Raw genomic sequence first — 230686 nt, 5'->3', positions numbered from 1 at the left:
TCGTCCTGATACATGGGTTTAAAGAATATTGCGCGCTTTTATTTTTCAAAGGCGCACTGATGAACGATCCGGATGTTATATTGATCCAGCAGACCGAGAATGTGCAGGGACCGCGCCAGGTAAGGTTCACCAGTTTGCTTGAAATAGTTGAGCAGGAGGATGTACTGAAAGCTTATATTTTTGAGGCCATCAGGATAGAAAAAGCCGGGTTGAAAGTGGAGTTGAAGAAGACATCGGATTTCGCGGTGCCCGATGAATTTAAATATAAATTAGATCATATACCCGCACTGAAAGCTGCTTTTGAAGCGCTGACACCGGGACGACAACGTGGATACCTGTTTTATTTTTCCCAGCCAAAACGATCGGAAACCCGCCAGGCACGCGTTGAAAAATATATACCGCAAATACTCAGCGGAAAAGGGCTCGACGACGAATGATGCTTAGATCCGGCGGTTAACATCACATTAATGATCAATATCCGTCAGAAATGGTAGATTTGAAAAAACCACAGAATATTTATGAAAAATCTCACCCGTTTCTTTTTTATTTCCTGCCTGCTTTTCTGTTCCGTAAAAAGCCGTGCCCAGCAAGGTGGCTGGATTTCGCTGTTTGATGGTAAGTCGCTTGCCGGCTGGAAAGTTGGCGATAATGCCGAAACTTTTTCGGTAAAGGATAGCATGATCGTCGTTCACGGAAAAACTGCGCACTTGTTTTACGACGGCAATGTACAGAACCATAATTTTAAGAATTTCGAATTTAAAGCTGATGTAATGACGCACCAGGGTGCCAATTCGGGTATTTATATTCATACCGGTTACCAGCAGGGCGGATGGCCGGCAAAGGGTTATGAGATACAGGTAAATAATTCGCACACCGACTGGCGCAGGACAGGCAGCGTTTATGGCATCGCAGATATTAAGGAAGTTTATGTAAAAGAAGGCGAATGGTTTACCATGGATATTACCGTACAGGGAAAAACCATCACTGTCAAAATAAATGGTAAGGTGGTAAACGAATACACGGAACCTGCCGACCTGCACCGTACCGGCGGTGATGCCGAACGAATACTTTCCAGCGGTACATTTGCCCTACAGGGGCACGACCCGAACAGCCTGGTATTTTTCCGGAATATCATGGTTAAGCCGCTGCCTTAACAGGTAGTTGTTTAGTTGCAAATGCAATAATAGGGTTGTTACATTTGTAGGTGAAAATTTATTTGCTATGATTGTAAGATCATGTATCCCGGTGATAGCCAGCACCGATCTTGAAAAAAGCATGCGCTTTTGGGTCGATGGCCTTGGCCTTACCGCCGACCAGGAAATGCGACAGGAAGGCACGCTGGTAGGCTGCGTGGTGCATAACCAGCATTTGTATTTTTGGCTTAACCAAAGGGCAGACGGACAAATACCAAAAGAATATAATGGCATACGGCTTTATTGGCAGCCTGTTGACCTGCATGCTGCCCGTGAGCGTTTAAAACAATTTGGTTTCGAAGTGTCGGATATCGACGAAAGGGACTACGGCCAGATAGAATTCTTTGTGACTGATGATGACGGTTATTCGCATTGTTTCGGTGTTGCAACACAAACCTGACCGATGAAACCCAAATTTCAATCAAAACAGCAAGTTGACATCAACGCGCCACTTGAAAAAGTATGGGAGTTTAACCAGGACCTTTTAAAGATCCCGTTATATCATCCGCGGGTTGATAAAGTCGATCTCATCTCCGGAAAGCAATTTCGCGAAGCCGGCGTAGCGTATCAATGCCACATAGCCGGCGGAAAACACACTTGTATTGAAAAGGATATAGAAATTGTACCGATGGAAAAAATAATGACCGTTTTTCCGGCAGATACGATGGGCCTGTCCAAATTATTGCCTGATTATGTTGTGGAATCAAGTTTGGCAAAAATTGATCCGGGTACCACACGGCTTGAGATCGCTCATTATTACTCCAGTTCAAATTGGAAAGTACGATTGCTGAATTTTTATGTAAAAAGAAAAATCGCCGCCGAAATACAGAAAATGCTGAATGCTATGAAAAACGCGATCGAGACAGAATATCATAGCGCCAACCCAAATTGAGAAGTCACTCAAATGTAATATCTTTTTCTCATAATTAATATTATGTTAAGTAGTGCCTGAATTTATAAAGCCTGTATTGTAACAGGCTTTATAACTATCCTCCTTCTGCTGGGGTGATATTAATTTTTTGGCAACGCTTCTATTTTCTTTTGAACAGCGTTGGCGTTGGCTTCGTCGCGCGTGCCCAGGTAATAAGATTTTAAATTGGTAAGCGCATCAAGCGACGAAGAATTCAGTTCGACCGCTTTTAGCAAATATGGTTTAGCCAAATCAAATTGTGCCTTAGCCTTAGCCATTTGTGCATCGTAAACTTTTGTTTGAGTTACCGGTATTTGCTGGGCACCGTTATACAGATCAATGGCCGGCGCCATGGTTACATATCCCAGGTTCAATACCGCTTCAAAGTAATTAGGATCAATGGCTACAGCTTTTTTGTATTGGTCGGCAGCTTTACTTAGATCATCTGTTCTTTCTTGCTTCAATTTGGCCAATTGTGGATCGGGAGCAGCAGTTTTCGACCCTTTAGCTGCTGCTTTTTCAAGCTTTTTTATCTGTCCGGCGTTGGTTTCAGCTATTTGCGAATAGGTTAATCCTTCATAGTAATACAAAGTTTTGTTATTGGGATCGGCCTTTACAGCGGTTTCAATTTTACCGATGAGTTCGCCCTGCTGGCCGGCCAGTAAGCTAACTTCAATCTCGCGCTTGCGCAGATCGTTATTTGCCGGATACTTTTCCACTGCAGCTCCTATTGCTTTGATAGCGGCCGTGGTATCCTTATTTTGCATATATAAGGTAACCAGGTCATTATAAGCCTGAACTTTATTTTTGTAATCAGTTGTAACCAGCTTATTGTAATTGGCAATAGCTGCGGTATAGTTTTTTGCGTTGGATGCTGATATGGCCGAATAAAGGATCATTGTGGTATCCTCGGGCAATATCTGGCGTCCTTCGTCGAAAGCTTTATAGGCCTCGTCATAATTTTTGGCCTGGAACGCTTTCACGCCCTTGTCTAACTGAACCTGGGCCATTTCGCGGCCTGCATTCTGTATCAACGAAGTATTTTCGTTCTTTGTGTCCAGCTCACGGGCCTTCTTCAGGGCCTCGGCAGCAATGGCGTAGTCAGCCGCAGCAGCTGAAGCATCGGCATCTGTGGTGGATAAGGAAGCGTAAATGGCCGCTTTTAGTGCAAAAGTTTGTGGTAAACCGGATGTTTTTGAGTTTTCCGCCGCTTTGTCAATACTGGTTTTTGCCAGCATAAGCGAGGGCTTGCCCAGTGTCATATTTGCTCTGAGGCCCTGGAATTTTGTAAAATTCTCGTTGGCGTTGTCAAGTTCTCTTTTTTGAGCAAAAGCGCCTAATGCTGTGTATGACATAACAAGCGCTGTCATCAAAACTTTGATTTTCATGTGTTATTGATTGGTTAATAATTTGAGTTTACTGTTTATTTTATCTATTTGATCCTGGTCGCCGGTTTTTGCGTACACCAACTGCAATAATTGAAGGCATTTAACGTCATTTGGCGATATTTCATTTGCTTTTTCCAGCCATTGTGCAGCTCTGCCTACGTCTTTGCTTTCTTCTTCGCCGTGTTTTGAAACGGATTCTTTAAAATAAAGCAAACCAAGGTTGTAAACCGGTTCATATAAAGCGCTGTTCAATTCAATGGAACGTAAATATAACGATTCTGCTTTATTAAAATCATTCAAATGATCATAACAATTTGCGGCAACATACGCAACCTCGGCGTTGTTGGGGTTCTGATCCATCAGTTTGGGAAGCAAACCGTGAAGCGCCGCATAATCCCTTTTGTTGCTGTAAATGTTTGCTTCGTCCAGCAGCAGGAACCGGTCGTCAGGCAGGTATTTACGCCCTTTTTGCAATATCTGGAGCGCTTTCGATGTGTCGCCGATGGCTTTATAGGTATTTGCAGCCGCCTCAATAATGTCCGCTTTGGTGCTGTCGGTTTTAAGCAGTTCGGTATAATTTTTTGCCGATTCGATAAGATTGCCAAGGTGACTGTTGGCATAGCCGATGTAAGCATTCAACTCTTTAAACTCCGGTGCGTATTTTTTGGCTTGCCGGAAAGCCGACATGGCATTATAATAATCGGTTAAGCGCATATACCCAAAACCACGGCGTATAAAAACGTTTGCAAGGCACCGTCGCGAGAAATCCATCTCGGGCTGATATTTGTAGATGCGCTTATTAGCCAACAGCTTATCAACGTCGCGGCATACCTGGTCGAAAAATGTCGCGGGTTCTTTCAGTTTGTTTAATGAATCGATATAGACAATACTTGAATAAACTACCGCCTTGTATACATTTTTTCGCAGGTCGACGGAATCTTTATGGGTTTTGATAAGACTGTCAACCGATTTTTTGGCACTTGCGAGGTATTTGAGGTCTTTTTTTTGCTTGTAAAAAGCCAGGTTATTGACCACGCTCTTAAATACTTCCGACTGGCCGAAAACATGCGTTACCAGTAACAAGCATATCAATAGCGGAAATATGAGCTTACGGGCTGTCATATCTGTTTTAACAACTGCGCTTAACCAAAGGCACTTCGCCCCTCTTTTTGGAGGGGCATCGCGCAGTTTCATGTTTGTTTATTAAGGTAGTTAAACTATTTATTCTTTTGTTGTGTCATCGGCTGAAGATTCGGCTCCCGGCTCTTCGGTGTTCCCGGTATTTTCCGTATTCTCACCGTTATTGATGATCTCCTCCTCCGAATCATCGTGTTCTATCTTCGCTACCGACGCGATCTCATCATTTTCTTTTAAGGTGATCAGTCGTACACCTTGTGTAGCTCGTCCCATTGTCCTTAATTCGCTGATGGCCATCCGGATAATAATACCCGAACGGTTAATGATCATCAGATCTTCCTTATCAGTAACACCTTTTATGGCAACAAGTTTGCCTGTTTTATCAGTAATGTTCAAAGTTTTAACACCCTTGCCGCCACGGTTAGTAACGCGGTAATCGTCAATATCGGTGCGTTTGCCGTAACCTTTTTCTGATACTACCAGCACGGTTGTCTCAGGATTATCGATACTGATCATACCTACAACCTCGTCATTATCGTCCTCCAGGCTTATACCGCGCACGCCGGTAGCGGTACGTCCCATTGGCCTTACTGTCGACTCGTTAAAGCGTATTGCACGGCCCGATTTCAATGCCATTACTATCTCGCTGCTTCCGCTGGTCAGGTTAGCTTCCAGCAATGTGTCGCCCTCGTTGATATTGATGGCGTTAATGCCATTGGCACGCGGACGCGAATAAGCTTCGAGCGATGTCTTTTTGATGGTGCCTTTTTTGGTACACATGATGATAAAGTTATTTTCAAGATATTCCTGGTCCTTCAGGTTAACGATCTTGATGTAAGCCTTTATCTTTTCTTCTTTCGGTATGTTAATGATATTCTGGATGGCGCGGCCTTTCGACGTACGTGTGCCTTCCGGAATTTCGAATACACGCAGCCAGAAACAACGCCCGGCTTCGGTGAAGAACAACATGTAGTTGTGGTTGGAAGCGATCAGCAAATGCTCGATAAAGTCCTCATCGCGGCTGTTGCTGCCTAACGATCCCTTGCCGCCCCTGCCCTGCCTGCGATATTCAGTAAGTGCGGTGCGTTTGATATAGCCTTCGTGCGATATGGTGATTACCACATCCTCATCCTCGATAAAGTCCTCGGTCTGCATTTCTGCCGATGAGTACACGATCTCGGTTTTGCGCTCGTCGCCGTATTTATCTTTTATTTCAATCAGCTCATCTTTGATGATCTGCATACGCAAACCTTCGTCGGCCAAAACAGACTTCAAATAATCTATGGTCTTCATCAGTTCGGCGTATTCTTCCTTGATCTTGTCCCGTTCCAGTCCGGTCAACCTTCTCAGGGTCATATCCAGTATAGCGCGCGCCTGTATTTCGGACAGGCCGAAAGTGGACATCAAACCGTCGCGGGCCTCTTCCGGCGTATTCGACGCCCTGATCAATTTTATTACTTCGTCAAGGTGATCGAGCGCTATCAGTAAGCCTTCGAGTATGTGGGCGCGTTTCTCTGCCTCGGCCAGGTCGTATTTGGTACGGCGGATAACTACCTCGTGGCGGTGCTCTACAAAATGGTGGATCAGGTCCTTCAGATTCAGCATCATCGGCCTGCCATGCACCAGCGCAATATTATTTACGCTGAACGAGGTTTGCAGCGCAGTATATTTATAGAGATTATTGAGCACGATCGCCGCATTGGCGTCGCGTTTTATTTCATAAACAACACGGATACCTTCCCGGTTCGATTCATCGCGGATAGCGGATATACCTTCTATCTTTTTCTCTTCAACCAGTTCGGCGGTACGCTCGATCATGGTCGATTTGTTCACCTGGTAAGGTACTTCAGTCACGACGATCCTTTCGCGGTCGTTGCCATGGGTCTCAATTTCGGCCCGGCCACGCATTACGATACGTCCGCGACCTGTTTCTAAAGCCTCGCGTACCCCGTCTACACCGTAAATGATGCCGCCTGTAGGGAAATCCGGACCTTTAACATGCTTCATCAGTTCCGCAACCTCTATTTCGCGGTTGTCTATCAATGCCAGCGTAGCATCAATAACCTCGGTAAGGTTATGCGGGGCCATATTGGTGGCCATACCTACAGCAATACCCGATGCGCCATTGACCAGTAGATTAGGTATTTTAGACGGCAGAACCGTGGGCTCCTGCAGCGAATCATCAAAGTTAAGCTGATAGTCGATGGTGTCTTTGTTGATGTCGGCGAGCATTTCCTCGGCTATCTTTTGCAGCCTTGCCTCGGTATAACGCATTGCTGCAGGTTCGTCGCCGTCTATCGAGCCGTAGTTTCCCTGCCCTTCAACAAATGGGTAGCGAAGGCTCCAGTCCTGCGCCATACGCACCATCGCATCATATACAGAAGTATCGCCGTGCGGGTGGTATTTACCCAAAACCTCACCCACAATACGGGCAGATTTTTTGTAAGGTTTATTGTTATTCAAACCCAGGTCGAGCATGCCGTACAGTACACGCCTGTGAACGGGTTTTAAACCGTCGCGCACATCGGGCAAAGCACGCGAAACGATCACCGACATTGAATAATCAATGTAGGCGGATCGCATTTCTTCATCAATATTTATCGGAATTATTCTGTCTTCAGGGGTTGATTTGCCGTTTTCTGTTTCTTCAGCCATTGTAAAAAATAAGTGTAGATATATTGTCTATAATTGAGGCCCGGGATAGTGTCCCAAAGCGACCTGCGAAGTTAAGAAAATAGTTGATTCCGGGGTAGGTTTTTTATGCACATCGGGGTTAAAATGTGAGTAAGAATATAACAAAATTGCTACGTCAAAAAAGGCCCGGCGTCAATAAATAAATGGGATCAGCATTTTGGTCTTTCGGGCGTAATCGTCAAAGTCCTGCCCGTATTTAGACCGGAGATGTTTGTCGAGTTTTGGCGCATTGTAGAAGGCAAAAAAGCAGAACAGAAAAACCGGGATAACAAAGGCGTGCCAGTTTCGTGTTATGATAGCGTAAGCCGTAACCCACAACAGATCGCCAAAATAGTTAATATGCCTTGAATATTTAAAAAAGCCGCCAGTATACAGTTTGCCGTTGTTCGTCTGCTGCTTTTTCCAGATATCCCTGAGGGTTTCCCCTATTGTATTCAGCCCGCAACCTAGCACAAACAGGCCGACAGCTAAGTAGTCGGTCACATCGATTGCGTGTTGGGCGGGCAGGGTAAATAGTGTGAACCCGATATAGTACAGTGCAAACGCAAAAGGCACGTCAATGCTTTCGCCCCACGGGATTCGCCTTTTGACAAGGAAAAACATCGTGTATGCCATCCGGATGAAAATGACGATACTGAAAATAAAGACAATCTCCCTGCGGGATTTTACGGCCAAATTACTGATATGGAGATGCTGCTGCGCCCAATCGCCGCCGTGTCCGAATAATATCCACCACGCTAAATATAGGAAAACAGCCTCCAGCAGATGGATCACTATTTTTTGAGGTATGCTTTTGCTTTTTTGTCCGTACAGGTCCATATCTGATAAACGAACGGACTTATGGCGTTATTTCACCCTCTTCCAGTATTCTTCTATTATCATACCTGTTGGCAGTCTGCCGCTGAAGATTAGCGAATCTTTTCGAATTTCGTAGTGATAATTTACCGGGTGACCGGTGAGCTTAGAAGGCTGTGCGCTATATGTTTCTGTTTCGATGCAGGTATCGCTTTTTAGGAAATAATAGCCCGATTCAAATTTTTCAGGTTTGCTGCCCTTGTCTATCACGAAGGCTTCGAAAGTTGTATCACTGTATTTACGGCGCAGGCTATAGCCGGTTGGCGCCCCTTCCTTTTTGCCATTATAAATGCCACCAACGTAACTCCAGGTCCCCTTGAGGGTTTTGGGACCCGAAAACGCTGCCAGTGCAACGATAAGAAATATTTCGGCAAATATTTTCATTAAACCCAATCTATACCTTTTTTAAGCAAAGATAAGGTTTTCTCCTCCTCGCTTCCCGGTTGGGGCTGATAATTATATATCCATTTTGCGGTGGGCGGCAGGCTCATCAGGATGGATTCGACGCGGCCGTTTGTCTCAAGCCCGAATTTGGTGCCGGCGTCATAAACCAGGTTAAATTCGGTGTAGCGGCTGCGGCGCTGGTATTGCCATTGCTGCTGCGCTTCGGTAAAAGGTTTATCGCGGTTGCGATTGACCAGTTCGGTGTAAACCGGTGCAAAGGTGCGGCCAACTGCTTTAGAAAACTCGAAAATATTATCCCAGGTCATGCCATCGGCAGCAACTAATTTATCGTAAAATATACCCCCTATCCCGCGGGTCTCATTACGGTGTTTGATAAAAAAGTAATCATCGGCCCATTTTTTAAAACGAGGGTAAAAATCAGCGTTGTATTTATCGCAGGTCGATTTTAAATAGCCGTGGAAGAAACAAGCATCATCTTCAATAACATAATGCGGCGTCAGGTCGATGCCGCCACCAAACCACCGTACTTCGGAACCCGGCATTTCGAAATACCGGATATTCATGTGGATGATGGGTACCATTGGGTGGTTTGGATGAATAACGATGGATACACCAGTCGCGAAAAAGTCCTCCTGCTCTACACCCAGGGCCTTTTTCATCACTGGCGGCAATTTGCCCTCAACGGCTGAAAAATTAACCCCTCCTCTTTCCAAAATATTGCCGTTTTGCAGTATACGGGTACGCCCGCCTCCGCCACCGTCGCGTTGCCAAAGTTCCTCTTCAAATTTGCCTTTGCCGTCGCATTGCTCAAGCGCAAGGCATATTTCGTCCTGTATGGTTTGGTAATCGGCGGCTATTTGTTCCTTGGTTATCATCGGCGCAAATTTGCAGAAATATTGCTAAAAGCAGCCGGATTATATTTTTTCTGACACTTCGCTCAGGTTAATATCCTCAATGTAATCCAGGTCCTTATGAAAACTCTCTTTTAACTGGCTAAGCGAGAGCAGTGCCACAACGGTAAGTATGCCCATTACGATATATCCGCTGGTGATCATGCCATAGTGTTTTACAAAAACATTGAAAAGCGCACTGATAGGTATCAACGAACCGCGTACAAAATTCGGGACGGTAGTAGTTACGGTGGAACGTATATTGGTACCAAATTGCTCTGCAGCAATGGTTACAAACGTGGCCCAATAACCAACAGCGCAACCCATAAAAAAACACAGCCAGATAAATTGGTTATTGGTTAACCCCTTCGCGCTTAAATAAGCTACAACCGTGCCGGCAGATACCAGCAGGAATATCAGCATAGTAAGTTTGCGTGATTTGGTGACCTGGGATAGAATGCCGGCAAAAACCCCTCCTACCGATATACCTACATAGGTATACAGAACGCCTGTGCCGGCGCTCAAGGTTTCTTTTGCGCCCAGCGCCTTGCCAAACTCAGGCGAAAGAAAAACAAGTACACCCACAACATACCATAACGGTGCACCTATCAGGATACAATACAGGTATTTAGAAAAACGCCCCCAGTTTGTAAACAGCATAAAGAAATTCCCTTTCGATACATTTTTTTCCGCAGCATTTTTGAACATGCCCGATTCAAACGTACCCAACCTCAGCAATAGTAAAATAATACCCAGGCCGCCGCCAACGTAATAAGCTATCCGCCAGTCCTGCTTGCCAACCATTGCGGCAGCAACGGCGCCAAAAAGACCTATTACGGCAACTATGGTTGTTCCCCATCCCCTGTTTTGTTTGCTTAAAGTTTCGCTTACCAGTGTTATTCCTGCACCTAATTCGCCGGCAAGGCCAACACCCGCCACAAAACGAATGATGGCATAGGTATTTATACCATGTACCATGCCGTTCGCAAAATTCGCAAGGGAGTATAATAAAATGGAGCCAAATAGTACCCTGATACGCCCAAGTTTATCACCAATAACTCCCCAAAGTATCCCGCCAAGAAGCAAACCAAACATTTGAACGTTCATAATAAATTGGCCGGTGGACACCTGCTGACTGTCGGGTACCCCAATGTCCCGCAGGCTCCGAACCCTTACTATGGAGAAGATCAAAAGATCATAGATATCAACAAAGTAACCTAACGATGCAACCAGTACCAGGAAAATGGCATTACGCGTGAGTTTGGAAGGAAGTTGTTCAGTCATATATTGCAATAATTGGCAGGGCTAATTTGATAAAATTTTTTGCATAAAAAAACCTCCCCGCATGGCGAAGAGGTTCCCTCGTTTGATCAGAATAGTCTTTTATATCTTTTTCACTTTTACAGCCTGTAATCCTTTTCTGCCTTCTTCCACATCATACTCTACGTTATCATTGTCCTTAATGGCATTTACGCCTCCCTGTACATCTTTAAAATGTACAAAAAGATCTTTGCCCTCATCGGTAATGATGAAACCGTAGCCTTTTTGTGTGTTAAACCATTTTACTTTTCCAGTTTTCATAATATTGTTATAGTATTAAAAGAATTAGTTCAAAAGTTAAAAAAACAATAGCGCAACTGAAAATACTAAGGTATTATAACTCAGAAAGCAACATGTATTAACCCTATACTACACCAAATATATAAAATTAATTAAAAAATAAAATAAAATTATTTATTTGGTTGCGGAGTAGTCCGAAGATATGGTTTTATGATCTTATGACCTTTAGGAAATTTCGCCGGGATGTCTTCCGTCTTTATCGCGGGTACCACAACCACATCCTCCCCTTCCTTCCAATCGGCAGGTGTGGCCACACTGTAATTTGCTGTCAACTGAAGCGAATCGATAACACGTAAAATCTCCTGGAAGTTTCTTCCTGTCGATGCCGGGTAGGTTATCATCAGCTTAATGGTTTTATCAGGAGCGATGATGAACAACGAACGTACCGTGGCTGTTAACGACGCATTCGGGTGGATCATGTCATACGCCAGCGCTATTTCGCGGTTCTCGTCCCCTATTATCGGGAAATTCACCTCCACGCCCTGAGTTTCGTTGATATCATTTATCCAGCCCTTGTGTGATTCTACCGAATCTACGCTCAAAGCAATAACTTTTACGTTGCGCCTGGCAAATTCATCTTTTAACGATGCCGTTCTACCCAGTTCGGTTGTGCAAACCGGTGTATAATCCGCCGGATGCGAAAATAATACCCCCCAGCTATTGCCAAGGTATTCGTAAAAATCTATTTCACCTTCTGATGTTTTGGCCCTGAAGTTTGGGGCCACGTCGCCTAGTCTTAAACTCATGATATTAATGATTTTGTGGTTTACAAATTTTGATCTTGAGCATAAAGTTACAGCGAATATGGACAAATACAAGTGCGAAAATAAATAATCTACTATTTTGGTGTATTTTATCGTATTTATTGACGGTGGGATTATAATTTATTTGAAAGATTGATGTGGGCGATGTGAAAATAATTCCCGTTTTTTGTTTGAACCCCTGTAAATGGTGCCCGGAAGAGTTTATGTTTAACCTGCCGGTCGCGCCTTATTCATGAACCTGTATTCACACCTATCCCCTGCGCATACAAGGTGGCAATATTTAAGTACGAACATTCTATGCAATTCATTGTTGAACTTATTTAAACTACAATCCGATACTACCTGATGGCACGTCACACCTATCAAACCGGCATCATCGGCAATTGCGCCTATCTTGCCCACATCAATAAAAATACCAATGTCGACTGGCTCTGCTGGCCCAAATTCGACAGTACCTTCATATTCGGCGGGCTGCTGGATAAAAACAAAGGCGGCGAGTTTTCGATATTACCCGAGGGTGAGTTCACTTCGCATCAATACTATATTGAAAATACCAATGTACTCTGTACAGAGATTACTACCGAAAACGGCAACAAATACCGCGTAACAGATTTTGCGCCGCGGTTTTATCACAACCAGCGTTATTACAAGGCGCTGATGCTGATCAGGAAAGTGGAGGCCCTCGAAGGTGCCCCGCGAATAAAGGTAAAATGTACACCAGTGTCGGAATACGGACAGATAAAGCTGGATGTGAACCGGGGCAGCAATCATATTCAGTACCTGGGCGGCGACGAACGTATCAGACTGACGACCAATATCCCGGTGAGCTACGTGTTTGATGAACAATATTTTGTGTTGAACGAGTGCAAATACCTGGTAATGACATACGGCGAGCCGCTGGAGGCACCACTGATAAGCACGGCCGACCATTTTTTGCGCGAGACCACTCGTTACTGGCAAACCTGGATTAAGCACTCGTCCATAGCAACATTTTACCAGCAATATGTGATACGGTCGGCACTGGCTCTTAAGATACACCAGTTTGAAGATACCGGCGCCATTATAGCGGCCAGCACCACAAGTTTGCCTGAGTCGGACGGCAGTGGCCGCAACTGGGATTACCGCTACTGCTGGTTGCGCGATACCTATTATGTGCTTACATCGCTCAATCACATAGGCCATTTCGAGGAAATGGAGAAATATTTTAACTATGTGACAGATATTTCGGTATCTGAGGATTTCAGGTACCAGCCGCTTTACAGTATTACCGGCAAAAGCAGGCTTACGGAAAATATTTTGGAGGACCTGGACGGTTACCTGGGTAATAAACCCGTGCGTGTCGGCAACCAGGCCTATGAGCATATTCAGAATGATATTTACGGGCAGGTTATGATATCGCTGCTGCCCTTATATACCGACCATCGCTTTATTTTTTCGGAGCGAAAAGATTCGGCCAGGTGGATAAGCTTTGTGCTTGGCAAAATAGAAAAGACCATCGATGAGAAGGATGCCGGGATATGGGAGTTCCGTAACATGGCAAATATTCATTGTTACAGCAACCTGTTCCAGTGGGCGGGCGCATCGGCGGCTGAAAAAATGGCGATAGCCATCAATAATAAACCACTGATACGCAAGGCAATTTCACTAAAAAAACGAGCGGCAAAACACATCGAAAGTTGCTACGACCCGAAAAGAAAGGTTTATACCAATTCAGCCGGAAGCTCGAACCTCGATGCCAGTACGCTGCAACTTATCGTAATGCACTACCTTGATCCCGATTCAAAGCGCGCCAAAGATCACCTGGCCGCGCTCGAAAAAGAACTGAAAGCATCCAAAGGCTTGTTTTACCGTTACCTGTATAAGGACGATTTTGGCAAGCCTAAAACTACCTTCCTGATATGCGCTTTTTGGTATGTCGAGGCGTTAGCCACCGTGGGAAGGTTGGACGATGCCCGCAAGGAGTTCGAAAACCTGCTCCAATTCTCCAATCACCTGCTGCTTTTCAGTGAGGATGTGGACGAAAACGACGGCAGCCAGTGGGGCAATTTTCCACAGGCATACAGCCACGTAGGTTTGATGAACGCCGCCTACCGCATAGCGATGAAACTTGATAAGCCGATATTTTTATAGAGACATCATTAAAGATTGTTTATAGCTATTTATCGGCATGCGCAAGCGAGGGATGTTCAGTAAGGTTTTTTAGCAGCCTGCGCGCCTCAGCCGGCGTACGCAGGTAGAACTTTGCTGCGGATACGTTATTACCGATCTTGATGGTGATGGCACTGTCGGGCAGCGATTTAAATATATCTTCATCCGTGTAATCATCGCCCAGCGCCATAATGAAATCATAGTTTTCGTTATCAACCATGGTTAGCGCCGCTTTACCTTTGTTGATCTCGATGTTTTTTATCTCCACAACTTTATCACCGGGCAGCAGCTGCAATCCTTTGTCCGTGGCAATATATTTCAGGTTGTTCATCAACTCCCCTGCCCTGAGTTCTCCCAGTCCTTTTTGCGCTTTGCGGTAGTGCCACACCAGCGAATAGCTTTTTTCCTCGATAAAGGAGCCCGGAGTACGGTCGACGTAGGTTTCCAGTATCGGCGCTATTTCCTGTTTCCATTGCGCCGAAAGACCAGGCAGTTTGTGCCAGCGTGTACCTTGTTTTTTGAACCATGCGCCATGTTCGGCTACCAGGTCGATATCATAGTCGTCAAACCATTTTTCGAGGTTTTCGTGCTTACGCCCGCTGATGAGCACCACATGATTTGATGAGTCCTCACAAAGGCTTTTCAACAACTCATTCAGGTCGCCGTCGGGGCTGGCATCATCTATATTCGAATTAAAATTAACCAGGGTGCCGTCATAATCGAGGAAGATGATACGATTGCGCGTTTTGATATAACGGTTGACAATTGACTGTTCGGTTCCTTCGCTTACATACCGGGTTTGCATGGAACGCTGTAATTGTTTTACCTCTTCCAGCTTATCCATAAATATCTTTACCCAATGGCTGATATTGAATTTTGAAACAATCTGGCGCATTTGGGTCATCCTTGTGCGCTGTTCCTGCAAAGGCATATAAGCAGCCTTCACAATAGTTTTAGCAACTTCCTCGGTATTATTCGGGTTGACGATCAGGGCATCTATCAGTTCCTTCGATGCCCCTGCCATTTCGCTTAGGATAAGCACGCCATCGTTATACACACGGCTCGCGACATACTCCTTGCTTACCAGGTTCATGCCGTCGCGCATGGGCGATACCAGGCACACAGCTGCAGAGGAATATAATGCTGAAAGCATTTCTATGGGGAACGAACGATAAAAATATTGAATGGGAGTCCACTCGACCGTGCGGTGAAGCGAATTAATGTTGCCAACCAGTTTGTCTATCTCCTGGCGCAGGTGGGCATATTGTGGCACCGTATCGCGCGATGGAACCACGATCATGTAGAAGGTCATCTTGCCCTTGATCTCCGGATAATGGGTTAGCAGATATTCAAATGCATTAAGCCGCTGTATAATACCCTTGCTGTAATCAAGCCGGTCAATTGATAATATCAGCTTGGTGTTGCCAAAATTAGCCTGTATCAGCTTAATATTCTTTTGTACTTCAGGCTCATCCGGCAGCGAGCTGTATTTCTTATCGTCTATTCCGATAGGAAATGCCTCGGCAACAATGGTACGGTCATCGGCCGTTATGATATTGGCCGAAGAATTTACCGGCAATATACGGGTTGCTGCATTTATAAAGTGTCTTACATCGTCGTAGGTGTGAAAACCGATCAGGTCGGAACCCAGCACACCCTCCAGCAGTTGAGCACGCCATGGAATAAGCCTGAACATTTCGTATGACGGGAATGGGATATGCAGGAAAAAGCCGATAGATATTTCCGGCTGTGCTTTGCGGATAAGCGCAGGCAGCAGCAGCAATTGATAATCGTGAACCCAAATGGTATCGCCCGGCTCCGCTACCTTAAGCACCACCTCCATAAATATCCTGTTCACCCGCTGATAGTAGTCCCAGTTCGACTGCTCATAATTGGCATAAGTGGAAGCGTAGTAATGAAAAACCGGCCACAGTACCGAATTGGAAAACCCCTCGTAATATTGGTTTATTTCTTCCTGCGACAGGAATACCGGCACCAGGCTCAACTCTTGCAGCTCCCTGGTCACCTTTTTCCGGTCGTTCTCGTCCGTTATCTCCAGGCCGGGCCAGCCGACCCACAAATTGTTGTTTTGTTTATAGATAGAACCCAAACCGGTCGCCAGCCCGCCTTCACTGGGCGATAGCTCGTATTCGCCATCCTGCTCTGTTATCTTTACGGGCAACCTGTTTGATACAATAATAGTTTTAGGCATATTAAAGGAATTACCATTTAATAAGGCTTTTTGATAGGGTTTTGTTTTAAAAATATTGGGAATAAAGCGGTATCGCCTGCGCACATTTCCGCTGTACAGGTAAATATAATGCGACAAAAAAAGCCACCCCTTACGGAGTGGCTTGTAGCTTTTAGACTTTTGCCCCGGTGTTATTTTACTTCTTTGTAGAAAGCGATGTGCGAATCGGGAGTGATGCGTACCAATACGTCTTTAGCATCTTTCTTCAGATCGGCAAAGTAAACGGTAGCTTCTGCGTCAGGGTTCAGTTCAGTGTTGTTCTGTAACACGATAACGTGATCTACAGTGTAACCTTTGTACTGAGCGTCAATTTCTTTCTGTGCAGCAGCAGGAACAGCTTTTGGAGATACTTCCTCTGTCAAGGCCACAAATTCGCCCTGGTGGTTGTAAAAAGCTGAAGTTTTAACGCCTTCCAAAATGAAGTCGGCACGCTGAAAGTTGCCATTAACGGTCCATGTAACATTTTTTGCGTTTGAGAAGTCAGCAGCGAACTGGTTAACCACAGTGTAAGAAACAGTTACAGTATGAGCCTTTTTAGTGCCATCGGCAAAAACACTTGCGCTGAACAAAGCAGCGATTGCGGTAGTTATAAATAATTTTTTCATTGTCTTAAATTTTAAATCCGCAACAAAAGTAAGCTAAGATTGCATATAATTAAAATTTAAAGCAATTTTTGTAATTATTTGATAAAATATGGGCCGTTTTTTGATTTTCCTAAAAATCCACCCCGATAATAAGTGTATTTTTGACATTATGTCAATGAGTATGCCGGGTACTTATTGTAAAATTAACACTAAGTAAATTTCTTTACAATTTCCTTGCAATTTTATGACAAATGGGGTTTTTGCGTAACAAAAACCTTATGTAAGCACTTATAGAAAACGAACAATGGATTGGAAAGACAGTTAGGCTTTATGATCTTTATTGTGTTTTTCCCCTACTCTTGGCCCAAAGACAGAAGGATATTATGAATTTAGCGATTCTTTTTGAAATTTATCCATTATCAGCAAAGCCGGGGTACAATGTCATGCCGCCGTCTATAAATATGGTAGTGCCGGTTATATAGTCGGCCTCGTCCGATGCAAGCCATGCGGCCAGTTTACCAATATCAGCAGCCACACCGGCGCGGTTATAGGGTATCAGCGTAAGCAGTTTCTTTAATGCTTCGGGATTGCTCCATGCCGCCTGGTTAATATGCGTTTCAATAGCACCCGGACCGATGCTCATCACCCTGATCTTATGTGGAGCCAGTTCCTGCGCTATGCTTTTCATCAGCATCATTACGCCGCCCTTGCTGGTGGCGTAATTTACATGTCCGCCCCACGGTATCACCTCGTGTACGCTGCTCATGCAGATGATTTTGCCTGCAGCCTTGCTTCGCCCAGCCACCACTCCCCTCCGTATAAACTCGCGTGCAGCTTCCCGCGCGCACAGAAATTGCCCCGTAAGGTTGATATTGATGACGGTTTGCCATTGATCCAGCGTCATATCCACAAATTTCGAGTCGCGCTGCAGGCCGGCGTTGTTTACCAGGATATCAATGGTGCCATATTGTTTATACATTTCGGCGAACATGGCCTGCACTTCAGCCTCGTTGCTTACATCAGCATGGATGGCATAGGCCTCGCCTCCGGCTGTAGTGATCTCGTCAACGGTTAATTGCGCCATCTCATGGGCATCAACGTGGTTGATGATCACCCTAGCTCCTGCTTTGGCCAATTCAAGTGCTACCCCCTTGCCTATGCCGCTGTCGGCGCCGGTAACCAGGGCGCTTTGCCCCTTTAGTGAATATGTTATCATGGGATGTGTTTTGGCATAAATATAGTAACCCTATATTTATTTAAGGGACGAGGCATGTTAATTGTTTGAGGCACCGGCGCGCTCATTCGTTTGGAACAAGAATTTCAGACTGAGTGGGATCGGACGGCGCTCTGATTTTCTAACTTATCTATGTTGCTGCCAACAAGTTCACATATCCAAAACCAATTACATCCTAAAACCTTATACCTTTAACAAATACTTATCAATACATGAAAAACAACACCCCTACCCCCATCATCACCGGCCCGTACGAAGGCCCAAGCCTTTCAGTTGTTGGCGATACCTACCGCATTTTGGTTAGCGGTAAGCAAACCGGCAGCGCTTTTGCCACTATTGATATGCTGGTACCACCGGGCGGCGGACCCGGTCCGCATGCGCACCCGGATTTTGAAGAGACATTTTACGTTGTGGATGGCGAAGTTGAGGTGAAGTCGGAAGCGGGTACTTATATCGCTCAAAAAGGTGCGTATGTGGTTATCCCGAAAGGCGGCATGGTGCATTGCTTTAAAAATAAGTCGGATAAAATGGCGCACCTGCTTTGCACGGTTATACCCGCCGGATTGGAAGATCTGTTTATCGAGATAGGCCGGCCGGTAAAGTATGACGAATTTCTACCGGCGCCACACCTGGACCCGGAAGGTATAGGAAAACTGGTAGCTATTGCCGAAAAGCACGGACAAAAAGTTTTTCCACCCGATTATTTAGGTTGATTAATACGTTTTCAAAACTTACGAGGCCACCTTTAGCGAATGCTTGCGGATAACCCGGTAAAATTCTTCCAGTTCAAAGGGCTTGGCTATAAAATCGTCCCAGCCGTAATGACCGAGCGAATTCAGCAGGCGCGGATACGCTGTTGCCATGATGACGGGTATCCGGGATGTGGCTGGGTTCTTTTTTATCTGGCTGCAAAGTTCGCCGCCATTGATGCCCGCTATCAGGAAATCAAGCAGCACGATGTCGGGTTGCAATTCGGTGATGTGTTGGATAATATCGTCAGATCCTGCTAAAAATGACAGGCGATAGCCGTCTGGCTCCAGCAGGTCGCGGTAAAGTGAAATCAGTTCTTCGCTGTCTTCCACTACAAGAACATGTTTGCTCATTGAATATAATTGGTGTTGTAACAACAGCCGGCTTAAACGTTTGTTTAAAACCCCGGAAAAAATATTTCTGCAGTTCTGATATCCTCTGCGTTATGGATTACCGGTCTTTAAGACGATCCTAAAAATTATAACAACTACCGCGATAATAAACAGGCAGGTGTAAATAAGTTTATTGTACCTGGCTAATTGATTAGGCAAAAAGATATCAAAGTTGTCCTGATCTGAATTTGAATACTTACGTGCGATCACTGTTAAAGGGCAGCTCCATTTGAACAACAGCAAAACCAACCCCTCTACTATCACAAGCCCGATGCAAATCCAAACCCATTTGTCATTTTTACCGGTAACAGCGGCATAGCACAGGTAAAATATAACAATATTGAAAAACACCCATATAGCAGTATGGATAATTTTGATCACATTGAGTTTAACTGTAGCCGTCATAGCTGGATTAGCAAGCTTCAACAGTAAATATTCAATTTTATTTGTTTTAAAAGAATGATAAATGTCACATACCTGGAGCCGGACGGGAGAATTTTCTGACATTCATAAAAACGTAAAAATAAGCCGCTTTTTCAGATGCTCAATTTTTATGAGAATTGATAACCAACCACTTAAAGCGTTATTGCGTTTGGCAAAACGGTGGCGTAAACACTTGATATATCAGAGCTTTTTGATGTAGTCGAGGAAAAGATAAAGGGCTTTCTTCTTGTCCTCTGTCAGGCTGAAATCGAGTTTGTGCATCAGGTAATCTTCAAGGTCGAAATCGTCGCGTTTTGGGAGCTCTTTAAGCAATTCGATTCGGTGGTCGAGCCCAAATTTCAGCGAGCTGTTAAACTCGTCGATGAACTCCTGCGGGACAGGTTTATTGGCTATCCAAGCGGCAAATGTAAAAGGCAAACCGGTAAAGCTCAGCCATTCTTCCGAAAGATCGTAAACGAATTTATATCGTGCTTTTTTGCCGAATGTGCGGTCGCCTATTTGGACGTAAGCCGTATATTCATCTGTTGACAGGCTGTAATCCGGGGCATTTGTAATAAGTTCAGGCCGCACTTTCCAGTAATTTTTCAGAAGCACTTTCGCCAGGTTATTTGATGTTCGTGACTGAGGGTCGAGCTGAACGGTTTTAACTTCCCTGATATCACAATTACTGAACAGGAACACTGAATTTACCGCCCCGACAGCCCCTATGCAATAGTCCGAAACGATACGCCACTCGGGCAGGTCAAGGACCGCGGCAACGGGTATCAGGCCAATATCTACCTTGTCGTCAATGAGTTTTTGGGCGCAATCGGCGGGGATGTCCACGCTCAGGTCAACCTTATCTATGATCGGCGTATTTTGTATTCCGTACAGGAAGGGTTTGGTATTGGTATAGCTTACAGCAGATATTCTGATCTTTTTCACAAATCGGGTATTAGCGAAGGTGTTTGGCATTATTAAAATCGACGATCTCGTATTTCGAGCCGTCCCAGGTAACTTTATAAAGGACAAGGTTTTGATGAGGGAAACTTTCCATTTCGGTAAGCGGTTTGCCGAGAAGAACACAAAGCAGCAGGCGCATAGCCCTGCCATGCATGCATACCAGGACGTTCTTTTCCTCTGGTCGACTCATGATGATCTCCAGTGCCTTAAGCTGCCGGGCCTTTACTTCGTTAGGACTTTCGCCGCCTTCAAATTTGCTGTCCAGCTTACCGTCGAGCCATTGGCGTATCAGTTTCAGAAAAGCGGCCTTATTGGCAGGCGTGCTTGGCTGTCCCTCCAAAACCCCCCAGGCTAACTCGTCCAGGCCTTCCAGTTTTTCGTAAGGCAGGCCAAGGTCTATAAATTGTTGGACGCTTTGCTGCGTGCGTTTCAGCAGCGAAATATATATCTTATCTAAGGGCACTTTGCAGTAGGCGTCAAAAAACTCGCCTGCCTGGCGGCGGCCCTCATCGTTCAAATCGGTATCCCGTCCCCTGCCCTGCACAATGCCCAGTTTGTTCAGATCGGTTTGGCCGTGGCGAACAATGTATAAAGTCTTTAAAATTAGGGATTCCTCCGATTGTGATTTGATTTCACCGATCTTTGGTTTTTGTGATTTTACCGGTTTACTTTTCATTAATTGATCACCGGTAATTTGTAAAACTGTGGTTTAACCTCTTCAGGGAACTCAAAATTGGTATAGTCGGTCACTACATTATACAGTGTGTCGCGTTCTATCGGCTGCCTGCCAACCTGTTTGATCAGTTCCACCAATTGCTTTGTGCTCATGCCCGGATGCTGCTCCTCGGCCCCCGCCATCGAATATATTTTGGTCGTGTCGTCCAGCGTGCCATCAATATCGTCCACACCAAAATTCAGCGACAATTGTGCCGTATTCCGGCTGATCATCGCCCAGTAAGCTTTGATATGATCGAAATTATCAAGGTAAATACGGGCTATAGCATAATTCCGCAGGTCTTCTATCACGGTCGACTCTGGCACATCCGACATTTGGTTATCCTGGTTGCGGAATTTCAGCGGAATAAAGGTCTGGAAACCGCCGGTTTTATCCTGTAGCTGACGTAGGCGCTCCATATGGTCCACCCGGTGCCAGTGCTTTTCAATATGGCCGTAAAGCATCGTCGCGTTCGACCGCATACCCAGCTTATGCCACTCCTCGTGTATTTGCAGCCATTGGTCGGCGGTACATTTATCTTTGCAAATGATGTCGCGTATCTCCTCGTGGAATATCTCGGCTCCTCCGCCTGGTATGGATTCAAGTCCGGCTTCTTTCATCAGCTTCATCCCCTCAGCATAACCGATCTTTGCTTTCTTGAAAATATAGTGATATTCAACTGGTGTCAGCGCTTTTACATGCAATTCGGGACGGTGCGCCTTGATACGGCTGAACAGTTCCGAATAAAACGGGACATCATACTGTGGCAGTACACCACCCACAATGTGTACCTCGGTAACAGGTTCACCATCATATTTTTTCACTAAATCCAGCATGTCGTCCATGGTGTATTCCCAACCTTCCGAACGCTGTTTGATCAGCCTTGAATACGAACAAAACTTACAATCATATACACACAGATTGGTTGGTTCGATATGGAAATTACGGTTAAAGTAGGTTCGATCGCCGTGCTTTTTGTTGCGGATATAGTTTGCCAGCACCCCGAGATAACTCAATTCGCCCTTTTCATAAAGCAGCACACCCTCATCAAAAGTGATGCGTTCGTTATCCAGTACTTTTCGGGCAATTTGCTTAAGATCAGCGGAAAGATCGGGATCCTGTAATAATACGTGTAAATTACTTTCAGCTTCCATAAGGTAAACTTTGCTGCAAAAGTAACAAATGTTACTGTAATGGATGTGTAAACATTATTTACTCCTTCAAAACTTTTAAGTTTGTCCTATGAAGATCGAGACCATCGCTATCCACGCCGGCAATCATACCGACGAATCTACCAAGGCCGTCATACAGCCCATCGTTATGTCGACCACGTTCGAACGCGCCGCGGATGGAAGTTACCCCTCAGGCTATATCTACAGCCGTTCGGCAAATCCAAACCGGACGCAACTTGAAAATGTGCTCGCAAAACTCGAAAACGGCGCCGATGCCGCAGCATTTTCCTCGGGCAATGCCTCGGGTATGACGGTTTTTCAATCTCTCAAACCCGGTACGCATATTATCGGTCCGGATGATATGTATCACGGGCTCCGTAACCAACTCAAAAACCTGTTCGCCGGGATCTTAGAATTTGATTTTATAGATGTGAATGATGAAATGGTCCTGCAAGATCACATCAAATCCAACACTGGCTTGATATGGCTCGAAACGCCTTCGAACCCATTGCTTAAAGTTACAGACATTAAAAAAGTGGTTAAGATCGCGAAGAGCCATAATATTAAAGTTGCGGTCGATAACACTTTTGCAACGCCGGTTTGCCAGCAGCCTTTAGCGCTTGGCGCCGACCTGGTGATGCACTCATCCACCAAATATTTCGGCGGGCACAGCGATCTGATGGGTGGTGTCCTGGTAACGGCTGAAAAAAACGATTGGTGGACTAAAATACGGGACGTTCAGGGGTACGGAGGCGCAATTCCATCCCCTATGGACTGCTATTACATTACAAGGAGTATCAAAACGCTGCCTTATCGCATAAAAGGCCATGTTCAGAATGCGCAGTTGATGGCTGCATACCTTGAAAAGCATCCTAAAGTTGAATCGGTGATGTACCCGGGACTATCGTCCCATCCGCAGCACGAAACCGCCAAAAGCCAGATGTCGGCATTCGGCGGTATGCTTTCCTTTTGTGTCAAAGGTGGTTCGGATGAGGCAAAAAGGGTGATCAATAAACTAAAACTATTTACCCAGGCTACCAGTCTCGGCGGTGTGGAAACACTGATCGAACATCGAGCCTCTGTCGAAGGTCCCGATACTAAAACCCCGCATAATTTATTACGTGTCTCGGTTGGTTTGGAGCATATTGATGACCTGATAGCAGATTTGGAGCAAGCGCTTCTTTGAGCTGAAGGACCAAAGCAGAAAACTCAAAGCTTTGGACTTTCTGCTTTAAGCTTTTTGTTAACTCCTGAAATATGACATCGCCTCTTTTCCAAGTGCTCTCCGGATAATACCTATCTGGCCGATATGATAAGCCTGGTGGTCGTTTATAAAGGCCCATAAACCGGCAAGCGTGTTATCGAATGGTTGTATAGGATGTTTCCTGTCGATAACTTTATTCAAGGCTTCTTCGGGCAAATTTTCAAGGCCCTTCCTGGTAATAACAGTATCATGGTTCCATTTATCCCTTATTTCGTCCAGTGTTGGCAGCGGGCTTGGCGGAGCATTAAAATCTTCTGCACTTCCACCCTGTTTAGTGTGGAAATGGCCTCGCCATTTTACCTCCACCTGTACGCCGCTGATATTGGCAAGGTTTGAGTTTGCCCATAAAAGATGACCCGCTATCCATTTTACGCAGTTTAACGGATCAGCTATTACCTGGTTTGATTCCGCATCGCTGATGTCTTTGATCACATTGGTAAACAATACGTCGTGCAGATCGTACTGTGCTAAAAGTTGTTTTTTGGTTGACATGATAATTTGTTTTCATCAAAGCTACTTGCAAAATAACCTACCAGTGGGGTGTAAATGCGCCATTTCCCGGTATCGATGCGCCATTTTAAGCTGATAGGCTAAAGCGGAAAGCTTAAAGCTTTGGTTTTTTTGCTTTAAGCTTTCTATTTAAATAAAATTTAATTTGGAGAATTGCTTTTCTATCCACTATCTTCGCAACAATATTTGGTAGCAATACCTCTATCATTACCTCTCAAAAAGGTTTTGATTTATAAAGAAGCGGCGAGAGATCAGGCTCAACGACCCGCTGGCAACCCTCCAGGGTGGAGAAGGTGCCAAATCCTGGCCCGGAGAATGGATCTCCGGGAGATATAAATTAATAACCATGAAAAGTCTGATTTACACTATCAAGCAAGCAATTTTTAGACCCGCTAAAAGTCTCACTGTTTCACGCGTCCACATTTCTATGTGTATGTGCATTTGCTATTGTTGATCCTTCTGTCACGCTAATTTCCTTTTCCGAAAAATATGCGTGTGCCGCTAAGGACCTGACAACTGTTTTGCGCTTTCGCCGGTAACCATTGAAATCAAAATATTATAAACATTTAAAATCTAACATTATGTCAAACCTGAGATTCGAAACTTTACAATTGCATGCGGGGCAGGAACCCGATCCAACCACCGGCAGTAGGGCTGTGCCTATTTATCAAACATCGTCTTATGTGTTCAAAAATGCGGAACATGGCGCCAATCTATTCGCTCTAAAGGAGTTCGGTAATATCTATACGCGCATTATGAACCCAACCACCGATGTATTTGAAAAGCGTGTGGCGGCTTTAGAAGGTGGTGTAGCGGCATTGGCTACCGGTTCGGGACAAGCAGCGCAATTTTTGGCGCTGAACAACATCCTTGGGGTGGGCGACAATTTTGTTTCATCCCCTTTTATATACGGTGGAACGTACAACCAATTTAAGGTTTCTTTTAAAAGGCTCGGTATAGAGGCCCGGTTTGCTAAGGACGATTCGGCAGAAAGTCTTGAAAAGCTTATTGACGATAAAACCAAAGCCATCTACCTGGAAACTATCGGCAATCCCGAATACAACATCCCGGATTTTGATAAAGTAGCAGCGTTGGCCAAAAAGCACGACCTGCCTTTGATAGTGGATAATACTTTTGCTGCTGCCGGCTACCTTTTCCGCCCTCTTGAGCATGGTGCGCATGTGGTGGTTCAATCTGCTACCAAATGGATCGGTGGCCACGGCACCAGCATCGGCGGGGTTATTGTTGATGGTGGTAATTACAACTGGGGCAATGGCAAGTTTCCTCAATTCAGCGAACCGTCGGAAGGTTATCATGGCCTGGTTTTTTCCGACGTGTTCGGCGTGGGCGGTCCCTTTGGCAATATCCAGTTCATCATCCGGGCAAGAGTTGAGGGCTTGCGCGATTTTGGTGCAGCGCTATCACCGTTCAATTCATTTCTTTTCCTGCAGGGTTTGGAGACGCTTTCACTACGAGTCCAGCGTCACGTCGATAATGCGTTAGCCTTGGCGCAATGGCTCGAGCAGCATCCGCAGGTAGCAAAAGTGAATTATCCCGGCCTGGCGTCATCACCCTACAATGCATTGGCCAAAAAGTACCTGAAGAACGGTTTTGGAGCAGTGCTTTCATTCGAGGTGAAAGGCGATAAGGAAAATGCAGGCCGCTTTATCGATAGCCTGCAGCTGGTAAGTCACCTGGCCAACGTTGGCGATGCCAAAACGCTTATCATACAACCATCGGCAACAACGCACCAGCAACTGTCCGACGAAGAACAGCTGGCTGCAGGTGTTACGCCTAACGCGCTGCGCGTAGCGGTTGGTATCGAACATATCGATGATATCAAAGCAGATTTTGAACAGGCTTTTGCTAAGATCAAACAGCAGGAACCTGAATTGGTATAATATAGTTTTTAAGTGATAATAGAAGTTACAGGGCCGGCGGTTCAGAGACTGCCGGTCCGGGTAACAAATGGCTGAAATGAATACACAAACTTTTAAATACAAACAGGGTATCAAGCTCGAATCGGGAAAGCAATTGGCTGAACTGGAAATTGGTTTTCATACCTATGGTAAACTGAGTAAAAATAAGGATAATGTTGTTTGGGTATGTCATGCGCTTACTGCTAACTCTGATGTTTTCGACTGGTGGAAAGGCTTGTTCGGTCCGGCTGATCATTTTAACCCTGACGAACACTTCATTGTATGCGCCAATATCCTTGGCTCGGCTTATGGAACAACCAGCCCTTTGAGTTTTAACCCGGCTACCGGGCTGCCTTACTACCTGGCTTTTCCTCAAATAACAGTGCGTGACATGGTGAAAGCACATCAGCTGCTGGCCGAACACCTCGGAATTGAAGATATCAAAATAGTTATTGGCGGGTCGCTTGGCGGGCAGCAGGCCCTGGAATGGGCGATAATGGAACCGGAGCGTATTAAAAACTTAATACTGATAGCTACCAACGCCCGTCATTCGCCATGGGGCATCGCCTTTAACGAATCGCAGCGTATGGCCATAGCCGCCGACCGAAGCTTTTATGCGAACAAACCCGATGGCGGCGCAAAAGGCATGAAAGCTGCACGAAGCATAGCGCTCCTGTCCTACCGCGGATATAAAACTTACGGCATTACGCAACAGGAAGAAAATGATAAAAAGGTAGACGACTTTAAAGCATCATCGTACCAGAACTACCAGGGTGATAAACTGGTTAAGCGTTTTAATGCCTATAGTTACTGGTACCTTTCCAAAGTAATGGACTCGCACAACGCGGGCCGCGGCCGTCATGGCGTGGAAAAAGCATTAAGCCTTATCAAATCAAGAACACTGGTCATCGGTATAAAGTCGGATGTGCTGTTCCCCATTGAAGAGCAGCAATATTTGTTCCGGCATATTCCTAAAGCTGCATTTGCGGAAGTCGACTCATTTTATGGGCACGATGGCTTCCTGATCGAAACTGAAATATTAACTAACATCATCATATCATTTTTTAAAACCGACGTAAAGGGTAAGATCATCGACCTGCAACAATCCGCATAATGAGTAAGAAACTAACTATTGGACTATTTGGCTTTGGCGTAGTGGGCCAGGGCCTTCATGATATCATCAAAACTAAAAATCTGAATATCGAGATCGTTAAGATCTGCATCAAAGATGGCAGTAAAAAACGCACGCTTCCGGCCGAACTGTTTACCACTGATAAAGAAGAACTGCTTAACAACCCGGAGATCAATACCATTGTTGAGTTGATAAACGATACTGAAGCCGCTTTTGAAATTGTTTCGCGGGCCTTGAGTACTGGCAGAAACGTTGTTTCGGCCAGTAAGAAAATGATTGCTACACACCTGGATGAACTGATAAACTTACAGCACCAATACGGCACCTCGTTGCTGTATGAGGGTGCTGTGTGTGGCAGTATTCCGATTATCCGTAACCTGGAGGAATATTACGATAACGAGCTGCTGCATTCTATCTGCGGTATTTTTAATGGATCATCGAATTACATTCTCTCCAAAGGGTTTATCGAGGGGCTTGATTATGCTTCAGCATTAAAACAGGCACAAGACCTTGGGTTTGCCGAAACGGATCCGATAAGTGATGTTGGCGGTTTTGATGCAAAATATAAACTGGTTATTGCAGCCGCACATGCATATGGCGTAGTGGTAAAACCTGAAGAAGTATTCAATCTTGGCATACAATCTTTGTCGGCGTATGACCTGCAATATGCCCGCGAGAAAAACTTAAAGATCAAGTTGGTTCCGGTTGCGAAAGAGTTGGATGACCGGCACGTGGCTTTATTCGTGTTGCCTAAATTTGTGAACGAAACTGAGTTCCTGTATAATGTAGAATATGAATACAACGGCGTTATTGTACAGGCAGCTTTCGCCGATCAACAATTCTTCTTTGGAAAAGGCGCTGGGGGCCACCCGACAGGTTCTGCAGTTTTATCGGATATAGCTGCACTTCGTTATGATTATCAATACGAATACAAAAAAGCAAAAGCAAAAAAGGACCTGAAGTTCACGAATGATATCGAAATCAATATCTATTTGCGCTATGAGGATGACGACCTTGTAGACGAATTAGGCTTTGAATATATCCACGAACGTTATTACTCCGGCAATTACAAGTTTGTTATAGGGAAAATCAATCTGCAAAAACTGATTGACAATCAACATCGTATATCAGACAAGGCGTTCATAGCGTTTGCCGATCAGCTGAAAGGGGTCAGTTTGGCTGAATCGAAAAAGCAGGCGCTTGAGGTTCTATAACAGCTTTGCAAAGTTGTTGCTAAAAAGGCTCCCAAACGGGAGCCTTTTGTTTGTCTTTAGAAGAAAGCACTAATCACTAATTAACCAATCACTGATCACTAACTACACCGCTCTGTTTATGTCCCAGCCTTCCAGATAATCGGCTATACGGCGCAGGAACGACCCGCCAAGCGCACCATCCACCACCCTATGGTCGTAGGACAGCGAAAGGAACATCATATGCCTGATAGCGATCATATCCCCCTGCGGCGTTTCTATAACAGCAGGTTTCTTTTTGATGGCGCCTACGGCTAAAATAGCAACCTGTGGTTGGTTGATGATAGGCGTTCCCATCACATTGCCGAACGAGCCGACATTGGTGATGGTAAAAGTTCCGTCTTTTACATCATCGGGCTGCAGTTTATTGTTGCGGGCGCGATTAGCCAGGTCGTTTACTGATTTGGTCAAACCAACCAGATTCAGCTCATCTGCTTTCTTAATAACCGGAACTATCAGGTTACCGCTTGGCAGCGACGTAGCCATACCGATATTGATAGCCGACTTTTTGATGATCTGGGTACCATTTACCGAAATGTTGATCATCGGCATATCTTTGATGGCCCTTACAACAGCCTCAATAAATATTGGGGTGTAGGTTATCTTCTCCCCTTCTTTCTTTTCAAAAGCGCCCTTCACCTTTTCGCGCCATTGCACGATATTGGTCACATCGGCCTCAACAAATGAGGTTACGTGCGGCGAAGTTTGCTTGCTCATCACCATGTGGTCGGCTATGAGCTTGCGCATCCGGTCCATCTCGATGATCTCGTCGCCGCCCGAAACCGATATAGCCGGAGCCGCTTTTGGCTCGGCAACTGGTTGTGGTTGAGCAGGCGCTGCGGCAGGCTTTTGTTCGGCAACAGGTTCTGTAATCGTAGCTGCCGGTTTTGGTTTTTCTTTTGGCTGTTCGGCAACCGGTTCCTCACCAGCTGCGACTTTGTACGCAGCAGGGTTTTGGATATAACTCAACAGGTCGTCTTTTGTTAAACGGCCTTCCGCGCCAGTGCCAGGTATTTTGTCAAGTTCTTCAATACTTAAACCTTCCTGCGCAGCAATGTTCTTTACCAGCGGCGAATAAAATCTTCCTGATCCTTTTGCCTCTTCCTCTCCGGTCGCAACTGCGGTTTCTTTAGCTTCTAATTGCTCCAGGCCGGGTACCGCTTCTGGTGAAACAGGTTCTTCTGACGGCGTTTCAACCGCCTTATCAATATCCTGTATCACTTCAGCAGCCTGTGGCAGTCCGGTTGTTTCTTCAACCTCGTCAGTTTCTATCACGGCAATCACTCCACCAACTTGCACCACATCATTCTCGTTGCAAAGTTGTTCAAGCAGCGTTCCTGTTACCGGCGACGGTACTTCGGAGTCCACTTTATCGGTAGCAATTTCCATTACTGTTTCGTCGGCCTCAATGCGGTCGCCAACGGCTTTATTCCATTTTATAATGGTAGCCTCGGCAACGCTCTCGCCCATTTTCGGCAGTAATAATTGGTATTTAGCCATAGTTCTCAGGTATTATAACGGGGCAAAATTAGTCAATTAGTTTAATTCCTTCAGCAAAATATTCAGCATGTTCAATGCCGCTATCGCCGTTCTTTCTATATTTTGCTGCCGCTTATTTCCAAATGAAAATTTCTTTGTGACCGTTTTTGCATTATTTGCCACGCCTATCCACACCGTTCCGACTGGCTTTTCAGGGGTTCCCCCGTCAGGGCCGGCAATACCGGTAACGGCAACTGCATAATCTGATTTAAAATTCAGCAACGCCCCTTCCACCATCTCTTTAACCGTTTCTTCGCTCACCGCGCCATGTTGCCATAATGTTTCGTTTTTTACGCCCAGTACGCTCTCTTTCAATTCATAAGAATAAGAAACGGCACCGCCAAAAAATACTTTCGACGACCCGGCATGCTGTGTTATCAGGTGCGAGATATACCCGCCTGTGCAGCTTTCCGCCGCTGATAGTGTCAGTTCGCGCTCGGCCATAAAATCTAAAATGGCTTTTTCGAGCGGTATATCTCCCTGCGCTACTACCGCTTTTCCAACACGCTCGGTTATCCTTGCCGCAAAACCCTTAACTTTTTCGTTCAGGAAGGCTTCATTATCACCGTAGGCACTTAAACGCAAACGTACTTGCCCGAGTTTGGGCAAATAAGCTAATTTTATGTACGGCGGCAATGAATCTTCAATATCCTTTATCTTTTCGGCCAAATAGGATTCCCCTTCGCCGGCCGTTAATATGGTATGATGAACGATATGCGGCAGTTTTAGCGTAGCCTTAAGTTTAGGTAATACTGAATCCTCCATCATATACATCATCTCGTGCGGCACGCCAGGCATCGACATATAAATGGTATCATCATAATTGAACCACATACCCGGTGCAGTGCCGTTGCGGTTTAAAATAACTTCACAGTTTTCGGGCACCATAGCCTGCTGACGGTTCACTTCGAGCAGTTCAGTAAAAGTACCGCGCAACCGCCTGAATATAGCCTCAACATTGGCCAGTGCCTGCTTATTCTCTACCATCCCCACACCAAAATATTCAGCTAAGGTTTTTTTTGTAATATCGTCCTTTGTCGGGCCGAGGCCCCGGTTATCAGTATAACATTGGCACGCTCATGCGCTTCTTTTAAAGCCGCCAGGATGTGATACTTATCATCGGATACCGAAGATATTTGCTTTACCCTGATGCCTATTGCATTAAGTTGTTGCGCTATCCATGCCGAATTGGTGTCCACAATCTGGCCGATCAGTATCTCGTCGCCTATGGTTATTATTTCCGCCTGCATTTATTGGTATGGATTGTAATATTGATTGCTGGTATAATCACTTCGTTTCGTTAGTTTCAGATCCTGTAATATAGGTGCTTTTACCCTTAAAGTAACATTGTAGGACTTGTAATAACCGAATGGAAGCCATTGAAACGACAGGTCCCAGCAATGAAGATTGCGGTAAATACCAAATGAAGTTGCACTGCTCAACTGGCCTTTTCGCAGGTCGTAGTTGGTTGTATACTGCACTTTCCAGTTTTTAGTCACGCTTACGTCGCCACTTAACATGATGGTATTCGATACATAAGTATTGGTATAGTTATTACTGTAACTGAACGAGTAGTTGATAGAAGCATTCCATGGGACATTAAAGTCGACATAAGCGCTTGGGTCGCTGTTAAGCAATGCCAGCTTCGCCGCCTGGTCGGGGTTTGCGGTCTGCAAAGTTGATCCTGGTGCCGCCGGTTGCACATTTGGGTGAAACAACGCCGGGTTAAGTGAGGCGCTCGCCGATAAGCTGGCTTGTACCAACGTTGGAAATTTTCCGTTTTGCCAGGTGAATTTATTGATAGGGATCCTGTACTTATATATTTGTCCGTTTGAAATGGAGTCTCTGACTAAAGTTGTATAAGGATTGAATGTCCCGCTGAAATTGATATTCAACTTGTCCTTAAACAGCGAGGTATGGCCGGAAAATGAGATTGGCGAAAGGTTCAGCGAGTCTGCCGCGAAGTTGTAAGACGTTGATACGGTAAAGCCCTCCAATATTTTTATTTTTTTAGCCGTGGTTGATGTATCCGTGCTTTTCGGGCGTACTTTGGCTTCGATACTATTGTTCAGACTGAAAGTCAGCGCAGCCGATTTCCCGGCAGAAGGGCTTCCATATACTGAGTTCTGAAAAATAGAATAACGTTGCGAACTTGACTGGTAAGGTACGGTAGCGTCGCTTACAGCCGTTTGATAATAACCGTAGCGGGGGTCGCCAAAATCGGGATGAAAGCTCACGCCGATGGATGGGGTGGCTACATACCTTATGGCCTGTAAGCTGCCTTTTTTGAATGTCATGGTGCCATATATCTTTGTCGACATATTGGCGCCGATATTATATTCGCCTGCCCTTTTAAATCCGCCTATTGTATCAAATACTAATGAGTCTCTGCCGGGCACACTGCCCCTGGCATATCTTTCGTTAATATGCTGGAAATACCAGCGTTCGGTATAGTTAACGCTTGTACTGAACTGGAAATATTTTAAGATGGTTTGGTTGAAGCCGATCGGTATCTGGTGTTCGAAACCGTTTTGCAACCTTTTAGTCAACGTTGTGCTTTTAAACAATTCAGCCTCAGGTACATTATTTACCTTATTTGTTCCCTGGAGGCTATACCCGACGGTTATCTTTTGATACCATTTTTGTTCTCCTACTCTTTCCTTTGAATCAAACGGGCTAATGGTCGACATGTTGAAGTTAAACGTCGGCAGTTCCAGCGTAACTGTCTTGCGGGTTAGGTCCTGGCTGTGCGATAAGTTCACCGTTAAGTTAAAAGGTGTCCCGGCCCATACCCTGCCATATGAGATGCTCGAACGTAAGGTGTTTTGGGTTAGAGTATTCAGATTGTAACCTTCGGTGGCCGGGTTATGCTGAAAAAAACCTGCCGTACCCGCATTAACCGACGCGCTAAACGTTACACCCGGATGCGCGTTCGGGTTTTGGCTATGCGACCAGTCGATGTGGAAGTCCTTGTTGGAAGGATCGCCCGGTAAACCATAATTGGTCGAACTGTAGCTCAAAGTCACGGTACCGCTATATTTATATCGGTTATAATAGCGCGATGAGGTGCTGATGGCATAAGAGCCTTTAGAGTAAAATGTACCTGTCGTGGTGAGGTCGAGGTAATCATTCAGGGCTATATAATAACCAAAGTTGCGCAGGTAAAACCCCAGTTTCTGGTCTTCGCCGAATGTTGGAATGATAATACCTGATGCCCGTGTGTTCGGCTTGGGGAAAAAACCAAATGGTATGGCAAGTGGCAGCGGCACACCTTCCACCTCCAAAAATGCGGGGCCTGATATGATCTGGTTTTTTTCACCGATTCCCCTGGTGATCACAATGCCAAAGTGAGTATCCGGGTACGGCAGATCACAGGTACTGAATATCACGTGATCGTAAGCAGCATCCTCACCCCCTAATTTCCGTATCTGGCCGCCGGAGATATAGTTCCCGTCCTGGTCTGAAGCCGCATTAAATAGTTTACCCTTCTTTGTTTCATAGTTAAAACGCAATGAATCGGTTATAACCGGTTTATCCTTGCCCTGTTTAAATATCGGCCGCCCTATATACCGGTGTGTAAAGGGATCTATCAGGCCACTGGCGTAAATGATCTTGTTCTTCTCGTCAACCCGTATATAGTCGGCATCCATCTCAAAATCTTCGTAGGTAACCCTTGCTTTGCCATACAGGTATAATATCTGGTGTACATCGTCATACTTGGTCGAGTCCTCTGCGTGCGCGGTAACCATTGATTTCAGTCCATTTTTATTCTTCGTGGTGTCATTATTTGCCTGTAAAGCATTATTTTCCGAAGTTTTTAAGGCAGATTTCCTACCTTTAAGCAACTTCTTGTCTTTTATGGTGTCCAGTTTAATAATGGTATCAATAGCAGGCTTGTGGCCGTAAACGCTGCGGGTGGTAGCAGATGCTGTAACGTTGGCCATTAAGATGAATACAGGCAGAAAAAACAGGCTAACGAATTTCAAAATCGATTATGAATAGTATTTTTGCGGGTATTGTTAACAGCGCTCAAAAATAATGAAACCATCAGATTATTCGTTACAATAGTGATTAATATAATCTGTTGACCCGTTCACCATTATTAAAACAAAACGTATAGATGAAAAATAAGGCATTGAAAAGATTGATTTATAGTTTACTAACATTTGTTGTCTCCTTTACTTTGCTTTCATTTAAACATCCGTCACCTATAATAAAAGACCCTCCGCTTACCGACAGCAGCTTCAGGATCAGAACTATCATCGTCGACGCAGGCCACGGCGAAAGGCCACCGGAAGGCGGACGGTATTCGCCTGGCGCGCAAGGTTCGTATTCATTTGAGAGAAACATAACGTTGTCTATCGCCAAGAAATTGCAGGCCGAATTTGAAAAAGACATGCCCGATGTTAAAATAGTAATGACACGTACCAATAACTACGATGTGCTATGGGGCAAACGGGCAGAAATTGCCAATTCGAATCGGGGCGATCTTTTTATCTCGATCCACTGCAATTCATTACCCAACAGGACGATACGCGAAGTGGTTGGCCATAAACATCATAAACCTATTTACAGGTCGGTAAGCGTGCCCGATCGTTCGGGTAAGGGTGTATTATTGCTGGTTTACAGCACTAACAGGATTGGTCCGCAAAACGAAGCGTTGCGCGAAAACGAAATAATCGGAGACGATAATAAGGTGGAAACTTCGGTAGAAGAAAAAGCTGATGACCCGATGGCGGTTATCATGCTTAACCGCATGAAGAATAAATTCCGCAAGCAAAGTATACGCCTTGCCGACCTGATAAATGATGAATTTACACAAACTGATGGCCGCCCAAGCGACGGGGTAAGGGAACAGGTTGTGTTCGTGCTCGACCACACAGCGATGCCATCTGTGCTGGTTGAAACAGGGTATATTAACAATCACGAAGAAGAAGACTACCTGAATTCTGAAAAAGGTCAAAACGAAATCGTAGCTTCGATAGTCAGAGCTGTAGAAAAGTACAGGGATGAAGCAGAAGCGGTGTCTAAAAACTAAATCAGGCGCGGGATGTTAGATTGGAGATATGGGGCCATACAAAAAGAAAATGATCATCTTTAACCGGTCTCAATTATCCCTCTCAAATTTCAAATCTCATATCCATATATACGACGTATGAAAATCTCGAACGAAACCAAAATTGGCGTGCTTACAACCCTTGCTGTGGCAATATTGATATTATGCTACAGTTATCTGAAAGGCGACGACGTTTTTACTTCGTCGGATAGATTTTACGCCGTATATAATAGCGTTGAAGGACTTTCGGTTTCAAAACCCGTGTTGGTCAATGGCTTTCCTATCGGGCACGTATCAAAAATGAAACTCCGTCCCGACGGACGTACCATAGTCGAGTTCAAGATCGATCCGCAGTATAATGTGCCAGATAATACCCTTGCTAAATTGGTAAGTACGGACCTGCTGGGTTCAAAGGCGATCGTTTTCGAGATGGGTAACAGCAAAACCTTCGCTGCGGATAAGGATACACTTAAAGCGGATATTGAAGGCAGCCTGGCCGAGAGTCTTCAGCCTATCCAGAAGAAGGCTGAACAGTTGATATCGAAAATGGATTCGTCCTTATCCGCCATCAATAAGATCATGAATCCCGATTTTCAGAAAAATATCGACCGTAGTTTTCTCAGTATCGCCAACTCCCTGCAAACCTTAGAAGGAACGACCAAGAAGATAGACGCGCTGGTCGCTGCGCAAAGCGGACACATCAATGGCATCCTGGCTAATTCCGAGGCGGTTTCTGCTAACCTTAAAACAAGCACGTCGCATTTGGACAATATTGCTACCAATGCCGAAAAGTTTACCAGCGACCTTTCAAATTCCAACATCAAGCAAACGCTGGACAATGCAAACAAAGCCATTGCTGACCTCCAGGCGACGATCAGCAAGATCAGCGACAGCAAAGGCTCGCTCAGCATGCTTATCAACGATCAGCGGCTTTACGCCCATCTTGATAGCGCTTCAGCAAATTTGAATAAACTGTTTATTGACTTGAAGGCCCATCCGAAACGCTATGTACATTTCTCGGTCTTTGGCGGGAAGAAAGATTGATTCTTTTTAGTTTACGGTTGCCTGTTTACAATTCGCATCAAAAGTTGCTGTCAACTATTCTATAGCAAAGGTTTTACCTTCAAGTGCCAGTTCTGTTTCAGGGAACACGCTCCGTGCTTCATCAAGCAGTTCGTTCAGTGTTTTGTACCGGGCCGAAAAATGGCCTATCAGCAGCTTTTTTGCATTGGTTATTAGCGCTATCTCGCCGGCCTGTAAAGCCGTGGTATGAAATGTAGATTGCGCCCTTGTTATCATGATATGCATAAAGGTAGATTCATGATAAAGCAGGTCAACATTGCTGATTTGTTTAAAATATCGTTCGTTATAAATCGTGTCCGAACAGTAAGCATAAGTTTTCGGTGCTTCCGGTTCAATAGTAATGTCATCATTTTTATAGACGGTGCCATCGGCAGCGGTATAGTCGGCCCCTTTCTTTATGGCTGAATAGTATTCAATGGGGATACCTATTTTTTCGATTTTTTCCTTGATGAGCTTTTTTAACCTCTTTTTCTGCCTGAACAGGAATCCGGTGCAGGGTATACGGTGATCCAGCGGTATGGTCTCTACAATAATATCCTGGTTCTCCAATATTGTCTCTACAATACCGGCGGTCGTAAAAACGTAGTCGATCGCGAACTGGAGCGTGGTTTCGGAATATTTAAGCTGCAGGTCTATTATTTCCTTCAATTCAGGCGGGCAATACAGGTTCAGCGCCTTGGTCCGCCCATTCAAATGCATGGACGATAACAAACCAACAAGGCCAAGATAATGGTCGCCGTGCAGGTGGCTGATGAAAATATGATCGATACGCCCGGGCTTGATATCAAAGCGCAGCATCTGCTGTTGCGTGCCTTCGCCGCAATCTACCAGGTAAAAATGCTCATTGATGTTTAGCGCCTGCGAGGATGGGTTCCTGTTAAAAATTGGCGTTGCCGAGCTGCTCCCCAATATTGTTACCTCAAACTTCATATCGGGTAAACAAGGTCAGGGCTACTTTGCCTCTTTTTTTAGCTGCTTTTCAACTTCCTCCATGAAGATAAGGTCAATGGCTTCGTCCGTTGTGGGAACAATGGCAAGTACGCTGTCTAGCTGTGAAATAGCTATCAGCCGCGATACGGCATCGTTCAAACCCACGAGGATAAATGTGCCCGATGAGTTTTTGCACAGGCGGTGCCCTACCAGCAAACTACTCAATCCTGATGAATCAGCAAATTTTATCTGCGAAAGGTCCATAATGATATTCCTCTGCCCCTCGGTATTCATCAATATCAGTTCAGACTTCAATTGCGGTGTAACTAATGAATTCAGCTTGGATTCATTTAGTTTCAATAAGACATACTTTTCGTGCTTATCAACAGTAAACTTCATTTTTTGATAATTATGCTACTAAGATATAATTTTTTTATCTACAATAAAAAATTACAAATTCCTTAATGCTGTGTTAATAGCTCTTTCAACCCGGTTCAGTACGCGGGCGTTGTCGCCTTTGATAAATTTTTCGCCTGTGATCTGTTCAAAAAGCTCGATATAACGGTCAGATATTGAGGCAACTATTTCCGGCGTCATTTGCGGAACAACCTGCCCCTCCTTGCCCTGGAAGCCATTTTCTATCAGCCATTTTCTCACAAACTCCTTAGATAACTGCTTTTGCGGCTCCCCATTTTTCTGGCGTTCCTCATAGCCGTCTTTGTAAAAATACCTTGATGAATCGGGGGTGTGTATTTCGTCAATTAAATATATTTTTCCGTCCGCTTTACCAAATTCATATTTGGTATCAACCAATATCAGGCCCCTTTTAGCTGCTATCTCTGTGCCGCGCTGGTATAAGGCTTTGGTATATTTTTCCAATTGCGCGTAATCTTCCGGCGATACAATATCCCTTGCTAATATCTGCTCCCTGGATATATCCTCGTCGTGCCCTACAGATGCTTTGGTTGTTGGTGTGATGATAGGCTCGGGTAGTTTATCATTTTCTTTCAACCCTTCCGGTAGTTTCTCGCCGCATACTTCACGCTTGCCTGCTGTATATTCGCGTGCAGCGTGCCCGGCAAGATAACCGCGTATCACCATTTCCACTTTAAACGGTTCGCATATCCTGCCGATGGTCACACTTGGGTCGGGCACGGTAACAACCCAGTTGGGTACGATGTCAGAAGTGTCCGTTAAAAATTTGGCGGCTATCTGGTTTAATACCTGTCCCTTGTATGGGATCGGCTCTGGCAACACCACGTCGAACGCAGATATGCGGTCGGTAACTACCATAGCCAGATACCTATTATCTATCGTATATACATCCCGTACCTTGCCCTTATAAAAGTTGGTTTGATGCGGAAATTGAAAATGCGTTTCTTTTATTGCGTCCATTGTTGGTTAGATTTGAGATGTGAGATTTGAGATGTGAGACTAAAAAAATCTCTTACTCATATCTCACATCTAATATCTCATATCTATTGGATATCCCCGTATGCCTCCAGTATCCGTTTCACCAGTTTGTGGCGTACAACGTCCTCTCCGGTAAGGTAAATGATCTCAATACCCTTTATATCGGTTAATATTCTTAAAGCAGTATGCAGGCCCGATTGCTGCTTTTTAGGCAGATCTATCTGGGTAACGTCGCCTGTTACGATGAATTTAGCCGTCGGCCCCATGCGCGTCAGGAACATCTTCAGTTGCATATCGGTAGCGTTTTGCGCCTCGTCGAGTATAACAAAACAGTTATCCAGCGTACGGCCGCGCATAAATGCCAGTGGTGCTATTTCGATGGTGCGGTTTTCCAGGTATACTTTCAGCTTTTCAGCCGGAATCATATCGTCCAGCGCGTCGTATAAAGGGCGCAGGTACGGGTCTATCTTTTCCTTCAAATCGCCGGGCAAAAAGCCAAGGTTCTCCCCTGCCTCTACCGCCGGGCGGGTAAGGATAATGCGTTTTATTTCTTTATTCTTTAACGCCCGTACGGCCAGTGCAACGGCAGTATAGGTTTTCCCGGTACCGGCCGGACCTATAGCAAACACGATGTCATTTTTGTCGATGGCCGAAACCATGCGCTTCTGGTTAGCTGTGCGCGCCTTTACCAATATACCGTTGGGGCCGAACACCAAAACCTCGCCGGTGGTCGATTTATCGCCTGCCGCCGGTTCGGCTGCCGCTTTAGGAGTTGTATTTGATCCCAGTATCCTCTCCAGGTCGGTGATGTTCAGGTTCTCAAACTTTTCGACATGGTTTAGCAGGTGGTTGAATTTTTCGTCGAACACAGATAACTCATGATCATCGCCCAAAACCTTCAGTTCGCTGCCACGGGCAACCAGCTTAAGCTTTGGATATTGTTTCTTGATGATCTCGAAGTGGTCATTATTCGGTCCCCACAATACAGCCGGGTTCACATTTTCGATGGATATTTTTAGTTCGGTCAACAGTAAGAGTTTTTTTAGTTCAGGGATTTTTATGAATTAAAAATTGAATATTTGTAGCTTCTAAAGCTTGCACAAGATTAGCAATAAATATTTGAAAAATTAATGGCAATAATAACTTTAACTACTGATTTGGGCGACAAAGATATTTACCAGGCCGCCCTTAAAGGAAGTATCTTAAAATTATTGCCTGCTGCCAGTATCGTCGACATTACACACAATGTTTCCGCCTTTAATGTGCAGCAGGCGGCCTTTATACTAAAAAACAGCTTTCATTATTTTCCTGATGGTACCGTTCACCTCATCGGCATCGATACCGTTTTTACCAAGGACACCAAATACCTGGCGGTTCATTATAAAAATCATTTTTTTGTAGGCGCGGATAACGGTATTTTTTCGCTGATGTTCGATTCGGATCCTGATGAAATTGTGGAGATCAATATTATGCAGGATCTTAAATTTCTTCATTTTCCGCTGGCAGATATTTTCGTGAAAGCGGCCTGCCACCTGGCCGGTAACGGTAAGCTGAAGGACATCGGCCTGCCCATAGATAATATCGAAAGGAAAATGAACTTGCAGCCGGTTATAGAAAAGAATTTGATCCGGGGTGCGGTTATCTATATCGATTCTTTTCAGAACGTGATCACCAATATCACAAAGGAATTTTTCAACCAGGTACAGCAGGGGCGCAATTTTACCCTGTCTTTCAAACGCAATGAAACAATAACTCACCTTAGCTGGTATTATAACGAAGTGCCTGAAGGCGAAAAACTATGCCTGTTTGGCATAAGCGATCATTTGGAGATTGCCATTAATAAAGGCAATGCCAGTGGGTTGCTGGGTTTGGGCCTTGGTGATACGGTTATACTTGATTTTGAATAATTCTGCCTTACCTGCTATGAAAAGACTTACCCTGGTTTGTTTAATATGCCTTTGGCATGCCTCTTTGTTTGCCCAATCTAAAACTAATCCCGATTCGCTTGCCTACCAGTTACAGCGCAATAAAATAAATGCCATGCTGGACCAGCGCCACCAGAAATTCGGTCAATACAGCGAAAGCCTTAAAAAGCATACCGGTATATTTGGCCTGCAAACCAAAAAGGACATCAGGCGGTCGAACGACATCCTGATGGATATTACCAAAACGGACGAAGCCATATTTGAACAGATAAAAATATTGCTCAACTACCGTACCTACCAGCAACAACAGGCACAGGTGCAAACATCCCGCGTACAGGACAACAGCCTGGGTTATATGAATACCATCAACCGCCTGCGCGACCAGGTTGATAAGCTAAAACAGGACGAGCAGGCTGCCAAAAAGGAGCAGGAAAGCACCACCAGGCTGCATTTTATCGTGTTTGTTCTCATGCTTGGGTCAATTTTATTTTTATTATTTCGAAAGCGCCGCGTTACCGCGTAATTTAGCCGGGTTTTATATTCGGATAAATGGCAAGAGGACGAGGAAGTTTAAATAGTGGTGGAAAGCAGGGAGAAGAACTGCCTAAGGCAAAGATAACTAGTCAGAGTTTAAAAAATTCCAGCAAACTTCTTAAGTATATAAAACCATATCGCCTAAAATTTTTCGCTGGTTTATTTTTTCTATTTATATCAAGTTTGGTAGGCCTATCTTTTCCGGCGATATTAGGATCGTTAATTGACGTTGCCCAGGGAACTCATAAATATAAATTTCTCCCGGATAGTCTTACAGCCATAGGTATTGGTGGGTTTATACTTTTATTTTGCCAGGCATTTGTCTCATTTTTCAGAGTGGTTTGGTTTGTTCAGGTTGCTGAACGTTCACTTGCAGACATTAGGCGAGAGACTTATTTTAAGTTAATAACGCTGCCTATGAATTTCTTCGCAAATCGGCGTGTTGGAGAATTAAATAGCCGCATTTCTGCCGACTTATCACAAATACAAGATACGCTTACTACAACATTGGCCGAAATGTTGAGGCAATTGATCATCATGATTGGCAGTATAATATTGCTGGCCATTGTTTCTATAAAACTGACTTTGGCTGTGTTAGCTATTTTGCCTTTCATCGTTGGTTTTGCCGTAATATTTGGTCGCTTCATTCGAAAGCTATCACGACAAGCCCAGGATAAATTAGCTGAGTCAAATACTATCGTTGAAGAAACTTTGCAGGGCATAGCCAATGTGAAGGCATTTGTTAACGAAGCATTTGAGGCGGGAAGATATAACAGCAATTTGCAAGAGGTTATTAAAATCGCCGTCAAAGGTGCAAAATTTAGGGGCGTATTCGCTTCTTTTATTGTTTTCTGTTTATTTGGAGCATTCGTAGGTGTTATTTGGTATGGCTCGGTGCTTGTGAGCCATAAAGAAATGCTCGTTGGCGATTTGACTAGCTTTATCATGTATACTATTTTTGTCGGCGCTGCGATGGGCAGTTTTCCTGACCTGTATTCGAACGTTCAAAAAGCGATTGGAGCCACAGAAAGGGTTCTGGAAATTTTAGAGGAAAAAGGTGAAGATGTTTCGATCCATGAAAGCGACAATGAGATCAAACAGCGCGTTGATGGCAATCTTATCTTTGATAACGTCAACTTCCACTATCCGTCGCGTCCTGAGATCGAAGTATTAAAAGATGTTTCTTTTGAAGCTAAAGCAGGCCAAAGGGTTGCTATTGTTGGGCCAAGCGGTTCAGGCAAGTCAACTACCGCTGCTTTGATACTGCAATTTTATCATCCGCAAAGCGGAACGATATTGTTTGACGGCAAACCGGCTGATAGTTATTCCCTGACCGATATACGAAACCAGGTGGCTATTGTACCGCAGGATGTTTTGCTATTTGGCGGAACTATTCGCGAGAATATCGCCTACGGCAAATTAAAAGCGACGGAAGAAGAGATCGTTGCGGCGGCAAAACGCGCCAATGCGCACCAATTTGTGACATCTTTTCCCGAAGGATACGATACTGTTGTAGGCGAACGCGGGGTTAAACTATCAGGTGGCCAGCGGCAGCGGATAGCTATTGCCCGGGCCTTGCTAAAGAACCCGTCTATATTAATTTTGGATGAAGCAACATCGTCCCTCGATTCCGAATCAGAGCGTTTGGTACAGGAAGCGTTGGAGGAGTTGATGAAGAACAGAACTTCTGTTATAATTGCACATCGTTTGTCCACCATCCGCGAAGCCGATAAGATCATCGTTCTGGAAAAGGGCATAGTGATAGAAAGCGGAAATCACGAGGAACTGCTGGGTAACGAAAAAGGCCTTTACCGCTATTTGAGCCAGCTACAGTTTGAGGTTTAGCTGGCAGTTCATAGTTGATGGTTCATAGTTCATAGCCACTTGGTTTTGATTTGAAGATATTAGCTTTGGATATTAATTTAATAAAAGGGTTCGTTCAGTAAGTGGTCTGTAGTAAATCGTGATTTGCTATGATCCATGAACTATGAACTATGAACCATGAACTAACAAACAATGAAATTAACCATCCACGGCGCGGCGCGCCAGGTTACCGGCAGCATGCATTTGCTCGAGATTGACCAATATAAAATATTAATTGACTGCGGACTGGACTACGAAAAGGATCGCAGCATACAATCCAATGAGAATTTTCCGTTCGATCCGGCTGAGATCGATGTGGTGATATTGACTCACGCCCATATCGATCATTCGGGGAACCTGCCTACTTTGATCCGTATGGGCTTTGAGGGCCAGATATTGTGTACCCCCGCTACTGCTGACCTGACTGAGTTGTTACTGCTCGATTCGGTCAGTATTTTTATGAATAAGGCCAATAAAAGCCAAAAGCATAACCGAAAACGAAGAGGCTATAATCAAAGCCAGCAGCAGCCGCTTTACCTCCAAAAGCACGTAATGGATACGGTCGAGCGTTTTGTTACTATTGGGTTCGATAGGCCCTTTCGCATTAATGGTAATATCGAAATGACTTTTATTCCTATCGGCCACTTACTGGGTGCAGCAGCGGCGGTGTTTAAGATAAATGATCATGGCGAAGAAAAAACTATTGCCTTCACGGGTGATGTGGGCAGGAAAGGTTACCCGGTATTGAATGACCCGGCGGAATTGCCCCATGTAGATTACCTGGTCTGCGAATCGACCTATGGTGGCCGATATCACACCAAAGGAAAAACTGTTGAAGAAGCACTGATAGAAACCATTGAGCAAGCCTGCATCAAAGAATCGGGCAGGCTGATCATACCGGCCTTCAGTATCGGTCGTACGCAATCCCTGGTTTATTCGCTCAATAAGATTTTCAGCCAGGGTTTGCTCCCGCCAGTCAAGGTTTTTGTAGACAGCCCCATGGCGGTTGCTGCCACTGAACTCTTCCGTAAGCATCACAGCCTGGTGAACGATGAAGCACGCGAATTTTACCAAAGCCAGGGCGACGAGTTTGAATTTGACAACCTGGTCTATACCCAAAACATGAAGGACAGCCGGCAGGTATCTAATTACTTCGAGCCCTGCATTATTATCTCATCGGCGGGTATGCTGGAGGGAGGCCGCATACAGGATCATTTGTACAACAATATCCAAAATTATTATTGCACCATCCTTTTCATCGGTTACTGTGCCAAGGGAACGTTAGGGCACCGATTGCTTAGGGGCGATCCTATTGTTCGTATCAAGGACAGGGAATTATCGGTGTACGCCACCATCAAACAAACCGATGTATTAAGCGCACATGGCGATCACGATGACCTGATGAATATTGCCCGTCAGCAGGATAAAAACAAACTCAAAAATATTTTCCTGGTACACGGGGAAAATGCCAGTATGCAGGCTTTTGCCGAAGGGCTGGAAGAAGAAGGTTATGTAGTAACTATCCCGGAGAAGGAAGTAAGCTATATATTATAAAGGCCAAAAAAGTTGTCATGCCGAATCTGGCAGCAGGTTCGGCATGACAACTTTTGACTTGGGTTGTTTTTACGGATTATGCCTGAAATGCTCGATGATCAGTCCCGCCAGTTCAACACCTATTCTTTCCTGCGCCTCGTTAGTTGCAGCGCCAATATGCGGTGTTAAGGATACCTTCGGGTGTTTCAGTATTTCTTCACGCGGCGTTGGTTCGTTGTCGAATACATCCAATGCAGCAAAAGAAACCTGGCCGCTGTTTAAAGCATCTATCAAAGCCAGTTCGTCGATCAAACCTCCGCGGGAAATATTTACCAGCCCAACCCCTTTTTTGGTGTGTGCCAGTTCCGTAGCGCCGAAAAGGGCCTTATCAATAAATGGGGTGTGCAGGGTAATAAAATCCGATTGTTTGATTACGTCGTCAAGCGTAGCGACCTTTACTTTGGCATGTACAACAATGCCGCCGCCCAGGATAACTTCTACATTGGGGATAAATTCATACAGATCATAAGCGATGACATCCATGCCTACCCCCAACGCTATTTTAGCCACTTCGCGACCGATACGGCCAAAACCCACTATACCCAAAGTTTTGCCGCGCAATTCAACGCCTTTGGCATAAGCCTTTTTCAGGTCGTTAAATTTGGTTGCGCCGTCAACAGGCATTTTACGGTTGCTGTCGGGCAGAAAACGAACGCAGCCCCACAAACTCGCGAATACCAGTTCGGCAACCGATAAAGACGAAGATGCGGGGGTGTTATAAACACTAATGCCTTTTAACTTGGCATAGTCAACATCGATGTTGTCCACCCCTACGCCACCACGGCCTATCAGTTTCAGGTTAGGGCAAGCGTCTATAAGCGCTGCGCGCACTTTGGTGGCGCTGCGCACGGTAATGGCATCATATTCCTGTAATTTCACAGGCAACTCGTCCTGTGGTATGTTCCTGGTTTCAACAAAAAAACCGGCATCTTCCAGCATTTGCTTGCCTATCGGGTCTATTCCGTCGTTAGCTAATATTTTGATCATCTTTTTAGTGAATTGTGAATAGTCAATGGTGAATAATAACAGGTGATGGGGTATTCACCATTGACTATTCACCATTCACTAAATTATTTATTATTTTCTTGGAATTCCTGCATTGCGTCAATCAGCACATGCACACTGGTTATAGGCAATGCGTTATAAATCGACGCCCTGAAACCACCCACGCTCCTGTGGCCTTTGATGCCCACAATACCCTTTTCATCACAATATTTCAGGAACGGCTTTTCGTGCTCGGGGTTTTCCACTACAAAGCAAACATTCATGTGCGAGCGATCCTCAACGGCGCAAACACCCTTAAATAATGGGTTGCGATCAATTTCCGTGTACAAGGCTTTTGCTTTTGCATCATTTTCCTGTTCAATACCTGCAACACCTCCTTTTGCTTTCAGCCAGCGCAGGGTAAGCATCGATACATAAATGGCAAAACATGGCGGCGTGTTGTACATCGACCCGCCTTCAATTTGCACCTGGTAATTGAACATGGAAGGAATTTTGCGATCCACTTTTCCCAGGATATCATTTTTTATAATAACAAGGGTAACGCCTGCGGGCCCCATGTTCTTTTGGGCACCGGCATAGATGAGACCGAAATCGGACACATCGACTTTCCGGCTAAAAATATCGGATGACATATCGCAAACCACCGGTATAGGCGATTTGAAAAACTCCTTCATCTGCGTACCATAAATGGTATTGTTTGAAGTGATGTGAATATAAGCGGCATCCTTTGGAATGGTAAAATCCTTTGGTATATAAGTATAGTTGCTTTCTTTGGCGGTGGCAACAATTTCAACCTGACCAAAAAGTTTAGCTTCCTTTAGTGCTTTGTTGGCCCAAACACCTGTTTCAACATAGGCAGCTTTACCACCATCGGGCAACAGGTTATAAGGGGCCAAGGCGAACTGCGAACTGGCGCCACCCTGCATAAACAGAACCGAATAACCTTCGGGAACATTAAAAAGCTCTTTTACCAGCGAAACTGCTTCGTTAAGTACGGACTCGAATTCAGCCGAACGGTGCGATATTTCCAATATGGATAATCCTGTTCCGTTGAAATTCAAGACGCCTTCAGCAGCTTGCTTTAATACTTCGTGCGGTAAAATGCCGGGACCGGCACCGAAATTGTGTTTCATAACTTTTTGTTTGATGATTTATTGGTTCATTGACAACTTTATCAGTTAGCCGGGGCTAAGTTAGTCAAATTGTTAATGTTTGTGGGGATTATTTGCAATATTTTTATCACAATTTGCTATGTTATCAACAATAGTTTAGAAACTGCAGCGACCTTAGGGTAAAGCGGCAGCCGGGAGGGTTAATGCGGGTGTTTAAGTGTCCTTATTGCGGCAGCCGGATCTTTTGCAGAAAATACCGAATTGCCTGCTACCAATACATTGGCGCCGGCGTTTATCAGTTTAAGGGAATTGCTGTCGTCCACCCCGCCGTCTACTTCGATAAATAATTTGGCGTTGCGTCCCGAACTCATTTTTTTTAGCTCGCGTAGCTTTTTATAAGTGTTGCCTATAAATTTCTGACCCCCAAACCCTGGGTTGACCGACATAATAAGTACCAGGTCGAGATATTCGATAATATCCTCCAAAAATCCAACCGGGGTATGCGGGTTTAACGCCACTCCTGCTTTGCACCCCAGGTCTTTAATAGCGTTTACTGTCCGGTTCAAATGCGGGCAAGCCTCGAAGTGAACCGTGATGCCGCTTGCGCCGGCCTCCTTAAAGCGTTCGAGATACCGGTCAGGATCCTGTATCATCAGGTGCACATCCAGTGGCTTGGCAGCATGTTTTTTTGCAACCTCCACGATTGGGAACCCGAACGAAATATTTGGAACAAACATTCCGTCCATAATATCAACATGTATCCAGTCAGCCTCGCTGTGGTTAAGCATTTCAATATCACGCTGAAGGTTTCCGAAATCTGACGCTAAAATGGACGGAGAGATGAGGTGGTTCATGGGTCAAATATAAAAATTGTGTCTGTAAAAATTGCTTTGTTAAGAATTTCAACTAGTTATCAACGTTCCCGAATGTTTATACAGAATTTTCAGATATTTAGCCATCATGGTTGTTTCTGAAAATGTATTGAAGTGGGCGATGAGGTTCTACCCTCCCATGTTCTTTCAACGCATTTGGGTCATCGGGTTTGAAAAAGATTTCCGCGGGGTTAAAGTAAAAATTAACAAAAGCCTGATCAATAGCAATTATAATAACTCCATTTTTGGCGGTACAATTTTCGCGGCCGCCGATCCTTTTTACCCGCTCCTTTTTCACCAGGTACTTACGCATAAGGGCTATAAGGTTCGGGTATGGATGAAATCGGCCGAAATTCGGTACCTGAAGCCGGGACGGAAGGATCTGTTCTTTACCATCAGCATTGCGGAAACGGAAATTGAGGAAGTGGAACAGGTGCTGCACAGCGGGGAAAAGTATATTAAGGAACATCCGGTGACAATGTACGACCGGGACGGCGAACTATGTGTGGAGATGACCTGCGAAATATATATTCGAAACTTAAGTCATCCTGAAACCAAAGACAGCGTGTCTATATGATGAAAGTGATAATGAACGACAAATACTTTTTTGAAAAGGGCTATTCTATATCTACTGACAAGAGCCTTATTGATTTTGATGCGGTTTATAATTACCTTGAGAACGAATCTTATTGGGCAAAGGGCGTTACAGCTGAAAGGCTCAGAAAAGCGATTGATAATTCCATGTGCTTCGGTATTCATAAAGACGGTAAGCAGGCTGGTTTTGCCCGTGTGGTAACCGATAAAGCCACTTTTGCATATCTTTGTGATGTGTTTGTACTCGATGCTTACCGCGGCATCGGCCTGTCCAAATGGCTGATGCAAACTATCATGGAGCACCCTGAATTGAAAGGATTAAGAAGGTGGTCACTGGCCACATCGGACGCGCATGGATTATATCAGCAATTCGGTTTTGTCCCGCTAAGTAAACCCGACAATTGGATGGAGATTTATACGCCTTACACACAAACGCAGGGAGACGGAAAATGAATATAAAAAAAACAATATTTGAGGGTGAAGGTGTAACGCTTGATTTCAAAAAAACCATAACCAGTTGCGAGAAGATAGCACGTACCATGGTCTCATTCGCCAATAACAAAGGCGGCAGGCTGTTGATAGGCGTGGCGGATGATGGCAGCATAAAAGGTGTGAAGTCCGAAGACGAAGAACGCTATATGATAACCCGGGCAGCGCAAATGTTTTCAAAACCGGCCCTTGAGCCAAAGTTTGAAGAGATTTATGTGGATGATAAGCTGGTGCTGGTGGTCGAGATACCCGAAAGCGATACCAAGCCACACTACGCCCTTGCCGAAGACGGCAAATGGTGGGTTTATGTGCGCGTGAAAGACAAAAGCGTGCTTGCCAGCAAGATAGTGGTCGATGTATTGAGACACTCGGCCGATAACAAAGGCGTGCTGATAGAATATTCAACCAAAGAGAAGGCCCTGCTGCAATATCTTGACGAAAAGCGGCGCATCAACGTGCAGGAATATTGCAAACTGTTGAAGCTTAGCCGCCGCAGTGCCCAGCGGATTTTAGTGAATATGGTATTATCGGGCGTGCTGCGGATTCATACTACCGAAAAAGAAGAATATTATACCGCCGCCTGATATCCTGTCAAAGCCGAAATTATTACTTTTGCTCCCCGACCTGCTAATCAAGCAATGAAAAGTCTATACCAAAAATACAAGCCATATTATGGCCAAAGCCTGATATTGGCTGTGCCTGTGGTATTTTCGCAGGTTGGGCACACATTAGTACAGACGGCCGATAGCATTATCATTGGGCATTTTGCGGGTACCATTTCATTGGCGGCGGTATCTTTGGTCAATAGTATTTTCGTGATCGGACTTGTGATAGGTTTGGGTGTGTCCTATGGCATAACCCCGCTTATTGCGCAAAGCAACGGGCGAAATGATCATAATGAATGCGGGCGGTTGCTGTCAAATAGCCTGCTCATTAACAGTATTACCGGCGTAGTTTTATTCCTGTTTATTAGTTTCGGTACGATGCAAATTATAGGTCACCTCGATCAGTCACCGGAAGTGATGCGCCAGGCGCGGCCCTATCTGTTCCTGATGGGCATTTCGCTTATCCCCCTGCTTGTATTCAACACCTTCAAGCAATTTGCCGAAGGGTTGGGCTTTACAAAGCAAGCTATGGTTATATCTATAGCCGGCAACGTAATCAATGTTTTACTCGGGATTACTTTTGTCAAGGGCCTTTTTGGTATTAAACCCATGGGTGTAAGCGGAGTTGGTTATAGTACCCTTATCGACCGTTGCAGCATGGCTGTTGTAATGGGGGTGTATGTTTTTCGCTCTAAAAATTTCAGAAGTTATCTGAAGCATTTCGCCATGAAGAATATCGACCGGCTAAGGTGCGCTTCCATATTGAAAATAGGGACGCCGGTTGCCCTGCAGTATGTATTTGAAATAAGCGCCTTCAGCGGCGCGGCTATCCTGATAGGCACAATAAGCCCTGTTGCGCAGGCAGCACACCAGGTTGCCATAAATTTAGCTGGTTTAACCTACATGGCGGCAAGCGGAATTGCTGCGGCCGCGGCCATCAAATCAGGTAATTTTTTTGGCGCGAAACAGCACCGCGATCTGCGCCTTTCAGCCATATCAAATTATCATATTGTCATCATTTTTATGTCGATGACGGCACTCTTATTTACATTTGGTAATCATCTTTTACCCTGGATGTATACAACAGATAATGCCGTGATAACTATTGCAGCACAGTTGCTTATCATTGCGGCTTTCTTCCAGTTGTTCGACGGTACGCAGGTAGTGGGTCTCGGCATATTGCGTGGTATGGGCGATGTGAACGTACCGACTATTATAACGCTGATCGCATATTGGGTCGTCGGTCTGCCTGTTGGTTACCTGCTTGGCATACAAATAAAAATGGGCGTAACAGGTGTTTGGTATGGATTGGTTTTGGGCTTGCTTACCTCTTCCCTGCTCTTATTTATCCGCTTTCAATCCATCAGCCGTAAACAACAGGTAAAGCAAGATATCATTATTGCGCAGGATTAAAAATGGAGATGGTGCGCCAGGCGGTATGTATTGCAATGTGCCTCGACGATTGCCTTGATATCGGCCGAATAACCGCCGCCCATGCTTACTTGTACCGGGATATGGCGTAGTTTGCATTCTTCTAAAACCAACCTGTCCCGTTCGCGGCAAGCTTCCATGCTTAAGGCCAGTTTACCCAGTTTATCCGTTTTCAGCACATCAACACCTGATAGATAGAATACAAAATCAGGCTTTTGCTGTTCGATAAGGCTGGGTAATGTTCGTTTTAAAATAGCCAGGTATTCATCATCGCTTGTACCATCTGCCAATGGAATGTCCAGGTCTGACCGTTCTTTCCGGTAAGGGAAGTTATTGGCCCCATGCATAGAAAAAGTAAACACGCGCGGTTCATTTTCAAATATCTGCGCAGTGCCATTACCCTGGTGCACATCTAAATCAATAATTAAGATAGATGATGCTAATTCATTATTTAATAGATAATTAGCTGCAATAGCCTGATCATTCAATAAACAGAATCCCTCACCCCAATTCGTTCCGGCATGGTGCGTGCCGCCTGCAACGTTAAAGGCAATGCCGTATTCAAAAGCGTAATGACAGCCATCTATGGTTCCCTTTGCGATCCTTATCTCACGCTCAACCAACCCTGCTGACAAAGGAAAACCGATGCGGCGCGCTTCTTTGGCGGGCAGCGTCAGGTCGCGCAATTGATGCCAGTAGGTTTTATCGTGTGTCCAGAGGATTATTTCCTCATTTAGAGTTTTTGGCGAAAATAGGTTTTCACTTGTTATAATACCTTCGTGAAGCAATTGTTCCGGTATCAATTCATATTTCAGCATCGGGAACCGATGCCCTTCGGGTAAAGGATGGGCGTAAATAGGGTCGTAGGCTATCTTCAGCATAATAATTACACCAAGGCGGTCAAAGACTCGTCCAATAATTTTGAAGCGTTGTAGACGTCTTTAAAAGTGTTGTAGAATGGCACCGGGCTCAGCCTTATGACGTCCGGCTCGCGCCAATCGCCTATTACACCGTTTTGGGTAAGATAATCGAAAGTTTTCTTACCATCCCTTTTGCAGATGATAGAAAGCTGGCACCCGCGCCACTCAGCGTCTTTCGGTGTGATGATCTTGAACAACTCCTCGCCATATTTCTGGTTGATCTGCTCGAACATATATTCCAGGTACCCTGTTAACATGAGGCTCTTTTTACGCAGTTTTTCAAGGCCGCCAACCTTTTCAAACAGATCGATGGCCGCTTTATGCACCGCCATCAGCAATATCGGGCTGGTACTCACCTGCCAGCCCTCGGCCCCGCTTGCCGGTACAAAGCCTTGGGTCATTAAAAACCGTTTGCCTGCGCCATAGCCCCACCAACCGGCAAAGCGTTTCAGTTCTTTGTTTTCAAAATGCTTTTCATGAACAAATATCCCGCTGATGCCACCGGGACCCGAATTCATATATTTGTACGAACACCAGCAGGCAAAATCGACACCCCAATCGTGCAAGGCCAATGGGACGTTGCCGGCGGCGTGTGCCAGGTCGAACCCGCAATAAGCTCCTGCTTTGTGGGCGGTCTCTGCGATGGCCTTCATATCAAACACTTGCCCGGTGTAATAATTGATCCCGCTGAAAAGCACCAGGGCCAGTTCATCGGCATTTTTTTCGATAGCCGAAAGTATGTCTCCGGTGTTTAAAGTGTACTCGCCTTCGCGGGGAAATACTTCAATTACAGCATTCTTCGCATCAAAACCATGAAAATTCACCTGGCTCTCAATAGCATATTGGTCGGACGGAAAAGCACCTCCTTCCACTAATATTTTATATCGTTTACTATTTGGCTGATAGAAACTTACAAGTAACAAGTGAAGATTTACTGTAAGTGAATTCATGATAGTAACCTCTTCCGGCTTCGCCCCGACTATGGCCGCTAACGGTTTTTTCATCTGTTCATGGTAAAGCAGCCACGGGTCATCGCCGTTAAACCAGCCCTCCACGCCATGCTGCTGCCAGTTCCCCAATTGCTTCCCCACATACTGCGATACGCTTTTAGGCTGAAGGCCCAATGAGTTTCCGCATAAATAAATAACATCATTGCCCTCATGTTGCGGTATAAGGAACTCTTTACGGAAAGCTTTTAATTCATCCTGCGCGTCCAGGGCTTCGGCAAATTCAAGGGTATTCTGGTGAATCATGACCAATATTACGAAGAATTATTTATTGGGCTTGCTGACGTAGATATTCCCTTTCACATAAAATCTGTAAGGCAACAAAGCATCCTGGCCCGCGTAGGCCACTCCTATTCGTGGCACTGCTGCAATTTGACCCTCCATAAAATTCAGTCCCCTGTCTTCTATCCAAAGTGCGTCACTCTGCAAGCTTATACCGTTGAGTTTACGATCGATTCCGAGTGCTTTAGCTACGGAACCCGGACCGGCGGTGATGTTCGGTTTTACTTTGTCCATTCCGCGGCGCAACAAAATGGTGTCTATTCCTTCGGTTGGCTCAACGGCGCGGATCAATATTGCCTGGGCGTGTCCCTCGGTGGATGTTACGATGTTAAACATTTCATGTATGCCGTAGCAGAGGTAAACGTAAGCAATGCCGCCTTGCTGAAACATTGTCTCGGTACGTTTGGTGCGGCGATTACCATAGGCGTGTGATGCTTTGTCTATTGCGCCATTGTATGCCTCTGTTTCAACAATATAACCTCCGGTAATTAAACCATCAATACACGTAAATAAATACTTTCCCAAAAGGTTTTTACCGATAGCTACGACGTCTGTCCCGAGGTAATAAGATTGCGGAAGTTTCAAAGCGGTAGTATATTTTTGAGCCATTTATTGATCTCTTCCGATTTGTTAAAGATCATTACATGGGTGCCACCTTTAACAATGGTTGCCCCTTTTATATTTTTGTATGGGAATACCTTGTCTTTATCGCCTGTTATATGATAAACATTTTGAGGTATGATCTGATTATCCCAATGTAAAATAGCTTCAATGGCCCATTTCATAAAAACAGGGGAAGTGTTTTTTAGCATATCAGCAAAAATATGCTGATCGTCGTTGGACATTCCCCCGAAAGTATACTCGGCTATAAATTCTACCAGAGTCAGCCGCTTTACGGGTATGGCCCGGTAAACATGCACTTTCCGGAAAAAATCGAAATACCAGGGCGCTTCATCTATTGATTTAATGCTTGAGATCAGAATTACCTTATTCAGTATTATTTTCTTTGCGACCTCGACAGCCAGCATTCCTCCCAAGGAGTTGCCAATAACGATGTCCCCGGGTTGGATACGATAATGATCGATCAATTTTTGAGCATACGTGGCTAATGTGTCCTCTCTATATGGTTCTATCCACCCGATGTTTACGACATCATACCCTGCAAGGTCAATGTTTTTATAGATTCGGTAGTCGGCGCCCAGGCCCGGTATAAGAAATACCTTGCTCATCAAAAGTTGATCAATTTTAAGATATGACCGAGGTATTTCGCGTCCGTTTCGTCAAATTGGCCGAGGTGCTCACTATCAACATCCAGTACGCCAATTACTTCGCTGCCCCGGTAAAGAGGCAGCACGATTTCTGATCGGGAAATTGAACTACAGGCGATATGCCCCGGGAATGCCTCCACATCGGGTACAATTAAAGTTTTTTCCTGCTCCCACGAAGCGCCGCAGACACCTTTTCCTTTACCGATACGTGTACAGGCCACCGGTCCCTGGAAAGGACCAAGCACCAGTTCGCCATCCTTTATCAGGTAAAATCCTACCCAAAACCATTTAAACTGTTCCTTCAGAGCGGCGCAAGTATTCGCCATATTAGCAACCAGGTCAGGTTCGCCATAAAGCAAAGCCTCAATTTGCGGTATCAGTGATTCGTATTGTTCCTTCTTTTCCGTTGAACGGGCAATGATTAGATCTTCGGCCATGCAACAAAAGTAAACAAGCATGGCGTAAATTTGATAACTGCAATCTCATAAATTAGTAAATTCGGCGCATCATGAGAATCATTGCTGAATTACCCCACCCTGAATTTAAGATATCAATCCTGAACATGAATCAAAAATTCATTGTGAAGATAGAGCAGGGGCCCCTGGAGCAAAGTTATAAGATACCAGAAATGGACCTGACCGACGGCGTTAACAGCGTGTTCGAAGTGCTTGATGAGCAATTTCTGAAGACAGTAGCCGCCCGGTTTGCTGAAATGCGAAAAGACTACAAGGATGCCTACTTTAGGTATAACTATTAGTCAATATAAAAATCATAAGTAATTGTAATATAATATTTTATAAAAATTTAATTTTTATTACCAAATTTTATTTGGCAGTAAAAAGTTGCTTTTTATACTTGCCAGGCAATTTCTTGCCTAATCGACAAATCAACTGAACTTAAATTATTGGTTTATTTAAAACTATTTAACTATTTGGTATTTAACTTTTTATATTGTTAAAACGCCATCGAACAGAATATTATTTCGCGAAGATTTTCGGCTAAAAGGTGCCCTTAAAATCAAATCTAAGAGCTTTCAAAACAAGCAGGAATATTCGTTGTTTATGTCTATACCAGTTATAAGGTTAAAAACTTATATTTTTTGAGCTCCCGACTTCGCGTTAAGGTTGGGAGCTTTTTTTATGCCGGCAGCAGATCGCAATACCAGAAACCGGCAGGCTTTTCAGGCGGTGAGGAGAAACAGGTGTCATCAGTGTTTTTTGGCGCAGCGTATTCCCGGAACACCTTCTCTCCTGTTTTGTACGGAATTTCCTGTTTGAATATCGGCCCTTTAAAAGCGAAAGTGTGGAACTCGCCATTCTCGCCGCATACATCTACATCTTCAGGCAATGACATAACAAGCTCCGGGGTTATCTCCTTCCCCACTATTCTTTCCAGCCGCTCCTGCGTACAGGCTATTACCGTTTCAAAGCCAAGCTCAAAAAATTCATTTATTAATTCAGTAGTATCGCGTTTCCATAAAGGGTAAATGCCCGTCATCCCCGCCTCCGCTAATCTGGCATCGCGGTAATTTTTCAGATCTTCCAAAAATATATCGCCGAATATGGCGTGCGTAATCCCTTCGACCCTGAAGTGTTCCATGGTGCTTCGCATTATGGCGTCATATTCTTTCATACCGGGCATCTCGGGCAAACGCACCTGGTAAAGCGATATCCCGATACTTTCTGCCTGCTTCTCGAGCAATTCTACCCGTACGCCGTGCATCGAAATGCGGTCGACAACATCATTGATGGTCGTTACAAGATAACGGATGTCCAGTTCGGGATTTTGCAGGCAGTGATAAAGTGCCAGGGCGCTATCCTTGCCGCCGCTCCAGTTGAAAATGCATTTCTTCATAATTATTGATTTAATGAATTACTGAATTATTGAATGGTGTTTAACAAAGCGGATTATACCGGTAAGAATCGATAACTCAGTCAATCAATAATTCACCAACTAATTGCGGTACCCCCACCGTAGCCTTCTCCTCTATCTTTATGAAATTATCCGCGGTCATATAAGGTATTTTGGGGTCGATGATGTATTTTGGTACATGCCGCGGTACATAGTTTATGAGGCCGGCAGCAGGATATACAGCAAGTGACGATCCCACAAGAATGAATATATCGGCCTTCATACACACCTTTGCTGCTTCCTCTATCATCGGTACCGCCTCGCCAAACCATACAACGTGTGCGCGCAGCTGCGAACCCAATTCACACAATTCTCCCATTTTCAGTTCCCAGCCATCAATGGGATAGGTCAGGTTAGGGTTTTTGCCCGATTGTGAACGGGTTATTACACCGTGGAGGTGCAACACCTTACCCGAGCCGCCGCGTTCGTGCAGGTCGTCTATGTTTTGCGTAATGACAGTCACGTCATATTTCTTTTCCAGTTCGGCCAAGGCATTGTGAGCACCGTTAGGGACCGCCTCTAAAACCGATTTGCGTCGCTGGTTATAAAACTCTTGCACCAGCTCCGGATTACGTTCCCAGGCTTCTGGTGTGGCTACGTCTTCGATATTATAGCCCTCCCACAAGCCATCACTGTCGCGAAAGGTTTTGAGCCCGCTTTCGGCACTTATACCGGCGCCGGTTAATACGACGATCTTTTTCATGGAATTCATTACTACTGTAGACGCACAATTATGCGTCTACGCCTGTTTAACAAAAAAAGCGACCCGGAGATCGCTTTTCAAATATCGTTAATTCAAAATTACAAAGCTATTTCACGGTTGGCACGCAGTGCGGTGTATTTGCTCTTGGCTAACTCAAATCCACCAAAAAGGATGGCGCAAAATACCAGGTCACCAAAAAGCATGTTCTTTTCAAAAGGTATAGCCGCTACTAACGATTGCCCGTAACCTACAAAGGTATGCGGGTAAAGATTGCCCAACGGCAAGTCGGTCAGCAGCCAGTGCAATACAACCGCTAATAACGATGCTGCCGTCACATTCAATATGCTGGCCTTTTTAATAAAAGTACCCATAAATACAGCTGCGATAAAAAACACATACACCATAATGGAGCTGCTGTCTACTATTTGCCATGAGCCGCTGTAAAAATGGTTCAGGAATATATCGCTCACAAACAGGGCTATCAGCGGAACTACATAAGCTTTCCATTTATCAGTAAAGTAGGCGCCGCCAAACAGCGCCATGGCCCCTATCGGACTAAAATTGCTTAATACATAAGGATATCTTGCGCTCACAAGGCGAAACGCCCCGGCAGCGACGATCATCAGGATGATTATTGTATTTCTGGTGTTTATCTTTTGTAGTGTCATGATCTTATTTGAACCGTAAAATTAAGTAATAATCCGTTTAAACAAAACTCTTAATTGATTTGGTACTTTAAACCGGCCATAAAATTTGTGCCACGGGTATTATAGCCAAGCCAATCCGTGTATTTTTCATCAAATACGTTCTTCAGGTCGCCAAAAAGAACCATTTTTTTGCACGCTTGCCACTGCACATGTACATCCACCAGGTTGTAATGTTTCAGTGTAGCATTGGTTGATGGGAATGTAGAAAAATCCTGGTCAACCCGGTCGCCTGTGTATTTATAATTCAGGCCGAAGGATAAGGTTTTAATCACTTTATAATTTACACTGGCGCCAAAAGTGTTTTTCGGCCTGCGGTAAAGGATGTCGGAACGCGTCCCGTTTGCGCTGGTTAATGCGCCGGTTACGTGGGCCACATAAGCCGATGCGGTTATATTGGAGAGGTTTAACGTCAACTCACTTTCGTATCCTTTATCATTTTCTTTTGAACCGTTCTCGTATTTGCCATAAGGCGGATCGGGTAACGAATTAAAATAGATTACATCTTTGGTGTCGCGTTTGTAAAATACGGTGTTAAATGTCAACGTATTATTGATTATCGTCCAGTCAAAGCCGGCCTCATAAGATGTCGTTGTTTCCGGTTTCAGGCTGATGTTGCCGTATTGTGACGATAGCTGGTATAACGAAGGCGCTTTGAAAGCTGACGCAACGGTACCGAATAGTTTAAACTGACCGGCCAGGAAGATGGATGGATTAATGGTATAGGTGAAATTATCACCGTACTTGCTATGATGGTTATATCGTCCTCCTAATTCCATGTGGAAGATGTCCGATTTGAAAAATAGCGATGTGTAAGCACTGATAATGTTGTTATTAACCGATTGTATCGTATCGTAATTGCTCAATTGGTGGGTACCGTTATACCTGAAGTCGGCGCCGCTGGTAATATCCCAATATTTGCCCAGGTTGTCGTTAAATACAATTTCCGTGTTTGTTATACGGCCAATGTTACCCGCATGATAGTACGACTGGAAATTAGCATCGTTGGGCAGGTCGTTATAGTGGTTCCATACCGTATTCTGACTGACATTAAAGTTTAGGGCGCCTTTGTCGACAAGCAATTTTGCACCTAATCCACCGAAAAGGAAAGTGTTTGCATAAGTATAATTCTTATCGTCGGTAAATGCCCCGTAAGGCAGATGGCCCTTATTATAGCTGGTTTGCAGATTGCCATTGATAGAGAATTTATCCGAAACCTTTTGGCTCAGATTCAGGCTTACAGCACGCTGATGAAAGTCATCTTTCCTGAAGTTACCACTACCCGTTGTATCCGTGGCGCCTGCAAAACCCTTTGAATCGGCATCGGACAAATTGAGCGCGATTCCGGTATTGTTGATATTTCCGTTTACGCCAACGGATTCGTTAAATGTGTTATAACTTCCGCCAACCAGTTGAACGGACGTCTTTATTCCATTTCCTTTCGCATGTTTTGTGATGATATTAATAACCCCTGCCGCAGCATCCGAACCATATAGGGTTGACCCACTGCCTTTTAGTATTTCTATATGATCTATTTGGTCTATTGGAAAGGCGTTAAGATCGTAAGTGCCGTCGATACCGGAAGCATTGCTTACCGGGAAGCCGTCCACCAGGATTAGCGTGTTGCCGCTGGAAGCCCCGCGCAAATAAACGGACGATGATATACCCGGCGCATTTTCCGAACCTGAAAAGGTAAGTCCCGGCACCGTATTCAAAAGCTGAGGCAGTGTTTTCCCCTGCGAGCGGTTGATCTGGTCGGAAGTAATAACAGTGACAACCCTGCCGATATCTGATAATTTTTTTGGTGAACGTGTGGCCGTGACCACAACATTGTTGAGTACCCGGGTGGTGTCCTGGGCCCGGACTGCCGTACTAAGCAGCCCCAATTGTACAAGCCCCAGGCCTGCGACAATTCTGAAGTAATTTTTTTTCATGTTGTTGTGAGTTTAATCCCACAGCATACAGAAATGGAAAGTTTGGAATGGAAACGCTGGAAGCGGGTTTCACATTCAAGCTTCAATCCCCGAAAGCTATGAATAGTTTTGTGCTATGGCAGGTCTTCTGACTTACTCCCCTTGGCCCGGCCTTCCCGTCGCGATAAATCGAAACAGTGGCAAATGAATGGGCCTTGGTTTTGGAGCTTACAGCTGCGGGACAGTCCCGGATTTACACCGGGTTCCCTTTTAATCGCGGTTATTCACCACGAACCAAAAGCGTTGCAAATGTAAGGCTTGGGTGTTGTAAATGCAATAGGGATAGTTTATTAAGTCAAGCGGTTAATTGGGTTGGGTAAGTTGTTTTTAATTTTGAGCCGAAAAGTCCTAACTTACAACTCGATCTAAGTGAATCAATCATTTAACTACTAATGAAATTCCTGTTAACAACCCTATTCTCCATATTTTGCCTTGCTACCATGGCCCAGCAACCCGATACCGTTTTCCTTAAAAACCTGCTTGAGGCACATCCCGAATTATTCAGCCACATCTTAAATCACCCAACACATAACGAGGTACAGATACTATATACGCAGATAGACCGTGATGAGAACAATGTACCGCATTTCAGATCGTACAGTTACAGGCTAAATGCTAATCACTACTTCTACCCCGCCAGTACAGTTAAGCTTCCTACTGCGATATTCGCGCTTGAGAAATTGAATGAATTGAATATTAAGGGCCTCGATTGGAAATCTGTGATGATAACCGACAGCGCTTTCGCCGGGCAAACCAGGGTGACTAAAGATTCGAGTTCAAAAAGCGGCCTGCCCAGTATTCAGAATTATATTAAAAAAATATTACTGGTAAGCGATAATGACGCATACAACAGGCTTTATGAATTTGTCGGCCGCGAGGAGATCAACCAAAAGCTGAAAAAATATGGGTTAACAGGCACACGCATTGTCTGCAGGCTGGCTATCGGCGATCGCGACGAAAGCACCAAACACACCAACCCGGTTAATTTTTATAATAAGGGCAAGCCGGTTTATCAAAAACCGGCTATGTACGATCCGAATGAATATCCGCAAACACCCGAACACATGATCATGGGTAAAGGCTACCTGGATAAGAACGATAAACTGGTAATGGAACCGTTTGATTTTTCAAAGAATAATACTTACCCTCTCGCGGATCAGCAAATGGTTTTAAAGAGACTGTTGTTTCCCGACACTTTCCCTAAAGAGCAGCAATATAACCTGACAGACGATCAGTATAAATTAATTTACAGGTACATGAGCATGTGGCCGACGGAAAGCAAATACCCAACTTACAGTCGGCCGGATTATTATCCTGCCTATTGCAAATGGCTGTTTTATGGCGGCGATAGCCTGGCGGTTATTAACCCACATATCAGGATATTCGATAAGATCGGCGACTCGTACGGTTATGATATCGATAATGCCTACATCGTCGATTACAAAAACAAAGTGGAATTCATGCTGTCGGCCGTGGTGCAGTCCAACGATAACCAGATTTACAACGACAATAAGTACGAATACAAGACGGTCTGCCTGCCCTTTATGCGCGACCTTGCACAAACTATTTACCAGGTGGAACTAAAGCGGGAAAAGAAGTTTTTGCCCGATCTGAACAAGTTTAAGTTCAGGTATTAGTGTTCCGGAACAATTTCGCTTTAACAAGTTTTTGGTCGAAGTATTGGATAAGCATAAAAATAAGGGGGAGCAATAAAAAGATCCATTTGTATTTGAGGACATCACTCCAGGTTATCGAACCGTAAAATGTCAAAATTGCACATGCAAGCACCATTAGGCCGATAAATACCCCTAAGGCTACTATATTATATTTCAACTCGTTACTTTGTTTTTGCTGCGCGGTTATCTTACGGATTACCTTTGCCGCAAAATCATAAGGCAAGCCCTTCTCCGGTTCTTTGTTTAAAGCGGCAAACAGCAATTTGTAAGCTTCGCCATTCTTGTTTAGCAGTTCGTCCGAGGAGTAATTTCCATCCTCTAACAAACGCTGCAACTTTTCATCATTTGATTCGTTCATGGCTATTCGTGTTTTAAATATAATTCTAATTTTTCTTTCAGCAATTTCCGCGCTCTGAAAAGATAATTCTTGACCGTCCCCTCGGGCATGCCAATAATTTCTTCTATTTCAGGCCCCGAAAACTCGTTCAAATGATACAGGGTCAGCACTGTTCGGTACCGTTCGGGCAACTGCATGATCAATTGCTCAATGTAATTCGCCATGTCTTTTTTTTCAAGTAAGTTCTGAGGTGTATCGGTTGTAAAGTGGTAATTTTCAATATCCTCCAAATAATCCCATGCCCTTTCACGGTTATATTTCTTTACGTAGTTTATCGCCGTTAGGTAGGCAATACGCGCTATCCAGGTTGATAGTTTGGATTGAAAACTGAAACGTACCAGGCTTTTGTGCACTTTAATAAAAACTTCCTGGCAAATATCCTCAGCCGCATGCTTATCTTTTACAAGGCGGTGGATGACATAGAAAACAAGTTTTTCATACTGTTTCACAAGCAGTTCGAAGGCACGCACGTCGCCACCGAGCACCCTGGTAATTACCTCCCTTTCGTTAAACATATATAAATTAGTCAACGCTTGCCGAATAAAGGTTGCAAAAAATAAATAAAATAAATCTGCAACCTTTATTCGACGTCCGCTGACTACTACATGATTTTTAATTAATTTTACAACAATGGAGCGTACGGTATTCATCGCAGCGGTAGTTGTTATATTTATCATCATCGCCGTAGTAATTGTAGCATGGTATAATTTCCGCTTAAAAAAACGCATTATCGACTCAGGTCCTATCGACAACGATGCGATCAATTTCCTCAGGAAACTAACCGACACAGGCGCAGAACCTCTCAAATGGGGTTGTGTGTTATTTATGAGCGGCTTGGGACTGGTAATTATCAGTTACCTTCCCAACGACGATTATTCGGTATTGCCCTATGGCATTGAGCTCATGTTTATCGCCTCGGGCTTTCTTATCTATTATTTCATTATCACTTTAAGGCATAAGTGATAACCAGGTTTTAATCACCAACCTGTTTCTGGTAACATCCGCAAAAAGCACAAAAAGACTTTAGGGAATTCTATTGACCTTTCGATCAAAATAAGATGAAGAATATACTATACATACTATTTTTAACAATAATCACAAACGCGTCGGTCGCGCAAAGCGTGTATAAAATAAACGGCACCGTGACCGATTCGCTTAGTAAAAACCCTCTGGACAAGATAACGCTGACATTGAGCGGGGAACGTAGTGGCCCGCAAAGCCTTACGACCCAGGCCGATGGTAAATTTCAGTTCGCCGGGCTTCAGAGCGCCGCTTATAAACTTAGTATTCATTCGATTGGGTATAAAACCCGGGATTTTATTATCAATTTAAAAGCTGATACCAGTCTCGGTACGATCAGCCTTAAAGAGGATATCAAAAGCCTTCAGGAAGTAACTGTTATTTCACAAAGACCGTTGTTACAGCAAAGGCCAGGCAAGGTGATCTATGATTTACAGGCCGACCCGGAAAGTAAGGCAAAAAGCCTGCTGGATATGATGCGTAAGCTGCCTTTTGTAACCGTGGATGCTCAGGATAATGTCTCGCTCAAGGGAAGCGCAAATTTTAAAGTTTTTATCAACGGAAAGCCTTCGGCGATGATGGACAACAACCTGGCGGCTGTATTGCGTACAATGCCGGCGTCTTCTATCCAACGTATCGAAGTAATAACTAACCCTCCGGCTAAATACGATGCGGAGGGTATTGGCGGTATCATCAATATTATTACGGCAAAGAAAATAGACAATGGCTATCGTGGCAACCTGAATGTTAGCGAACAAGTACCATATGGCGGACCAAACGCAGGTGGCAGTTTAACCGTCAGGCAAGGTAAGTTCGGCGTTAACGTTTATGCAGGTGCCGGAGTTTACAATACCCCCCAAACCAACTTAGCCAACACGCAACAAAGCTTCGGTAGCGACGCCACCTTGCTTGACCAGAATGGCTATAAAAAAAGTAACAGCCGTAACGGCTATGCAGGTGCGGAGTTAAGTTACGAGATCGACTCGCTCCATTTACTATCCGGGCATTTCAGTTTCAATGCTTATCATAACGATGGCAGCAGTTACCAGTCATCTGCGCTAAAAGACGCAGTGGGTATTTTGCAGGCCTATGATTTGATCAACGATAATAATGGCCGTGGCAAGGGCGGAGACATATCAGCCAATTACCAGGTAGGGTTTAAGACAGACAAAAATCGGCTGTTGACGCTCTCCTATCGTTACGCAGGATATCGTAACAATGGTTTTAGCAACCTGCAATTATTGAATCAGGTAAACTACCCCGTACTTGATTATCAGCAACCTAACAGTTCAACAACATCTGAACATACTTTACAGACCGATTTGGTGTACCCCATAAAAAACGTGACAATAGAAGTTGGCGTAAAAGCCATACTCCGGTCCAATAACAGCGATTACCAGTATCTGCAGCTCAACCCGGCTACAAACCTATACGGCCAGATCGACTCGTTAAGCGATAAATTTTATTATACCCAGGATGTATTGAGCGTCTATAATTCCTATCAATTCAAATTAGGTAATTGGAATGTCAGTGCAGGTGCAAGGGCGGAGGAAACTATAGTGAACGCGCATTTTCTCTCGGGCAGTACCAACATCAGTCCGAATTATTTCAATATCGTTCCCTCGTTGGCTGTCAACCACTCCTTAGGTGCGGGCGGTATCGGGCTGGCTTTTAACCAGCGCATACAGCGACCCGGGATTGTTAGTTTGAATCCTTATCCAAACAAAACAAACCCAAACTTCATCGTTATAGGCAATCCGAGGATACAGCCCAGTATCTCGAACCAGGCCCAGCTAAGCTATAGTACGGGCAACGCCGGTAAAGTATCGTTGTTTTTAGCTACAGACTACATTTTCGTTCGTAATTTTCAGCTTATGGTAACCACTTTTGATCCGGCCACACAAATAACAACGGCAACCTATCAAAATACGGGCAAAGGTGATGGTATTGATTTGATCGGAAACCTGAATTACAATGTAACTCACCAATACAGCATCAGCTTCAACAGCAATTCCACCAGGTTTTCGCTGAGTGGCATGAGCGGCAACAGTATTGTTTACCTGCACCGATGGATGACAATAGAGGAGTTAAACAATACATTGAAGCTGGCTAAGGGCTGGAGCCTTAGTGCGTCGGTTCGGTACAATAGCAGCCAGCCAACCTCTGTGCAAAGTTATACAAACGGCTTTTTCAACACCAGTTTAGGGATGAATAAGGAAATTGTAAAAGGTAAGCTCTACTTTGCTATGGCGGTAAACAACCCATTTAAGAAATTCAGGAACATTGTGAACACCACAAACGGACCGGATTTCCAGGAATTGAATATCAATCAGATCTACTACCGCTCAGCGAGGTTCAGCCTTAATTACAACTTCGGTAAGCTGAGTGGCGAACTGAAGAAGAACAAGAACGGTATCAATAATAACGATATAACTAATGGCGGATTATGAAACAACGGAAGAGCGTGTGCCAATCAGTTGCCAACCCGAAAAGAAAATTGTTCGTCCAGGTTGATCGTATTCATGTTTAAATATATCGAAAAACAAAAAGACCCGCCACTTGGCGGGTCTTTTTTATATCTGTATTGTTCGTAAAGGCACGAACAATAAGCTTACTTTACTGCATCAACAACTGCTTTGAAAGCATCCGGATGGTTCATCGCTAAGTCAGCTAAAACCTTCCGGTTCAAACCGATCTCCTTTGCGGCTAATTTACCCATTAATTGTGAGTAAGAAATTCCGTGCTGACGAGCACCTGCGTTGATACGCTGTATCCATAAGGCCCTGAATTCTCTTTTCTTGGTCTTACGGTCGCGGTAAGCGTACTGTAAACCTTTTTCTACTGTGTTTTTTGCAACGGTATAAACCTTGCTGCGTGAACCCCAATAACCTTTGGCGAGGTCCATCACTTTTTTCCGGCGTCTTCTCGACGCGACTGCGTTAACTGAACGTGGCATTTTTTTTGATTTTTGGTAGTAGGTGCCAGTTGCTTAACTGATCTTGCATACCCGAATACCTGGTTTTAAAATTTGTTAATTTACTTACCGATTGCAAGCATACGCTTTACGTTGCCCATATCCGCATCAGACACAAGGCTGGTGTGGGTAAGGTTGCGCTTACGTTTAGTCGACATCTTAGTTAAGATGTGGCTTTTGTATGCGTTCTTTCTTGCAATTTTACCGGTTCCAGTAAGCTTGAAACGCTTTTTGGCACTGGAATTGGTTTTCATTTTTGGCATAACCGTATTTTATATATTTATTTAATTAATTCTACTTTACAGATATGCGATTTGAGACGTGAGATTTGAGTTTTTTGTCTCATATCTCAAATCTATTGTCTCACATCTATTTTTTCGCTCCTTTCGAGGCTACGGTCAAAAACATCCGCTTCCCTTCCAGTTTGGGTAATTGCTCCACTTTTCCAACTTCCTCAAGGGCTTGTGCAAAGCGCAGTAACAATATTTCACCTTGCTCTTTGTAAACGATCGCACGCCCCTTGAAGTGTACGTAAGCCCTAACCTTTTCGCCCGATTCCAGGAATTTGATGGCATGTTTTAATTTGAAATCAAAATCATGATCGTCAGTATTCGGTCCGAAGCGTATCTCCTTAATAACTGTTTGCTTGGAGTTACTTTTGATCTCCTTCAGTTTTTTCTTCTGCTCGTAGATAAACTTGTTATAGTCTATCACTTTACAAACAGGAGGAACTGCATTCGGAGAAATTTCAACAAGGTCAAGTTCCTGCTCTTCAGCAATGGCCAAAGCATCTTTTAAACTATAGATGCCTTGCTCCACGTTGTCGCCTGTTAAGCGCACTTCAGGAGCCTTGATAAACTGGTTAATGTTATGTTCAGCTTCCTTTTTCTTAAAAGGAGGCCTTGGTCCTCTGTTAAAATTCGGTTTGTTTAAAGCCAAGTTATACGGTTATTTCTTTTATTATTTGTTGTTTAAAATCTTCAATCGTCATGCTTCCCAAATCGCCCTGTCCATGTTTGCGGACGGAAACCAAGCCTTCGGCAGCTTCTTTTTCGCCCACTATCAGCATGTAAGGGATTTTTTTGACTTCAGCATCGCGTATTTTACGCCCGATTTTCTCGTCTCTGAAGTCAATTAGCCCGCAAATATCGGAATCTTTTAATATATCAGAAAGTTTTTTTGCATATTCTTCATACTTTTCTGATATCGGCAGTATCGTAAATTGTTCGGGAGATAACCACAACGGGAAATTACCTGCGCAATGTTCAATCAATACGGCTACAAAACGCTCCAGCGATCCAAACGGAGCCCTGTGGATCATTACCGGGCGATGTTTCTGATTGTCGCTGCCGGTATATTCCAGTTCGAAACGTTCAGGCAGATTATAATCCACCTGGATGGTACCCAGCTGCCATTTACGGCCGAGCGCATCTTTCACCATAAAATCGAGCTTAGGGCCATAAAACGCCGCTTCGCCTAATTCAACTACGGTTTTTAGTCCTTTCTCATCAGCGGCCTCAATGATCGATCTTTCGGCCAATGCCCAGTTTTCATCAGTACCTATGTATTTGGCTTTATTTTCCGGATCGCGTAAGGATACCTGGGCAGTATAATCATCAAATCCTAATGCTGAAAATACATAAAGCACGAGGTCGATAACTTTTTTAAATTCGTCCTTTACTTGGTCGGGCCGGCAGAATAAATGTGCATCGTCCTGCGTAAAACCACGAACGCGTGTCAGGCCATGCAGCTCACCACTTTGTTCGTACCGGTAAACCGTTCCAAACTCGGCATAACGCACCGGCAGATCTTTATAAGAACGCGGTTTCGTTTTATATATCTCGCAATGGTGCGGGCAGTTCATCGGTTTCAGGAAGAACTCTTCCCCTTCCTGTGGCGTTTGTATCGGCTGAAAGCTATCCTTGCCATATTTCTCGTAATGCCCGGATGTTACATACAAATTCTTATGCCCGATATGCGGCGTTATTACCTGCTCGTAGCCCGCTTTAACCTGGGCGGTTTGCATAAAGCGCACCAATCGTTCGCGCAAAGCTGTGCCTTTAGGTAACCATAAAGGTAAACCCATTCCCACTTTTTCAGAGAAGGCAAACAACTCAAGTTCCTTACCCAATTTGCGGTGATCGCGTTTTTTGGCTTCCTCGATTAAATGGAGGTAATCTGTCAGTTCGCTTTGTTTTGGAAAAGTGACGGCATAAATACGGGTAAGCTGTTTACGCGTCTCGTCGCCACGCCAGTAAGCGCCTGCGACGTTCATCAATTTAACAGCTTTAACGAATCCTGTATTCGGTATATGTGGCCCACGACATAGGTCGGTAAAATTACCCTGGCTGTAAAAAGTTATCGACCCGTCAGGCAGGTCTTTGATCAGGTCAAGCTTGTATTCGTCCCCTTTTTCGGTAAAATATTCAATGGCTTCAGCTTTGCTAACCGGCTTGCGGATATATTCCTCACGATTTTTAGCCAGCTCCAGCATTTTGTCCTCAATCTGTTTAAAATCGTCCTGGGAAAAAACTCTGTCGCCGAAGTCCACATCGTAATAAAAACCGGTTTCGATAGCCGGACCAATGCCAAACTTAGTACCCGGATACAGCGCCTCCAACGCCTCGGCCATTAAGTGTGCCGATGAATGCCAGAAAGTAGCCTTGCCATTGGTATCGTTCCATGTCAACAACTTAACTGCCGAGTCATGTTCGATAGGACGGCTGGCATCCCAAACCTGCCCGTTTACTTCGGCTGCTAATACGTTTCGTGCTAATCCTTCGGAGATCGACATGGCGATCTGCATGGAAGTGGTTCCCTTGTCGTACTGACGAACGGAACCATCAGGAAGTGTAATGTTAATCATCTACAACTATGATCTAATTTTCAAAAAGTAATTTATTCGGTCAACTACAAAGTGACCTTTGAATTAATGCAAAGCTAACAAATATTTCGGATATGACAGGTTTACGGGCCTATGGGGTAACAATTCTGATCCTGTTGTTATTGTAATCCGCTACTGCCAGCCGGCCAAATCCGTCGACAATAACGCCCAATGGCGTATTGAACTGGGCGGTTAACAACGGCCCGTCGACAAAACCCAGTGTGCCGGTGCCGGCATAAGTAATGATTGTTTCAGTGGCTGATATCCATTGAATCGTATTGTTGTTTGCGGAATAGTAAATATTACCCCCTCCATCTACTGCTAACCTCGACGGTCCTTTTAAGCCGCTGGCATAAGTTCTTACCTGGCCCGATGTAGTTAATTGGCGAATATCATTATTGGCAGCCTCCGCAACAAAAAGATTGCCCGTCTGATCAATACTTAACCCTGATGGGTTGCGGAATGTAGCAGAGGTTGGCGCCCCATCGTTCGCTCCCGGAGTTCCTTTTCCTGCAAAAGTGCTAACCGTGCCGTTTGAAGCTATTTTCCTGATCACGTGATTACTATAATCCGCCACGTAAATATTTCTTGCTTTATCTATTGCCAGGCCGTTAGGTGCCGAAAACTCCGCGGTTGAAGCGGAGCCATCTTTGTATCCCGCGGTGCCGTCGCCGGCATAGGTTGTTACATTGCCATCGACACCTATTTTCCTGATGACGTGATTGCCCGCATCTGCAACGTACACGTTGCCAACGTTATCAATTACTATACCCTGCGGGCCGTTGAATTGTGCCTTCGCCGCTGCATCGTTTTTGTACCCAGCTGTACCGTCGCCTGCTAAGGTGGTGACATTACCGCCCGCATCTATTTTCCGGATAACATTATTACCCTGGTCGGATACATACAAATTACCGTTAAGGTCAAGGGCAAGATCAACGGGCCCGTTAAATTCGGCCGAGCCGGCGCTGCCGTTCTGTAGCCCGGCGGTCCCGTTTCCGGCATAAGTAGCTACCCCGCTGGTAGGTGTTGGTGTAACATCAGATGTTTTGCTTTTGCCACAGCCAAAGAAAACAGCTGCTGATAAGGCGCAAATAATAATTGATGATCTTTTCATAAAATAGATTACGGAACAATAAGCTTTCGTATAACAATAAGCTGGTCAGTTAATTAAAAATTCTTTAAATATACGTATTACAGCGGCCGATATTGTGTTGTTTGGCCGCTTTTCTGCCGCCATTTGCGGTGGTAGTTTTCCCGCACATACCGGCTGATATAGGTACTTAAGCCACTACCCTGTTTTGCCAGTTCCTGCATCTTCCTAACATGGTGCAGGCCTGGCTTTTCTTCATCATACAGGTAAACCCACCCCTCGTTAAAAAGTACGGTAATGCTGTGGCCGTCAATTTTGTAAGCCGATACCCCGGCAAGGTGTCCGTCCGTACTGTACTTATGCATTTTTGTCGCTGCCTGCATAAGCAAGTCACCGCAAAATATCTGCCAGCCGGCGCTTAAGCCAGGTATTTTTCTTTTAACAGGTTAAAATGGTGCAATTCATGGCCTGCTATGTGATAAGCCAAAGCACGTACGGTAGCGTCGTTAAAAGTACCTGTGCCGTGTCCCATCCGCATGAGCGAGTTTTCCGGCAGACCGTTGAACATGGCAATGGTCGATCTCCTTATCGCTTCATATTCTTCGAATATATTATCAAGATCACGGCTATCCGCTTCGGATAAAGCGGCGTAGCTGTCCTGGTCAAAACCTATCAGGTTATTTTGTTCACCGCGGGCGAAACGGAGTGCGCGGTAAGCAAATATCCGTTCGTCGTCCACAATATGCACCAGTGTCTCCTTAATGCTCCATTTCCCGGGGGCGTAACGATGATAATGCTTCTCTTCAGGCAGCGAACAGATCAATTCCTTCATCATCAAAAAATTATCCCAGAGATGCCTGAGTATAAGCCCGTCGGTCGGCAGCAGTTTCATATATATATAATGGCATAGGGCGGATACTCGCCCGGTTGCGGCGGCGGAATTATTCTCATCTCAAATCAGTGTAATCACAAAAATATAATCGGTGTAATCACAATACAATCGGTGCAATCCCAATCCTACACGTTCCCCCACCCATGCGCCAGCACATCGGCCAGGTGCATGGTTTTTATGGGCAGGTTGTTTTTATCGATATATCCCTGCAAATGCATCAGGCAGCTGGTATCGGTCGAGATAATATAATCGGCCCCGGCGGCCATTGCATTGTCGACCTTTTGCTGGGCCATTGCTGTTGATATGCCCTCAAATTTTACGGCAAAAGTACCGCCGAAACCGCAACAAGTTTCACCGTCCACAAGGTCCACTAACTCCAACCCAAGCACCTTGCTCAGTAAATGGCGGGGCTCCGCTTTGATATGGCATTCGCGGAGGCCGCTGCAACTGTCGTGGTAAACGGCGCGGCCATCCAGTTCGGCGCCGAAGTAATCGAATTGCAGGATATTCACCAAAAAATCCGATAGCTCATAAATATTGCCTTGCACCGCACGGCATTTATTATGCAAAGTCGTATTAGTGAAAAGGTCATTATAATAATTCTTCACCATGCCGGTGCACGATGCTGAGGGCGTAATGATGACGCTCTCCTCCGAAAAACCTTTCAAAAATTTATTCCCTACCTCCTTCGCCTCGTCCCAAAAACCGGCATTAAACGCCGGCTGACCGCAGCAGGTTTGCTCGGCATTGTAAGTGACCGTGCAGCCCGCTTTCTCCAAAACCTTTACCGTGTTCCACGCCGTATCGGGGTGCAGCTGGTCCATAAAGCAGGGTATAAATAATTCTATTTTCATCAGGCCGCTAATTTGAGAATTTTTTTCAAGTAGTCCTATTTCTAAAGTCCAAAGTGTTGAGCCGAAAGTTAGGTGTTCCGTTCTTTACGGAGTGTAACACTTTAAAGCCAGCCTGCCGGCAGGCAGGAACGGAACAAAACAACCTCAATTAATGACCTGCTTCATTCTGCCAAATGATATTCGTCACTAATGTATGGGGCGTACAACGTATTTTAGATAAATTTTTGAGTACAACATGTGGTGGCAGTATGCTTTGGTTTTTATCGGCGCTTTTTTGTTTGATGTGGTGCCTTTTCCTTTTCCCCCGGCTTTCACCATCATGGTGCTTTTACAGGTTGTTTTCGGGCTGGATATATGGCCGGTTATCGTCATCGGGGTTATCGGTTCCGTTTTCGGGCGGTATGTGCTTACCCTGTATATCCCCTACCTTGCCGAAAGAATATTCAAAAGATCGAAGAACGAGGATGTGCAATTCCTGGGCGAAAAAATGAAGCAACAGGGCTGGAAGGGGCAGTTGGCGATACTGGCTTATACCCTGCTGCCGCTGCCTACTACCCCGATATTTTTGGCAAGCGGCATGTCGCGTGTAAACGCTGTGTATATCATGCCCATGTTTTTAGCGGGCAAATTTACCAGCGATGCCATTACGGTGCACTTAGGCAAGTACGTAACCGACAATGCCGAAAGTATCATACAAAATTCGGTTTCGTGGCAGTCGGTTTTGAGTTTTGTTATTGGTACGATGTTTCTTTCGGCCGTATTATTTATCGACTGGCGCTCGCTTATCCAGAAGAAAAAATTCCTGCTCAATTTCAGGATATGGAAACGAAGCAGTCCACAACAACCACCGGCAGTTAATGACTTTTAGAACTTTCCTTATACCGTTACCACCAGGCTTTTAGCTGTATGTCTTAAGCTTATTCTCCCAATAACTTCTTCTTTTGGGCATCGTACTCCTTTTGGGTGATGGCGCCATTGTCGAGCAGCTTTTTAAGTTTGGTAAGCTCATCCGCTACGCTGAACTGCGGCGATGCGTTGTTGGATCTGTTATCGTTGCAGGGTGTAACCTCGCACGATGCAATGGCCTCTTCTATCCAGATATCGCAGGTAGGCAGGCCGCCGGTGCGGATGGTGAAAACCACTTTCTCCTGGCCGCTGGTAAATTGTTTGGCGTTCTTGATCTTCTTGATGACATATCCCCCGCCCGACATGTCCTTGCGGGCGCTTATGCCGCCACTGCGCCGCGGGTCGGGCGGACCGGGCAGCAACTGGTTGATGAGCACATATTTAAAACTACCGTCCTGCATTGAGCCAAGTCCTACGCGCACGGTATCGCCTGGATGATAGGTTTTCCCGTTGGAGGCCTTGTATTCTTTTAAAGTTTGCGAAAACGCCGCGATAGGCGCTATAAACAACAGTGCCAGGATAATACGTTTCATGATGGTATTGTTTTAGGTATAAAGGTTTAATATTAAAAGACGCAGTTGTACCGAAAATGTTTGATAGCATGCAGCCTGAATTACTTGTTTTCGACGCCGGCCCTGCGTGTCAGCTTAAGCAGCGACAACAATAATATGAGCCCGACTATGAAATAAACGCATAACACCAGCGCCGAATTGCGCATGCTGCCGGTAAGATCGTCTATCAATCCAAAGCTGAACATGCCGCCCACAATGGCCAGCTTTTCGGCGACGTCATAAAAGCTGAAGAACGAGGCCGAATCGGGTATATCCTGTGGTATCAATTTCGAGTAGGTGGAGCGCGACAACGATTGTATGCCCCCCATCACCAGCCCTACTACACCCGCCAGTATAAAAAATTCAATATTGGTTGTCGTAAAATAGGCCCCGATGCAAACTAATATCCAAATGGCAACCACCCACGCAAGCACCTTGATATTACCATGTTTATCCGACAATCTCGACATCAGCGTGGCACCGCCTATCGCTACTATCTGGATGATGAGGATGGTAGTGATGAGCTGCGTTTTATCCATCCCCAGTTCCTTTGCTGCAAAGCTGGCGGCTACCAGCATAATGGTTTGTACGCCCATGGAGTAAAAGAAAAATGCCGGCAGATAACGTTTCAGGATGGGCATATTTTTAACCTGTCGCCATACTTTGCCCAGTTCGATAAAGCCGCCGCGCAGGATATCGTGGGTATGTGTTTTTGCATTCGGGCTGCCTTTGGGCAATATGATAAATGGGATAAAAGCAAAACCGATCCACCAGATGCCAACCAGCAGGAACGATAGTTTCGAGGCGGAGCCCTGTGTCATACCGAAAGGTGTTACCAGCACGAAAAAGAAGCAGATCAGCTGCAAAATAACGCTGCCGATATAGCCGTAAGTAAAGCCTTTGGCGCTTACCTTGTCCTGCATATCCAGCGAGGCTATCTCGGGCAGGTACGAATTATAAAAAACAAAGCCGCCGCTATACCCTATCGCCGCCAGTCCGAAAAAGATCATGCTTTGTTCAAGCGTATCGATATTGAAAAAATACAGCATCCCGCAGGATATAGCGCCCATCCAGGTAAAAAACTGCATGAATATTTTCTTGTTCCCGCGGTAATCGGCAATGGAAGTAAGGATGGGCAACAATAAAGCTACCACCATGTAAGCTGCGGCAAGCACATAGTCCTGCAGGGCAGTATTCACAAACTTATGCCCGAAAAAGGTCACCATCCCTCCTATCTTTTTTGGATCGGTAATGGCCACATAATAGGCAGGAAAGATGGTGGAAGTGATGACCAGGTTATATGCTGAATTGGCCCAATCGAAAAAGGCCCAGGCACGTATGGTGCGTTTATTGTTTTTAGGTTGCATGGCAGGTTAAAAGTAGAGAAAAATTATTTTAATGATCAAAGGGATGCTAAACTTGTTTCAGCATCTCTCTATCTTTGGGAACAATAGAATACTTTAAAACTTATGAAACACGGACTCCTGATTGACATGGACGGTGTTATCTACAGCGGCGAAACGCTGATAGAAGGCGCTGATAAATTTATAAAACGCCTGCTCGACGATAATATACCCTTTACCTTTATGACCAACAACAGCCAGCGTACGCGTTTGGAGACGGTTCGTAAACTGAAACGGCTGGGTATCGAGGTAACCGAAGATCACGTATACACCAGCGCTATGGCCACAGGTAAATTCCTGGGCGACCAAAGCCCCAGTGGTACCACGGCCTATGTTTTGGGCGAAGGTGGTCTGCTGACAAGTCTGCACGAGAACGGCGTTACTTTGGTTGACTCCGATCCCGAGTTTGTGGTATTGGGCGAAGGCCGGAATTTTACTTTGGAAATGGTACAGCGTGCCGTTGATATGATATTGGGCGGCGCCAAATTCATCACCACCAACCGCGACCCATCACCAAAAAAACCGGGCTGGAACAACCTGGGTATTGCCGCTACCACCGCAATGATAGAAGAAGCTACCGGCCGCAAAGCTTTTGTAACCGGCAAGCCAAGCCCGGTAATGATGCGCTCGGCACGGAAGTACCTCGGGCTTGAAACTGCGGAAACCACGGTTATTGGCGATACTATGGAAACCGATATACAGGGTGGTGTTCAGATGGGTTATAAAACCATTCTTGTATTGTCGGGCATAGCTATTAAGGAAAATTTAAGCCATTATGCTTTCAAGCCTGATGTAGTTGTAGGCTCGGTAGATAAGATACGTTTTCCGCTTAAATGGTGGTGATTAAAGTCAAAAGTCTTAAGTCACAAGTCTTTTTTCGACTCTTGACTTAAGACTTGAGGTTCAAGACTTATTTCAAATGCGCCCTTAACATCCAGGCCATTTTTTCGTGTTCTTCCATCAGGCCGGTAATAAAATCACTCGTGCCCAGGTCGTTGTATTCGTTGGCGAAGGGATTGATATTACCCCTGATAAATTCGATAATGCTTTCGTGGTCGGCCAGCAGTTCGCGGATAAAGCCCAGGCTATCGTTGTTGCGTTCGGTGAGCTCGGCTAAGTGAGTCAGCTGTAAAAAGCCCTTGAGCGTAGCAGGTGCATAGTGCCCCAACTGCCGTATGCGTTCGGCAACGCTATCCATCGTTTCATCAAGCTGTTCATACTGGGATTCGAAAAAGAGATGCATCGAATGGAAATCGGGCCCCTCTACGTTCCAGTGTGCGTTACGCGTTTTGGTGTATAATAAAAATTCGTCTGCCAGCAGTTTTGCAAGCTGTTCTGATACGGCCTGCCTGTTTGCATCTGTAATGCCGATATTTGGTTTCATGGTTGTAATGTTTTTAAAGTGAATGCAGATGGTGTTTTTACCGGTACAAATATAAGACGATTGTTTACATAGCCGATTTTTTGCTGTCATAATCAGGTTAAAAAGATATACGTATTTTTGTTAAGGAATGAACAAGCCATTGAAGTTATCGTGTAACAAAAACCACATTGTTAAATGCCTCCTGGCAATCATTATGGTTTTGAGTTTGTTCAACTTTGGCGGCATTTCTGCAGCTCAAGAGAGGCCACAAATTTATCACACTGCGCTACAGGCAAATTCGGGTTACAAGGTTAAAAAGAGTGTTACTTACCATTGCCCTTTTTGTCAGCCTCGTGCAAACACCTTTTTTAGCGGTTTATCCCTGGTTAACGATCTGAGCTGCCTGCATAGCAACCTGGCAAAAATTCAACTAATAGAACACAGCGTTCCATACATCGTTGTAAAACCGCTTTCATATTTCTACCGCACCATCACGCCTGGCATCACCGGCGACGACCCCGCTATCCAGGTGTAATTTCTCATCATTTTATTAATTCAAATTAACACAGGATTATCATGTGCTGCCTATCTATTTGCAGCCGGTCTATTTTAAGATAAACATGAAGAAAATTAAAAGGATGCTCAAGCTTTGCAGCCTCGCACTGTTTATGGTGCTTGCTGTAGCAGGCATCGGTATATTGGGCGTTGCCCCTACCTTAACTAAAGACAGGAAACTGTTTCCGGATATCGAGCTCAATATCGAAAAAAGCGAAAGCGGGGACAGACACGAGTCGCAGGACGAGTTATTTAAAACCTGACAACCAGCTTAATGCTATTAAACCTCCAGCGCATCGGGGGACTTATGCTTTGGGTGATCTGCCCACGACAATGATCTGGCAGGGTTTTGAGTAAACTAACTGTGCCTGCTCCGAACTCAGTTTGAGGTTGAAAACACAAAAGGCCGTCTTTGCAGACAGCCTTTTCGTTTCGGTGCGGAAGAAGGGACTCGAACCCCCACGCCTCGCGGCGCCAGATCCTAAGTCTGGTGCGGCTACCAATTACGCCACTTCCGCAGTTAGGATTTTTAAGAGTCGGCAAAGATAGTATTTAAATTGATTTCACCGATTATTTTTTGTGATTACTCCGATTGAAGACTGTTAAGCAGTTCTTTAAAGTATTCCGGTGCATGCAAAAGCCTGCTCCCATACCACGAAAATAACTCACCATCCACCAGTTTTACCTTGGCGTTCGGTAGAAGGGATTCGAACTCCCGAATATGTTTGTCCCTGAACGGGTACGGTTCTGACGACAGCAATACCACATCTGGCTTTGCTGTTATCAATTGTTCATTGGATATTTCGGGATACCTGTCACCGTTAAAAGCATTCACCAGACCGCACTTTTGCAGCATATCTTCGATAAATGTTCCCTTACCGGCAACCATATATGGTTTGCGCCATATCAGGTAAGCGGTACGCAGGTCAGATTGTTGAATTGTTACGTTAAATTGTTGTTCAATCCTGCTTAACAAAGTTCCGGCTTCCGCATCTTTTCCAACAAGCTCCCCCACCTTCCGGATCATATCCAGTGCCCCGTCGAGGTCGCTTATATCGCTCATCCATACAGGGAAAAGTTCCATCAATTCCTCAATTTGAGCCTGTTCGTTCTCTTCTTTGTTTCCGATTATAAGGCCGGGATTTAGTTCTTTTATTAAGCTGATATTAAGCTGTTTGGTGCCTCCTACCTTTACTTTTTGTTCAACTTTAGCGGCGGGTTGTATGCAGAATTTAGTAATGCCGATAATTTCCTTGTCCAGCCCAAGGTCGAACAATAATTCCGTTTGGGAAGGTACGATGGAGATGATCTTTCTTGGCGTGGAGGATAGCTCCACTGCCCTATTCATCTGATCATAAAAGACAGGCATTAACTTTCCGCTAACTGTTATAGATCTGGTAAACTCCTTCTACTGTTTTGTGCCCGACCGATCCAACTAATATGGTGGCTATCTTCTTTTCTATCATCAGGTTCTCAGCCTGGCTGATATATTCTTCCGGGTCGACGATAACCGGGTGTGTTGTCATCATATCATGAATATGCAATTGCGAAGTATCCGGGTTATGCAGTAAAGCCCTGCGCAGGTCGCCGTCCGTTACAACACCTTCTACCAGTTCGGCGCGACCTACAATCACCAGCCCCAGTTTGCCCTCCGACATGCGCAGCAATAGTTCGGTAAATGAGGCATTCTTATCAATAAATGGCAGGTTATCGCGCCGCATCAGGTCTTTTACTTTAACAAGCAGCTTGCGCCCGAGACTGCCCCCCGGATGAAAACGGGCAAAGTCCTCGTGCTGAAATTGGCGGGTTTCCATCAGGGCCATCGCCAGTGCATCACCCATTACCAAAGTGGCTGTGGTAGACGATGTCGGCGCCAGTTCAAGCGGGCAGGCCTCACGCGTAATGCATACATTCAGGTGATGATCGCTGTTTTTGGCTATGGTTGAATTTGGGTTGCCTGTTATGCTGATGATCCGGTTATTGTTCCATTTCAGGAAGGGAATGATCTTGAGCACCTCATCAGTTTCGCCTGAGTAGGATATCAATATCACCATATCATTCGGCTCCACCATGCCCAGGTCCCCGTGAAAAGCCTCTCCTGGATGCAGGAAAAAGCTTGGCGTACCGGTGCTTGCCAATGTAGCCGCTATCTTTCTGCCTATCAGCCCCGATTTACCCACGCCTGCCACGATCAGTTTTCCTTTCGACTCCAGTATGGCCTCAACCGCCCTGGTGAAATCGTCATTCAGCGACGCGGCCACATACTTTAGCGACTCGATCTCGATATTAAATACTTTCCTGGCTATTTCTTTCATTTAGGTTTTACCTCGTACGTCTAAGATAACAAAGGTTTGATTGCCTCTTCCAATTGATGCAATTTTACCATATTCGGCCCGTCGCTCAGCGCGTTATCCGGGTCGGGATGGGTTTCCATAAAGTAACCGTCGGCTCCAAAGGCTTTTGCGGCAAGGGCCATCATCGGCACGAAAGTACGGTCGCCCCCGGTTTTCCCCCCTGCTCCCCCGGGCCGCTGTACCGAATGCGTGCAATCCATACACACCGGGTGACCAAATTTTTTCAAATCGTAAATATTCCTGAAGTCCACTACAAGATTATTATAACCGTACATATTGCCGCGCTCTGTCAGTATAACCTGCTCGTTGCCTGCTTCTATTACTTTCTGAGCGGGGTAAAACATATCCTGCCCCGAAAGAAACTGCGCTTTTTTAACGTTCACTATCTTCCCTGTTTTTGCTGCGGCCACCAGCAGATCGGTCTGCCGGCACAAAAAGGCCGGTATTTGTAAAATATCAACAACTTCGGCAGCTACAGCAGCCTGCCCGGGCTCGTGTATATCCGTGGTAACCGGCAGATCAAAACGCTCTTTAACATTTTGCAGCATCTCCATACCCTTCTCCAAGCCCGGCCCGCGGTACGAATGTATTGAAGTGCGGTTAGCCTTATCAAATGACGATTTAAAAATCACCGTAACGGGATATTTCTGCCCTATTTCGGCTACTTTTTCGGCGACCGTATAAAGCAGGTCCTGGTTTTCCATAACGCAGGGCCCTAATATAAAGAACGGCTTTTGCCGTATCTGTTCGAATAAATTCATGTGCAAAGATGGTAATTTTTGTTGTACGTTAAAGTTGTTAGGTTATACGTTACATCATCGATACAAAAACGTAAAACGTCTAACCTAAAACAGCTAACTTTGTATCATGATCAACTACTTCGAATTCTATAATATTCCCGAATCTTTTCACCCTGATGTCGCTTCACTCAAAAATAAATTTTATGAACTTAGCAAGCAATATCACCCCGACTTCTACGCCAACGAAGCTGATGAGAAGCAGCAGGAAATACTCGAGCTTTCAACCATAAACAATAAAGCCTGGCAAACACTGTCCGATCCGGCCAAACGCCTGGAGTATATCCTGCGCCAGCACGAATTACTGGTTGACGGCGCCAAGCCTCAGCTGCCTTCTGATTTCCTGATGGAAATGATGGACGTTAACGAACGCCTGATGGAGGTAGATGATGCTGAACAGTTAGCTGCTATTAATAATGAAGTGATGGCAGTTGATGATGATATTAACACCCAACTGCATAAACTAACCTCTGATTATCACACCCTTGATGACACAGCCAAAGAAAGCCGCCTGAACGAAATACTGGATATTTACTATCGCCAAAAATATTTGTTGCGGATTAAAGAGAGTTTAAATACATTTGCAGCCCGATTCTGAATGAACGAACTAATCCACCGTTCATCAACCCAATGCCCAGATGGCGGAATCGGTAGACGCGTTGGTCTCAAACACCAATGGCTGCAAGGCCGTGCCGGTTCGACCCCGGCTCTGGGTACCGAAAAAGCTTCAGATCTTCTGAAGCTTTTTTACTTTAGCCTTATGGCATCTGTTTATATTTCATATTCTGAGAAACTCAACACAGGTCTCAAACACTTATGGTAGCAAGGCTGTGCTGATTCGTCCCGATAGTTATAGGGACCGGCCGTGGGTACTTAAAACCGTTTTAGAATATTTCTAAAGTTGTTTTATTTCTACATAAACAATAAATAGCTGTGCCAAATTTATTGTTTTGTAACCATCAACGAGTACGCGAACAATGACGGTAGCGGGCAAAATACAGGATAAAGAAAAAATTGGACATACCGACCGATCAGGATATTAATATCTGGATGACCAAGCTCTAATAACCGGTAACGGTTAAAAGCATCCGGCTTTACGGTGGCTTTGTTGTTCTAAAAATGCACGCTCAAATTTAATCCATCATCGAAACCGGAAAAGTCGTTACGAAGCTCGCGCGATGTAATTTGTAACGTATCCCCCAACCGCCTTACTTCAAGGTAATGAAAAGCCGGCTTATAGCTTTCAGCAAGGTCATGCATGTGATCGTTGTTACTGTTGAGGGGCTGGTGCAGTCCGCCACCACCCCCAATTACCAAAAAATCTTTGCCATCAACTTTAAAGCGTTCAAAATTATGTGAATGGCCCGAAAGAAATAACACACACTTTTTGGATCTTACGAAAGGCGGCACAAAATTCTCCTGCACAGGAACGGAAGGCTTTACGATACGGCTGTTAGTGTAGGGCGAATGATGGCATCCGACGATAACAAACCGGATGGCAGGGTCGTCGTCCAGTGCTTTGAGTTTATTTTGGTACCAGGTATTTTGATTATCGGCCTCTTCTCTCGTCATTGTGGCAAAATTGGAATTGAGTAGTATTACCGCAACTGAATCTACAACTTCGGTATAGCCGGCGGGGTTGTACATCGGGAACCTTGTCTGGAAATTCTTCGTTCCTTTTTTGGTGTTGAACATCACCTCATGGTTGCCGAGCGTGGCATACACGGGTATTGAATCGTGCGTAGTCTGCCGGATATAACCGTCGATGTTTTTCCAGGCTTTATTGCTTTTACCAAGGGAAACCACATCGCCCAGTATAAAAAAAGCTGAGGGATGCAGTTGATCGACATCCCCGAAAACAAGTTTGGTGGCCTCCGGGTTATGGTCGGCCTTCAGGAAGAGCTTCTCAACCCACATCGGTTCCTGGGTATCGCTGGCGAAGGCTATTACCGTCTTTCTTTCCTGGGCCAACGCTAAGAATGGCAAAAAGAATGCGAACAATAGTAAAGAATAACGAAGGACGCGCATAACAACATAACGCGTTTAATGCAACTTTGGTCTGCCGGCTGATTTTGTCGTATTGTAATGGTAGTTTGCTACCGGGAAAACTCCCCGAAATGCCAAAGCACTCCCGAAGGATCGTGCACAAAACATTCACGGCCCCAGTCGTAGCTTTTGACCGGGGTTAACCGCACACCTTTGTATTTCGATGGCAGGTCCAACGTCGTCAATTCGTTCCAAAAGCGATCGACATCGTCAACTTCCATAAATACCATCAGGTTATCTATCCAATCTTTCACGTAACCGTCCTGCAGGTAAAAGCCGAGCCCGCCGCTTGTGAATAACGACATGTTTGGAAATAAAACTTTTTCTTCAAACCCCAGGTCGCGGTAAAAACTACGGGATATCTCAAAGTTTTTTGCCCCGATAAAGGGCCGGATCGATTTAGCTTTATGTTCCATTTTTTAAATTTATAAAAAAACAGGGATAACGAAGTAATCACCTTGCCTGGCTATTCATATTACCGCTTTTTACCAGCATAACCCTTACGAAAACGGGTTTTAAACTGTTGTTTACTTTAACTGGCAGATCGTAAATCACTTAACATAAATATAATATTAGATTTATATTTATGTAACTTACATTTGACATCAAACTCCGTTATGAAAAAAGAAAAATCTCAGGCACAGGGAAAAGGTGCCAAAAAACAGATAAAAGAATCCATCCAAAAGCGCCTCGAAAATTTTTTAACAACAATTACAGCCGAACTGGGTGATAAGACGCATATTGACATTGAAAAGGAATCAAAAAAACTGGCCAAAAAGCTGGTTAAGGGTTTCGCGGTGAAAGAAACTCCTAAACCTGCCGCACCTGCTGCCGCGCCCGTTAAGGAAACTATTGTTAAACCGGTAGCTAAGGCACCTGTAGTTACGAAGGAGGCCAAAGCACCAAAGCCGGCATCTGCAACTAATAAAACTGCCGCTAAGGCGACTGTTACAAAACCAGCCCCTGCAAAAGCCGGAACCGCACCAAAAACTACGGCAAAACCCGCGGCTCCCAAGGCTGTTAAAAATGGTGCCGTAAAAACGGTGAAGAAATAGATCGGCTACAATACCTTACAGAACCGCAGTGTATTGCCGTCGCTGTCGGTTACATAAAACTCCCGTGTGCCCCATGTTTGGTTAAGCGGACCCTGGTGCACGGGGGATTCTTTTTTGCGCGAGGTATCAAGGCCCCTGCTGATATATTTTTGGAACAGGTCATCCACATCATCCACCCAAATATTTACCACCGAGCCAAACAGGCTATCGCTTTCATAGGTGGTCAGTTGTAGTTCCGAGCCGCCTTTTACCAGGTCGGCGCCTCCCCATTGATACGCGTCTTCTTCTGCATACGGCAATTCAAAATCCAGCACTTTGGTGTAAAATGCTATGGCTTGTCTAAGGTCGCGGACCTTGAATACGGGGACTATTCTTATGCTCATTTTAGTTATACGGGCACCGCGTGCCATCCTTCAAAAGGCTTCACTGTCGCACAGTTTGGTCCGCCATCCTTTCCCATGCCCGGCACGCGTGTTTCCAGTATCAATTTATTGTCAGGCTGCAATTTTTCAATAACACTAACTGGTATATCCCTTAAAGGGATTTTTAGTCGCCGTCCCCATTCCGATTCCGGGTTACCGGCATAAGTGCCTATATCGATGTATATAAACCTTTCGCCTTTACTACCTTGTACAAAAGGCCCGGCAAAATCGATGTTACCGTCCTTATCATTTTTTATTTTTACGGATAATACAAATAACAGGTCTCCGTTGCCAGATACCTGTTTTTGCACAGTTTTATACTTATTTCCCGAGCCTGATTGCAGGCCAAAATCAACATCCGCCGGCGGGCTGATCAGTATAATACGCAAATGCAGGTCATCATTCATAAGCGTAAATTTAAGGATAGCTGCGGTATTTAAAAAGGCTGGCCAATCCTGCCTCATCCGCCCCCCGCGAATGTCGCAAACAGCCTATACACCGGGCCGGATACGCCATGTATCTTTGATGCTATAAAACATCAGTTAAAACTTAAAAGAAAACATTATGCAACAGATCACCCCTTTCCTTTGGTTTGAGAACCAGGCCGAGGAAGCCATGAATTTTTATCTTTCCGTATTTAAAGATTCAAAAGTTACCCGAATAAACCGCTATGGCGAAGCAGGCCCCGGCACGCCCGGCGATGTCATGTACGTCGAATTTGAATTGAATGGGGTCGGTTTTGCGGCGCTTAACGGCGGCCCCTTATTTAAATTTTCTCCTGCCACGTCTTTTTTTATTCGTTGCGAAACCCAGGAGGAAGTGGATCATTACTGGGAAAAGCTGGGCGACGGCGGTAAAACCAATCAATGCGGCTGGCTCGATGATAAATTTGGCGTTACCTGGCAGGTGGTACCTAATGTTATGGGCCAATATCTCAACGATCCGGATCCTGAAAAAGTAAGCGCGGTAATGAAAGCTATGATGCAAATGACTAAATTCGACATAGCAAAATTGCATGAAGCCTATGAGCAGGCATAACGAGATAACTCCAAAAACTATCGACGAATATATAGCCATGCAGCCCGAAGCTTTCCGGCCCGCGCTGCATGAGCTTCGTTCCATCATCAGGAGCCTGGCCCCGCAGGCTATCGAATCTATCAGCTACCAGGTGCCATGCTTTAAACATCATTATATGCTGGTTGGTATCGGCGTTAATAGAAATTTCTCCAGCTTATATACCATGAGCCCGCCGCTGGTGAAGAAAATGAAGGACGACCTGAAGGGAGTAAAACTTTCCGGCGCAACTATTCATTTTTCGCCGGGCGTACCGCTGCCGGTTGCGCTTATAGAAAAAATTGTGAGAGCAAGGATACAGGAGAACGAGGTAAAGGCCATGTCAAAAAAATAGCCGCTTATGCGGCTATTTGCATTATAAAATGGAACGCCGCTTATTGGCGACTTTCCGTTCGTTATCGCGGTTCGAGGTTTGGTCGGCCCGCTGCCCACCACCGTTGCTTATACCTCTTGATTTCGTGGCTTCTGCACGATCTGAAAAAGCTCGGTCTGACGTCGGCTTACCTTGCACGCCGGCGCTCCTCTTTTCGTTTTGTTGCATTCTCTTTCGCGTTTATGATTAAATCCTGTATATTAAAACATCCTGCGGCGGAGTTGTTTTATAAAAAAATTATTACCGGTTGATGAAAGCTGATCCTCAGTCCTGCACAATTAAACTGAAGCGGTGCGCTTATTTAAGCCTCGTGATTTCAATGACCCTTCCCTTTTCTTTTAGCGCACGGGCGCAGCGGTATGTCAATTCATATAAGCTGTATCCCAAGGATTCCTCCTTTCGTTATCTGCAGCCTGATATTCCTAAGAAACATTTTGGCCGTGCCGCTACCGAATTGGTGCTGGCCGAGGTAGTTCCCTGGACAATAGACCGTTATATACGGAAGGCTGACTATGCCAAAATATCTTTCAAAACGGTGGGTCATAATTTGAATCTCAACAATTGGGCCTGGGATAACGACGAATTTCAAACCAACCAATTTGGCCATCCTTATCATGGCAATTATTTTTTCAATACATTTCGGACAAATGGATACAGCTTCTGGCAGTCGGCCCCTGCTGCCTTTGTAGGGAGTTATATATGGGAAACAGCCGCAGAGAACCAGGCGCCTGCTCCAAACGACTTTATTAATACCAGTTTCGGGGGAATAATCCTGGGCGAAATGACTTACCGCCTATCCAACAAAATTGTCAATAACCGTTCGCGCGGGCTTAAGCGCCAGGCAAGCGAAGTGCTGGCGTTGCTGGTTAATCCCGTTAATGGTATCAACCGACTGCTCGACGGAAAATGGGGAAAAATTTATGGCAATTCTACCGATCATGATTCTTCGCGCCTTCAGGTAGAATTTGACGCCGGTTTACGGAATTTTAGCGTAAACAACAAAAGCCCTTTTAAGAATGGGCGTTTTGGCTGGTACGGGCGCATCAAATTATTATATGGCGATGCCAACCAAAATTTTAAGGTGCCCTTTACCAATATCACCATACTAACCGAATTTGGACAGGATGACAGCACCAAACTGAATATAGTAAGCGTTTATGGATCGCTAACAGGTTGGAAGATATACGGCAAAAACAACACACACCTCGCCATCCTTTCAGCCAATTACGATTATTACCATAATGCAGCTTTTTTCTTTGGGGCCCAAAGCGTTAAAATGAACCTATATTCCCAGGTTAACTTACCAGGCAAGTTCGTCCTCAATACATCGTTCGGCCTCGGGCCAGTGCTACTCGCGGCCGTGCCCGACCCTCATCTTTATAACGGTCGTAATTACGACTATGGCCCGGGTTTTGCCATTAATGCCGGCGGCAGGGTTAGTTTCGATTCGAAAGTCTCGCTCGGCGTCAATTATCGCGGCGGCTGGATGAAAACATTGAATGGTAATAAGTCCGATTATTTCCTGCATGCTATCTCCAATGAATTTATTTACGCCCTGCTGAATGGATTTTCACTTTCTGCCGAGGCCGGCTATTTCAATTTGCACGGCAATTATGCTGATTTCGACGATACGGATAAAAAATATCCCTATGTTCGCCTGTCGGTAAGGTTTATTACGGGCTACAATAAAAGCATCATTAAACAATAATGAAGATATTTCAACAGGAGATCGGTCTGCGCGAACGTAAGAGGGGCTTCCATTTAATAACCAATGAGATAATAAATGCTTTACCCCAGATAAGTGGCATTCGCACAGGTATGTGCCAGGTTTTTATTCAGCATACATCAGCATCGCTTTGCATTAACGAAAATGCGGATCCCACCGTAAGACAGGATTTTGAAATGTATTTTAATAAGGTTGTGCCCGAAAACGATCCGGGTTACCTGCACGATGACGAGGGCCCCGACGATATGCCCGCGCACCTGAAAGCTGCCTTGTTGGGTAGCTCAGTAAGTATTCCTATCCGCAATGGCCGGTTGTATCTTGGTACATGGCAGGGCATTTATCTCTGCGAACACCGCAACTACGGCCACCGGCGCAATATCGTAATAACTGCCTGGGGCGAATAAATCTATACTATGAACCAAAACGTTGATCCTTCACCGGCGGTGCTGTTCACCCCTATTTCCCCATTGTGCCGCTTTACTATCTCCGACGAAATGTACAGCCCAAGGCCTATCCCCGTAAAATATTTCGAGGAATTATCCACACGATAAAAACGATCAAAAATATGCTCGATCTTATTCGTCGGGATGCCGATCCCACGGTCTATCACTTCTACCTTTACACTGCCGTCCCGCAGTTTGGCAACAGAAATTGTAACCGGTTTACTTTCATCTGAGTACTTAAAAGCGTTAGTTAATAAATTACTTACAACCTGTTCAAGCCTGTTCCGGTCAGCATGTATCATCACTACTTCGTCGCCTTCTATAGTTACCTCATGCCTGTCGTCCGCGCCGCATTGTTCAACCGCTTCACTGATCATTTCCATCAAATCGAATTCAGTTTTTACCAGTTCAAGTTTTCCACCCTGAATCCTGGTTACATCCATCAGGTCGTGAATGATCTCTGTTAGTTTGTTCACCTGTTTTACCGCTTTGCTGACAAAGGGCGCAGCTTCCTGCATGTTTCCGTCTTTTTCAGCTATACGCTCGATAATTTGCAGCGAAGCCTTAACACTGGTGATCGGAGTTTTTAATTCGTGGCTGGCAATACTCATAAATTCGTCCTTCCGGGCCATCAGTTCTTCCGCTGCGTGTTGCATCACCAGCCGTGTTTCAGCCTCCTGTTCAGCCTTTTTTCGTTCGGTTATCTCAGCCTCTACATCGCTTAATGTCCGCAGATTATACACCATCGGCATTATTTTATATAAAGCATAAACTGTAAAAATGGAAACAATTCCGGTCAGCATCCTGACTAATGCACTCAACCGATAAGCCGGCCACCAGAATATGATTGCGTCCAGCAAATGCGTGGTGCCGCACAACAAAATAAAAGCAATGAACAAAAAGAAGATGGTATGGAACGGGATATCTTTCCTTTTTTTCACCATTCTGTAAAGCAGGAAAGGAATTGCAAAATATGCCGCCCATATTGATAGGTCCGACAGGATATACAGCCACCCATGAAAATCGGTCCAGCTGCCGCAATGCCATCTCGGCGGCCAGTCGACTGTACTGAACATTTTAACAAAGAACTCTTTCACTTGTGCAAAAAAGCTGAGATTTGGCTGACCACTTATAGTTGCGTGCTTGTTGCACATGGAATCGCAAACAGCACTGCTTTGAAGCAATGCCCTGTGTGTAGTGTCTGTCATAGTGGATGTTTCGTTAGGGCGATATAAAAATAGTGATTATGCACCTTATTATGTACACATAGCTATTTTAGATCATCTTTCAGGAAAAAGGCTATCGTCTTACTTTATGTCCCCAGGCGGCATAATAAAGTATAAAGAGGTAAATGGGAAGCAGGATAACGTAAGCCGTGCGTGCTGTAAAGACGTCGATAAGATGTCCATAGAGCAAAGGAATCACCGCACCTCCGGCAATACCCATAACTAACAGCGACGCACCCGTCTTGGTGAATTTTCCAAGGCCGTTTAAAGCCAGGGGCCAAAGTGCAGGCCACATCAGCGCATTAGCGAGACCAAGCAGTGCGATACAAAAGACAGAGACGTATCCTTCAGTGACGACAGCCAGAACACTGAAAATAAATCCCAATATTGCCGAAACCACCAGGGCTGCATTCTGACTGATATATTTAGGGATGCAGAAAATGCCGACAAAATAACCAACAATCATGCATATCATGGTGCAGGTAGCAAAAAATTTGGCTGTCGATAGCAGGATATGCTGTGAAGACCCGTAACCGATGATGGAATCAGCAGACAGTACTTCGGCTCCCACATAAAGGAAAAGGGCCAATACTCCCAAAAGCAAATGCGGGAACTGAAAAATACTGGTTTTATTGGTATTGGCTAAAGCCGTGCTTTCGTCCTCTTTTTCGGTGTTGATCTCGGGTAAAGTTGAAAAGTAGATCAATACAGCCAGTACGATCAGCGCCGCCATAATGCAGATATAGGGCACAATAACCCGCGATGCCAATTCGTTCAATAGCGGAATTTTAGCAGCCGGGCTAAGTGTCGCCAGCGTGATTTTTAGCTGATCGACATTTTTTAAGGCAACGGAGCCCAGTGCAATGGGCGCTATGGCACCGGCAAATTTATTGCAAATGCCCATAATGCTGATTCGCCGGGCAGCGCTTTCAACAGGCCCCAGTACTACCACGTATGGGTTTGAAGCAGTTTGTAATATCGAAAGTCCGGCCCCTTGCACAAAAAGCCCGGCGAGAAAAAACACGTAAGTGCGCGTTAATGCGGCAGGGATAAATATTACCGCGCCTACCGACATGATAAGCAGGCCAATGGCCATCCCCTTTTTAAACCCGAACACTTTCAGCACCCAGGCAGATGGCGCCGCCATTACTAAGTAAGCAATATAAAATGCTGACGCCACCAGGTACGATTCCAGGTTGTTCAACTGGCAGGCGATCTTTAGGTAAGGTACCAGCACCGAATTGAGCCAGGTAACAAAGCCAAATATGAAAAACAGGGCGCCTATAATTGCTATCGGGCTAAGAATAGCCGACTTTTGAGTTTTATCGGCAACCGGGGACAATTCTTGCATAGGGCTCAGTTAATAGTTTATCAATAATAACGAATAATCTGATCAAATACCAACGGATTCACCTCAGCGCCAACGCCACCATATACCAGGATGCGTGCGGCAGCCACTGCTCGGCCCAGCGCCAGTCATTATCCTTGCCGGTTTGAGAATAGGGTAAATTGAGATCGATATCGTCTTCATCGTTCAACCCCGAAGTAATACCATTGACAATGCCGCCCGGTGCATTGGTATACTCAAACGTCCCGAAAAAACCATATTCCGGGTTATTGTGCCCCACGCCCTCCAGCATACATGCATCAAACGGGTTAAGCCCTAATATCCAGTTCAGTTGGTCGATCGCGAAACTTTCCAGCTTATTATGGAAGGCTTTATCATCTGCAAACAATGGCGCCGCCATCCTTGCCGCTGCCGCCATTGAACCTAAACGGGCATTCTCGCCCTGCCACCACGGTGAAGCGTCACTGCCATGCGGAAAAAAGAAAGCGCTTTTCCGTTTGCCTAAGGTGTCCTGTGTCAATTGGCGGCTATAACCGAAAGGATTATTCACTTCTGACGTTATAGCCAGTTCAAAGTCAAGTGATCTTTTAACTGAACTTTTGATACGTTCCTTTGTGCTCCCGGAAGCATAAGGATAATATTCGAGCAAACTTACAACCGGCAGCCCGGCGTCTGACGGATGAAAGAATGGCCTGTCCTTATCGTCTGCGCGCCAGTAGTCCCTGTAATTTTTCCACGAAGTAAATCTGCCCATCAGGCTGTTCGCCCTTTTTTCAGCAGCAATTTTATACTTTTCATTTTGTGTGGCCCTGTACAATTCAGTCGCAGCCATCAGTGCACAGTAATCATCCAGGATATTTTCCTTGCCATCGTTGGTCATGGCGATGTTGTTTCGCTCTAAAAAATCAAATGCATTTTCAGCCGCCTTCAGGTAGTATGCATTGCTGTAATCGCCCGAAACTTTGTATGTTGAAGCGAGTGCCAAAGCGGCAATGGCCACTCCTCCGCCCGAACGGTAACTGCATTGATAGCTGCGCCAGTTGGTATCCAATGAACGGCTTTTAAACGAATCATCGTTTTTCGATACCTTGATGCGGTAACTTTTACCTTCGGGTCCAATAGCTCTGTCCTGCGGCAATTTGCCCGGACTGGGTGCACCGACTGAGCGGTAGAATGCGCCGCCCTTGGCCTGCATCCTGCAAAGGTAATCAGCGCCATACATCGCTTCGTCCAGTAACCGCCTGTCGAATTGGCGAAAATCGGTACCGGGCCTTTTGCTAAACAGTTCGTATGTTTTGAACAGGCTCCAGGCTGTGAGTGATATTTGTTGCGGGTTGAAATAAGAAGAAAAAGTGAGGTGTGAAAGGTGTTTTCCATAATCACCTGTGGCGTCGTACCAACCGCCATGGGCGTCGACAGTATCCGGGCGGCCCTGTAAATGAGAATGACGGTCGGCCTTATCTAATAGACCCGAGCTTCTCTGACCTTTGAAGTAATAGATCACATCCGATAAAGTAGCCTGCTCCAATACATTTTTACCAATAACGAATGGGTACGAGTAAATATATCCTTTAGGTGTCTGTACCTGTAATTTATAATCGCCTTTTGTTTTAAAAGCGCTGAAGTCCATGGTCCAGAATTGCCAGTTCTTCCATTTATTGACGGCCCCGGCTGCTACCGGCTGTCCGTTGAATACTTGTTTGCCGGTTTTTGCACCGATCAGCGAGAATGACGCAAAAGCCAGCTTTTCATCAGAAACAATAATAGCCTTTTTCGCCAGGTCAGATTCATAGCCAACATGATTGGTTACGATCCTGACGGATTGTGCCAATAAAAGCACCGGAAAAAATAAAAGAAAAAGTAACAGCCTTGTTTTCATAATGATTCAAATAAAGAGCCCCTGCAGGGATATTGCAAGGGCTTAAATTACTTATTTTTTTATTCCAATAAAACGCTTCCGCTTTCGGGGCTGGCTATACGAGGGTCCCTTTTTTCAATTCCTTCACCGCATGATCTACAGCACGGGCTGTTAGTGCCATATAGGTTAGTGATGGATTTTGGCAGGCCGTCGATACCATACAGGCTCCGTCGGTAACAAACACATTCTTAGCGTCCCAAACCTGGTTCCATTCGTTCAGTACTGATGTTTTCGGATCGCGACCCATACGCGCGGTACCCATTTCATGTATACCCCTTCCAAGCACACCTTCCATGGTACGGGTTTTTACATCCTTCACCCCTGCTGCCTCCAGCATTTCTTTGGCGTCGTTCATCATATCAATTCGCATCTTCAATTCATTGTCACGGATGATCGCGTCGATAGCCAACACGGGTAGTCCCCATTTATCTTTTGTATTCTTGTCGAGGGTTGCTTTATTTTCATGATATGGCAGTGTTTCGCCAAATCCACCGATGTTCATCGACCAGTGGCCGGGCTCGCTTAACGAATCTTTAAAATCAGCTCCGATGGCAAGTTCAGGGATATCCCTGCTCCACGATTGGCGCGAAGCGCGTCCCTGGTAGCCAAACCCACGTATATAATCACGTTTCTCACCGTTCAGATTGCGGTAGCGTGGAATGTAAATACCATTGGCCCTCCGGCCAAAATAGTACTTATCCTCATATCCTTCAACAACACCGCTTGCACCTACACCCAGGTGGTGGTCCATCAGGTTATGGCCCAGTTCGCCGCTGCTGCTACCCAAACCATCGGGCCAAACATCAGTTGCCGAGTTCATCAGCACCCAGGCGCTGTTTAAGGTCGATGCGTTCAGGAAGATCACTTTCGCATAAAACTCGTAGGTTTTGTTCGTTTCAGCATCCAGCACCTCGACGCCTTTGGCTTTTTTTGTATCCTTATCGTAAAGTATTTTAGTTACTATCGACCATGGTCTTACCTTCAAATTACCCGTCGCCATAGCAGCGGGCAACGTAGACGATTGTGTACTAAAATATGCGCCGAAAGGGCAACCCAACCAGCATTTGTTGCGGTACTGGCAATTGGTACGACCGGGAAGCGGCTTGGTAATATTGGCCGTACGGCCTATAACCATGTGCCTTGATCCTTTATAATATTGGTTCATCCTTGCTGCAACATCCTTTTCCACGCAATTCATTTCCATCGGCGGCATAAAATTACCATCAGGGAGGATGTCGAGCCCATCGCGGTTACCTGATATGCCGGCAAAACCTTCAACATAGCTATACCAGGGTTCCAGGTCTTTATACCTGATGGGCCAATCAACTGCTATACCATCTTTCAGATTAGCTTCAAAATCCACATCGGCCCAGCGATAGCTTTGCCTGCCCCACATCAACGACCTTCCACCCACATGATATCCGCGGAACCAGTCAAATCGTTTGATCTCCACATAAGGGCTTTCTTTTTCATTCACCCAGTAATCAAGGTTGGTTTCGTTCAGCGGGTAATCGCGTTTAAGTACCGGATAGTCTTTCTCCATTTGCACCGTCCGCCCGCCCCTGTGCGGGAACTCCCACGGACCTTTGTTGGCATTTACGTAATCTTTAATGTGCACTATATCCCTACCCCGTTCCAGCATAATGGTCTTGAGGCCCTTCTCTGTAAGTTCCTTCGCTGCCCAACCGCCGGAGATCCCCGAGCCGATCACGATGGCATCATAAGTATTGGTATCTGACATTTTGTTTTATAATTGGTTTGATAGACTAATGTAGAAAAAAATATTGTTCAACCGGTTATCATTGCGTCATTGTTACACAATAATTAATGCAAACGCACGTCCGCGGCGGTGCTTGTGTTTCTTTTGCAGGCAGATCAGGCAAGTGCCTTAGCAGCAAACTCCCTGCACTTTATCACCTCCTTAACCGCGTCCGAATCTTTTGGTATGTCGTACTCCAGTTCAATTGTAGCCGGGAACTTATATTTGTTCTTTTGCATCAACTTGACCACTTCGGCAATCGGGGTATCACCCTGCCCCCAGGGAGCATTTGGACCATCATGGTATTTACGGTCTTTCAGGTGCATGCTCATGATACGATCGTGGTTTTTGAGTATGAAATCAACCGGGCTGCTGCTGGTGCCGGCCGTATAGTGACCAATATCCAGGTTAATAGCGTTATATTTCGACTGACTAAGGGCGGTATCCCATAATGTCGGCGTTGCCTGTGTGTGTGCGTGATAGCCCACATAAATTTTGTGTTTTTCGGCAAATTCTCCCAGGCGTTTGGTTTGCGCGTCATCGGTCGGTAATTCAACCGTAACATGGGTAACACCCAAAGCCTTCCCCGCATTAAAAGCATAGTCTATTTCGGCATCCGTATTTTTAGCGCCAAGTGCATTGGGTTTCCATGCATAGATCGTTACACCGGCATCATTATACATTTTGCGTAATTCTTTAAATTTATCCATCGAAACACTTGCCCGCCAGTCGGCAACCTTTTTAAAATATCCCGCCATATCTTCACCACTTTCACGTTTAGGCATACCGGCGAACGCCTCCGCAGGCTGTCCCATTAACTCAATAGCGTTGATATTACATTGCAATATGTATTGCAGCAGTTGCTCGGCACTGCCGGGCATGCTCCTGAACGAGTAGGTTATTACACCTATTTGTACACCATTGATCTTTGAATTTGGTTTTGCCTGGAACAGCGAGGCAGCAAAAGTCGATTTTGAAGCAAATGCCACGCCTGCGGCAGCCAAAGCGGTGCTGCCGATGAAACGGCGCCGCGAAATATTATGATCCTTCATAATTTGGTAAATGGTTGGTTTAATGAACTAATTTACCAAGTTACTTTTTGATTTCTACAAATCGCAATAGCAATTGTAAAAAAAGTGTTAGGTTGGTTTAGTGATTAGTTAATCCGTGATTAGAGATCAGGAAAAACTCTTTTGATCTGGCTGCCGACTACAAACTATTCACCAGTTAACTAATCTCTAATCACCAATCTCTATTTCGCTGCCCATATCAAAGCATTCAATATCAGCTTAGCTTCCATAGGACTGTCGAAGGTATGGGATAATGTGGCGTTGGTATGCCCATCGTAATCCATATCGTTATGCCCCATGTTGAAATAAACCATTTTGTAATTCTTATTGGTCCATACAACGGGGTAGTATCCGCTGTGCCATATTTCCGACTGTTTGGGCCCGTTACCTAAAGGGAAACTGCTGGAATCGATAGAGAAAAGTATTTTAATGTCCGGGTTTTTTGCCAGGTCCCTTTCCCATCGGTACCATTCGTTAGGCGATGTTTTGAAAGTCTCCGGCATATCCGCTGTTACCGGGTGGCTTTTTCCCCCTTCATTTCTCAGGATAGCGGATGTGGGGTGCCAGGTATTGCTTACATATTGACCTGAACCTAAAAATTCATTATGGTACCAGTCCCAATCAGCATTATACTCTGAAGGGGTCAACGCAAATGCCGCAAAATGGAACCCTAACCAGCCACCGCCATTTTTCATATACGTTTCAAATGCCTTACGTTGTGCGGGGTCTTCGGGGCGCGAATCTAAAAACAGGATAACCTGGTATTTGGATAAAAATTCTGCATTGAGTTTTGTCCAGTCTTTCGTGCTGTCATAGGTGAAGTTATATTTCTTGGCCATTTCGGGAAAAAACTTATTGGCGTCGTGCACAAAACTGACGTGTGCCAGGTCGTGATATTCGTGATAGAACGCGATGACGTGAAAGGTTTTATATTTCGCGCTTTGTGCGAAAGTGTTTGAAAAACAATATAAAAAGCCACATGACACGATAATACGCAATGTGGTGTGTCTGGTTTTGGTCATGATATCAGGTTTTTGGGTTTATATCCGGCTTGATCTCTGCAATATCATTATTTCTTTTAACCAACTAAAATACTTTTTAATTGTCAGCATTTTTAAGAAGCCTTTTAGCGAGTCCACCGATAGTAAGCCCATGCACAAGAATGGAATAAACCACGATGACATAGGTTATCAGTACAAATTCATCCCTGTACATTTCAGAACTTAGCGACAGCGCCAGCGCTACCGATAATCCGCCTCTTAGTCCGCCCCAAGTTAATATCGCTATTGTGTTCTTTTCAAATTTGATCTTGAAACGTAAAAGCGTGATCGGTAAAAACACCGACACCCAACGGGCGAATAAAGCTACACAAATGCCGATTATACCTATAAGGAAGATAGTTGTATTGGTTTTGATCACTAGCATTTCAAGCCCGATAAGTAGGAAAAGTATAGCGTTAAGTATTTCGTCTATTAACTCCCAGAACTTGCCCAAGTAGTCGCGGCTTGTCTCTGAAAGCGCTTCGGCTTTTGCTTTGTTGCCAGTTATAAGTCCGGCGACAACCATTGCCAGCGGGCCCGAAATATGCAGATAGCCTGCAAGAAAATAACCGCCGGATACGATTGCAAGCGTGATCAGCACCTCTACTTTATAATCATCTATGGACCGCAGGGCGTAGTAGCCTATATAACCTAAAATTGCCCCGAATAACAGGCCCCCTACCGCTTCCTGGAGGAAAAGTTTGCCAACCGACACAAGGCTGATATTTGCTGAGCCAGGCTGAGCAGCTTCCAGCAGCGTGACGAAAATAACCACGGCTATACCATCGTTAAATAACGACTCGCCGGATATCCTGACTTCGAGTGACGAAGGAATTTTGGCAGCTTTCAATATCGCCAGCACGGCAATGGGGTCAGTAGGCGATATTACTGCGCCAAAAAGCAGGCAGTATATGAAAGGCACCGGGAAGTTGAATAGGCGGAACACTTCCCACATGACAACGCCGACAATCGTCGTCGAGATCAATATCCCGATGGTAGAAAGTGCAAGCACCGGCCAGGCCTCTTTTTTTAGCTTAGCGGCGTCGATGTGTATGGCGCCCGCAAAAAGCAGGAAGCTAAGCATGAAATTCATGAGCACATCCCGGAAATCGATCGACTCCGCCAGTTGTTTGGCCCGCAAGGTGAGGGAAGGGTATAAATGCCCGGCGAACGCAAGTATTAATGAACTCCCCAGCGACAATATCATGATACCGATGGTTGGGGGCCATTTGATGAACCTGTGATTGACATAGGCGAATACCGCGGCAAGCACGATTGTCGTAGCAAGTATCTGACTGAAGTTCATTTGGTAACTTTAGATGTATCCGGACAATATAGGAAAAATTGCAGAGTTAAGGATGTAATGCCACCATCTTCGCCATTTCCGATCCGGCCAGTAAAAATGCGCCTACGCCATAAACTTCGGTATCATCACCAGTTACCTTTTCGGGCTTCTCGCCTATTTGCTGCACATAACCGAGTTTACCGTCGGGCTGTACACATCCCATCAAAGCTTTCCAGGCTTTTTCAACTACTTTGTGATACTTATCATAGGGTAACAGGCCCTTATTGATACCGTAAGCTAAAGCATAGCAATAAAAACCGGTGCCGCTGGCTTCCTTAACCGGGTAGCTTTTAGGGTCCAGCAATGCCGCATGCCATGTTCCATCGCGGTTTTGAAGCGAAGCGATCTTTTCGGCCATCTTTTGATACAACTCAACAAACCTCCCGCGCTCGGGATAATCAGAAGGCATATTATCCAGCACCCTTACAAGGCCGCCCATTACCCAGCCGTTCCCACGCGACCAGAATACCTTTTTGCCATTGGCTTCCTTTTGAGTAAAAAAGCGGCTGTCGCGATAATAAAGGTTTTCATCTTTATCAAACAGGTAGTCGGTAGTTTTCCACCACAGTTTACTGGTTATATCAAGGTATTTTTTTTCGCCGGTAGCCGAATATAGGTAGGCCAAAGCAGGCGGACCCATAAACAGTGCATCGCACCAGGCCCATTCGCGGCTTGCTATGTTATTTTTCCATTCGAGCGATTCGGTATGCGGTTTAGCAATAATGCTGTCGGCCAAAGCTCTAAAATGTGCAATCATTGCAGGCTCCTTATAGTTAATGTAAACCTGCGAATACATTTGCGCCACACAATAGTCATCAGCCATAAAGCGGTTGGGGCCGGTGTTCCATCTTAGGCTGTCGCCAATATCTTTCATTTCGTGCAGGTAAATGGAGTTATCCCCTATCTGATACAGCGCCATAAAACCTGCATAGCCTGCCCCCATGGTCCAGTACCATTTGGGATGTTTGCGCCCATGCTCCTGCCATTCGCGCAATTGCCAGCTGGCTACTTTGTCCATAATGCGCAGGATTGAATCTTTTTTTACTTTTTTCTTCGCATATACAGCCTGGAAGGTTAATAACGTCAGCAGCAGGATAGCAAGGTATTTTCTCATAGTGGTTGGTTTGGAAAATAAAAGTATAAATTATTACCAGATCAAGTTTATATAAAAGTATTGTTTGCCGATAATTGTTCGTTCAAATAAAAATATCTATTTGTCCAATACAGCCAAAGCAATTCGTCATTTCCTCAAAAAACAAAAATTTAAAAGCTATGAAAGAATTTGTTTTGATCTTCAGACTTGAAGAATTGCCCGAAACCAATTTTTCACCCGAGGAAATGCAGGCACGAATGGGTGTATGGGAAAAATGGGTCGATGGAATTATCGCCCAAAATATCCTGGTTAGCAGGGGAAACAGGCTTAGCAAGGAAAGCCGCGTCGTTAGGGATAAAAAACTGTTAACCAAAGGACCTTATGTCGAACTGAGTGAGATCATTGGTGGCTACATTATTATCAGGGCCAATTCAATTGACGAGGCTGCTGAAATTGTTAAGGAGGCACCTATTGTCGGCAAAGGAACTATTGAGGTCCGGGGAATTTATGAGGGTGACGAATAAAAAAGTTCAGCGGGCTGTCCAATAACCGCGGCGCCAGTCGTCATTCAATTATAAAACCAAAAAATTAAAGACATGAATGAATTTGTATTGATCTTCAGGAATGATTTCCGGCCAGAGTTAAAATTTTCACCGGATGAAATGCAGGCCATTATGCAAAAATGGCAAGCCTGGATGGGCGGCATAGCTGCACAGGGTAAAATGGCCAGTACCGGCAACCGTCTCGGAGGTGAAGGTAAAACCTTAAAACCCGGTAATGTAATTACCAATGGCCCTTATGCCGAAATAAAAGAGATGGTGGGCGGCTATATCATCATTAAGTCGGATACCATTGATGAGGCCACTGAAATTGCCAAAGGCTGCCCTATCCTGACCGTTGGAGGGAATGTAGAAGTAAGGGACATCGTTCCAATGAATCGTTAACCGTTTAACCTTAAACTAAAGAGAATGAAAGAGTTTGTATTGCTATACAGGTCTGAACCACTGGGCGAAATAAAATTGACGCCGGAAGGTACGCTGGCCGTGTCAAAAGAATGGGAAAACTGGATGGGCGGCATCGCCGCACAAAATAAACTGGTATCCAACGGGGCGCGTTTAGGAAATGAAGGACGTAGTGTAAAGCCCGGCAACGTAGTTACCAACGGGCCTTACGTTGAGATCAAAGAGATAATAGGCGGACTTAGTATCATACGTGCCGAATCATTAGACGAAGCCGCTGAAATAGGCAAAGGTTGCCCGATACTTAACGTCGGCGGATGTGTCGAAGTAAGAGAAATCATCCCGATGAACGGATAAATTTAATTTTATGCCAGGCTTCTGCCGTGTATTTTTACCGGCAGAAGCTTAACTATCCATGCACGACAAAGAGCTGATACCACATTTATATCGTACCGAATTCAGGAAGATAGCGGCCGTTTTGTGCCGTTTGTTCGGTATCGAGCATATCAGTATTGCCGAAGATATTGTAGGCGATACTTTCCTACTGGCAGCAGAAACCTGGGGATTAAAAGGCGTACCGCAAAACCCGCCTGCCTGGCTTTATACCGTAGCCAAAAACAAGGCAAAGGATTTTCTTAAGCGCAATACGATATTTAATGACAAAATTTCCCCAGCACTTCAGTATACGGCATGCGGCAATACCGAAATAGATGTCGACCTGTCCCCCACCAATATAAACGATAGCCAGTTGCAGATGATGTTTGCCATCTGCCACCCGGGTATTCCACCCGAATCCCAGATAGGACTATCGCTGCGCATTCTTTGTGGTTTTAGTATCGACGAGATTGCCGACGCTTTCCTGACCAACAAAGAAACTATCAACAAACGGCTGTTCCGCGCACGCGAAAAACTAAAGCAGGTAAAAGTGAGGATAGAAATGCCTTCGGCCTCAGAAATTGGTCAAAGGATTGAAAATGTGCTCATCACGCTTTATCTTTTGTTTAACGAAGGTTACTATTCCTCCAATCGCAACACGGTACTGCAAAAGGATCTTTGCCTGGAGGCAATGCGCTTAACGCACATGCTTACCGAAAATGAAAGCACCAATAAACCCGAAGTAAACGCCCTGCTTTCGTTAATGTGTTTCCATGCGTCCCGGTTTGATGCGCGTACTAATAAGGATGGTGAACTAATACTTTATGAAGACCAGGATATTTCATTGTGGGACAAAGAATTAATTAACAGAGGAGAATGCTATCTTAACCTCTCGGCCAAGGGCGATGTCATCACCAAATACCATATTGAAGCGGCCATAGCCTACTGGCACACCGGCGAAAGGGATAAACCGGAAAAGTGGGAAAAAATTCTTAGCCTGTATAACAGGCTGCTAATGATCGAGTATTCGCCCATCGCAGCGCTAAACCGTACTTATGCCTTAGCCAAAGTATATGGAAGTGAGGTCGCGATTATCGAGGCTGAAAAATTGAACCTCATAAGCAGCCATTTGTATCATATTTTATTGGGAGAATTGTACAGTGACATAGATATACACAGGGCCATTGATCATTTTAATTTAGCTTTGAAATTAACCAAACCCGTTGCTGATAAAAATGTGATCAGGAAGAAGATTGAGGGGCTAAAAAATAAATTTAACTAACTTGCAACATGGCTTACGATGAAAAACTGGCCGACCGTGTCCGCGAAGCTTTAGCGGATATACCAGATGTGGAAGAAAAGAAGATGTTCCGCGGCGTTACCTTTATGGTCGACGATAAAATGTGCGTCAGCGTGAGCGGTGATGAACTGATGCTCCGCCTCGATCCTGATCTGACCGAACAGTTGGTTGAAGAACCGGGCACCCGCCCGATGGTTCATGGGGACAAACACATGAAAGGTTTTATCTATATCAGCGAGGAACGTTTCCGCAATCAAAAGGACTTTGACCGCTGGATCAAGTTGGCATTGGATTATAACCCGAAGGCGAAGTCTTCTAAGAAATAACAAATGGTAACGCTGAACTTGTTTCAGCATCCCATATGCAAAGTTTGTAACTTGCATGATGAGATCCCGAAACAAGTTCGGGATGACATTATTTTACAGTATACTCTGCCAGACTACTATTATCCTTCCCATAAATCTTTGCTATCGCCTTAATAACCTTACCCTTACCTACAGCGACGGGTTTGGTATAGAGATGCTCCGCGGTAAATGATGGCGTAGAATCATCGGTGGTATAATAGATCTTTGCGCCCGGAGTGGAGCATGCGATGCTTACAGTGCCATCCTTTGCGTTTATTAAAGGTTTTTTAACAATACCAACATATTTCGCGGTTCGTGCATCGTGTATAACACCTTTCCAGTTCATCCCGAAACCAAAATCGTAAGTATGATAGTCGGCATCGGTATAGCAGGCCATATCATGCGGGATGTCCTCGTCCTGCAGTTCTACCGTCTTCATATTGGCCGGCATCTGGAACGGCAGTAAGCCCGAAGGTTCAGCTGCACCGGTAATGATATCCAAAATGGCCTGGTTTTGCACGCCAAAGCTGATAACGATGGCATTGGCATCTTTTTCAAATTCGGCGGGTATCGCGGGTTTGCTGGCAACCATTATTACAATAACCGGCTTGCCTTTCATCGCTTCTTTAGTTTCGCGGATGGTTTTCAAATCGGCATAATTACCGGCTGTTATCGTCTTGTTTTTGTACGAACGGTTATCGACACCCGGTTCAACCGGGTCGCCGGATGCAATGCTGTGGGCCCTCGCATGGGTTGCTTTATATTCTCCATATTGAAGCGTTATAGGTACATAACCATTGCCGCCCTTTGCAACATCTTCTTTATCGTATCCGGCTCCACCATACGGACTGCTGATAAAAACAACGGCGCAATCGGCTTTGGACGGATCGTCCGTCGACTTAAAATATTTACTCAGTAATTCCGGTTTTACCGCTTCATCCCAGCGCTCCTTTGATGGCGGCCCAAAAAAGCCCTGCATGGATGGTGTATACTTTTTGGGCAGATAGACGGTGATGTCCTTCTTCAATGGCAAAACATGGTTGCTGTTCTTAAGCATCACGATGGATTTCAGTTGCGCATTATAACCTGCAGTCATAAATTCAGGCTTACCGACAGTAGCTTTGGACGCCTCAACGTCCAGGTAAGGGTTTTCAAATAGCCCCGTCCTGAAAATATTTGTCAGCAACCTTACTGCCGATTTTTCGAACCGGGCACGCATAAACGCTTCCCCGTGCTCCTTTACCCCCATGTTGTAAGCCTCTATTACCGGCTTCGAATCATTGTTCCCGCCAAACTGGTCTACACCGGCCATCAATACTTTATAGTGTCGCTCAGCTACGCTCTTCGTTTCCATCCCCCACGATTTTCCCGCGAAAATATCGGGTGTTTTACCTTCATCGGCAGTCACACCCCAGTCGGTACAAACCACGCCGTCATAATGGTATTTAGTGCGCAGCAGATCAGTTATCAGGTACTTGTTATAGCTATTGCCCTCATTTTCCTTGTTCTTTGTATCGCGGCCGTATGAAATAGTATAGTAAGGCATCACCGCTGCCGACATCCCGGTTTTGCCGTGCAGTTTCAATGCGCCGTCAACAAAAGATACCAGGTGTTCGTCAAAATTATTGCCAGGGTAAACAGCGAATTTACCATAGGCAAAATGCGCATCGCGACCGCCCTCTTCCGGACCACCGCCGGGCCAATGTTTCATCATCGCATTTACGCTATGATAGCCCCAGCCATTTTTGATCTCGCTGCTGCCTGTCGAGGTTTGAAAACCATCTACGTATGCTCTGGCCATATCAGCAGACAATTGCGGATCTTCTCCAAAAGTACCGTTGATACGCACCCAGCGGGGCTCTGATCCAAGGTCGATCTGTGGCGATAATGCCGTTGATATACCCAGCGCCCTATATTCCTGAGCGGCTATATGGCCGAACTGTTGAACCACAGCCGGGTCGAATGTTGCTGCTAAACCCAACTGATCGGGCCATTGCGATATTTTACCGCCCGCGCCGGCTGTATATTCTACGCCCGAATTAGTGCTATGCCGCGGATCGCTGCTGTTATTGGCTGGTATGCCGAAGCCTTCACCCTCAACCAAAGCCTGCACCTTGTTGTTCCATTTAGCCGCTACCTCGGGGCTTTGTACGGATGTGATCAGCACATGGCGTAAATTATCCTTGATCAGAAAGTCCTTTTGCTGATCTGTTGGCTCCGACGCATCCATTCCCTCGGCATAAGCTTTCCCGTCGTAAGTGCCCGCACCAAACCCGCGCGGCGACATCGATGGTAGGGCCTGGTGGGCGCTATATAACATCAGTCCGGCTATTTGTTCAACCGATAGTTTTGAGGCAAGGTCCTTTGCCCTTTCCGCCACCGGCAAACGCCAGTCTTCATACTTGTCCAGTTTGCCATTCTTATCCAGGTCCTTAAAAGCAAGTCCATCCACCGTTAATATTTTTACGCCCGATTTGGACGAATACCCCAGTGTAGGGCCATTGGTATTCTTTACCAGCACAATACCGTCGCCATCATCAATGACGGTCCAGTTTTGCTTTGGTTCGATCTTGTTACTTGTGATAGCTACAGCCAGAGCTATCAATGATACTGAGCCAATGGCATAGAAAGGCGCAAGGCGGATAAACGGTTTTTTCATAAAGGATCAGATAATTGGTTAAAAATCTATTGTGTTATAATGACACAAACTAAAGGTATGTATTTGATTCAATTAAACCGAATGTTATAGACAAAAAAGATGAGGATGTATACCGGCGTGCTTTTTTGATCGATAAGTAGCATCAAAAAAATATTGAATAAACGTAAGGAAATCCTGTCGTCGACGACAAAGCCTTAAAATTATCTTTTATCGAATAGAATTATACATGAAAAAAATCCGGGGAAGTTGTCGTAAGGCTACGCTGTACATTTTAAAAAATAAAGGTAAGGCCCTCTCCTTTTCAAGAAAGCTTTTTTTGGCTTATCACCTGCTTATCTGCGAGCCTTGCAGAATGTTCAAAATCCAAAACGACAGGATAGACCAGGCGATGAAGGAAATAAGCATAGACATTAAAAAAACATACGATATAGACAAATCATGAAATCAACCAAGATCATTTACTGGGCGTTCACCGTCCTTCTATCAGCTTTTATTGTTTCCGGGGCCATTCTGGATATTTTGAAAGGACCCGATGTGGTATCATTTTTTAAACACCTGGGTTACCCTGAGTATTTTCCACGTTTTATAGGCCTGCTAAAACTATTGGGTATTGCGGCGATACTTACGCCGGGCATACCAAAGATCAAAGAATGGGCCTATGCAGGCCTCACTTTTGATGTGGCCGGAGCGCTTTCATCACATCTGCTGAATGGGGATCCGCCAACCATTTGGATGCCTGCATTCATAGGTCTTGTGCTGGTTACAGGTTCCTACCTGTTCTACCGGAAAAAATTGAAATTATCTTTAAAAATAACAGAATGAAAACATCTAACTTATTATATAACAATACTCCTGCCGTTGTAGTTACCACTTTAGGTTTAGCCATTGTTTTACTTTGGTTCGGCATTTTTAAATTTACTGAAACTGAAGCTCATAATATTGAAGGCTTGTTAAGTAATAGCCCGTTAATGAGCTGGATGTACAAGTTGTTTAGCTTAAGCGCAGTGTCGGGCATTATTGGTGTATTGGAAATATTATCGGCGGTTGGCCTTACGATAGGTATATTTTATCCCCGTGCAGGTTTATATGGCAGCGCTTTGGCTGTAATTATTTTTGTGGTCACCTGTACTTTTTTACTTAGCACACCGGGAATGGTTGCTAAAGTAGACGGTATGTGGGTACCTTCCGACACCGGATCGTTCCTGATCAAGGATATAACCCTCCTTGGGGGCTCTCTATTTCTTTTGTCGTATTACACTAATAAATTATGATGAACTCACGCGTTGCAATGCTGCTTCTCCTGCTATCGGCCGTTACAGAGTCGTGCTGGAACGTTTGCCTGAAAAAAGCCACCAGCTTTACCGATTGGAAGATAATGGGCCCGGGGATTTTGTTTATGATAACCGGTATCATTATGTTCAAGACATCTCTCCGGATCATACCGCTTGGTGTGGCTGTGATGATATGGAGCGGCGTGTCACTTGTCCTTACTATCGGCCTGGATGTGCTTTATTTAAAAACTAAGATCGACTGGCTTACCGCTGTGTTTATGGTTATGTGTATGGTTTCTATATTGGGATTAAACTACGCTTCGGGCAGGTAATTTTTTTAAATTTACCGCTACAAATCCCATACCCATGAAACCATTTGCAGTACCCTCCTATGAGCAGGTTGCCGAAGAGGCAAGGCCTGCGTTCGATCGTTTTATCAATTAACGGGCAAAATGCCTAACCTGTATGCCACCATCGGCTATTCAGCCAATGCGCTTAATTCCTACCTGCAGTATGTGAACGAGCAGGCCCGCGGAACTTTTCATGCGAAAGAGCGTGAGGCTATATATCTTATTGTGTCTCAATTTAACGGGTGCGAATACTGTTTGGCCTCGCATACGCAATCGGCAATAAAAAACAAATGGACCGAAGAAGAGACGCTTACACTGCGGGCGGGCACTTATCCCGAACAAAAATGGCAGGTGATCTACCAGGTTATCAAATCGGTGATCGAACAGAAAGGCCTTGTAAGTGATGAGCTACTCGCTGAGTTTTATACCCTCGGCTATAACGAAACTGCCCTTATCGACCTGATGGTGCTCATCAATGTGATGAGTTTTACCAATTATACTTACAGGTTAACCCAAATACCCATCGACTTTCCGCCTGCAAAGGACCTGTAAAAAAGAAAGCCTCCCAATATTCAGGAGGCCTTCATCAAACTAAACCAACAACTTATTATGAAAACAGTCTTCAGATAACCGGCAACGTAGTTGTTACCATTACCGGTCTCAATTTCTTCCGGGGCCTCAAGCCTTTACCAAATCACAACATTTAATCTCACAGCTCTCGGCGCCCGGTCAAATTACTTTACCGAGATCTCTCTCGATTGAATTTTAGCTTCTTCTTTCTTAGCTACATTCAGCTTCAATACACCGTCGGTATATTCAGCTTCGATCCTGGCATAATCAGCCGCTTCAGGCAAGGTAAACGACCTTACGAATGAGTTGTAGCTGTATTCGCGCTTGCTGTATTTCTTACCTTCGTCCACGTTTTCAGTTTTCTTTTCAGCAGATACGCTCAATACGTTTTTGTCAAGGTTGATCTTAAAATCTTCCTTCTTTAAACCAGGAACAGCCAGTTCGATATGAAACTCGTTCTCAGTTTCAGCAATGTTTACCGCAGGTACTTTATTTACGAACCTGTCGTTAAGAAATGAGTCGTTAATGATCGAATCAAACACATCACCAAACCATGGGTTCACTGCGCTTTTCTGTCCGTTGTTAAATTTTACCAATGTCATTTTTATATCCTCCAGAGTTTTATATTTTTTGTTTTATTAACTTCGGCAGGTATAAATCAACTCTTATACCAAGGGGCAAAAAACGTTTGTTTCAGACAATTTGTCCTGTGTATATTATTTCTTACCGACATACTGTCACGCAATGAGCGAAAACTTAGCAGATTATAAGCATCGGACCCCTATACAGGTCCGCTTCTCCGATCTCGATTTTTATGGCCATGTAAACAATGCCACCTATCTCACCTACTTCGAGACCGCACGCGTACACTATTGGAAAGACGTGATTAAATGGGATTGGAAAAACAATGGGATTATCCTTGCACGGTCAGAAGTGAATTATATAAAACCCATAAAACGAGGCGATGAGATTGCCTGTTACGTGCGAACCACGCGTATAGGTAACAGCAGTTTTGACATTATGCATGTCATAGTGATTGTAACCCCTGAAGGCGAAGAAATTTGCACCACAGGAAAAACGGTATGCATCAGTTACGATTATAGCATCCATAAGCCGGTGAAAATACCCGCCGAACAACGTGCACGCATGATCGCATTTGATGAACCCGGGATGATATTGAATACGAATTAACAGATGTGCAAGTGTGCAGATGATGCGATGCAAGCTGTATTAGTAACTCGCCAACGACCTAAATATTTGATATTAGGTAATTTGCAAATCAGAAAGCTTTTATGCCGGGCGTGATCAGCATCTTTTCATACAGCCGGTTGATGTGTTTCTTGTGCCCGCCGACGACGATTGTTGCGTGCAGACAACCATCTTTTTTGGTTATAAGCCGCCTTCTCGACCTGAGATGCAGTTGACGGATAGTATCTTCCAGTGTTTCCAGGTCGGTGTAGTCAATGGTATCAAAAACGACGAACAGGACCCGCTCGTGGCTCACTTTATCTATGTAGTCTTCCAAAAGATGAAATAGTACCAGCACAACAAGGGTAAGTAAGGTCGAAATAAGGCCTAGGAGGTAATTCCCCGACCCTACCGCCATGCCAATAGCTGCCGAAATCCATATAACAGCCGCAGTGGTAAGTCCGTTAACTGATATGTTGTCCTTAAAAATAACCCCTGCGCCAATAAAACCAATGCCTGTTACGATATTGATATTTACCTGTTGCCCGCTTTGCTGGGCGATCATGGTAAATAAGGCGGACCCGAGTGTTATCAATATAATCGTACGGAAGCCGGCTGTTTTGTTTTTGTACTGCCGCTCCAAACCAAGTATGGCCCCGCATACTACCGCTATCCCTACTTTAATAAGGTCCTGGGTTGATATGTCAAATTCTGAGGGAGACATTTTTTAATAATTTAGTCCGGAAAATCGAATTTAGGTATATCCTGTCAATCAAAGAAATCCTTAAATCGCCCCCGAAATCGGTGCAATCAAAAAATAATCGGCGCAATCGCCAATTCAAAATATCTTTCCCGGGTTCAATATCCCGTTAGGGTCGAACACCTTTTTAATGCCCCGCCATAATTCAAAATGAACATCAGAATATTTTATTGGCATAAACTCCTTTTGCACCAACCCAATACCATGTTCACCCGATAACGTTCCGCCAAGCGACACGGTCAATTCAAATATCTCGCGGATGCCATCCTTCAACTTATTATGCCAGTCATCGTCGCTCATCGTACCCTTCAAAATATTCACATGTAAATTTCCGTCGCCGGCATGCCCAAAGCAAACTGACTCAAAATTGTAACGGCTGCCTATTTCTTTAATACCCTTAAAAAGCTGCGGCAGTTTAGCCCGCGGAACCACGGTGTCTTCTTCCTTAAATACGGAGTTAGACCTCACCGAAACTGCCATGGTCCGCCTTAATCGCCATAACTCTTCTTTTTGTGCCGATGTGTCGGCAAACAGTACATCCTTGCAGTCAAACTGCTCTAATACGGTGTTGATCTTCTCGCAATCATTAAAGACAACGTCCATGTTGGTGCCGTCGACCTCGATAAGCAAAAAAGCTTCGATGCCATCCTTCAGGTCAAAATTGATCCCATCGTATTTTATCACCCACTCCAACCCCTTTCGTTCCATAAATTCTAATGCCGACGGAACTATTCCCGCCCTGAAAATAGCCGAGACCGCGGCACAAGCTGATTCGGCCGTTTCAAATGAGGCGAGTAAAAGCGCGTCCTGTGCCGGCCGGGGTATCAGCTTAGTTACGATCTTCGTGATAATACCCAATGTCCCCTCCGAACCGATCATCAGTTGCGTCAGGTTATAACCCGATGCATATTTAAGCGTATTGGCTCCGGTCCAGATGATATCACCGTCAGGCAGAACAACCTCCAGGTTCAATATGTATTCTCTTATCGTGCCGTATTTCACCACCCTCGGTCCACCTGACCCGTGCGATACATTTCCGCCTATAAAACAACTGCCCTTGCTCGCGGGGTCAACCGGGTACAGTAAACCCTTTTCGGCAACCGTGTCCATAAATACTTCGGTTATTACTCCGGGCTCTACCGTAGCCTGCAAATTTTCTTCATCGATATCCAGGATATGATCAAAGCGTTCCATCGAAATAAGCAGCCCGCCCATAACGGGTAATGCTCCCCCGCTCAAACCCGTGCCAGCCCCTCTTATCGTCGCGGGTACCTGGTGCTCATTGCAAAGCTTCATTAATGCCGATATTTCTTCCGGCGACTTTGGTTTAACAGCCACTTCCGGATAATAAATAAGGTCCTCGGTCTCATCGTGGCTGTATTTTTCCAGGTCTGCATGGTCGGTGATAACAAAGTCATCTCCTACAATAGCTTTGATGGCCGATAATATCCTGCCTGTTATTTTATTAAATTCCATTTCCAGGTTTGTTATAAGTAATGGTAACGCTTGAGTGATCAACTTTGCCCCGTAGCGGCGGATTTAGCTTTTTAATGGTGACGGTGACGATGGCTACGTAAGGATAATGCTTTACTATATCCTCAATAATGGCCTGGCAAAGCGTTTCAATCAATTTTCGAGGATGCTGCATCTGTGCGAACGTGAGTTCATACAAGTGCTCGTAATTTACAGTATCGGCCAGTTTATCATTTTGCAAAGCCCCCTGCGGCTCAAAATCAGCCGATATATCCACCACGAATTTGCTTCCCAATAATTGTTCTTCCGGGTAAAAACCATGTTTGCCAAAGAACTCGGCGCCGTGCAGTGCTACGTTGATCATGGGTCAAATTTAGTTGATTGAGTTGAATAAGTTGGATTAGGTTGACCAGGTTATTTACTTATGGCGGTTGGCACCTTACCGAAACCCCGGTCAGGGAAACAGCCAATTAACTTATTCAACATATTCCAACCCAATTAACTTAAACTCCTATCTTTGCCGCACCAATTATTTTTCTCAATGGCAAAAACTGATCTTTTTGAAGCTCCTGATTACTATTTAGTAGATGAACTGCTCACTGACGAGCATAAACTGATACGTGCAAGCGTGCGCGACTGGGTAAAAAAAGAAGTAAGTCCAATTATAGAAGACTACGCCCAAAAAGCTGAATTTCCGAAGCAATTATTAAAAGGATTGGCCGAAATAGGCGCCTTCGGGCCGACAGTGCCCGTTGAATATGGCGGCGCCGGGCTGGATTATATATCCTACGGTATCATTATGCAGGAGATCGAGCGCGGCGATTCGGGCATACGGTCAACCGCTTCTGTTCAGGGCTCATTGGTAATGTACCCCATTTATGCTTACGGTTCCGAAGAGCAAAAACACAAATATCTGCCCAAACTTGCCAGCGGCGAGTTAATGGGATGCTTCGGATTAACCGAACCCGACCATGGCTCGAACCCAAGCGGTATGACCACCAATATTAAAGACGCAGGCGATCATTATATCCTGAACGGCGCTAAGATGTGGATATCAAACTCCCCTTTTGCGGATATTGCCGTAGTATGGGCCAAAGATGAGAGCGGAAAGATACGCGGTATGGTGGTTGAACGCGGTATGGAAGGCTTTTCGACGCCGGAAACTCATAACAAGTGGTCGCTGCGTGCATCGGCGACGGGTGAACTGGTTTTCGATAATGTGAAAGTCCCTAAAGAAAATATTTTCCCTAATGTGTCAGGTTTAAAAGGTCCGCTTGGTTGTTTGAACCAGGCACGTTACGGCATAGCCTGGGGGGCTATTGGCGCAGCTATGGACTGCTATGATACCGCACTGCGTTATTCCAAAGAGCGCGTACAGTTCGGTCGTCCTATAGCAGGTTTCCAGTTGCAGCAAAAGAAACTGGCTGAGATGATAACAGAGATAACCAAGGCCCAGTTATTGGTATGGCGTTTAGGCACTTTAAAAAATGAGAACAGGGCGACTCCAGCACAAATTTCTATGGCCAAACGCAATAGCGTCGAAACCGCAATTACGATAGCCCGTGAAGCACGTCAGATGCTTGGCGGGATGGGTATAACTGGCGAATACCCTATAATGAGGCACATGATGAACCTGGAATCAGTGATCACTTACGAAGGCACGCACGATATTCATTTGCTGATAACAGGTATGGATATTACCGGGGAGGACGCATTCAAATAAGTCTCATAAATATTACAAAAAAGAATTTCCCTGCTATAACATCGCCTCGCTAATTATCGTATAAAGCAATGTTTATGGGTTATTCTTGGAAGTTTCAGGCAGGCGTTACGGGTGATATCAAAAAATTAAAATATTCAAAGATATTCCTGTTTCTATTCCTGTCCGTAGTTTTCAGTTCATGCGCCAAAAAAAATACTGATTCAGCAGGGTATACTGCATCTTTCAAGCCGGTATTTGATTCAGTAACTCATTATTACGATCTTAATCAACCAGAAAAGGCCATATCCTATCTCGACTCGAATTTTCCCCTGTTAAACGATCCTTCTGTCAACGACAAGTTCAGGTTCTACGCATTTCATTACGTTTACTGGCAAAAAGCTAAACGTGATTATAAAAAGGCATTGCCGTATGCTGATAGCATGCTTGTTATGGCGCACAAAAGCGTTGTAAAGGAGCAGTATGCCGCCAATTTTGCGGAGGCCAACTATGCGAAGGGTGACACCTACTTCAGCCTCAATCAATACAACGATGCCTATCAATGCTATTTCCAGGGTTACCTGATGGGGAAGAATTATCTTAACCAGGCTTCTGCTGCCGATTATACCTACCGGATGGGAATGATCATGTTTAAGCAGGGGCATTACAAACTTGCCGCCGGGTACTTTAAAGAAAGCTACGCAAAAAGTCTTTTAGTAAAGGATGATCACGGTTTCGTCTGGTTCTATCGCCGCCAGGAACTATTGGATAATATCGGCGAAAGTTACACCCATAGCGGCGACATAGACAGTGCGATAACTTATTTTGATAATGCGCTAAAATATGTGAATGCAAACGATGGAAAATTCAAAGTAAAAAGCCAGTACATTGATATTGCACGGGGCGTTATTTATAACAATAAGGCCCAGGCGTTAATTGCACTTAAAAAATATGATGAAGCGGAACAATTGCTTAAAAAAAGCATAGCAATCAATATTCAAAAGGGTGGTGACAACGGCGACGCCGAATTGGCCCAGCTTAAGCTTGCGCAGATCTATTTAATAAAGGGCGAAAGCGGCCTCCTCAGGTCTTTGCTTTCAGATTTACGCAAACAATTGGATGTTATAAAAAATGACAATGCTGAAGCCGATTGGAACAGGTTAATGGGGAGTTATTATCTTAAAAAGAATGACCTGGCAAAAGCAATAGTTTATACCCAAAATTATAATGCGCTTAAGGACTCGACGATCAAACGGCTTACCCTGTTAAAAGAAAGCGATGTAAATCAGCAATTGGCCAACCTGGAAAAGCAGTACCAGATCGAAAACCTGAATGATAATAATAAGATGCAGAGCATCTACCTCAATGTTGCTATTGTTTGTGCCGTGCTGCTTTTAGCTATCGCGTTCCTGGTATGGAGAAACTGGCGCCAGTCAAAATTCGATGTTGCTGTGGTTATTATGCTTAATAAGCAGATCAACCAGCAAAAGGCCGAGCTTGAAAGGGCCCTCGACGAAGTGAAATTCAGCAGCCGTGAAAAGGACCGCATATTGCGTGCAGTAGCACACGACCTACGCAATCCTCTTGGTGGTATAGCTTCGCTTACCAGCGTAATGGCTGAAGAAAGTGAACACGACAAGGACCTCCAAAGTCAGCTAATTCTTATCAAACAGACGGCTGCAGATACGCTTGAGCTTATTAACGAGATATTGGAAGCTACCAATAATTCTTCTTCCGCGTTAAAAAGGCAGTCGGTTGATGTGAATGCTTTAATAGCCAATAGCGTAGAATTATTGAGGTTTAAGGCCGCTGAAAAGCATCAGCAGATCGTACTTGAAGGTCTTGATCACCCGGTGGAACTTGACATAAACCGCGAAAAGATATGGCGGGTTATCAGCAACCTGATCAGCAACGCCATCAAATTCAGCCCGGTTGACGCTATGATAAAAGTTAAAGCTGTTCAGAAAACTGATAGCGTTATCATTTCTATTAACGACCACGGTATTGGCATTCCCGATAATATGAAAGACAAGGTGTTCAATATGTTTACCGACGCTAAAAGATCGGGCACCATGGGCGAAAAATCCTTCGGTTTAGGCCTTTCTATCAGCAGGCAGATCGTCGAGAAACACCAGGGTGAAATCTGGTTTGAAAGCGAGCCTAAAAAAGGAACGACATTTTATGTCAGCCTGCCGCGTTCGGTGAAGCAAGATGCTGGTCATGATCAATTGCCGGCCGGTAAAGAATTGGCCCGCCACTAACCGTCTGCCAAAAAATCGGCATACCAGTGCCCTGACGCCTTGATAATGCGCTTTTGCGTTTCAAAATCGACATAGATCAACCCGAACCGGGGATGATAACCTTCGGCCCATTCAAAGTTGTCGGTTAGTGTCCATACAAAATAGCCATCTACCCGGCATCCCTCCTCCTTTGCTTTCAGTATCTGCTCCAAATTAGCCTGGATATATCCTGTTCTTTTCAGGTCGTTTACTGCACCGTCAATAACGGTGTCCGGGAAAGCAGCTCCGTTTTCCGTCACGATGATCTTTTTGATCTGCGGATAGGCATTAAACTTTTTAAGGATATGATAAATAGCGGGAGGATATACTTCCCATTTCATGGCCGTTATTTCCACGCCCCGCTTTTCAGCTTTTACTAAACTGGCGTTGACGTAGGGCGTGAAAAATGAGTATTTTACGATCTCACGCGTATAATTTTGTAAACCTATGAAGTCGAAATCAAAGACCATGTTTTGTTCGTCGCCCGGTTTATAGAATTTTTCAAGTCCTTTTAAAACAGGAATATCACCTACCGGATAACCCAAACCCAATATCGGTTCAATAAACAAACGGTTTACCAGCGCATCAGCACGATGCGCAGCAGCTATATTCCTGCTGCTGTCCGAATATGGTTCAATATGCGAACACGAAAAGGTTGAACCGATGATAGCCCCTGGTAATAGCTCGCGCAATTTTTTTGCGCCTGCAACCATGCTCAACACAATATGGTGGATGGCCGGCAAAAAGTTTTTTATACCAGTGCGGCCCGGTGCATGTATGCCAAAAAAATACCCCGCCCCCGAAAATACAGATGGTTCGTTCATCACCATCCAGTACTTTACCCGGTCGCCAAAGTGTTCCGCACAAATCCCGGTATAATCGGTAAACCACTCAACAATATCGCGGTTTGTCCACCCGCCTTTGTCCTCAAGCGCCTGGGGAAGGTCCCAATGATAAATAGTTACCCAGGGTTCAATGCCTTGTTTGATGCAATAGTCTATTACCCGGTTGTAGTAATCTATCCCAGCCTGGTTGGTTTCCCCTGTGCCGCCTGGTAATATGCGTGTCCACGAGATGGAAAAACGGAAATTGGGGATGTTGAGCTTTTTTAGCAGGTCGATATCCGCTTCGTAATTATTATAAAAATCACAGGCTGTTTTTGCGTGATGACCGTTCAGCACCTTCCCCTTTTTAGCCGTAAATGCATCCCATATCGACTCACCCTTGCCATCAGCATCATGTGCGCCTTCGATCTGGAACGCCGCAGTAGACACGCCCCATTTGAAACCGGTACCAAAAAGACTTTTATTAAATTTATCCATAGAGCAGCATCACCTGTGGTTGCTGTAGGCAACCAAAGTATGACAATATGCAAACCCCAAATTGTACAATATAATTGGATAAAAGAAGAGCAGCAAGTAAAGAATTTAGTGAATAAATGATGACCTCATGTTCTTCATGAGCAGCCATTCACGGAAATTCCGGATAAGCTTTGAAAAATTGATGGTGAATCTCATAACACTTACTTTTACGATACAAAGTTGCAATGAGTATATGTAGTTAAGGTAATGATTATATTATGCTTGTGTTAAAAATTATTGCTTAAAAGTTTAATGACCTGGTGAAATATTGCACACAAATGAGATAATATATAACATTTGCAATTTGTTGTTAATTAGTTTTGAGGCATGAAGGAATATTTTACCCGTCTCTTTAATTACGATAAGTATACGAATCTGCTGGTTGCTGAGAACATTGTCAAGGCAGGCAGCCCTAATGATTCAACCCGGTTAATGGCACATTTATTAACTGCACAACAAATATGGCTCGCCAGATGCAATGGGGAGTCTGCCACCGGACGGGTATTATGGCCCGAAGACTGGAAAGCGGACGAATTGGCAAAGGTTGCCGAGGAAAACGGCAAAGCCTGGCTCGATCTTTTAAACACATACACAGCGGCCGACTTTGATAAAACCATCAATTATCAAAACCTGCAGGGAGATAGTTTTGAAAATAAGCTGAGCGACATTTTAGCCCACGTTATCAATCATGGCACTCACCACCGTGCGCAGATAGGCCAGCAACTTAAACTATCTGGAATTGAGAAACTTCCGGTTACCGATTATATATATTACATCCGTACGCATTAGTGTATAACTCGTCAATACTTACCGAATTAGCGATTAAGGCTAAAAAAGGTTAGTTTTGCCCCATAATTTAACCATCCATGAAACATCTTCCCATATTAGCGCTCATCGCTTTATTATTTTTTTCATGTAAAGACAACACCAGGGATGAAAAGGCCCTGCTAAGCGATATTTTAAAGGTGCACGACAAAGTGATGATGAAAGATGAGGCACTGATGAAAAATAAATCGCGCGTTGACAGCCTGTTAAAATTACCGGCGAAGGATACCACCGAAAAAGCCGCCCTGAAATCTATCGGCATGAAACTGACCGCTGCCGATGATACAATGGGAAGCTGGATGAATAAGTTCCAGACGGATATGAGTGGCAAATCGCATGATGAGGTAATTAAATATTATACCGATCAGAAAAAACAGGTAATGGCGGTCGATTCCCTGGTTAATACCGCTATCAGTGACGCGGATAAATACTTTTCAACCCATAAATAAGATGAAAAAGCTGGTTTTAGGATTTTTAGTAGTAATAGTGTGGAGTGCCTGCAAATCAAATTCCGGCAATAAAATGACCCTGCCCATTTTTGGCAGCAGGCGGGCCGTTTCTAAAGTAGTCGACGGCAAAACGGAAGTGGATACTATTTATCAAACCATCCCTAAATTCGGTTTTATAAACCAATATGGCGACAGTATCACCAACAAAAGCCTTGATGGCGACATTTATGTGGCCGACTTTTTCTTTACCACTTGTCCTTCTATCTGTCCCATTATGGCCCGCAATATGCTAAAGGTATATGATACCTATAAAAGCGACGGAAACTTCAAGATCCTGTCACATACGATCGATCCGAAGCACGACAGCGTACCTGTACTTAAGAAATATGCAGATAAATTAGGCGTAAACGGCAATACCTGGTGGTTTGTGCAGGGAAAAAAGGAGGAAACCTACGACATAGCCGAGAAGAACTACCTGGTTGCGGTAAAAAAGGATAGCACCGCTGCGGGTGGTTATGTTCATGCAGGTTATTTTGTGTTGGTGGATAAGCAAAAACGTATTCGCGGCGCTTATGATGGCACAGACCCAAAACAAGTTGATCAGTTGATAGAAGACATTAAAGCGCTCCGGGCTGAACCTGACGAAGTTATTGTACAATGATTTACAGGGTAACCAGCTTTATCGTAGTACTGTTGGGTATACTTCTCGCCTTGTCCTGTGAGAACGATCACACGCTCGAGTTCAAACGATATTATTCCATCGGCGCCGAGGTTTATCAAACCCATTGCCAAAACTGTCATGGTACCAATGGCCAGGGACTATTAGCGCTGGTTCCCCCATTGAACGATTCAACCTATCTTAAAAATAATAAGGCATCCTTAGCCTGCTACGTGCGTTCAGGCTTAAAAGACACAATAGTTGTCAACGGAAAAAACTTTGAAGACGTTATGCCTCCAAACGACATCGCCCCTATGCAAATAGCGCAGGTGCTAACCTACGTTGGTAATTCATTCGGAAACAAGATCGGGACGATCACCGAGGAACAGGTGACAGCTAACTTAGCTGCATGTAAATAAACCGTATCTTCCGGACTTTCCGACTTATGCGGACTTCGGACTAAAAAAACTACCTTTGTATTGCAAATCGTTCTATCGCTCCCGGCTCCTGGCCGGGGGAGGAAAGTCCGGGCAACACAGAGCATCCTGCTTCCTAACGGGAAGGCGCCGTTCAGCCGGCGACAGAAAGTGCCACAGAAAATAAACCGCCGCGACTTGTCGGGGCAAGGGTGAAAACGTGAGGTAAGAGCTCACGGCTTTCCCGGGCGACCGGGATCGCGGTAAACCTCAGGAGTTGAAAGACCAAATAGGTCCCGGATCGGAAGCTGCTCGCTTCTAATTCCGATTTATCGGGATAGTCGGGATGGGTAGGTTGCTTGAACCTGTCAGCGATGGCAGGGCCAGATAAATGATAGAAGTTCACAGAACCCGGCTTATAGCTTTGCTGCTGAAAAAATAACCCTATTCTGCAAAACAGGATGGGGTTGTTTTTTGTATAATTCCAGGTGTTTATTTTTCTATACAATTCTTATAACTTAGCGCGTTAATATTACTACCACCTTTATACTGAAGCATGGCTAAAATTCTAATAATTGATGATGAACGGGCTATTCGCAGCACCCTTCGCGAGATACTGGAATATGAAAATTACGAAGTTGACGATGTAGATAACGGTGTCGATGGTATCTCGATGATCGAAACCGGCGACTACGACCTGGTGCTCTGCGACATCAAAATGAACCGGATGGACGGCATGGAGGTACTGACCGAAGGGCTGGCATTAAAACCCGATCTGCCATTTATAATGATATCCGGCCACGGTACTGTTGAAACGGCGGTTGAGGCCAGTAAGAAAGGCGCGTTCGACTTTATTTCCAAACCACCTGACCTGAACCGTTTGCTCATCACCGTGCGCAACGCCTTAGACCGGGGGAGCCTGGTAAGCGAAGCCAAAGTATTAAAGCGTAAGGTGTCTAAGGTAAGGCCAATTTTAGGCGAGTCTCAGGCCATCATGAAAATAAAGGAAACTATCGACCGGGTCGGCCCTACCGAAGCCCGTGTGTTAGTAACCGGCGCCAACGGCAGTGGCAAGGAACTGGTGGCACGCTGGCTGCACGAAAAGTCGAGCCGCGCCAGTGCCCCCCTGATCGAGGTGAATTGCGCCGCCATTCCTTCCGAATTAATAGAAAGCGAATTATTCGGTCACGAAAAAGGGTCCTTTACTTCGGCAGTAAAGCAGCGGATCGGTAAGTTTGAATCGGCTCATGGCGGCACGCTTTTTCTTGACGAAATTGGCGACATGAGCCACTCGGCGCAGGCCAAAGTACTTCGTGCTTTGCAGGAAAGTAAAATAACCCGTGTAGGCGGTGAAAAAGAAATTGAAGTAGACGTAAGGGTAATAGCGGCAACAAATAAGGACCTGCTAAAAGAAATAGAAGCAGGCAATTTCCGCATGGACCTTTACCACCGTTTAAGCGTTATCCTTATACATGTACCGCCCCTGGTCGATCGTAAAGACGACATACCATTGTTAACGCAGAATTTCCTTGAAGAGATATGTAACGAATATGGCATGCCCACCAAAAAAGTGTCCGACAGTGCGTTGGAGGCCCTTAAAGCTTTACCATGGACAGGTAATATCCGTGAGTTACGGAACATGGTCGAGCGGCTTATCATTTTAAGTGATAAAACTATTACCGAAAACGATGTCAGGTCCTTTGCCAATCCTGCCGGGCCGGTTACGGCGATAAATGGATCGGCGCCCGCTCCACAAACGGATTTTGAACAGTTTGCCAATTTCCAGGAGTACAAGGACTTTGCCGAGCGCGAGTACATCAAATTCAAACTGGAAAAAAACAATTGGAACGTATCAAAAACAGCCGATGATATTGACATACAGCGGAGCCACTTGTACAGTAAAATAGAGAAATACGGTTTAAAGCGCGGCGAATAGGTTATTTCAGCGCTTCAATAAAGCTATTCTTAAAGACTCTTCCAACGGGCAATTTGATATTGCCCGTTATTTTTACTTCTGTTTTGCTGTAGGATATGATACTTTTAATAGCGACGATATAGCTTTTGTGTATCCGGACAAACCCCTTTTCAGGTAAACTTTGTTCAAGGTCCTTAATGGCTGCTAAGGTGATAAAGGTTTTATCGGGTGTATATATTTTTACATACTCGCCCAAACCTTCGATATACTGAATGGAATTAAAAGGAACCTTGCTAAGCTTATAGTCCGATTTAATGAGGAGATGGCCATCATTTTCTTCCTCCTCTCCTTCTTTTCGTAAAGCGATATATTCGGCAGCCCGGTTAACCGCCTTTTCAAATCGTTCAAATTCAATTGGTTTTACCAGATAGTCCAGCATTTCGAGATCGAATGCCTTTACAGCGAAATGCTGGTACGCAGTGGTCAGTATAACTATGGGCGGTCGCTCCAGCCCGGCCAATACTTCAAAACCATTCAGTTTTGGCATCTCAATATCGAGGAAAAGAATATCGGTTTTATTTTTCTGAAGCCATTCCAAAGCTTCCCCGGGCTTTTTAAAGGTCTGCTCAACCGACAACGTTTCCACCTGCGCACAGTATACCTTTAGCACCTCAATGGCCAGGTATTCGTCATCAATTATCACGCAGTTCAGCTTCATGGCAACGGGATAGTTAAGTGAAGGATAAATATCTTGGTAGCATCGGATATGTTGAACTCGTAGGCCCCCGGGTAAGCCATATCAAGCCGTTTACGGATATTGCTCAAACCTATTCCCCCTGGTTGGTCGGGGGCGTTCTTTGTATCAATATTATTTTCGCAGCTTATAAAAAGTTTCCCGTTCACTTCACGAACATACAGGTTAACGTACGAACTCTCATTTATCCCCAACCCTGAGTACTTAAAGGCATTTTCAAGTATCGGTATTAAAAGCATAGGCTCCATCAATTTATCCTTCTGTTCCACATCAAGCGTAATGCTTAACCGGAGTGGGGTATCGTAACGCAATTGGAAAAGTTCCGCATAAAGCTGTAGCGCATTTTCCTCCTGCCGGTAAGTAACCTGCTTGTCGCATTCGTAAAGCAAATAGCGCAGCAATCCCGATAGCTTAAGTAAAAATTTCGGTGCCTTATCCGATTTTACCAGCGTAAGTGAATAAATATTGTTGATGGTGTTGAACAGGAAATGCGGTGACATCTGCGATTTTAGAAAGCGTAACTCGCTCTCGAGGTGCATGCTTTTCATCGCTTCCATTTTCTGACGGTGGGCCAGGCTGCTGGCCGCCAGCCGCACAAGACACGCAAATGCCCCCACTGCTATTTCGGAGAAAACTATCAGGCCAAAGCCTACCCCATTCCTGTGCTTTAGATTGACGGCAAAAACGTGAACATTGGCAAAATGCTGTTCGATCAATATCCGTATCGGGGTAAGAATCATAAACAGCAGCACAAATGCTATTACTGTCGAGGCATACTTCTTTGCCTCAAAATACCGTGGCACCACAAAGCTGTAACAGGCATAGAACGTGATCACATGACACCCGAAAACCAGTATTATCCTTTCCAATGCTTCGGGTACGTCGGACGTGTTGGAGGCTGATACGTAGAGCACAATACTGAACAACACCGCCCAAAAGGCTATCTGCAGGGCGACGGAAAATTGCTTGAACGAATTTGGCATACTTAGCTTAACGATCCAAAAGTAAGATAAAACAAATCAATTGATTTACAGCAAAGTGGTAGTTGATTGAGACTTTTCAGCAGTTGATTGAATACTCCTGAAGGCGATGAAACTTCTGCCTTTATTTGCCGTCAACAGTGATAAATAACAAAATTATTATGACACATCAACATCCCATTTGGATAGCCTACCTGGTAACTGCACTGCGGTACTTTATATTCGCAGGACTAACTTACATGGTGTTCTATATCTGGAAGAAACAAAAGTTCGGCAGATATAAGATACAACCGGCAGAACCTAAGAAGAGCGCCGTTAGCACCGAATTGAAATATTCCATTTCCACCATTTTTATTTTTGCTACAGTTACTTTATTGGTTCTGCGCTCGCCACTGAATGAATACACCAGGATCTATAAGAATTTTAGCGACCATTCTGCCTGGTATTTTATTTTCAGTGTGTTTGCAGCAATATTTATTCACGATACTTATTTCTACTGGACACACAGGCTGATGCACTGGAAATATATTTTCCCCTATGTGCATCATATCCATCATAAAAGCCATAATCCTACCCCTCTTGCGGCATTTTCATTTCATCCTATCGAAGCATTGGTCGAGATAGGGGTATTGCCCCTTATCGTATTAGTAATGCCCATACACCCTATCGCTTTGGGAATATTTGGCACCTACATGATCGTGCTAAATGTGATAGGCCATTTGGGGTACGAACTGATGCCTGAGAGTTTTATGCAACAACCCGTTTTGAGGCTGATGAATACATCCACCCATCATAATATGCATCATCATTACAGCAAATGTAATTACGGTCTCTATTTCAGCGTGTGGGACAGGCTGATGGGGACGCTGCATAAGCAATACGAAACCCAATTTAAAAACATAGCCCAAAGGGCCCGAAGAGCTAATCAACAACAAGTAAATAAACAATTAAACATCATCGATTCTTAAAAACATGAAAACAAATTTAAATCCCTTCCGTACCGGTATCCTGATGGCAGCAATGCTGCTATGTACCATTTCCTGCAAAAAAGACAGCACCAGCAGTCAAACAGCAGACGAACAAACCACCGTCGATCTGGCATCCTCTTCAACCGGCGCCGAAAGCCTTTATGACGACGCTTTTGATGTTGTTGTTCAAAGCAGTGAGGAGAGTGGCATAAGCACAAGCTCTACAACTGGTTTAACGACCAATTCAACACAATCAGTTAACGCATATACAGCGGTTTCGGCCTGTGCTGTAGTTACTTTATCGCCGCAGGACCCCAGCGTGTTCCCCAAAACCATGACCATTGATTATGGCACAGGCTGCACCTCGGTTAATGGCGTTACACGTAAAGGAAAACTGACCGTTAACCTGTTGGGCAAAGTACGCACGCCCGGAAGCGTTATATCGGTTACATTTGATAATTACTCGGTGAACGGCTACACGCTTACCGGTACTTATGCCTTAACCCCGGTGGTTGCCGGCGGTGGTGGCATTAATTACAACATTGCAATAACCAATGGCAGCATTACCTTGCCTACAGGGGTAGTTTACACCTATAGCGCAACCGAGACATTTACACAAACAGGCGGCATTGGCACTTCAACGGTTACCGATGATACTTACAGTATTACAGGCAGCTTTAGTTACGGTGGCAACGGTAACAGCATTACCGGGACAGTTACCACCCCGCTGATCCGGACGGCTGATTGTAAGAACATCACCATGGGTACCATAGCTTTTACTTATAAGAATATCAATGGTACTCTTGATTTTGGTACAGGTGATTGCGACAACACAGCTACTTTAAAAGTGGCGGGTAAAACCAGCACCGTGACATTGCCCCGGTAATTATAACTATAAATGCGGCCGGTGATTCAACCGGCCGTTTATTCAAAACATCATGAAAAAGTTCCTTATTTTAATTATCATAGCATTTGCAGTGAACTATGCGCATGCTCAAAAGCTTAACCAGGATACCCTTGCCAAATACAGCAGGAAAACAGAGCAGTTAAAGGTATTCAGCAGGATAGCTGCCGACATACATCTTAACGCAGCACAAAGCACAAAATTTAACGAGGTAAGTGTGGTTTACGCTGATAAGGCGATATCCATAGTGAAAAACACTAAGGCATCACGCTGTGATAAAATGGAAATGCTGAAGAAAACTTTGCAGGAATATTCTGCAAAGATAAATCAGGTGATAACGCCTGAACAATTTGCCATGCTGAAGGGCGAACGTGAGAAATACCATTTCGGCAGAAGGTTTGTCACCTTTAACGACTGAAGCAGCGGTCCTGCATCTACCTATTTTAAGCAGGAATTTTAAGTGGTTACTACATAAAATTCCTGCCTTTATGAAATACTTTATTTACCGGGTTCTCACCCGCTGGAATGGTATTACGCTCATTGGGTACCGGGGCCGTAGTTTCATCGCCCCTGGCCAGGGTAAGTATGGGTGCATCCTTGAATTCAGGGGTCAGTTTTTGTAATAAACCCGACAGGTTAAAACATTTATTGACGACCACGTGGATGACCTTACCTTCTATCTGCACCTTCCCTTCAACCATCAGTAAGCGGGTTTGTAATATCTCTTTGCGGTACTGATCGAACTTATCCGCCCAAACAACAAGGTTAGCAAAACCGGTCTCGTCTTCAATAGTAATGAATAAAACACCTTTAGCGGTCCCGGGGCGCTGCCGCACAGTAACCAGCCCCGCTACTTTAACCTGGTCGCCGTTCTTTAATTCAGTTAGCTTACAGGTTTCCAAAATATGCAGCATCTGTAGTTTTTCACGTACAAAACTTACCGGGTGTGCCTTCAATGATAAGCCTGTCGAGGCATAGTCATGCACCACATGTTCAGCTTGCGACATAAATGGTAAACTGATCTGCCCTTCAAAAGTGCTTTCGGATGGTTGCCCGTTAAATAAACCGATAGGCTTATCACTTAATGCAGGTACTTCCCATAAAGCTTCGCGGCGATCGAGCCGGATGGAACGAAAAGCATCAGCGTCGGCCAGCTTTTCTATGGCCGCTTGTGGCACGCCGGTATCGCTTAACCGGTTAATACTGTTGTAACCTTCTCCCCTTGCATCAACCAGTAATTGCATATCCTCTTCGCTCAGTCCCTTTACCTGCCTGAATCCTAACCGTACCGCGCAATATTTGCCGTCTTTTTCTTCCAGCGTATTATCCCACAGCGAATAATTTACGTCTACAGGCCGCATCACAACGCCATGTTTTTGTGCGTCGATGACGATCTGTGCCGGCTGGTAAAAGCCCATCGGCTGACTATTGAGTAAAGCGGCAGCAAATACATCAGGGTAATGGTACTTGAGCCAGCATGAAATATAAACCAGGTAGGCAAAGCTAATAGCATGGCTTTCGGGGAATCCATAACTGCCAAAGCCTTCCAGTTGTTTAAAAACCCGGCTGGCAAATTCTTCAGCATAGCCATTATCTACCATGCCCTTCACCAGTTTATCCCTATGCCGGCTAACCTCGCCCTTGGCTTTAAAAGTTGCCATGTTGCGGCGCAATACATCCGCTTCGGCAGGCGTATACCCCGCGGCTTCTATAGCTATCTGCATTGCCTGTTCCTGGAAAAGCGGGACCCCTTTGGTTCTTTCCAATATTTCCTGTATAGCCTTTGATGGATATTCGATAGGATCGATGCCATCGCGCCTGCGCAAATATGGATGCACCATATCGCCTTGTATAGGACCGGGCCGTACAATGGCCACTTCTATCGCCAGGTCATAAAAATTCCGGGGTTTTAAACGCGGGAGCATGGACATTTGCGCCCGGCTTTCTATCTGGAATACGCCTAATGTATCAGCTTCGCAGATCATATCATAAACCTTCTTATCGTCATGCGGTACATTAGCCAGTGTCAGATGGAGCCCGTAATGCTGTTTTGCCAGGTCAAAGGCTTTACGGATACAGGTAAGCATACCCAGGCCAAGCACATCTACCTTTAAAATACCCAGGTCCTCCAGGTCGTCCTTGTTCCATTCCAGTTGGGTACGGTTTTCCATCCGCGCATTCATTACCGGGCAAATGTCTGAAAGCTTACAGCGCATGATAACGAATCCGCCGGTGTGCTGTCCCAACTGCCTGGGGAAACCCATTAGTTGTTGTGTTAATTCAAGTACCTTATACAAATAGGGCTCATCCGGATTTAGTCCTTGTTCGATGATGCGCTGACGATCAAAGGCCTCCTCCGAAAAACTCCATATTGCACCGGCCAGCCGTTTAATGGTATCTTCTGATAAACCCATTGCCTTTCCAACATCACGAATGGCGCCTTTATGCCTCTCCTGGGTTACAGTGGCCACAATGCCCGCATATTCGCGTCCATAGGTCTCATATATCCATTGAATGATCTCTTCGCGGCGTTCATGCTCAAAATCCACGTCCACATCGGGCCATTCGTCCCTCGCGTCAGACATAAACCGGGAGAAAAGCATTTTTTGTTCAGTTGGGTCGACCGGTGTAATGCCCAGGCAAAAACAAACCGCACAATTGGCTGCCGAACCGCGCCCCTGGTGTAGGATGCCCAGCTCTTCCGCTTTTTGCGTGTATTCATATATCCGCAAAAAATAAGGCGCCAGTTTACGCCGCTTAAAAAAGTCCAGTTCAAATTGTATCTGGTCGAAATGCTGCGGTTTCATCCTGTCGCCCATCCTTTTTTTGGCGCCGGCCCAGGTATGTTCCGCAAGATGCTCGTCGGCAGTCCGGCCATCCGGGCTTTTCCATTCAGGTTCAAGGTACTTTAACTCATCGAGCGAAAAATTGCAGGCGCCGGTTATTTCCTCAATTCGTTCAATGGCATCAGGATAATCCCTGAAAAGCCGCTCCATTTCATCAATCGATTTCAGGTGCCGCTCGGCATTGGGATGAAGTTTGAATCCTGCATTATGGATGGTGCATTTTTCGCGGACACAGGTTACAACATCCTGCAGCCGGCGCCTTTCGGCTAAGTGGTAATAAACGTTATTGGTAGCCACCATAGGCACCTTTAATTGTGCAATGCGATAGAGCCATTTGGCATCGTCACCCGCATAGGCACGGCAGGCAGCTATGTAAAGCTCACTCCCGAACACCTTACGATATTCATTAACATCTTTTTTGAAATCATCGTCAAAATCAAAGCGGGAATTGAGCGATGATGGCGGCACCATTATAAATTTGATACCTTCAGCATGTTCAAAAACATCCTGTTTATACAGGTGGCACTCCCCTTTTTCGGCCCGCAGGTTACCTTTGGAGAGTAAGGCGCACAAACGCCCCCAGGCAGTGATGTTGGTAGGGTAAGCCAGTAACGACGTACCGTCGAGCAGGTCAAGGCGGCAGGCCGGTATAAATTGAATTTTCTCTTTCTCATCCTGCGAATCGTTTGCGGCCTTTGCAACTTTAAACGCACGTACTACACCGGCTACGGTATTTCTATCAGTTATGGCAATAGCTTTATACCCCAGCCTGATGGCTTCCCGCACCAATTCTTCGGGATGCGATCCGCCACGCAGAAAGCTAAAATTACTGGTTACCTGTAATTCTGAATATTTCATAGCATTCAGGCAAAAAATCCATGTAAAAACCATTGCCGGTTTTTATCATTATCGTAATGTCCCAACCTGAACAGCCAGTAACGCTGCCCCTGGTTGTCCTCTACATAATAATAATCGCGATGCTCACCTTCTTCTATCCACCACTCGTGCTCAATGCGTTCGGGGCCATCTGATTTTATAACATTGTGCTTTTGCCCTTTATATATAAAAAACTTAGGCGGATAATCCGGCGTTTTTACCATCACTTCAATAGGCTCCGGTCGGGGAAGTATCAATGATGGGCGTGGTTGTGCCGTACGCCATACCGTGGTTGGTTTTTCTGTTAACGATGTTGCTATTTTGATCGATCTTTCGGGCCAGTGATGTTCCTGCGGCAGATAACGTTTTATTGCGGCAGCACCTATTTTATTGCTCAGTTTGTCCAGCAGCTCTGCCAAACGGTTATCTTCCAGGCTGCACTCGTTACCTCCCCATAAGGCTTCCTGTCCGGGTTCAACTTCCTCCACTTTTGGTGCATCAAGCGTGAATAATTCGATGCCCAGCCCCGGCTCAATGGTTGGTATTTTAAGTTCGAATAGTTTGAATAAATGATTGGTGTAATGTGATGGCAAACCTGTTCCGATGCTTACCTGCAATACCTGACCGTCGACCCGGTAACATTTTAAAATGGCTGTTCGCAGACCCATGCCATCTTTTTGCAGCCGATGGCAAAGTAGCTCCAGTAACTGCCTGATGGCTATTTCGATACCCGTGACGGTACGGATGGGTTCAAGGCAGGGTAAGCGTTCGTGGTATGGTATCACAGGCTCCAATAACTCCAGGTGTTCATCCTCCATGCCCAGTGCCTGGTTAAGCCTGAGCAATAGCTCCGGCCCGAAGCGGCGGCGTAATACGGAACGGCCTATACCCATAAAGCCCTGTATGCTATAGAACCCCAGTTTGGTAAGGCGCTCAATGACGATGTCGTCCAGGCGCAATGCCGCCGGCGGTAACGTTAATAATGCTTCCGTTTGTTTGCCGGGCTCCACTATCGGGTCTTTCTTTGCGAAACGGGCCACGGCCCAGGCTGCACCTGCGGTATCGGCCATTGCCCCGCGTGCATCATAACCTTTGCTGCGCAGTACCCGGATAATATTCCCCAGGTAGGCCCTTTCGCCGCCCCACAAATGCGGGCAGCCCGATACATCCAGTATCAACCCATCGGGAAGGTCAATTGCTACCAGGGGGGTATATCGGATACACCATTCGCCCAAAGCCTTCAACAATTTAGCATTCTGGCCCGGCAAATGATCTATTACTTTTAATGACGGCACAATAGCTTTGGCATCGGCGGCAGCCATACCCGCAGTAATGCCTTGCTTTTCGGCCAGGTAATTGGCGGCTACAACCAGTATACGCCCGCCCGAAGGCTCGACAATAATAAAAGGGACAGTCTTTAGTTCGGGCCGGCGGAGGGTGAACCAGTCCGCCAGTAAATGACGAAACCATATGGAAACAAAGCGCTTTTGCATATCAGCCTGCTTTACGTTGGGGCAATTGAATGATTTTCGCTCCCTCTTCAAGTATAGTAAAGCCGCTACCATCCCATGAAACAGCCCAGCTACCCGGTTTTCCGTTCCTTACCTTAAGCAGTTCAACCTGCCAGCGCGGGAACCATACACCCGGCAAACCTTCTTCAATTTCGCTTTCGAGCTGGGTAACCTGCCAGCGTGCGACACAGGTTGAAGCTCTTGCTTTTTGGGGATCGTTATGGAGTATAAACCCGGTTACTTTACTGCGTTCAACAGCCAGTTGTAATCGTCGTGATTGTGCGAAAGTGATAGTTTGCAGTTCGGCTATCACGGCTGTAAGGCCTTCACATTTCAAAGCCTCTTCCATTACCCAAAGAGCATCCTTTTCCTGCTTTACATCTACAAAAATGAAATGATGCGGCGGCATATTAAAAAATGACAGCGATGGAGGGAACAACCGCTGATACCGGTTGATCCACAGGCATACTCCGCCTTTGGAGGCTAGCGCCGATAACGTACCGGCCATAAAACCGGTACATGCGGCAAGGTGCTCGGGCGTGGGGCAAAGCATTTCATGTATGGCGCCAACCGGGAAAACTCCATTGGGGAAAGCAGCTTCAATACAACCCAAACCAAGGCTGCCGGCCCCATCAGCCAAAGCCGGCTTAAAGCCCTCCAACAGTAAAATATCTTTACGCAGCTTATTGATCGTATCTTGCTTGGTGGCCTGCATCTGGTAAAACCTGGGTAACAAATTTGCTAATATTTTTAGTATTATTAGCAAATTATTTTCATTTTTGTTTTGTTATGATAAAGAATACCGAACTGATAACAGAGGCAAAAGCCTGGATAAGGCGTAAAAACGGACCTGACGAGATCATCCGCGTGGTGCCGGAACTTGAAAGCAAAAGCAAGGTTTTGGTTTATAATCTATATACAGCTTTCGAAGAAACCCCGGATCATTTAGGCAGAATACTATTTGATGAGCAAGGCTATTGGATATACGACGGCGAGGTACTGACTATAGCCGAGCAGGAGCAACTGGCAAAGTTTATTATCAATTATGTTGAAAGGTTTTGATCATATATCTTTAGTCCTAATATTTCCGGTAAAATGACTCCAATCATGGTTAACACTTTTTTCGCTAACTGTGATCTAATATACTGATAATCAAAAGTTTAACGATTAAAGATTTGAAATTGTGTAAACCATGTAAACCCACTTGGTTGTTTAAGCTATGCCATCCCTTAAAGGCTATTGATAAATTCCTTCTAAATTTTTATCTTGCTTCTCTAAACCCTAAACAATGGACGCACAATTAACACCAGCCAACGATTTTACCTTTTGCAAATCCTGTACTTCAACTGTTACCACCAACGACCAATTTTGCGCAGATTGCGGATATCCGCTTACGGGAACTGAAGAGGAGCAAAAGAAATTTTTAATGGACAAAAGCTACAAGGAGCTTAACCTGGAAGAAGCTAACAGAATGGTAAAAAAGGCTAGCTATGCGTTGTATTACGTTGCCGGCGCTACCCTGGTAGGCGGCCTGATAGTTTATGGCATGGACAAAACCGGGTTGGGGAGCACTGTTCTGCTTGTGAATGCGATATTAGCGGTACTTTTTGCTGCGATAGGTTTCTGGTGTACACGTATGCCGTTGGCCGGGGTGATCACCGGCACATCGTTATATGCGTTGATATTTATCCTGAATGCCATCGAAAACCCATTAACAATAGTAAGCGGTATTATTTTCAAGATATTCATCGTCGGCTGTTTTATAAAAGGTATCAAATCTGCTATAGAAGCCGAAAAACTTAAAAAGGAACTAAATATTGGCTGATCTAACCCTTATTAACGATGCGGATGAATCGCAATTACCCCATTGCGGTAACTGTGATCGGCCCGTATATGAAAGCAGCAGGTTTTGCAGTCATTGCGGTCATGCTATTATTCTCTCTTCTGAAAGTTCGACTGAGGAAAAGTGGAGAGCAATAAAGCAGGCGGCGCTGTTTTTTGCTATACATGCCGTTGCCTGTTGTGTATTTAGCTTTGTAGATTACTTTAAAACATTTACCTGGTCAATTGTTATTGATGTTTTCCTGGCAGCAGTCGCTGTCGTTTTCTTTTTTATCAATTGGTCAAAACTAAAAAGCGTATTTCTATGGCATAGTTTTTCTGTTCTAAAACTGCTGGGGTATTGTGCTATTGCGGTCGGGGGATCGTTTGTGGTAAACTTTGTTGTTAGATGGCTTAACAGGAGCCTGTTTTCTACCGACTTCTCTTATTACGAGTTCTATGCATCGCATAAGAATAGCGTTGTATTGGCGATCTTTTTTGTCGCGGTAATGCCGGCTTTGTTTGAAGAACTGGGCTATCGCGGGTTTTTGCTGGGAAAGCTTATGCTGGTAACTGATACCAAACAGGCAATTTTTATAAGTTCTTTTGTTTTCGCTATTATGCACAGATCAGTAATTTCACTTTTCTGGCTTATCCCATTTGCCTTATTACTCGGCCATGTGCGCACTAAAGAAAAAACGCTATGGTATGGGGTATGTATGCACTTCTGCTTTAATTTCACTGCCATAATGCTCGAAATAATACAATGGAACCACCATTTATAAAACAGGCCTAACTCGCCGCGCGGGCCTTTCTTAATCTCGCCTTAAAAAGCTACTTTTGCGCTGAAAATGGAGCACATTCGTAATTTTTGTATCATAGCGCATATCGACCACGGCAAAAGTACTTTAGCCGATCGTTTGCTTGAATATACCAATACTATCTCGCAACGCGATGCACAGGCGCAGCTTTTGGATGACATGGACCTGGAGCGGGAGCGCGGCATCACCATCAAGAGCCATGCTATACAGATGGACTATGTGCTCGATGGCCAGAAATATGTTTTGAACCTGATCGACACACCCGGGCACGTGGATTTTTCCTACGAGGTTTCCCGGTCGATAGCAGCCTGCGAAGGCGCATTATTGATAGTAGATGCGGCACAGGGCATACAGGCACAAACCATATCCAACTTATACCTTGCTTTAGAGAACGACCTGGAAATTATCCCCGTTCTGAATAAAATGGACCTTCCAGGCGCTATGCCCGAGGAGGTTAAAGACCAGATCGTCGACCTGATAGGTTGTAAGCGTGAAGAGATATTGGCAGCTTCAGGTAAAACGGGTTTGGGAGTTCATGATATTTTGCGGGCGATAGTGGAACGCGTCCCCGCTCCTGTTGGCGACCCGAAAGCCCCTTTACAGGCTTTGATCTTCGACTCGGTATTTAATTCGTTCAGGGGAATCATCGCTTACTTTAAAGTAGTTAACGGCGAAATACGAAAAGGCGAAAAGGTAAAGTTTGTGGCAACGGAAAAGCAATACCTGGCTGATGAAGTTGGTACGTTAAAGCTGAATCAATTGCCAAAAGATGTCATCAAAACAGGCGACGTAGGCTATATCATATCAGGTATTAAGGAAGCCCGCGAAGTAAAAGTTGGCGATACCATAACCCATGTCGACCGGCCCTGCGCGGAAGGCATACAAGGCTTTGAAGAGGTGAAACCCATGGTTTTTGCTGGTATTTACCCGGTTGATACGGATGATTATGAAGAGCTGCGCGAATCGATGGCCAAATTGCAGTTGAACGATGCTTCGCTGGTTTTTGAACCGGAATCGTCTGCGGCATTGGGTTTTGGTTTCCGATGCGGGTTCCTCGGCATGTTGCACATGGAGATCATCCAGGAGCGTTTGGAACGCGAGTTTGACATGACGGTTATCACCACAGTGCCTAACGTATCCTACAAGGCGTTTACTACCCGCGGTGAGGAATTGCAGGTAAATAACCCTTCCGATCTGCCGGACCCGAGCCGGATCGACTTTGTCGAAGAGCCCTATATTAAGGCGACCATAATTACCAAATCGGAATTTGTAGGGCCGGTAATGTCATTATGTATACAGAAACGCGGTTCTATCGTTAATCAGTCGTACCTGACATCGGATCGTGTTGAACTAATATTTGAAATGCCGATGGGCGAGATCGTGTTCGATTTTTACGATAAACTGAAAACGATCTCCAAAGGCTATGCGTCGTTCGATTATCACCAGATAGGTTATCGCCAGTCGGACCTGGTACGCCTGGATATTCGTTTAAATGCGGAGCCTGTGGACGCCCTGTCATCTCTGATATACCGGGGAAATGCTTATGATTTCGGTAAAAAGATATGCGAAAAGCTGAAAGAATTATTACCACGCCAGCAGTTCGAGATCATCATACAGGCATCCATCGGTGCAAAGATCATTGCCCGTGAAACGGTGAAGGCCTTGCGTAAAGACGTTACGGCCAAATGCTACGGCGGTGATATATCGCGTAAGCGCAAGTTGCTGGAAAAGCAGAAAAAAGGAAAGAAACGCATGCGCCAGGTAGGTAACGTGGAAATACCGCAGTCGGCGTTTATGGCGGTGTTGAAATTAGATTAAACCCCTAACCCCTGAAGGGGGAATTGATAAGGGGCAATAGACATATAAAATTTTACTTTTAACTCCCCCTTTTGGGGGACGGGGGGCTAATGAATTTACTCGACGGAAAATACGTATCAGAAAAGCTAAAGTTGGAAATTGCCGATGAAGCGGCTAAAATATTGGAACGCACGGGCCGTAAGCCGCATTTGGTGGCGGTTTTAGTGGGTCACGATGGTGGCAGCGAGACCTATGTGGCCAGCAAAATGAAGAATTGTGAGAAAGTGGGTTTTAAATCGAGTTTGGTTAGGTACGAAGACACAGTTACCGAGGAAGAATTACTGGCCAAAGTAGCTGAATTGAATGCTGACGCTGATATCGACGGTATCATTGTTCAGTTACCATTGCCAAAGCACATCGACCCGGAAAAAGTTACAGAGAAGATCGACTACCGAAAAGATGTGGACGGCTTCCACCCTATTAACCTCGGCCGGATGCAGCGTAATCTGCCATCGTTTATACCGGCTACGCCTTATGGCATCACGCTGATGCTGAAGGAATACGGCATTGATACCACCGGAAAGCATTGTGTGGTGGTTGGCCGCAGTAATATTGTCGGTTCGCCCATGAGTATACTGATGGCCCGGAACACCACACCGGGCAATTGCACGGTTACTATTTGCCACAGCCGTACGCCTGATATCAAAAAATTCACTTTAGATGCTGATATACTCATCGTAGCCATTGGCAAAAAGAATTTTATTACCGCCGATATGGTAAAAGATGGCGTAGTGGTGATCGACGTGGGTATGAACCGCGAAACATCAACCGTGACAAAATCGGGTTTTAAATTATATGGCGATGTCGACTTTGAAAATGTCGCCCCGAAATCATCATGGATAACACCGGTTCCGGGTGGTGTAGGTTTAATGACCATAGTAGGATTGCTAAAAAATACGCTGGCCTCAGCTAATAAGGAAGTTTATTCTTAAAGTTGATCGAGTGAAAGGTTAATTGTTGATTAAGTTGAAAAGCAGGAACTTAGCCAGCCTGTTCAACCCATCCAACCACACTATTGCATATATTCCTGCGGAATAAGATTATCCTCGTTCTCGTCGCACCAGGCAACAGAAAGGATACGCCAGTTACCATCTACCTGTACAAACTGCATATAATTAACACCCCTGGGCAAGCGGCCAGATGTTTCTTCGCCTAAGTTATATTCGTAAACGCTTATTCGCTGGGCCAGTTTACCAAAAACCTCCGTTTTGGCGTGCAATTCATGCTGAATGAACTGATCCATGTTGCCCTCGGCAATGTCCGATTCCAGTGCCGATACAAACGATTCAGCAGTAAATCCTATGGGATGCTGAAAACTGTTGTTTACCAGGATGCCATCGCCAAAAAAAAGTATCTGAAGCTGGCTCAGGTCCGGCGCTTTCTCATTCCTGAAACTAACGGCTTTATAAAAATCCCTTGCCAGGTCGTTTATCTCGATGTTGCCCATTATTTAAATGCTTGTTTAAATTTCTCCCAGAACGAACTGATGCCAATATAAACAGAATCATCCTTTATTTCAACAGGATAACTGTCTATATAATCGTTTTGGCCCTCGCTCCCTTTCCCGGTTTCCAGGCTATAGGAGTATCTGTGTACCGGGCAAATAAGTTTCCCTTCTTTACACCAGCCCTGTGTAAGATCGCCCCCGGCGTGCGGGCATTTTGCGCCTAATGCAAAAACCTTGTTGTCATAACCGACGAGACAGATGGTTTTTCCGCCTGCTTTTACCCTTTTAATAAATGTTTGTCCGGTGTATTTCAGATCAGGTATTTTATACCATTCCATGCTTTCAAAAATCGATCTTCAAATTCATTACTGAAGGATCTTTGATGATCTCGTCCATGTTGGTTTGCAGGGTGACCCGTTTTCTGTCGGCCGAAACCAATGCCCTCGGATTATTTACTTTTTTTACAGGTTTAGCAAAATTAAGCACCACTTTATAAGGCATATCGATAAGCATAGCTTTTGCCATAGCAAGCGTTGATTGCGCTTTTTTTAGGAAAGCGTTAAACTTAGCCTTATCGATGACACGGTAAAATTTGTGCGGGGTAACCTCGTAAGCATAATAATCCTGCCCGCTTATCAATTGTTGTGCGTCAAAGCCCTTTACGTCACTTTTATTCTTCGAGACCGAATTTAGATTACTCTCCGATTCGATCTTCGATATGTTCCTGAGATAATATTGCAGGTCGGCAGCATCTTTTGCCTGGTGCGAAATACTTACCTTCATTTCGCTTTTGGGCAGGTTCATTCTCACAGATAAATTACTGCTTTTTGCCAGGTTCGTTTGCTCAAGCGTCATCTTTTGCTGGGTGCTATCAGGCATGGCGCTATAAAAATTCAGCGTGGTATCCTTTACCATCGAAAACTGCGGCGTAGCCTTTATTGAATCCGGCATCAAATTCATTAATACCGACATCGCCTTGCCCATGTCAAAAGTATAAGCCACTTTACACGAGCCATCAGCTTTGAAATCGTAATGTTCCTCCACGTCAACACAGGATGTGAGGCAAACTACAGTTAAAAACAGTATGAAAAAGTAAGCTTTTCGCATAAGCGAATATTTAACGTAATTGTAAAAAAATTAATTGAAAAATTCAATTAATTTTTTAGGTGACCAGTGATTGGTTATCAGTGGCTAGTTATGTGCTGACACTAATTAACTAATCACTGATCTCTAATCACTATATTTGCCTCTTCAAAATATGGCACACCAGGTTCCGGACGACGGCACATTACTTCCTTTGATGGAAGAATTTTATACGATACAGGGCGAAGGATTTAATACCGGTAAGGCGGCCTACTTTATCCGTTTAGGTGGTTGCGACGTAGGCTGTCATTGGTGCGACGTAAAGGAAAGCTGGGACGCTGAACTCCATCCGCTCACCGCGGCAGATAAGATCGTGGAGAACGCTTTAAAATACCCTTCACGCGCCGTTGTGGTTACAGGCGGCGAACCACTTTTGTATAATCTTGACTATTTAACCTCCGGGCTTCGCGAAAACGGCATTAAAACTTTTATTGAAACATCTGGCGCCTATCCAATGTCGGGACAATGGGACTGGGTATGCCTTTCGCCAAAAAAATTCAAAAAGCCCGCTGCAGGCATCGCCCAACACGCTGATGAACTGAAAGTGATCATATTCAATAAGTCGGATTTTGCCTGGGCCGAAGAGCATGCAGCTATGGTATCGGCGCAATGTAAATTATATCTTCAGCCCGAATGGTCGAAAGCGAAGGAAATGACGCCGCTTATTGTTGATTATGTGATGAATAACCCCAAATGGGAGATATCGCTGCAAACACATAAATATTTGAATATCCCCTAAATACCGTAACTTCGGGCTTTAAATACCGTATTACGTCGGATGAAAGTTATTTTCCTTTCGGTGTTTTTTCTCCTGTTTGCTTCGCTTGTTTACGCTCAGAGGCAATACTCTACTACCGACAAACAAGCAATTCAATACTTCGCACTGGCCAATCAAAGTCTCGACGATCGCTTATATGACGAGGCTATTGAGCAGTTGCAAAAAGCCATTGGTGAGGATGCAAAATTTATAGAGGCCCATGTTCTTTTAGGTGATGTCCTGCGGGGCAGGTGGCGTTATGGAGAAGCATCGGAACAATTCCTCAAGGCGATTGCCCTCGATCCAGAATTTAGCCGGGGCATTTATTATAAGCTTGGCGATTGCGAGGTTCATAACGCTCAGTATGCGCAGGCTAAAATACATCTCGAAAAATATCTTTCATACGATAATACAACCCCGCAGACGGCGGCAATCGCAAAAAAATTATTGAACGACTGCGCCTTCAGCCTCGATGCTATACAACACCCGGTACCATTTAAACCTATTAACGTTGGAGACGAGATCAATACGGCTGATGATGAATACCTGCCGACCGTTACAGCCGACGAAAATACTTTGATATTTACCCGCAAAATCAATAACAACGAGGACTTTTATAAAAGCGACAAGGTTAACGGCAAGTGGCAAACGGCAACCTACCTGAGCGACCAGATCAATACACCGAGATATAACGAAGGTGCGCAGTCTATTTCTCAAAATGGTAAAGTGCTGTTTTTTACGGGCTGCAACCGCCCGGACGGCCTCGGGCGATGCGATATTTACATTGCAACCAAAAAGGGTAACGACTGGAATAAACCCTTTGATATAAGTCCGCCGGTAAACACAAATGGCTGGGAGTCGCAGCCGTCTATAAGCGCTGACGGACGTACACTTTATTTCGTGAGCAACCGGAAAGGCGGATATGGGGGTTACGACCTTTATAAATCGACCCTTAGCGAAAAGGGCTGGTCGCAACCGGAGAATATGGGGCCGAATATCAATACGCCATACGACGAGCAATCGCCATTTATTCACCCCGACGACAGTACCTTTTATTTTTGCTCGAACGGCTGGCCGGGCCTTGGTGGAATGGACCTGTTTGTAAGTCACCTGGGCAAGGATGGGAAGTGGCAAAAACCAATAAACCTGGGCTACCCCATCAATTCAAACGGTGATGAGAACGGGCTCACCTTAACTGCAAATGGAACTTATGCTTTTTTTGCATCAAACAAGTTAAACGGCCAGGGCGGATTTGATATTTATACTTTCGAACTGCCGCCTGCACTTCGGCCGCATGAGGTTACCTATGTCAAAGGCATTGTGCTGGACGCGGTAACCAAACAACCCCTGGAATCGGCAGTGGAGATCGTCGACCTGGTTAAGAACTCACCTGTTTACCAGGATTACAGTTCGGCCGAGCAGGGCGATTTCCTGGCGACCATTACAACAGGTAAAGATTACGGGCTAAATATCGCCAGGGACGGCTACCTCTTCTATTCGGCTAATTTCTCACTTGCAGGACATGTAAATACCGAGCCATTCCATATCACCGCTTATTTGCAGCCTATCGAGGTTGGCAATAAGGTTATTCTAAAAAACATCTTTTTTGATACCAATAAGTTTGACATCAAAGACGAATCGAAGCCCGAACTACAAAAACTCATAGATTTTCTTAACCTGAACAAGACCGTGCATATCGAAGTATCCGGCCATACGGATAACGTAGGTACTGTGCAATCTAACCAGGTACTGTCTGAGAATCGTGCCAAAGCTGTTTACCAATATTTGATAGCTAACGGTATTCAGCCCGAAAGGTTAACTTACAAAGGCTATGGCGAGACGCAACCCATCGAATCAAACGATACTGACGATGGCCGTAGTAAAAACCGCAGGACGGAGTTTAAGATAATTGCGAAGTAGAGATTAGAGCCGGTGATTAGAGATCAGGCCTGTATGGACAAATTGACAACAATCGTGTGAAAGCAAAAAGCCGGCTTATCACCGGCTATAATATTATAAACTTTAAGCTTTCTGCTCAATTCCCTATTTCTGATATGAATTTGATGCGCATTAATTGTACCTCCTCACGGGTATAGTCGTCGGCCCCTAGTTCTGCAAGGGCATTATCGATCGAATCGATCTCGGCCGTTTTAAAATAGTCAAAAACCTCTTCCTGTTTATCTTCGTCTATCACTTCATCAATAAAGTAATTGAGGTTAAGTTTAGTGCCCGAATTAACGATAGTTTCCACTTCACGAAGTATCTCTTCATAAGTTAATCCTTTTGAAGCGGCGATGTCCTCCAAGCTCAGATGGCGGTCAATATTCTGGATGATATAAACCTTTAACGCCGATTTGTTGGCAGCGCTCTTGATCACCATATCTACCGGGCGGTCTATTTCATTATCCTCGACGTATTTCTTGATTAGATCGATGAATGGCGCACCAAATTTCATTGCTTTGCCCGTACCTACGCCAGAAATTTGCTTCAACTCCTCCGTTGTTATCGGGTAATGTGTGCACATTTCTTCGAGCGATGGGTCCTGGAATATCACAAACGGGGGCAAACCCTTTTGCTTGGCTATTTTCTTGCGCAGGTCCTTCAACATCTGCAGCAATTCGGTATCAAGCGCTCCTCCGCCTTGTTTCGGGCCGTCTTCCGACTCATCATCGTCCGTAGCGCCCATCGGGCGGTTCAGAACAAACCTGATGCTATGCGGATTATCAAGGAAGTTGATGCCGGCTTTGGTTAATCTAAGCAAGCCATACTGATCAATATCTTTGGAAAGATAATTATTGAGCAGCGCCTGGCGCATCAATGATTTCCAAAGGTTTTCTCCATCGTCTTTACCCGAACCGAACTCGTCTATCAAATGATGGCCATAATTATGCACCTGCGGGTTGTCTGCACCCATTAGTACACTGATGATATGCTCGTCATCAAACTTCTCGCCCAATTTTTTAACCAGGCTCAACGCCTTATGCAATTGTTCCTCGCCATCAAAATGTTCTTTGTGTGCGCAGCAATTATCGCACATATTGTTGCAGCCCGCTTCATTAAAGTTTTCGCCAAAGTAGTGCAGCAACTGTTTCCGGCGGCAAACAGATGATTCGGCGTAGTCTATTACTTCCTTCAGTATCTGGGTGCCTATCTCGCGCTCCGATACGGGTTTATCTTTCATAAACTTTTGCAGCTTGTCTATATCCTTTTCAGAATAGAAGGCAAGGCAAACACCTTCGCCGCCATCACGCCCCGAGCGGCCCGTTTCCTGGTAATAACCTTCCATGCTTTTCGGCATATCGTGGTGTATCACATAACGAACGTCTGGCTTGTCGATCCCCATTCCAAAGGCAATTGTCGCCACAATAACGTCTACATCCTCCATCAGGAACTTGTCCTGTGTGTCGGCGCGTACCTTCGATTCTAGTCCGGCATGGTAAGGCAGGGCCTTTACACCGTTAAGATTTAAGGCCTCGGCCACTTCTTCCACCTTTTTACGGCTAAGGCAATATATGATCCCCGATTTTCCCTGGTTTTGCTTAACGAATTTGACGATCTCCTTGATCACGTTTCTTTTCGCCCGTACCTCGTAAAACAGGTTGGAGCGATTGAACGATGATTTGAAAACCGTTGCATTATTCATTTGCAGGTTCTTCTGGATATCTTGTTGTACCTTAGGGGTTGCTGTAGCGGTTAATGCAATAATGGGGATATCGTCGCCTATGTTGCTGATCACCTGGCGTATCTTGCGGTACTCGGGGCGAAAATCGTGCCCCCATTCCGAGATACAATGCGCTTCGTCCACGGCGACGAACGAAACATGGTTCAAACGGAGAAAATCGACATTTTCCTGTTTGGTTAACGATTCGGGCGCTACGTAAAGCAATTTTGTTTTCCCACCCAGTACATCTTCCTTCACACGTGCTATGTCGGCCTTGGTCAACGATGAATTTAAAAAATGTGCTATGCTGTCCGAACCTCCGAAGGCTCTCAATTGGTCTACCTGGTTTTTCATCAGCGCTATCAGCGGCGATATAACGATCGCCGTACCATCACTCATCAGGGCCGGCAATTGATAGCACATGGATTTGCCCCCGCCCGTCGGCATAATCACGAAAGTATCATTTCCGGCGAGGATGTTCGTGATGATCGCTTCCTGCTCTCCCTTGAAGTTATCAAACCCAAAAAAATTCTGCAGATTATCAAAAAGCGACCGTTTCGTTTCAATCATTATAGGTAATTATATTATTGTATTTAAAAGTTCAAAATAACAAAATTTTCTAAATAAACGATGGGTTTTGTTTTAAATTTTATACAAAAATGATTTTTAAATGAAAACAATTTGTTTATTTACAGGATTTATAACTTTGATAAAATTTCGGGCGTTTGATGCGATTTTATTTAACAAATACTTTACAGAATAATGTCCAATTTTGTCACGGCCTTTGAGCTATAAAATTCTTTAAATTCAGATGAATAAAAACTATTATGCTATTATCATGGCAGGCGGTATCGGAAGCCGTTTTTGGCCTATTAGCAGAACATCCTATCCAAAACAATTCTTAGATATACTTGGTACCGGTAAAACACTGATTCAAAATACCTACGACAGGTTCCTGAAAGTTTGCCCGAAAGAAAATATTTACGTTGTAACTAATGAAAATTATGCCGGGCTGGTAAAAACTCAGTTGCCCGATATGCAGAACAGCCAGATACTTACCGAGCCGGTGATGCGCAATACGGCGCCTTGCATTGCCTATGGCTGTTTCAAAATAGAAAGTATGAATCCGGATGCCGCTATTGTTGTGGCGCCATCAGATCACCTGATATTGGACGAGGCGGCTTTTATATCTGCTATCGAGAAATCGCTAAAAGTGGCTTCTGAAAAAGAATGCCTGATAACACTCGGTATAAAGCCATCGAGACCCGATACCGGTTATGGCTATATCCAGTTCACAGACAATGCCATAAATGACGAATTTCATAAAGTTAAGACGTTCACGGAAAAGCCTAATCTCGAATTAGCCAAAACCTTTATCCAAAGCGGCGATTTTTTATGGAATGCCGGGATCTTCGTTTGGTCAGCTAAGTCTATTGTAAAAGCTTTTGTCCGTTACCAGCCGGAGATGAACGAAATCTTCGCGGAGGCGCGTTCGGTTTACAATACCGACGGTGAAAAGGCCCATGTACACAAGGCCTATCAGCAATGCACCAATATTTCTATCGACTACGGTATTATGGAAAAGGCCGATAACGTCTATGTACTTCCTTCAGAATTCGGCTGGTCCGACCTGGGTACCTGGGCATCCATATACCAGCTTGCTGAAAAAGATTATGTTGGCAATGCGGTCATCCCATCAGAGAAAGTGATCATGTACGACTCATCGAACTGCATGGTGAACGTACCCGCTGATAAGTTGGTTGTTTTACAGGGCCTGCATGATTTTATCGTAGTGGAATCGAATAATACGCTCCTTATCTGCCCCCGCGACCAGGAACAAAATGTGAAACAGGTAGTAGCAGACGTAAAAACGAAGTTCGGAACGAAGTATATTTGAGGGTAGTGATTAGAAGATTAGTGACATTTGCAACTGATCACCAGTTAACTAATCACTAACTACTGCGCCTTTGGCGCACAGCCTCGTACAATATCACACCCGTCGATACCGAAACATTCAGCGACTCGATCTCCCCAAACATCGGTATTTTGGCTAAATGGTCGGCCATACGGATGATCTCGTTGCGTATGCCATCCTCTTCCGATCCCATAACGATAGCAGTAGGCACGGTATAGTCCGGGGTATAAATAAATTCCCTGGTTTTTTCTGTACAAGCAACCAATTGCAGGCCCGATTTCTGCAAAAAACGCATCGTCTGCATAAAATTGTCGTGACGGCAAACCGGTATTTTGTATAGCGCCCCGGCCGACGTTTTGATGCCATCTGCATTGATCTGCGCCGAGCCCTTTGCAGGGATAACGATAGCATGCACGCCTGCGCATTCTGCCGTGCGGGCAATGGCACCCATGTTGCGCACATCGGTTATGCCGTCTAACACCAATATCAGGGGTGCATCTCCTCTCTCAAATATTTCGGGGATGATATTCTCTATTTTCTGGTATATGATGGGCGAGATAACAGCAATTACCCCCTGGTGATTCTTCGCCGTGATGCGGTTCAGCTTCTCGATAGGTACCTGCTGGGCAACTATGCCGTACTGATGAAGCAGTTCTTTCAGTTCGTGTAATAAACCCCCGCCCACGCCCCGCTGAATGTATAACGACTCGATCTCCTTACCCGACCTGATCGCCTCGATAACTGCACGTATACCAAAAACCATCTGGTTGTTTTCCCTGGGCGGACGAGTATTAAAGGACATATATTTTGAAGTAAAAGTTCGCCAAAAATAGCCATATTAATTGATTTTCAGCACTTATTGAATTAACATATCCGTCGACTTAGTGTACCGCGTTTTCAAAATAATAAACATTTCAAATGTTTATCCACATCGTTCTTTTTCAATTGGTTGCCACGGTAACTCACATCTTATTCACACAAAGTGTTAATACCATTGTTTGAAATTTGTACAATCATCGCGGTTTATTTGTAACAGAAAAATTCCAATGTTAGGTAATCCGAACATTTTTTGTATATTTTTGTTTCCTTATGATTCCTGATAACGATACACCCTATAACAAGCCGACAACCAACGAACGCCGAAGCCGGATCACCAACCCCACTCCCTATAGCGGGCTTGGTAAATTGCCCCCGCAGGCCGTCGACCTGGAGGAAGCAGTTTTAGGCGCTTTGATGCTGGAGAAGGACGCTCTTTCATCCGTTATCGACATCCTCAAACCCGAGGTTTTTTACAAGGATAATCACCAAAAGATATTTGCGGCCATACGACATTTATTTGAGCGCACGTCGCCTGTGGATATTCTGACTGTAACTGCTCAGCTGCGCCAGCAGGGCGAGCTGGAAATGATCGGCGGGGCATACTATATCACCGAATTGACCAACCGCGTGGCCTCGGCCGCCAATATCGAATACCACTCGCGTATCATTATCCAGAAATTCATACAGCGCGAATTGATCCGCATCTCCACCGAGGTGATCAATAACGCCTACGAAGATACCACCGATGTGCTTGACCTGCTGGATAAAGCCGAAAAGAACCTGTTCGATATAGCCCAGAACAACCTTCGCCGCGACTCGCGCAAGATGGACGACATCATACACGAAACACTGAAAGAGATGGAAGCGCTGAAGGATAAGAAAGACGGCCTGACAGGTGTCGCCTCCGGCTTTACAGATCTGGACAGGATGACCTCGGGCTGGCAGCGCTCCGACCTGGTTATCATCGCCGCCCGCCCTGCAATGGGTAAAACGGCCTTTGTATTAAGCTGCGCGCGCAATGCTGCGGTCGACTTTAGCAAGCCGGTTGTTGTATTCTCTCTCGAGATGTCCTCAGTTCAATTGGTAAATCGTCTAATATCCGGCGAAACGCAGATAGAGCAGGAAAAGATCCGTAAGGGCAACCTGGAAGAATGGGAATGGCAGCAGATACACTCCAAAATAGGCAGGCTGGAACAGGCCCCACTGATCATTGATGATACCCCCGCATTAAATATTTTCGAATTCAGGGCCAAATGCCGCCGTCTGAAGTCGCAGCACGATATACAACTGATCATTATAGATTACCTGCAGTTGATGCAGGGCAAAGGCAGTGACGGTAAAGGAGGCGGCAACCGTGAGCAGGAGATCGGCAGTATATCACGTGCGTTAAAATCGGTTGCAAAGGAATTGAATGTTCCGGTTATAGCTCTTTCGCAGTTAAGCCGCGCCGTTGAAAACCGCCCGGGCGCCTCCAAACGGCCAATGCTATCAGACTTGCGTGAATCGGGCTCTATAGAGCAGGACGCGGATATGGTATTGTTCCTTTACCGACCCGAATATTACGGTATGACGGAGGACGAAAACGGTATGCCAACCCAGGGCGTCGGCGAAGTTATCATTGCCAAGCATCGTAACGGCGAGACCGGTACCGTACGCCTGAAATTCGTTGGTAAGTATGTTAAATTTACTGACCTTGACCAAGGCATGGATAATTTCGCGCCGCAGGGAGGCAACGCCTTCGCCGGGCTAAACCCATCGCAAGATTTTGAAAAGCCAAGCAACTTTATCATTCGCCCTTCAAGGATGGATGATATGGATGATGAGCCCTTTTAAAGGGTTACACTGAGTCTGATATTGGTGATTAGAGATTTGTTGATCGGTGATCAGTCCCCCCTTCACCTGCGGAAGAAGGCCGGCGCACACAGACCCGCTGGCGTCAGTCCCAACGAAACGGACATGGAATAGTTTATAACTCAGACACCCAATTCACCCCCCTTCAGGCGCCGGGGGTTTAAAATATCAACCCCAAAACCACTCCAATAATAATCACAACGGGCGTTTTAATTTTAGTAAATGTAAGCAGCAGGAAAGTACCGGCCATTAAACCATAGGCTTCCCAATGCAGGCCGAACGGTATGGTAAGCATGATCAAAGCCGTAGCCATAAACCCCACGGCGGCAGCACTGATACCACTTAATGAATTGCGGATGCGGGTTATCTTCTTCAGGTCCTCCCAAAACGGCACGATAAACAGGATCAGGATAAAACCGGGTAAGTTAATACCAATAACTGCAACAATACTGCCGATGATCTGCCCGCCAACGCCGAAACCCTTATTCCCCAGGGTCATACTGCCGATAAACGAGGTAAAGGAAAATGTAGGCCCCGGTAAGGCCTGCTGCAGCGCAAAGCCCGAGAGAAATTCGGAATTGGTGAGGTAATGCTTCACTTCCACAAATTCGGTGAACATCAGCGGTACCAGAACTTGTCCGCCACCAAATATCAGTATTCCGTTGCGGTAAAAGTTTTCGAACAGGCGTATAGGCAGACTTAATGGCGATGCCTGGTTAATAACGGCGCCCAATGCCGCAAAAACCAGCAGAATGCCAATAAAATAGGTCACCTTTTTAGGGTTCACATTGGCAAAAAGTTTTACGCGTATCTCATCTTCCTGCGGTTGCGTTTCCAGCGCCGATGAAATAATACCACCCAGCAGGATCAAGATCGGAAACGCGTAGGCGTTCCTCAAGATCAGCGTAGCTATCAACGAGCCTATAGCCAGGACGATAGAAACGTTTGTTTTCAAAAATTTGATAGCAAATGTATAAGTTGCATAAGCCACTATGCCTACCGCCATTGGTTGCACAAAACGGAGCACATCTGCAAATTTGCTGTGTGTGAGCCACATTTTGTAGCTGATGGCCGCCAGGCACATAATAGCGGCCGACGGAAATACCCATATCAAAAAGGTGATGATCGCCAGGCGAAGACCCCCCACTTTCCAAGCTATGCCTACCAGGGTTTGTGTTGACGATGGGCCGGGCAATATTTGGGCAAGCGCATTCAGCTCCAATAATTCCTGTTCGGTAATATAACGCCTTTTTTCAACAAACTCACGGAGCAAAATAGCAATATGCGCCTGCGGCCCGCCGAACGCCGTAAACGTATAGATCAATACATCGCGAAGAAATAAGAGCTGGCGTTTTCTCATTGGTCAGTTCATTGGTTCATTAGCTGGTTGGTTCATTGGTCCGTCCGCCTGGTATTATTAGTTAACTAATGAACCAGTGCACAAACGAATGTCAATAGTCGTCATCATCAACCCCCGTCGCTTCCTGGTAAACTACTTTTAATTCGGCAAAGGCATGGTTGTCGCGTTTTTTTTGCGCCGCTTCCATACCACGCTCGTATATTTTTATGGCATCGTTTTTCCGGTTCAATGCCTCGTACAATTTACCCAGGTGATAATAAGTGCCCACATAGCCCGGGTGATCGGTCACTAGTTTTTCGTAATATTCCAGTGCCTTTCCGGTATTGTTCAGCCGCAGGTATTCCGTAGCCAGGGCGTATTGTAAAAACTCGTCGTTGGGTTCGTTTTTCAGAAACTCAAGTAACTTTTCTAAACGGCTTTCCTGCATTTTAAACTCTCTCTTTTTTATCTAACTTTGCACACCTGATTTTATGGAACTATTGAGGTGTGTTTACTGCAAAAACAGGACACCTTATAATTCATTACCAATTAAAAACATAGCTGAATGAAGATACTGGTATGCATCAGTAATGTCCCTGATACGACGACAAAAATAACTTTTACTGATAACAACACGCAATTTAATACGAACGGTGTACAATTTATCCTGAATCCTTACGATGAGATAGCGCTTTCGCGCGCTATTGAGCTTACCGAAGGCGGTAAAGGTACCATCACCGTTATCAATGTGGGCGAAGTTGCTACCGAGGCCACTATCCGAAAGGCCCTGGCCATAGGGGCCGATGATGCGGTGCGCATCAATGCCAAACCGCACGATGCCTGGTTTGTGTCTTATCAGATAGCCGACTATGTAAAACAAAATGCGTTCGACCTTATCCTGGCCGGGCGCGAATCCATCGACTACAATGGCTCCAAAGTTGCCGGGATGCTGGGCGAATTGCTTGATATCCCTTCGGTGTCCATTATCAAAAAATTGGATATTGACGGTGATAAGGGTATTGTGGAACGTGAAATTGAGGGTGGCAAGGAGATACTGGTTATCCCCTTCCCTTTTGTAGCCGGAGCGGCCGAGGGCGTTGCCGAACCTAAAATACCCAATATGCGTGGTATCATGTCGGCACGTACAAAGCCATTAAATGTGATTGAACCTGTAGAAGTTAAGGTTACTTCGGAAATATTAAACTACGAAACGCCTGCGCCACGCGGCCAGGTAAAATTGATAGCGGTCGATGATAGTGCCAGCCTCATTGGCCTGTTGCACACCGAAGCACGCGTTATCTGATTTTTTTTGACCCATAATTAATAATATATATGCCAGTTTTAACGTATGCAGAAAATGCCGGCGGTAAGTTCAAAAAATCGACTTTTGAAGCTGTATCCTACGCCCGGGCAATTGCTGATCAAACCAATACCAGCCTTACAGCTATTTCCATTGGCGATGTAAGCGCGGATGAATTAAATGCTTTAGGAAAGTACGGAGCAGATAAAGTTTTAAATGTTTCTAACGATCAGTTAAAGCAATTTGTTAACCAGGCCTATGCTTCTGTTATTGCCGATGCTGCTGCAAAAGAAGGTGCAAATATTGTTGTTCTGTCCAATTCATTTTCGGGGCGGGGGCTTTCGCCGCGTATCGGGGTTAAGCTGCAGGCCGGCATTGCCGATGGCGCCGTAGCGTTACCAGAGATATCGGGCGATAAATTCACCGTTAAGAAAACTGCTTTTTCGGGCAAGGCTTTTGCTACTGTACAGCTAACTTCGGTTAACAAGGTTATTGCTCTTGTACCAAACTCTTATAAAGTTGTCGAAAAGCAGACAGCAGGAAAGGTTGAAGATTTTAATGCCGACATTAAACAGTCTGATCTTAAGGCTATAATCAAAGAAATTGTACAGGCTACGGATAAAGTTTCATTGCCCGATGCCGAGATAGTAGTATCTGGTGGGCGCGGTTTAAAAGGCCCCGAGAATTGGGGCATGATAGAAGAACTGGCCGGTTTGCTGGGCGCGGCCACCGCTTGCTCAAAACCGGTTTCCGATGCCGATTGGCGTCCCCACAGCGAACATGTTGGACAAACCGGCATAGCTATCAGTCCAAATTTGTATATTGCGGTCGGAATTTCAGGGGCTATACAACACCTTGCAGGTGTAAGCTCGTCAAAAGTTATCGTCGTTATCAACAAAGATCCCGAAGCGCCGTTTTTTAAGGTGGCAGACTACGGAATTGTTGGCGACGCTTTTGAAGTAGTACCAAAATTGATAGCAGCGGTAAAAGAATATAAAGCTACGGTATAAAGGTTTGCAGTGATGGGCAACAACATGAAAAAAATTAAACTGGATATAGTGGGCCTCTCCTACAGCCAAACACAATCCGGCGCATACGCTTTGGTTTTGGGCGAAGTAAATGGCCGCCGCCGGTTGCCGATCATCATTGGAAGCTTTGAGGCGCAGGCCATTGCTATTGAGATCGAAAAAATGACGCCGAGCAGGCCCCTCACCCACGATCTGTTCAAAAATTTCGCCCAGGCTTTTGATATCACCATACAGGAGATCATCATTTATAACCTGGTCGACGGGATATTTTACTCGAAACTCCTCTGCTCCGACGGCAAAAAATCTATCGAGATAGATGCCCGTACTTCTGACGCCATAGCCATGGCCGTCCGGTTCGATTGTCCTATTTATACTTACGAATTTATACTGTCGAGCGCGGGTATCGTTATCGAAGGAAACGATTTTGTCTATCTCGAAAATATGGCCGACGCCGCAACTGAAGAAAAGGCGGTTTCTTCGTCAGCTACGGGTTATGCTTCGCTCAGCAACGATGAGTTGAAAAGCAAACTGCAGGAAGCCTTATCCGAAGAAGCTTACGAAAAAGCCGCAAAAATACGCGACGAACTTAACCGCAGGAAAGCTTCTTAACCAGGTTTTAGACGTGAGATATGACATTTTGAGATAGTAACTTGTTCGCTGGTCTTATTTCTGCATTGTTTCTCACATCTCATATCTCAAATCTCACATCATTTTTCTACTTTAACACCCATTAACTTTTAACGCAAGGGATAACGGATGAATATTAAGCTTCGCTTAACGCTGATGAACTTTATGCAATATTTTGTGTGGGGTGCGTGGCTTCTAACTATTGGCGCATATTGGTTTCAAAACAAGCATTGGTCGGGGGCACAGTTCGGTGCAATATTCTCAACCATGGGCATATCATCCATCTTTATGCCGGCATTAACCGGTATCATAGCGGACAGGTGGATCAATGCCGAAAAACTATACGGCATTATGCATATCCTGGGCGCTTTATCGTTATTGTCGCTACCCTTGGTAACCAATCCAAATGCTTTTTTTTGGGTGATGCTGCTCAATATGGTTTTTTATATGCCAACCATATCGTTATCGATAACTGTAGCGTATTCGGCGTTAAAAAGAGAAAATATCGATGTCGTAAAAGAATATCCGCCCATACGGACCTGGGGTACAGTGGGATTTATTGTGGCATTATGGGTGGTCAGTCTTACCCATAGCGAAACCACGGCTAACCAATTTTATATTTCATCAGGGGTAGCATTTGCATTAGGGGTTTATGCGTTTACGCTTCCAAAATGCCCTCCGCTCTACACTAAAGTCAATAACCGGTCGTTTGTGGATGTATTAGGCTTACGGGCGTTCACATTATTCGGCACCCCCCGCTTTGCGGTCTTCTTTGCTTTTTCGATGCTGCTGGGGGCAGCCTTGCAGCTTACTAATGCCTACGGCGATACTTTTCTTCACGATTTTAAAAACATACCCCAATATGCCAGTCTCACAACCGTAAAATACCCGGCTATTATCATGTCGATATCCCAGGTTTCAGAGACGCTTTTTATCCTGGCTATTCCCTTCTTTCTGCGTAAATTCGGTATCAAATATGTAATGCTTTTCAGTATGCTGGCCTGGGTGTTGCGGTTTGGCCTCTTTGCGTTCGGTAACCCGGCCGACGGGCTATGGATGATCATCCTGTCCTGTATCGTTTATGGTATGGCTTTCGACTTCTTTAACATTTCCGGCTCGCTATTTGTCGAGACGCAAACAACGCCCGAGATACGCGGCAGCGCCCAGGGATTATTTATGATGATGGTGAACGGCTTCGGCGCCGTATTCGGCAGTGTTACCAGCGGGCTGGTTATCGATAAGTTTTTCACGATGCACGATCAAAGCAAAAACTGGCACGGTATCTGGCTCACGTTTGCCGCTTATGCTTTGGTAATTGCCTGCATATTCCCTTTTGTGTTCAGGTATAAACACAACGCCGCGTTGAAACATGCTATTGAACATGCCTGAAAATAGCCGATCATGAAAAAGCATTACCGCAAAGAAAATAACTGTTTGAACTGCGGTACTACGCTCCAGGGTAAATTCTGTCATAATTGCGGGCAGGAGAACCTGGAAATAAAGGAAAACTTCGGCCACATGATGGCCCATACCATCAGCGATTATTTCCATTTCGACCACCAGTTTTTTCACACGCTAAAACCGCTGCTTTTTAAGCCGGGTTACCTTACCAATGAATATACCGCAGGCAGGCGAACACAATACCTGCACCCGGTAAAGATGTATATTTTTATCAGCCTTATTTATTTCATTTTATTCTTTAAAACGGGGCACGACGTGGTAAAGGTGAAGGATACCGGGGCAACACCTCCAAAATCGGGACAAAATACCGATTCGGTAAAAAAAGCCATTGCTGCTAGCCGATTTATACCTGAGGCGACAAAAAAAGAAATAAGAAAGGACATTGATAAAGATAATGCTGCCGAACCAAAAGGTTTAGAGGATGGCGATGCCCACGGGCCAAATAAGTGGTTCCATCCTACAACCCACGACACTTCGTATGTGCAATACCTGGCTAACCAGCAGAAATTACCCGCTGCCCAAAAGGATGGGGTTCTTATAAGGTTATGGAACAAAAAGGTTTATGGTTACCTGGAAAGATACGGCTCGTTGGCAAGGGAGACATTTGTTGAAGAAGTTCAGCATAACGCCCCAAAAATGATGTTTTTATTGCTCCCTTTATTTGCTTTGATATTGCGGGTAGCTTTTTGGAAAAATAAAAAGTTTTATGTCGAGCACCTCATCTTTTCCTTTCACTTCCATTGTTTCCTGTTTTTATTTTTAACGATACTGATGTCGTTGCAGGTCATTCTTCCGGCAAGCTGGGACCCGGTAATGCAATGGGTAATGCTTTTTGCAACCCTGTATATCCTCTGGTATGCTCACCATGCGCTAAAGGTAGTTTATAAGCGCAGCTGGTTCCGCACAACCACCAAACTCATCGGCATGAGCACTATGTATTTCATGTCATTTGCGTTTTGCATCACGCTGTTGTTCCTGGTAACTACCATTATTTAATTTGAAAAGGCATCAAGCGCTATAGTCGGCTTGCCGGTGTTGTCAAACGCACCGAGGCCATATCCCTGCCAGTTGTAGGCTTCCGGTTCCCAGTAAAACACACCCAAACCGTTGTTATTGGAGATCGCATTTACTTTAGTGATAATATCCGTCAGGAAGTCGCGCGATATACCTGGCTGGTTGGCTTGCATCCCAATTTCACATAACATTACCGGTGTTCCGTACCGCGCTACCATATCATTGATATTACTTTGACACTGCGTATCAAGCGTGGTGTAATTGGTTGTCGAAGGATATAAGGACATCCCGATAATGTCCCAATGCGCCCCGTTATTTTTCAAACCATCAAACAGGTAGCGGAACAGGTCGTTGTCGAAGCCATTGGACACGTGTACGATCACCTTGGTCGTACTGCTTACCGATTTAACAGCCTGGTACCCGGCTTCAACCAGCGCCGCGAAATTGGCCATGTGCGCAGAAGCCCGTCCGTCCTCCCAAAGCATGCCATCGTCAACTTCGTTGCCAACCTGTGCCCAATCCGGTGTAATACCGTTGGTTTTTAGGGTATTCATGGTAGCCACGGTGTAATCGTGCAACGTTGTTACCAGGGTAGCAAAGTCAAGACCCGTCCATGCAGCCGGCTTAGGTTGTTTACCCGGATCGGCCCAGCTGTCGCTGTAATGAAAATCGATCATGATCTTCATCCCGGCGTTTTGCGCCCGTTTGGCTTTAGCTACCACATCAGCGGTATTGCACCAGCCATCCGATGGGTTTACCCAGGCCCGTAGCCTGATGGAAGTAAACCCGAGGCTTTTAAGTAAGGCAAACAAATCCTTTTGTGCGCCCGATTTATCGTAAAATTTAACGCCCGATGATTCCATCTGGGTAACCCAGCTTATATCCGCTCCTTTGGCAAAACCGGCAGCAACAACGGGGGCTTTATAAACAGGCGGATTGGTATGCACATCGTTACCGCTTTTTTTTGAACACGACGACAGCAATAAACCAAGGGCCACAGAGGCCAGCAACACTTTTTTCATAATTCGGGTAACGATCTATAATGGAACGCCAAACAGGTTCTCACAAATATAAATCATCAAACCGAAAAATAAAATGTTGATTTAACATTTATTCTGGTGGATCAAGTTTTGATGCAGGAGATGAAAAAAAACCTTCAGTTATTTTAATTGACTTTGCAATGCTTCTATGGCGTTTGCCAGGTAAGCCATTGGCGCATTCCAGTTTATGGCAATTTCATTAACCGCATAAGCCTGGTCATTATCGATATAAGCCTCGTCAGGCACAGTCGATGGCACTTTTATATGATCCTGCATACCCGGATTAGGGCCCCCAGTAAGAAGGCCGGGTACCGGCTCCGCGATCCCATCGGAAATGGATGGCCGGTGGTGCGGGTGCATGGGGGGTTTACTTCCGAAGCCGGTTACAAAAGAATACCCGGTTCCGTTCCGTCCCAATAAATAATCGAGATTCGATAACGCGGCGTCAAGGAATTTTTTATCATGGGTGAGTTTATAAGCCTGTAAAAGCGCGACACCTTCATTTGCCGCAACCGCATTGCTCCCCCAAATAAAATTCGACCGTTTTGTTTGCATTACGGTTTGGTAAGCAGTACTGTCCCATCCTTTTGTAAGGTCGTCAGCAAAGCTGATCAGGTTCTTTTTTAATTTATCCAGACCCGGGAAGCTGCTCTTTAGGTTACCGCTATTTCGGAGGATGGAATAATATCCCAACAAACGCACCTGGCTCCAGCTTGGTAAGGGCATTTTATCATCAGGAATGATGTTTACAGCTTTTGTATATCGATCGTCACCGGTCGTCACAAACAACTCTGAGGCAGCCCAGATAAACTCATCGCTTACATACCGGTCGCCATATTCGCCGGTTACTATTTTCGGCTCAAACTTTTGATTGATAACATTCTGGTTGTAAATAACATCCCGATTTTTTTGCGCCCAGTCCCAGGCCTGTTTTGCGGCTGCCAGGCACGAATCGGCCAGGCCGGGCAATTGTTTTGGAAACTGCTTAAATACTCTTGCCGATTGCGCCATCACAGCGGCAAAATCTAACGCCGCCGCCGTACTTTTTTGAACAACATAGCGGGTGGTTGTCGCTTTATCGGGCATAACCATCTTATCGAACTGGGCATTAGTCAGTTTATGATAAACGCCGCCGTCATTAGGATCCTGCATGGTAAGCATCCAGCGGATATTCCACAAACACTCGTTCAACAGATCGGGTATTCCATTCCCGCTTTCCGGTGTATTAAGTTTTACTGTCTTTGTATAGGCCGGAAAATCCTCGTAAAGCGACAATAAGGTATAAATAGAAATACCGCTGTTCACAATATATTTATTGTAGTCTCCCGCATCATACCAGCCGCGCGGCGAGGCTATTACCGTTCCTTCGGGCCGTTCGGCACTTGCAGCCGATGCATGCACAAGCACTTTATCGTCCGGGTGCCCTTCTGCCCTCGCCCATTTGCTGGCGTATTTTTCCGGTAATGATACCGAGACACGTTGAAAGTAGTATGCTTTGATGAGGGCTTTCGCTACCTGGTCATGTATAGATTTACTGATCTCAAATGAGTAAGAGTCGCCTAAACCTTTTACCTCTAATACATATTTTCCCGGTTTATTAAATGCCGAAAAATCAGCAACAGAGGTATATTTCCCGTTAAGCGCAGGTTCATCACATCTTTTTAACCTGCCTTTAAATACCTGCTTGCCGCCTGTAGTTTTTACGGTGTAATAGCCCGTGACCCCGCTTAAAATAATGGCTGTTTTTGGGCCATTTGGATAAAAACCAATTTGGTTTAGGCGTATTTGCTGCGTGGCGCTGTCAGCAGGAACTTGCGCGGCAGCAATGCCTGCGCTCAGCAGAAATGATATCAGTGCTGAAAAGTATATTCGTTTTAACATCTGTTTGAAGTTGGCCCTAAATTTAGTGCGAACTATACAACAAGCATAGTACTAAAACTGCAAAATATCAGCATATATTTTAACAAATATCAGTATCAATAGACGGCACAGGGGGATTAAAATGGAAATATCCGGCAAATACTCAGTTTACGGAACCTGATAGCATTTACCGGATATTATGTTTGCCTGATATAAATTTCAGCAAATATTTGGCAATTCCAAATACTAATTCATTTTATTTGAACGATGATAATTTGCCCTGGTAATAGTCGAGTATTTTGATGCGTGTTATATAGTCGTAGCGTGCGCTGATGAGGTTAATATTAGCTGCATCTAAATTCTGTTTTGACAAAACGAATATATCGGCCGTAACTACACCATTCTCAAATTTTGCCTGAGTCACGCGGTACGACTCTTTATAAGTTTCCACCTGTTGTAAAAGGACATGGTAACGATCGTATGCAGTTGTCATGTTTGAATAGGCCTGGGCTATTTGCTGTTTCAGCTGAACCTGGGTGCCATCACTTGCGTTTTTTGCATCTTCCAGATCGATTTTTGCTTTGGCAACATTATTCCTTGTTTGGAACCAGTTTAGGATAGGTATTTGCACCTGCAGGCTTGGCCCATAACTATAATTATTCCGGAACTGACTGGTAAAGCTTGCAGGGTTTGTATTTGAAAAGTTTGTGCCTATACCGGCTCCTAAAGATATGTTGGGGTAATACTTGCCTTTAGCTGCCGAAACCTCTTTTTCAGCTGCTTTCACCCGCAGGTCTGCCGCTTTAACTACGGCAAGGTTACTTAAGGCAGAAGAATATATCTGATCTGGTCCCTGATCGTAATTAGCAGGCAATTGATCGGCCGTAAGCCTGGCAAATTTTACTGTGGTACTAAATGGAACGTTCATTGCTTCCAACAAATTCAGCTTTGCGGTAATTACAGCATTTTTTGCGTTAACTACTGCAAGTGCGTCGTTATCGTGCGTACCTTTTATATTAAGATAGTCCGTTGGTGTGATCGAACCGGCATTATTCAAAGCAGTTACGCGGTCTACGTTAACTTTTGAAGCATCAAATTGAAGATTTGCCTGGTTCAATTGATCTTCGCTGCTTAGCTCTTGAAGGTATAAAGCGGTAATATTTATAGTTGTAATATCCTTTATTTGTTGAAAATCCATCTTTCCGGCCTGGTACAGCAACGAGTTCTGTTTGATGATATTGATCAAGTTCATACCATTGAATAAGGTTACGTTAGTGCTAAGATTATACTGGCCGTAGGTGATCCTTTGGGTTACATAATTGTAAGTTGTAGGGTCCTGGCTGCGGCCGTTACTAATACTTTCGTATATGTTTCCATTCAGATTTGGCAGCAGGTTTTCACGCGCCTGCCTTGAGTTAACCTTGGCTCTTTCTAACTGCGTACCACTCTTTTTAACATCCAGGTTGTTTTTTATCGCCAGATCGATGCATTGCTGAAGCGTATAAACACTGTCTGCTTGCTGTGCCTTAGCAGAAACGATTAAGGTTAGTAATAAAAGTATTAAAGCTATTTTTCTAAAAAACATGGTTGTATAATATTTATATTTTATTTCAGAACTTGCGCGAGGACTCAACCTTTCCATCCAGTAAATCAATTATCCTCGTTCCGTATTCCGCATTCTTTTCAGAGTGGGTTACCTGTATAATGGTCACGCCGTCCTCTTTATTTAGTTTCCTGAAAAGTTCCATTATCTCCTCCCCTTGCTTCGAATTGAGATTACCAGTAGGCTCATCAGCTAATATCAGTTTCGGACTGGCTATAAGTGCACGTGCAATACCTACAAGCTGCTGCTGTCCCCCGGATAATTGAGCCGGGAAAAGGTCTTTTTTGCCAACTATCTGGAACCTGTCCAGCATATCGGCCACCATGGCCTTGCGTTCCGAACCTTTTACATCCTGGTATATAAGCGGAGTTTCAATGTTTTCGTACACGGTAAGCTCGTCTATCAAATGGTAAGCCTGGAAAACAAAGCCGATGTATTGTTTGTAAAGCGCCGAACGCTGTTTCTCTTTGAGCTGATGTACCGCCTGTCCCATAAAGTAATGGTAACCTTGTGACGGTTCATCAAGCATCCCAATTATATTCAATAAAGTAGATTTACCCGAACCTGATGGGCCCATGATAGAAATGAACTCACCCTGGTCGACATCAAGGCTGATATCATTTAGTATAAGATTCTTGTTGCCGCCAACCTGGTAAAATTTAGTTACGTGTTGTAGTGATAGCATTTTTTTAGATTATTAAATGAACGAATCAGTGGTTTATTGATTTAATAATACTAATTCATTTCGGCATTAGACAATGAATAATATACCAAAGTAGTAATTTACTATTTATCAAATAGTTATGGGTGGATTGATTTTGTACAGTGTTCGCTTATGTAACAGGGTGCGTACGATTATGATACAGTCTTAAAAGAGAGTTTGCTGTTTGCGGTAAACAGTTTGTAGTCGTTTGTATATTAGGGAACGACTGCAAACTTTGCACAGGAAGCAGTCAATTGTATATTACTCCGACCTTAAGCTCCGCACCGGGTTGGCTAAAGCCGCCTTAACCGCTTTAAAGCCGACCGCAGCCCAGGCAATTACAACAGAGCTCATAATTGCGATGATAAATATTCCCGGACCCATGGTTATTTTGTAGGTAAAATCCTGCAGCCACTTGTGCATAAAATAATAGCCTAAGCCTCCTGCAATAGGAAACGCAATTAGGATAAGGATAGTAAACTCTTTCGAGAAAAGATAGACAATGTGACCAACAGAAGCGCCCAGCGTTTTGCGTATACCAACCTCTTTGGTGCGCTGTACGGCCATAAACGAGACCAACCCATATAAGCCTAAACAAGATATAAAAATGGCTATTCCTGCAAATATTTTGTAAAGGTCCGACAATTGCCGTTCGCTCTTGTAAAAATTAGCTATTTTATCATCCAGGAACTGGTATTCATACATACCCTCGGGGAAGGTGCTGTTCCACAGTTTTTCTACCGAGGCCAACGTCTGGCTCACATTCTGCGGTTGTATTTTGATGTTCAATTTTTGATAAACATCTTTCCATGGGGCCATTAGAACAGGAGGTATGGGGTTTCTCAGCGAGCCGATGTTAAAGTCCTTCACTACTCCTACAATTCGCGCATATTTCGTTTTATCGTCCCAAAGCTTAATATATTTCCCGATCGCATCTTTCGGATCACGCATACCTAATTTATGCATCAATGTTTCATTAATTACATAACTGTTTATGGTGTCACTTTTCAAATATGGCCCTCCCGCTGCAAATTGCAGGCCGTATAATTTAAAATACTCCGCATCGGCCCATTTTAAACTGGCGCTAAAATCGGTTTGCTTTGGCGAATTATTAAATTTAAAGTCGCTGCCCCACCCGTTATTGTCCGACGGGCTTGCGAAACTGAAACTCACATCGTTGATGCCCGGTTGAAGCATGAGTTGGTCTTTCAACGAATTTATTTTGGTCCGGCTGACGCTATCGCCGGGGAAATCGACAGTAATAACCGCTTCTTTATTAAATCCCAGTGATTTATTGTTAAAATAATTCATTTGGTAAATAAGCACAAGGGTGCCTATCACCAATACCTGTGCAATACCAAATTGAAATACTACCAGTACCCGCCTCAACGATATACCCGTAGAGCGGCCAGCCCTGATCTTGTTTTTAAGCGCCTCTATAGGATTGAACCCGGAAAGCACCATGGCGGGATAAAAGCCCGACAACAGCGTTACGGCCATAATAACACCAAGCAGGAACAGTAAAAGCGTTGGGTCTAACAAAAAGCCGGCGCTAAGCTTAATTTCGAGAAGACTATTCAGCATGGGTAATACCAGTTGCGCTATACCCACGGCCAATACGACCGCAAATACCGTTATGATAAGGGTTTCTGTAATGAATTGACAAACCAGCTGATTACGCTTGCTGCCCAACACCTTTCGGATGCCAACTTCTTTTGAACGGTTAACCGCCTGTGCGGTAGCGAGGTTAATAAAATTGACACAGGCTATAATAAGCAGAAATACACCGATCAGGGTGATAACATCAATAAGCTGCTTGCTGAACGGATGGCCGCTGAATACATTCACCTGGGTATTGTAATGCATATCGGCCAGTGCCTGCAGCGCCAGTCCGTCTTTTACATAATCTGCCGGCTTGTGCTTTTTTACAAAGGCCTGTAAATTAGCATTGAAACGGCTCACACTTATATTATCAGGCAAAATGATATAACAGTTGTTATCGCCAAAGGTGCTCACCCAGTCATGCGCATTGCCCTCGTGTTCCCCTCCTTTTCCTGCGCTGGTAAGCCATGAGACCACCAGTTTTATCGGGAAATCGGTATTAGCCGGTACATCCTCCAAAATACCGGTAACCTTAAGGTCTTTTCTATTTTCATACCTTACTATCTTTCCCATGGCATCGTGCCAGTCGCCAAAAAACTTATTTGCTTCATCGCGGGTAAGCACTACTGTGTTGGGTTCGGCCAAAGCTTTCTTTTTATCGCCTGCCAACCATTTAAAATCAAATATGTCAAAGAATTGAGGTTCGGCAAAGTAAGCCAGGTCTTCCTTGAATTTCTTCGCCGTTTCGCTCTTGGTGCTATTACCAACAGAATAATGGCTCCCATCATTCTGCATAATTGCTGCTACCGACTGCAGTTGCGGAAAATCTATTCTTAACCCTTCCGAAAGCGGCAAGGGTGTGCCGCTGGTTGGGAATACGCCATCCGGATTATGAAAAACTGTCAGCACCCTATAAATGTGATCCTTTTTCGAATGGAAATTATCAAAACTGGTTTCGAACTGAACGATCAGGAAAATAAGCAGGCACGATGCAATGCCTATAGCCAAGCCAACAACATTAATGGTCGCATAGCCCTTATTTCTCTTCAAACTGCGCCAGGCTATCTTCAAATAATTCTTAAACATATAATTGCGATTTAATTTCTCAGAAGACCACACCGGGGCGGCTTCTTTGTACGAAATTATAGTCCCCGAATGGGAATAAGGTGTCAAATGATAAGTTGGGCGCTCTTTTTTATACTCGGCCGGGCTTTTTCCGGTCATTTGTTTGAAAGTACGGTTAAAGGTAGATTTAGAATTGAAACCTGATTCAAATGCAATACCCAGCAGGGTCATCCGGTCGTAAACAGGATTCTGCATTTTCCGTACCACATCCATGATGCGGCATTCGTTAACAAAATCATTGAAGTTTTTTTTAAGGGCGATGTTGATGATCCGTGATAATTCATGCGGATGTATGCCAAGCCTTTCGGCCAGCGTGCCCAAACTCAGCTCGGCATCCTGGTGAAACAGGGTGGTCTCCATTACCTTTTTCAGCCACGCACCCTTCTGCTTTAATTCGGTCGAAGGCAGTGGTTTTGAAAACGCCTGCGGTTCGACCGATGCTTCATTTTCTGGTCTTAAAAAAGCAACCGCGCCCAGCCGGATGATCATAGCAGCTAAAAGTATATACAACGGATAATATGCCTGCCTGTCTAACTGGTTGTGGTAGGCAAAGTAGTCAATTGCTGTTAAAGGTATCCATAACAACCATACCAGCCCCAGCCCGATCAGCAAATCATGCAGCCATTGCAGTTCCCGGCGATAGCGATCACCATCGTTAAATTTCAAGCCCTTATAAAAACGATCGATCAACTGGCGCGACCAATACAGGTACACGGCGACGGACATAAATGCTATCAGGTGCACTAAGGTGTTCAAGCGTTGAAAGATAACCGTATTATCGGGGGCTGCACCAGCCCTGCTGCTTACCGTTATTTCTAATCCCAGCATAAACCATGGTAACAATAACGGACAAAAGTACAGCAGGTCCTTTCGGCTGAAACCGCGCGCCTGCCAGGTTCTTTTGCGCATATAAAAAAAGATAAGCGGGCCGACTGCCAGCCAAAATTGGGAAGAAAACCAACTCCAATGCGATAAAGAGCCTACCGGCCGGCTATCTGAAACCAATACCCATACTATCTGTAAAGCAGCTGTAACAAGAGCAAGGCTTAAAAAACGGTTTGCAACCCGGTTATTACCTCTCGAAAACCATAAAAGCCACGCAAAAGTAAGCCCCACGAAGATCGTTCCGAGGAAGATCAGCCCGTACAGGTCAATATGGAATAAATAGGTATTCAAAATAATATATTAAACTGTCCTGTTAGCGCCTGCATTGGTTTTGTAACAACCAACGCAATATAGTTATCCAAAACTAATCCCTAATCATCGGTTAACTAATCACTCACTCCTCAGACTTTTTACCGGGTTCATCAGCGCCGCTTTTATGGCCTGGAAACTTACTGTAGTTAACGCGATCAACATAGCAGCTACCCCGGCGACCGCAAATACGACCCAATTGATATCTATGCGGTATTGATAGCTTTGCAGCCAATGATGTGTCGTCCAAAAAGCTACCGGGAACGCGATGACACAGGCTATGCACACCAGTTTCAGGAAATCTTTTGATAGTAATCCTACCAACCCTGATACCGAGGCGCCCAGCACCTTGCGGATACCTATTTCCTTTATCCGGCGCTCGGCAGTATAAGCCGCAAGTCCGAATAATCCCAGGCATGAAATGAATATGGCCAATCCGGCAAAAACACCTGCAAGTGAACCTGTTAAAGTCTCTGTCTTGAATAATTGGTCGAAGTCGTCATCGATAAATTTGTATTCGAACGGATAACCCGGATTGTTCGCTTTCATCACCTGTCCTATCTTCGTCAAGGCATCCTGCACGTTTACATCAGATTTTAACCTGACATTAAAAATCCGGTTTTCGGCTTCTTTACAATAAAATAGAGCCGGAGCGCTTGTTGCATACATATCGTTGTACAAAAAGTCTTTGACAATACCTGTTATTTGATAAGACTTATTGCCATCTCTCAAAATGCCACCTACCCGGCCCTCTTTACCCATCTGCCTGGCAAATGCTTCGTTTATGATCACATTGCTGCTGTCGAGTTTGGCGTCCGCATAAAAATCTCTTCCGGCTACCAGTTTCATGCCCATGGTCGAAATAAATTGCGGGCTTACTTTTTCCCAGCTGATCAGCGGATTTTTGGTGGCGTCTTTACCTTCCCAGGTATAGCCATCAGTGTTACTGCCTACCTCCAATACCGGATCGTCGCTTAACGCTGCGTTTTCTACTACACCGCTCTTGTTCAGATCGTTACGGATGGCAGCGAAATGCTCAACCATCTTACCCTGTACGTCCATGTAGATAAGGTTGTTCCTGTCATAACCAAGTTGCCTGTTCTTGACATGCTGTATTTGCTGATAAATGATAACGGTGCCTATGATCAAGATTATGGAAGCGGAGAACTGTATAACCACCAAACTTTGCCTGATGAACCCTGAAGCCGCGCCGGTTTTGATCTTTATATTCTTTAAAACAGTGATCGGATTGAAAGATGAAAGGTAAAAGGCGGGATAGCTGCCTGCCAGTAAGCCGGTTATGATAGCTATGGTGAACAAAAAGATCAAATGACCGGGCTCTAAAATATTAACGGACAGCTCCTTTTGAACCATGTCGTTGAAGGACGGTAACGCCAGGTAAACTATGCCAATAGCTAAAACAACCGAGACAAAAGACATTACCACAGCTTCGCCGATAAACTGCCCGATAAGCTTACCCCTGCCGGCACCCATAACCTTGCGTACGCCCACCTCCTTGGCACGTTGCTCAGACCGCGCCGTCGAAAGATTCATAAAGTTGATACAGGCTATGAGCAGAATTATCCAGGCGATGAATGTGAAGGTTTTCACATATTGAATTTTACCACCGCTCATTTTGCCGTCAACAAAATTGTCATGAAGGTTCCAGTCATTCATCGCGAATAGGAAACAAACTGTTTTATTATCGTTTTTTGTTTTGGTGCTGATGTAGTTCTTTAATTTTTGGTTTACGCTTGCCACATTTGCAGACGGTTCTAATTCGACATAAGTACGCGCCCAGTTGGCTCCCCACATGGTCATCCAGGGCTGGGAATGATCAATATTTGCCAATGGCACCAACCAATGGAACTGGAGCGTGGAATTTTTTGGCAGGTCATGGAAAACGCCGGTAACGGTAAACTCTTTATCATTGTTCATTTTCAAAGCCTTGCCTATCGGTTCAGCATCACCGAAGAATTTTTTGGCCATGGTTTCATTGATCACCAGCGAATGCAATTCCTGCATGGCGGTTGCAGGATTACCCTTTACAAATGGAATATCGAGGATGGACAGTATTTCCTTATCCGCATAGTCACCCTGCTCGTTAATATACTTATCGCCCAGTGAAAAAAGCGATGCGCTGGTACCGCTTAACCGCGCGGCACTTTTAATACCCGGTATCTCGGTTGTTATGGTTTTGGCCATTAACCCCGGCGTTGCATGAAAAGTAGATACCTTGCCCTCATAGGTTTGATTCTCATATATCTTGTAAATATTGGCCCTCTTTTCAAAATTGTGATTGAAAGTAAGCTCATCCTGTACCCATAAAAATATGAGCGAAGCACAGGCAATACCCACCGCTAAACCGGTGATATTCAAAAAGCTGTACGACCTGTTCTTTAACAGGCTGCGGAATGTGGTTTTTAAATAATTCTTTATCATGGCTTATGGTTCAAAGGTTTACTAGTCGATGGTTTTGCCCCCTCTAAATCTCCCCCTTGTAGGGAAGACTTTATATTTTTAATATAGTTTATAAAGTCCTCTCTACCGGGGAGGATTTAGTTGGGGCCTATTCGCTCCGAAGGCTCTTCACCGGGTTCACCAAAGCGGCTTTCACAGCTTTGTAGCCCACCGTAAGCCATGCCAGCAATAACGAAGCTAATACAGCCGCAAAAAACACATCGGCGCTGATATGGATGCGGTAAACAAAGTTTTGCAGCCAACCGGTCATCATATACCAGGCAACCGGCACAGCTATCACAAATGACAGCGCTATCAGTATCATAAACTCTTTTGAGAATAAGTATACAATGCTACTGATAGATGCACCAAGCACTTTGCGTACACCAACCTCTTTGGTCCGCTGCACTACCATGAACGACACCAGTCCATACAAACCAAGGCACGAAATAAAAATGGCTATACCGGCAAATATTTTGTAGATAAGGGCCATCTGGTTTTCCTGGTTATAGAAATGAGCGATGTTTTCATCCAGGAAATAGCCATTATAGGCATATTCGGGATAAGTACTCTCCCACTGTTTTTGCAATCCGGCTACCGTTTGGACGAGATTTTTCGTCTGGATCTTGATAGCTACTTCCGATTCAAATTTTTTAGCCGGGGATATTACTATCGGTTTAACCGCCTCTCTGAGCGAATTAGTTTTAAAATCCTTCACCACACCGGCTATTCGGAGCCAGGGCGACTTATTTCCGCCCAAACGTACCGTTTTACCCACGGCGTCCTGCGGTTTTATGTTCAGTTTAGCAACAAAAGTTTCATTTACAACAACCTGCCGCGCTGTGTCGCTTTGTTCGAAACCTTTACCGGCAGCAAAATGCAGACCGAAGGTTTTAAAATAATCAGCATCGCCAACCTTTAAAAAGGTAGTGATCCCATTTTCTTTCGTCGAATTGTCAAAATAAAAATTAGTACCCCAGTTATTGTCGGATGACGGCGCATCAGATACAAAACTTGCCGAGCGCACCGCCGGGTTTTGCAATAGTCGCTGCTTATACGACTCCATTTTACCCAGGCTAATGCTATCCGTGTAGCCTGGTATGATCAGGACCGCCTCTTTGTTAAACCCCAGGTTGGCCTCATTAACAAAATTCATTTGTTTTATGGTGATCATCGTTCCTATGATCAGAAACTGTGAAATAGCAAACTGTCCCACCACCAGCGACTTCCGCAAAGGTATGCCGCCAATGGAGGCAGCGGTTATTTTATTTTTTAACGCCAGTACCGGCTTAAAGCCCGACACCACCAACGCGGGGTAAATACCCGCCAGCAGTATCACGGTTATTGCAACAATTGCAAGGAACAATATGCTACCAATACTTAACAGACTGATCGAATCGGGTACGTTGGCAACATTCTTTAAATAAGGGAGTGCCAGTTTGGCTGCGATGACCGATAAGATAACCGCTCCAACAACGATGATGGCTGTTTCGCCCATTACCTGCGCAATAAGTTGCTTGCGGCTGCTGCCCAGCACCTTGCGGATACCCACTTCTTTCGACCGGCCCACTGATTGCGCTGTAGACAGGTTAATAAAATTAATAGAGGCCATAATGATGATGAGCACCGCGATAAACGACATGGTGCGCAGTGACGCGCGGGTGGTCATATGGTCGCCGAGGGTGTTCCCAAACCGGGTATCAAAGTGCATATCCGCCAGTGGCTGTAAAAATTCTATCGTCCCAACCTTACCTTTATCACCCGAATGCTTTTTTACGAAGCCTGCCAGCTGAGCATTGATCCTGACCACTGATTCGCTGGCCGGTAGTTCCATGAAAACCTGGTGATTGCTGCTTATCGAATGCCAACCGCTTTGGAAGTAGTAATTATCAGGGTATTTTTTTACCGTGAGGAAGGATATCAATATTTTGAGTGGCAGGTCGCTGTTTGGTTTTGCATCTTCTATTACACCGGCCACCTTTAAATTGATCAGGTTATCCATTTTTAGCAATTTTCCCACCGCATTTTTCCAATCGCCGAAATACTTTTCCGCGCTGCTTTTATCTATCACAGCCATCTCCGGCTGCGCCAGTACCGATGGGTTACCCGCGAGCCAGTCGGCCTTAAAAATGTCAAAGAACTGGGGTTCCATAAACATAACCCCCATATTTTCAGTGAATTTCTTGTCGCCTGCATCACCCGCGGTTCCACCCCTCAATACCGTGATCTGGCTACCATAGGCTGTATTGATAGCGGCTACTTTGGCCTGCGGAAAATCAAGGCGCAATGCCTCTGTCGAAGGGATAGGTACTCCCGGGTTATAAGCAAAGCCTTCCTCGCGTTTTTGCTGGGTTACTACATGATAGATATTCTTATAATTTGGCCTGAAGGTTTCAAAGCTTGTTTCGAACTGGATGATAACGAAAATAAGCAGGCAGGCTGCTATGCCAACTGTAAGGCCCGAAACGTTAATAGCTGCGTACCCTTTGTGGCGAACGATATTGCGCCAGGCAATTTTGAAATAGTTCTTAAGCATAGAATGGGTTATTTATAAACAGATCGTTAAATCGCGTACCAAAATGTCAATAATCTAATATTCAGTCATTTATCCTTATTCTGAATGTACGAATATGTTCGTAAATATGACACGCACTGTACGGTTTCGATACAATGGAAGTTAGTTAACCGGTGCTTTGTGATCAGTGATCAGTTTTTTTCGAACTTTCCGACTTACGTAGACTTTTGGACTAATCTCTGGTCACAAGTTAACTAATCACTCGCTCCTCAAACTATCTACCGGGTTCGCAATAGCCGCTTTTATGGCGTGATAGCTTACGGTGATGATCGCTACTGCCACAGCAAGAATTCCTGCCGAAACAAACATCCACCATTGGATATTGATGCGGTAGGCAAAGCCCTGCAGCCAGTTGTGCATGGCCCACCAGGCCACCGGCGACGCAATGATAATAGAAAGCAGTATCAGTTTTAAAAAATCTTTGGAAAGCAATGTTGATATGGACGACAAGCTTGCGCCAAGCACTTTGCGTACGCCTATTTCCTTAGTTCGCTGTTCGATGGTAAATGCTGCCAGGCCAAATAGCCCCATACCGGCAAGGATTACAGTTATTATGGTAAAAATGCTGAATATGGACGCCAGGCGATCTTCGGCCTGGTATTGTGAATTGAAAGCATCATCCAAAAAAGTATAAGTAAAGGGAGTGTCCTTGTCATATTTTTTGTAAATGCCTTTTATGGCATCGATCAGCGTAGGGAGATTTGTCTTCGGCCCGATCCTGGCAAAAAGATTACAGCCAAATTTAGTCCAGTAACGTGCTGTATCCTGTGCCATGAATAAGCCCAATGGTTTTATGGGTTCCTGCAACGTACTAAAGTTAAAGTCTTTTACAACCCCCATTATTTCTATATTTTCTGTACCGGCTTTTATAAAACTGCCAACCGGATTAGCGTCCAGCTGCAGTTTTGATAATGCCTCCTCGTTTATCACCACTTTATTACGACCCGCAATTTGTGCGTTCAACAATGGTGGATATTTCCATTTAAGACCCAGTACGCTTATAAAATTTTCATCCACGGTTAAAGCCGGGAGCATCGACGATTGTTTTTGATTTTTGCCGTTAACCATATACATATCGTATCCCTGGAACATGCCGTAATGCGATGTTGCCACGGCAGTTACGCCGGCAAGGTTTTTCACCTCCTGGTTAAACGCATGGTAGTGCTCGCCGAAGGTGCTGTTTACAGGTATCATAACCACATTTTCCTTGTTGATGCCGGTCTCTGCATGTCGTAGATAATACAATTGACGGTCGATAACGATGCCGCAAATGATAAGGCCTACCGATATGGCAAATTGCAGCGTCGTAAATACCCTGCGCACCGTTACTCCACCTGATTGTTTGCTCATTTTTCCCTTCAAAGTAATAACAGGTTTGAATGATGACAATACCAGCGAAGGGTAGCTTCCGGCTATCAAAACTGTAACCAGCAACAGCCCGGCCATAAGTAATAATACCAATGGGCTATACAGGAAACTGTTGTCGATCTTAAGTTTCAGGGCGTTTAAAAAGAGTGGTTTAAAGGCATAACACAACACGTAGCCCAATAGGAACGATAAAGACGTAAAAAGTGCTGATTCGACATAAAACTGCCTGGCTATATTGGTGCGGCTTGCCCCGGTTACCTTCCGAACGCCCACCTCTTTGGCCCGCAAAGCGGCCCTGGCGGTCGAAAGACTCATATAATTGACTAGCGCCAGCAGTAATACCAATACGGCAACTATAGGGAATATTTTGAGATACTTTGTGCCGGCCGTATCACCGTAATTGTTTTCAAGATGTGTAATTGCAAGCGGTTCTAGCGAAAACCGCTCATCATCAAAGGCTTGCTTATCGGCCTTAACAATCGACTGCATTACGCGTTTTACTTGTGCTGTGTCGGCCCTGTCTTTCAGCAGCAGGTAAATATTGAATGATCCCGGACCTATGCGTTGCTGCTCGCCTATCCGGTTGCTCATATCCTTCATAGATGACAAGCTCGCGTTCGAAGCTATAAAATTGAAGTCGATCGATGAGTTTGACGGTGCGTTTTCAGCAACGCCGGTTACCTGATAAGTATAAGCGCTATCGCTTTTTATGGTGAGTGTTTTCCCTACCGGATCGCTATCGCCGAAATATTTTTTTGCCATGTCCTTTGAAAGCACAACAGAGAATGGCCTGGTCAAAACTGTAGATGGGTTGCCGGATGATAACTTAAAAGAGAAAAAATCGAAAAAGCCCGCATCGGCAAACATCATTTTACTTTCGGCAAATTTTACGTCTGGTTTGGCCGGGTCATAAACTATAACCTGTTTGACATTATCCATCGTGCGCATATAATCCTGCACCTTAGGTTGGTTTTGCTTCACTATCGGGCCCGCAGCAAAGCTCATATAGGTCATGTTCAAAGCCTGCCCGCCAATTTTTATACTGGCGTGCAGGGTATAAATACGCTCGCCATTTTTATGGAAACGGTCGTAACTGTGCTCATGCGCCACATACAGCATGATAAGCATACAAACAGCAAGCCCAACTGCCAGGCCCGTAATATTGATGAGACTGAAAAGACGCTGCCTTACAAGGTTACGCCAGGCTATTTTTAAATAGTTTTTTATCATGGTGTTAGTTCATTTGTTCAATGGTTCGTTTGTTTATTGTAATTGCAAACTGCCAGCTAAAAACTGCAATTTTTACTCGCTCCGTAGGCTCTTCACAGGGTTTGCCAGGGCCGCCCGTATAGTATGGTAACTCACCGCTAATATTGCTGTCAGCATAGCAATTGCTCCGGCTATGGAGAATAATAGCCAATCAGGTTTAATGCGGTAAACAAAATTATCGAGCCATTGGTAGACAAGGTAAAGCGCTATAGGCACGGCAATAATAAATGAGCCTATAGCAAGCATGATGGTTCCTTTGTTTAATAGCAGGAACAAATTGGATATGGATGCGCCAAGCACTTTGCGTATACCGATCTCTTTTGTACGATTAATGGTGGTTATGCCTGAGAGCCCAAACAGGCCGAGGCAGGCCAGGATAATCGCCAGGATACATGAAGTAGTAATAGTAGCCATCCAGCGCATATAGGCATCGTAACTTTTGGCCACCTCCTGGTCCATAAAAGTATATTCGAAAGGTGAATTATCGGTAACCTTATCCCAATAGGTTTTGATATCCTGTAGGGTCTGAGCGATGTTTTTTCCCGCACTTATTTTGATCCATATTTGTCCGGCTATGTTTTTATTGACGGTATGGTAAGCGGGCTGAATTTTTTTGGTCAGATCGTCAACATGATAATCCTTGCAGACACCGATGATAATTCCACCCATCTGGTTATTTAGCACACCCAGCTCGGGTTTGCCCAGCATACCGTATAACGTTTCGTTTACTACAACCGCATGCCTGGCGGTGCTTCCTTTCAGATCGGGATTAGGTGGAAGGACAATTTTGGCGCTGTCGCTCGGAATGGCCCGCGAAAATGCCCTGCCCTTTACAATTGGGATCTTCATAAAGGAAAAATAGTTGAAATCAACATTAAGTTCCTGCAACATAGTCTTTTGCCCGTTGATAATATAACCGTTGCTGTTATACCCGGCAAAAACAAACGATGCGCTGGTAATATCCTGTATAGCAGGCTGCGTGGCGGCATAATTATACATCCGCTGCTCCAGTACATTTAGTTTCTCTTTATCCGACCAGCTATAAGGCGAACCCAAAACAACTACCTGGTCTTTATCGAAACCCATGTCGGTTTTATTAATAAAGTGCATCTGCTTATTGATCACCAATGATGAAATGATCAGGATAACACAAATGGTAAACTGGACAACTACCAATCCTTTTGACAAAACAGGGTTAAGCTTGTAAGCCGAGAAACTGCGCATAATATTAAGCGGTTTCAGTCCCGACATAGCTAACGCCGGGTAAATACCTGCGATGAGCCCTAATGAAACAGCCAGCACAAATAACAGCAATGCGATCTGCCCGAATGAGAAATAGGCCAATTGTAATTGCGACCCTGTAATTGAACTGAAAAATGGCAGGCAAGCCGAGGCGATCACCAGGCCAACCAGTACCGAAATAAATGCCAGCAATTGTGTTTCAGCATAATACTGAAGGATTATCTGGAGCCGGCCCGCGCCAATAGTTTTACGCACACCCACATCCTGCGAGCGCGACATAGTGCTGGTGAGCGTTAGCAGGATATAATTTAAACAGGCTATGAATAAAATAACAAAGGTAAGGCATGTCAGCTGGTAGATGTTTTTCAGATCGGTGTAGTGGCCCCACGGACCGCTTTGATTATAGTGAGCATCCGCAAATGGCCGCAGGTACAAATGCATATCTTCAACTTTGTTGGGGTTGTTCTTCTGCATAGATTCAACTACTGATTTAAAGTAGGTTTTTGCGAAAACATTCAATTTTGCATTGAATTTAGCTACATCAGTACCTGCCTTCAATTTTAAAATCAAAGGATGACTAAATGAGTTGGTGCCATTCTTCAACCTTTCTTTATAATCCGGGTCAGCCTGGATAGGGATCACCATATCATACTGCAGGCTTGAATTTGCCGGGAAATTTTCAGACACACCGCCCACAGTAAAAAGCATATTGTTGTCGTTTGGAAATGAGATAACTTTCCCTACCGCGTTTTCATTTCCGAAATACTTTTTCGCCAGCCGTTCGCTGATCACCACCTTATTTTGTTCGGAAAGCACAGTGGCGGGGTTCCCTGATATTAATGGGAAATTAAATACCTTGAAAAAATCAGCGTCAGCGTAAGTAACATTATCTTTTTCCTTAAAACTCTGATTACCTGCACGTACGATCTCGTCACCCAGTCCGCCCAACCGAATGGCACTTTCAACTTCCGGAAAATTGCGTTTCAAGTCTTCAGCTAAAATTGGCGGGGTTACCACCATATTTTTCTGTTCGGCATCCTTCATCATAAACGAGAAAAAGCTTTTTTTAGGCTGTTCGTGCTGAAGCGATGCAAACAGATCCGACTCTTCCAGCCTGAACAATTGTGCCTGGTCATGATGGAAGCGGTCAAATGATCGCTCATTTTTTACATATAAATAAACCAGTATACAAAAGGCGCTGGCTACACCCAAACCAATAATATTAATGGTAGTGTACAGCTTGTTGCGGAACATGTTCCTGAACGCAAGTTTAAAGTTGATTTTTAACATGATAATAGTTTATAAGTTCATAAGTATTAAAATATCCTTTAGCCGTTCCCTACCCTGTCCGCTTCATCTGCAGCACTGCCTTCGGTTCTTTTATTGATTTTATAAGCTTTGCCAAACCGGTAAGTAAATGAAAGCGTTACCACCCGCGAATCACGCTTAAGCTTAAAATATTCTGTTGCTCCGGGGAACTGTGTCAATCCCTCCATTGCATTAGTATATAGAATATCCCGTGCCGTCAGTTTAATAGTTGCTTTTTTATTCAATATGGGTTTCGAAATACCGACCGAAAGTTGCCCTGTTGGGTACAAATATTCCTGAATATCATTTCGTGCGTGTGTGGTGTAAAAACCGGATAATTCGGCTGTGTACTTTGCTACGGTAAACTGATTCGTGGTGCTCACATTTAACTGATCGATATAACTGCTGTAATTATTGCCGTTAAAGCCATTCAGCTGTTTGTGGTTGTAAACCGCCTGCAAATTGAGCGACCACCATTTGAAAGGCGAAACCGACAAAGCTTCGGTTACGCCAAAGTTGTTGGTGTGCCCCACGTTGCCCTGCGAATACAAAAGGACACCCCTTGCCGGATCGGCAAGAAATAGCTGTGAAAAATAATTGGTTATGCGGCTGTAGGAAACACTGCTTGTAAGCAGGTCCTTGTATTGGTGACTAAGCTCAAGGTTCCAGCTGTATTGCGGCAGCAGGAATGGGTTGCCTGTTTGGTAGGTGTATTTGTTGATGATAAAATAGAAAGGATTCAGGCTTTGAAAGGGCGGCCTGTCAATACGCCTGCCCGCTGTAAAGGTGAACGTATGCGACGAATCCGCCTGTAGACTAATATTGCCGCTCGGAAAAAATCCGCCGTAATTACGGGAGAAAGCCGAGTCAGCCTGTATGGCATTGCCCAGCTGATGTGCATGGTAGTCAGTATGTTCGTACCGTATCCCCGCCTCTACGCTTACTGCCCCGAAACGCCCGTCGAAATTGCCGTATAGCGCATGAATATTCTCGCTGTAAATAAAATGATTGTTCTTGGTATTATCGTCAACCCATTGGGCGCCGTTATAATTCTGGTAAAAAGCGCTGTTATCCGTCGCGCTGTGGGATGTTTTCCCCCCGGCCGAAAATGTGCCTTTCTTGCTCGTCTTCAGGGTATAATCCACTTTTCCAGAGGTTATATTAATAGTGGTTGGTATGTTCCCCCGCGATTTTTCATCGTAACCACCCTCTGCCAAAAACTGGTTGTCAAAATTCTCATTTGTCCGGATGCCGTAATGGAGCCAGTCAAAGTCGGCGGCAATGTCCTGTTTATCTGATATGGTATGCCGCGCATTCAGATTGATGGAACCATTGCGGAACCGGCTGCTGTTTTTATTGGTCGTTGCAATAGCCGAGTCGGCTGTACCGCCCGCATCCAGCCAGGTGGCTATACCTTTATTGTTTCCCGATCGCTGGATAGCAGTTGCGCCCAACACTATTCCCACCGTAGTTTTTGAACTGATAAAATAATCCAGTCCTGTTTTGATTGTATTGTTTGCAAAATTTCCCTTAAAATAAGCCGGCTGTTGCAGCATCGAACTTAATTCGCCCTGTTCAGTATAGTATTTTCTCAGGGCATACAGGTCGGTGAGGTACTTAACCAGGTTCACGTTATAATTGACAAATGCATTGATCCTGCCGTTACGGTAATTCATTACCAGGCTATTGGTGTTCTTAGGGTAAACGCCCTGCCCTACCGACGTGGTCAGCGAACCGTTAAAACCCTTTTGCTTGTTCTTCTTAATTTTGATATTAATAACACCAGCGTTCCCGCTGGCATCGTATTTAGCAGAAGGATTGGTGATCAGTTCGATCTGTTGCACCTGCGCGGCACTCATACTACTCAATAAATTGTTCAGGTCGTCCCCGTTAAGATAGGTCGGCTTATCATCTATCATCACCAGCACCCCGTTTTTACCCTTAAGCGATATACCGCCATTGCGATCGACAATAACCCCGGGTGACTTTTCCAAAACCTCCAGCACAGTAGAACCAACACTGGTAACCGATGATTCGACATTGACGATCACCTTACCCTGTTTTTGCTCAATCAGTGGCTTACGGGCGGTTATGCTTACCTCCTGTAAAGTGGTGCCAGAAGGCTCCAGCGCAAGTGTGCTGGTTTTTAGGTCTGAAGGAAAATGATAAACCGCTGAGTTTTTCTTTACATACCCGGTATATGTGATCGAAAAAGTATAATCGCCCCCGCTGATGTTGCTGAATGCAGCCACCCCCTTTCCGTCGGTTATGGCTGCTTTTACTAATTTGTCCGCCTTTAGCAATTGCACCGTGGCACCATCAACCGGTTGCGATTTTTCATTCACAACAGTCAGCGTAAATGCCGATGTATCAGGCGCCTGGCCATAGGCAATAACAGATAATAACGATAGAACAATCAACGCACCTGCTTTCTTCATTCAATACTTAATTTAATATTAAAAATTACCTTCAATTAATCTCTATTCACTAATTAACTGATCACGAGTAACCAATCACTCGCTACGCAAACTCTTTACCGGGTTCATCAGTGCTGCTTTTATAGCCTGGTAACTGATGGTGGCAAACGCAATTATTACTGCCAATAACCCTGCAACTGCAAATACCCACCAATGAATATCAATGCGATAAGCAAAATCCTGCAGCCATTTATTCATTGCATACCATGCAACCGGCGAGGCTATGGCTATGGCAATCAGCACCAGTTTCAGAAAATCGAATGATAACATGGCGGTAATCCCCGAAACTGAGGCACCCAATACTTTACGTACACCAATCTCCCGGGTACGCATCTGTGCGGTGTAGGCCGCCAAACCTAATAAACCCAAACAAGAAATGGCGATTGCTATAGAAGCGAAATAAGTGAACAGGGTACCTTCCTGCTGTTCGCTTTGGTAAAGGCTGTTAAACACATCGTCCAGAAATGCATAGCCGAAAGGGTATTGCCCGTTATAGGCTTTAAACTGTTTTTCTACGACTGCAAGTGCCTTTGGCGCATCACGACGGATGGTTTTGATATACATTTTGTTCATGTATTTGGGAGCATACCAAAAAATCGCCGGCGCTATCTTTTCTTTCATAGAAGCATAGTGAAAATCCTTCACCACACCAATAATAGTTCCCTTATTCCCCTGCATGGTAAAACGCTTGCCAACAGGGTCTTTTATGCCCATTTGTTTGATGGCTGCTTCATTTAAAATGTAATGTGCAGTATCATTAACTGCGCCGGTAAACGAAGCCCCGGCTACCAATTTCATTTTAAAGAACGATATCAGGTCTTTATCAACCACTATCGGGTGCATAATAATATTGTCTTTAGGATCCTTTCCATCCCAATCAACTGACCCGGTGAAGCCCTGAAACCTTACAATGTTTTGGTTTGAACGCGTTACATCCAACACCCCCGACGCTTTCAATAATTCGGCTTTGGCCGCGTCGTAATGTTTGTCCATATCGCGCATCCATACCGATATAACATCTGTTTTATCAAAGCCCAGGCTCTTCGACCGGATGTAATTCAGCTGACTGGTGATAACAATGGTGCCGATGATAAGTAAAACGGAGAATGCAAACTGGATAACCACCAATATCTTGCGGAACATAATATCGCCAACACCAGCTGATACTTTACCTTTCAGCGCTTTTAATGGTTCGAAAGACGATAACAGGATAGCCGGGTAAATACTCGAGGCAGCCAGCGTGGCTACTATAGCTGCGCCTATTACCATCCAGATATGATAATCGGCCAGGTTCAGCACTAATTGTTTACCCGCAACCTGATTAAACACTGGCATCAGCATATAAATGAGGCCCAATGCCAACACAGCGGCCAGTGAAAACAGCAAAGCTGTTTCAATAATAAATTGAAAAAAAAGCTGCGCTTTGCCAGCGCCGACTATTTTCCGCATACTGATCTCCTTCGACCGCAGCATAGACCGTGCTGTTGATAGATTAACGTAGTTTATACACGCTATGACCAGTATCAATAAAGCAATTCCAATAAACATCCTGATGGTACTTATGCCCTTATCCGTCATGTCGGCATTATACAAATGCATTTTAGTTAAAGGCAAAAGCAGGTATTCGGCATCAGTATCATCGGCTTTATGGTTCAAATGTATCTGCCTGATTTGCGTTGCAAGCGTTTTTAACGATGTCCCCGGCTTCAACACCAGGTAGGTATCATAATCCAGGTACCCAAAATTGTTACTCATATCCATGCCCTGCTTCAGCATTGCTTTCATATGAAAGCTCATCGGCATTAGCATATCATAGCGCATGCTTGAGTTTTTCGGAAAATCAGCAATTACACCGCTGACGATAAGATTTTGCTTATCATCGGCAACAATAACCTTTCCAATCGGATCGGCGTGGCCGAAGAATTTTTCTGCGGTTGTTTCAGTAATTACCACAGAGTTGTCATCAACAAAGGGTTTTGCATTGTTGCCTTTGATCAATGAAAAATCAAATACAGAAAAAAAAGAGGGGTCTGCAAACATCGCATATTCGTCGCCAAATACTTTATCCTGGTATTTATATAACGAATAAAAACCGTTCCCGGTCAATCGCACCTGCTCTGTAACATCAGGCAACTGCTGTTTTGAAAGCGGACCTATCGGCGCCACGCCGGCAGTAAATATCTGTTTGCTTTTACCTGTTCCGCCAGATATCTCCAGCCTGTATATATTAGCCGCATTTTTATGAAAGCTGTCAAAACTAAGTTCATCCTGTACCCATAATAAAATAAGTATGCCGATGGCCAGCCCCAAGGTTAATCCTGCAATATTAATAACCGAGTAAAACTTGTTTTTTACAAGGTTTCGCCAAGCGGTTTTAATGTAGTTCCGTATCATGGTATTTGTTTGTTAGTTCAACGGTTTATTAGTTTATTGGTGTCGCAAATGGCCAACTTTTCACTCGCTTCTCAAACTCTTTACAGGGTTTGCAATAGCCGCCTTAATAGTCTGAAAACTTAATGTAATTAATGCTACTGCAAGCATTCCGGCCCCACTTAAGGCAAATACCCACCAGCTCAGCGAGGTTTTATCGGCAAAATTCTGGAGGAACAGCTTTTGCAAAACCCACCACGATAAAGGTGTTACAATAACAAAAGCCAGCAAAACCAGCACCACCAGCTCCCTCGATAAAAGCGTCACTATTTGCGTTACCGTTGCGCCAAGCACTTTGCGCACACCAATTTCTTTGGTACGCAAGCCCGTAGTGTACATTGCCAGGCCTAACAAACCAAGGCAGCTTATCAGTATGGCAAGGCCCGTTGCCCAGGTAAGTAGTTTTGAGGTATGCTGCTCGCTTTCATAGAACTTAGCGATGCTTTCATCATAAAACTGGTATTGAAAATCGTTATCAGGATATAATTGCTTCCAGGTCTTCTCCATCCCCGCGATAGCGGTTTTCCATTCATTCCCCCCGGCGGTTTGCGGTTTCAATGCTATGTGGAACGTGTTGTTGTTATATTTAACAGGATGATACACAATAGCAAGCGGCCTTATAGGTGCCCGTAACGATTTTTGATAAAAGTCACCCACTACGCCGATCACTTCGCGTGGTTTGTCGCTCCGGTCAATCAATTTGCCGATAGCCTGCTGCGGACTCTTGAAGCCAAGTGTTTTAACAAAAGTGTTGTTGATAACCATCTGGCCAGCGGTGTCCCTTGCCGTGAGGTCGCGACCAGCCAGCAGCTTTATTTTATATAAATTGATATAATTTTCGTCGCCATATTTTATTTCAAGATCGGTTTTTATTTCTTTCTTCCCGTCCTTGTAGGTTACTGTCGTCGAATTGGTATTACCCGACGACGGAGGAGCATTTCCGATACTGATCAGTTCGACCTGCGACAATGCTTTCAACTCGTTTAAAAATACTTGTTTTTTACCTGGGGTATTGTTTTTATATGGAGTGGTCACATAAACAATAGCATCTTTCTTAAACCCAAGATCTTTATGCAGGGCATAGTATACCTGCTTGCTTACCAATATGGTAGCGATAATGAAAAATTGGGCGATGATAAATTGCGTAACGGTCAGCGACTTACGTAGCATAGTACTGCGGGTTTTGCCGGTGCCGCTGAGTGCCTGATTTTTCAATACTTGTACAGGTTGAAAATTGGACAATACCATCGACGGGTAAAAACCGGCAATAAAGCTTACCAGTACGGTCAAGGCCAAAATGAACACGATGAGCGCCGGGTGGCCAAGCGGATCGAACCTGATGTTTTTTGAGACAAAATCCGAAAAAAGCTTCAGGATAAACGGGGCTAAAACTACCGATATTACAACGGCAAATAATGTGACCAGGAAGGTTTCGCTCAGGAATTGGCCGATCAACTGTCCGCGGCTGCTGCCCATAGTTTTGCGTATGCCTATTTCCTTTGCACGCTGTGAAGCCTGTGCAGTAGTAAGGTTTATAAAATTGATACAACCGAGTATCAACAAAAATGCAGCAATAAAAAGGAGGCCGTATAACGTGCCTTTATTGGCAACGCTTCCCGAATCAAAATTGCCATATTTCGAATTGAAATGCAGGTCGCTCAGCGGCTGCAGGCGATAATCGGTTGTGGTTCCTTTGTCTTCGGGTTTGGGCGGGTTATGCTTTTTGTATAAAGCATTGATCTGTTTTTCAACATTCGCGACTGTGCTCCCCGGCGACAGCTTGACGATAAACTGCGACGCCGAGGTAGTACTGCCCCATTCTGTCGGTTGTACCTGGTCTTGCAGGGCGTGCGAGCTTTTAATTGTGCTATACGAAATAAAATCCTTAAAAGTAAGATCGGAGTTTTGTTTTAATGTTTCTACCACGCCTGTTACAGTTGTGCGTAGCGTATCCTCAAAAATGATCTCTTTTCCCAGCATTTGCTGGTAGGAAAGTGTGGGGAAATAGTTTTTGGCCTGTTCTGACGTCAATACTACCTGGTAGGGACCATTCAGCGAAGCAGAAGCCGAACCAACCAGCCATTTATACTGAAACATATTAAAATAACGGCCGTCTGCAAGCACCGAGCTTTGTTCGTGATTGAATTTTTTTGGTGATTTAGAACCATCAGGGATGCTTGCTGTAAAATCATACAAAGTAAAGAATGGCGCCGATGACACAACCCCTGTCACTTCATTGCGCACTGCCTCGGGCATGGGCCCTGTGACGCCCCCATTATAACCTGTATTACCGGCAAATGAAAAATCTGTTACAACGCGGTAAATCCTATCCTTATCCTTATGAAATTTGTCGAAAGAAAAATCATAATTGACAATAAGAAAGATAACCACGGCAGCGCTTATCCCTATCGAAAGGCCGATAACGTTAATGAACGTAAAAAGCTTGTGCTTTTTGAAACTGCGAAAGGCAATTTTGAAATAGTTTCTGATCATGATATTGATTCAATGGTTCATCTGTTTGTCTTTGGTCAACAGGCCATAATGTTTAAATAGTTATGGATCAAAGATCATTCGCTTCTTAAGCTCTTTACCGGGTTGGCTATAGCAGCTTTTATGGTTTGGAAACTCAAGGTTAAAAGCGCAGTTAACAGCATTCCCACTCCGCTCAAAGCAAATACCCACCAGCTTATCAATGTATGGTCAGCAAAATTCTGTATCCATTTATTCATCGCGTACCAGGCTAATGGAGTTACAATCATAAATGCCAGCAGCACCAGCAAAACTAATTCTGTCGATAGCAAAGTAACTATCTGTGATACAGTGGCACCAAGTACCTTTCGTACACCAATTTCCTTGGTGCGTGCGCCGGTTGTGAACATCGCCAGTCCTAAAAGACCAAGGCAGCTTATAAATATCGACAACCCCATTGCCCACGTAAGCAGTTTGGATATCTGCTGTTCCTTCGTGTACATTTTGGCGATAGATTCGTCGAAAAAGCTGAACTGAAAGTCGTCATCCGGAAAAAGTTCTTTCCACTGTTTTTCCATTGCTGAGGTGGCCGCTTTCCATTCATAGCCGCCAGCTGTTTCAGGTTTCAGGGCTATGTGCAGGCCGTCGCTGTTATATGCCTGCGGAAAAATCGCCATCGGTTTTATTGGAGCATGTAGCGATGCCTGGTGGAAATCCGCAAAAACTCCTACTATCTGGCGTTTGTCTGTTTTGCCGAACTCGACGAACTTACCAACCGCGTCAGATGCATTTCTGAAACCGATTAGGTGCGCGTAGTTCTCGTTCACAAGCATGGCCCTGGCAGTATCTACTGGTTGTACGTTCCTTCCGGCCAGTAATTTGATATGATAAACTTTGATATAATTTTCATCCCCGGCCTTATTGTACAACTCTGACCGTATCTCCTTTTTCCCGTCCCGGTAAGTAACATCGTTCGAACTCCAGCCATTCGTCGATGGTATATCGCCCCCTCGGCTTACAAGGTCAACCTGTGGAAGTTGCTTTATTTTCTCGGTATAAACATCCTTCAGCCCCTTATTTTTAATATTATAAGGCATAAAAATATTAACGATAGCATCTTTCCTGAATCCCATATCTTTGTGCAATACATAATGTATCTGCTTGCTTACCAGCACAGTTGCCATAATAAAAAACTGCGCGATGATGAACTGGGTTACCGTAAGCGATTTGCGCAGCCATGCGTTACGTGTTTTATTAGTACCGGTGTAAGCCTGGTTCTTCAGCACAAGCACCGGGCGGAATTTGGAAAGCACCAGCGCAGGATAAAAGCCCGAAACAAAACTTACTACAAGGGTAAGTACGATCATAAAACCGATAAGCGCCGGGTGTTTAAGCAGGTTGAAAGTGATATCCGCTGAAATGAAATCGGCGAACAATTTCAATATGAAGGGCGCCAGCACTACCGAGATAATGACAGCCAGTAGCGTTACCATAAACGTCTCACTAAGATACTGCGCAATTATCTGCCCGCGGTTGCTGCCCATGGTTTTACGTATACCGATCTCCTTGGCCCTTTCCGACGCCTGAGCGGTGGTAAGGTTGATAAAATTGATGCAGCCCAGTAAAAGCAAAAATGAAGCAACGGCAATCAGCAGGTAAAGCGTTGTTTTGTTAGCGACAGGCGTATCAAAAGCGCCGTAATGGGCATTAAAATGCAGGTCGCTTAACGGCTGCATATTGAAGGTAGGTTTATAACCTCCCGGCTTATTCAGTTCGGGACGGTTCTTTAATAAAATGGCGTTAAGTTGTTTGGTTATGTCCGAAACTCTGGTTTTTGTCCCAAGTTTAACAAACATCTGCGAGCTCGACGTGGTTCCCCCCCAGCTTATCAGCTGTTTTTTCATGTCGCTCATGCTATTCATCGTCCCGTATGAAATGAAGTCATGAAAAGCCAGGTCGGTATTCCCACGAGGTTCTGCTACAATGCCTGTTACAGTAGTTCTGATAGTGTCTTCGTAAACAACCTGTTTACCTATTATTTGGTCATAGGCAAGCGACGGGAAATATTTTTGAGCTTGTTTTGAAGATAGCACTACCTGGAAAGGCGCATTCAGTGAGCTTTTTGCCGAACCAGCCAGCCATTGTCGCGGAAACAGGTCAAAATATGTTTTGTCGGCATAAACCACATCCTGGTTTTTAAACTTAGCCGGCGTTTTAGCCTGTATGGTAACCTTATAACTCAGGTTGTAAAGCGGAGCAACAACATCCAGCCCTGTTGCCTCATTCTTTGCCGCCTCGGGTAACGGTCCGCAAACGCCGCTGTTATAAAACGGTTCGCCCTGGAAAGCGTAGTCGGTTACTACCCTGTATATCCTTTCGCCATCCTTGAAATTCTTGTTGAAGGTAAAGTCGTAGTCAACGATAAGGAATATCACCAATGCAGCGCTGATGCCAATTGCTAACCCAATTACATTAATGAAGGTGAATAGCTTATGCCGCCTGAAACTGCGGAGCGCAGTTTTTAAGTAGTTTTTGAACATGGTCCATACGGTTAATCACTAAACGATACAAAAACTTGTACCAATCAATCAATTAGCTGATAATAAGTCATTTAAAATAAAAAACCGCACACCCATTGTACGCAAGCGGACATAGGGTGTACGGTTATGATACAATATCAGTTTTTTGATGATTCGTTGAATCGTTGTTAGTGACCTATGATTTATGATCAGTTAGATCGTAACGCGCAACCGGCCGAAATGTACTAATCACAAATTAACCAGGGCCGAAATTCTCTTCCGGCCATAACTTATTCCGAACGAAGGCTCTTCACGGGGTTTGCCGAAGCAGCTTTCACCGCCTGGAAACTTATGGTAACAAAAGCAATAACAAGGGCGATAATTCCCGCAAGTGCGAAAACCCACCAGCTTGCGAGCAGGCTTATCCGGAAAGCAAATTTAGTTTCCAGCCATTCATGCATCAGCCATCCTGCCACCGGCAATCCTATGGCCCCGGCAAATAGAACAAGCAATAGAAAATCTTTAGATAATTCGGTTACTATTTGTGACATGCTGGCTCCGAGCACTTTGCGTATGCCGATCTCTTTTACCCTTTGCGATATGGTAAATGCCGAAAGGCCGAATAAGCCAAGACAGGCTATAAATATAGCAAGACAAGAGAATATGGTAAACAACTGGCTCTCTTGCTGTTCACTCTCGTACAGCTTCTGAAAACGTTCGTCAAGGAAAGTGTAATCAAAAGGTACGTCAGGCACATATTGGTGCCAGGTATCGCGAATAGTGCTAACCGCCGATTGCGCATTGTTACCATCAACTTTTATCGAAATGGTATTATAATAGCCGCTTGTTGGTGGCGGAAGCAAAAATATCATGGGAATAATTCCCTGGTGTAACGATTCGAAATGAAAGTCGTGCACCACCCCTATTACCTTTCCTTTTGTACCCCCGTAGATCATATCTTTCCCAATAGCGTTCTGAGCTGTTTTCCAGCCAAGTTGCCGAACGGCTGTTTCGTTAACAATATAATTCGCAGTATCGGTAGGAAATGCGCGCGAGAAATTACGGCCGGCCGCCATCTGCATACCATAAGTGGAAACAAAGCCATAGTCGGTGGTTATGTATTTAAGTTCGATGTTGGTCGGCGTGGTTTTACCGCCCTCGATAACCTGGGCTCCCTGGTCGTCTAACAGGCGGCCGGATGGAATACGGGACGAACGGCCCACATCTTTAATAGCCGGGTTTTTCAGTAATTCATCGCGGAACGATTCAAACTGTTTGGTTAATGTCCCAGAATAAGCCGTTGTCAGTATATGGTCTTTATTAAAACCCAATGACGTAGTTTGAATAAAGCGCAACTGCTGGAACACAACGGTAGTTGCTACGATCAGGATGATAGAAATCGAGAATTGCAATACCACCAAAACTTTGCGGAAAGAGATATTGCCACCTCCAACTTTCAACATGCCTTTCAGCACTTGCGCCGGTTTGAACGATGACATAAAAATAGCAGGATATATACCGCTTACCAGCCCTATCACAAATGGTAAACATAAAACGCCCAGCAGGATATTCCATTTGAATAAACTATTGAACTGAAGGCTGAGGTGCGACAACCCGTTGATATAAGGGAGCAAAAACCATGTAAGCGTAACCGCAAATATCAAAGCTGCCCAGGTTACCAGGACGGATTCGCCCAAAAACTGCCTGATTATCTCTTTACGCTGAGCGCCTATTACTTTACGTACGCCTATCTCCTTGGCACGTAAAGCAGAGCGGGCTGTAGACAGGTTCATGTAGTTGATACAGGCAATAAGCAGGATAAATGCCGCAATGATGGAGAAGATGTACACCCGTTTGGTATCTCCATTCGGCTCCATCTCATCGTCCAGGTGCGACTGCAAGTGAATATCAGTTAGTTTTTGTATGGTCAGTTTAGTTGCCTGGTGTGTTTTTACATTAGGAGGCATGCCTGGAAGGTGCACATATTTATCTAAAAAGGCATCCAGTTGGCCACTGATCACCTGTATATTATACTCTTTCGGCATAAGCAGGTAGGTATAAAAAGAATTATTGCCAAAATTGGTTTCAAGCTGCTTTTCGCCATAAATCGCGGTATCCTTAAGCGTATTGAATGACATCAGTATATTAGGATGCATGTGCGAATTGGATGGCAGCGCCTCGAAAACACCCGTTACCTTGAATTCATGCTTAATATTATCCAAAATGATCGTCTTGTTGATAGGATCTTCATCCCCAAAATATTTCTTCGCTATTTCGGTGGTCAGCATAACGCTGTAAGGGTCATCCAGCGCTGTTTTTTTGTCGCCTTTGGTAACGTTCACGCTGAACACATCGAAAAAATTCTCATCAGCAAAAGCGCCGTTCTTTTCGTTAAAAAGCTTTTCCTTGTATTTGAAAATGGTGGTGCCGTTGGGCAGTATCCGTGTTACTTTTTCAATGTCAGGAAAGGCATTTTTCAATAAGGGGCCGAACGGTGGTGCAACAGCGCTCAGGTGCAGGTTTTCGTCGCCATTACGCGAATAGAAAATGCGTGTTACGCGATAGGTGCGGTCGGCGTTGACGTTAAATTTGTCGTAGCTCAGCTCATTAATGATATAAGTAATAATGAGCAGGCAACAGGTAAGGCCTACAGTAAGACCAAATATATTGATAAACGAAATGAATTTGTGCCGGGCAATATTACGCCAGGCACTTCTGAGATAATTTTTTATCATGACGGGAGGGTTTGATCGTTACCATACTAATCAATAAGACTCTGTTCCGGAAGGAAACGTGACAGATTATGACTAGTTAATTGGTGATTAATGATCAGTAAACGACGTCACACAGAACTACAATTTAACCGATCATTCACTTCTTAAACTCTTAACCGGGTTTGCAATAGCTGCTTTAACCGACTGAAAACTTATGGTGATAAAGGCGATCAATAAGGCCAGCACACCCGCCGCTATAAATACCCACCATTGAATATCTATACGATATGCAAAATCCTGCAACCATTTATACATTGCGAACCACGTAAGCGGGAATGAGATAATAACAGCTATCAACACCAATTTCAGGAAATCAGCCGAAAGCATAGCCGTTATCGTTGCGGACGACGCACCCAGCACCTTGCGGATGCCTATTTCTTTTACCCGTTGTTTTATCATAAATGCGGCTAGTCCAAAAAGGCCCAACCCTGCGATGATCACGGCCACAACCGCGAACGAAGTGAATATTTTACCGGTGCGCTGCTCAGCGGAATAAAGTGATGCAAATTGCTCATCAACAAAATAGTAGCTAAAGGGCCCTTCTGCCTTGTAATCCGCCCATTGTCTCTTAATGTTTGCCAGCAAACCACCGATATCGGCAGTTTTTACTTTCAGTATAATAGCCCCATGCCTGTGGACAGGCAGTAACATCAGCGGGGCAACTTTTTCTTTCGCCGAGGTATAATTAAAGTCCTTAACCACGCCTGCCACGGTATAAGTTTTCCTCCCCGACCGTACAATATTCTTACCGATGGGGTCAATCTTACCCCACCCCAGCTCGCGTTGCGCTGCTTCGTTAATTAGCACCGCCGATGAGTCGGCCGGAAAATCAGGCGAGATGTTCCTGCCCTTTGCCAGTTTGATCCCGAAGGTTGGGAGGTAGTTACCATCCACCTGGTATATATTGCAATGAATTTCGTTTCTTGCTTCGTCTGTAGCATGCTCCTGGGCGTATATCTGGGTGCCGCCTATGTTGCCGTTGCCGGGAATGTTGGTTGAAACTGTGGCGTTTACAATGCGGCTGTCATGTGTCAGTTCATCTTTAAATGCATATTCATTGTTTCCCAGGGTATAAGTGTCGTTCAATACCAATAGCTGGTTTTTATCATATCCAAGTTTTTTATTCTGCATAAAGTTCAATTGCTGGTATACGATAAAGGTGGCGATAATAAGCGCTGTGGAAACGGTAAACTGGAATACAACCAGGCTGCTTTGCAGGAAATTCTTTTTAGCAGGTTCAGTTCCGGTAGTTCCTTTTAAAACATTGAGTATTTTGAAAGATGAAATAAAAAAAGCCGGATACAAACCGGCAGATACTCCTACCAACAGTATAACGCCGGCGCCAATTGTCAATGCTTTTAAATTGAAAAAGAAACCCATGGTGATGTGCTTTCCTGCCACGTTGTTGAACCAGGGTAACAGCAGGAATACAAACCCTAAAGCCAGCAGCATTGAAAACAGGGTAAGCATCACCGATTCCACTAAAAACTGTGTTACGAGCCATTCCTTTAACGATCCCAATACCTTACGGATACCAACTTCTTTAGAACGCCTGGCCGAACTTGCCGTGGAAAGATTGGTAAAGTTGATACACGCCAGCAGCAAAATAAATACAGCAAGCGCACCAAAAATGTACACATAGCTGATATCGCCGTTTGGCTCCATATCAAACTTGGTGGAGGTATGCAGGTGGATGTCGGTTATCGGTTTTAAATAGAAAGTGAAAGTATTTACCGACTTTTGGGCCTCGGCCAGGCTAACACCCATATCCCGCTGTACTTCGGGCACTACATATTTTGCCACGAGTTGCGGAAACTGTTTCTCCAATTTTTTCGGATCTGCATTTTTATCCAGCAGCACATACGTATAAAAACCAACATTGCTCCATGTCTGCTGCAATTGCGGCTCTATGGTAGACATGCTGATAAACGCGTCGTAATGGAAATGGGAGTTGTCTGGTACTTTATCGATCACCCCGGTAACCTTTAATAGTTCATTTCCGGCTTTTAAGGTTTTTCCGACCGCCTTTTCATCGCCGAAGTATTTTTTAGCAAGGGCGCTGTTAAGCACTATATTATGGGGCTCGGTCAATGCGGTTTTATCATCACCCTGCAGCAGAGGTATCGAAAATAATTGCAGAAAATTCGCATCTGCATACACGGTCTTCTGTTCCTTAAATTCCCTGTCTTTATAACTAAAGAAGGTCGGTTTACCGCCTGTAAGCCTGGTGTAAGCCAATATTTGCGGGAAGGTACGCTTCATTCCCGGACCAACGGCCACATCCGGCATGGGGAAATCAGAAGTGCCTCCGTTTCCCAATGCGTTAAGCCCTACCCGGTAAAGCTGTTTATAATTGACCGGATAAGTATCGTACGAAAGTTCGGAATGCAGGTATGATGCGATCAACATGCAGCAGGTTAAGCCCACTGCCAATCCGAATACGTTAATGAATGAAAATACTTTGTTTTTGGCCAGGTTACGCCAGGCGCTTTTTAGGTAATTCCGTATCATGAGCCTTTTTTAACAATTCTGTATTCAAGAATGTGCCAAATTCATATTAGATTAATTATCAATTATTTACGAAAATAGCAGATATACGAAAGTGTTCGTAAATAGAACACTGCATGCCCGGAGACGATACAAAATTGTTAATAGTGATTAGAGACTTGTGAATCAGTGATTATGTTATCACGCTGATCAAACCATCAGTCACAAGCTAACCAATCACGAATTGTCAAATCACTCACTTCTCAAACTTTTCACGGGGTTCGTCAATGCCGCTTTAATAGCCTGCCAGCTTACTGTCGCCACGCAAATAACAAGGCTGGCGATTATGGTTGCCACAAATACCCACCAGCTTAGCGATGTGTGGTAAGTGAAATCCGACATCCATTTATCAACCATGTACCAACTGAAAACGGCCCCTATCGGGAATGCTATCAATACCAAAACCACGAACTCGCGCGACAAGCTGTACCATATACTGCTGATGGTGGCGCCCAATACTTTTCGTATACCTATTTCCTTGCGGCGTTGTTCCGCAGAGAATGAAGCCAGCCCAAACAAACCGAGGCACGAAATGATGATAGCGAGGCATGTAAAACCTACCGCCATAGTGCCCAGCATTTTTTCGGTACGGAACTTATTCGCAAATTTTTCGTCAACGAACTTATATTCGAACGGATATTCGGGGTTATACTTTTTATAAATATCCTGGATAATGGCCATGCTGGCGCTTACCGTTTTCGCGGGATTTAACCTCAGGCCGATACTGCCAGTCCAGCCTTTTATAAACCCGATAATGGCGGGTTTAACAGGTTCATGCGGAGACCCCCAAACAAAGTTTTCGACAACGCCTACCACGCTGCAATTGTTTCCCTGGTATTTTACCGTCTGGCCAAGCGGTTCTTTAAAACGCATCAGCTTTACAGCGGCCTGGTTAATAATAATGGCGGTTGAATCCGCAGGATAAGCCTCGGAAAAATCGCGCCCTTCTACCAGCTTAAGGCCATAAGTACTAATAAAATGATAGGTTACCGCTATCTGGTCTATCGGCAATTTATCCTCGCCAGGCAATTGTTTTGCCCATGTAATTCCCCATGAACTGCTGTTGTTATTGGAGATGCTGTTACCTGTCAGGGCCGCATCGGTAACCGCGCCAGCGCTTATGAGATCCCTGCGGAAACTCTCAAACTGTTTGTCCATATTGCCTTCATCGGGCAGCTCAACAAGTCCACGCTGGTCATATCCCACCGGGCGGTTTTTGATATAGATGATCTGCTTGTAAATGAATATACTTGATAAGATAAGGAACGTTGCGAAAGAGAACTGTAATATTACCAGCACTTTCCGCGGATTAACGGTCGATTTTACCGATACCAGTTGCCCTTTTAACACTTTAACAGGTTTGAACGAGGATAGGAACAGCGCAGGGTAGCTTCCGGCGATAACACCTGTTACCAATATAACTCCCAAAGCCGCCAGCCATGTATAAGGATTACTGTATGGAACTGCTAATTTGGTATTAATTATGGTAGCAAACTTGTCTATAAGCAGGTATATTAATATCACCGAAAACACAAACGATATAAAAGCCATCAGGAGCGATTCGCCCATAAATTGCATCACCAAACCACTACGCCGGGCACCGATAGCCTTACGAATGCCCACTTCCCTTGCACGCCGTTCAGAACGCGCGGTTGAAAGGTTCATGAAGTTTATACAGGCTATCAGTAAAATGCCTAAAGCCAGGAAAAGAAACAACCGGACATGTTCTATTTCACCGCCTACCGCAACACCATTTTTGAAATCGCTATACAGGTGAAACTTTGCAAAAGATGAAAGGAAGATCGTATTCTCTTTATTATTCGGATCATGTTTGGCTACGATGTTTTTCAATTTTGCGTTGACAGCCGCAAGTGAAGCATTGGGTTTCAGCATTGCATAGGTCATGAACGAATAATTGCCCCAGCTCGATGTTTTTAACCAGGTTTGTTCGGCAGCAAGCTGATCCCAGGAGATCAGCGCCGCGAAATTAAAAGAAGAGTTAACCGGGTTGTCCCGGATAACTGCGCTCACTTTTAGCAAATACTGGTTATTTAATTTGATGGTTTGTCCAATTGGGTTGGCATCGCCAAACACCGATCTCGCTGCCGATTCCGTCAGTACAATGGACGACAGATCCGACAAGGCCGTTTTCTTATCCCCATGCACAAACTCGAAGGTAAACATATCCAGTATAGCCGGATCGGCCGCCATGGTGTTAAGTTTAAGGGCCTTATTTTTATAATTTACCAGTATATCGTATGGCCAGTTGGTGCGAGCCACTTTGTCAAATTCCGGGTAGTCTTTGATCATAGCGGGCGCCAGCGGTATCGGCGTTGCGGAATTAGTCATCAATTCCCCATTGCTTGGCTGGTTGCGCAACACACGGTACAACCTGTCGGTGTTTTGATTGAATTTATCAAAGCTAAACTCGTTATAAACATATATCAGCAGCATAAAGCTGACAGCCATACCAATAGTAAGCCCGCCAATATTGATCAGGCTGTAAAGACTATTTTTCCGGAGATTGCGCCACGCAACTTTGAAATAATTCTTGATCATCAGGTTATACTTTTTAATTTATATATAAATGGGCATCACCCACCCATCGCCAAACACTGGTTAAAAAATCACTCGCTTCTCAGGCTCTTCACCGGGTTGGCCAAAGCGGCCTTTACAGCCTGGAAACTTACTGTAAGCAACGCAACAACTATCGTTATCAAACCGGCAAGTGCTATTATCCACCAGCTTAAGGCAACATGGTATTCATAATTGTTGAGCCATTTACTTAACGACCAGATTGATACCGGTACAGCCAAAACGATAGCTATGCTTACCAGTACCAGGAAGTCCTTCGATAACAAAGCTGCAAGGTTGCTTACACTGGCCCCCAGCACTTTGCGCACACCTATCTCTTTGGTGCGCTGTTCTGCGGCATAGGCCGCTAATCCAAACAAGCCAAGGCAGGAGATCACAATAGCGAGTCCGCCAAAAAGGTTAGCCAGCATCGCCAATACCTTCTCGTTCTCAAATTTTTTGGCAAAGTCGCTGTCAACAAAATTAATAACAGGAGGGTATGCCGGGTTGATCTCTTTCAATGTCCTGTTGATCTCGTCCACACATGCAGTAATGCTTTTTTCCGGATTTAGCCTTAAATCTATTTCGTCGGAACCATTACCGACAAATGTGCTGATCATCGGCGGAACCTTTTGATAAGGTGAGCCGCGCACAAAATCTTTATAAACACCGATAATGGTGTATGGCCTTCCGCCCCACTTTATCTCAGCGCCAACCGTCTGCTTCAGGTTCATCAGCTTAGCGGTGGTTTCATTGATCATCATCGTTGTACCTGCGGTATCGGCGGAATATCCGTTCGTGAACTCGCGACCGGCAAGCAGTTTAACACCTGTAGTTTTTGTAAAGTCAAAACCGGTGTTCAGTATCTCGAAAAGTATTTTTTGATCGGGTTGTTTACCCTGCCATTCCACTCCCCAGGTATTATTGCCGGTTTCAGAAATGCTCATCGAAAGCTGCGTGCCACTTGTTATAGCACCCTTTCGCTTCAACTCGTCGATAAATACATCCGATTTTTTATCAAGATTACCTTCAGTAGAAATCTCGACCATGTTATTTTTATCAAACCCTATCGGTTTATCCTGTATATACCGTATCTGCCTGTATATGCATATGGTCGCGGTGATCAGGAAAACAGCCAGGCCAAATTGCAGTACCACCAAAACTTTACGTACCGAAAGCGCCCCCTTGCCGCCTTTGAACATCCCCTTAAGCACCTTGATGGGCTGAAAAGACGACAAATAGAACGCAGGATAACTCCCTGACACAAACCCCGCAACGGCTGCCAGGCCGATTATGAATACCCATGCGGTCCAGTCGCTGTAAGGGAACGACATTTTGATATTAAAGTAATTGTTGAATGGTGGTATAACCAATATCATAACAGCAACAGCCACTATCGTCGACAAAAATGATAATATCATGGATTCGGTGATGAACTGGCTGATGATCAGTTTCCGGCTGGATCCTATGGCTTTGCGGATGCCTACTTCTTTAGCTCTTTCTTCAGATCGTGCGGTGGAAAGGTTCATGAAATTGACGCATGCTACCAGCAAAATACACAAGGCAAGTATTTCAAACAAATGCACCTGGCTTATCATTCCGCCTACAGATTTTCCATTTTCAAATGTTGAGTAAAGGTGAACTTTGGCGAACGGAAAAAGAAACAATTCGTTTTTGTCGTTCTTATCATGGCGCTCTACCATTCCCTTCATTACCCGGTTTGCCTGGGCAAGCGATGCGGCATCTTTTAGTTGCACAAATGTGCGAGCATAGTTGCTGCCCCACCCGGCATCCTTTGTCCACGGGTTCTCGGCCTCAAATAGTGTCCAGGGTATTATGAAATCAAACTGGAATGTTGCATTGGCAGGCACATTATCAATTACCCCTGTAACCATCAACGGCGATTTATTATTGCGTGTCAGGATCTTCCCCATCGCTTCCCCGTCACTGAACAAGGTATGAGCAAGGTCTTTTGTAATTATAATTGAATTTGGTTTTGTTAATGCTGATGCTGCGGACCCTTCTAAAAAATGATAAGAAAGTATCGACACATAGGCAGGGTCGGCAAACAGTCCCGCTTTTTTAAAGCTATTGTTGTTATAAGTAAGCAACCCGTCGGCATTGTAACTTATTACCCTTGCGGTTTGTACCACGCCGGGAATTTCTTCCTTTATTGAGAAAGCAGCTTGTTTTGGCGTGGCAGCAAAAGTATAAATCTTGCCATCACCCGGCTGGTTGTTTTCGACCAGGTAAATATTGTCGAGGTTTTTGAACTGGTGATCAAAATTCAAATGGTAGGAAACGTATAGCAGCAATAGCAGGCAGCTTGCGATCCCCAAAGTCAGCCCGCCGGCGTTGATCAGAGAAAAACCGGCATGTTTTTTAATGTTTCGCCATGCTGTTTTGATATAGTTTCTTATCATAAGTCAGGGTATAAATTCAATGATTGATTCGTTTGTTGTTGGCCCTACATTAAAAGATCAGCTTTACTATAAAAATAATAAAGCTGATCCTTGGTAATCAATATTTTTAAATAATATTAGTTCAAGGTCAGGTTAACACGGTTGCTGCCATTTACATCTACCGAGATACCACCGCCGTTTAATTTACCTTCTACTCTGTCCTTTTCTTTTGTTCCATTGAAACTGCCCCCGCCAAGTTCCGCTGTTACCTTATCGGCACGCAGGTTAAGGTCAAAACCTTGTTTTGATGGTAGCTCCAGGTCTACATGGCCACCGCTGGCATCTATCTTCACAAATTTTGAGGCTTCCTTCAATTGCGCATGGATACTGCCGCCACTGGTATAAGTATCCAGGCTACAGGCCAGGCCGGTAAGGTTAATGCTGCCACCTGATGTGCCGGTTTTCAGCTCGCCTTTAATATTGTTAGCTGCAACGCTGCCGCCACTGGTTTCAGCGCCGATCTTGCCATTCAAATCCTCAAGACGGATAGAGCCGCCAGATGTTTCCAAATGGATGTTGCCCGAACAATTACTGGCTCTTATGCTGCCGCCACTTGTTTCGAGGTCGATATTGTCTTTTGAGTTCATAAGCGTGATGCTGCCGCCCGAGGTACGCCCACGGATATTGCCTGTCAGTTTATCAATATGCAGGCTGCCCCCGCTTGTCTCAAATACTTCCTGGCCGCTGAGATTATCGAGGTGAATACTGCCGCCGCTGGTCTCCAGCTTGGTAGCTACATTTTGAGGCACATATACTTTAAAACCGATGTTTAACGATCTGCGCCAATCCCAGTTATGATCGTGCTTGTTTTTTGCTACCGCTTTTAATTCGCCGCCGCTTGTAGTTATATCAAGTGTATAGTTTTCCTCAAGGCGTTTTTTTATCTCGTCTTTCGACAAGTTAGACAGGCCGTTGTTGCCCGAAACGTAAACCTCGATCCTCGGTTCTTCACCTGGAGCGCCGCTTACCGTGATGCTGCCGCCCGATGTGGAAACATATACATTTTTGATGCCCGCATTGGTGAGCGATTTGGTTATATAAGGGGTTTTGTTATCCTGCGCTAAGGTGGACAAACCCTGGCAGGCTGCTATGAAGAGAATTAAATATTTTTTCATGGTCTTATGGTTTATTGTTGATTTACTGATCTGTTAGTTGAAACGCACACTTACATTCCCGTTTGCCGAAACATCGACAGGGGAACCACCGCCGTTAACCTTGCCACGTACGTGTTCTTTATCCCAATCGCCTTTAAACCCGCTAAACTGGATTTGTTCTACCCTGTCGCCGCGTAAGTTAAGATCGAGACCCTGTTTTGCCGGCAGCTCCACTTCTACATTACCGGCGCTACTGCTTAGCCGAAGGTATTTGCCTACATGTTTCATCTCGGCCGATAAACTGCCGCCGCTGGTATTAGCCTCCAGGCTGCAGTCCATATTCCTGAGTTCAATACCGCCACCGCTCGTGCCGGTAACTAATTCACCCCGGATGTTGCCGCCCCTGATGCCGCCGCCGCTGGTGTGCGCATCAATATCTCCTCTCAGGTCGTCCAGTTCGAGGCCGCCACCCGAAGTTACCAAACGTATTTTTCCACTGCAGTTCCTGGCAGTTATGCCTCCGCCGCTGGTGTTAAGGTCAATATCGTTATCCGAATTAGTAACCCGGATGCCCCCGCCCGACGTTCTGCCATGTATCACTCCGGTCAGGTGGTCAATATTTAAACCACCACCGCTCGTTTTGAAGGTTTCATTCCCTTTCAGATAGTCGAGGCTTATCCCGCCACCGCTGGTTTGCAGATCGGTTGAAACGTTTTGCGGCACGTATATCTTGAATGAAATGCTCATGCCATTGTTCCAATTATGAAAATCGTGCCTTGTTTTAACAATGGCCCTCAGTTCATGACCGTTTACGTCAATGTTCATCTCATAATCTTCTGCCAATTTCTTTTCAATTTCGGCTTTTGAGAGTTCGCGATTGTTGTTACCCCTGATATAAACTTCGATACGTGGGGCTTCGCCTGTTCTGCCGCTTACCTGTATACCACCTGCCGAGGTACTTACCACAACGTTGCTGATTGCATCGTTGGCCAGAGATTTGGTCAGGTATGGGGTTCTGTCGTCCTGCGCCAAAGCAAATGTGGTTTGGCAGGCTACGATAAATAATGTTAAAAAGGTTTTCATTGCTTTTGAGTTGTTTATATCTATCAGACAGCTGTTTTTCCAAATACGTTGCACGGCATTATATTTATTTTATTCGCTCCGCAAACTCTTTACCGGGTTTGCAGTAGCCGCCTTTATCGTTTGATAACTTATGGTCATGATCGCTATAGTAATTGCGCCCAAACCGGACAATGCAAAAAGCCACCAGTTCAGCGTGATTTTATAGGCATAATTTTCCAGCCATCTATTGGCAAAATACCAGGCCACTGGTGAGGCTACCAGTATAGCGATTAAAACCAGCTTAATAAAGTCTTTAGATAATGTAATCGATATAGCTGATACAGAAGCTCCTAATACTTTTCTTATACCTATTTCCTTTACTCTTATCTCCGCAATAAATGTTGTCAGCCCAAATAGGCCTAATGCAGCCAGCGTTAGTATCATGAAGCTGAATGTGGTAAACAACTGTTGAAGTTTTTGCTCAGCGGCGTATTGCCTGCTAAGTTCCTGGTCCGACCAGGCGTATTCAAATACCTTATCCGGAAAGAAGTGCTGCCAGACCTTGTATAGTTTTGCTAGAACAGTTTTTTCCGACCCGGGCTGAATCCGCATCAGCATGCATCCATAGCGCATGTTTTTTGACGCGCTGATGAACACGGGCTTCATGTCCTCTTTTAACGACTCGTTGTTGAAATTATTAACAATACCTACTGGTATTCCGGTTGCACCTTTAACAGATTCCCCAAGGCTCTTAACAGAAAACATTTTTGCTGTAAAAGCTGATATCAGCATAGATTGTCCGTTCCTGGCCGAATCAAGTTTATTTCCGCCCTGCATCATCAACGAGTCGGCGTTTATGGCATCCCTGCTAAATTTCGGGTCGAGCAGACGACCTTTTACAAGGCGAAATTTCATAGTCCGCACAAAATCAAAATCACCATTTATGTACCAAACCTTCAATTTGTTACCTTTCTGGGCTGGGTCATCCGCGCTGAGCGTCATGTATCCGCCACCGCCGCTTTCGGGGTACCAGGTAGCTATACTTGCATTTTCGATACCCGGAATGGTCAATACCTCGTGCTTAAAAGCATCTCCCTTACCGTCCCAGCTGATGTTGGTAAAATGAAGTAAATTATTCTTATCGTATCCCAGATCCTTATTGTTTATAAAGTGCAGTTGCTTTTGTACAATAATGGTTACCGTAAGCACCGCCACAGAAATGGCAAATTGAGTGACCACCAGTGTTTTCCGGAGAAAATTGCTTCCGATATACTCGTTTATCTTTCCTTTTAATGTCGAAACCGGGTTCTGCGCCGAAACCAGTAAAGCGGGATAAATGCCCGTAAGGACACTTACAATAAGCATGGCACCGCAGGTGATGCTAAAAAGTAAAATATTGGCTTGCAGCGTAATAGTAAGCGGGTGACCAAGATAGGCTTCCACCGACCTCAAAAACACCACATAAAAAAACATCCCCGCGGCAAATGAGATACAAAAAAACAATAACGACTCGAAAAGAAATTGCGCTATCAGTTCGCGCCTATCGGCACCCAACACCTTTCGTATGCCAGCTTCGCGGACGCGTTTCAGCGCGCGTGCGGTCGTCAGGTTCACAAAGTTGATACAGGCTATCAACAGCAGGAATATCGCCACGCCTGAAAAGATATATACGTTTTTAATATCGCCACGAATCTCACTGTTGCCAGAAAGGTCAGTCGATCTAAGATAGATATCCCTTATCGGCTGAAAGGTGAATGAATAATGCATCTCCTTATTGGTAACATAGCCCGCAAACCATTTATTGGTCTTGGCTTCCAATGCTTTTGCCGATGCACCATGTTTGAGCAATAAATATTGTTCCGAAAAAGTACCGTAACCTTCTGGATGCAAAATATCATCGTCCGGCCGCATTTCGTTAATCGTAAGGATGTCTGAACGCAGCGTGGAGTTCGCCGGAATATCTTTTATAACCCCTGTTATCAAATAACTAACCGGCTTACCAAATTCAGGCAGATCAGTAATCACCTTGCCTACGGGATCGGCGTTGGAAAAATATTGTTTTTTTATCTTTTCGGTGATGACCATATTGATGTAGCCCTTTGTAAAAGCCCGGGGATTCCCCCCCGTTACATCAAAATTTAACACCTTCCACACCGATGGTTCGGCCGATATAATATGCATTTCGACCCCATCTTTATTACCTCCCATTTTAAAGCGGTGTTTTGCTATATGCATCCGGCAATATTCTTCGACTTCGGGGAAATTCCTTTTGAAAGATGGGCCCAGCCCGGTAAAGCTTTGCGGAAATTGCTGAATAGCGTTTTTGCTGCTTTTGTCGATGCTAATAATGCGATAAATACGGTCGGCTTTCTGCCATTGGTGATCATACGACAGATCGTCTAAAACCACGGTTGCTACCAGCAAACATGCTGTAAGGCCGATGGTAAGTCCGGCAATATTGATCAGCGAATAAAGTTTATTGCGCTGAATATTCCTTAGAGCGATCTTAAAATAGTTTTTTATCATAGTTTTAACCTAGTTGTTAATTGACGACCCATTTGCAGGCAATTTCATTCACTTCGTAAACTCTTTACAGGGTTTGCAGTAGCCGCTTTTACGGCCTGGAAGCTGATTGTTACCATCGCGATAATAACCGAGACCAAAAGAACCGCTACAGCCACAGTTGCCGACAGATCGATACGGTACGCAAAATCCCGCAGCCACCGGTTCATTGCCAGCAATGCCAACGGAATAGCAATTACATTAGCGATTAATACAAGCACCAGGAAGCGGCCGGAAAGTAATATCACTATCCTCTGAACCGATGCGCCCAACACCTTCCGTACCCCTATTTCTTTCACCCGCTTTTCTGCTGAATAAGACGCCAGCCCGAACAGGCCAAGGCAAGATATGAATATGGCAAGCCCGGAGAGTATCCCCACGATCTGGCTTTGCTGGCTGTCAGCTTTATAAACCTCATTAAAATGATCGTCAAGAAACTGGTATTCTATCGGGCTGTCTGGGTTAATTGCCGCCCATTTCGCTTTGATGAACGCCAGCGCCTCGGCCGTACGGCTTCCGTTTATTTTAACGGAAACGTTACCAAAACCAAATTTTCGCGCACTTATCATAAATAAAGGTTCAACTTTATAATGCAGTGAATTAAAGTTGAAGTTTTTAGCGACACCTACAATGGTGCCCAGCGAATCAAAACCAAAATGCTCGCCTACCAGCGACGATAACGGCCGCTTTGGATGATCTTTTAACAACTCGTGACCGAGCGCCTCGTTCACAATATATTGCCTTGTGTCCATCGCAGTATCTCCCGAAAAATTGCGACCAGCCACCAGTTTCATATTGTATAGCGACAGGTAATTACTATCAACCACCAGCAAGGTTGTGCCCAGATCCTGGCGTGGGCCGTCGTGAGGACGGAACGTAACACCGGTTTGATCGAGATGGCTACCCAGGATGTCTTGCGATGCAGTTACACCCTCGACCAACGTATTGCCTGACAGCGCATTTTTAAACTGGTCATATTTCTTATAAGTAACGCCGTCCAGCTTCACGTTTACTATCTGGTCGCGGGTATAACCTGGGTCTTGTTTTTGCATAAAGTTTAATTGCCTCAGTACAAAAACAGTTGCTATCATCAGGAAGATTGCACTCGTGAATTGAGTTACCACAAGGATGTTTCGCATGAGACCCTTGTTTTTCCCAACCTGGATAGAACCTTTCAGTACCTTAACTGCCTGGAACGAAGACAGGTAAATTGCCGGGTATATACCTGACAGCAGGCCGACGAGTATAGTCCCTCCAAACACTGCACCTATCACGCCAAAACTATTAAACACATTTAATGTTATATCCCTTTCACTCAGGTTGTTAATATAAGGCAGCGACAATTCGACCAGTACAATTGCAAACACAAGCGAGAGAAACGATATCATCACCGTTTCGCTCAAAAACTGGGCAGCCAGTTGAAAACGGTATGCCCCTATCGACTTGCGGATGCCGACCTCTTTGGCCCTTTCAACCGATCGCGCGGTGGACAGATTGATAAAGTTGACGCAGGCTATAACCAGCACGATAAGCGCAATGATCGCGAAGAGGTTGGTGGTCTTTTTATCGAACTTTTGAAAATTAATATAATCCAGACCTATATCGGCCGAACCCGCGTGAACGTCTTTGTACTTTAGCAGGAACAATTGGTAATACTTCCAGCTATCGCCCTTCAAGTATTTCTTCAGGTATGCCGGGAATTTGGCTTCCAGCGCTGCCTGATTGGTGCCCGGGGTCAGTACAAAATAAGTATCAAGCCAGTTACCTCCCCAGTTTTTATACATATCGGGCCTGATGATGGTATTGAACGAAAATAATGCATCGAACTGCAACTGCGAGTTTTTAGGAACATTTGCCAAAACACCTGTAACAATGAAGCTTGTTGTATCGTTGCTGTAATGGGTAATAGTTTTACCTATCGGATCCTGATCGCCAAAAAGCTTTTTTGCGGTCTCTTCGGTTATCATAGCCGAATGCGGTTTAAGCAGCCCGTTCAGTTTGTCGCCTCTGATAACCTGGAAATTGAATATTTTGAGAAAAGTAGAGTCGACAAAGAAAGCCTGTTGCAGGAATATTTTCTTATCCTTTTCGGTCAGTTGATATTTATCGGTCCAATGTATCCGGGAAAATGTTTTTATCTCAGGGAATTCCTGCTGCAGTGTAGGCCCCATGGGGAACATGGACAACGCTACTTTTTGTTTAGCACCTTCACTGCCTATGGTTTGCACTTCGTTCAAACGATAAATATTTTGCGTTTGAAAGTCATCAAAGCTTTTTTCGTAGTGTACAAAAAGCATAATAACAATGCAGGCCGCCATGCCAACAGCCAAACCGATAATGTTGATGGCCGAAAAAACCTTGTTTTTCCACAGGTTGCGCCAGGCAACTTTGAGATAGTTTTTTATCATGATCTTTAGTTCATTTATCCTTCCCGATAGCTATCGGGGTTTATTGTTGTCATTAGTTATTTTTCTGTCAATCGCCCGCGATTACTAATAAACCACGTCATTCACTTCTCAAACTCTTCACGGGATTGGCAAGCGCCGCTTTGATTGCCTGGAAACTGATAGTAATAAAGGCTATAAGTATGGCCGACACACCTGCCAATACAAATACCCACCATTGTATAGAAGTTTTGTAAGCATAGTTCTGTAGCCACCGGGTCATCGCATACCAGGCTATAGGGCAGGCTACGATGAGGGAAAGGACGACCAATAACATAAAATCCTGGGAAAGCATGGATGTAATATTGGCAACACTGGCTCCCAATACTTTCCGTATACCTATTTCTTTAACTTTTACCTGTGCGGTATATGTTGCCAGGCCAAATAATCCAAGGCACGAGATAAATATGGCTATACCGGCAAATACGCTGAAAAGCAAACCCGAACGCTGATCGGTTTTATACATCGAATCATAATCCTGGTCCATAAAGCTATATTCGAAAGGGAAACCGGGATTATATTTTGTCCATACTTTCTTTGCGGTTTCAACAGCAAGCGACGCGTCTTTCCCGTTTGTTTTAACAAACATTTTCCAGCACGATGGCTTGTATACAAAAATTGCCGGCTCGATCTTTTTTCTGAGCGAAGCCATATGGAAATCTTTTACCACGCCGATGATAGTGCCCCGGGTATCATGTAAGCTAAACATTTTTCCTATCGGGTCTTTTATACCAGCTTCTCTTACCGCTGTTTCATTTAGTATATAATGTACCGAATCGCTTGCTACACCGGTGAATGGTTCGCCCGACTCCATCTTCAATTTAAAAAAGCTGATGTAATACTTATCGATATGCATCGGGTGGATGAGGAAGGACTCTTTGGGATTTTTCCCATCCCAGTTTGTATCCGAGGTGGTATTATCAGCGATCATGATATTACCTGCCCCGCTCGCTATATTGTGTATTGCCGGCTGGTTCAATAGTTCGGTTCGAAGTGCTTCATAGTTTTTTTGCATTCCGCCCATGCCAAAGGCAAACACGTAGGATTTATCATAACCCAATTCTTTTTCGCGAATGTATTTTAGCTGGCTGTTGATTACCAGCGTGCTAATAATAAGGCCGATTGAAAATATGAATTGGGTAACTACAAGTCCCTTGCGAAACAACGTATTACCAACTCCAATTGAAAGTTTTCCTTTAAGTGCATTGATGGGCTTAAAGGAAGACAACAACAAAGCCGGGTATATGCTGGATGCCAGCAATGTGCCTGCAACTGTAAACCCGATCACTTTCCATACACGCGGATCAAGCAGGTCGAACTGCATCTGTTTGCCGGAAAGATCGTTGTAAAACGGCATTAGTATTTTCACCGTAAAAAATGCCAGGGCAAGAGCTACAGAAAAGAATAACGATGTTTCGATCACGAACTGCGCAAATAACTGTATCCTTTCCGCACCAATGATCTTGCGTACGCTTACTTCTTTTGATCGCAACATGGCCCGGGCGGTGGACAGGTTCACATAATTAATGCAGGCTATCAGCAGGATCAGTATGGCTACAATAAGAAATATCCTGACGGTTTGCATACCCGATTCTGTACCATCTGCATGGTACAGGTGCAATTGTGTAAGTGGCTGCAGCAGGTAACTTACTTCCGAGGCCTGTGCACCGGGCTGATTGACGATATGTATCTGCGTCAATTTATCCTGTACCGACTTGAGGGATACATTGGGTTGCAATTGAAGATAAGTGGTAGCATAATAATTACCCCAGTCCGAATCCATGGATTTCCAGTAATCTGTAGCGCTATATGATTTAGCCTGCAGATTAATGGAAAATAAAACATCCGCTTTAAAGGTTGAATTTTCCGGGAAATCAGCCATCAGCCCGCTTACTATATAGTTATCCCTGTTATCACCTTTCAATACTTTACCAATGGGGTTGACATCGCCAAAGAAACGCTTTGCTGTGGTTTGGGTGATGACAATGGACTGATCATTCGGGAATGGCCGGTTACGGTCACCTTTGATCATCTGAAAATCAAGCACCGTGAAGAACGATGGGTCAACCATGAACATGCCGTTTTCGCCCGGTTTCAGTACTTTATCCCCATAACGGAAAACGCTATAACCATAACTGGGAACCATCCTCACAGCAGCCTTTACACCTGGTACTTCACGTAAGGCGAACGTTGCTATCGGGGCCTGTACACCACCCCATATTTGTTTAGTGCTGCCGGTGCCAATCTGGGCGTTTACCTGGTAAAGCTGCGATGCCTTGGTATGAAAAGAATCGAAACTCAGCTCATCACTCACCCAAAGTAAAATAAGTAATCCGACACTAAGGCCAACGGTAAGCCCGGTTATATTGATGAAAGCGTAAAATTTGTTCTTTAAAATATTACGCCAGGCGGTTTTGAAGTAGTTTTTAAACATGATGTGAATGCCGGTTTTAAAAGTTCAATTATCCTGTTTATTTTTACATTAAACTAAGTGTTCACACCTGCGCCGCTTGCCACTTCCTGCTACACTACAAGCGCTTACAAATAATTACGTTAACTTAGCACGACATCGAAGCAGTGTCCCATTTTGCATTTTCGTGAACGTCTGATAACCTCTTGCCTCTGCCCTTTCAACTACATCGTTACTCCGATCTCAAACTCTGCACTGGGTTGGCCAATGCTGCCTTCAAAGACTTAAAGCTGACCGTAATCAGGGCAATTGCAAACGTTATTGCGGCTGCCAACACAAATATCCACCACGACAATGGCGTGCGGTAAGCAAAGTTTTGCAGCCAGCTATGCATAGCATAATAGCCTACCGGTATAGCTATCCACGTAGCTATCATTACCGGCTTCAGCAGGTCCTTTGAAAGCAATAGCAGAATATTGAGCACAGATGAGCCCAGCACTTTACGTACCCCTATCTCCTTGGTGCGTTTTGCCGCAGTAAATGACGCCAAACCGAACAGACCCAGGCAGGCTATAAAAATGGCCAGCCCCGAAAATATGCTTAGTATCGTTTGCTGCCGCAGATCGGATTTATAAGTAGTATCAAATTTCTGATCGAGGAAGGTATACTCAAAGGGGTACACCGGCGCTACCTGCGCATAAACCTTCTTAATTTCATCGAGTGAAGACGCTATGTTGCCCGGTTTTAACTTGATAACGGCCACTCTCCTGTCTTCGGAGGGTGAAATGATCAGCGCGTCCATGTTTTCTTTCAGCGACAGGAAATTGAAATCGTTCACCACGCCTATTATCCTTCTTTTATGATCGTCGCGGATCGTATTTCTTATCCATTTGCCCACAGCTTGCTCGGGACTGAAGCCAAGCTTTTTAGCCGCCGTAGCGTTTATCAGTACCGAGTTCATGGTATCGGTTGCAAACGTCGGAGAAAAGTCGCGACCTGCGATTATCTTCAATCCAAGTGTCTTTACATATTCAAAATCTGCAAATTCCGAGCGTTCCTTTAAAATGTCCTGGTGCCCTTCGGCTTCATACGCCTGTACGTCAAAAAAACCGCCCGGTTCGCCCGACATTAGGGATACAGAGGCTATACCGGGTTTATTTTGCAGTTCGGTTTTAAATAGATTACGGTGATCATAAATATCGGCGTTATCTATCTGCACCACCACGCTTTGAGCCTGGTCGTACCCAAGAGATTTGTTTTTAATATAGTGCATCTGGTTCATGATCACGATAGTACCAATGATCAGGAAAACGGAGATACTAAATTGCACCACAACCAGTGCCTGCCTGAAAAAAGATCCGCCTTTACCCAACCGCAATTTTCCTTTTAATGCCTCTATAGGCGAAAAGGCCGATAGGAAAAATGCCGGGTAACTACCTGCCAGAAATCCGACAACTAAAATAACGCCCCCGAGGAACGTATAAATCGGCCACGAATTCCAGGCAATGGTCAGGTTATAGCCAAGGATGTTATTATAGGTTGGCAACAGTGCCAGCAGCAACCCGATGGAAAGGATACAGGAGATAACGGATAGTAAAATAGATTCGCCTATAAACTGTGATACCAGGTGATTGCGCAGTGCCCCCAAAACTTTACGCAGGCCCACTTCTTTTGAACGTTCCACGGCACGCAGCGTAGCCAGGTTTGTGAAATTGATACAGGCAATAAGCATAATAAGCGCGGCAATGGAAATAAATATATAAACCACTGTTTTGTCACCATGCTTTACGTTGTCAAACGCCGATGAAGGTTCAAAATATATATCTGGCAACGCGGTTAACATCAAGTCCTGGTGCAATCCGTATTGTGCCATCTCCTTACCCATATATTTTTCCAGGAACCGGGGAAATTTAGCCTCTAGCTTTGCAACATCGGTATTCGGGTTTAGCAGCACATAAGTGAATAGGAAATTATTGATCCATATTTTACCATTAGCTCTGTCCGGAAAGCTGGAAAGCGTGTTCACCATATCAAAGTCCATGTGCGTATTGGAAGGTGGATTTTTGCAAATGCCGGTTACCTTCATTGGCAGGGTTTTGTCAAAGGATATGATTTTACCCATCGCATTGTCAACCGTTCCGAAATATTTTTCAGCGACCTTTTGAGTAAGTACCACACTTCCGGGGTCTTTAAGCGCTGTTGCAGCATCACCTCTTAATAGCGGAAATGAAAACATGGTAAAAAAACCGGCGTCGGTAGTGTAAACCTTGCGTTCGTCAAATGCCTTATCCCCAAATGATACCAGGAAATTCGCGGTCCAAACGCGTACCGCCATCTTGATATCAGCGGGATAATCAGTTAACAAAGCTTGTGCATAAGGAGCCGAAAGATAAGGAACACGTGCTTTCTCTTTATCAAAACCACGCATTACGCGGTATACCTGTCTCCCGTTCTTATGGAAACGATCAACACTGAATTCATTGGTAATGTACAGGAATATCATCAGACAAACCGTAATGCCGATGGTCAATCCCAAAATATGAATAAGCGAGAAAACCTTGTTCTTGTACAAGTTTCGCCACGCGATCTTCAGATAGTTGCGAATCATGAGGTATACAATTTTTGTAGTACACCGAAAATAAATACCAAATAATTAATTAATTGATTTATAATAAATTAAGAAACAATCAACTTTGATATTGTCCGCTTGCGTAACACTCCGATGTCCGGTTATGATACAGTTTTTGGTATTGAGATTAGTGATTTGTTAACTGGTGACCAAGAATTCTATTCTTACCAATCGTCAGTTAACAAATCACTAATCCCGATCATTCGCTCCTAAGGCTTTTCACAGGATTGGTAAGCGCCGCTTTGACAGACTGAAAGCTGATGGTTATGAACGCTATCAGGATAGCCCCAAGCCCTGCAGCCGCGAATATCCACCATTGTACATTCCGATGATAAGCAAATCCTTCAAGCCAGTTATGCATGGCCCACCATGCAACAGGCGCGGCAATGGCTATTGCAATTAATACCAGCCTGATAAAATCCTTTGATAACATACCTACTATGGTCGATATGTTGGCGCCCAATACTTTACGGATACCGATCTCTTTTGTACGCTGTTCTGCGGCGTATGCCGCTAAACCGAATAACCCCAGGCATGCAATGACAATTGCCAGCGAAGTAAATGATACGGCTATTTTACCCGTTCGCTGTTCGGTGCGGTACATCTTGTCAAAATCCTGGTCCATGAACGAGTAATTGAACTGGTGGTTAGGCGAAAAAGATGTCCATTTATTTTTTACCTGTTCTACTACGGCCTTTAGGTTGGCCGACTTTATGCGTATAGATAGCGCTCCCCTGTCTTCACTGTTAAAAAGGATCATCGGCGTTACATTTTCGCGCAGCGATTTAAAATTGAAATCCTTTATAACCCCCACGATATGATAAGGCTTCATAACTTTGGCCATGTTATCCTGCGGAACGTAAAGCTTTTGATTCAGCGGGTCAGGAAAAACCAACAATTTTGCAGCTGCTTCGTTTATGACAATAGCAGTAGAATCGGTTGCCATTTGGTTTGAAAAATTTCTTCCGGTCACCATTTTCATCCCAAGTGTAGGTATGTAGTCTTCATCCACAAACCATGTGCAGGTAAGTATTGCGCGTTTTTGGTCCAGCACCGGATCCTTAAATACAGACGAATTATTATTGGCACCATCAGTGGGTAAGTAGCCCGACATGGTAGCATTTTGTACGCCTGCAAGTTGTTTGATTTCCTGTTTAAAGGTTTTAGCCTTTGAGCCCAGCGTCCACGTATCCCATACGGTTAGCACCTGTTCGCGTTTAAACCCGACATCTTTACTCTGGATAAATTTTAATTGATTGTAGATCACCAATGTACCAATGATCAGTCCTATGGAGATAACAAATTGCCCCACCACTAGTACATTGCGTAGTATGCTCCGTTTAAAGCCCGCCGCTAATTTACCCTTGAGTACTTCAATAGGCTGAAAACCGGACAGGTAAAGGGCCGGATACGACCCAGCGAGGCAACCGATAACCAAAATAAAAACAAGTAACGAGGGCAATAGCCACAACAAAATATTTGAGGTAATAGCCAGTTGTTTGCCCGACAGGTCGTTAAAAAATCCAAGCATCGCCCAGGCGCCAAAAATGGCAATAACGGCACCAACAAGCGTTACGATAATAGACTCTGTTAAAAACTGTGCGATCAAATGTTTACGGGCCGATCCCAGGACCTTACGTACCCCCACCTCTTTGGCCCTGTTTGATGAACGAGCTGTCGACAAATTCATAAAATTGACACAGGCGATCAGCAATATCAGCACAGCGATAGCCGAAAAAATATATACCGTTTGAATATTGCCGTTTGCTTCAAATTCATCGCGTATATTGGATTGAAGATGAATTTTGGTGAGTGGTGTCAAGCTGAACCTGTAATAATTGCCGCTTTGCTCGAACCTGGCAAAAGTTAAATGCAAAATATCCTGTAACTGCGGACCTGCATGGTTACGCATAAATTCAGGCAACTTGGCTTGTAGCTTGTTGATATCAGCACCAGGCCTCAGCAATAAATAAGTTTTGAAATTATTACTGAACCAGGCGTTTTCCTTGCTTTCCGGCAATCCGGCCATCGATATAAAAAAATCAAAGTGAAAGTGCGATTGTGAAGGAATATTTTTGATTACACCAGTCACTTTGTAAAGCGAAGTATCATTGAAGGTAAGGATTTTACCAACGGCCCTGGATGTATTAAAATACTTCCGGGCAATTTCTTCGGTAATAACTACGGTCCGTGGTTCTTTTAATGCTGTCTTTGGATCGCCGCTGATCATCGGCAATGTAAATACATCAAATATAGAAGCGTCCGCGAATACCATGCGATTTTCCTGGATGTTCTGGTTACCTTTTTTAACCGGGTTACCACCGCGGTCCCTAAACCTTACAACTTGTTCAACTTCAGGGAAATCAGCTTTTAAGGCAGCAGCAGTGGGCGCCGGGGCGTCTGCAGATGCGCTTTCATTGCCACCAAATTTTATTTCGTTATTGATACGGTATATACGGCTTGTGTTAAGGTTGAATTTATCGTAACTGAGCTCATCGAACACATAAAATACGATTAGCAGGCAGGTAGCCAGGCCAAGGGCCAGCCCCAGTACATTGATGGCGGTGAAACCTTTATTTTTTTTAAGATTACGGAACGCGGTTTTGAGATAATTCCTGATCATGGCGTTAGTTCATTGGTTGAGTGGTTCGTTCGCTTATTTGGTATCCAAACTTTATTATCAGACGCTATGAACTGGTAACAGGTTGCAGTGATATTTACTTTTTTTAGAACGATCTCACTGATTTATTTGGGATTGCCCCGACGACCGTCGTCCATCTGTAACTAACTCGAACCGTTAGTGACCTAATCACGGGTTAACCGGCCACAAATAACAATTATCAGATCACTCCGACCGCAGGCTCTTTACGGGGTTGGCCAGCGCAGCTTTTACCGACTGGAAACTGATGGTAACAAAAGCTATGATCACGGCCACAGAACCGGCAATAGCTAATATCCACCAGTGCACTGCAGTACGGTAGGCAAAGTTTTGGAGAAAAAATTTATCCATTGCCCACCATGCTAATGGGGAAGCTAAAACGATGGAAATGAGCACCAGCTTCATAAAATCCATCGACAGCATACCAACTATGCCCGATACACTCGCACCCAGTACTTTGCGAATGCCTATTTCCTTATTACGCTGTTCGGCGGCATAAGCCGCCAGCCCAAATAAACCCAGGCAAGCTATCAAAATAGCCAGTGTGCTGAAAGAGATGAACAGTGTGCCTACCCTTTGTTCCGTGCGGTAAGTAGCATCAAAATCTGCGTCCATAAACGAATAGCTGAATTGTTGGTTTGGCGATAATTCCTTCCATTTACTTTCCACCTTTGTCATAAGGCCCTTAAGATCGGCAGTTTGCATGCGAACATTAATAGCGCCGTTATCTTGGCTATATACCAAAGCCAGGGGTGTTATTTCGTGCCTGAGCGATTCGAAATTAAAATCCTTTATAACCCCAACTATATGAAACTCCTGCAAGCCGACAGAATTACGGAAGACGGGTTTATTTAAAGGATCTTTCCAGCCGAATTTCTTTACAAGCGACTCGTTTACGATAATGGCCGTACTGTCTGATGCAAGTTGTTTGGAAAAATTACGGCCGCTTAACAGTTTGAGACCCATGGTCGGTATATAGTCTTCGTCGGCTGACCAAAACTCGGACAGCACGTCTTTTTTAACGTCTATGGTGCGATCTGGGAATAAACCGGTTTTCAAACGATCTTCTCCGGTAGGTTGGTAGGGCGACATGCTGACGTTAGTTACCCCCGGCAATTGTTTTAGCTCGTCCTTCAAAATTTTTGCCTGGTTGCCCAGTACGTTGGTGTCTTTTACGACCAATACCTGGCTACGATCGAAGCCGAGGTCCTTATTCTGGATAAAATTCAATTGATTATAAATAACAAGCGTACCTATTATCAGGAAAATAGATATTGAGAATTGAAAGACAACCAGGAAGCTACGCAGGAAACCGCCTTTTAACCCGGCGGAAAGCTTTCCTTTTAATACTTCGATAGGCTGAAATGCAGATAGGAAGAATGCCGGATATGAACCTGCCAGGAAACCAATCACAACAATACTTATAAGCAATGAAGGGATTAGCCAAGTTAATGATCCCAAGCTGAAACCCAATTGTTTACCCGCCATCTGGTTGAAAAGCGGCATCAGTACTATAGCCAATACCACCGCGATAATGGTCGAGACTAGTGTAACAATAACGGACTCTGTAAGAAACTGGGCAACAAGATTTATCTTAGCGGAGCCCAATACCTTGCGTACGCCCACCTCCTTTGCCCGGTTTGACGAACGGGCCGTTGAAAGGTTCATAAAATTCACACAGGCTATCACCAATATAAAGGCTGCTATAACCGAGAATATATAAACGTATTGCATGCTGCCTCCCTTTTCTGCTTCGTATTCGTAACCCGAGCTCAGGTGAATTTTAAGCAATGGCATCAAAACGGTGCGAAAATAGTTGCCGTTTGTGGTCCATATTTTAGCCGGAGCTGGTGAATTTTTTAACTCGAGCTGTGCAATGCGTAACTCCAGGCTTTTTACATTAGCGCCTGGTTTCAGCAATACATAATTGTGCACACCGCTGTAACCCCACCCCGTAACCTTACTTTCAGGCAGGGACGAAAAGGATAAAAAGAAATCGTATTTAAAGTGGGATTGTGGCGGTATATCCTGTATCACACCCGTTATTTTATAAAGACTTGTATCATTAATGGTAAGTGTCTGCCCAACTACGTCCGTTTTATTAAAGTATTTCTTTGCCGCACTTTCTGTTAGGACAGCCGAATGCGGTTCGTCTAGCGACTTTGCCGGATCGCCGTCGATCATAGGCAGAGTGAACACATCAAACAAGCTCGATTCTGTGAAGACAACTTTTTTCTCCTGCACATTTTCATTCCCCTTTCTTACAGAGAATTTCTGTGGGGAAAGAAAGAGGCCGTCCTTATCTATCATCCGGGTCGTGTTTTCGATCTCAGGAAAATTTTCTTTTAAAGCAGCCTCAAGCGGACCTTCAGATGTTGCGTATTTTCCTGCATGTCCGTTCAGGCTCGCGTCAAGCGAAACCCGGTAAATACGGTCGGCTTTGGTGTTGTATTTATCGTAACTTAGTTCATCCACTACATAAAATACAATAAGCAAACAGGTAGCCAATCCTACCGACAGGCCAAGTACGTTGATAGCCGTAAACCCAATGTTTTTCCTTAGGGTACGGACAGCAGTTTTGAAATAATTTTTAAACATACGATTGCGATTTGATTGCCCGGATGACCACTGTACTGCGGTTTCCCGGTTCAAAAATACCGGTGTAAGTATGTTCTGATTTCCCAAATTATAAGATGAATACTCTTTTTTTATGCTGTTCTTATAATCCACAGGGCTTTTGCCGGTCAACTGCTTGAATGAGCGATAAAAGGTACTTTGTGAGTTGAAGCCCGATTCAAAAGCAATACCCAGAAGTGTAATATGATCATAGGCGGGATCGCGCATTTTGATTATCACATCCCGGGCGCGGTATTCATTAATAAAATCATTGAAACTTTTTTTGATTATCGTATTTATGATCCACGATAGTTCATGAGAGGTTGAACCAAGCTTTTCAGCTAACATGGTAAGGCTCAGTTCCGGGTCCCGGTAATAGCAATTGGCCTCCATCGTCTTCTTTAGCCAGGCGCCTTTTTGTTTCAACTCAGACGATAGGGACGGCTTTGCCGTAGCTGGCTGTTGGGCCTCCAACCCCGCCTGTGGTTTTAGGAACGCCGCAGCGGCAGTCCAAATCATAATCACTGCAAAAAAAATGTAAAAAGGATAATAAACGTGTATCTCTAATTGATTTTGGTAGCCGAAATGATCAACTGCGGCATACCCGATCCACAATAGCCATAACAACGCAGTAGCCGCCAATAAACGACGCAGCCAACGGAATTCGAGAAGCGACCGATCCATCAGCATAAGCGGCAATCGCCGGTAAAAATCTTGAATGAGCTTATCTGATCGGTACACGTAAGTTATGATCGAAATAAATATGAGTACTTGCAGTACAGGGTTTAACAATTGAAAGGCTGAGGTTTTGTAAGTGGTTGTTCCTGTCATGATACTCTCCCGTATCTCCAATGCCAGGGCACCCAGTTCAAGCAACAAAGGGCTAAAATGAAGTAGATCACTCCAGGTGAATTTATGACTGGGGTGCGTTATTTTCAGTACATAAAAATAGATAAGCGGCCCAAGGGCAAGCAGGTATTGCATCGGCAATCTTTCCAAACCAGGCAGGTAGGTTTCGAGCCGGATGTCTGTGACCAGCATCCGTACCATCGACAAGATCATGGTGACCAACGCTAAAGCAAGAAATCTGTTCGCAATGCGATTGACACTTTCGCTTAACCACAACTGCAAAGCAAAAGTCAACCCTATGAATGTTATTCCGAAGAAAAACACATCATAAAGGGTGATATGCAATGTATAAGAATTCAAATAACCCGATTGTTAATTGGTGATCACTCACTCCTCAAACTATTCACCGGATTGGCGACCGCCGCCCTGATGGTCTGAAAACTCACCGTTATCAACGCGATCAATAATACAAAGCCTGCCGCGACCAGGAATATCCCTGCATTGATATCCACGCGATAGGGATAGTTTTGCAGCCATTTGTGCATGGCCCACCATGCAACCGGAGCTGATATTACCGCTGAGATCAAAACCAATATGGCAAAGTCGGTAGATAGTTTCCTGACGATACCTTGCACGCTTGCGCCCAATACTTTGCGTATGCCTATCTCCTTCTTGCGGCGCTCAGCGGACAAAGTAGCCAGCCCGAACAAACCAATGCACGAAATAAATATGGTCAGCACAGCGCCAAATGTTACGATCTGTTTCCACTTGGATTCCTTGTCGTACTGTTCAGCCACCTCAGCATCTTTGAATTTGTATTGATAAGGAATGACAGGGAAATCCCCTTTAAATTCCTTTTGAATACGGTTGAGCGTTTCCGATTTATTTTTATCGCTGATCTTTACAAAGATGTTGCCCCATCCGTAGTCGGGTTTCATGGTAAACAATACCGCCGGCAACTTTTCATTAAGAGACACAAAATGATAGTTTTTAACTATTCCAACTACGGTATATTTTTTGGCGTCGTAAAAGAAGTCGACAACCTGACCTATTGGATTTTTCCAGCCCGCCTGTTTCACAAATTCTTCGTTAACAAGTACAGAAGTTGCACTGTCGGAAACCATGGTTTTGGAGAAATTGCGCCCCTTTACAATAGGCACCTGAAATAAAGAGAGGTAATCTTCATCGATATGTTTCATGTCAAAGTGAATATCCTGGCCATTATTAACATGCGCCCCTGTGATCCAGCGCCCGCCCTGGTCTGCAGTTACACTGAGTATGGAAGGGTCTTTTAACAATTCATTTTTGAAAATCGGCAACTTGGTTTTATCTAAACCCCACGAATTTATCGATACCACATTTTTATCGTTGTAACCCAGGTCAAAATGCATCAGGTAATTGAACTGGGAGTAAATGGTAATGGTAGAGACAATAAGAAAGGTAGCGAGGGTAAACTGTAATATTACCAAACCTTTAGACAGGTAATTTTTCCCTGCATATTGGTTGCGATTGTACAACGACTGCACGGGATTGAAGCCTGACAACACCAATGCCGGATAAAAGCCTGCCAGCAAACCTGTCAACAGGAATATGGCGATATAACCCGCCACCAGCTTAAAACTTAACAAATAGGAGAAAGCCAGCGCTTTATTTGCGAGGGTATTAAAAAATGGTAACACGAGCACAACCAAAACTACGGCTAGTACAAAAGCGATAAAACTGAGAATGAACGATTCGCCTAAAAACTGCATGATCAGTTGTTTGCGCTGCCCCCCTACTACCTTTCGGATACCTATTTCTTTAGCCCTTTTTAACGACCTGGCAACTGTCAGGTTCACAAAATTGATACAGGCTATTGCCAATATGAACAGGGCTATACCGCTCAGGATATAGGAATAGGTCGGGTTGCTGGCATCAACAAGGCCGTTATCAGCCGGGTAATCGGTATTGGTGTGCATGCCCAACAGCGGCTGCAGGCCATAGCTTACTTTGTCTTTAAATCCATATTTATCGGCTTCTTCCTTCAGCTGGCCTGCAGCGTCGGTCATGAAGATCTTGTTGATCTTAGCGTCTAATTGTTTTATATCGGTACCCGGTCTTATTACAAGAAAGGTATTCTGAAAGAAATTCAGCCAATGATCGTCAATGTGATTCGTTTTTTTGGGTAATAGCATTTGTATCTTGATCGACGAATTCTGTGGCGATTTTTTGATAACAGCTTTTACTGTAAATGGCTGAAACTTGTCGTCTACTTTCAGGTCCAGCGTTTTTCCTATCGGGTTTTGTTTGCCGAAATATTTCTCTGCTACTTCTTCGGAAAGCACTACAGAATGCGGGTCATACAAAGCCTTTTGTGTGTTGCCCTGCACCGCCGGAAATGTAAAAACAGAGAAGAAATTGCTATCGGCCAGCAGTGCCGGCTGGTCAAAAACCTCGGTTCCTTTTTTAAGCGTAAAGGAATTACTTTGGATACGAACAAAATCCAAAATCTCCGGCAATTGCCGCTTAAAACTGGGGCCCGGAACATCCCCGGTACTCGATATTTTATCGACATGCCCGTCCGGTTTTTGAAAATTCGCCACCAGATGATAGATATTCGGAGCGTTTGAGTGAAAACGGTCATAACTCACCTCGTCCATCGCATAAAGAAAAATGAGCATACAACACGCCAGACCTACGCTAAGGCCCGTAATATTGATAACAGAAAACGCTTTGTTCCTCCAAAGGTTTCTGAACGCGGTCTTGAAATAATTTCTTATCATGATATTGGTTGATTAGTTTAATTGGTGGTGATTCCCTCCGGCTCAAAATCTACTGATGTTGCCGCTGCCGCTTTTTGTACTGTTAACTAATTTTGCCGTGCCGGTATAGCTTACGCCACCAGATCCGCTGATGGCAGCATCAACGCGTTCGTTAGCATTTACCCTAGCGCCACCCGAACCGGAAACCTTGACAGCCGAATTGGAAGTAACCAATTCTGATGCATCAAAATTACCCGAGCCGGTCATCTTTACTGCTGAGGTTTCGGCCGTGCCTGATAGTTTGATATTACCTGAGCCGGAAATGGCACTTTGCAATTTTTTAACATCCAGTTTGCCCTCAATATTTCCGGAACCATGTACCGTTAATTTCATCGTGTTAGCGGCTATACCTTCTTTAAAAGATACACCTCCCGAACCGGACAGCTTAATATTATTTAACTCTTTCACCGTCACATATACTTTTATTTTGACGTTGTGCTTGTGCCACCAGCTTTTGTCGCTGTACCAGCTCTTTTCGCCCCAGCCCCAGTTATCATGTTTGTTATGGATATCCAAAGTATTTCCATGCACTTCAGTTACAATGCGGGGTACTATCTCTTCCGGAGAATCAAATTTCACCGATTCGGTAGTGCCCTGGGTAACAAAAACTTCGAATGGGCCCTGCACATGTAAGCCATCGAATCCCGAAACACTTCGCGTGGTAGTAATTGTTGAATCGGTTTTAACCGTAGTATGCGTATTTGCAAATACGGGGGCAGAGCCTGTTGAAAATGCAGCTGCTATTAATAGGACATTTATTGTTTTCATATTATTGAATTCTAACTATGCTTTATTAACTATTCTGAACGCAGGCTTTCGACCGGATTAGCCAATGCAGCTTTAATGGATTGAAAACTTACGGTGATAAAAGCTATCAATACCGATACACCGCCGGCCAGGACGAATATCCACCACTGTATATCTATGCGATAAGCAAAATCCTGCAACCATTTATGCATAAAATACCACGCCAGTGGCGATGCCAGTACTACGGCAGCCAGCGTCAGTTTCATAAAGTCATTGGCTATCAGCATTACGATCGATCTCACATTTGCTCCCAATACCTTGCGAATACCTATTTCGCGGGTGCGCTGTACGGTTGTAAAGGCAGCCAGGCCGAACAAACCCATGCAGGCCAGCAGTATAGCCAGCGTTGCAAAAGTGCTGAACACCGTAGCAGTACGCTGTTCCGAAACATACAGTTTATTGTAATAATCATCCAGGAAATGATACTCAAACGGGCGCGAAGGCACACGTTCCTTCCATATCTGGCTCAATGATGCAATTGCCTGCGGTATGTCGTTTCCATGAACTCTTATGAAAATGTAATTGGTCCATTGCCTGTCAAGAAAAAGCATCAACGGGCCGACCGGTTCGTGCATCGATGAAAAATTGAAGTCTTTTACCACCGCTTTTATCTCGCCGGGCGCATTTTTTTCAACCTGTTTGCCTATAGCCTGTTGTGGCGTTAACCCCAAAGCTTTTACAGCACTTTCGTTCAGGATAAAGGAATAACGAAAGTTCTTGTAATTGTTGGATGTATCGCCCAGCTTCAGGTCACTTTCTGTATAATCGGTTCCGGCGATGATCTTCATACCCATGGTTTTGATAAAACCAATATCCGATGGCAACGCCTTTATGGTCAGGTCTATTTTACCTTTCCCGAAATCGCCCTTTAAACCATCTGTCCATTGTACCAAAGTTGGTGTCGCGTTGGCCCCACTTACGCTTACCACCTGCGGCAAAAGGCTTATCTGTGCTTTTATGGCCTCGTAGCTTTCGCGGGCCTTCTGCCCCATCGGCAGCACGATCACGTGTTCCTTATCATAGCCAAGATCCTTCTTTTGGATATAGTTGATCTGTTGTACCACAATAATGGTGGCAATGATGAGACAGACTGAAACGCCGAACTGGAATACGATCAGCGATTTCTTGAATATACCGCCCGACGATGTAAGCCGGACCCCAGCCTTTAAAATGGAGGTCAACCTTGTGCTTGATAGTACAATAGCCGGGTAACTACCCGATGCTAAGGCGATAAGTATACACAAAGCCGCTAAGGCCATCAATGGAAGTGGTTGTATCAGCAGATGAAATGTGAGCACTTTTCCGGTTGCGTGATTAAAGTATGGAAGTAACACATAGGCAATCAGTACACCGGCTAAAAGCGATATCAATGTGATTAAAAACGATTCGCCAATAAATTGCCTGAATAGCTGGCCTTTACGTGCTCCCAAAACTTTACGGATACCTATCTCGGCACTGCGCATAGTTGATTGTACCGTAGCCAGGTTGGTATAGTTTATACAGGCTATCACCAAGATCAGAAGCGCTATTACACCAAGTATGTAAACTGTATTGATATTGCCGTTCGGTTCAAGCCCATCCAGTTGCGAATACAGGTGGACACTTAACAAAGGCTCGAGATTATAAAGTAATGGGCTGTTTGCTTCAAGGTGGAGCTCGTTGTTACTTACACCACGCATGTAATCATTAAGCTGGGCCTGGAAACCTTTTAACTGATTTTTGTCCTTTAACAACAAATATGTAGTGTAATTAGCTGTCCACCATTCTTCCGTTTTCGATACGTCAAGTGAAGTAAATGAGCCTACAAAATCATACTTGATCTGTGAGTTTTCGGGTGCGTCTGCAAGCACACCCGTCACCAGGTATTCTTTCGTATCATTAATAATAATGGTTTTCCCTATTGCATCTGCATTGCCAAAATACTTTTTAGCTGTAGTTCGCGATATTAAAACTTTATTAGGTGCGTTAAGCGCGGTGCCCGCATCGCCCTCAAGTAACGGGAAAGAGAATACTTTCAGGAATGACGAATCAGCATACAGGAACCGGTTTTCCGTAAATACTTCGCTACCATACTTTACAACCCTGTAGTTGTCGATGATCCTGACAAAAGCCTCTACTTGCGGAAAAGTACGTTGTAACTGCGGACCAGCTTTGGTGCCGCTTAAAGCAACCTTTTGCTTACCTCCTTCATCATATTGCATCGTCATTCGCACAATGCGGTCGGCTTTGGTATTAAATCTGTCGTAGCTTAGGTCATTAATAATAAACAAGCCGATAAGCAGGCAACTGGCAATACCGGCAGTTAAGCCTATGATGTTGACAAAAGTGTATGGCTTGTTCTTTTGTAAACGACGAAAAGCGATCTTAAAATAGTTACGTATCATATTGAATTATTATTTCATTAGTTCATCAGTATTGCAAACTGCCAGCTATAAACTGCTCACTCTCTTTAAGAGTTATAGCTCATTCTGAGCGAAGGCTCTTAACCGGGTTTGCCCCTGCTGCTTTTACCGCCTGGAAACTTATGGTTGCCAGGGCCACCATTATAGCGGCGATACCGGACAAGCCAAATATCCACCAGCTTATGCCGGTGTGGTATGCAAAATCCTGCAGCCACTTGTGCAGGATGATCCAGGCAATCGGAATGGCAATCATAATAGCTATTACCACCAGTTTGATAAAATCGCGCGACAACAGCAGTACAATGTTGGTTACTGAAGCTCCTAAAACCTTCCTCACTCCTATTTCCTTGGTGCGCTGGATGGTGGCAAACAACGATAACCCCAGCAGACCCAAACAGGCGATAAAAATGGCAAACCCACCAAATATGCCAAAGGCTTTACCAAATAAGGCATCGTTCTTATACTGGTCGTTATAACGCTGGTCCAAAAAGCCGTAATCGAAAAGATTACCCGGGAAAAATTTATCGTACAGAGCCTTGATCGATGCGATGGTCTCAGTTGGATTTGATGTATTCATCTTTACAGATATTTGTGCGCCTATTCTGAGTTGCGGCCTGAAGAATGTAGGTTCGATAGCGTACCGTAACGATTTTTGATGCGAATCCGCAACAACGCCAATAATGGCCCATTTGCTTTGCCCGTTATACATAGTTTGGCCTATTGCCGCTTGCGGCGATTTAAAACCAAGTAATTTCGTCGCATTTACATTAAGGATCGTGCTGCGCAGGTCTTCATATTTTTTGGCGTAGTCGGTGGGCACAAAATCCCTGCCTGCAACCAAAGTCATGCCGTACGTTTTGATATACTCAGTACTAATACCATTGAAACGCATAGTATAGTGTGCATTAGGATCTGTATGATCGGCCCTGATGTTAAAGTTTCGCCCGGTTTCGTTGCCCGGCACCCAAAACGAAGTAGCCGCGTCCTTAACTGTCGATAACTGCTTCAACTCCGCAAGAAAAGCCTTTGCCCTGGTGTCGCCGGTATCCGGACTCATAACCTGCGGGCCTCCAAATACCAATACCTGGTCTATATCAACTCCCAGTTTTTGGCTACTCATAAATTTGATCTGCTTAAATACCACGAATGAACCTGTGATCAGCACCACGGTTATGGCAAACTGGCCTATTACCAGGGCTTTGCGTAATGCTATGCCTTTTTTTGAACTGCTGTATTTCCCCTTCAGAACAAGGATCGGCTTGAACGACGATAATACGAACGCAGGATAAAAGCCGGATATGAAAATACCTGTAAGTACAAGTACAATGAGCCCGGCGCTGATGACGTAGCCGCCGAGGCCTTTCTGGAAAAGAAACGACAGCGATAACCGCTGTTGTACCAGATCGTTGAACACCGGCTGCGTCAAAACAGCAAGTATAATGGCAACCCCTAATGCAAATACATTAATTATCAGCGATTCCGTCAAAAACTGCCTGATAAGCTGCCCCCTGGTGGCGCCGGTTACTTTGCGCACCCCCACTTCCATAGCCCGTTCGGCAGCGCGGGCAGTTGCAAGGTTAATGTAATTTACCCACGCGATACCAATAATAAATAAAGCGATGATCAGCAGTCCCCAAACAACGGTGGAGCTCGCGGTTTTTATGTTCTCATATTCGGTGTCTGAGTACAAGTGTACATTCAACAAGGGTTGGAGATAAAACTTTTCCACGCTCCCGGATACCTTATTACCCTGGAAGTGGCGCTGGCTGAATGCAGCCATTTTCGCATTAAATGCTTTATAGTCGGTCCGTGGTTTTAACTGGATGTAATGCCAGAAATCGGAGTCGTGGAAGTCGTAATCAGCCTCCTTATAGCCATAGGTGTGGATGAGCGTTTGGTAAGATATCAGTATATCAAACTGGAAAATAGAGTTTTTCGGCGCATCCTTAAGAATTGCTGTGATCTTTGTCGGGAAAGTATCCGTGCCCATTTTTACCATTTGCCCTACGCAAGAGCTGAAATCTTCACCCTTTACGTCAAATAACTTACGGGCCAGTGTTTCCGAGATCACCGCGGTATTTACTTCCGCGAGGGCGGCTTTTTCGTCGCCCGCCGAAGCTGGAAAAGTAAACATGGATAGCAACGAGTTATCTACGCAATACGTTGGGTTTTTGGGTATCTTTTTGTCTTTATAGGCGATGGTGGACTCTCCAAAATTAAGGACACGCGCATTGGCCGCCACTTCGGGATAATCGTCTTTCATTGCCTTACCCACCGCCGAATAGGTTATCGTCCCGTGTTGTATCAGCTTGCCATTCTGATACCGGTCGTTAACCACGCGGTAAATGTTATCAGCGTTCTTGTTGAAATGATCATAACTCAGCTCAAAATTCACATACTGGAGTATAAGCAGGCATGCAGCCATGCCAAGGGACAATCCTAATATGTTGATAGATGAAAAAACCTTGTTTTTCCAAAGGTTCCGCCAGGCGGTTTTTACGTAATTTTTGATCATGTTATTAGCTCAATTATTCGTTAATTCACTGGCGCGCAAACTGCTGATGGTATTCCATAAATCACTCTGACCGAAGACTCTTTACCGGATTCGCCAATGCTGCTTTTATCGCATGCGAACTGGTAGTCAGCAAAGCAAAAACAACTGCCGTTAATCCGGCTATAATGAACGCCCATAAGCCTACATGTATCCGGTAGCTAAATCCCGTCAGCCATTTATTTATCATATACCAGGCAATTGGCGATGCGATAACTATGGAAATGAGCACCAGTTTTAAAAAATCGCCCGTCAGCAGCCTTGCAATGCCGGGTACACTTGCCCCAAGTACTTTCCGGATGCCGATCTCCCTTGTACGTTGTTCGGCAATGGATGCGGCTAATCCGAACAGGCCAAGGCAGGCGACAAAAATGGCCAATATTGAAAATACCGTAGCCGTCCTGGCAGTGTGCTGCTCGGATGCATAAAGGTTTTGAATATGGGTATCGAGAAACTCGTAATCGAAGCTGGAATTTGGCACATCGGCTTTAAATGTATTTTGTACCTGCTGCATAAAAAACGAAAGTGCTCTTGTGTTATACCGGATAAGCAGCGTATTCAATGGCTCGGTTCGCTTGTTGGTAATATAGTAGACATAGCCCCCTATGTCATTTTTTAACGATTCGTAATTGAAATCTTTCACCACACCTGTAATAATGGAACGGGGGTGCATCTCTGTAGAGGCATATCTGCCTATGGCGTCCTGCGGCGTTTTGTAACCAAGGTATTTTATTACCGACTCGTTAACCAGTAAATAACAATTGGTATCGCCAGCTGCGAGCGTTTGCGGTATGGTATTGCCGGCAAGCAATTTTAACTGCATAGTTTTCAGAATAGAGCCCTCGGTATTGCAGGTTCTTACAGGGAACCTGTCTTTATCGGTGGTGTATTTTCGTATGCTTTTACCGCTTTCTATATCACCCGGGATGGACTGCGATGGTGACGCGCTTTCTACACCGGTCATTTTCTGCAGGTCGTTTATGAAAGACGCAACCTGCTGCTTGTTCTGGGCTGCTTTGATAGATACGGAAACAATTCCTTTGGGATTATAACCAAGGTCCTTATTGCGGATATAACGTATTTGTTGCAGGATCAGGATCACCGATATGATCAGTATGATCGATGAAGCAAACTGGAACACGACAAGAGATTTGCGGATAAGATCGGCTGCGGAGTGTTTCATTTTTAGCTTATTCATCAAAACAAGCGGCGATATACGCGACATAGAGAACGCGGGGTAACTACCGGCCAAAAGCGTTACCACAACCCATGTAAGAAGCAAACCACACAAAATGGGTGTTGCAGATAGCGCAGACGGCCTTAGCCCAATACCGGTAATATCCTGGAAAAATGGCTGCAGGACAAAGCAAGCCAAATAACCAATGATGATAGCTACAAAAGAGAGTACTGCCGTTTCTGTATAAAACAGTGCCAGCAAATGGCGTTTATCAGCACCTAACACTTTATTTACCCCTACACCTTTAGCGCGTTTTTCCGAGCGGGCGGTAGCGAGGTTCATATAATTGATACATGCTATGGCGAGTACCAACAACGATAACAGCAGCAATGCTTTTACAGTGCCTACGCTTCCTATCCTGGACGAAAAGCCGGCTCTTATATCGGCAGAGTATAAATGGATGTCGGCCAGCGGTTGAAACAAGAATTTAGTAAAAAACTTGTTCTTTTTTGCGATGTTTTTATCAATAAGCGCATTAGCTTGTTTTTGTACCCGTTCAACATCAGCTCCAGGCCGTAAAAGGCAATAGGTTTCGTAGCTCGAATTTCCCCAATATACATCTTTACCCGCCCACGAATCCATAATATTGTAGACCATATCGCAGTCGATGGTGCTATTCTGAGGCAGATCTTTGTATACACCCGATACCTGCAAGGTATCCTTGTTTTCTACATAAATAATTTTGCCGAAAGCTGGCTCTTTACCATAAAGCCGTTCCTTTGCCGATTCGGAAAGCACGACCGATTTTGGATGAGCAAAAACCGTTTGGGCGTTCCCTTCCGTAAATTTAAAGTCGAACATGCCGAAAATCGAGGAATCAGCCATATATAAACCTTTTTCACTAAAATTCTTGTCGTCGGTCTTTAATGATATTATCGCTCCAAAATCGTGTTTAAGCAGCCTGGTCATTGCTTTTACCTGCGGAATATTTTGTATAAATGCTGGACCGGCAATACCGGGAAGTTGTGCCCATACCTTTGAATTATACTCCGGAGAAGACTGCAGGTTTACGCGGTAAATATCTTTTGAGTTTTTATACATGCGGTCGAAACTCAATTCGTACGAGGCACATGCAAACAATGTGATGCAAACACAAATACCAATAGCTAATCCTGCGATGTTGAGCGTAGCAAAAAGCTTGTTGGCAGTAATGTTTCGCCAGGCAGTTTTGATGAAGTTATTTATCATGGCGTCAATTCTTTGGTGACCTATATTCAACTCATTGTTTATTCCGACCGCAGGCTTTTCACCGGGTTCACTAAAGCCGCTTTTATCGTTTGATAAGCTATAGTTAAAGCTGCTATGACACATGAAGTAACTATTGAGATAACAAACAGACCTGCATTAATGTTAATGTGATAGGCATAGTTGTTCAGCCAGGCATTCATCACCCAATAGCCTACTGGTGCCGCTATCAAAAATGCGATGCCAATAAGGACAACAAACTCGCGTGAGAACAAAGCCACAATACTCATGATAGGCGCACCTAATACCTTCCGGATGCCTACCTCTTTAGTTCTTTGAGCAGCTGCAAACATGATCAAACCATATAAACCAAGGCAACCGATGATGATGGCTATAGACGAAAACAGCTGGAAAGCCAGGTATACCTTTTGCTCCTGTATATAAAACTTTGCAATATGCTCGTCAAGGAACTGGTAATCAAAAAGGTTATCGGGGAACATTGTCGCCCATGTTTTACCCACTTGTGCGATGGTTTTATTCATGCTGCCCGGGCGTATTTTTATGCTTGCCATAAAAAACCCTCCCGGGATATAACTCAGCACACACGCCCTTCGTTTTTTATGCTTCGATTCACTTTGAAAATCCTGGACAACTCCAATAATGGTAGCGGGAGTTTTATCAAAGAATATTTGCTTACCAATCGCTTTGTTGGGGTCCATGATGTTCATTTCATGGATCATCGTTTCATTAGCGACAACTGTAATGGATGAGTCTTTTTGCGGTTTTTTAAAGACCTTTTGCCCGGCCAGCATTTTCATACCAAACAGGTCAATGTAATTTTCGTCGACGAATTTCAATTCGGTTATGCCATCTTTTGTAATACCAAACTCAGGAGCAGTAAAGCTGTTAAATGCATTATTGTAAGATGGTGCGCCATTCGAAAAGGTAACTTTTTCGACACCGGGATTGCTGAGAAGCTCATGCCGCAAAGCATCTGCTTTTTTACCATCAGGGATGTAAAATGAAACAACAGCATCTTTATTAAAACCCATATCCTGGTTTTCAAAATAATTCATTTGCCCGGCTACCACCAGGGTACCTACGATCAGAATTTGGGAAATAGCAAATTGTGCAACTACCAGGCTCTTACGTAGCGTAAATCCTTTGACAAATTTTCCGGCTTTATCTTTAAGTGAATCGACTGGCTGAAACGCTGATTGAACAAAAGCCGGGTACAGCCCGGCGATAAGTATAACAAGCAGCGTGACACCTAAAATATAACCCACAACCATCGGTTGTAACAATTGATGCGAATCGAGTTTAACGCCGATCCAGTTATCGGCACCAGATAAGAATAAAGACGCGAGTACTAGGCCTGCGATCAACGACAATAGCACTAGCATGGTAGTTTCGCCCAGGAATTGTTTGATCAGTTGCGGGCGTGTGGCACCCAGCACCTTACGTACCCCTACCTCCTTGGCACGTTTGATAGCCTGTGCAGTGGCCAGGTTAACAAAGTTGATACAAGCTGTAATAACAATGAGCAACGCCACACCAAACAAGGCATAATAAGTGTCCTTAGAGGTGGGCGTAATAACGTTATTAATATAACGCTGATCGAAATGGATGTTCTTTATGGGCTGAATTGGCAGCCTAACCTCTTTCGGGTTAAGATCCCAATTTTTATGGAGGAATTGAGGGATACGCGCCTGGATACGTTCAACGGGGTAATTCGGTGGCAAAAGAATAAACGTGAAAAAGCCCCCGCCGATATTCCAAAAATTGCCCATTCCTTGTTTCACCTGGTCCTTTATCGTTTCCAATGAGACCAGTATTCGCAAAGGCACGCTGCGATTACCGGGCTGATCTTTAATAACACCGGTTACTTTTGCATTGATTCGATTTTCTATATTGATAACCTTCCCCATAGGATTATCTTCACCATAGTATTTTTTTGCAACGCTTTCGGTAAGTACTATGGAGTTTGGTTCGGCCAGGGCAGTTTTTGGATCCCCGTGTATCCATTGGAAATCAAATATCTGCGGCAGGTATTGATCGGCAAAGGCAACGTCATTTTCCTTGAAGCGCTGATTATTGATCTTAATAATAGCGTTGTTGTTGTACATAATCTGCGAAACTTGTTCAAGCTCCGGAAAGTCGTTACGCATTTTGGGCGCTACAGCCAGTGACACGTTGGAGTTAAAATCAATAGCATTTAAAGTAACGCGACATATCCTGTCAGCTTTAGTGTAATTGTCGTAAGTAAGTTCATTTCGTACAACCAAAAAGAGAATAAGGCACGAAGCGATACCCAATGTCAGCCCAAATACATTAAGGAAAGCATAGCCAAAATTGCGCCGGATATTCCTGAAAGCGATGATTACATAGTTTTTCAACATAGCCTTTAGTACTGAAAATGGGCAAATAGACTCTCAAACTAACCCCTTCTCTTATGCAAAGAAGGAGTTAGGGAGACACATTAATCAACTGTTATTATAAAACTATATACAGTCCCGGACTGACCTGGTGTATCAGATCATTATATTTTCAACTACCGTTTGGCCGTCGAGCAGGCGTATGATGCGGTGGCTGTAGCGGGCGTCATGTTCAGAGTGCGTTACCATGATAATGGTCGTACCCTGTTCGTTCAAATCGGTCAGCAGTTCCATTACTTCATTACCGTTGCTGCTATCAAGATTACCGGTAGGCTCATCAGCCAATATCAGCTTCGGTTTGTTCACAACCGCACGGGCTATGGCCACACGTTGTTGCTGACCACCAGACAACTGCTGCGGATAGTGGTTTCGGCGGTGCATGATCTGCATCTTATCCAACACCTCTTCTACCCTTTTTACCCGTTCCGAACTTGGTACGCCTGTATAGATCAGAGGCAATTCCACATTTTCGAACACTGTAAGCTCATCAATCAGGTTAAAGCTCTGGAATACGAAACCGATGTTGTGCTTACGCAGGTCGGCGCGCTTGCGTTCGTTAAAGTGTGCCACCTCAACGTCGTTGAATACGTAGCTTCCGCCATCAGGATCATCAAGCATACCCAAAATATTGAGCAATGTTGATTTTCCGCAGCCCGACGGACCCATGATCGCAACGAATTCACCTGTGTTCACATTCATTGATAATTTGTTCAATGCGATGGTCTCCACCTCTTCGGTGCGGTAGTACTTTTCTAAATCAGTAATCTTTATCATTTGTGCCTCCTAATCCTATTGTTTAATTGTTAAGGATTTGATTTTTATGTTAGTTAAATAATTAGTTTTTCTTTATCGATCCCCCGAATCTCTTTCATCAGAGATTTGCCTCTTCACCTCTCCGTCATCGCGGAGAGTTTTGGGGTGAGGCTATTTCTGCAAAACTAGTTCCTGTATATCCCCATAATTTTCATAGCTCGAAGTAATAACCTTATCACCGGGTTTCAATCCGCGTATCACTTCAAAATAGTCGGGATTTTGCCTGTTTACTTGTATATCAACTTTGTATGCTGTCTTACCATCGTCGCTTACTTTAAATATCCAGTTACCGCCTGTCTGCTGGAAGAAGCCACCTTTTGGTAATAATAAAGCTGGTGCCTCATCGCTGAATACCAGCCTTATCTGCAGGGTTTGTCCCTTTCTTAAACCTTGTGGCACTTCGCCAACAAACATCATATCCACCTGGAACGTTCCTCCTGTACCTACCGAGCTGAAAACCTTTTTTACAACTAGTTTGTAGTTTTTATCGTCGGTCGGGTAATAGGCTGTCATCCCTGTAAAAACTCTTGATATATAATGCTCATCCACATTGGCACGTACTTTCAGGCCCGAAAAGCCGTCAATCTGCGCTAGGTGTTCTCCCTTATTTTTATTCTGACCGATCTCAGCATCAAGAGAGGTTAACTGGCCGTCTATCGGTGCACGCACGGTGAGGTCAGATACTTCTTTCCGCATTAACGCCAAGCTGGCCGTCATTTGTTTGTATTGTTCTTTTGACTGTTGATCCTGTACTTTAGTTAAGATCGTATCTTCCCGCAATATTTCCCGGGCAAGGTTCCTTTTATGCAGTTGGTAATTATAATTGTTTTCCGCAATCTTGAACTCCTGTAAACCGATAGCTTTTTCAGCATACAGTTTTTTATCCAGGTTATAAACACGTTCCGCCTCTTTATAAAGGCTCTCAACATCTGCCATGGTTTGCAGCTTATTCACAGTATTTTGTTGTGCGTTATTTTTCGATATCTGCATTTGAGTTTGGGCCGCATATACCTGGTTTTCCGAATTTGCCAGGTTGAGCTCCACATCGGTGTTTGAAAGTTTAAGTATCGGATCGCCTTTTTTAAGCTTAGCGCCATCCTCTACGTATTTCTCTTGTACCGTACCACCCTGCACTGCATCCAGGTAAATGGTTGTTTGGGGCATTACTACGCCGTTAACCGGAATAAACTCCGAAAATGGCCCTTTCGTGATTTCGCTGATCGTAATTCTGTCTACCGGAACATTGTACTTGCTTTTTCCGGAGGTAAAATAAATGCTGCCTGCAACAAGTAATACAATGCCCGTAATACCAGCAATGGTCATTATACGTTTAGTGTTCCAGCGGCTTTTTTCAATTTTTCTATCCACAGTTATAAATTATATTTTGGTATTGTTTACAAAAACACATGCCACAAATTAAAATGCTGTTTTTCAGTAATTTACTATCAAATTGACTATTTAAAGCGTACGCTTCTGTTACAGCAAGTGTCCGTTTATGATACAATGCGCCCGGCGGGCTTCGGCAAACAGATCGCGCCTAATGGTTCATAGTTAATTAATTACGGCGTTAACAGTCGAAACCATCATTATTAGCATAAAAATTGCGTCCGGGCACTACATAACATAGCACGCTTTCTGTAATATTACTAATTTAGGGGATTGCTATGAATTACGAACCTTTAACCATTAACCAAGTGTATGATATTAAAAAAGGCGACCGTTTTAGTTGTTGATGATGATACCGACGTACTGACCGCAGTAAAGCTGCTGCTTAAGACCGAGGCGGGTGAAGTTATAACTGAAAAAAATCCCGAGAACCTGAACTGGCTGCTGCAGCGTAACCAGGTTGACTTGGTATTGCTGGATATGAATTTCAACAGTGCCATCAATACGGGCAACGAAGGCATATATTGGCTACGGAAAATAAAGGAATGGAAGCCGAATGTATGCGTTATTATGATAACAGCGTATGGCGATATTGACCTGGCTGTACGCTCGTTAAAAGAAGGGGCCGACGATTTCGTGGTAAAACCATGGCATAACGAGAAGTTAATAGCGACAATAAAAGAACTATTGGATAAGCAGGAAGGTGTAAAGCCAGCAAAGGCTTCGGTAAAATCTTCGGGTGATACTTCTATCCTGGGCGAGTCGGAAGTAATGCAGGACATATTCCACAAAGTCAATAAGATAGCTCCAACCGATGCTAATATCCTGATACTGGGCGAAAACGGCACCGGAAAGGACCTGATGGCAAAAGCCATTCACGAGCGTTCCCTGCGTGCCGATAAACCTTTTATTAAGGTGGACGTTGGAGCCCTTACCGACACTTTATTTGAAAGCGAGTTATTCGGCCATAAAAAAGGAGCTTATACCGACGCACGCGAGGACAGGCCGGGACGGTTTGAAGATGCACACGGCGGAACTTTGTTTTTGGATGAAATAGGGAATATTTCGCTGCTGCAACAGGCCAAGCTGCTGACTGTATTACAAAACAGGCAGGTAACGCGCCTTGGCACCAATAAAGCTGTAGATGTCGATATCAGGTTGATATGCGCCACTAACCTCCCGCTGCAGGAGCTTGCCAACGAGAACCGTTTCCGAAAAGACCTGATCTACCGGATCAATACGGTTGAGATCAATATGCCGCCTTTACGCAGACGCAACGAAGATATCATTATATTGGCAAGACACTTTGCCAAACTTTACAGTTCAAAATACTTAAAGCCGGTGATCGACTTTGACCCCGGCGCAATGCAGAAACTAAAGCAGTACAATTATCCAGGCAACGTGCGCGAATTGCAATATACCATAGAGCGCGCCGTAATTATGGCGGACGACCAATTGTTGAAAGCAGACGACCTGATCTTCTCTATACTGGAGGCCCCTGCAGACGAAAATATCGAAGCAGATAACGTTCCGCTTAGCACGCTTGAAAAGAATGCTATATTGAGGGTGATCGAAAAGAACAATGGTAATATTACCCGCGCCGCAAAAGAACTGGGACTAACACGGACGGCTTTATACCGCAGATTAAGCAAATATGATATTTAAAAGATACGAATGGCGGCTTTTGCTGCGGGTGCTTATCCTGTTTATCACCCTTACCGCAACTTCCATTTTGGCAGTTGAAGGGCAGGGTTATTACCTGTACCTGGTTATTACCTGTCCCCTGCTGGTCTATGAATTGATAGAAATGATACGCTTTCAGAAAAAGGCGCAGGACGAGGTGAGCCAGTTTGTTGAATCTATCCACTACCGCGACTTTTCGCGACACTTTGACGTGCGTCGTGCGCCTACTGAACTTAAACCCCTCCGGAAGGGCTTTAACGAGATCAACAGTACCTTTAAACTCATCAGCCGCGAAAGGGAGACCCAATATCACTATTTGCAAAAAATACTGGAATTGGTAGACACCGGGATACTATCCTACGATAACGAAACCGGCGAAACCGGCTGGATAAACGAAGCGTTCAAAAAGATAATAGGTGTACCGTACCTCAAAACCATCCATTCGCTTGAAAAACGCGAAGAAGCGCTTTACCAGGATATCGTCAAACTGAAACCTGGCGAAAGCAAAGTAATTACGATGACGCGGAATCAGCAACTGGTGAAAATACTGGTTTCGGCGAGTGTGCTGCGAAGTGATGACCGTATATCCAAGCTCGTCGCCTTTCAAAACGTAAGCGAGGCCTTGGACGAAACTGAGTCCAAAGCCTGGCAAAAGCTATTGAGTGTAATGACGCACGAGATTATGAATTCCGTAGCGCCCATATCTTCCCTGGCCGACACGTTGAAGAACAGGCTGCAAAGCCCCGAGTTAAAAGGCGGCGCTATGAATGGAGAACTGGAAGATCTTGAACTCGGCATCGATACCATAAAACGCCGCAGCGAGGGCTTGCTGAAATTTACAGAAAGTTACCGCAACCTGAATAAGATCACCAAGCTCGATTTGAAAAAGATATTGGTTCGCGACCTCTTTGAGAACCTCAGCAGCCTGATGTCGCCAACCATGGAGAAGAAGCATATCGAGCTGGAAATAGTGCTACGCGATCCTGCGTTGGCCATCGAAGCCGACTTAAACCTGGTTGAACAGGTATTGATAAACCTTGTGGTAAATGCTATTGAGGCGGTAAAGGAACGTGAAGACCCCCGTATCACGTTAGCGGCTGAAGTAGCCAACGGCCGTACCATCGTTAAAGTTGCTGATAATGGCCTTGGTATGCCACCCGAGTTGCTCGACAAAATATTTATCCCTTTTTTCAGTACCCGGAAAACCGGTAGCGGTATCGGCCTCAGCCTGTGCAAGCAAATCATGTTATTGCATAAAGGTAATATACAGGTTCAAAGTACCGAGGGAAAGGGCTCTGCATTTTTATTGCAGTTTGTGGGTTAAAAAGCGAAATATATTCAATAAATTTTATCGATATAGTCGATATACGGGAATTAAAACAATATTTCCCCAAACCCGTTGTTTAATTGAAAAACAGCTTATACCGATCATAAGATAATCTTTATGAAAGATTTTGTCGTCAAAAAAAGCATATCGATCCATGCACCGGCCGAAGTGGTTTGGGATGCGCTGACAAATCCGGAAAAGACAAAAAAATATTTCTTCAATTGCAAGGTTTTTTCCGACTGGAAAGTTGGCAGCCCAATCGTGTTCCAGGGCCGTATGTTTCTGCTGATACCTGTGAAATTGGAGGGTGTAATAACAGAGGTAAAACCGAACAAGTTACTGAGATACAAACTATTCAGCGATGTTGACGACCGCGGCGGATCATCAACAGTAACCGATGAACTGGAATATTTGAACGGTCAAACGGTTTTACACATAACGGATGATGTAGGTGTTGGCGAAGGTGCGGAAGGTAGGTACGAACGTTCAGTTAAAGGCTGGGATAAAATTCTTAACGGGCTAAAGGACCTCGTCGAACATAATTAAATGAACCAACTCAGTAATTCTGCATCTTTCCGATGATGACCGAAAAAATTATTACTAATGAGAACAGGATGAATAAATGTACAAGGATAAGTACCCAGGTGCCGCGGTTAAGCCCGAAAAGGTAATATAGTCCAGAATGCTGTTGTCTTTTATTCATCAGATCAAATTTAACTAAAAAAAGACATATGCAATAGCGCGTGATCTATTCAAAATATTCACACATTAATTTCATGCGGTGTCCGCCGTTGAGTCTAAACGCTTAAAGGCGTGTTATCTATCAGGTTCATTACCTTATCTACCATAACCTGCACGTCGAAAGGTTTGCGCACATAATCATTTGCCTTGCATTCCTCAACTATCATCTCGATATTATTAGCTGTCGAAAGAATGATCACAGGAATCCGGCTAAGTTTCTCTGATTGTTTGATCTTCAGGCAAAAGCGATGCCCGGGCTGGTTATTAATAAATTCATCGATAAGGATAACATTGGGCTTAAACTCGTGTATGGGTTCAAGGTCTTTGGGCTCGGGACAGCTAAGCGTCTCAAAACCTTCTTCTTCCAGAATAAACGAAACCAGTGTCCTTATATCCTGATCGTTTTCGATGATCAAAACTCTTTTCTGCATACATTCAATAGTAAAAATCTAATCAGGTTAACAAATATATCAATTCAGATTAAAATCTTATTATCATAGTTAAAAAATTATCGATACGATTTAGGAAACTATCACATCACTACTTTTACCTTAATTTGGCCGTTTGATAGGGTGCGTATGATCAGTTGTTCGTTGGTTGGGTAAATAGCCTGTATGTCCAGGTCGTGAATCAAAACATCAGACCTAATGCCATTCCCAATGTCCCTGCTCATTTCCTTTTGTATCCTGGTTTTACTATCGACTAAAAACTGTGTAATATTATATGTGGCCCGCTGGCGTATCATATCAGTTATCTTGCCGTTGAACATCCATTTTGCTGCCTTCAACATCCACGCTTTGGTTTGCAGGTCGAAACTCAGATCAGGAAAAGATAGTTCATGCGTCTTTGCATCATAATTGGGGGTGCCAATAAGATAAATGGTACCTGTGCTCGAACCTTTGAAATCAACCTGCATCACTACCTGTTTGCCGCTTCCCCATATTTTGGTGTTATCCACAATAAATTCTTTCCCGGCCACATCAGCCTTCATCCCGGCTACCTGCTGGTTTACCGTCTTCGTTAAATGATCATAATTCTCGTGTAGATCCAGGTAAACATTAAAGCCGTTCGCAGGAGTGTATGCCGATAAATTGGGCAAGGGTTTTATTGACCGTTGAGTGCTTACAGTTGTAAATACCGGTTTGGCCGATAAGCCCACCGAAAATGTGAGGCTTGAACCATTAAGGTTAAAACTGCTCAGCCGAACCGACTCTGGGTTAATGTAAACGTAACCCATATCACCGGCCTTGCTCTCGGTTGAAAGATTTTTCCATATCTGCTCAACCATCGGTCGAATGTTGTACGCGGCTATACGGGCGTCAACCTGTTTCCCCAGATCATTCAAAGGATCGCTGATGTACTGTATCAACCTATCGGTTACATCAATCGTTCCCATAACTACGTTGCAACGGTCAAGTGGCTTAGGCGCCGGGTAAAGGATGGTTTTCGAACGCAAATGATAGTCAGGGGTGATGCTGATGGTCGACTGATAGGATATCTGCATGCGCCGTGGTTGCTCGCCGGCCCAGCCGCACTGTGCCGAAATCACAGGGACTATCGGCGTTTGTCCCGTACCGGGGAATATGGCGCATTTGGCACAATATGATGCCGCAAAACCATAGCTACCTGTAAAACTAAGGTTGACTACATTGTTGCTACCTGTAATTGTAAAAGGTGTCCGTGTAAACACATATTGATACCGCAGACCCTCGCAGGGCTGCTGGTTATCGGTATATTTATTGGGTACCGAGCGTTCGGCCTGCACAAAATAATTTTTCAGGTCGACGGTAACGGGCACCTCGATATCAGAGACCGGCTGAACTACATTAGGTATTTCCGCCGTGGGCACAATTACAGGGGCAAGCAGTTTTGTGGTCGCGCACGAATAAAGAACGAGCGGCAATATTATAACCGCGAGCGATTGTGTTGGTTTAAGCTTCATTTATAAGGATAATGGATGCAAAAATAGTAAAGGTTTGTGAATTTGACCCGCCAAATCACAATATGCTAAGTGTTCATGGCACCGTAAAAAGTGCCCCATTTTTAACATTTTCGTGAACATGGCTCTAACGCAGTTTTATTATTAAAACTACTCTTTAAATGTTCCAGCCTATATAGTGAACCTTGATGCCGATCAATACAATTATTGTTATCAACGCAATAAGAGACACCAGGCTATACTTTTGCCACAGATAGAGTAAAAATATGAGCAGCGCCGATGATGCGGCCACCAGCGCCCCGATAAAATACATATCTAATTGGGCATTCGTTAAACCGGAGCTGGTTTTAAAATGGTACAGGGCGTCCGCCAGCGTACGGATGATCACCATCAAAATAATGATGACGGCTGCCCTTGCAATAAAAAGGCGATGCTTACTGTAGAAACTAAACATGGAACAATGGTTACTCTGCGTCAAATTTAATTATAAATCCCTCTGTCTATTGAAAATTTGACAGGCCGCTAACCTTTCATTTATTATAATTGACACTGCAAATAAAAATCATGAAAAATATCTTTTCTATTTCAGGCAGCCTGCGGCCCGGATCGTCGAATCACATCATTCTTGAATATTTAAAAAGCATGGTAAGCGAAAACATTACGTTTACTATTTACGATGGCGTTGCATGTATTCCAGCGTTCGACCCGGGGCTTGATAACGACGATCCGCCGAAAACGGTGGCCGGCCTGCGGACGCAATTAAGCGAAGCCGACGCTATTTTAATTTGTACGCCCGAATATGCCTTCGGCGTCCCCGGAGCATTAAAGAATGTATTAGACTGGACAGTATCCAGCGGTTCGTTTTCGGGCAAGGCCACCGCATTAATAACCGCGTCTACCGGGGGTGAGAATGCCCATGCAGCAATGATCAAAATATTAGGCGCCATAGATGCTAAATTGACACCCGAAACTACTTTGCTTATATCATTTATTCGCACCAAAATAAATGATGGAATTATTACGGACAAACAGACTGTTGAAAAACTAGGCCATTTATTTCACGCGTTGCTAAGGACTATTAAATAAAGTACTTATATCTCAACAACTGATCGGCATATTTTAACTTGATCAACTTTCATTCGTCTGCCAATTTGACAACCTTATCCATTTTGGAACAAGCATTGATAATAATGGATTACAATATTAATTACTCCAAAACCATTATAGATTATGCAAGAAAAAGGAACGATCTCGATACACACCGAGAACATTTTCCCGATCATCAAAAAATTCCTGTATTCCGATCACGAGATATTCCTTCGCGAATTGGTATCGAATGCGGTAGACGCAACACAAAAACTGAAGCGCTTAAGCTCGCTTGGCCAGGTAAAAGGTGATATCGGCGACGTGCGTGTTGAAGTGGCTTTCGATGAAACAAAAAAAACCATCACCATTTCCGACAATGGTATTGGTATGACCGCCGATGAGATCAAAAAATATATCAACCAGATCGCTTTCTCGGGCGCAGAAGAGTTCATGGAGAAATTCAAGGAGGCGAAAGACGCCAATGAGATCATTGGACGCTTCGGGTTGGGTTTCTATTCAGCGTTTATGGTTGCCGACAGGGTAGATATTGAAAGTTTATCCTACCAGGAAGGCGCCGAACCCGCTCATTGGACCTGCGACGGCAGCACCGAGTTTGAATTAAGCGAAGGTAGTTTGACCGAACGCGGTACCGAGATAACCCTGCATATCAATAAGGATAACGAAGAATTCCTGAGCAAATATAAGCTGCAGGAGATACTGGATAAATATTGCCGATTTCTGCCGGTGCCTGTTATCTTCGGCATAAAGACAGAAGAAGAGCCCGATG

General features: G+C 44.7%; 192 protein-coding genes, 2 tRNA genes, 1 other RNA gene, 1 pseudogene and 2 riboswitches (2 of these 198 cut by a window edge). Of the genes and pseudogenes, 75 read left to right on the top strand and 121 right to left on the bottom strand.

All coding sequences use genetic code 11. The features are described 5' to 3' along the window. From FRZ54_RS17590 to FRZ54_RS17575, 4 genes are all read left to right on the top strand, one after another. Nucleotides 1–437 carry the 3' portion of a YdeI/OmpD-associated family protein gene (locus FRZ54_RS17590; RefSeq protein WP_377026827.1) on the top strand. The gene continues 154 nt to the left of window position 1, outside the view, so only the last 437 of its 591 coding nucleotides appear in the window; its start codon lies off the left edge, out of view; its stop codon occupies nucleotides 435–437. Between the two features lie 81 nt (nucleotides 438–518). Next, entirely contained in the window at nucleotides 519–1154 is a 636-nt protein-coding gene (locus FRZ54_RS17585) for a 3-keto-disaccharide hydrolase (RefSeq protein WP_147033000.1), read from the top strand. A 67-nt stretch (nucleotides 1155–1221) separates the two neighbouring features. Continuing rightward, nucleotides 1222–1593, top strand: coding sequence for a VOC family protein (locus FRZ54_RS17580; protein WP_147032998.1), 372 nt, complete (start codon nucleotides 1222–1224; stop codon nucleotides 1591–1593). 3 nt (nucleotides 1594–1596) lie between these two features. Continuing rightward, nucleotides 1597–2085: an SRPBCC family protein gene (locus FRZ54_RS17575; RefSeq protein WP_147032996.1), complete on the top strand. Its 489-nt coding sequence runs from the start codon at nucleotides 1597–1599 to the stop codon at nucleotides 2083–2085. Between the two features lie 119 nt (nucleotides 2086–2204). On the opposite strand, the gene FRZ54_RS17570 is transcribed toward FRZ54_RS17575, so the two are convergent. The 9 genes from FRZ54_RS17570 to FRZ54_RS17530 all read right to left on the bottom strand — a co-directional run bounded on the left by FRZ54_RS17570 (nucleotide 2205) and on the right by FRZ54_RS17530 (nucleotide 11838). After that, entirely contained in the window at nucleotides 2205–3491 is a 1287-nt protein-coding gene (locus FRZ54_RS17570) for a tetratricopeptide repeat protein (RefSeq protein ID WP_147032995.1), read from the bottom strand. A 3-nt stretch (nucleotides 3492–3494) separates the two neighbouring features. Then, nucleotides 3495–4685 (bottom strand): tetratricopeptide repeat protein, encoded by a 1191-nt coding sequence (locus FRZ54_RS17565; RefSeq protein WP_147032993.1) that lies wholly within the window; start codon nucleotides 4683–4685, stop codon nucleotides 3495–3497. 27 nt (nucleotides 4686–4712) lie between these two features. Beyond that, a complete protein-coding gene (gene gyrA / locus FRZ54_RS17560) occupies nucleotides 4713–7283 on the bottom strand; it encodes a DNA gyrase subunit A (RefSeq protein ID WP_147032991.1) in 2571 nt (856 codons plus the stop codon). Between the two features lie 171 nt (nucleotides 7284–7454). Continuing rightward, on the bottom strand, nucleotides 7455–8141 hold the full coding sequence (locus tag FRZ54_RS17555; protein ID WP_147032989.1) for a methyltransferase family protein: 687 nt from the start codon (nucleotides 8139–8141) through the stop codon (nucleotides 7455–7457). Nucleotides 8142–8168: 27 nt separating this feature from the next. Further along, nucleotides 8169–8561, bottom strand: coding sequence for a hypothetical protein (locus FRZ54_RS17550; protein ID WP_147032987.1), 393 nt, complete (start codon nucleotides 8559–8561; stop codon nucleotides 8169–8171). Continuing rightward, a complete protein-coding gene (gene hemF, locus FRZ54_RS17545) occupies nucleotides 8561–9457 on the bottom strand; it encodes an oxygen-dependent coproporphyrinogen oxidase (protein ID WP_147032985.1) in 897 nt (298 codons plus the stop codon). The genes FRZ54_RS17550 and hemF overlap by 1 nt, the downstream gene beginning before the upstream one ends. A 39-nt stretch (nucleotides 9458–9496) precedes the next feature. Further along, nucleotides 9497–10756 carry an MFS transporter gene (locus tag FRZ54_RS17540; RefSeq protein ID WP_147032983.1) on the bottom strand — a complete coding sequence of 420 codons (1260 nt, stop codon included), beginning with the start codon at nucleotides 10754–10756 and terminating at the stop codon, nucleotides 9497–9499. Between the two features lie 99 nt (nucleotides 10757–10855). Next, complete coding sequence (locus FRZ54_RS17535) at nucleotides 10856–11053, bottom strand: cold-shock protein (protein ID WP_147032981.1); 198 nt, start codon at nucleotides 11051–11053, stop codon at nucleotides 10856–10858. A gap of 149 nt (nucleotides 11054–11202) precedes the next feature. Next, nucleotides 11203–11838 carry a peroxiredoxin gene (locus FRZ54_RS17530; protein WP_147032979.1) on the bottom strand — a complete coding sequence of 212 codons (636 nt, stop codon included), beginning with the start codon at nucleotides 11836–11838 and terminating at the stop codon, nucleotides 11203–11205. A 363-nt stretch (nucleotides 11839–12201) separates the two neighbouring features. Between FRZ54_RS17530 and FRZ54_RS17525 the strand changes: the two genes are divergently transcribed. Beyond that, the gene (locus tag FRZ54_RS17525) at nucleotides 12202–13986 is read left to right on the top strand and encodes a glycoside hydrolase family 15 protein (protein WP_147032977.1); all 1785 of its coding nucleotides are present in this window, start codon (nucleotides 12202–12204) and stop codon (nucleotides 13984–13986) included. A 25-nt stretch (nucleotides 13987–14011) separates the two neighbouring features. Here FRZ54_RS17525 and FRZ54_RS17520 read toward each other — a convergent pair whose 3' ends face one another. From FRZ54_RS17520 to FRZ54_RS17510, 3 genes are all read right to left on the bottom strand, one after another. Beyond that, nucleotides 14012–16216, bottom strand: a complete 2205-nt coding sequence (locus FRZ54_RS17520) for a bifunctional alpha,alpha-trehalose-phosphate synthase (UDP-forming)/trehalose-phosphatase (protein ID WP_147032975.1) — start codon at nucleotides 16214–16216, stop codon at nucleotides 14012–14014. 170 nt (nucleotides 16217–16386) lie between these two features. Then, nucleotides 16387–16860, bottom strand: a complete 474-nt coding sequence (locus FRZ54_RS17515; protein ID WP_147032974.1) for a hypothetical protein — start codon at nucleotides 16858–16860, stop codon at nucleotides 16387–16389. 388 nt (nucleotides 16861–17248) lie between these two features. Next, nucleotides 17249–18055: an SDR family oxidoreductase gene (locus FRZ54_RS17510; protein WP_147032972.1), complete on the bottom strand. Its 807-nt coding sequence runs from the start codon at nucleotides 18053–18055 to the stop codon at nucleotides 17249–17251. A 230-nt stretch (nucleotides 18056–18285) separates the two neighbouring features. On the opposite strand from FRZ54_RS17510, the gene FRZ54_RS17505 reads away from it, so the two are divergent. Then, a complete protein-coding gene (locus tag FRZ54_RS17505) occupies nucleotides 18286–18786 on the top strand; it encodes a cupin domain-containing protein (RefSeq protein WP_147032970.1) in 501 nt (166 codons plus the stop codon). A gap of 18 nt (nucleotides 18787–18804) precedes the next feature. Here FRZ54_RS17505 and FRZ54_RS17500 read toward each other — a convergent pair whose 3' ends face one another. The 5 genes from FRZ54_RS17500 to mqnE all read right to left on the bottom strand — a co-directional run bounded on the left by FRZ54_RS17500 (nucleotide 18805) and on the right by mqnE (nucleotide 22470). Beyond that, complete coding sequence (locus tag FRZ54_RS17500; protein ID WP_147032968.1) at nucleotides 18805–19176, bottom strand: response regulator; 372 nt, start codon at nucleotides 19174–19176, stop codon at nucleotides 18805–18807. A 90-nt stretch (nucleotides 19177–19266) separates the two neighbouring features. Beyond that, nucleotides 19267–19620, bottom strand: a complete 354-nt coding sequence (locus FRZ54_RS17495) for a hypothetical protein (protein WP_147032966.1) — start codon at nucleotides 19618–19620, stop codon at nucleotides 19267–19269. Between the two features lie 219 nt (nucleotides 19621–19839). Next, the gene (locus FRZ54_RS17490; protein WP_147032964.1) at nucleotides 19840–20583 is read right to left on the bottom strand and encodes a menaquinone biosynthetic enzyme MqnA/MqnD family protein; all 744 of its coding nucleotides are present in this window, start codon (nucleotides 20581–20583) and stop codon (nucleotides 19840–19842) included. A 10-nt stretch (nucleotides 20584–20593) separates the two neighbouring features. Next, nucleotides 20594–21277: a histidine phosphatase family protein gene (locus FRZ54_RS17485; protein ID WP_317131586.1), complete on the bottom strand. Its 684-nt coding sequence runs from the start codon at nucleotides 21275–21277 to the stop codon at nucleotides 20594–20596. Then, complete coding sequence (gene mqnE / locus FRZ54_RS17480; protein ID WP_147032962.1) at nucleotides 21277–22470, bottom strand: aminofutalosine synthase MqnE; 1194 nt, start codon at nucleotides 22468–22470, stop codon at nucleotides 21277–21279. Before mqnE ends, FRZ54_RS17485 begins: the two co-directional genes overlap by 1 nt. 88 nt (nucleotides 22471–22558) lie before the next feature. Between mqnE and FRZ54_RS17475 the strand changes: the two genes are divergently transcribed. Then, on the top strand, nucleotides 22559–23674 hold the full coding sequence (locus FRZ54_RS17475) for a trans-sulfuration enzyme family protein (protein WP_147032960.1): 1116 nt from the start codon (nucleotides 22559–22561) through the stop codon (nucleotides 23672–23674). A gap of 57 nt (nucleotides 23675–23731) precedes the next feature. On the opposite strand, the gene FRZ54_RS17470 is transcribed toward FRZ54_RS17475, so the two are convergent. After that, nucleotides 23732–24244, bottom strand: coding sequence for a DinB family protein (locus tag FRZ54_RS17470; RefSeq protein WP_147032958.1), 513 nt, complete (start codon nucleotides 24242–24244; stop codon nucleotides 23732–23734). A 245-nt stretch (nucleotides 24245–24489) separates the two neighbouring features. Next, a riboswitch (SAM riboswitch) is annotated at nucleotides 24490–24601 on the top strand. Between the two features lie 242 nt (nucleotides 24602–24843). Here FRZ54_RS17470 and FRZ54_RS17465 point away from each other — a divergent pair. The 3 genes from FRZ54_RS17465 (at nucleotide 24844) to FRZ54_RS17455 (ending at nucleotide 28527) form a co-directional block, all read left to right on the top strand. Next, complete coding sequence (locus FRZ54_RS17465; protein ID WP_147032956.1) at nucleotides 24844–26163, top strand: O-acetylhomoserine aminocarboxypropyltransferase/cysteine synthase family protein; 1320 nt, start codon at nucleotides 24844–24846, stop codon at nucleotides 26161–26163. Between the two features lie 76 nt (nucleotides 26164–26239). Beyond that, entirely contained in the window at nucleotides 26240–27295 is a 1056-nt protein-coding gene (locus FRZ54_RS17460) for a homoserine O-acetyltransferase family protein (RefSeq protein WP_147032954.1), read from the top strand. Beyond that, nucleotides 27295–28527 (top strand): homoserine dehydrogenase, encoded by a 1233-nt coding sequence (locus FRZ54_RS17455; protein WP_147032952.1) that lies wholly within the window; start codon nucleotides 27295–27297, stop codon nucleotides 28525–28527. Before FRZ54_RS17460 ends, FRZ54_RS17455 begins: the two co-directional genes overlap by 1 nt. 102 nt (nucleotides 28528–28629) lie before the next feature. Here FRZ54_RS17455 and FRZ54_RS17450 read toward each other — a convergent pair whose 3' ends face one another. The 3 genes and pseudogenes from FRZ54_RS17450 to FRZ54_RS17440 all read right to left on the bottom strand — a co-directional run bounded on the left by FRZ54_RS17450 (nucleotide 28630) and on the right by FRZ54_RS17440 (nucleotide 34088). After that, entirely contained in the window at nucleotides 28630–30063 is a 1434-nt protein-coding gene (locus tag FRZ54_RS17450; RefSeq protein ID WP_147032950.1) for a dihydrolipoamide acetyltransferase family protein, read from the bottom strand. A gap of 36 nt (nucleotides 30064–30099) precedes the next feature. Next, nucleotides 30100–31352, bottom strand: a pseudogene (locus FRZ54_RS17445) (competence/damage-inducible protein A). Continuing rightward, on the bottom strand, nucleotides 31353–34088 hold the full coding sequence (locus FRZ54_RS17440) for a putative LPS assembly protein LptD (RefSeq protein WP_147032948.1): 2736 nt from the start codon (nucleotides 34086–34088) through the stop codon (nucleotides 31353–31355). 134 nt (nucleotides 34089–34222) lie between these two features. Here FRZ54_RS17440 and FRZ54_RS17435 point away from each other — a divergent pair, with 134 nt between their 5' ends. Together FRZ54_RS17435 and FRZ54_RS17430 are read left to right on the top strand one after the other, a co-directional pair. Continuing rightward, on the top strand, nucleotides 34223–35140 hold the full coding sequence (locus FRZ54_RS17435) for an N-acetylmuramoyl-L-alanine amidase family protein (RefSeq protein ID WP_147032946.1): 918 nt from the start codon (nucleotides 34223–34225) through the stop codon (nucleotides 35138–35140). Nucleotides 35141–35257: 117 nt separating this feature from the next. Next, nucleotides 35258–36202, top strand: a complete 945-nt coding sequence (locus FRZ54_RS17430) for an MlaD family protein (RefSeq protein WP_147032944.1) — start codon at nucleotides 35258–35260, stop codon at nucleotides 36200–36202. A 54-nt stretch (nucleotides 36203–36256) separates the two neighbouring features. Here FRZ54_RS17430 and FRZ54_RS17425 read toward each other — a convergent pair whose 3' ends face one another. The 4 genes from FRZ54_RS17425 to FRZ54_RS17410 form a co-directional block, all read right to left on the bottom strand. Next, on the bottom strand, nucleotides 36257–37171 hold the full coding sequence (locus tag FRZ54_RS17425; protein WP_147032943.1) for a ribonuclease Z: 915 nt from the start codon (nucleotides 37169–37171) through the stop codon (nucleotides 36257–36259). Between the two features lie 21 nt (nucleotides 37172–37192). Beyond that, on the bottom strand, nucleotides 37193–37570 hold the full coding sequence (locus FRZ54_RS17420) for an STAS domain-containing protein (protein ID WP_147032941.1): 378 nt from the start codon (nucleotides 37568–37570) through the stop codon (nucleotides 37193–37195). Between the two features lie 51 nt (nucleotides 37571–37621). Beyond that, entirely contained in the window at nucleotides 37622–38566 is a 945-nt protein-coding gene (locus FRZ54_RS17415; RefSeq protein WP_147032939.1) for a phosphoribosylaminoimidazolesuccinocarboxamide synthase, read from the bottom strand. A gap of 83 nt (nucleotides 38567–38649) precedes the next feature. Beyond that, nucleotides 38650–39612, bottom strand: coding sequence for a PhoH family protein (locus FRZ54_RS17410; RefSeq protein ID WP_147032938.1), 963 nt, complete (start codon nucleotides 39610–39612; stop codon nucleotides 38650–38652). Nucleotides 39613–39714: 102 nt separating this feature from the next. Between FRZ54_RS17410 and FRZ54_RS17405 the strand changes: the two genes are divergently transcribed. The 4 genes from FRZ54_RS17405 (at nucleotide 39715) to FRZ54_RS17390 (ending at nucleotide 44460) form a co-directional block, all read left to right on the top strand. Next, nucleotides 39715–40491: an SAM hydrolase/SAM-dependent halogenase family protein gene (locus FRZ54_RS17405; RefSeq protein ID WP_147032936.1), complete on the top strand. Its 777-nt coding sequence runs from the start codon at nucleotides 39715–39717 to the stop codon at nucleotides 40489–40491. A 16-nt stretch (nucleotides 40492–40507) separates the two neighbouring features. Continuing rightward, nucleotides 40508–41032 carry a hypothetical protein gene (locus tag FRZ54_RS17400; RefSeq protein ID WP_147032934.1) on the top strand — a complete coding sequence of 175 codons (525 nt, stop codon included), beginning with the start codon at nucleotides 40508–40510 and terminating at the stop codon, nucleotides 41030–41032. Nucleotides 41033–41058: 26 nt separating this feature from the next. Further along, the gene (locus FRZ54_RS17395) at nucleotides 41059–42888 is read left to right on the top strand and encodes an ABC transporter ATP-binding protein (RefSeq protein WP_147032932.1); all 1830 of its coding nucleotides are present in this window, start codon (nucleotides 41059–41061) and stop codon (nucleotides 42886–42888) included. Nucleotides 42889–43059: 171 nt separating this feature from the next. Then, a complete protein-coding gene (locus FRZ54_RS17390; RefSeq protein WP_147032930.1) occupies nucleotides 43060–44460 on the top strand; it encodes an MBL fold metallo-hydrolase RNA specificity domain-containing protein in 1401 nt (466 codons plus the stop codon). 69 nt (nucleotides 44461–44529) lie between these two features. Here the strand turns inward: FRZ54_RS17390 and FRZ54_RS17385 are convergent, their stop codons facing one another. The 3 genes from FRZ54_RS17385 to rpe form a co-directional block, all read right to left on the bottom strand. Continuing rightward, nucleotides 44530–45486 (bottom strand): D-2-hydroxyacid dehydrogenase, encoded by a 957-nt coding sequence (locus FRZ54_RS17385; RefSeq protein ID WP_187359654.1) that lies wholly within the window; start codon nucleotides 45484–45486, stop codon nucleotides 44530–44532. 83 nt (nucleotides 45487–45569) lie between these two features. Further along, complete coding sequence (serC, locus tag FRZ54_RS17380; RefSeq protein ID WP_147032928.1) at nucleotides 45570–46637, bottom strand: 3-phosphoserine/phosphohydroxythreonine transaminase; 1068 nt, start codon at nucleotides 46635–46637, stop codon at nucleotides 45570–45572. Between the two features lie 179 nt (nucleotides 46638–46816). Then, nucleotides 46817–47470 (bottom strand): ribulose-phosphate 3-epimerase, encoded by a 654-nt coding sequence (gene rpe / locus FRZ54_RS17375; RefSeq protein WP_147032926.1) that lies wholly within the window; start codon nucleotides 47468–47470, stop codon nucleotides 46817–46819. A gap of 106 nt (nucleotides 47471–47576) precedes the next feature. On the opposite strand from rpe, the gene FRZ54_RS17370 reads away from it, so the two are divergent. Genes FRZ54_RS17370 through FRZ54_RS17355 form a run of 4 tightly spaced genes read left to right on the top strand, consistent with a single transcriptional unit; the run spans nucleotide 47577 to nucleotide 50589 of the window. Next, on the top strand, nucleotides 47577–48065 hold the full coding sequence (locus tag FRZ54_RS17370; protein ID WP_147032925.1) for a DUF4442 domain-containing protein: 489 nt from the start codon (nucleotides 47577–47579) through the stop codon (nucleotides 48063–48065). After that, nucleotides 48062–48535, top strand: a complete 474-nt coding sequence (locus FRZ54_RS17365; RefSeq protein WP_228462525.1) for a GNAT family N-acetyltransferase — start codon at nucleotides 48062–48064, stop codon at nucleotides 48533–48535. Before FRZ54_RS17370 ends, FRZ54_RS17365 begins: the two co-directional genes overlap by 4 nt. Next, the gene (locus FRZ54_RS17360; RefSeq protein WP_147032923.1) at nucleotides 48532–49155 is read left to right on the top strand and encodes an RNA-binding domain-containing protein; all 624 of its coding nucleotides are present in this window, start codon (nucleotides 48532–48534) and stop codon (nucleotides 49153–49155) included. Before FRZ54_RS17365 ends, FRZ54_RS17360 begins: the two co-directional genes overlap by 4 nt. Nucleotides 49156–49209: 54 nt before the next feature. Further along, on the top strand, nucleotides 49210–50589 hold the full coding sequence (locus FRZ54_RS17355) for an MATE family efflux transporter (protein WP_147032921.1): 1380 nt from the start codon (nucleotides 49210–49212) through the stop codon (nucleotides 50587–50589). Here the strand turns inward: FRZ54_RS17355 and FRZ54_RS17350 are convergent. From FRZ54_RS17350 to FRZ54_RS17330, 5 genes are read right to left on the bottom strand one after another with little or no spacing between them, the layout of a single operon-like run. Then, a complete protein-coding gene (locus tag FRZ54_RS17350) occupies nucleotides 50586–51488 on the bottom strand; it encodes a histone deacetylase family protein (protein ID WP_147032919.1) in 903 nt (300 codons plus the stop codon). The genes FRZ54_RS17355 and FRZ54_RS17350 overlap by 4 nt on opposite strands. 5 nt (nucleotides 51489–51493) lie before the next feature. After that, nucleotides 51494–52780 carry a kynureninase gene (gene kynU / locus FRZ54_RS17345; protein ID WP_147032917.1) on the bottom strand — a complete coding sequence of 429 codons (1287 nt, stop codon included), beginning with the start codon at nucleotides 52778–52780 and terminating at the stop codon, nucleotides 51494–51496. Nucleotides 52781–52798: 18 nt separating this feature from the next. Beyond that, entirely contained in the window at nucleotides 52799–53401 is a 603-nt protein-coding gene (locus FRZ54_RS17340) for a DNA-3-methyladenine glycosylase (RefSeq protein ID WP_147034522.1), read from the bottom strand. Continuing rightward, nucleotides 53398–54045, bottom strand: coding sequence for an alpha/beta hydrolase (locus tag FRZ54_RS17335; protein WP_147032916.1), 648 nt, complete (start codon nucleotides 54043–54045; stop codon nucleotides 53398–53400). The genes FRZ54_RS17340 and FRZ54_RS17335 overlap by 4 nt, the downstream gene beginning before the upstream one ends. After that, entirely contained in the window at nucleotides 54045–54521 is a 477-nt protein-coding gene (locus tag FRZ54_RS17330) for a GAF domain-containing protein (RefSeq protein WP_147032914.1), read from the bottom strand. The genes FRZ54_RS17335 and FRZ54_RS17330 overlap by 1 nt, the downstream gene beginning before the upstream one ends. 71 nt (nucleotides 54522–54592) lie before the next feature. Here FRZ54_RS17330 and FRZ54_RS17325 point away from each other — a divergent pair, with 71 nt between their 5' ends. Continuing rightward, nucleotides 54593–54841, top strand: a complete 249-nt coding sequence (locus FRZ54_RS17325) for a hypothetical protein (protein WP_147032913.1) — start codon at nucleotides 54593–54595, stop codon at nucleotides 54839–54841. Between the two features lie 380 nt (nucleotides 54842–55221). On the opposite strand, the gene FRZ54_RS17320 is transcribed toward FRZ54_RS17325, so the two are convergent. The 4 genes from FRZ54_RS17320 to FRZ54_RS17305 all read right to left on the bottom strand — a co-directional run bounded on the left by FRZ54_RS17320 (nucleotide 55222) and on the right by FRZ54_RS17305 (nucleotide 59336). Next, nucleotides 55222–55938, bottom strand: coding sequence for a Dph6-related ATP pyrophosphatase (locus tag FRZ54_RS17320; RefSeq protein WP_147032910.1), 717 nt, complete (start codon nucleotides 55936–55938; stop codon nucleotides 55222–55224). Nucleotides 55939–56014: 76 nt separating this feature from the next. After that, the gene (locus FRZ54_RS17315) at nucleotides 56015–56698 is read right to left on the bottom strand and encodes an SIR2 family NAD-dependent protein deacylase (RefSeq protein WP_147032908.1); all 684 of its coding nucleotides are present in this window, start codon (nucleotides 56696–56698) and stop codon (nucleotides 56015–56017) included. Nucleotides 56699–56796: 98 nt separating this feature from the next. Next, complete coding sequence (locus FRZ54_RS17310) at nucleotides 56797–57366, bottom strand: DUF6580 family putative transport protein (protein ID WP_147032907.1); 570 nt, start codon at nucleotides 57364–57366, stop codon at nucleotides 56797–56799. A gap of 50 nt (nucleotides 57367–57416) precedes the next feature. Further along, nucleotides 57417–59336 (bottom strand): TonB-dependent receptor plug domain-containing protein, encoded by a 1920-nt coding sequence (locus FRZ54_RS17305; protein WP_147032905.1) that lies wholly within the window; start codon nucleotides 59334–59336, stop codon nucleotides 57417–57419. Nucleotides 59337–59436: 100 nt separating this feature from the next. Beyond that, a riboswitch (cobalamin riboswitch) is annotated at nucleotides 59437–59629 on the bottom strand. Nucleotides 59630–59767: 138 nt separating this feature from the next. On the opposite strand from FRZ54_RS17305, the gene FRZ54_RS17300 reads away from it, so the two are divergent. After that, entirely contained in the window at nucleotides 59768–61012 is a 1245-nt protein-coding gene (locus FRZ54_RS17300; RefSeq protein WP_228462524.1) for a serine hydrolase, read from the top strand. Here the strand turns inward: FRZ54_RS17300 and FRZ54_RS17295 are convergent. Beyond that, nucleotides 61002–61409 carry a hypothetical protein gene (locus FRZ54_RS17295; protein WP_147032903.1) on the bottom strand — a complete coding sequence of 136 codons (408 nt, stop codon included), beginning with the start codon at nucleotides 61407–61409 and terminating at the stop codon, nucleotides 61002–61004. The two genes, FRZ54_RS17300 and FRZ54_RS17295, sit on opposite strands and share 11 nt — an antisense overlap. Before the next feature lie 2 nt (nucleotides 61410–61411). After that, nucleotides 61412–61963, bottom strand: coding sequence for an RNA polymerase sigma factor (locus FRZ54_RS17290; protein ID WP_147032902.1), 552 nt, complete (start codon nucleotides 61961–61963; stop codon nucleotides 61412–61414). A 115-nt stretch (nucleotides 61964–62078) separates the two neighbouring features. Between FRZ54_RS17290 and FRZ54_RS17285 the strand changes: the two genes are divergently transcribed. Continuing rightward, on the top strand, nucleotides 62079–62411 hold the full coding sequence (locus tag FRZ54_RS17285; protein WP_147032901.1) for a DUF6249 domain-containing protein: 333 nt from the start codon (nucleotides 62079–62081) through the stop codon (nucleotides 62409–62411). 95 nt (nucleotides 62412–62506) lie between these two features. After that, on the top strand, nucleotides 62507–64918 hold the full coding sequence (locus FRZ54_RS17280; RefSeq protein ID WP_147032899.1) for an outer membrane beta-barrel family protein: 2412 nt from the start codon (nucleotides 62507–62509) through the stop codon (nucleotides 64916–64918). Between the two features lie 161 nt (nucleotides 64919–65079). Here FRZ54_RS17280 and rplT read toward each other — a convergent pair whose 3' ends face one another. From rplT to FRZ54_RS17240, 8 genes are all read right to left on the bottom strand, one after another. Next, entirely contained in the window at nucleotides 65080–65424 is a 345-nt protein-coding gene (gene rplT, locus FRZ54_RS17275; RefSeq protein ID WP_147032897.1) for a 50S ribosomal protein L20, read from the bottom strand. Between the two features lie 80 nt (nucleotides 65425–65504). Next, the gene (rpmI, locus tag FRZ54_RS17270) at nucleotides 65505–65705 is read right to left on the bottom strand and encodes a 50S ribosomal protein L35 (RefSeq protein WP_144249261.1); all 201 of its coding nucleotides are present in this window, start codon (nucleotides 65703–65705) and stop codon (nucleotides 65505–65507) included. A gap of 106 nt (nucleotides 65706–65811) precedes the next feature. Then, nucleotides 65812–66381: a translation initiation factor IF-3 gene (gene infC, locus FRZ54_RS17265; protein WP_147032896.1), complete on the bottom strand. Its 570-nt coding sequence runs from the start codon at nucleotides 66379–66381 to the stop codon at nucleotides 65812–65814. Nucleotide 66382: 1 nt separating this feature from the next. Then, nucleotides 66383–68308, bottom strand: a complete 1926-nt coding sequence (thrS, locus tag FRZ54_RS17260) for a threonine--tRNA ligase (protein WP_147032894.1) — start codon at nucleotides 68306–68308, stop codon at nucleotides 66383–66385. A gap of 109 nt (nucleotides 68309–68417) precedes the next feature. Beyond that, nucleotides 68418–69440, bottom strand: coding sequence for an NHL repeat-containing protein (locus tag FRZ54_RS17255; protein WP_147032892.1), 1023 nt, complete (start codon nucleotides 69438–69440; stop codon nucleotides 68418–68420). 77 nt (nucleotides 69441–69517) lie between these two features. Further along, on the bottom strand, nucleotides 69518–69799 hold the full coding sequence (locus tag FRZ54_RS17250; RefSeq protein ID WP_187359653.1) for a hypothetical protein: 282 nt from the start codon (nucleotides 69797–69799) through the stop codon (nucleotides 69518–69520). 35 nt (nucleotides 69800–69834) lie between these two features. After that, on the bottom strand, nucleotides 69835–70308 hold the full coding sequence (locus FRZ54_RS17245) for a DinB family protein (RefSeq protein ID WP_228462523.1): 474 nt from the start codon (nucleotides 70306–70308) through the stop codon (nucleotides 69835–69837). 125 nt (nucleotides 70309–70433) lie between these two features. Then, a complete protein-coding gene (locus FRZ54_RS17240; RefSeq protein WP_147032888.1) occupies nucleotides 70434–71162 on the bottom strand; it encodes a (Fe-S)-binding protein in 729 nt (242 codons plus the stop codon). A 235-nt stretch (nucleotides 71163–71397) separates the two neighbouring features. On the opposite strand from FRZ54_RS17240, the gene FRZ54_RS17235 reads away from it, so the two are divergent. Then, the gene (locus tag FRZ54_RS17235; RefSeq protein ID WP_147032886.1) at nucleotides 71398–72030 is read left to right on the top strand and encodes a hypothetical protein; all 633 of its coding nucleotides are present in this window, start codon (nucleotides 71398–71400) and stop codon (nucleotides 72028–72030) included. Between the two features lie 49 nt (nucleotides 72031–72079). Here the strand turns inward: FRZ54_RS17235 and FRZ54_RS17230 are convergent, their stop codons facing one another. Together FRZ54_RS17230 and FRZ54_RS17225 are read right to left on the bottom strand one after the other, a co-directional pair. Then, nucleotides 72080–72601, bottom strand: a complete 522-nt coding sequence (locus FRZ54_RS17230) for an SHOCT domain-containing protein (protein ID WP_147032884.1) — start codon at nucleotides 72599–72601, stop codon at nucleotides 72080–72082. Between the two features lie 80 nt (nucleotides 72602–72681). Next, complete coding sequence (locus tag FRZ54_RS17225; protein ID WP_147032882.1) at nucleotides 72682–73986, bottom strand: MFS transporter; 1305 nt, start codon at nucleotides 73984–73986, stop codon at nucleotides 72682–72684. Between the two features lie 102 nt (nucleotides 73987–74088). On the opposite strand from FRZ54_RS17225, the gene FRZ54_RS17220 reads away from it, so the two are divergent. Further along, nucleotides 74089–74865: an HAD-IIA family hydrolase gene (locus FRZ54_RS17220; RefSeq protein ID WP_147032880.1), complete on the top strand. Its 777-nt coding sequence runs from the start codon at nucleotides 74089–74091 to the stop codon at nucleotides 74863–74865. 67 nt (nucleotides 74866–74932) lie between these two features. Here FRZ54_RS17220 and FRZ54_RS17215 read toward each other — a convergent pair whose 3' ends face one another. After that, nucleotides 74933–75406, bottom strand: coding sequence for a Dps family protein (locus FRZ54_RS17215; RefSeq protein WP_147032879.1), 474 nt, complete (start codon nucleotides 75404–75406; stop codon nucleotides 74933–74935). A gap of 127 nt (nucleotides 75407–75533) precedes the next feature. Between FRZ54_RS17215 and FRZ54_RS17210 the strand changes: the two genes are divergently transcribed. Together FRZ54_RS17210 and FRZ54_RS17205 are read left to right on the top strand one after the other, a co-directional pair. Next, nucleotides 75534–75920 (top strand): hypothetical protein, encoded by a 387-nt coding sequence (locus tag FRZ54_RS17210; protein WP_147032877.1) that lies wholly within the window; start codon nucleotides 75534–75536, stop codon nucleotides 75918–75920. An 85-nt stretch (nucleotides 75921–76005) separates the two neighbouring features. Next, nucleotides 76006–76203 carry a hypothetical protein gene (locus FRZ54_RS17205; RefSeq protein WP_147032875.1) on the top strand — a complete coding sequence of 66 codons (198 nt, stop codon included), beginning with the start codon at nucleotides 76006–76008 and terminating at the stop codon, nucleotides 76201–76203. A 173-nt stretch (nucleotides 76204–76376) separates the two neighbouring features. On the opposite strand, the gene FRZ54_RS17200 is transcribed toward FRZ54_RS17205, so the two are convergent. The 4 genes from FRZ54_RS17200 to kdsA all read right to left on the bottom strand — a co-directional run bounded on the left by FRZ54_RS17200 (nucleotide 76377) and on the right by kdsA (nucleotide 79055). Continuing rightward, nucleotides 76377–76458 (bottom strand) — tRNA-Leu (locus tag FRZ54_RS17200). Nucleotides 76459–76523: 65 nt separating this feature from the next. Beyond that, nucleotides 76524–77288 (bottom strand): ABC transporter substrate-binding protein, encoded by a 765-nt coding sequence (locus FRZ54_RS17195; protein ID WP_228462522.1) that lies wholly within the window; start codon nucleotides 77286–77288, stop codon nucleotides 76524–76526. 31 nt (nucleotides 77289–77319) lie between these two features. Beyond that, nucleotides 77320–78255: a KpsF/GutQ family sugar-phosphate isomerase gene (locus tag FRZ54_RS17190; protein ID WP_147032871.1), complete on the bottom strand. Its 936-nt coding sequence runs from the start codon at nucleotides 78253–78255 to the stop codon at nucleotides 77320–77322. Between the two features lie 20 nt (nucleotides 78256–78275). Then, on the bottom strand, nucleotides 78276–79055 hold the full coding sequence (kdsA, locus tag FRZ54_RS17185; protein ID WP_147032869.1) for a 3-deoxy-8-phosphooctulonate synthase: 780 nt from the start codon (nucleotides 79053–79055) through the stop codon (nucleotides 78276–78278). A 106-nt stretch (nucleotides 79056–79161) separates the two neighbouring features. Between kdsA and hscB the strand changes: the two genes are divergently transcribed. Next, nucleotides 79162–79689: a Fe-S protein assembly co-chaperone HscB gene (gene hscB, locus FRZ54_RS17180; protein WP_147032867.1), complete on the top strand. Its 528-nt coding sequence runs from the start codon at nucleotides 79162–79164 to the stop codon at nucleotides 79687–79689. A 34-nt stretch (nucleotides 79690–79723) separates the two neighbouring features. Beyond that, a tRNA-Leu gene (locus FRZ54_RS17175) sits at nucleotides 79724–79807 on the top strand. A 397-nt stretch (nucleotides 79808–80204) separates the two neighbouring features. On the opposite strand, the gene FRZ54_RS17170 is transcribed toward FRZ54_RS17175, so the two are convergent. Continuing rightward, complete coding sequence (locus tag FRZ54_RS17170) at nucleotides 80205–81119, bottom strand: metallophosphoesterase family protein (RefSeq protein ID WP_147032866.1); 915 nt, start codon at nucleotides 81117–81119, stop codon at nucleotides 80205–80207. A 68-nt stretch (nucleotides 81120–81187) separates the two neighbouring features. Further along, on the bottom strand, nucleotides 81188–81553 hold the full coding sequence (locus FRZ54_RS17165; RefSeq protein ID WP_147032864.1) for a VOC family protein: 366 nt from the start codon (nucleotides 81551–81553) through the stop codon (nucleotides 81188–81190). A gap of 201 nt (nucleotides 81554–81754) precedes the next feature. Between FRZ54_RS17165 and FRZ54_RS17160 the strand changes: the two genes are divergently transcribed. Beyond that, nucleotides 81755–82192, top strand: coding sequence for a hypothetical protein (locus FRZ54_RS17160; RefSeq protein ID WP_147032862.1), 438 nt, complete (start codon nucleotides 81755–81757; stop codon nucleotides 82190–82192). A gap of 5 nt (nucleotides 82193–82197) precedes the next feature. Here the strand turns inward: FRZ54_RS17160 and FRZ54_RS17155 are convergent, their stop codons facing one another. Next, a complete protein-coding gene (locus FRZ54_RS17155) occupies nucleotides 82198–82575 on the bottom strand; it encodes a bleomycin resistance protein (RefSeq protein WP_187359652.1) in 378 nt (125 codons plus the stop codon). A 5-nt stretch (nucleotides 82576–82580) separates the two neighbouring features. After that, nucleotides 82581–83021 (bottom strand): DUF5990 family protein, encoded by a 441-nt coding sequence (locus FRZ54_RS17150; RefSeq protein WP_147032859.1) that lies wholly within the window; start codon nucleotides 83019–83021, stop codon nucleotides 82581–82583. Nucleotides 83022–83178: 157 nt separating this feature from the next. Between FRZ54_RS17150 and FRZ54_RS17145 the strand changes: the two genes are divergently transcribed. The 4 genes from FRZ54_RS17145 (at nucleotide 83179) to FRZ54_RS17125 (ending at nucleotide 86191) form a co-directional block, all read left to right on the top strand. Continuing rightward, the gene (locus tag FRZ54_RS17145; RefSeq protein ID WP_147032857.1) at nucleotides 83179–83652 is read left to right on the top strand and encodes a VOC family protein; all 474 of its coding nucleotides are present in this window, start codon (nucleotides 83179–83181) and stop codon (nucleotides 83650–83652) included. Beyond that, nucleotides 83639–84022, top strand: a complete 384-nt coding sequence (locus FRZ54_RS17140; RefSeq protein ID WP_187359651.1) for an iron chaperone — start codon at nucleotides 83639–83641, stop codon at nucleotides 84020–84022. The genes FRZ54_RS17145 and FRZ54_RS17140 overlap by 14 nt, the downstream gene beginning before the upstream one ends. A 358-nt stretch (nucleotides 84023–84380) precedes the next feature. Continuing rightward, nucleotides 84381–85769, top strand: coding sequence for a DUF3943 domain-containing protein (locus FRZ54_RS17130; RefSeq protein WP_187359650.1), 1389 nt, complete (start codon nucleotides 84381–84383; stop codon nucleotides 85767–85769). Then, nucleotides 85769–86191, top strand: coding sequence for a secondary thiamine-phosphate synthase enzyme YjbQ (locus tag FRZ54_RS17125; RefSeq protein ID WP_147032849.1), 423 nt, complete (start codon nucleotides 85769–85771; stop codon nucleotides 86189–86191). The genes FRZ54_RS17130 and FRZ54_RS17125 overlap by 1 nt, the downstream gene beginning before the upstream one ends. A gap of 2 nt (nucleotides 86192–86193) precedes the next feature. Here FRZ54_RS17125 and FRZ54_RS17120 read toward each other — a convergent pair whose 3' ends face one another. The 8 genes from FRZ54_RS17120 to FRZ54_RS17085 form a co-directional block, all read right to left on the bottom strand. Next, nucleotides 86194–87438, bottom strand: a complete 1245-nt coding sequence (locus FRZ54_RS17120; protein ID WP_147032847.1) for a sensor histidine kinase — start codon at nucleotides 87436–87438, stop codon at nucleotides 86194–86196. 91 nt (nucleotides 87439–87529) lie between these two features. Beyond that, nucleotides 87530–88807, bottom strand: a complete 1278-nt coding sequence (locus FRZ54_RS17115) for a sugar MFS transporter (protein ID WP_147032845.1) — start codon at nucleotides 88805–88807, stop codon at nucleotides 87530–87532. Between the two features lie 58 nt (nucleotides 88808–88865). After that, the gene (locus tag FRZ54_RS17110; RefSeq protein WP_147032843.1) at nucleotides 88866–90683 is read right to left on the bottom strand and encodes a glycoside hydrolase family 9 protein; all 1818 of its coding nucleotides are present in this window, start codon (nucleotides 90681–90683) and stop codon (nucleotides 88866–88868) included. Nucleotides 90684–90777: 94 nt separating this feature from the next. Then, nucleotides 90778–92463 carry a GMC oxidoreductase gene (locus FRZ54_RS17105; RefSeq protein WP_147032841.1) on the bottom strand — a complete coding sequence of 562 codons (1686 nt, stop codon included), beginning with the start codon at nucleotides 92461–92463 and terminating at the stop codon, nucleotides 90778–90780. Between the two features lie 134 nt (nucleotides 92464–92597). Continuing rightward, complete coding sequence (locus FRZ54_RS17100) at nucleotides 92598–93533, bottom strand: sugar phosphate isomerase/epimerase family protein (protein ID WP_147032839.1); 936 nt, start codon at nucleotides 93531–93533, stop codon at nucleotides 92598–92600. Between the two features lie 200 nt (nucleotides 93534–93733). Beyond that, nucleotides 93734–94573 (bottom strand): ThuA domain-containing protein, encoded by an 840-nt coding sequence (locus tag FRZ54_RS17095; protein WP_147032836.1) that lies wholly within the window; start codon nucleotides 94571–94573, stop codon nucleotides 93734–93736. Between the two features lie 76 nt (nucleotides 94574–94649). Further along, nucleotides 94650–95897, bottom strand: a complete 1248-nt coding sequence (locus FRZ54_RS17090) for a cation:proton antiporter (RefSeq protein WP_147032834.1) — start codon at nucleotides 95895–95897, stop codon at nucleotides 94650–94652. A 46-nt stretch (nucleotides 95898–95943) separates the two neighbouring features. Further along, the gene (locus tag FRZ54_RS17085; protein WP_147032832.1) at nucleotides 95944–97050 is read right to left on the bottom strand and encodes a glycoside hydrolase family 88/105 protein; all 1107 of its coding nucleotides are present in this window, start codon (nucleotides 97048–97050) and stop codon (nucleotides 95944–95946) included. A 158-nt stretch (nucleotides 97051–97208) separates the two neighbouring features. On the opposite strand from FRZ54_RS17085, the gene FRZ54_RS17080 reads away from it, so the two are divergent. The 5 genes from FRZ54_RS17080 to FRZ54_RS17060 all read left to right on the top strand — a co-directional run bounded on the left by FRZ54_RS17080 (nucleotide 97209) and on the right by FRZ54_RS17060 (nucleotide 99989). Next, nucleotides 97209–97553, top strand: coding sequence for a YciI family protein (locus tag FRZ54_RS17080; RefSeq protein WP_147032830.1), 345 nt, complete (start codon nucleotides 97209–97211; stop codon nucleotides 97551–97553). Between the two features lie 72 nt (nucleotides 97554–97625). Then, nucleotides 97626–97973: a YciI family protein gene (locus FRZ54_RS17075; protein WP_147032828.1), complete on the top strand. Its 348-nt coding sequence runs from the start codon at nucleotides 97626–97628 to the stop codon at nucleotides 97971–97973. 24 nt (nucleotides 97974–97997) lie between these two features. Continuing rightward, nucleotides 97998–98345 (top strand): YciI family protein, encoded by a 348-nt coding sequence (locus FRZ54_RS17070; RefSeq protein ID WP_147032826.1) that lies wholly within the window; start codon nucleotides 97998–98000, stop codon nucleotides 98343–98345. A 58-nt stretch (nucleotides 98346–98403) separates the two neighbouring features. Further along, nucleotides 98404–99645 (top strand): RNA polymerase sigma factor, encoded by a 1242-nt coding sequence (locus FRZ54_RS17065; protein WP_147032824.1) that lies wholly within the window; start codon nucleotides 98404–98406, stop codon nucleotides 99643–99645. A gap of 8 nt (nucleotides 99646–99653) precedes the next feature. Beyond that, nucleotides 99654–99989 carry a TfoX/Sxy family protein gene (locus tag FRZ54_RS17060; RefSeq protein ID WP_147032822.1) on the top strand — a complete coding sequence of 112 codons (336 nt, stop codon included), beginning with the start codon at nucleotides 99654–99656 and terminating at the stop codon, nucleotides 99987–99989. 88 nt (nucleotides 99990–100077) lie between these two features. On the opposite strand, the gene FRZ54_RS17055 is transcribed toward FRZ54_RS17060, so the two are convergent. Next, nucleotides 100078–102666: a glycoside hydrolase family 3 N-terminal domain-containing protein gene (locus FRZ54_RS17055; RefSeq protein WP_187359649.1), complete on the bottom strand. Its 2589-nt coding sequence runs from the start codon at nucleotides 102664–102666 to the stop codon at nucleotides 100078–100080. Between the two features lie 438 nt (nucleotides 102667–103104). Between FRZ54_RS17055 and FRZ54_RS17050 the strand changes: the two genes are divergently transcribed. The 4 genes from FRZ54_RS17050 (at nucleotide 103105) to FRZ54_RS17035 (ending at nucleotide 104839) form a co-directional block, all read left to right on the top strand. Next, complete coding sequence (locus tag FRZ54_RS17050; RefSeq protein WP_147032819.1) at nucleotides 103105–103488, top strand: DoxX family protein; 384 nt, start codon at nucleotides 103105–103107, stop codon at nucleotides 103486–103488. Beyond that, the gene (locus tag FRZ54_RS17045) at nucleotides 103485–103937 is read left to right on the top strand and encodes a DUF417 family protein (RefSeq protein WP_147032816.1); all 453 of its coding nucleotides are present in this window, start codon (nucleotides 103485–103487) and stop codon (nucleotides 103935–103937) included. The genes FRZ54_RS17050 and FRZ54_RS17045 overlap by 4 nt, the downstream gene beginning before the upstream one ends. After that, nucleotides 103934–104269: a DMT family transporter gene (locus FRZ54_RS17040; RefSeq protein ID WP_147032813.1), complete on the top strand. Its 336-nt coding sequence runs from the start codon at nucleotides 103934–103936 to the stop codon at nucleotides 104267–104269. The genes FRZ54_RS17045 and FRZ54_RS17040 overlap by 4 nt, the downstream gene beginning before the upstream one ends. Before the next feature lie 120 nt (nucleotides 104270–104389). Next, nucleotides 104390–104839 (top strand): carboxymuconolactone decarboxylase family protein, encoded by a 450-nt coding sequence (locus FRZ54_RS17035; RefSeq protein ID WP_147032811.1) that lies wholly within the window; start codon nucleotides 104390–104392, stop codon nucleotides 104837–104839. A gap of 182 nt (nucleotides 104840–105021) precedes the next feature. On the opposite strand, the gene FRZ54_RS17030 is transcribed toward FRZ54_RS17035, so the two are convergent. Next, nucleotides 105022–105459, bottom strand: coding sequence for an Hsp20/alpha crystallin family protein (locus tag FRZ54_RS17030; protein ID WP_147032808.1), 438 nt, complete (start codon nucleotides 105457–105459; stop codon nucleotides 105022–105024). Nucleotides 105460–105601: 142 nt separating this feature from the next. Between FRZ54_RS17030 and FRZ54_RS17025 the strand changes: the two genes are divergently transcribed. Continuing rightward, nucleotides 105602–106048, top strand: coding sequence for an acyl-CoA thioesterase (locus FRZ54_RS17025; RefSeq protein ID WP_147032805.1), 447 nt, complete (start codon nucleotides 105602–105604; stop codon nucleotides 106046–106048). A gap of 88 nt (nucleotides 106049–106136) precedes the next feature. Here FRZ54_RS17025 and FRZ54_RS17020 read toward each other — a convergent pair whose 3' ends face one another. From FRZ54_RS17020 to folB, 3 genes are all read right to left on the bottom strand, one after another. After that, nucleotides 106137–106769, bottom strand: coding sequence for an MgtC/SapB family protein (locus FRZ54_RS17020; RefSeq protein ID WP_147032802.1), 633 nt, complete (start codon nucleotides 106767–106769; stop codon nucleotides 106137–106139). A gap of 114 nt (nucleotides 106770–106883) precedes the next feature. Then, on the bottom strand, nucleotides 106884–108281 hold the full coding sequence (locus tag FRZ54_RS17015; protein WP_147032800.1) for an FAD-binding oxidoreductase: 1398 nt from the start codon (nucleotides 108279–108281) through the stop codon (nucleotides 106884–106886). Continuing rightward, nucleotides 108271–108642 carry a dihydroneopterin aldolase gene (gene folB, locus FRZ54_RS17010; protein WP_147032799.1) on the bottom strand — a complete coding sequence of 124 codons (372 nt, stop codon included), beginning with the start codon at nucleotides 108640–108642 and terminating at the stop codon, nucleotides 108271–108273. Before folB ends, FRZ54_RS17015 begins: the two co-directional genes overlap by 11 nt. A 177-nt stretch (nucleotides 108643–108819) precedes the next feature. Between folB and FRZ54_RS17005 the strand changes: the two genes are divergently transcribed. Then, nucleotides 108820–110001: an acyl-CoA dehydrogenase family protein gene (locus FRZ54_RS17005; protein WP_147032797.1), complete on the top strand. Its 1182-nt coding sequence runs from the start codon at nucleotides 108820–108822 to the stop codon at nucleotides 109999–110001. Between the two features lie 74 nt (nucleotides 110002–110075). After that, complete coding sequence (locus tag FRZ54_RS17000) at nucleotides 110076–112238, top strand: tetratricopeptide repeat-containing sensor histidine kinase (protein WP_187359648.1); 2163 nt, start codon at nucleotides 110076–110078, stop codon at nucleotides 112236–112238. Here FRZ54_RS17000 and FRZ54_RS16995 read toward each other — a convergent pair. Next, the gene (locus FRZ54_RS16995; RefSeq protein ID WP_147032794.1) at nucleotides 112235–113578 is read right to left on the bottom strand and encodes a GH1 family beta-glucosidase; all 1344 of its coding nucleotides are present in this window, start codon (nucleotides 113576–113578) and stop codon (nucleotides 112235–112237) included. The genes FRZ54_RS17000 and FRZ54_RS16995 overlap by 4 nt on opposite strands. 366 nt (nucleotides 113579–113944) lie before the next feature. On the opposite strand from FRZ54_RS16995, the gene FRZ54_RS16990 reads away from it, so the two are divergent. The 6 genes from FRZ54_RS16990 (at nucleotide 113945) to FRZ54_RS16965 (ending at nucleotide 117901) form a co-directional block, all read left to right on the top strand. Beyond that, a complete protein-coding gene (locus FRZ54_RS16990) occupies nucleotides 113945–114406 on the top strand; it encodes a DinB family protein (protein WP_147032792.1) in 462 nt (153 codons plus the stop codon). Between the two features lie 77 nt (nucleotides 114407–114483). Then, on the top strand, nucleotides 114484–114891 hold the full coding sequence (locus tag FRZ54_RS16985; protein WP_147032791.1) for a hypothetical protein: 408 nt from the start codon (nucleotides 114484–114486) through the stop codon (nucleotides 114889–114891). A 1-nt stretch (nucleotide 114892) separates the two neighbouring features. Next, nucleotides 114893–115552, top strand: coding sequence for an SCO family protein (locus FRZ54_RS16980; RefSeq protein ID WP_147032789.1), 660 nt, complete (start codon nucleotides 114893–114895; stop codon nucleotides 115550–115552). Then, complete coding sequence (locus tag FRZ54_RS16975) at nucleotides 115549–115968, top strand: c-type cytochrome (protein ID WP_147032788.1); 420 nt, start codon at nucleotides 115549–115551, stop codon at nucleotides 115966–115968. The genes FRZ54_RS16980 and FRZ54_RS16975 overlap by 4 nt, the downstream gene beginning before the upstream one ends. Before the next feature lie 59 nt (nucleotides 115969–116027). Beyond that, nucleotides 116028–116400: RNase P RNA component class A (gene rnpB, locus FRZ54_RS16970), an RNA gene on the top strand. A gap of 121 nt (nucleotides 116401–116521) precedes the next feature. Then, nucleotides 116522–117901 carry a sigma-54-dependent transcriptional regulator gene (locus tag FRZ54_RS16965; protein ID WP_147032786.1) on the top strand — a complete coding sequence of 460 codons (1380 nt, stop codon included), beginning with the start codon at nucleotides 116522–116524 and terminating at the stop codon, nucleotides 117899–117901. Nucleotide 117902: 1 nt separating this feature from the next. Here FRZ54_RS16965 and FRZ54_RS16960 read toward each other — a convergent pair whose 3' ends face one another. Beyond that, complete coding sequence (locus FRZ54_RS16960; protein ID WP_147032785.1) at nucleotides 117903–118598, bottom strand: LytR/AlgR family response regulator transcription factor; 696 nt, start codon at nucleotides 118596–118598, stop codon at nucleotides 117903–117905. After that, nucleotides 118595–119617: a sensor histidine kinase gene (locus FRZ54_RS16955; RefSeq protein WP_147032783.1), complete on the bottom strand. Its 1023-nt coding sequence runs from the start codon at nucleotides 119615–119617 to the stop codon at nucleotides 118595–118597. The genes FRZ54_RS16960 and FRZ54_RS16955 overlap by 4 nt, the downstream gene beginning before the upstream one ends. Nucleotides 119618–119775: 158 nt before the next feature. Between FRZ54_RS16955 and FRZ54_RS16950 the strand changes: the two genes are divergently transcribed. From FRZ54_RS16950 to FRZ54_RS16940, 3 genes are read left to right on the top strand one after another with little or no spacing between them, the layout of a single operon-like run. Next, nucleotides 119776–120582 (top strand): sterol desaturase family protein, encoded by an 807-nt coding sequence (locus FRZ54_RS16950; RefSeq protein ID WP_147032781.1) that lies wholly within the window; start codon nucleotides 119776–119778, stop codon nucleotides 120580–120582. Nucleotides 120583–120586: 4 nt separating this feature from the next. Beyond that, entirely contained in the window at nucleotides 120587–121468 is an 882-nt protein-coding gene (locus FRZ54_RS16945; protein WP_147032780.1) for a hypothetical protein, read from the top strand. A gap of 52 nt (nucleotides 121469–121520) precedes the next feature. Then, nucleotides 121521–121904 (top strand): hypothetical protein, encoded by a 384-nt coding sequence (locus FRZ54_RS16940; protein WP_147032779.1) that lies wholly within the window; start codon nucleotides 121521–121523, stop codon nucleotides 121902–121904. Between the two features lie 49 nt (nucleotides 121905–121953). On the opposite strand, the gene FRZ54_RS16935 is transcribed toward FRZ54_RS16940, so the two are convergent. The 3 genes from FRZ54_RS16935 to FRZ54_RS16925 are packed head-to-tail and all read right to left on the bottom strand — an operon-like array spanning nucleotide 121954 to nucleotide 127455. Then, nucleotides 121954–125190 carry an error-prone DNA polymerase gene (locus FRZ54_RS16935; protein ID WP_147032777.1) on the bottom strand — a complete coding sequence of 1079 codons (3237 nt, stop codon included), beginning with the start codon at nucleotides 125188–125190 and terminating at the stop codon, nucleotides 121954–121956. Between the two features lie 5 nt (nucleotides 125191–125195). Then, complete coding sequence (locus FRZ54_RS16930; protein ID WP_147032775.1) at nucleotides 125196–126701, bottom strand: Y-family DNA polymerase; 1506 nt, start codon at nucleotides 126699–126701, stop codon at nucleotides 125196–125198. A gap of 1 nt (nucleotide 126702) precedes the next feature. Continuing rightward, nucleotides 126703–127455 carry an ImuA family protein gene (locus tag FRZ54_RS16925; RefSeq protein WP_228462521.1) on the bottom strand — a complete coding sequence of 251 codons (753 nt, stop codon included), beginning with the start codon at nucleotides 127453–127455 and terminating at the stop codon, nucleotides 126703–126705. A 53-nt stretch (nucleotides 127456–127508) separates the two neighbouring features. On the opposite strand from FRZ54_RS16925, the gene FRZ54_RS16920 reads away from it, so the two are divergent. The 5 genes from FRZ54_RS16920 (at nucleotide 127509) to FRZ54_RS16900 (ending at nucleotide 132150) form a co-directional block, all read left to right on the top strand. Further along, nucleotides 127509–127781: a hypothetical protein gene (locus FRZ54_RS16920; RefSeq protein ID WP_147032773.1), complete on the top strand. Its 273-nt coding sequence runs from the start codon at nucleotides 127509–127511 to the stop codon at nucleotides 127779–127781. Between the two features lie 226 nt (nucleotides 127782–128007). Further along, nucleotides 128008–128544, top strand: a complete 537-nt coding sequence (locus FRZ54_RS16915) for a hypothetical protein (protein WP_147032771.1) — start codon at nucleotides 128008–128010, stop codon at nucleotides 128542–128544. Beyond that, nucleotides 128537–129325 carry a type II CAAX endopeptidase family protein gene (locus tag FRZ54_RS16910; RefSeq protein WP_147032769.1) on the top strand — a complete coding sequence of 263 codons (789 nt, stop codon included), beginning with the start codon at nucleotides 128537–128539 and terminating at the stop codon, nucleotides 129323–129325. The genes FRZ54_RS16915 and FRZ54_RS16910 overlap by 8 nt, the downstream gene beginning before the upstream one ends. Before the next feature lie 66 nt (nucleotides 129326–129391). Then, nucleotides 129392–131179 carry a translation elongation factor 4 gene (lepA, locus tag FRZ54_RS16905; RefSeq protein ID WP_147032767.1) on the top strand — a complete coding sequence of 596 codons (1788 nt, stop codon included), beginning with the start codon at nucleotides 129392–129394 and terminating at the stop codon, nucleotides 131177–131179. An 89-nt stretch (nucleotides 131180–131268) separates the two neighbouring features. After that, the gene (locus FRZ54_RS16900; protein WP_147032766.1) at nucleotides 131269–132150 is read left to right on the top strand and encodes a bifunctional 5,10-methylenetetrahydrofolate dehydrogenase/5,10-methenyltetrahydrofolate cyclohydrolase; all 882 of its coding nucleotides are present in this window, start codon (nucleotides 131269–131271) and stop codon (nucleotides 132148–132150) included. Between the two features lie 80 nt (nucleotides 132151–132230). Here FRZ54_RS16900 and FRZ54_RS16895 read toward each other — a convergent pair whose 3' ends face one another. The 3 genes from FRZ54_RS16895 to FRZ54_RS16885 are packed head-to-tail and all read right to left on the bottom strand — an operon-like array spanning nucleotide 132231 to nucleotide 133772. Beyond that, on the bottom strand, nucleotides 132231–132665 hold the full coding sequence (locus tag FRZ54_RS16895) for a hypothetical protein (RefSeq protein ID WP_147032764.1): 435 nt from the start codon (nucleotides 132663–132665) through the stop codon (nucleotides 132231–132233). Further along, nucleotides 132665–133003, bottom strand: a complete 339-nt coding sequence (locus FRZ54_RS16890) for a Rieske (2Fe-2S) protein (protein ID WP_147032763.1) — start codon at nucleotides 133001–133003, stop codon at nucleotides 132665–132667. The genes FRZ54_RS16895 and FRZ54_RS16890 overlap by 1 nt, the downstream gene beginning before the upstream one ends. 4 nt (nucleotides 133004–133007) lie before the next feature. Continuing rightward, nucleotides 133008–133772 (bottom strand): hypothetical protein, encoded by a 765-nt coding sequence (locus tag FRZ54_RS16885; protein WP_147032761.1) that lies wholly within the window; start codon nucleotides 133770–133772, stop codon nucleotides 133008–133010. 151 nt (nucleotides 133773–133923) lie between these two features. On the opposite strand from FRZ54_RS16885, the gene FRZ54_RS16880 reads away from it, so the two are divergent. Then, nucleotides 133924–134547, top strand: a complete 624-nt coding sequence (locus FRZ54_RS16880; RefSeq protein WP_147032760.1) for a 7-carboxy-7-deazaguanine synthase QueE — start codon at nucleotides 133924–133926, stop codon at nucleotides 134545–134547. Nucleotides 134548–134586: 39 nt separating this feature from the next. Next, nucleotides 134587–136485: an OmpA family protein gene (locus tag FRZ54_RS16875; RefSeq protein WP_147032759.1), complete on the top strand. Its 1899-nt coding sequence runs from the start codon at nucleotides 134587–134589 to the stop codon at nucleotides 136483–136485. A gap of 115 nt (nucleotides 136486–136600) precedes the next feature. Here the strand turns inward: FRZ54_RS16875 and recQ are convergent, their stop codons facing one another. After that, the gene (recQ, locus tag FRZ54_RS16870; protein WP_377026825.1) at nucleotides 136601–138796 is read right to left on the bottom strand and encodes a DNA helicase RecQ; all 2196 of its coding nucleotides are present in this window, start codon (nucleotides 138794–138796) and stop codon (nucleotides 136601–136603) included. Between the two features lie 241 nt (nucleotides 138797–139037). Here recQ and FRZ54_RS16865 point away from each other — a divergent pair, with 241 nt between their 5' ends. Beyond that, nucleotides 139038–140123 carry a mannose-1-phosphate guanylyltransferase gene (locus FRZ54_RS16865; RefSeq protein ID WP_147032758.1) on the top strand — a complete coding sequence of 362 codons (1086 nt, stop codon included), beginning with the start codon at nucleotides 139038–139040 and terminating at the stop codon, nucleotides 140121–140123. A 55-nt stretch (nucleotides 140124–140178) separates the two neighbouring features. On the opposite strand, the gene rlmB is transcribed toward FRZ54_RS16865, so the two are convergent. Continuing rightward, complete coding sequence (rlmB, locus tag FRZ54_RS16860) at nucleotides 140179–140943, bottom strand: 23S rRNA (guanosine(2251)-2'-O)-methyltransferase RlmB (protein ID WP_147032756.1); 765 nt, start codon at nucleotides 140941–140943, stop codon at nucleotides 140179–140181. Between the two features lie 287 nt (nucleotides 140944–141230). Between rlmB and dnaB the strand changes: the two genes are divergently transcribed. Beyond that, complete coding sequence (gene dnaB / locus FRZ54_RS16855; protein ID WP_147032755.1) at nucleotides 141231–142793, top strand: replicative DNA helicase; 1563 nt, start codon at nucleotides 141231–141233, stop codon at nucleotides 142791–142793. 178 nt (nucleotides 142794–142971) lie between these two features. On the opposite strand, the gene chrA is transcribed toward dnaB, so the two are convergent. Continuing rightward, nucleotides 142972–144171: a chromate efflux transporter gene (chrA, locus tag FRZ54_RS16850; RefSeq protein ID WP_147032753.1), complete on the bottom strand. Its 1200-nt coding sequence runs from the start codon at nucleotides 144169–144171 to the stop codon at nucleotides 142972–142974. A gap of 91 nt (nucleotides 144172–144262) precedes the next feature. Then, on the bottom strand, nucleotides 144263–144598 hold the full coding sequence (locus FRZ54_RS16845; protein ID WP_147032751.1) for a heme biosynthesis protein HemY: 336 nt from the start codon (nucleotides 144596–144598) through the stop codon (nucleotides 144263–144265). Between the two features lie 117 nt (nucleotides 144599–144715). On the opposite strand from FRZ54_RS16845, the gene FRZ54_RS16840 reads away from it, so the two are divergent. From FRZ54_RS16840 to FRZ54_RS16820, 5 genes are all read left to right on the top strand, one after another. Then, nucleotides 144716–145453, top strand: a complete 738-nt coding sequence (locus tag FRZ54_RS16840) for an electron transfer flavoprotein subunit beta/FixA family protein (protein ID WP_147032749.1) — start codon at nucleotides 144716–144718, stop codon at nucleotides 145451–145453. Between the two features lie 29 nt (nucleotides 145454–145482). Beyond that, complete coding sequence (locus tag FRZ54_RS16835; protein ID WP_147032747.1) at nucleotides 145483–146460, top strand: electron transfer flavoprotein subunit alpha/FixB family protein; 978 nt, start codon at nucleotides 145483–145485, stop codon at nucleotides 146458–146460. Between the two features lie 24 nt (nucleotides 146461–146484). Next, nucleotides 146485–147087 carry a bifunctional nuclease family protein gene (locus FRZ54_RS16830; RefSeq protein ID WP_147032746.1) on the top strand — a complete coding sequence of 201 codons (603 nt, stop codon included), beginning with the start codon at nucleotides 146485–146487 and terminating at the stop codon, nucleotides 147085–147087. 147 nt (nucleotides 147088–147234) lie between these two features. Continuing rightward, on the top strand, nucleotides 147235–148494 hold the full coding sequence (locus tag FRZ54_RS16825) for a nucleoside permease (protein ID WP_147032745.1): 1260 nt from the start codon (nucleotides 147235–147237) through the stop codon (nucleotides 148492–148494). A 12-nt stretch (nucleotides 148495–148506) separates the two neighbouring features. After that, nucleotides 148507–149562: a DUF3667 domain-containing protein gene (locus tag FRZ54_RS16820; protein WP_147032744.1), complete on the top strand. Its 1056-nt coding sequence runs from the start codon at nucleotides 148507–148509 to the stop codon at nucleotides 149560–149562. Here the strand turns inward: FRZ54_RS16820 and FRZ54_RS16815 are convergent. From FRZ54_RS16815 to FRZ54_RS16655, 33 genes are all read right to left on the bottom strand, one after another. After that, nucleotides 149559–150602 (bottom strand): glycoside hydrolase family 53 protein, encoded by a 1044-nt coding sequence (locus tag FRZ54_RS16815; RefSeq protein ID WP_147032743.1) that lies wholly within the window; start codon nucleotides 150600–150602, stop codon nucleotides 149559–149561. The genes FRZ54_RS16820 and FRZ54_RS16815 overlap by 4 nt on opposite strands. A 138-nt stretch (nucleotides 150603–150740) precedes the next feature. After that, nucleotides 150741–152501 carry a glycoside hydrolase family 9 protein gene (locus FRZ54_RS16810; RefSeq protein ID WP_147032742.1) on the bottom strand — a complete coding sequence of 587 codons (1761 nt, stop codon included), beginning with the start codon at nucleotides 152499–152501 and terminating at the stop codon, nucleotides 150741–150743. A 235-nt stretch (nucleotides 152502–152736) separates the two neighbouring features. After that, nucleotides 152737–154065: a TolC family protein gene (locus FRZ54_RS16805; RefSeq protein ID WP_187359647.1), complete on the bottom strand. Its 1329-nt coding sequence runs from the start codon at nucleotides 154063–154065 to the stop codon at nucleotides 152737–152739. Between the two features lie 25 nt (nucleotides 154066–154090). Then, nucleotides 154091–154768, bottom strand: coding sequence for an ABC transporter ATP-binding protein (locus FRZ54_RS16800; protein ID WP_147032740.1), 678 nt, complete (start codon nucleotides 154766–154768; stop codon nucleotides 154091–154093). A gap of 279 nt (nucleotides 154769–155047) precedes the next feature. Next, nucleotides 155048–158689 carry an ABC transporter permease gene (locus tag FRZ54_RS16795; RefSeq protein WP_147032739.1) on the bottom strand — a complete coding sequence of 1214 codons (3642 nt, stop codon included), beginning with the start codon at nucleotides 158687–158689 and terminating at the stop codon, nucleotides 155048–155050. A gap of 99 nt (nucleotides 158690–158788) precedes the next feature. Continuing rightward, nucleotides 158789–161149 carry an ABC transporter permease gene (locus FRZ54_RS16790; RefSeq protein ID WP_147032738.1) on the bottom strand — a complete coding sequence of 787 codons (2361 nt, stop codon included), beginning with the start codon at nucleotides 161147–161149 and terminating at the stop codon, nucleotides 158789–158791. A 127-nt stretch (nucleotides 161150–161276) separates the two neighbouring features. Further along, entirely contained in the window at nucleotides 161277–163703 is a 2427-nt protein-coding gene (locus FRZ54_RS16785; protein WP_147032737.1) for an ABC transporter permease, read from the bottom strand. Between the two features lie 237 nt (nucleotides 163704–163940). Beyond that, entirely contained in the window at nucleotides 163941–166340 is a 2400-nt protein-coding gene (locus FRZ54_RS16780; protein WP_147032736.1) for an ABC transporter permease, read from the bottom strand. Nucleotides 166341–166412: 72 nt separating this feature from the next. Then, entirely contained in the window at nucleotides 166413–168911 is a 2499-nt protein-coding gene (locus FRZ54_RS16775; protein ID WP_147032735.1) for an ABC transporter permease, read from the bottom strand. Between the two features lie 38 nt (nucleotides 168912–168949). Next, nucleotides 168950–171367 carry a TonB-dependent receptor gene (locus tag FRZ54_RS16770; protein ID WP_147032734.1) on the bottom strand — a complete coding sequence of 806 codons (2418 nt, stop codon included), beginning with the start codon at nucleotides 171365–171367 and terminating at the stop codon, nucleotides 168950–168952. Nucleotides 171368–171442: 75 nt separating this feature from the next. Continuing rightward, complete coding sequence (locus FRZ54_RS16765; RefSeq protein ID WP_147032733.1) at nucleotides 171443–173800, bottom strand: ABC transporter permease; 2358 nt, start codon at nucleotides 173798–173800, stop codon at nucleotides 171443–171445. 60 nt (nucleotides 173801–173860) lie between these two features. Continuing rightward, nucleotides 173861–176329 (bottom strand): ABC transporter permease, encoded by a 2469-nt coding sequence (locus FRZ54_RS16760; RefSeq protein ID WP_147032732.1) that lies wholly within the window; start codon nucleotides 176327–176329, stop codon nucleotides 173861–173863. Between the two features lie 74 nt (nucleotides 176330–176403). Continuing rightward, entirely contained in the window at nucleotides 176404–178845 is a 2442-nt protein-coding gene (locus FRZ54_RS16755; protein ID WP_147032731.1) for an FtsX-like permease family protein, read from the bottom strand. 269 nt (nucleotides 178846–179114) lie between these two features. Next, on the bottom strand, nucleotides 179115–181559 hold the full coding sequence (locus tag FRZ54_RS16750) for an ABC transporter permease (RefSeq protein ID WP_147032730.1): 2445 nt from the start codon (nucleotides 181557–181559) through the stop codon (nucleotides 179115–179117). A gap of 132 nt (nucleotides 181560–181691) precedes the next feature. Then, on the bottom strand, nucleotides 181692–184109 hold the full coding sequence (locus FRZ54_RS16745) for an ABC transporter permease (RefSeq protein ID WP_147032729.1): 2418 nt from the start codon (nucleotides 184107–184109) through the stop codon (nucleotides 181692–181694). A 228-nt stretch (nucleotides 184110–184337) separates the two neighbouring features. Then, complete coding sequence (locus FRZ54_RS16740; protein ID WP_147032728.1) at nucleotides 184338–186704, bottom strand: ABC transporter permease; 2367 nt, start codon at nucleotides 186702–186704, stop codon at nucleotides 184338–184340. A gap of 68 nt (nucleotides 186705–186772) precedes the next feature. Beyond that, a complete protein-coding gene (locus tag FRZ54_RS16735; RefSeq protein WP_147032727.1) occupies nucleotides 186773–189142 on the bottom strand; it encodes an ABC transporter permease in 2370 nt (789 codons plus the stop codon). A gap of 116 nt (nucleotides 189143–189258) precedes the next feature. After that, entirely contained in the window at nucleotides 189259–190296 is a 1038-nt protein-coding gene (locus FRZ54_RS16730; RefSeq protein ID WP_147032726.1) for a DUF4097 family beta strand repeat-containing protein, read from the bottom strand. A gap of 33 nt (nucleotides 190297–190329) precedes the next feature. Beyond that, nucleotides 190330–191358, bottom strand: a complete 1029-nt coding sequence (locus FRZ54_RS16725; protein ID WP_147032725.1) for a DUF4097 family beta strand repeat-containing protein — start codon at nucleotides 191356–191358, stop codon at nucleotides 190330–190332. 69 nt (nucleotides 191359–191427) lie between these two features. After that, nucleotides 191428–193863, bottom strand: a complete 2436-nt coding sequence (locus tag FRZ54_RS16720) for an FtsX-like permease family protein (RefSeq protein WP_147032724.1) — start codon at nucleotides 193861–193863, stop codon at nucleotides 191428–191430. Between the two features lie 44 nt (nucleotides 193864–193907). After that, entirely contained in the window at nucleotides 193908–196307 is a 2400-nt protein-coding gene (locus FRZ54_RS16715) for an ABC transporter permease (RefSeq protein ID WP_147032723.1), read from the bottom strand. A 97-nt stretch (nucleotides 196308–196404) separates the two neighbouring features. Beyond that, nucleotides 196405–198777: an ABC transporter permease gene (locus FRZ54_RS16710; protein ID WP_147032722.1), complete on the bottom strand. Its 2373-nt coding sequence runs from the start codon at nucleotides 198775–198777 to the stop codon at nucleotides 196405–196407. Between the two features lie 208 nt (nucleotides 198778–198985). Beyond that, nucleotides 198986–201361: an ABC transporter permease gene (locus FRZ54_RS16705; RefSeq protein WP_147032721.1), complete on the bottom strand. Its 2376-nt coding sequence runs from the start codon at nucleotides 201359–201361 to the stop codon at nucleotides 198986–198988. A 220-nt stretch (nucleotides 201362–201581) separates the two neighbouring features. Then, nucleotides 201582–204005 (bottom strand): ABC transporter permease, encoded by a 2424-nt coding sequence (locus FRZ54_RS16700; protein ID WP_147032720.1) that lies wholly within the window; start codon nucleotides 204003–204005, stop codon nucleotides 201582–201584. 222 nt (nucleotides 204006–204227) lie between these two features. Next, nucleotides 204228–207866, bottom strand: a complete 3639-nt coding sequence (locus FRZ54_RS16695) for an ABC transporter permease (protein WP_147032719.1) — start codon at nucleotides 207864–207866, stop codon at nucleotides 204228–204230. Between the two features lie 23 nt (nucleotides 207867–207889). Beyond that, complete coding sequence (locus FRZ54_RS16690) at nucleotides 207890–210268, bottom strand: ABC transporter permease (RefSeq protein WP_147032718.1); 2379 nt, start codon at nucleotides 210266–210268, stop codon at nucleotides 207890–207892. Between the two features lie 42 nt (nucleotides 210269–210310). Next, nucleotides 210311–211075: a head GIN domain-containing protein gene (locus FRZ54_RS16685; RefSeq protein WP_147032717.1), complete on the bottom strand. Its 765-nt coding sequence runs from the start codon at nucleotides 211073–211075 to the stop codon at nucleotides 210311–210313. A 29-nt stretch (nucleotides 211076–211104) separates the two neighbouring features. Beyond that, the gene (locus FRZ54_RS16680) at nucleotides 211105–213498 is read right to left on the bottom strand and encodes an ABC transporter permease (protein ID WP_147032716.1); all 2394 of its coding nucleotides are present in this window, start codon (nucleotides 213496–213498) and stop codon (nucleotides 211105–211107) included. 79 nt (nucleotides 213499–213577) lie between these two features. Further along, on the bottom strand, nucleotides 213578–216031 hold the full coding sequence (locus tag FRZ54_RS16675) for an ABC transporter permease (RefSeq protein WP_147032715.1): 2454 nt from the start codon (nucleotides 216029–216031) through the stop codon (nucleotides 213578–213580). A 61-nt stretch (nucleotides 216032–216092) separates the two neighbouring features. Further along, entirely contained in the window at nucleotides 216093–218492 is a 2400-nt protein-coding gene (locus tag FRZ54_RS16670) for an ABC transporter permease (RefSeq protein WP_187359646.1), read from the bottom strand. 38 nt (nucleotides 218493–218530) lie between these two features. Next, on the bottom strand, nucleotides 218531–220888 hold the full coding sequence (locus FRZ54_RS16665; protein WP_147032713.1) for an ABC transporter permease: 2358 nt from the start codon (nucleotides 220886–220888) through the stop codon (nucleotides 218531–218533). A 132-nt stretch (nucleotides 220889–221020) separates the two neighbouring features. Then, entirely contained in the window at nucleotides 221021–221698 is a 678-nt protein-coding gene (locus FRZ54_RS16660; protein ID WP_147032712.1) for an ABC transporter ATP-binding protein, read from the bottom strand. Nucleotides 221699–221848: 150 nt separating this feature from the next. Continuing rightward, the gene (locus FRZ54_RS16655; RefSeq protein ID WP_147032711.1) at nucleotides 221849–223105 is read right to left on the bottom strand and encodes an efflux RND transporter periplasmic adaptor subunit; all 1257 of its coding nucleotides are present in this window, start codon (nucleotides 223103–223105) and stop codon (nucleotides 221849–221851) included. A 330-nt stretch (nucleotides 223106–223435) separates the two neighbouring features. Here FRZ54_RS16655 and FRZ54_RS16650 point away from each other — a divergent pair, with 330 nt between their 5' ends. From FRZ54_RS16650 to FRZ54_RS16640, 3 genes are all read left to right on the top strand, one after another. Further along, nucleotides 223436–224788, top strand: coding sequence for a sigma-54-dependent transcriptional regulator (locus tag FRZ54_RS16650; protein WP_147032710.1), 1353 nt, complete (start codon nucleotides 223436–223438; stop codon nucleotides 224786–224788). Then, nucleotides 224778–226130: a sensor histidine kinase gene (locus tag FRZ54_RS16645; RefSeq protein ID WP_147032709.1), complete on the top strand. Its 1353-nt coding sequence runs from the start codon at nucleotides 224778–224780 to the stop codon at nucleotides 226128–226130. The genes FRZ54_RS16650 and FRZ54_RS16645 overlap by 11 nt, the downstream gene beginning before the upstream one ends. A gap of 120 nt (nucleotides 226131–226250) precedes the next feature. Then, the gene (locus FRZ54_RS16640; protein WP_147032708.1) at nucleotides 226251–226679 is read left to right on the top strand and encodes an SRPBCC family protein; all 429 of its coding nucleotides are present in this window, start codon (nucleotides 226251–226253) and stop codon (nucleotides 226677–226679) included. A gap of 10 nt (nucleotides 226680–226689) precedes the next feature. Here the strand turns inward: FRZ54_RS16640 and FRZ54_RS24515 are convergent, their stop codons facing one another. From FRZ54_RS24515 to FRZ54_RS16625, 4 genes are all read right to left on the bottom strand, one after another. Beyond that, nucleotides 226690–226836 (bottom strand): hypothetical protein, encoded by a 147-nt coding sequence (locus FRZ54_RS24515; RefSeq protein WP_187359645.1) that lies wholly within the window; start codon nucleotides 226834–226836, stop codon nucleotides 226690–226692. 94 nt (nucleotides 226837–226930) lie between these two features. Further along, nucleotides 226931–227305: a response regulator gene (locus FRZ54_RS16635; RefSeq protein WP_147032707.1), complete on the bottom strand. Its 375-nt coding sequence runs from the start codon at nucleotides 227303–227305 to the stop codon at nucleotides 226931–226933. Between the two features lie 101 nt (nucleotides 227306–227406). Next, nucleotides 227407–228816, bottom strand: coding sequence for a DUF4403 family protein (locus FRZ54_RS16630; RefSeq protein ID WP_147032706.1), 1410 nt, complete (start codon nucleotides 228814–228816; stop codon nucleotides 227407–227409). A gap of 154 nt (nucleotides 228817–228970) precedes the next feature. Further along, on the bottom strand, nucleotides 228971–229267 hold the full coding sequence (locus FRZ54_RS16625) for a hypothetical protein (protein ID WP_147032705.1): 297 nt from the start codon (nucleotides 229265–229267) through the stop codon (nucleotides 228971–228973). Nucleotides 229268–229377: 110 nt separating this feature from the next. On the opposite strand from FRZ54_RS16625, the gene FRZ54_RS16620 reads away from it, so the two are divergent. Together FRZ54_RS16620 and htpG are read left to right on the top strand one after the other, a co-directional pair. Beyond that, entirely contained in the window at nucleotides 229378–229899 is a 522-nt protein-coding gene (locus FRZ54_RS16620; protein WP_147032704.1) for an NADPH-dependent FMN reductase, read from the top strand. Nucleotides 229900–230043: 144 nt separating this feature from the next. Next, nucleotides 230044–230686, top strand: the 5' end (the start) of a protein-coding gene (gene htpG / locus FRZ54_RS16615; RefSeq protein WP_147032703.1) for a molecular chaperone HtpG. It continues 1241 nt past the right edge of the window; the window shows 643 of its 1884 coding nt (coding positions 1–643); its start codon is at nucleotides 230044–230046; its stop codon lies off the right edge, out of view.

The sequence above is a fragment of the Mucilaginibacter ginsenosidivorans genome (genome assembly GCF_007971025.1).
GTDB lineage: Bacteria > Bacteroidota > Bacteroidia > Sphingobacteriales > Sphingobacteriaceae > Mucilaginibacter > Mucilaginibacter ginsenosidivorans.
The sequence above is the reverse complement of the archived record's forward strand: the minus strand, read 5'-3'. Positions and strand labels throughout refer to the sequence as shown.

Excerpts from the sequence above, each read along its gene's own strand:
- FRZ54_RS17585 (WP_147033000.1), top strand. The coding sequence starts at position 519 with ATGAAAAATCTCACCCGTTTCTTTTTTATTTCCTGCCTGCTTTTCTGT.
- FRZ54_RS17580 (WP_147032998.1), top strand. The coding sequence starts at position 1,222 with ATGATTGTAAGATCATGTATCCCGGTGATAGCCAGCACCGATCTTGAA.
- FRZ54_RS17575 (WP_147032996.1), top strand. The coding sequence starts at position 1,597 with ATGAAACCCAAATTTCAATCAAAACAGCAAGTTGACATCAACGCGCCA.
- FRZ54_RS17570 (WP_147032995.1), bottom strand. The coding sequence starts at position 3,491 with ATGAAAATCAAAGTTTTGATGACAGCGCTTGTTATGTCATACACAGCA.
- FRZ54_RS17565 (WP_147032993.1), bottom strand. The coding sequence starts at position 4,685 with ATGAAACTGCGCGATGCCCCTCCAAAAAGAGGGGCGAAGTGCCTTTGG.
- gyrA (WP_147032991.1), bottom strand. The coding sequence starts at position 7,283 with ATGGCTGAAGAAACAGAAAACGGCAAATCAACCCCTGAAGACAGAATA.
- FRZ54_RS17555 (WP_147032989.1), bottom strand. The coding sequence starts at position 8,141 with ATGGACCTGTACGGACAAAAAAGCAAAAGCATACCTCAAAAAATAGTG.
- FRZ54_RS17550 (WP_147032987.1), bottom strand. The coding sequence starts at position 8,561 with ATGAAAATATTTGCCGAAATATTTCTTATCGTTGCACTGGCAGCGTTT.
- hemF (WP_147032985.1), bottom strand. The coding sequence starts at position 9,457 with ATGATAACCAAGGAACAAATAGCCGCCGATTACCAAACCATACAGGAC.
- FRZ54_RS17540 (WP_147032983.1), bottom strand. The coding sequence starts at position 10,756 with ATGACTGAACAACTTCCTTCCAAACTCACGCGTAATGCCATTTTCCTG.
- FRZ54_RS17535 (WP_147032981.1), bottom strand. The coding sequence starts at position 11,053 with ATGAAAACTGGAAAAGTAAAATGGTTTAACACACAAAAAGGCTACGGT.
- FRZ54_RS17530 (WP_147032979.1), bottom strand. The coding sequence starts at position 11,838 with ATGAGTTTAAGACTAGGCGACGTGGCCCCAAACTTCAGGGCCAAAACA.
- FRZ54_RS17525 (WP_147032977.1), top strand. The coding sequence starts at position 12,202 with ATGGCACGTCACACCTATCAAACCGGCATCATCGGCAATTGCGCCTAT.
- FRZ54_RS17520 (WP_147032975.1), bottom strand. The coding sequence starts at position 16,216 with ATGCCTAAAACTATTATTGTATCAAACAGGTTGCCCGTAAAGATAACA.
- FRZ54_RS17515 (WP_147032974.1), bottom strand. The coding sequence starts at position 16,860 with ATGAAAAAATTATTTATAACTACCGCAATCGCTGCTTTGTTCAGCGCA.
- FRZ54_RS17510 (WP_147032972.1), bottom strand. The coding sequence starts at position 18,055 with ATGATAACATATTCACTAAAGGGGCAAAGCGCCCTGGTTACCGGCGCC.
- FRZ54_RS17505 (WP_147032970.1), top strand. The coding sequence starts at position 18,286 with ATGAAAAACAACACCCCTACCCCCATCATCACCGGCCCGTACGAAGGC.
- FRZ54_RS17500 (WP_147032968.1), bottom strand. The coding sequence starts at position 19,176 with ATGAGCAAACATGTTCTTGTAGTGGAAGACAGCGAAGAACTGATTTCA.
- FRZ54_RS17495 (WP_147032966.1), bottom strand. The coding sequence starts at position 19,620 with ATGACGGCTACAGTTAAACTCAATGTGATCAAAATTATCCATACTGCT.
- FRZ54_RS17485 (WP_317131586.1), bottom strand. The coding sequence starts at position 21,277 with ATGAAAAGTAAACCGGTAAAATCACAAAAACCAAAGATCGGTGAAATC.
- mqnE (WP_147032962.1), bottom strand. The coding sequence starts at position 22,470 with ATGGAAGCTGAAAGTAATTTACACGTATTATTACAGGATCCCGATCTT.
- FRZ54_RS17475 (WP_147032960.1), top strand. The coding sequence starts at position 22,559 with ATGAAGATCGAGACCATCGCTATCCACGCCGGCAATCATACCGACGAA.
- FRZ54_RS17470 (WP_147032958.1), bottom strand. The coding sequence starts at position 24,244 with ATGTCAACCAAAAAACAACTTTTAGCACAGTACGATCTGCACGACGTA.
- FRZ54_RS17465 (WP_147032956.1), top strand. The coding sequence starts at position 24,844 with ATGTCAAACCTGAGATTCGAAACTTTACAATTGCATGCGGGGCAGGAA.
- FRZ54_RS17460 (WP_147032954.1), top strand. The coding sequence starts at position 26,240 with ATGAATACACAAACTTTTAAATACAAACAGGGTATCAAGCTCGAATCG.
- FRZ54_RS17455 (WP_147032952.1), top strand. The coding sequence starts at position 27,295 with ATGAGTAAGAAACTAACTATTGGACTATTTGGCTTTGGCGTAGTGGGC.
- FRZ54_RS17450 (WP_147032950.1), bottom strand. The coding sequence starts at position 30,063 with ATGGCTAAATACCAATTATTACTGCCGAAAATGGGCGAGAGCGTTGCC.
- FRZ54_RS17435 (WP_147032946.1), top strand. The coding sequence starts at position 34,223 with ATGAAAAATAAGGCATTGAAAAGATTGATTTATAGTTTACTAACATTT.
- FRZ54_RS17430 (WP_147032944.1), top strand. The coding sequence starts at position 35,258 with ATGAAAATCTCGAACGAAACCAAAATTGGCGTGCTTACAACCCTTGCT.
- FRZ54_RS17425 (WP_147032943.1), bottom strand. The coding sequence starts at position 37,171 with ATGAAGTTTGAGGTAACAATATTGGGGAGCAGCTCGGCAACGCCAATT.
- FRZ54_RS17420 (WP_147032941.1), bottom strand. The coding sequence starts at position 37,570 with ATGAAGTTTACTGTTGATAAGCACGAAAAGTATGTCTTATTGAAACTA.
- FRZ54_RS17415 (WP_147032939.1), bottom strand. The coding sequence starts at position 38,566 with ATGGACGCAATAAAAGAAACGCATTTTCAATTTCCGCATCAAACCAAC.
- FRZ54_RS17405 (WP_147032936.1), top strand. The coding sequence starts at position 39,715 with ATGGCAATAATAACTTTAACTACTGATTTGGGCGACAAAGATATTTAC.
- FRZ54_RS17400 (WP_147032934.1), top strand. The coding sequence starts at position 40,508 with ATGAAAAGACTTACCCTGGTTTGTTTAATATGCCTTTGGCATGCCTCT.
- FRZ54_RS17395 (WP_147032932.1), top strand. The coding sequence starts at position 41,059 with ATGGCAAGAGGACGAGGAAGTTTAAATAGTGGTGGAAAGCAGGGAGAA.
- FRZ54_RS17390 (WP_147032930.1), top strand. The coding sequence starts at position 43,060 with ATGAAATTAACCATCCACGGCGCGGCGCGCCAGGTTACCGGCAGCATG.
- FRZ54_RS17385 (WP_187359654.1), bottom strand. The coding sequence starts at position 45,486 with ATGATCAAAATATTAGCTAACGACGGAATAGACCCGATAGGCAAGCAA.
- serC (WP_147032928.1), bottom strand. The coding sequence starts at position 46,637 with ATGAAACACAATTTCGGTGCCGGTCCCGGCATTTTACCGCACGAAGTA.
- rpe (WP_147032926.1), bottom strand. The coding sequence starts at position 47,470 with ATGAACCACCTCATCTCTCCGTCCATTTTAGCGTCAGATTTCGGAAAC.
- FRZ54_RS17370 (WP_147032925.1), top strand. The coding sequence starts at position 47,577 with ATGGTTGTTTCTGAAAATGTATTGAAGTGGGCGATGAGGTTCTACCCT.
- FRZ54_RS17365 (WP_228462525.1), top strand. The coding sequence starts at position 48,062 with ATGATGAAAGTGATAATGAACGACAAATACTTTTTTGAAAAGGGCTAT.
- FRZ54_RS17360 (WP_147032923.1), top strand. The coding sequence starts at position 48,532 with ATGAATATAAAAAAAACAATATTTGAGGGTGAAGGTGTAACGCTTGAT.
- FRZ54_RS17355 (WP_147032921.1), top strand. The coding sequence starts at position 49,210 with ATGAAAAGTCTATACCAAAAATACAAGCCATATTATGGCCAAAGCCTG.
- FRZ54_RS17350 (WP_147032919.1), bottom strand. The coding sequence starts at position 51,488 with ATGCTGAAGATAGCCTACGACCCTATTTACGCCCATCCTTTACCCGAA.
- kynU (WP_147032917.1), bottom strand. The coding sequence starts at position 52,780 with ATGATTCACCAGAATACCCTTGAATTTGCCGAAGCCCTGGACGCGCAG.
- FRZ54_RS17335 (WP_147032916.1), bottom strand. The coding sequence starts at position 54,045 with ATGAGCAAGGTATTTCTTATACCGGGCCTGGGCGCCGACTACCGAATC.
- FRZ54_RS17330 (WP_147032914.1), bottom strand. The coding sequence starts at position 54,521 with ATGGCCGAAGATCTAATCATTGCCCGTTCAACGGAAAAGAAGGAACAA.
- FRZ54_RS17325 (WP_147032913.1), top strand. The coding sequence starts at position 54,593 with ATGAGAATCATTGCTGAATTACCCCACCCTGAATTTAAGATATCAATC.
- FRZ54_RS17320 (WP_147032910.1), bottom strand. The coding sequence starts at position 55,938 with ATGAAGAAATGCATTTTCAACTGGAGCGGCGGCAAGGATAGCGCCCTG.
- FRZ54_RS17315 (WP_147032908.1), bottom strand. The coding sequence starts at position 56,698 with ATGAAAAAGATCGTCGTATTAACCGGCGCCGGTATAAGTGCCGAAAGC.
- FRZ54_RS17310 (WP_147032907.1), bottom strand. The coding sequence starts at position 57,366 with ATGACACTACAAAAGATAAACACCAGAAATACAATAATCATCCTGATG.
- FRZ54_RS17305 (WP_147032905.1), bottom strand. The coding sequence starts at position 59,336 with ATGAAAAAAAATTACTTCAGAATTGTCGCAGGCCTGGGGCTTGTACAA.
- FRZ54_RS17300 (WP_228462524.1), top strand. The coding sequence starts at position 59,768 with ATGAAATTCCTGTTAACAACCCTATTCTCCATATTTTGCCTTGCTACC.
- FRZ54_RS17295 (WP_147032903.1), bottom strand. The coding sequence starts at position 61,409 with ATGAACGAATCAAATGATGAAAAGTTGCAGCGTTTGTTAGAGGATGGA.
- FRZ54_RS17290 (WP_147032902.1), bottom strand. The coding sequence starts at position 61,963 with ATGTTTAACGAAAGGGAGGTAATTACCAGGGTGCTCGGTGGCGACGTG.
- FRZ54_RS17285 (WP_147032901.1), top strand. The coding sequence starts at position 62,079 with ATGGAGCGTACGGTATTCATCGCAGCGGTAGTTGTTATATTTATCATC.
- FRZ54_RS17280 (WP_147032899.1), top strand. The coding sequence starts at position 62,507 with ATGAAGAATATACTATACATACTATTTTTAACAATAATCACAAACGCG.
- rplT (WP_147032897.1), bottom strand. The coding sequence starts at position 65,424 with ATGCCACGTTCAGTTAACGCAGTCGCGTCGAGAAGACGCCGGAAAAAA.
- rpmI (WP_144249261.1), bottom strand. The coding sequence starts at position 65,705 with ATGCCAAAAATGAAAACCAATTCCAGTGCCAAAAAGCGTTTCAAGCTT.
- thrS (WP_147032894.1), bottom strand. The coding sequence starts at position 68,308 with ATGATTAACATTACACTTCCTGATGGTTCCGTTCGTCAGTACGACAAG.
- FRZ54_RS17255 (WP_147032892.1), bottom strand. The coding sequence starts at position 69,440 with ATGAAAAGATCATCAATTATTATTTGCGCCTTATCAGCAGCTGTTTTC.
- FRZ54_RS17250 (WP_187359653.1), bottom strand. The coding sequence starts at position 69,799 with ATGCAGGCAGCGACAAAAATGCATAAGTACAGTACGGACGGACACCTT.
- FRZ54_RS17245 (WP_228462523.1), bottom strand. The coding sequence starts at position 70,308 with ATGAAACTGCTGCCGACCGACGGGCTTATACTCAGGCATCTCTGGGAT.
- FRZ54_RS17240 (WP_147032888.1), bottom strand. The coding sequence starts at position 71,162 with ATGAAAATAGAATTATTTATACCCTGCTTTATGGACCAGCTGCACCCC.
- FRZ54_RS17235 (WP_147032886.1), top strand. The coding sequence starts at position 71,398 with ATGTGGTGGCAGTATGCTTTGGTTTTTATCGGCGCTTTTTTGTTTGAT.
- FRZ54_RS17230 (WP_147032884.1), bottom strand. The coding sequence starts at position 72,601 with ATGAAACGTATTATCCTGGCACTGTTGTTTATAGCGCCTATCGCGGCG.
- FRZ54_RS17225 (WP_147032882.1), bottom strand. The coding sequence starts at position 73,986 with ATGCAACCTAAAAACAATAAACGCACCATACGTGCCTGGGCCTTTTTC.
- FRZ54_RS17220 (WP_147032880.1), top strand. The coding sequence starts at position 74,089 with ATGAAACACGGACTCCTGATTGACATGGACGGTGTTATCTACAGCGGC.
- FRZ54_RS17215 (WP_147032879.1), bottom strand. The coding sequence starts at position 75,406 with ATGAAACCAAATATCGGCATTACAGATGCAAACAGGCAGGCCGTATCA.
- FRZ54_RS17210 (WP_147032877.1), top strand. The coding sequence starts at position 75,534 with ATGAACAAGCCATTGAAGTTATCGTGTAACAAAAACCACATTGTTAAA.
- FRZ54_RS17205 (WP_147032875.1), top strand. The coding sequence starts at position 76,006 with ATGAAGAAAATTAAAAGGATGCTCAAGCTTTGCAGCCTCGCACTGTTT.
- FRZ54_RS17195 (WP_228462522.1), bottom strand. The coding sequence starts at position 77,288 with ATGAATAGGGCAGTGGAGCTATCCTCCACGCCAAGAAAGATCATCTCC.
- FRZ54_RS17190 (WP_147032871.1), bottom strand. The coding sequence starts at position 78,255 with ATGAAAGAAATAGCCAGGAAAGTATTTAATATCGAGATCGAGTCGCTA.
- kdsA (WP_147032869.1), bottom strand. The coding sequence starts at position 79,055 with ATGAATTTATTCGAACAGATACGGCAAAAGCCGTTCTTTATATTAGGG.
- hscB (WP_147032867.1), top strand. The coding sequence starts at position 79,162 with ATGATCAACTACTTCGAATTCTATAATATTCCCGAATCTTTTCACCCT.
- FRZ54_RS17170 (WP_147032866.1), bottom strand. The coding sequence starts at position 81,119 with ATGCGCGTCCTTCGTTATTCTTTACTATTGTTCGCATTCTTTTTGCCA.
- FRZ54_RS17165 (WP_147032864.1), bottom strand. The coding sequence starts at position 81,553 with ATGGAACATAAAGCTAAATCGATCCGGCCCTTTATCGGGGCAAAAAAC.
- FRZ54_RS17160 (WP_147032862.1), top strand. The coding sequence starts at position 81,755 with ATGAAAAAAGAAAAATCTCAGGCACAGGGAAAAGGTGCCAAAAAACAG.
- FRZ54_RS17155 (WP_187359652.1), bottom strand. The coding sequence starts at position 82,575 with ATGAGCATAAGAATAGTCCCCGTATTCAAGGTCCGCGACCTTAGACAA.
- FRZ54_RS17150 (WP_147032859.1), bottom strand. The coding sequence starts at position 83,021 with ATGAATGATGACCTGCATTTGCGTATTATACTGATCAGCCCGCCGGCG.
- FRZ54_RS17145 (WP_147032857.1), top strand. The coding sequence starts at position 83,179 with ATGCAACAGATCACCCCTTTCCTTTGGTTTGAGAACCAGGCCGAGGAA.
- FRZ54_RS17140 (WP_187359651.1), top strand. The coding sequence starts at position 83,639 with ATGAGCAGGCATAACGAGATAACTCCAAAAACTATCGACGAATATATA.
- FRZ54_RS17130 (WP_187359650.1), top strand. The coding sequence starts at position 84,381 with ATGACCCTTCCCTTTTCTTTTAGCGCACGGGCGCAGCGGTATGTCAAT.
- FRZ54_RS17125 (WP_147032849.1), top strand. The coding sequence starts at position 85,769 with ATGAAGATATTTCAACAGGAGATCGGTCTGCGCGAACGTAAGAGGGGC.
- FRZ54_RS17120 (WP_147032847.1), bottom strand. The coding sequence starts at position 87,438 with ATGACAGACACTACACACAGGGCATTGCTTCAAAGCAGTGCTGTTTGC.
- FRZ54_RS17115 (WP_147032845.1), bottom strand. The coding sequence starts at position 88,807 with ATGCAAGAATTGTCCCCGGTTGCCGATAAAACTCAAAAGTCGGCTATT.
- FRZ54_RS17110 (WP_147032843.1), bottom strand. The coding sequence starts at position 90,683 with ATGAAAACAAGGCTGTTACTTTTTCTTTTATTTTTTCCGGTGCTTTTA.
- FRZ54_RS17105 (WP_147032841.1), bottom strand. The coding sequence starts at position 92,463 with ATGTCAGATACCAATACTTATGATGCCATCGTGATCGGCTCGGGGATC.
- FRZ54_RS17100 (WP_147032839.1), bottom strand. The coding sequence starts at position 93,533 with ATGAAGGATCATAATATTTCGCGGCGCCGTTTCATCGGCAGCACCGCT.
- FRZ54_RS17095 (WP_147032836.1), bottom strand. The coding sequence starts at position 94,573 with ATGACCAAAACCAGACACACCACATTGCGTATTATCGTGTCATGTGGC.
- FRZ54_RS17090 (WP_147032834.1), bottom strand. The coding sequence starts at position 95,897 with ATGAACTTCAGTCAGATACTTGCTACGACAATCGTGCTTGCCGCGGTA.
- FRZ54_RS17085 (WP_147032832.1), bottom strand. The coding sequence starts at position 97,050 with ATGAGAAAATACCTTGCTATCCTGCTGCTGACGTTATTAACCTTCCAG.
- FRZ54_RS17080 (WP_147032830.1), top strand. The coding sequence starts at position 97,209 with ATGAAAGAATTTGTTTTGATCTTCAGACTTGAAGAATTGCCCGAAACC.
- FRZ54_RS17075 (WP_147032828.1), top strand. The coding sequence starts at position 97,626 with ATGAATGAATTTGTATTGATCTTCAGGAATGATTTCCGGCCAGAGTTA.
- FRZ54_RS17070 (WP_147032826.1), top strand. The coding sequence starts at position 97,998 with ATGAAAGAGTTTGTATTGCTATACAGGTCTGAACCACTGGGCGAAATA.
- FRZ54_RS17065 (WP_147032824.1), top strand. The coding sequence starts at position 98,404 with ATGCACGACAAAGAGCTGATACCACATTTATATCGTACCGAATTCAGG.
- FRZ54_RS17060 (WP_147032822.1), top strand. The coding sequence starts at position 99,654 with ATGGCTTACGATGAAAAACTGGCCGACCGTGTCCGCGAAGCTTTAGCG.
- FRZ54_RS17055 (WP_187359649.1), bottom strand. The coding sequence starts at position 102,666 with ATGAAAAAACCGTTTATCCGCCTTGCGCCTTTCTATGCCATTGGCTCA.
- FRZ54_RS17050 (WP_147032819.1), top strand. The coding sequence starts at position 103,105 with ATGAAATCAACCAAGATCATTTACTGGGCGTTCACCGTCCTTCTATCA.
- FRZ54_RS17045 (WP_147032816.1), top strand. The coding sequence starts at position 103,485 with ATGAAAACATCTAACTTATTATATAACAATACTCCTGCCGTTGTAGTT.
- FRZ54_RS17040 (WP_147032813.1), top strand. The coding sequence starts at position 103,934 with ATGATGAACTCACGCGTTGCAATGCTGCTTCTCCTGCTATCGGCCGTT.
- FRZ54_RS17035 (WP_147032811.1), top strand. The coding sequence starts at position 104,390 with ATGCCTAACCTGTATGCCACCATCGGCTATTCAGCCAATGCGCTTAAT.
- FRZ54_RS17030 (WP_147032808.1), bottom strand. The coding sequence starts at position 105,459 with ATGACATTGGTAAAATTTAACAACGGACAGAAAAGCGCAGTGAACCCA.
- FRZ54_RS17025 (WP_147032805.1), top strand. The coding sequence starts at position 105,602 with ATGAGCGAAAACTTAGCAGATTATAAGCATCGGACCCCTATACAGGTC.
- FRZ54_RS17020 (WP_147032802.1), bottom strand. The coding sequence starts at position 106,769 with ATGTCTCCCTCAGAATTTGACATATCAACCCAGGACCTTATTAAAGTA.
- FRZ54_RS17015 (WP_147032800.1), bottom strand. The coding sequence starts at position 108,281 with ATGGAATTTAATAAAATAACAGGCAGGATATTATCGGCCATCAAAGCT.
- folB (WP_147032799.1), bottom strand. The coding sequence starts at position 108,642 with ATGATCAACGTAGCACTGCACGGCGCCGAGTTCTTTGGCAAACATGGT.
- FRZ54_RS17005 (WP_147032797.1), top strand. The coding sequence starts at position 108,820 with ATGGCAAAAACTGATCTTTTTGAAGCTCCTGATTACTATTTAGTAGAT.
- FRZ54_RS17000 (WP_187359648.1), top strand. The coding sequence starts at position 110,076 with ATGGGTTATTCTTGGAAGTTTCAGGCAGGCGTTACGGGTGATATCAAA.
- FRZ54_RS16995 (WP_147032794.1), bottom strand. The coding sequence starts at position 113,578 with ATGGATAAATTTAATAAAAGTCTTTTTGGTACCGGTTTCAAATGGGGC.
- FRZ54_RS16990 (WP_147032792.1), top strand. The coding sequence starts at position 113,945 with ATGAAGGAATATTTTACCCGTCTCTTTAATTACGATAAGTATACGAAT.
- FRZ54_RS16985 (WP_147032791.1), top strand. The coding sequence starts at position 114,484 with ATGAAACATCTTCCCATATTAGCGCTCATCGCTTTATTATTTTTTTCA.
- FRZ54_RS16980 (WP_147032789.1), top strand. The coding sequence starts at position 114,893 with ATGAAAAAGCTGGTTTTAGGATTTTTAGTAGTAATAGTGTGGAGTGCC.
- FRZ54_RS16975 (WP_147032788.1), top strand. The coding sequence starts at position 115,549 with ATGATTTACAGGGTAACCAGCTTTATCGTAGTACTGTTGGGTATACTT.
- FRZ54_RS16965 (WP_147032786.1), top strand. The coding sequence starts at position 116,522 with ATGGCTAAAATTCTAATAATTGATGATGAACGGGCTATTCGCAGCACC.
- FRZ54_RS16960 (WP_147032785.1), bottom strand. The coding sequence starts at position 118,598 with ATGAAGCTGAACTGCGTGATAATTGATGACGAATACCTGGCCATTGAG.
- FRZ54_RS16955 (WP_147032783.1), bottom strand. The coding sequence starts at position 119,617 with ATGCCAAATTCGTTCAAGCAATTTTCCGTCGCCCTGCAGATAGCCTTT.
- FRZ54_RS16950 (WP_147032781.1), top strand. The coding sequence starts at position 119,776 with ATGACACATCAACATCCCATTTGGATAGCCTACCTGGTAACTGCACTG.
- FRZ54_RS16945 (WP_147032780.1), top strand. The coding sequence starts at position 120,587 with ATGAAAACAAATTTAAATCCCTTCCGTACCGGTATCCTGATGGCAGCA.
- FRZ54_RS16940 (WP_147032779.1), top strand. The coding sequence starts at position 121,521 with ATGAAAAAGTTCCTTATTTTAATTATCATAGCATTTGCAGTGAACTAT.
- FRZ54_RS16935 (WP_147032777.1), bottom strand. The coding sequence starts at position 125,190 with ATGAAATATTCAGAATTACAGGTAACCAGTAATTTTAGCTTTCTGCGT.
- FRZ54_RS16930 (WP_147032775.1), bottom strand. The coding sequence starts at position 126,701 with ATGCAAAAGCGCTTTGTTTCCATATGGTTTCGTCATTTACTGGCGGAC.
- FRZ54_RS16920 (WP_147032773.1), top strand. The coding sequence starts at position 127,509 with ATGATAAAGAATACCGAACTGATAACAGAGGCAAAAGCCTGGATAAGG.
- FRZ54_RS16915 (WP_147032771.1), top strand. The coding sequence starts at position 128,008 with ATGGACGCACAATTAACACCAGCCAACGATTTTACCTTTTGCAAATCC.
- lepA (WP_147032767.1), top strand. The coding sequence starts at position 129,392 with ATGGAGCACATTCGTAATTTTTGTATCATAGCGCATATCGACCACGGC.
- FRZ54_RS16900 (WP_147032766.1), top strand. The coding sequence starts at position 131,269 with ATGAATTTACTCGACGGAAAATACGTATCAGAAAAGCTAAAGTTGGAA.
- FRZ54_RS16895 (WP_147032764.1), bottom strand. The coding sequence starts at position 132,665 with ATGGGCAACATCGAGATAAACGACCTGGCAAGGGATTTTTATAAAGCC.
- FRZ54_RS16890 (WP_147032763.1), bottom strand. The coding sequence starts at position 133,003 with ATGGAATGGTATAAAATACCTGATCTGAAATACACCGGACAAACATTT.
- FRZ54_RS16885 (WP_147032761.1), bottom strand. The coding sequence starts at position 133,772 with ATGCGAAAAGCTTACTTTTTCATACTGTTTTTAACTGTAGTTTGCCTC.
- FRZ54_RS16880 (WP_147032760.1), top strand. The coding sequence starts at position 133,924 with ATGGCACACCAGGTTCCGGACGACGGCACATTACTTCCTTTGATGGAA.
- FRZ54_RS16875 (WP_147032759.1), top strand. The coding sequence starts at position 134,587 with ATGAAAGTTATTTTCCTTTCGGTGTTTTTTCTCCTGTTTGCTTCGCTT.
- recQ (WP_377026825.1), bottom strand. The coding sequence starts at position 138,796 with ATGATTGAAACGAAACGGTCGCTTTTTGATAATCTGCAGAATTTTTTT.
- FRZ54_RS16865 (WP_147032758.1), top strand. The coding sequence starts at position 139,038 with ATGAATAAAAACTATTATGCTATTATCATGGCAGGCGGTATCGGAAGC.
- rlmB (WP_147032756.1), bottom strand. The coding sequence starts at position 140,943 with ATGTCCTTTAATACTCGTCCGCCCAGGGAAAACAACCAGATGGTTTTT.
- dnaB (WP_147032755.1), top strand. The coding sequence starts at position 141,231 with ATGATTCCTGATAACGATACACCCTATAACAAGCCGACAACCAACGAA.
- chrA (WP_147032753.1), bottom strand. The coding sequence starts at position 144,171 with ATGAGAAAACGCCAGCTCTTATTTCTTCGCGATGTATTGATCTATACG.
- FRZ54_RS16845 (WP_147032751.1), bottom strand. The coding sequence starts at position 144,598 with ATGCAGGAAAGCCGTTTAGAAAAGTTACTTGAGTTTCTGAAAAACGAA.
- FRZ54_RS16840 (WP_147032749.1), top strand. The coding sequence starts at position 144,716 with ATGAAGATACTGGTATGCATCAGTAATGTCCCTGATACGACGACAAAA.
- FRZ54_RS16835 (WP_147032747.1), top strand. The coding sequence starts at position 145,483 with ATGCCAGTTTTAACGTATGCAGAAAATGCCGGCGGTAAGTTCAAAAAA.
- FRZ54_RS16830 (WP_147032746.1), top strand. The coding sequence starts at position 146,485 with ATGAAAAAAATTAAACTGGATATAGTGGGCCTCTCCTACAGCCAAACA.
- FRZ54_RS16825 (WP_147032745.1), top strand. The coding sequence starts at position 147,235 with ATGAATATTAAGCTTCGCTTAACGCTGATGAACTTTATGCAATATTTT.
- FRZ54_RS16820 (WP_147032744.1), top strand. The coding sequence starts at position 148,507 with ATGAAAAAGCATTACCGCAAAGAAAATAACTGTTTGAACTGCGGTACT.
- FRZ54_RS16815 (WP_147032743.1), bottom strand. The coding sequence starts at position 150,602 with ATGAAAAAAGTGTTGCTGGCCTCTGTGGCCCTTGGTTTATTGCTGTCG.
- FRZ54_RS16810 (WP_147032742.1), bottom strand. The coding sequence starts at position 152,501 with ATGTTAAAACGAATATACTTTTCAGCACTGATATCATTTCTGCTGAGC.
- FRZ54_RS16805 (WP_187359647.1), bottom strand. The coding sequence starts at position 154,065 with ATGTTTTTTAGAAAAATAGCTTTAATACTTTTATTACTAACCTTAATC.
- FRZ54_RS16800 (WP_147032740.1), bottom strand. The coding sequence starts at position 154,768 with ATGCTATCACTACAACACGTAACTAAATTTTACCAGGTTGGCGGCAAC.
- FRZ54_RS16790 (WP_147032738.1), bottom strand. The coding sequence starts at position 161,149 with ATGATAAAGAATTATTTAAAAACCACATTCCGCAGCCTGTTAAAGAAC.
- FRZ54_RS16785 (WP_147032737.1), bottom strand. The coding sequence starts at position 163,703 with ATGCTTAAGAACTATTTCAAAATTGCCTGGCGCAATATCGTTCGCCAC.
- FRZ54_RS16780 (WP_147032736.1), bottom strand. The coding sequence starts at position 166,340 with ATGATAAAAAACTATTTAAAAATAGCCTGGCGTAACCTTGTAAGGCAG.
- FRZ54_RS16775 (WP_147032735.1), bottom strand. The coding sequence starts at position 168,911 with ATGTTAAAAATCAACTTTAAACTTGCGTTCAGGAACATGTTCCGCAAC.
- FRZ54_RS16770 (WP_147032734.1), bottom strand. The coding sequence starts at position 171,367 with ATGAAGAAAGCAGGTGCGTTGATTGTTCTATCGTTATTATCTGTTATT.
- FRZ54_RS16765 (WP_147032733.1), bottom strand. The coding sequence starts at position 173,800 with ATGATACGGAACTACATTAAAACCGCTTGGCGAAACCTTGTAAAAAAC.
- FRZ54_RS16760 (WP_147032732.1), bottom strand. The coding sequence starts at position 176,329 with ATGATCAGAAACTATTTCAAAATTGCCTTTCGCAGTTTCAAAAAGCAC.
- FRZ54_RS16755 (WP_147032731.1), bottom strand. The coding sequence starts at position 178,845 with ATGTTCAAAAACTACTTAAAAACTGCGCTCCGCAGTTTCAGGCGGCAT.
- FRZ54_RS16750 (WP_147032730.1), bottom strand. The coding sequence starts at position 181,559 with ATGATAAAAAATTATCTCAGAAGTGCCTGGCGTAATATTGCCCGGCAC.
- FRZ54_RS16745 (WP_147032729.1), bottom strand. The coding sequence starts at position 184,109 with ATGATACGGAATTACCTAAAAAGCGCCTGGCGTAACCTGGCCAAAAAC.
- FRZ54_RS16740 (WP_147032728.1), bottom strand. The coding sequence starts at position 186,704 with ATGATCAAGAATTATTTCAAAGTTGCGTGGCGCAATCTCCGGAAAAAT.
- FRZ54_RS16735 (WP_147032727.1), bottom strand. The coding sequence starts at position 189,142 with ATGATAAGAAACTATATCAAAACAGCATGGCGAAACATTAAAAAACAT.
- FRZ54_RS16730 (WP_147032726.1), bottom strand. The coding sequence starts at position 190,296 with ATGAAAAAATATTTAATTCTCTTCATAGCAGCCTGCCAGGGTTTGTCC.
- FRZ54_RS16725 (WP_147032725.1), bottom strand. The coding sequence starts at position 191,358 with ATGAAAACCTTTTTAACATTATTTATCGTAGCCTGCCAAACCACATTT.
- FRZ54_RS16720 (WP_147032724.1), bottom strand. The coding sequence starts at position 193,863 with ATGATAAAAAACTATTTTAAGATCGCTCTAAGGAATATTCAGCGCAAT.
- FRZ54_RS16715 (WP_147032723.1), bottom strand. The coding sequence starts at position 196,307 with ATGATAAAAAACTATCTCAAAGTTGCCTGGCGCAACCTGTGGAAAAAC.
- FRZ54_RS16710 (WP_147032722.1), bottom strand. The coding sequence starts at position 198,777 with ATGTTTAAAAACTACTTCAAAACCGCCTGGCGTAATATTTTAAAGAAC.
- FRZ54_RS16705 (WP_147032721.1), bottom strand. The coding sequence starts at position 201,361 with ATGATTCGCAACTATCTGAAGATCGCGTGGCGAAACTTGTACAAGAAC.
- FRZ54_RS16700 (WP_147032720.1), bottom strand. The coding sequence starts at position 204,005 with ATGATCAGGAATTATCTCAAAACCGCGTTCCGTAATCTTAAAAAAAAT.
- FRZ54_RS16690 (WP_147032718.1), bottom strand. The coding sequence starts at position 210,268 with ATGATAAGAAATTATTTCAAGACCGCGTTCAGAAACCTTTGGAGGAAC.
- FRZ54_RS16685 (WP_147032717.1), bottom strand. The coding sequence starts at position 211,075 with ATGAAAACAATAAATGTCCTATTAATAGCAGCTGCATTTTCAACAGGC.
- FRZ54_RS16680 (WP_147032716.1), bottom strand. The coding sequence starts at position 213,498 with ATGATACGTAACTATTTTAAGATCGCTTTTCGTCGTTTACAAAAGAAC.
- FRZ54_RS16675 (WP_147032715.1), bottom strand. The coding sequence starts at position 216,031 with ATGATCAAAAATTACGTAAAAACCGCCTGGCGGAACCTTTGGAAAAAC.
- FRZ54_RS16670 (WP_187359646.1), bottom strand. The coding sequence starts at position 218,492 with ATGATAAATAACTTCATCAAAACTGCCTGGCGAAACATTACTGCCAAC.
- FRZ54_RS16665 (WP_147032713.1), bottom strand. The coding sequence starts at position 220,888 with ATGTTGAAAAACTATGTAATCATCGCTTTCAGGAATATCCGGCGCAAT.
- FRZ54_RS16660 (WP_147032712.1), bottom strand. The coding sequence starts at position 221,698 with ATGATAAAGATTACTGATTTAGAAAAGTACTACCGCACCGAAGAGGTG.
- FRZ54_RS16650 (WP_147032710.1), top strand. The coding sequence starts at position 223,436 with ATGATATTAAAAAAGGCGACCGTTTTAGTTGTTGATGATGATACCGAC.
- FRZ54_RS16645 (WP_147032709.1), top strand. The coding sequence starts at position 224,778 with ATGATATTTAAAAGATACGAATGGCGGCTTTTGCTGCGGGTGCTTATC.
- FRZ54_RS16640 (WP_147032708.1), top strand. The coding sequence starts at position 226,251 with ATGAAAGATTTTGTCGTCAAAAAAAGCATATCGATCCATGCACCGGCC.
- FRZ54_RS24515 (WP_187359645.1), bottom strand. The coding sequence starts at position 226,836 with ATGAATAAAAGACAACAGCATTCTGGACTATATTACCTTTTCGGGCTT.
- FRZ54_RS16635 (WP_147032707.1), bottom strand. The coding sequence starts at position 227,305 with ATGCAGAAAAGAGTTTTGATCATCGAAAACGATCAGGATATAAGGACA.
- FRZ54_RS16630 (WP_147032706.1), bottom strand. The coding sequence starts at position 228,816 with ATGAAGCTTAAACCAACACAATCGCTCGCGGTTATAATATTGCCGCTC.
- FRZ54_RS16625 (WP_147032705.1), bottom strand. The coding sequence starts at position 229,267 with ATGTTTAGTTTCTACAGTAAGCATCGCCTTTTTATTGCAAGGGCAGCC.
- FRZ54_RS16620 (WP_147032704.1), top strand. The coding sequence starts at position 229,378 with ATGAAAAATATCTTTTCTATTTCAGGCAGCCTGCGGCCCGGATCGTCG.